This is a genomic window from Streptomyces griseiscabiei, from assembly GCF_020010925.1.
Taxonomy (GTDB): Bacteria; Actinomycetota; Actinomycetes; order Streptomycetales; family Streptomycetaceae; genus Streptomyces; species Streptomyces griseiscabiei.
Genome location: NZ_JAGJBZ010000001.1, coordinates 3,053,048 through 3,262,500 on the forward strand (window position 1 = coordinate 3,053,048; position 209,453 = coordinate 3,262,500).

Annotated in this window: 180 protein-coding genes, 1 tRNA gene, 2 rRNA genes and 1 pseudogene; 80 read left to right on the forward strand and 104 right to left on the reverse strand. The window is 72.1% G+C overall.

The window, feature by feature from the left end; all coding sequences use genetic code 11:
- The first annotated feature begins 204 nt into the window (after positions 1 to 204).
- Genes J8M51_RS13240 through mtnB form a run of 3 tightly spaced genes read left to right on the forward strand, consistent with a single transcriptional unit; the run spans position 205 to position 2,149 of the window.
- On the forward strand, positions 205 to 813 hold the full coding sequence (locus J8M51_RS13240; protein ID WP_086761494.1) for a 1,2-dihydroxy-3-keto-5-methylthiopentene dioxygenase: 609 nt from the start codon (positions 205 to 207) through the stop codon (positions 811 to 813).
- Positions 810 to 1,544, forward strand: coding sequence for an acireductone synthase (gene mtnC / locus J8M51_RS13245; protein ID WP_086761496.1), 735 nt, complete (start codon positions 810 to 812; stop codon positions 1,542 to 1,544). Before J8M51_RS13240 ends, mtnC begins: the two co-directional genes overlap by 4 nt.
- Positions 1,541 to 2,149, forward strand: coding sequence for a methylthioribulose 1-phosphate dehydratase (gene mtnB / locus J8M51_RS13250; RefSeq protein ID WP_086761498.1), 609 nt, complete (start codon positions 1,541 to 1,543; stop codon positions 2,147 to 2,149). The genes mtnC and mtnB overlap by 4 nt, the downstream gene beginning before the upstream one ends.
- Positions 2,150 to 2,213: 64 nt before the next feature.
- Here mtnB and mtnA read toward each other — a convergent pair whose 3' ends face one another.
- Positions 2,214 to 3,251 carry an S-methyl-5-thioribose-1-phosphate isomerase gene (gene mtnA / locus J8M51_RS13255; RefSeq protein WP_086761500.1) on the reverse strand — a complete coding sequence of 346 codons (1,038 nt, stop codon included), beginning with the start codon at positions 3,249 to 3,251 and terminating at the stop codon, positions 2,214 to 2,216.
- Positions 3,252 to 3,620: 369 nt separating this feature from the next.
- Between mtnA and J8M51_RS13260 the strand changes: the two genes are divergently transcribed.
- The 8 genes from J8M51_RS13260 (at position 3,621) to J8M51_RS13295 (ending at position 12,298) form a co-directional block, all read left to right on the forward strand.
- The gene (locus J8M51_RS13260) at positions 3,621 to 4,697 is read left to right on the forward strand and encodes a BMP family ABC transporter substrate-binding protein (RefSeq protein ID WP_267299180.1); all 1,077 of its coding nucleotides are present in this window, start codon (positions 3,621 to 3,623) and stop codon (positions 4,695 to 4,697) included.
- Positions 4,678 to 6,282, forward strand: a complete 1,605-nt coding sequence (locus tag J8M51_RS13265; RefSeq protein WP_086758202.1) for an ABC transporter ATP-binding protein — start codon at positions 4,678 to 4,680, stop codon at positions 6,280 to 6,282. Before J8M51_RS13260 ends, J8M51_RS13265 begins: the two co-directional genes overlap by 20 nt.
- A gap of 1 nt (position 6,283) precedes the next feature.
- Positions 6,284 to 7,345 (forward strand): ABC transporter permease, encoded by a 1,062-nt coding sequence (locus J8M51_RS13270; RefSeq protein WP_086758200.1) that lies wholly within the window; start codon positions 6,284 to 6,286, stop codon positions 7,343 to 7,345.
- Positions 7,345 to 8,250, forward strand: a complete 906-nt coding sequence (locus J8M51_RS13275) for an ABC transporter permease (RefSeq protein WP_086758206.1) — start codon at positions 7,345 to 7,347, stop codon at positions 8,248 to 8,250. Before J8M51_RS13270 ends, J8M51_RS13275 begins: the two co-directional genes overlap by 1 nt.
- Positions 8,247 to 9,059: a nucleoside phosphorylase gene (locus J8M51_RS13280; RefSeq protein WP_086758199.1), complete on the forward strand. Its 813-nt coding sequence runs from the start codon at positions 8,247 to 8,249 to the stop codon at positions 9,057 to 9,059. The genes J8M51_RS13275 and J8M51_RS13280 overlap by 4 nt, the downstream gene beginning before the upstream one ends.
- Positions 9,056 to 10,354 (forward strand): amidohydrolase, encoded by a 1,299-nt coding sequence (locus J8M51_RS13285; RefSeq protein ID WP_086758197.1) that lies wholly within the window; start codon positions 9,056 to 9,058, stop codon positions 10,352 to 10,354. The genes J8M51_RS13280 and J8M51_RS13285 overlap by 4 nt, the downstream gene beginning before the upstream one ends.
- A gap of 103 nt (positions 10,355 to 10,457) precedes the next feature.
- Positions 10,458 to 11,129, forward strand: a complete 672-nt coding sequence (locus J8M51_RS13290) for a FadR/GntR family transcriptional regulator (RefSeq protein ID WP_086758196.1) — start codon at positions 10,458 to 10,460, stop codon at positions 11,127 to 11,129.
- Positions 11,130 to 11,287: 158 nt separating this feature from the next.
- Complete coding sequence (locus J8M51_RS13295; protein WP_086758194.1) at positions 11,288 to 12,298, forward strand: PAC2 family protein; 1,011 nt, start codon at positions 11,288 to 11,290, stop codon at positions 12,296 to 12,298.
- 142 nt (positions 12,299 to 12,440) lie between these two features.
- Here the strand turns inward: J8M51_RS13295 and J8M51_RS13300 are convergent, their stop codons facing one another.
- From J8M51_RS13300 to J8M51_RS13320, 5 genes are all read right to left on the reverse strand, one after another.
- A complete protein-coding gene (locus J8M51_RS13300) occupies positions 12,441 to 13,475 on the reverse strand; it encodes an SMP-30/gluconolactonase/LRE family protein (protein WP_267299181.1) in 1,035 nt (344 codons plus the stop codon).
- 249 nt (positions 13,476 to 13,724) lie between these two features.
- On the reverse strand, positions 13,725 to 14,954 hold the full coding sequence (gene mshC, locus J8M51_RS13305; protein ID WP_267299182.1) for a cysteine--1-D-myo-inosityl 2-amino-2-deoxy-alpha-D-glucopyranoside ligase: 1,230 nt from the start codon (positions 14,952 to 14,954) through the stop codon (positions 13,725 to 13,727).
- Positions 14,955 to 15,123: 169 nt separating this feature from the next.
- Positions 15,124 to 16,011, reverse strand: a complete 888-nt coding sequence (locus tag J8M51_RS13310; protein WP_086755161.1) for an SCO1664 family protein — start codon at positions 16,009 to 16,011, stop codon at positions 15,124 to 15,126.
- On the reverse strand, positions 15,975 to 16,565 hold the full coding sequence (locus tag J8M51_RS13315) for a DUF3090 domain-containing protein (RefSeq protein WP_086755160.1): 591 nt from the start codon (positions 16,563 to 16,565) through the stop codon (positions 15,975 to 15,977). Before J8M51_RS13315 ends, J8M51_RS13310 begins: the two co-directional genes overlap by 37 nt.
- Positions 16,566 to 16,661: 96 nt before the next feature.
- Positions 16,662 to 17,348 carry a histidine phosphatase family protein gene (locus tag J8M51_RS13320; protein WP_086755159.1) on the reverse strand — a complete coding sequence of 229 codons (687 nt, stop codon included), beginning with the start codon at positions 17,346 to 17,348 and terminating at the stop codon, positions 16,662 to 16,664.
- A gap of 89 nt (positions 17,349 to 17,437) precedes the next feature.
- Here J8M51_RS13320 and corA point away from each other — a divergent pair, with 89 nt between their 5' ends.
- Positions 17,438 to 18,430, forward strand: coding sequence for a magnesium/cobalt transporter CorA (corA, locus tag J8M51_RS13325; RefSeq protein WP_179203044.1), 993 nt, complete (start codon positions 17,438 to 17,440; stop codon positions 18,428 to 18,430).
- Between the two features lie 310 nt (positions 18,431 to 18,740).
- On the opposite strand, the gene J8M51_RS13330 is transcribed toward corA, so the two are convergent.
- The 3 genes from J8M51_RS13330 to J8M51_RS13340 all read right to left on the reverse strand — a co-directional run bounded on the left by J8M51_RS13330 (position 18,741) and on the right by J8M51_RS13340 (position 22,615).
- Positions 18,741 to 19,529 (reverse strand): hypothetical protein, encoded by a 789-nt coding sequence (locus J8M51_RS13330; protein ID WP_086755157.1) that lies wholly within the window; start codon positions 19,527 to 19,529, stop codon positions 18,741 to 18,743.
- Between the two features lie 279 nt (positions 19,530 to 19,808).
- The gene (locus tag J8M51_RS13335; RefSeq protein ID WP_086755156.1) at positions 19,809 to 20,864 is read right to left on the reverse strand and encodes an LLM class F420-dependent oxidoreductase; all 1,056 of its coding nucleotides are present in this window, start codon (positions 20,862 to 20,864) and stop codon (positions 19,809 to 19,811) included.
- Between the two features lie 164 nt (positions 20,865 to 21,028).
- Positions 21,029 to 22,615: an ISL3 family transposase gene (locus J8M51_RS13340; RefSeq protein ID WP_267299183.1), complete on the reverse strand. Its 1,587-nt coding sequence runs from the start codon at positions 22,613 to 22,615 to the stop codon at positions 21,029 to 21,031.
- Positions 22,616 to 22,748: 133 nt separating this feature from the next.
- On the opposite strand from J8M51_RS13340, the gene J8M51_RS13345 reads away from it, so the two are divergent.
- Complete coding sequence (locus J8M51_RS13345) at positions 22,749 to 23,732, forward strand: aldo/keto reductase (RefSeq protein WP_086755267.1); 984 nt, start codon at positions 22,749 to 22,751, stop codon at positions 23,730 to 23,732.
- Positions 23,729 to 26,023 carry a helix-hairpin-helix domain-containing protein gene (locus J8M51_RS13350; RefSeq protein WP_086755266.1) on the forward strand — a complete coding sequence of 765 codons (2,295 nt, stop codon included), beginning with the start codon at positions 23,729 to 23,731 and terminating at the stop codon, positions 26,021 to 26,023. The genes J8M51_RS13345 and J8M51_RS13350 overlap by 4 nt, the downstream gene beginning before the upstream one ends.
- Positions 26,024 to 26,088: 65 nt before the next feature.
- On the opposite strand, the gene J8M51_RS13355 is transcribed toward J8M51_RS13350, so the two are convergent.
- On the reverse strand, positions 26,089 to 26,778 hold the full coding sequence (locus J8M51_RS13355; RefSeq protein WP_086755265.1) for a hypothetical protein: 690 nt from the start codon (positions 26,776 to 26,778) through the stop codon (positions 26,089 to 26,091).
- Positions 26,779 to 26,826: 48 nt separating this feature from the next.
- Between J8M51_RS13355 and J8M51_RS13360 the strand changes: the two genes are divergently transcribed.
- Positions 26,827 to 27,015 carry a DUF5703 family protein gene (locus J8M51_RS13360; protein WP_005485166.1) on the forward strand — a complete coding sequence of 63 codons (189 nt, stop codon included), beginning with the start codon at positions 26,827 to 26,829 and terminating at the stop codon, positions 27,013 to 27,015.
- Between the two features lie 71 nt (positions 27,016 to 27,086).
- On the opposite strand, the gene J8M51_RS46115 is transcribed toward J8M51_RS13360, so the two are convergent.
- From J8M51_RS46115 to J8M51_RS13385, 3 genes are all read right to left on the reverse strand, one after another.
- Positions 27,087 to 28,025: a chaplin gene (locus J8M51_RS46115; protein ID WP_086755264.1), complete on the reverse strand. Its 939-nt coding sequence runs from the start codon at positions 28,023 to 28,025 to the stop codon at positions 27,087 to 27,089.
- 132 nt (positions 28,026 to 28,157) lie between these two features.
- On the reverse strand, positions 28,158 to 28,391 hold the full coding sequence (gene chpH, locus J8M51_RS13380; RefSeq protein WP_033531632.1) for a chaplin ChpH: 234 nt from the start codon (positions 28,389 to 28,391) through the stop codon (positions 28,158 to 28,160).
- Between the two features lie 157 nt (positions 28,392 to 28,548).
- On the reverse strand, positions 28,549 to 29,874 hold the full coding sequence (locus J8M51_RS13385) for a M20/M25/M40 family metallo-hydrolase (RefSeq protein WP_086755263.1): 1,326 nt from the start codon (positions 29,872 to 29,874) through the stop codon (positions 28,549 to 28,551).
- Between the two features lie 200 nt (positions 29,875 to 30,074).
- Here J8M51_RS13385 and J8M51_RS13390 point away from each other — a divergent pair.
- From J8M51_RS13390 to J8M51_RS13410, 5 genes are all read left to right on the forward strand, one after another.
- Positions 30,075 to 30,159 (forward strand) — tRNA-Leu (locus tag J8M51_RS13390).
- A gap of 282 nt (positions 30,160 to 30,441) precedes the next feature.
- Positions 30,442 to 34,317: a Pls/PosA family non-ribosomal peptide synthetase gene (locus J8M51_RS13395; protein WP_267299184.1), complete on the forward strand. Its 3,876-nt coding sequence runs from the start codon at positions 30,442 to 30,444 to the stop codon at positions 34,315 to 34,317.
- A gap of 77 nt (positions 34,318 to 34,394) precedes the next feature.
- Complete coding sequence (locus J8M51_RS13400; protein WP_086760335.1) at positions 34,395 to 35,777, forward strand: M1 family metallopeptidase; 1,383 nt, start codon at positions 34,395 to 34,397, stop codon at positions 35,775 to 35,777.
- A gap of 80 nt (positions 35,778 to 35,857) precedes the next feature.
- Positions 35,858 to 36,295, forward strand: a complete 438-nt coding sequence (locus J8M51_RS13405) for a YchJ family protein (RefSeq protein WP_256965848.1) — start codon at positions 35,858 to 35,860, stop codon at positions 36,293 to 36,295.
- A gap of 58 nt (positions 36,296 to 36,353) precedes the next feature.
- Positions 36,354 to 36,569 carry a hypothetical protein gene (locus J8M51_RS13410; protein ID WP_086760333.1) on the forward strand — a complete coding sequence of 72 codons (216 nt, stop codon included), beginning with the start codon at positions 36,354 to 36,356 and terminating at the stop codon, positions 36,567 to 36,569.
- 21 nt (positions 36,570 to 36,590) lie between these two features.
- Here J8M51_RS13410 and J8M51_RS13415 read toward each other — a convergent pair whose 3' ends face one another.
- Entirely contained in the window at positions 36,591 to 37,316 is a 726-nt protein-coding gene (locus J8M51_RS13415; RefSeq protein WP_086760331.1) for a FadR/GntR family transcriptional regulator, read from the reverse strand.
- A gap of 143 nt (positions 37,317 to 37,459) precedes the next feature.
- Here J8M51_RS13415 and J8M51_RS13420 point away from each other — a divergent pair, with 143 nt between their 5' ends.
- Together J8M51_RS13420 and J8M51_RS13425 are read left to right on the forward strand one after the other, a co-directional pair.
- Positions 37,460 to 37,978: a gluconokinase gene (locus J8M51_RS13420; protein ID WP_216590080.1), complete on the forward strand. Its 519-nt coding sequence runs from the start codon at positions 37,460 to 37,462 to the stop codon at positions 37,976 to 37,978.
- A 56-nt stretch (positions 37,979 to 38,034) separates the two neighbouring features.
- Positions 38,035 to 39,432 carry a GntP family permease gene (locus J8M51_RS13425; RefSeq protein WP_216590079.1) on the forward strand — a complete coding sequence of 466 codons (1,398 nt, stop codon included), beginning with the start codon at positions 38,035 to 38,037 and terminating at the stop codon, positions 39,430 to 39,432.
- 61 nt (positions 39,433 to 39,493) lie between these two features.
- Here J8M51_RS13425 and J8M51_RS13430 read toward each other — a convergent pair whose 3' ends face one another.
- From J8M51_RS13430 to J8M51_RS13440, 3 genes are all read right to left on the reverse strand, one after another.
- Positions 39,494 to 40,117 (reverse strand): cytochrome b/b6 domain-containing protein, encoded by a 624-nt coding sequence (locus J8M51_RS13430; RefSeq protein WP_267299185.1) that lies wholly within the window; start codon positions 40,115 to 40,117, stop codon positions 39,494 to 39,496.
- Positions 40,101 to 40,874 (reverse strand): molybdopterin-dependent oxidoreductase, encoded by a 774-nt coding sequence (locus J8M51_RS13435; RefSeq protein ID WP_086759452.1) that lies wholly within the window; start codon positions 40,872 to 40,874, stop codon positions 40,101 to 40,103. The genes J8M51_RS13430 and J8M51_RS13435 overlap by 17 nt, the downstream gene beginning before the upstream one ends.
- An 86-nt stretch (positions 40,875 to 40,960) precedes the next feature.
- Positions 40,961 to 42,616, reverse strand: coding sequence for an FAD-binding dehydrogenase (locus J8M51_RS13440; protein ID WP_086759454.1), 1,656 nt, complete (start codon positions 42,614 to 42,616; stop codon positions 40,961 to 40,963).
- A gap of 245 nt (positions 42,617 to 42,861) precedes the next feature.
- Here J8M51_RS13440 and J8M51_RS13445 point away from each other — a divergent pair, with 245 nt between their 5' ends.
- The 8 genes from J8M51_RS13445 (at position 42,862) to J8M51_RS13480 (ending at position 49,031) form a co-directional block, all read left to right on the forward strand.
- The gene (locus tag J8M51_RS13445; protein ID WP_267299186.1) at positions 42,862 to 43,758 is read left to right on the forward strand and encodes a DMT family transporter; all 897 of its coding nucleotides are present in this window, start codon (positions 42,862 to 42,864) and stop codon (positions 43,756 to 43,758) included.
- A 130-nt stretch (positions 43,759 to 43,888) separates the two neighbouring features.
- Positions 43,889 to 44,416, forward strand: a complete 528-nt coding sequence (locus J8M51_RS13450; protein ID WP_086762439.1) for an NUDIX hydrolase — start codon at positions 43,889 to 43,891, stop codon at positions 44,414 to 44,416.
- A 10-nt stretch (positions 44,417 to 44,426) separates the two neighbouring features.
- The gene (locus J8M51_RS13455) at positions 44,427 to 44,819 is read left to right on the forward strand and encodes a YidH family protein (RefSeq protein WP_086762436.1); all 393 of its coding nucleotides are present in this window, start codon (positions 44,427 to 44,429) and stop codon (positions 44,817 to 44,819) included.
- Complete coding sequence (locus J8M51_RS13460; protein WP_086762434.1) at positions 44,816 to 45,148, forward strand: DUF202 domain-containing protein; 333 nt, start codon at positions 44,816 to 44,818, stop codon at positions 45,146 to 45,148. Before J8M51_RS13455 ends, J8M51_RS13460 begins: the two co-directional genes overlap by 4 nt.
- Positions 45,149 to 45,249: 101 nt before the next feature.
- Entirely contained in the window at positions 45,250 to 45,546 is a 297-nt protein-coding gene (locus J8M51_RS13465) for a hypothetical protein (protein WP_086762432.1), read from the forward strand.
- Positions 45,547 to 45,634: 88 nt separating this feature from the next.
- Positions 45,635 to 46,543 (forward strand): MBL fold metallo-hydrolase, encoded by a 909-nt coding sequence (locus J8M51_RS13470; protein WP_086762448.1) that lies wholly within the window; start codon positions 45,635 to 45,637, stop codon positions 46,541 to 46,543.
- 214 nt (positions 46,544 to 46,757) lie between these two features.
- A complete protein-coding gene (locus J8M51_RS13475) occupies positions 46,758 to 47,810 on the forward strand; it encodes a phosphotransferase family protein (RefSeq protein ID WP_086762446.1) in 1,053 nt (350 codons plus the stop codon).
- A 6-nt stretch (positions 47,811 to 47,816) separates the two neighbouring features.
- Positions 47,817 to 49,031, forward strand: a complete 1,215-nt coding sequence (locus tag J8M51_RS13480; RefSeq protein ID WP_086762430.1) for an acyl-CoA dehydrogenase family protein — start codon at positions 47,817 to 47,819, stop codon at positions 49,029 to 49,031.
- 212 nt (positions 49,032 to 49,243) lie between these two features.
- On the opposite strand, the gene J8M51_RS13485 is transcribed toward J8M51_RS13480, so the two are convergent.
- A complete protein-coding gene (locus J8M51_RS13485; protein WP_086762428.1) occupies positions 49,244 to 49,837 on the reverse strand; it encodes a TetR/AcrR family transcriptional regulator in 594 nt (197 codons plus the stop codon).
- Positions 49,838 to 49,977: 140 nt separating this feature from the next.
- Positions 49,978 to 50,742, reverse strand: coding sequence for an SDR family oxidoreductase (locus tag J8M51_RS13490; protein WP_086762444.1), 765 nt, complete (start codon positions 50,740 to 50,742; stop codon positions 49,978 to 49,980).
- A 213-nt stretch (positions 50,743 to 50,955) separates the two neighbouring features.
- On the opposite strand from J8M51_RS13490, the gene J8M51_RS13495 reads away from it, so the two are divergent.
- Positions 50,956 to 52,209, forward strand: a complete 1,254-nt coding sequence (locus J8M51_RS13495; RefSeq protein WP_086762442.1) for an exo-beta-N-acetylmuramidase NamZ family protein — start codon at positions 50,956 to 50,958, stop codon at positions 52,207 to 52,209.
- Positions 52,210 to 52,326: 117 nt separating this feature from the next.
- Entirely contained in the window at positions 52,327 to 53,646 is a 1,320-nt protein-coding gene (locus tag J8M51_RS13500) for a serine-threonine protein kinase (RefSeq protein ID WP_086762426.1), read from the forward strand.
- 54 nt (positions 53,647 to 53,700) lie between these two features.
- Here J8M51_RS13500 and J8M51_RS13505 read toward each other — a convergent pair whose 3' ends face one another.
- Complete coding sequence (locus J8M51_RS13505) at positions 53,701 to 56,514, reverse strand: penicillin acylase family protein (protein WP_086762424.1); 2,814 nt, start codon at positions 56,512 to 56,514, stop codon at positions 53,701 to 53,703.
- Between the two features lie 345 nt (positions 56,515 to 56,859).
- Between J8M51_RS13505 and J8M51_RS13510 the strand changes: the two genes are divergently transcribed.
- On the forward strand, positions 56,860 to 57,462 hold the full coding sequence (locus tag J8M51_RS13510) for a hypothetical protein (RefSeq protein ID WP_086762422.1): 603 nt from the start codon (positions 56,860 to 56,862) through the stop codon (positions 57,460 to 57,462).
- 106 nt (positions 57,463 to 57,568) lie between these two features.
- On the opposite strand, the gene J8M51_RS13515 is transcribed toward J8M51_RS13510, so the two are convergent.
- The gene (locus tag J8M51_RS13515; RefSeq protein WP_086762420.1) at positions 57,569 to 58,090 is read right to left on the reverse strand and encodes a hypothetical protein; all 522 of its coding nucleotides are present in this window, start codon (positions 58,088 to 58,090) and stop codon (positions 57,569 to 57,571) included.
- 317 nt (positions 58,091 to 58,407) lie between these two features.
- Here J8M51_RS13515 and J8M51_RS13520 point away from each other — a divergent pair, with 317 nt between their 5' ends.
- A complete protein-coding gene (locus J8M51_RS13520) occupies positions 58,408 to 59,484 on the forward strand; it encodes an RNA ligase (ATP) (RefSeq protein ID WP_216590321.1) in 1,077 nt (358 codons plus the stop codon).
- Positions 59,485 to 59,593: 109 nt separating this feature from the next.
- Here the strand turns inward: J8M51_RS13520 and soxR are convergent, their stop codons facing one another.
- Positions 59,594 to 60,079 (reverse strand): redox-sensitive transcriptional activator SoxR, encoded by a 486-nt coding sequence (gene soxR / locus J8M51_RS13525; protein WP_086763491.1) that lies wholly within the window; start codon positions 60,077 to 60,079, stop codon positions 59,594 to 59,596.
- A gap of 121 nt (positions 60,080 to 60,200) precedes the next feature.
- Here soxR and J8M51_RS13530 point away from each other — a divergent pair, with 121 nt between their 5' ends.
- Positions 60,201 to 60,662, forward strand: a complete 462-nt coding sequence (locus J8M51_RS13530) for a MaoC family dehydratase (protein ID WP_086763493.1) — start codon at positions 60,201 to 60,203, stop codon at positions 60,660 to 60,662.
- Between the two features lie 54 nt (positions 60,663 to 60,716).
- Here J8M51_RS13530 and J8M51_RS13535 read toward each other — a convergent pair whose 3' ends face one another.
- The 5 genes from J8M51_RS13535 to J8M51_RS13555 form a co-directional block, all read right to left on the reverse strand.
- A complete protein-coding gene (locus tag J8M51_RS13535; protein WP_086763495.1) occupies positions 60,717 to 61,421 on the reverse strand; it encodes a polysaccharide deacetylase family protein in 705 nt (234 codons plus the stop codon).
- Positions 61,418 to 62,122, reverse strand: coding sequence for a glycoside hydrolase family 11 protein (locus J8M51_RS13540; protein ID WP_086763497.1), 705 nt, complete (start codon positions 62,120 to 62,122; stop codon positions 61,418 to 61,420). Before J8M51_RS13540 ends, J8M51_RS13535 begins: the two co-directional genes overlap by 4 nt.
- 207 nt (positions 62,123 to 62,329) lie before the next feature.
- Positions 62,330 to 62,956, reverse strand: a complete 627-nt coding sequence (locus tag J8M51_RS13545; RefSeq protein WP_086763499.1) for a TetR/AcrR family transcriptional regulator — start codon at positions 62,954 to 62,956, stop codon at positions 62,330 to 62,332.
- Positions 62,957 to 63,061: 105 nt separating this feature from the next.
- A complete protein-coding gene (locus J8M51_RS13550) occupies positions 63,062 to 63,349 on the reverse strand; it encodes a YiaA/YiaB family inner membrane protein (protein ID WP_086763501.1) in 288 nt (95 codons plus the stop codon).
- An 80-nt stretch (positions 63,350 to 63,429) separates the two neighbouring features.
- The gene (locus J8M51_RS13555; RefSeq protein ID WP_086763503.1) at positions 63,430 to 64,581 is read right to left on the reverse strand and encodes an acyl-CoA dehydrogenase family protein; all 1,152 of its coding nucleotides are present in this window, start codon (positions 64,579 to 64,581) and stop codon (positions 63,430 to 63,432) included.
- A 93-nt stretch (positions 64,582 to 64,674) separates the two neighbouring features.
- On the opposite strand from J8M51_RS13555, the gene J8M51_RS13560 reads away from it, so the two are divergent.
- Positions 64,675 to 65,322 (forward strand): TetR/AcrR family transcriptional regulator, encoded by a 648-nt coding sequence (locus J8M51_RS13560; RefSeq protein ID WP_086763505.1) that lies wholly within the window; start codon positions 64,675 to 64,677, stop codon positions 65,320 to 65,322.
- 56 nt (positions 65,323 to 65,378) lie between these two features.
- Positions 65,379 to 66,368 (forward strand): DMT family transporter, encoded by a 990-nt coding sequence (locus J8M51_RS13565; RefSeq protein WP_086763507.1) that lies wholly within the window; start codon positions 65,379 to 65,381, stop codon positions 66,366 to 66,368.
- Positions 66,369 to 66,425: 57 nt separating this feature from the next.
- On the opposite strand, the gene J8M51_RS13570 is transcribed toward J8M51_RS13565, so the two are convergent.
- The 10 genes from J8M51_RS13570 to J8M51_RS13615 form a co-directional block, all read right to left on the reverse strand.
- The gene (locus J8M51_RS13570; RefSeq protein WP_267299187.1) at positions 66,426 to 67,751 is read right to left on the reverse strand and encodes an MFS transporter; all 1,326 of its coding nucleotides are present in this window, start codon (positions 67,749 to 67,751) and stop codon (positions 66,426 to 66,428) included.
- A gap of 203 nt (positions 67,752 to 67,954) precedes the next feature.
- A complete protein-coding gene (locus tag J8M51_RS13575) occupies positions 67,955 to 69,040 on the reverse strand; it encodes a Zn-dependent alcohol dehydrogenase (protein ID WP_086761871.1) in 1,086 nt (361 codons plus the stop codon).
- 32 nt (positions 69,041 to 69,072) lie between these two features.
- The gene (locus tag J8M51_RS13580) at positions 69,073 to 70,461 is read right to left on the reverse strand and encodes an aldehyde dehydrogenase family protein (protein WP_086761873.1); all 1,389 of its coding nucleotides are present in this window, start codon (positions 70,459 to 70,461) and stop codon (positions 69,073 to 69,075) included.
- Positions 70,462 to 70,589: 128 nt separating this feature from the next.
- Complete coding sequence (locus J8M51_RS13585; protein WP_267299188.1) at positions 70,590 to 71,072, reverse strand: DUF3574 domain-containing protein; 483 nt, start codon at positions 71,070 to 71,072, stop codon at positions 70,590 to 70,592.
- Between the two features lie 122 nt (positions 71,073 to 71,194).
- Positions 71,195 to 72,079, reverse strand: coding sequence for a class F sortase (locus J8M51_RS13590; protein WP_267299189.1), 885 nt, complete (start codon positions 72,077 to 72,079; stop codon positions 71,195 to 71,197).
- A 58-nt stretch (positions 72,080 to 72,137) separates the two neighbouring features.
- Entirely contained in the window at positions 72,138 to 72,764 is a 627-nt protein-coding gene (locus J8M51_RS13595; RefSeq protein ID WP_179203321.1) for a hypothetical protein, read from the reverse strand.
- 100 nt (positions 72,765 to 72,864) lie between these two features.
- Positions 72,865 to 74,115, reverse strand: a complete 1,251-nt coding sequence (locus tag J8M51_RS13600) for an MFS transporter (RefSeq protein ID WP_086760406.1) — start codon at positions 74,113 to 74,115, stop codon at positions 72,865 to 72,867.
- Positions 74,116 to 74,176: 61 nt separating this feature from the next.
- On the reverse strand, positions 74,177 to 75,643 hold the full coding sequence (locus J8M51_RS13605) for a CitMHS family transporter (RefSeq protein ID WP_086760408.1): 1,467 nt from the start codon (positions 75,641 to 75,643) through the stop codon (positions 74,177 to 74,179).
- Positions 75,644 to 75,764: 121 nt separating this feature from the next.
- The gene (locus tag J8M51_RS13610; RefSeq protein ID WP_267299190.1) at positions 75,765 to 78,032 is read right to left on the reverse strand and encodes a molybdopterin oxidoreductase family protein; all 2,268 of its coding nucleotides are present in this window, start codon (positions 78,030 to 78,032) and stop codon (positions 75,765 to 75,767) included.
- Positions 78,033 to 78,226: 194 nt separating this feature from the next.
- On the reverse strand, positions 78,227 to 78,844 hold the full coding sequence (locus tag J8M51_RS13615) for a TetR/AcrR family transcriptional regulator (RefSeq protein ID WP_086756958.1): 618 nt from the start codon (positions 78,842 to 78,844) through the stop codon (positions 78,227 to 78,229).
- 319 nt (positions 78,845 to 79,163) lie between these two features.
- Between J8M51_RS13615 and hmgA the strand changes: the two genes are divergently transcribed.
- From hmgA to J8M51_RS13630, 3 genes are read left to right on the forward strand one after another with little or no spacing between them, the layout of a single operon-like run.
- Positions 79,164 to 80,480, forward strand: coding sequence for a homogentisate 1,2-dioxygenase (gene hmgA, locus J8M51_RS13620; RefSeq protein ID WP_086756960.1), 1,317 nt, complete (start codon positions 79,164 to 79,166; stop codon positions 80,478 to 80,480).
- A gap of 28 nt (positions 80,481 to 80,508) precedes the next feature.
- Complete coding sequence (locus J8M51_RS13625; RefSeq protein ID WP_216589031.1) at positions 80,509 to 81,258, forward strand: GntR family transcriptional regulator; 750 nt, start codon at positions 80,509 to 80,511, stop codon at positions 81,256 to 81,258.
- Positions 81,259 to 81,270: 12 nt separating this feature from the next.
- Positions 81,271 to 82,467 carry a type ISP restriction/modification enzyme gene (locus J8M51_RS13630; protein ID WP_267299191.1) on the forward strand — a complete coding sequence of 399 codons (1,197 nt, stop codon included), beginning with the start codon at positions 81,271 to 81,273 and terminating at the stop codon, positions 82,465 to 82,467.
- Between the two features lie 103 nt (positions 82,468 to 82,570).
- On the opposite strand, the gene J8M51_RS13635 is transcribed toward J8M51_RS13630, so the two are convergent.
- On the reverse strand, positions 82,571 to 83,278 hold the full coding sequence (locus tag J8M51_RS13635; RefSeq protein ID WP_086763095.1) for a TetR/AcrR family transcriptional regulator: 708 nt from the start codon (positions 83,276 to 83,278) through the stop codon (positions 82,571 to 82,573).
- 63 nt (positions 83,279 to 83,341) lie between these two features.
- On the opposite strand from J8M51_RS13635, the gene J8M51_RS13640 reads away from it, so the two are divergent.
- From J8M51_RS13640 to J8M51_RS13650, 3 genes are all read left to right on the forward strand, one after another.
- Entirely contained in the window at positions 83,342 to 84,316 is a 975-nt protein-coding gene (locus tag J8M51_RS13640; RefSeq protein WP_086763093.1) for an ATP-binding cassette domain-containing protein, read from the forward strand.
- Positions 84,313 to 85,095 carry an ABC transporter permease gene (locus tag J8M51_RS13645; RefSeq protein ID WP_086763091.1) on the forward strand — a complete coding sequence of 261 codons (783 nt, stop codon included), beginning with the start codon at positions 84,313 to 84,315 and terminating at the stop codon, positions 85,093 to 85,095. Before J8M51_RS13640 ends, J8M51_RS13645 begins: the two co-directional genes overlap by 4 nt.
- A 132-nt stretch (positions 85,096 to 85,227) precedes the next feature.
- Positions 85,228 to 86,466 (forward strand): CaiB/BaiF CoA transferase family protein, encoded by a 1,239-nt coding sequence (locus J8M51_RS13650; RefSeq protein WP_086763089.1) that lies wholly within the window; start codon positions 85,228 to 85,230, stop codon positions 86,464 to 86,466.
- A 41-nt stretch (positions 86,467 to 86,507) separates the two neighbouring features.
- Here the strand turns inward: J8M51_RS13650 and J8M51_RS13655 are convergent, their stop codons facing one another.
- The 3 genes from J8M51_RS13655 to J8M51_RS13665 all read right to left on the reverse strand — a co-directional run bounded on the left by J8M51_RS13655 (position 86,508) and on the right by J8M51_RS13665 (position 88,279).
- Entirely contained in the window at positions 86,508 to 86,774 is a 267-nt protein-coding gene (locus J8M51_RS13655) for a hypothetical protein (RefSeq protein WP_086763099.1), read from the reverse strand.
- A gap of 115 nt (positions 86,775 to 86,889) precedes the next feature.
- Positions 86,890 to 87,702, reverse strand: coding sequence for an anti-sigma factor (locus J8M51_RS13660; RefSeq protein WP_086763087.1), 813 nt, complete (start codon positions 87,700 to 87,702; stop codon positions 86,890 to 86,892).
- A gap of 34 nt (positions 87,703 to 87,736) precedes the next feature.
- A complete protein-coding gene (locus tag J8M51_RS13665) occupies positions 87,737 to 88,279 on the reverse strand; it encodes a sigma-70 family RNA polymerase sigma factor (RefSeq protein ID WP_086763085.1) in 543 nt (180 codons plus the stop codon).
- Between the two features lie 278 nt (positions 88,280 to 88,557).
- On the opposite strand from J8M51_RS13665, the gene J8M51_RS13670 reads away from it, so the two are divergent.
- From J8M51_RS13670 to J8M51_RS13685, 4 genes are all read left to right on the forward strand, one after another.
- Positions 88,558 to 90,081, forward strand: coding sequence for a DUF4331 domain-containing protein (locus J8M51_RS13670; protein WP_086763083.1), 1,524 nt, complete (start codon positions 88,558 to 88,560; stop codon positions 90,079 to 90,081).
- Between the two features lie 187 nt (positions 90,082 to 90,268).
- On the forward strand, positions 90,269 to 91,978 hold the full coding sequence (locus tag J8M51_RS13675; protein WP_179203476.1) for a tetratricopeptide repeat protein: 1,710 nt from the start codon (positions 90,269 to 90,271) through the stop codon (positions 91,976 to 91,978).
- Positions 91,978 to 93,756, forward strand: coding sequence for a HoxN/HupN/NixA family nickel/cobalt transporter (locus tag J8M51_RS13680; RefSeq protein ID WP_398856319.1), 1,779 nt, complete (start codon positions 91,978 to 91,980; stop codon positions 93,754 to 93,756). The genes J8M51_RS13675 and J8M51_RS13680 overlap by 1 nt, the downstream gene beginning before the upstream one ends.
- Positions 93,757 to 93,804: 48 nt before the next feature.
- Positions 93,805 to 95,535, forward strand: coding sequence for a serine/threonine-protein kinase (locus J8M51_RS13685; protein ID WP_267299192.1), 1,731 nt, complete (start codon positions 93,805 to 93,807; stop codon positions 95,533 to 95,535).
- Here J8M51_RS13685 and J8M51_RS13690 read toward each other — a convergent pair.
- Complete coding sequence (locus J8M51_RS13690; RefSeq protein WP_086758165.1) at positions 95,519 to 96,325, reverse strand: SGNH/GDSL hydrolase family protein; 807 nt, start codon at positions 96,323 to 96,325, stop codon at positions 95,519 to 95,521. The genes J8M51_RS13685 and J8M51_RS13690 overlap by 17 nt on opposite strands.
- A gap of 315 nt (positions 96,326 to 96,640) precedes the next feature.
- Here J8M51_RS13690 and J8M51_RS13695 point away from each other — a divergent pair, with 315 nt between their 5' ends.
- From J8M51_RS13695 to J8M51_RS13725, 7 genes are all read left to right on the forward strand, one after another.
- On the forward strand, positions 96,641 to 97,846 hold the full coding sequence (locus J8M51_RS13695) for a S8 family peptidase (RefSeq protein WP_086758167.1): 1,206 nt from the start codon (positions 96,641 to 96,643) through the stop codon (positions 97,844 to 97,846).
- Positions 97,847 to 98,081: 235 nt separating this feature from the next.
- Positions 98,082 to 98,444, forward strand: coding sequence for a hypothetical protein (locus J8M51_RS13700; protein ID WP_398856025.1), 363 nt, complete (start codon positions 98,082 to 98,084; stop codon positions 98,442 to 98,444).
- A gap of 3 nt (positions 98,445 to 98,447) precedes the next feature.
- Positions 98,448 to 99,569 carry a GNAT family N-acetyltransferase gene (locus J8M51_RS13705; RefSeq protein WP_086758170.1) on the forward strand — a complete coding sequence of 374 codons (1,122 nt, stop codon included), beginning with the start codon at positions 98,448 to 98,450 and terminating at the stop codon, positions 99,567 to 99,569.
- A 352-nt stretch (positions 99,570 to 99,921) separates the two neighbouring features.
- The gene (locus tag J8M51_RS13710; RefSeq protein WP_086758172.1) at positions 99,922 to 100,725 is read left to right on the forward strand and encodes a glycosyltransferase family 2 protein; all 804 of its coding nucleotides are present in this window, start codon (positions 99,922 to 99,924) and stop codon (positions 100,723 to 100,725) included.
- Positions 100,722 to 101,738, forward strand: a complete 1,017-nt coding sequence (locus tag J8M51_RS13715) for a glycosyltransferase family 2 protein (RefSeq protein ID WP_216589041.1) — start codon at positions 100,722 to 100,724, stop codon at positions 101,736 to 101,738. Before J8M51_RS13710 ends, J8M51_RS13715 begins: the two co-directional genes overlap by 4 nt.
- The gene (locus J8M51_RS13720) at positions 101,735 to 102,577 is read left to right on the forward strand and encodes a polysaccharide deacetylase family protein (RefSeq protein WP_267299193.1); all 843 of its coding nucleotides are present in this window, start codon (positions 101,735 to 101,737) and stop codon (positions 102,575 to 102,577) included. The genes J8M51_RS13715 and J8M51_RS13720 overlap by 4 nt, the downstream gene beginning before the upstream one ends.
- A complete protein-coding gene (locus J8M51_RS13725; RefSeq protein ID WP_086751654.1) occupies positions 102,570 to 106,445 on the forward strand; it encodes a lipopolysaccharide biosynthesis protein in 3,876 nt (1,291 codons plus the stop codon). The genes J8M51_RS13720 and J8M51_RS13725 overlap by 8 nt, the downstream gene beginning before the upstream one ends.
- 17 nt (positions 106,446 to 106,462) lie before the next feature.
- Here the strand turns inward: J8M51_RS13725 and J8M51_RS13730 are convergent, their stop codons facing one another.
- Positions 106,463 to 107,881 (reverse strand): GH39 family glycosyl hydrolase, encoded by a 1,419-nt coding sequence (locus tag J8M51_RS13730; RefSeq protein ID WP_086751679.1) that lies wholly within the window; start codon positions 107,879 to 107,881, stop codon positions 106,463 to 106,465.
- Positions 107,882 to 108,083: 202 nt separating this feature from the next.
- Between J8M51_RS13730 and J8M51_RS13735 the strand changes: the two genes are divergently transcribed.
- Complete coding sequence (locus tag J8M51_RS13735; protein WP_086751656.1) at positions 108,084 to 109,178, forward strand: DUF5925 domain-containing protein; 1,095 nt, start codon at positions 108,084 to 108,086, stop codon at positions 109,176 to 109,178.
- Positions 109,179 to 109,196: 18 nt separating this feature from the next.
- Here J8M51_RS13735 and J8M51_RS13740 read toward each other — a convergent pair whose 3' ends face one another.
- Entirely contained in the window at positions 109,197 to 109,565 is a 369-nt protein-coding gene (locus J8M51_RS13740; RefSeq protein ID WP_179202851.1) for a GntR family transcriptional regulator, read from the reverse strand.
- Between the two features lie 71 nt (positions 109,566 to 109,636).
- Here J8M51_RS13740 and J8M51_RS13745 point away from each other — a divergent pair, with 71 nt between their 5' ends.
- A complete protein-coding gene (locus J8M51_RS13745; protein ID WP_179202852.1) occupies positions 109,637 to 110,566 on the forward strand; it encodes a GNAT family N-acetyltransferase in 930 nt (309 codons plus the stop codon).
- Positions 110,547 to 111,050 (forward strand): DUF402 domain-containing protein, encoded by a 504-nt coding sequence (locus tag J8M51_RS13750; protein ID WP_086751663.1) that lies wholly within the window; start codon positions 110,547 to 110,549, stop codon positions 111,048 to 111,050. Before J8M51_RS13745 ends, J8M51_RS13750 begins: the two co-directional genes overlap by 20 nt.
- Positions 111,051 to 111,054: 4 nt before the next feature.
- Here the strand turns inward: J8M51_RS13750 and J8M51_RS13755 are convergent, their stop codons facing one another.
- Positions 111,055 to 111,714, reverse strand: coding sequence for a class I SAM-dependent methyltransferase (locus J8M51_RS13755; RefSeq protein ID WP_086751665.1), 660 nt, complete (start codon positions 111,712 to 111,714; stop codon positions 111,055 to 111,057).
- 137 nt (positions 111,715 to 111,851) lie between these two features.
- Between J8M51_RS13755 and J8M51_RS13760 the strand changes: the two genes are divergently transcribed.
- A complete protein-coding gene (locus J8M51_RS13760) occupies positions 111,852 to 111,986 on the forward strand; it encodes a hypothetical protein (RefSeq protein WP_086751667.1) in 135 nt (44 codons plus the stop codon).
- A 125-nt stretch (positions 111,987 to 112,111) separates the two neighbouring features.
- On the opposite strand, the gene J8M51_RS13765 is transcribed toward J8M51_RS13760, so the two are convergent.
- Entirely contained in the window at positions 112,112 to 112,882 is a 771-nt protein-coding gene (locus J8M51_RS13765; RefSeq protein WP_086751669.1) for a dienelactone hydrolase family protein, read from the reverse strand.
- Between the two features lie 236 nt (positions 112,883 to 113,118).
- On the opposite strand from J8M51_RS13765, the gene J8M51_RS13770 reads away from it, so the two are divergent.
- Positions 113,119 to 114,195 (forward strand): lytic polysaccharide monooxygenase auxiliary activity family 9 protein, encoded by a 1,077-nt coding sequence (locus J8M51_RS13770; protein ID WP_086751671.1) that lies wholly within the window; start codon positions 113,119 to 113,121, stop codon positions 114,193 to 114,195.
- Positions 114,196 to 114,269: 74 nt separating this feature from the next.
- On the opposite strand, the gene J8M51_RS13775 is transcribed toward J8M51_RS13770, so the two are convergent.
- Both J8M51_RS13775 and J8M51_RS13780 read right to left on the reverse strand, forming a co-directional pair.
- Complete coding sequence (locus J8M51_RS13775; protein WP_086751673.1) at positions 114,270 to 115,139, reverse strand: esterase/lipase family protein; 870 nt, start codon at positions 115,137 to 115,139, stop codon at positions 114,270 to 114,272.
- A gap of 173 nt (positions 115,140 to 115,312) precedes the next feature.
- Positions 115,313 to 115,759 carry a MarR family winged helix-turn-helix transcriptional regulator gene (locus J8M51_RS13780; protein ID WP_086751675.1) on the reverse strand — a complete coding sequence of 149 codons (447 nt, stop codon included), beginning with the start codon at positions 115,757 to 115,759 and terminating at the stop codon, positions 115,313 to 115,315.
- 133 nt (positions 115,760 to 115,892) lie between these two features.
- Here J8M51_RS13780 and J8M51_RS13785 point away from each other — a divergent pair, with 133 nt between their 5' ends.
- Positions 115,893 to 116,267 (forward strand): cupin domain-containing protein, encoded by a 375-nt coding sequence (locus J8M51_RS13785; RefSeq protein WP_086751681.1) that lies wholly within the window; start codon positions 115,893 to 115,895, stop codon positions 116,265 to 116,267.
- 17 nt (positions 116,268 to 116,284) lie between these two features.
- On the opposite strand, the gene J8M51_RS13790 is transcribed toward J8M51_RS13785, so the two are convergent.
- On the reverse strand, positions 116,285 to 117,289 hold the full coding sequence (locus J8M51_RS13790) for a DNA polymerase Y family protein (RefSeq protein ID WP_086751677.1): 1,005 nt from the start codon (positions 117,287 to 117,289) through the stop codon (positions 116,285 to 116,287).
- Entirely contained in the window at positions 117,286 to 120,846 is a 3,561-nt protein-coding gene (locus J8M51_RS13795; protein WP_267299194.1) for a DNA polymerase III subunit alpha, read from the reverse strand. Before J8M51_RS13795 ends, J8M51_RS13790 begins: the two co-directional genes overlap by 4 nt.
- A 186-nt stretch (positions 120,847 to 121,032) precedes the next feature.
- Here J8M51_RS13795 and J8M51_RS13800 point away from each other — a divergent pair, with 186 nt between their 5' ends.
- Positions 121,033 to 122,094 carry an ABC transporter permease gene (locus tag J8M51_RS13800; RefSeq protein ID WP_086763159.1) on the forward strand — a complete coding sequence of 354 codons (1,062 nt, stop codon included), beginning with the start codon at positions 121,033 to 121,035 and terminating at the stop codon, positions 122,092 to 122,094.
- Between the two features lie 15 nt (positions 122,095 to 122,109).
- Here the strand turns inward: J8M51_RS13800 and J8M51_RS13805 are convergent, their stop codons facing one another.
- The 6 genes from J8M51_RS13805 to J8M51_RS13830 all read right to left on the reverse strand — a co-directional run bounded on the left by J8M51_RS13805 (position 122,110) and on the right by J8M51_RS13830 (position 131,101).
- Positions 122,110 to 123,189 carry a S1 family peptidase gene (locus tag J8M51_RS13805; protein ID WP_216589050.1) on the reverse strand — a complete coding sequence of 360 codons (1,080 nt, stop codon included), beginning with the start codon at positions 123,187 to 123,189 and terminating at the stop codon, positions 122,110 to 122,112.
- 806 nt (positions 123,190 to 123,995) lie between these two features.
- The gene (locus J8M51_RS13810; RefSeq protein ID WP_216591823.1) at positions 123,996 to 124,781 is read right to left on the reverse strand and encodes a slipin family protein; all 786 of its coding nucleotides are present in this window, start codon (positions 124,779 to 124,781) and stop codon (positions 123,996 to 123,998) included.
- A gap of 257 nt (positions 124,782 to 125,038) precedes the next feature.
- Positions 125,039 to 125,941 carry a S1 family peptidase gene (locus J8M51_RS13815; RefSeq protein ID WP_086756957.1) on the reverse strand — a complete coding sequence of 301 codons (903 nt, stop codon included), beginning with the start codon at positions 125,939 to 125,941 and terminating at the stop codon, positions 125,039 to 125,041.
- 507 nt (positions 125,942 to 126,448) lie between these two features.
- Positions 126,449 to 127,501: an LLM class flavin-dependent oxidoreductase gene (locus tag J8M51_RS13820; RefSeq protein ID WP_267299195.1), complete on the reverse strand. Its 1,053-nt coding sequence runs from the start codon at positions 127,499 to 127,501 to the stop codon at positions 126,449 to 126,451.
- Positions 127,502 to 127,585: 84 nt separating this feature from the next.
- On the reverse strand, positions 127,586 to 129,418 hold the full coding sequence (locus J8M51_RS13825) for an FAD/NAD(P)-binding protein (protein ID WP_179203394.1): 1,833 nt from the start codon (positions 129,416 to 129,418) through the stop codon (positions 127,586 to 127,588).
- Between the two features lie 423 nt (positions 129,419 to 129,841).
- A complete protein-coding gene (locus J8M51_RS13830) occupies positions 129,842 to 131,101 on the reverse strand; it encodes a DUF5685 family protein (protein WP_267299196.1) in 1,260 nt (419 codons plus the stop codon).
- Between the two features lie 303 nt (positions 131,102 to 131,404).
- On the opposite strand from J8M51_RS13830, the gene J8M51_RS13835 reads away from it, so the two are divergent.
- Complete coding sequence (locus J8M51_RS13835) at positions 131,405 to 131,848, forward strand: cell division protein SepF (protein ID WP_086755050.1); 444 nt, start codon at positions 131,405 to 131,407, stop codon at positions 131,846 to 131,848.
- 51 nt (positions 131,849 to 131,899) lie between these two features.
- Here J8M51_RS13835 and J8M51_RS13840 read toward each other — a convergent pair whose 3' ends face one another.
- Together J8M51_RS13840 and J8M51_RS13845 are read right to left on the reverse strand one after the other, a co-directional pair.
- Positions 131,900 to 133,069 carry an acyl-CoA dehydrogenase family protein gene (locus J8M51_RS13840; RefSeq protein WP_086755051.1) on the reverse strand — a complete coding sequence of 390 codons (1,170 nt, stop codon included), beginning with the start codon at positions 133,067 to 133,069 and terminating at the stop codon, positions 131,900 to 131,902.
- A gap of 66 nt (positions 133,070 to 133,135) precedes the next feature.
- Positions 133,136 to 134,749: an MFS transporter gene (locus J8M51_RS13845; RefSeq protein WP_086755052.1), complete on the reverse strand. Its 1,614-nt coding sequence runs from the start codon at positions 134,747 to 134,749 to the stop codon at positions 133,136 to 133,138.
- Between the two features lie 337 nt (positions 134,750 to 135,086).
- On the opposite strand from J8M51_RS13845, the gene J8M51_RS13850 reads away from it, so the two are divergent.
- Both J8M51_RS13850 and J8M51_RS13855 read left to right on the forward strand, forming a co-directional pair.
- A complete protein-coding gene (locus tag J8M51_RS13850; protein ID WP_086755053.1) occupies positions 135,087 to 136,304 on the forward strand; it encodes a glycosyltransferase family 39 protein in 1,218 nt (405 codons plus the stop codon).
- Between the two features lie 239 nt (positions 136,305 to 136,543).
- Positions 136,544 to 137,569 (forward strand): phosphatase PAP2 family protein, encoded by a 1,026-nt coding sequence (locus tag J8M51_RS13855; RefSeq protein WP_086755054.1) that lies wholly within the window; start codon positions 136,544 to 136,546, stop codon positions 137,567 to 137,569.
- Between the two features lie 122 nt (positions 137,570 to 137,691).
- Here J8M51_RS13855 and J8M51_RS13860 read toward each other — a convergent pair whose 3' ends face one another.
- Entirely contained in the window at positions 137,692 to 137,907 is a 216-nt protein-coding gene (locus J8M51_RS13860) for an I78 family peptidase inhibitor (RefSeq protein WP_086755055.1), read from the reverse strand.
- A gap of 380 nt (positions 137,908 to 138,287) precedes the next feature.
- Here J8M51_RS13860 and ctaD point away from each other — a divergent pair, with 380 nt between their 5' ends.
- On the forward strand, positions 138,288 to 140,018 hold the full coding sequence (gene ctaD / locus J8M51_RS13865) for an aa3-type cytochrome oxidase subunit I (protein ID WP_086755056.1): 1,731 nt from the start codon (positions 138,288 to 138,290) through the stop codon (positions 140,016 to 140,018).
- On the opposite strand, the gene J8M51_RS13870 is transcribed toward ctaD, so the two are convergent.
- From J8M51_RS13870 to J8M51_RS13890, 5 genes are all read right to left on the reverse strand, one after another.
- The gene (locus tag J8M51_RS13870; protein ID WP_086755057.1) at positions 139,927 to 140,937 is read right to left on the reverse strand and encodes a helix-turn-helix transcriptional regulator; all 1,011 of its coding nucleotides are present in this window, start codon (positions 140,935 to 140,937) and stop codon (positions 139,927 to 139,929) included. The two genes, ctaD and J8M51_RS13870, sit on opposite strands and share 92 nt — an antisense overlap.
- Positions 140,938 to 141,008: 71 nt before the next feature.
- A complete protein-coding gene (locus J8M51_RS13875; RefSeq protein ID WP_398856321.1) occupies positions 141,009 to 141,848 on the reverse strand; it encodes a hypothetical protein in 840 nt (279 codons plus the stop codon).
- Positions 141,848 to 143,146 carry a glycosyltransferase family 4 protein gene (locus J8M51_RS13880; protein ID WP_086755059.1) on the reverse strand — a complete coding sequence of 433 codons (1,299 nt, stop codon included), beginning with the start codon at positions 143,144 to 143,146 and terminating at the stop codon, positions 141,848 to 141,850. Before J8M51_RS13880 ends, J8M51_RS13875 begins: the two co-directional genes overlap by 1 nt.
- Positions 143,147 to 143,338: 192 nt before the next feature.
- Entirely contained in the window at positions 143,339 to 144,631 is a 1,293-nt protein-coding gene (locus tag J8M51_RS13885) for an ABC transporter substrate-binding protein (RefSeq protein ID WP_267299197.1), read from the reverse strand.
- Positions 144,606 to 145,190 (reverse strand): hypothetical protein, encoded by a 585-nt coding sequence (locus J8M51_RS13890; protein ID WP_216590633.1) that lies wholly within the window; start codon positions 145,188 to 145,190, stop codon positions 144,606 to 144,608. Before J8M51_RS13890 ends, J8M51_RS13885 begins: the two co-directional genes overlap by 26 nt.
- Before the next feature lie 141 nt (positions 145,191 to 145,331).
- Here J8M51_RS13890 and J8M51_RS13895 point away from each other — a divergent pair.
- The 3 genes and pseudogenes from J8M51_RS13895 to J8M51_RS13905 form a co-directional block, all read left to right on the forward strand.
- Positions 145,332 to 145,805 (forward strand): annotated as a pseudogene (locus J8M51_RS13895) (hypothetical protein); the annotation flags it as partial.
- A 110-nt stretch (positions 145,806 to 145,915) separates the two neighbouring features.
- Complete coding sequence (locus J8M51_RS13900) at positions 145,916 to 149,356, forward strand: branched-chain amino acid ABC transporter permease/ATP-binding protein (protein WP_267299198.1); 3,441 nt, start codon at positions 145,916 to 145,918, stop codon at positions 149,354 to 149,356.
- Complete coding sequence (locus J8M51_RS13905) at positions 149,353 to 149,994, forward strand: ATP-binding cassette domain-containing protein (RefSeq protein ID WP_086759671.1); 642 nt, start codon at positions 149,353 to 149,355, stop codon at positions 149,992 to 149,994. The genes J8M51_RS13900 and J8M51_RS13905 overlap by 4 nt, the downstream gene beginning before the upstream one ends.
- 95 nt (positions 149,995 to 150,089) lie before the next feature.
- Here J8M51_RS13905 and J8M51_RS13910 read toward each other — a convergent pair whose 3' ends face one another.
- Positions 150,090 to 150,737: a LysM peptidoglycan-binding domain-containing protein gene (locus J8M51_RS13910; protein WP_086759669.1), complete on the reverse strand. Its 648-nt coding sequence runs from the start codon at positions 150,735 to 150,737 to the stop codon at positions 150,090 to 150,092.
- A gap of 536 nt (positions 150,738 to 151,273) precedes the next feature.
- Between J8M51_RS13910 and J8M51_RS13915 the strand changes: the two genes are divergently transcribed.
- Both J8M51_RS13915 and J8M51_RS13920 read left to right on the forward strand, forming a co-directional pair.
- Positions 151,274 to 152,044: a hypothetical protein gene (locus J8M51_RS13915; RefSeq protein ID WP_086759667.1), complete on the forward strand. Its 771-nt coding sequence runs from the start codon at positions 151,274 to 151,276 to the stop codon at positions 152,042 to 152,044.
- A gap of 152 nt (positions 152,045 to 152,196) precedes the next feature.
- Positions 152,197 to 152,565: a hypothetical protein gene (locus J8M51_RS13920; protein ID WP_086759672.1), complete on the forward strand. Its 369-nt coding sequence runs from the start codon at positions 152,197 to 152,199 to the stop codon at positions 152,563 to 152,565.
- A 77-nt stretch (positions 152,566 to 152,642) separates the two neighbouring features.
- Here the strand turns inward: J8M51_RS13920 and der are convergent, their stop codons facing one another.
- The 5 genes from der to aroH form a co-directional block, all read right to left on the reverse strand.
- Complete coding sequence (gene der / locus J8M51_RS13925) at positions 152,643 to 154,103, reverse strand: ribosome biogenesis GTPase Der (protein WP_086752709.1); 1,461 nt, start codon at positions 154,101 to 154,103, stop codon at positions 152,643 to 152,645.
- Between the two features lie 108 nt (positions 154,104 to 154,211).
- Entirely contained in the window at positions 154,212 to 154,922 is a 711-nt protein-coding gene (locus J8M51_RS13930; RefSeq protein ID WP_398856039.1) for a 1-acyl-sn-glycerol-3-phosphate acyltransferase, read from the reverse strand.
- On the reverse strand, positions 154,919 to 155,596 hold the full coding sequence (cmk, locus tag J8M51_RS13935) for a (d)CMP kinase (RefSeq protein WP_086752714.1): 678 nt from the start codon (positions 155,594 to 155,596) through the stop codon (positions 154,919 to 154,921). The genes J8M51_RS13930 and cmk overlap by 4 nt, the downstream gene beginning before the upstream one ends.
- A gap of 106 nt (positions 155,597 to 155,702) precedes the next feature.
- Complete coding sequence (locus J8M51_RS13940; protein ID WP_086752716.1) at positions 155,703 to 156,788, reverse strand: prephenate dehydrogenase; 1,086 nt, start codon at positions 156,786 to 156,788, stop codon at positions 155,703 to 155,705.
- Positions 156,785 to 157,153, reverse strand: coding sequence for a chorismate mutase (aroH, locus tag J8M51_RS13945; RefSeq protein ID WP_086752718.1), 369 nt, complete (start codon positions 157,151 to 157,153; stop codon positions 156,785 to 156,787). The genes J8M51_RS13940 and aroH overlap by 4 nt, the downstream gene beginning before the upstream one ends.
- 284 nt (positions 157,154 to 157,437) lie before the next feature.
- On the opposite strand from aroH, the gene J8M51_RS13950 reads away from it, so the two are divergent.
- Genes J8M51_RS13950 through J8M51_RS13965 form a run of 4 tightly spaced genes read left to right on the forward strand, consistent with a single transcriptional unit; the run spans position 157,438 to position 159,867 of the window.
- Complete coding sequence (locus J8M51_RS13950; RefSeq protein ID WP_086752720.1) at positions 157,438 to 158,115, forward strand: hypothetical protein; 678 nt, start codon at positions 157,438 to 157,440, stop codon at positions 158,113 to 158,115.
- A complete protein-coding gene (locus J8M51_RS13955) occupies positions 158,112 to 158,684 on the forward strand; it encodes a DUF6529 family protein (protein WP_086752722.1) in 573 nt (190 codons plus the stop codon). The genes J8M51_RS13950 and J8M51_RS13955 overlap by 4 nt, the downstream gene beginning before the upstream one ends.
- Positions 158,681 to 159,139 carry a Rieske (2Fe-2S) protein gene (locus tag J8M51_RS13960; protein WP_086752724.1) on the forward strand — a complete coding sequence of 153 codons (459 nt, stop codon included), beginning with the start codon at positions 158,681 to 158,683 and terminating at the stop codon, positions 159,137 to 159,139. Before J8M51_RS13955 ends, J8M51_RS13960 begins: the two co-directional genes overlap by 4 nt.
- A 23-nt stretch (positions 159,140 to 159,162) precedes the next feature.
- Complete coding sequence (locus J8M51_RS13965) at positions 159,163 to 159,867, forward strand: nucleotidyltransferase domain-containing protein (protein WP_086752726.1); 705 nt, start codon at positions 159,163 to 159,165, stop codon at positions 159,865 to 159,867.
- Positions 159,868 to 159,905: 38 nt separating this feature from the next.
- Here J8M51_RS13965 and J8M51_RS13970 read toward each other — a convergent pair whose 3' ends face one another.
- From J8M51_RS13970 to J8M51_RS14025, 12 genes are all read right to left on the reverse strand, one after another.
- The gene (locus tag J8M51_RS13970; RefSeq protein ID WP_086752728.1) at positions 159,906 to 160,679 is read right to left on the reverse strand and encodes a nucleotidyltransferase domain-containing protein; all 774 of its coding nucleotides are present in this window, start codon (positions 160,677 to 160,679) and stop codon (positions 159,906 to 159,908) included.
- A 3-nt stretch (positions 160,680 to 160,682) separates the two neighbouring features.
- Positions 160,683 to 161,705, reverse strand: coding sequence for an ADP-ribosylglycohydrolase family protein (locus tag J8M51_RS13975; RefSeq protein WP_086752730.1), 1,023 nt, complete (start codon positions 161,703 to 161,705; stop codon positions 160,683 to 160,685).
- The gene (locus tag J8M51_RS13980) at positions 161,705 to 162,430 is read right to left on the reverse strand and encodes an NUDIX hydrolase (protein ID WP_086752732.1); all 726 of its coding nucleotides are present in this window, start codon (positions 162,428 to 162,430) and stop codon (positions 161,705 to 161,707) included. The genes J8M51_RS13975 and J8M51_RS13980 overlap by 1 nt, the downstream gene beginning before the upstream one ends.
- Before the next feature lie 118 nt (positions 162,431 to 162,548).
- Positions 162,549 to 163,964 (reverse strand): metallopeptidase TldD-related protein, encoded by a 1,416-nt coding sequence (locus tag J8M51_RS13985; protein ID WP_256964055.1) that lies wholly within the window; start codon positions 163,962 to 163,964, stop codon positions 162,549 to 162,551.
- Between the two features lie 2 nt (positions 163,965 to 163,966).
- Positions 163,967 to 165,517 (reverse strand): TldD/PmbA family protein, encoded by a 1,551-nt coding sequence (locus J8M51_RS13990; protein ID WP_086752736.1) that lies wholly within the window; start codon positions 165,515 to 165,517, stop codon positions 163,967 to 163,969.
- Positions 165,518 to 165,545: 28 nt separating this feature from the next.
- Positions 165,546 to 166,880 (reverse strand): MFS transporter, encoded by a 1,335-nt coding sequence (locus tag J8M51_RS13995; RefSeq protein WP_179202898.1) that lies wholly within the window; start codon positions 166,878 to 166,880, stop codon positions 165,546 to 165,548.
- On the reverse strand, positions 166,874 to 168,148 hold the full coding sequence (locus tag J8M51_RS14000; protein WP_086752738.1) for an ATP-grasp domain-containing protein: 1,275 nt from the start codon (positions 168,146 to 168,148) through the stop codon (positions 166,874 to 166,876). Before J8M51_RS14000 ends, J8M51_RS13995 begins: the two co-directional genes overlap by 7 nt.
- Entirely contained in the window at positions 168,141 to 169,265 is a 1,125-nt protein-coding gene (locus J8M51_RS14005; protein WP_086752740.1) for a GNAT family N-acetyltransferase, read from the reverse strand. Before J8M51_RS14005 ends, J8M51_RS14000 begins: the two co-directional genes overlap by 8 nt.
- Positions 169,266 to 169,311: 46 nt before the next feature.
- On the reverse strand, positions 169,312 to 170,847 hold the full coding sequence (locus J8M51_RS14010) for a hypothetical protein (RefSeq protein WP_143673082.1): 1,536 nt from the start codon (positions 170,845 to 170,847) through the stop codon (positions 169,312 to 169,314).
- Positions 170,844 to 171,887 (reverse strand): SIS domain-containing protein, encoded by a 1,044-nt coding sequence (locus J8M51_RS14015; RefSeq protein WP_086752744.1) that lies wholly within the window; start codon positions 171,885 to 171,887, stop codon positions 170,844 to 170,846. The genes J8M51_RS14010 and J8M51_RS14015 overlap by 4 nt, the downstream gene beginning before the upstream one ends.
- Positions 171,884 to 172,459 carry a GNAT family N-acetyltransferase gene (locus tag J8M51_RS14020; protein ID WP_086752746.1) on the reverse strand — a complete coding sequence of 192 codons (576 nt, stop codon included), beginning with the start codon at positions 172,457 to 172,459 and terminating at the stop codon, positions 171,884 to 171,886. The genes J8M51_RS14015 and J8M51_RS14020 overlap by 4 nt, the downstream gene beginning before the upstream one ends.
- The gene (locus tag J8M51_RS14025; RefSeq protein WP_086752748.1) at positions 172,456 to 173,424 is read right to left on the reverse strand and encodes an O-methyltransferase; all 969 of its coding nucleotides are present in this window, start codon (positions 173,422 to 173,424) and stop codon (positions 172,456 to 172,458) included. The genes J8M51_RS14020 and J8M51_RS14025 overlap by 4 nt, the downstream gene beginning before the upstream one ends.
- A gap of 132 nt (positions 173,425 to 173,556) precedes the next feature.
- Between J8M51_RS14025 and J8M51_RS14030 the strand changes: the two genes are divergently transcribed.
- Complete coding sequence (locus J8M51_RS14030; protein WP_086752750.1) at positions 173,557 to 174,015, forward strand: gamma-glutamylcyclotransferase family protein; 459 nt, start codon at positions 173,557 to 173,559, stop codon at positions 174,013 to 174,015.
- 75 nt (positions 174,016 to 174,090) lie between these two features.
- On the opposite strand, the gene J8M51_RS14035 is transcribed toward J8M51_RS14030, so the two are convergent.
- The 10 genes from J8M51_RS14035 to J8M51_RS14080 form a co-directional block, all read right to left on the reverse strand.
- Entirely contained in the window at positions 174,091 to 175,125 is a 1,035-nt protein-coding gene (locus J8M51_RS14035; protein WP_086752751.1) for a diiron oxygenase, read from the reverse strand.
- Between the two features lie 313 nt (positions 175,126 to 175,438).
- Positions 175,439 to 176,593, reverse strand: coding sequence for a pseudouridine synthase (locus J8M51_RS14040; RefSeq protein WP_086752753.1), 1,155 nt, complete (start codon positions 176,591 to 176,593; stop codon positions 175,439 to 175,441).
- Complete coding sequence (gene scpB / locus J8M51_RS14045; RefSeq protein WP_086752755.1) at positions 176,593 to 177,246, reverse strand: SMC-Scp complex subunit ScpB; 654 nt, start codon at positions 177,244 to 177,246, stop codon at positions 176,593 to 176,595. The genes J8M51_RS14040 and scpB overlap by 1 nt, the downstream gene beginning before the upstream one ends.
- Complete coding sequence (locus tag J8M51_RS14050; protein ID WP_086752757.1) at positions 177,243 to 178,331, reverse strand: segregation and condensation protein A; 1,089 nt, start codon at positions 178,329 to 178,331, stop codon at positions 177,243 to 177,245. The genes scpB and J8M51_RS14050 overlap by 4 nt, the downstream gene beginning before the upstream one ends.
- Before the next feature lie 18 nt (positions 178,332 to 178,349).
- Complete coding sequence (locus J8M51_RS14055; RefSeq protein ID WP_086752759.1) at positions 178,350 to 178,928, reverse strand: hypothetical protein; 579 nt, start codon at positions 178,926 to 178,928, stop codon at positions 178,350 to 178,352.
- Positions 178,913 to 180,049, reverse strand: a complete 1,137-nt coding sequence (locus J8M51_RS14060; RefSeq protein WP_086752761.1) for a ParA family protein — start codon at positions 180,047 to 180,049, stop codon at positions 178,913 to 178,915. The genes J8M51_RS14055 and J8M51_RS14060 overlap by 16 nt, the downstream gene beginning before the upstream one ends.
- A gap of 428 nt (positions 180,050 to 180,477) precedes the next feature.
- A complete protein-coding gene (ald, locus tag J8M51_RS14065; protein ID WP_179202899.1) occupies positions 180,478 to 181,602 on the reverse strand; it encodes an alanine dehydrogenase in 1,125 nt (374 codons plus the stop codon).
- A 165-nt stretch (positions 181,603 to 181,767) separates the two neighbouring features.
- Positions 181,768 to 183,858: a tetratricopeptide repeat protein gene (locus J8M51_RS14070; protein WP_086752763.1), complete on the reverse strand. Its 2,091-nt coding sequence runs from the start codon at positions 183,856 to 183,858 to the stop codon at positions 181,768 to 181,770.
- 170 nt (positions 183,859 to 184,028) lie between these two features.
- Positions 184,029 to 184,655, reverse strand: coding sequence for an NUDIX domain-containing protein (locus J8M51_RS14075; protein WP_086752765.1), 627 nt, complete (start codon positions 184,653 to 184,655; stop codon positions 184,029 to 184,031).
- Between the two features lie 126 nt (positions 184,656 to 184,781).
- The gene (locus J8M51_RS14080) at positions 184,782 to 186,440 is read right to left on the reverse strand and encodes a CTP synthase (RefSeq protein ID WP_086752767.1); all 1,659 of its coding nucleotides are present in this window, start codon (positions 186,438 to 186,440) and stop codon (positions 184,782 to 184,784) included.
- 577 nt (positions 186,441 to 187,017) lie between these two features.
- Between J8M51_RS14080 and J8M51_RS14085 the strand changes: the two genes are divergently transcribed.
- The 3 genes from J8M51_RS14085 to J8M51_RS14095 all read left to right on the forward strand — a co-directional run bounded on the left by J8M51_RS14085 (position 187,018) and on the right by J8M51_RS14095 (position 192,120).
- A complete protein-coding gene (locus J8M51_RS14085; protein ID WP_086752769.1) occupies positions 187,018 to 188,820 on the forward strand; it encodes a glycoside hydrolase family 15 protein in 1,803 nt (600 codons plus the stop codon).
- Between the two features lie 246 nt (positions 188,821 to 189,066).
- The gene (locus J8M51_RS14090; protein ID WP_086752771.1) at positions 189,067 to 190,449 is read left to right on the forward strand and encodes an FAD-binding oxidoreductase; all 1,383 of its coding nucleotides are present in this window, start codon (positions 189,067 to 189,069) and stop codon (positions 190,447 to 190,449) included.
- A gap of 21 nt (positions 190,450 to 190,470) precedes the next feature.
- Positions 190,471 to 192,120 (forward strand): PucR family transcriptional regulator, encoded by a 1,650-nt coding sequence (locus J8M51_RS14095; RefSeq protein WP_086752773.1) that lies wholly within the window; start codon positions 190,471 to 190,473, stop codon positions 192,118 to 192,120.
- Between the two features lie 39 nt (positions 192,121 to 192,159).
- On the opposite strand, the gene J8M51_RS14100 is transcribed toward J8M51_RS14095, so the two are convergent.
- The 5 genes from J8M51_RS14100 to J8M51_RS14120 form a co-directional block, all read right to left on the reverse strand.
- Positions 192,160 to 193,296: a glycosyltransferase family 4 protein gene (locus tag J8M51_RS14100; RefSeq protein WP_086752775.1), complete on the reverse strand. Its 1,137-nt coding sequence runs from the start codon at positions 193,294 to 193,296 to the stop codon at positions 192,160 to 192,162.
- 292 nt (positions 193,297 to 193,588) lie between these two features.
- Positions 193,589 to 195,331 carry a DNA repair protein RecN gene (recN, locus tag J8M51_RS14105; protein ID WP_216588782.1) on the reverse strand — a complete coding sequence of 581 codons (1,743 nt, stop codon included), beginning with the start codon at positions 195,329 to 195,331 and terminating at the stop codon, positions 193,589 to 193,591.
- An 88-nt stretch (positions 195,332 to 195,419) separates the two neighbouring features.
- Positions 195,420 to 196,325: an NAD kinase gene (locus J8M51_RS14110; RefSeq protein ID WP_152167785.1), complete on the reverse strand. Its 906-nt coding sequence runs from the start codon at positions 196,323 to 196,325 to the stop codon at positions 195,420 to 195,422.
- Complete coding sequence (locus tag J8M51_RS14115; protein ID WP_086761044.1) at positions 196,322 to 197,137, reverse strand: TlyA family RNA methyltransferase; 816 nt, start codon at positions 197,135 to 197,137, stop codon at positions 196,322 to 196,324. Before J8M51_RS14115 ends, J8M51_RS14110 begins: the two co-directional genes overlap by 4 nt.
- A gap of 46 nt (positions 197,138 to 197,183) precedes the next feature.
- Entirely contained in the window at positions 197,184 to 197,483 is a 300-nt protein-coding gene (locus J8M51_RS14120; RefSeq protein WP_236067616.1) for a hypothetical protein, read from the reverse strand.
- A 42-nt stretch (positions 197,484 to 197,525) separates the two neighbouring features.
- Between J8M51_RS14120 and J8M51_RS14125 the strand changes: the two genes are divergently transcribed.
- Positions 197,526 to 197,873, forward strand: coding sequence for an SCP2 sterol-binding domain-containing protein (locus tag J8M51_RS14125; RefSeq protein ID WP_086761042.1), 348 nt, complete (start codon positions 197,526 to 197,528; stop codon positions 197,871 to 197,873).
- Here J8M51_RS14125 and J8M51_RS14130 read toward each other — a convergent pair.
- From J8M51_RS14130 to J8M51_RS14145, 4 genes are all read right to left on the reverse strand, one after another.
- A complete protein-coding gene (locus tag J8M51_RS14130; protein WP_086761040.1) occupies positions 197,857 to 198,756 on the reverse strand; it encodes an ABC transporter ATP-binding protein in 900 nt (299 codons plus the stop codon). The genes J8M51_RS14125 and J8M51_RS14130 overlap by 17 nt on opposite strands.
- Complete coding sequence (locus J8M51_RS14135; protein WP_398856053.1) at positions 198,753 to 199,868, reverse strand: FecCD family ABC transporter permease; 1,116 nt, start codon at positions 199,866 to 199,868, stop codon at positions 198,753 to 198,755. Before J8M51_RS14135 ends, J8M51_RS14130 begins: the two co-directional genes overlap by 4 nt.
- On the reverse strand, positions 199,865 to 200,908 hold the full coding sequence (locus J8M51_RS14140; RefSeq protein WP_086761038.1) for a FecCD family ABC transporter permease: 1,044 nt from the start codon (positions 200,906 to 200,908) through the stop codon (positions 199,865 to 199,867). The genes J8M51_RS14135 and J8M51_RS14140 overlap by 4 nt, the downstream gene beginning before the upstream one ends.
- A gap of 84 nt (positions 200,909 to 200,992) precedes the next feature.
- A complete protein-coding gene (locus tag J8M51_RS14145) occupies positions 200,993 to 202,024 on the reverse strand; it encodes an HAD hydrolase-like protein (RefSeq protein ID WP_086761036.1) in 1,032 nt (343 codons plus the stop codon).
- Positions 202,025 to 202,181: 157 nt separating this feature from the next.
- On the opposite strand from J8M51_RS14145, the gene J8M51_RS14150 reads away from it, so the two are divergent.
- The gene (locus tag J8M51_RS14150) at positions 202,182 to 203,474 is read left to right on the forward strand and encodes a DUF1015 family protein (protein ID WP_086761034.1); all 1,293 of its coding nucleotides are present in this window, start codon (positions 202,182 to 202,184) and stop codon (positions 203,472 to 203,474) included.
- Positions 203,475 to 203,565: 91 nt separating this feature from the next.
- Here the strand turns inward: J8M51_RS14150 and J8M51_RS14155 are convergent, their stop codons facing one another.
- The 3 genes from J8M51_RS14155 to J8M51_RS14165 form a co-directional block, all read right to left on the reverse strand.
- Complete coding sequence (locus J8M51_RS14155) at positions 203,566 to 204,450, reverse strand: tetratricopeptide repeat protein (RefSeq protein ID WP_218781474.1); 885 nt, start codon at positions 204,448 to 204,450, stop codon at positions 203,566 to 203,568.
- A gap of 1,402 nt (positions 204,451 to 205,852) precedes the next feature.
- Positions 205,853 to 205,969 (reverse strand): 5S ribosomal RNA (rrf, locus tag J8M51_RS14160).
- Between the two features lie 105 nt (positions 205,970 to 206,074).
- Positions 206,075 to 209,198: ribosomal RNA gene (locus J8M51_RS14165) — 23S ribosomal RNA — on the reverse strand.
- Positions 209,199 to 209,453: the final 255 nt, after the last annotated feature.

Consider the following 209,453-nt stretch of genomic DNA (forward strand, 5'->3'; position numbering starts at 1 on the left):
ACCGGCACCCGACCGGCACGACAGTGAGGCCCCGATGACGACATCCGACGCGACGGCGCAGCGTATGCCCGGCATGCGCCGCTGTCCCGGCGCGCTGTGTCGCGGCTGACCGGCCGCCCGTCCCTCACGTTGCTCCGCTTCCCCGCCGTCCGGGTGCTCGTCCCGGTATCCGGACATCCCTTCCAGAATCCTGGAGTTGCTCCCATGACCCTGCTGACCACCTGGCCCGAGTCCGGACCGGAGACCGTGGTGCGTCGTACCTCCGACCCCGTGGAGATCGCCGCCGCGCTGGCGCCGCTCGGGGTGCGCTACGAGCAGTGGCCGATCCGCGAGGACGTGCCGTTCGACGCGGGCAGCGAGACCGTGTTCGCCGCGTACGGACCGGAGATCGAGCGGCTCAACGCCGAGGAGGGCTTCACCACGGTCGACGTCCTCGGGCTGCACCCGAGCGACGATCCCGAGTTCCCGGTGAAGGCGAAGGCCGCCCGCGAGAAGTTCCTCCAGGAGCACACCCACGACGACGATGACGAGGTGCGCTTCTTCGTCTCCGGCTCCGGCATCTTCTACCTCCACGTCGACGGCGAGGTGCACGCCGTCTACTGCGAGAAGGGCGACCTGCTGGGTGTACCGCGCGGGACGACGCACTGGTTCGACATGGGCACCAGCCCCTCCTTCACGGCGATCCGGTTCTTCCACGAGGAGGACGGCTGGATCGGCAGCTTCACCGGCTCCACCATCGCCTCCCGCTTCCCGGACTACGACACGATCGACGCCGGGTACCAGCAGGACAAGCAGGACAAGGCAGCGGTGTGAGCCAGGTCTTCGACAGCGGCTCCATCGACTCCGTGGTGCTCGACATCGAGGGCACCACGAGCGCCACGGGGTTCGTCGTGGACGTGCTCTACCCGTACTCCCGCTCCCGTTTCGCGGCGCTGCTCGCGGAACGGGGTGACGATCCTGAGGTGGCGCGGGCTGTCGCCCAGGTACGCGAGCTCATCGACGAGCCGGACGCCGACGCCGCGCGGGTCGAGAAGGCGCTCCACGCGTGGCTCGACGAGGACCGCAAGGCGACGCCGCTGAAGACCCTCCAGGGCCTCATCTGGTCCGAGGGCTTCGCCCGGGGCGACCTCGTCTCCCACTTCTACGACGACGTCCTGCCGGCCCTGCGCGCCTGGCACACGGCGGGCGTACGCCTGCACGTGTACTCCTCGGGTTCCGTGGCCGCGCAGCGCGCCTGGTTCCGGTCGAGCCCCGAGGGCGATCTGCTGCCGCTGGTCGAGGGGTTGTACGACACGGAGAACGCGGGGCCGAAGCAGGAGGCGGAGTCGTACCGCGTGATCGCGACGGCGCTGGGTCTCGCCGCGACGCCCGAGCGCATCCTCTTCCTCTCCGACCGGCCCGGTGAACTGGACGCGGCGCGGGAGGCCGGCTGGCACGCCGTCGGTGTCCGGCGGCCCGGGGAGCCGTACTACGAGCAAGGCGTCGGCGACCACGCGCAGGCGGGGACGTTCGACGAGATCACCATCATCAGGAGCACGACGTGACCACAGAGATCTCTTCCCTCGACCTGGAGGAGGCGGGCGCCGTCCTGGCCGCCGAGTCGGCCCGCTTCGCCTCCTTCGGCTGGATGCGCGGCACCTCGGGGAACCTGTCGGTGGTGCTGTCCCGCGATCCGCTGCGGCTGGCGGTGACGGCGAGCGGACACGACAAGGGTGAACTGACGCCCGCGGACGTGGTGTTGGTGGACGGCGACGGTGCCGCGGTCCAGGGCGGCAGGCCGTCCGCCGAGGCCGAGCTGCACGCGCGCGTCGCCGCGCTGACCGGGGCGGGTGCGGTCGTCCACGTCCACACGGTCGCGTCCGTGGCGATGGGGCGCCGTGAGCCCGGGGGCATCGTGTTCAGGGACCTGGAGATGCTCAAGGGCGTCGGCCAGCCCGCCCACGACGTCGAGGTCACCCTCCCCGTCATCACCAACAGCCAGGACATGAAGGAGCTGGGCGACCGTCTGGAGGCCGCCCGCGACCCCCGTATGCCGGCGGTGGTCGTCGCCGGCCACGGCCTGTACGTCTGGGGCGACACCCCTCGCCAGGCCCGTCATCACACCGAAGTGGTGGAGTGGCTGCTGGAGTTGGAGCTGTCCCAGCGCTGACGGAACGTCACAGGGCGGCCCGGTCACGGTGACCGGGCCGCCCTGTCGTCGAGTCAGGTACGGGTCACGCCTGGCGCAGGCGCTCGCCGGGCAGTTCGCCCGCCGAGACCTCCAGCACGCCCCGCTCGGTGACCAGGCCCGTCACCAGGCGGCCCGGTGTCACGTCGAACGCCGGGTTGTGGCCCCGGGACTCGGCGGGTGCCGTGCGGACGCCGCTCCATTCCAACACCTCGTCCTCGCCCCGGAGTTCGATGTGGATGTCGGCGCCGGAGAGGGTGGCGAGGTCGACCGTGGTGGTGGGGGCGGCGACCATGAAGGGGATGCCGGCGTCGGCGCAGGCGAGGGCGACACCGACCGTGCCGACCTTGTTGGCCGTGTCGCCGTTGGCCGCGATGCGGTCGGCGCCCACGATCGCCGCGTCGACCTCACCGCGCAGGATCGTGCCGGCGGCGGCGCCGTCCACCTGGACGTGGTGCGGGATGCCCTCCTGGACCAACTCCCAGGCGGTCAGCCGGGATCCCTGGAGGAGGGGACGGGTCTCGTCGGCGTAGACGACTTCGAGGAGCCCCCGCGCGTGGAGTTCGCGGATGACGCCAAGTGCCGTTCCCCATCCGGCGGTTGCCAGCGCGCCCGTGTTGCAGTGGGTCAGCACCCGCAGCGGACGGTCGACGCCCACCCGCTTCAGCAGCCAGTCGGCGCCGAACACCCCCATGGCCCGGTTCGCCTCGACGTCCTCGCGCTGGACGGCGGCGGCCTCCTCCAGCACCGCGTCCAGCCCCTCGTCGAAGCGGGTCATGACCCGGTCGACACACACCATCAGGTTCACGGCGGTGGGGCGCGCCGCACGGACACGGGCGACGGCGGCCCGTGTCTCCTCGGCCGACCAGCCCTCCCGCTCGCCCTGAAGGAGCGCGAGGGCCACCCCGTACCCGCCCGCCGCCCCGATCGCGGGAGCGCCCCGGACGACGAGGCGCTGGATCGCGGAGACCAGGGAGTCGACGTCGCGGATCTCGACCGTCTCGGTGCGGTGCGGCAGGACCGTCTGGTCGATGAGCGCGACGCTGTTTCCGGTCCAGTCGACGGCGCGCAGTTCCTGGGGCATGGCGGGGTACTCCTGGGGTTCCGAAGGTGCCCGACACCGTACATGACCTCGGAGAACGGCCGGGAACCACAGTTCGAGACGGCGGGGCACCCGTCCGGAGAGCGGTGTTACAGTCCAGCCCCGCCCGCAGCCCGTAGGCCGATGTGAAGGAGGAACCGTGCTGCTCACCATGCGCCGTTTCCTCGACCACGGCCGCTGCGCGAGCGACGGCTGTCGCCGCTGATCCCGGTCCCCCGGACCGCTTCGGCGCCCCGCCGCCCTCCCCCACACGGATCCACACCCGCTCCGCCTCCACCTCGTCCGCCTCCTCAGGGCTCGTCAGCGTCGACGGTCCCGGCCCTTGCCGCACCCTCCGGAAGGTCGCCCCCGATGTCCCGCAGTGCCCGCCCCACCCGTAGATCCCGCCGCTCCCTGCGACTCGCCGCCCTCGCCACCGGCACCGTCCTGCTGGCCACCGCCTGCAACGCGGCCGCGAAGAAGGACGGTTCCGCCGACGACGCCGGCGCGAGCGGTGGCAGCGGCAAGAGCTTCACGCTCGTCACCCCGGACGCCGTCGGCCAGAACGAGTTCCTGAAGAACGCCGTCACCGGTGTGAAGGCGGCGGCGAAGGAGCACGACGGCTCGCAGAAGGTCTACGAGTCCACGGACACCTCCTCGCAGCAGCAGAACGTGCAGGCCGCGGTGGACGAGCGGCCGGATGTGATCGTGCTGGTGGGCTTCGAGTTCGCGGACCTGGTCGCCCAGCAGGCCGAGGCCCACCCGAAGCAGCGGTTCCTGCTGGTGGACGCGTGCACGGAGAAGACGTTCGAGAACGTGTCGTGCGCGGTGTTCCGGGAGCACGAGGGTGTCTTCCTCGCGGGCGCGGAGGCGGGCCTGCTGAGCGAGAGCGGCAAGGTGGGTGCCGTGGACGTGCTGGACACGCCCCAGTTCCGCCGCTTCAGCGACCCGTTCGCGGCCGGTGCCCAGCATGTCGCCGCCAAGACGCAGACCTCGACCCGGTTCGTCGGCGGCCAGTCCCCGTTCGACGACTCCGCCCGCGCCAAGGAGCAGGCCGGCTCGCTGCTCGCCAAGGGCTACGACCAGCTGATGGCCGCCGCCGCGGCCGGCAACTACGGCGTGTTCGAGGCGGCGAAGGCCAAGGGCGCGTTCGCGTACGGCGTGGACGTCAACCAGTGCCCGTCGGCGCCGGGCACGGTCGTCGACAACGTCGTCAAGCGCACGGACGTCGCGGTGGAGAAGGGCATCGAGCGGGTCCTCGACGGAAAGACGGGCACGGTCTCATACGGCCTCAAGGAGGGCGGCATCACCCTCACCGGTCTGGAGGACGGCGTGGACTCGTCGCAGTGCGTCATCGCCGACCACAAGGACGTGCTGAAGAAGGTCGAGGCGCTGCGCGACCTGATCGTGTCGGGAGAGCTGAAGGTCGATGACCCCGCGGCCGCCTGACGGACCGGCGGAGGCCGCGGCGTCCGGTGGTGACACCCCGGACACCCCGGACACCCCGGACACCCCGCCCGCCGTCGAACTCCTCGGCATCACCAAGCAATACCCCGGCACCCTCGCCAACGACGCGGTCGACCTGACCGTCCGCCCCGGCGAGATCCACGCGCTCATGGGCGAGAACGGCGCGGGCAAGTCGACGCTGATGTCCGTCCTGTACGGCATGGAACGCCCGGACGCCGGCACGATCCGCGTCGACGGGCGCGAGGTGTCCTTCGCCGGGCCGTCCGACGCGATGGCCGCCGGGCTCGGCATGGTCCACCAGAGCTTCAAGCTGTTCGACTCGCTGACGGTCGCCGAGAACGTGGTGTACGCCGCCGAGCCGCGCCGCTTCGGCCTGGTGGACCGGGCCGCGGCCCGCCGCCGGGTCCGTGAACTCGGCGCGGAGCACGGCCTGCCGGTGGACCCCGACGCCCGGGTCGGCGCGCTGCCGGTCGGGCTGCGGCAGCGTGTGGAGATCCTCAAGCTCCTGCACCGCGGCGCCCGCGTCCTCATCCTCGACGAGCCGACCGCCGTGCTGACGCCCGCCGAGGCCGACGCCCTGTTCGCGGTGCTCAAGTCGCTGGCGGCGCGGGGCCGTACGGTGATCCTCGTCACCCACAAGCTGCGCGAGGTGCTGGAGGGCAGCGACCGGGTGACCGTCCTGCGGGACGGCCGGGTGGTGGCCCGGCTGCGGACCGCCGACACCACCGCCGACGCGATCGCGGCGGCGATGACGGGCCGCGAGGTCGAGCTGGACCGCGTCCACGCGACCGGCACGCCCGGGGAGGTGATCCTGGACGTCGACGGCCTCACCACCGACGGGGTCCGCGAGGTCGCGCTCACCGTCCGCGCCGGGGAGATCGTCGGCATCGCGGGGGTCGCCGGAAACGGCCAGGGCGAACTGGTCGAGGCCCTCGCCGGGCTGCGCCCGGTCGCCTCGGGCCGGGTCCGGCTGCGCGGCGAGGACATCACGCACGCCTCGGCGACCGAGCGGCGCGCCCGGGGCGTCGCGTACGTCCCGGAGGACCGGCACGCCGTGGGGACGGCGCCGGCGGCGTCCGTGGCGGAGAACCTGGCGATGGGCCATCACCGGACGTCCCTGTCGGCCGGGTCCCGGCTCGGCCTGCTCCCACCCGCCGCCGTACGGGACCACGCGCGGCGGCTGATCGAGCGGTTCGGCGTCAAGGCGTCGAGCCCGGACGTGCCCGCGTCGGCGCTCTCCGGCGGCAATCTGCAGAAGCTGCTGATCGGGCGTGAACTCGCCCACGAGGCCCCGCTGTTGCTCGTCGAGCAGCCGACGCGCGGCGTCGACATCGGCGCCGTCCAGAACATCCACGACCAACTCGTCGCCCACCGCGACGCCGGTCACGCCGTCCTCCTCGTCTCCGCCGAACTCAGCGAGATCCGGGGCCTGTCGGACCGCGTGCTGGTCATGTACGAGGGCCGGGTGACCGCCGCGTACGACAAGGCCGACGCGGACGAGGGCGTGCTCGGGCTCGCGATGGCCGGCGGCGGCAGCGGCCCGGCACCGGTGGAGGCCGGGAACTGACATGAACCGCATACCCGGCGGCCGTGCGACGGCCGCCCTCCGCTCCCCCGTCGCGTTCTCCGTCGTCGCCGGTGTCGTCGTCGGCGCCCTGTTCCTGCTGGGCACGGGCGCCGATCCGCTGACCGCGTACGGCGCCGTCCTGACCGGCTCGCTCGGCGCGGACGGCATCGGCTCGACGCTGACCACCGGCACGAGTGTGCTCGGCATGGCCCTGGCGCTGGCGATCCCGCTGCGCGCCGGGCTGATCAACCTCGGCGGTGACGGACAGCTGGTCCTAGGGGGCATCACGGCCGCCGTCACCGGCCTGTACTCGCCGCTCCCGGCACCGCTCACCGTCGTCCTCGCCCTGCTGGCGGGCATGGCCGCCGGTGCCGCGTACGCCGCGCTCGCCGCGCTCTGCGAGAACAGGCTGGGTGTTCCGCTGCTGGTCAGCAGCCTGCTGCTGAGCTATCCGGCGGTGTCGCTCGCCTCCTGGCTGGCCCGCTATCCGCTCAAGGAGCCAGGGTCCAGCCTCCCCCAGACCCGCCGGCTCCCGGAGGGGGTCGCGCTGCCCGCGTTCGGTGCGTCGACGGTGACCGTGGGGCTGCTGCTGGTGCTCCTCGCGGCAGCCGCGTACTGGTTCACGGACCGGCGCACGGCGCTCGGCTACGAGATCCGGATGACCGGCCTCAACCCGCGTTTCACCGCGTACGCCGGTGTGGAGCGCGCGGGGCTGACGCTCCGGCTGACGTCCGTGTCGGGCGCGCTCGCCGGGCTCGTCGGGGCGATCGGGGTGCTGAGCTTCCCGTACCGCTTCCTGGACGGCTCGCTCACCGCGCCCGGCTACACCTGGACGGGGCTGACGGCCGCGCTCCTCGCGGCGGCGGCGCCGCTCGGCACGCTCCTCGCCTCGTTCTTCTTCGCGGTCCTCCAGGTCGGCGGGCTGTCGATGGAGCGGACGACGGAGGTGCCGCGCGAGCTGACGCAGGTGCTCCAGGCCGTCGTCATCGTGTTCCTGGCGGCCCGGCTGCGGTTCCCGCGGCGGTGGTCCGGCGGGCGGAACCGGCGGAAGGCGGCCGTGTGATGTTCTTCGACTCCGATCTGCTGATGTCGGCGCTGCGCGCCCTCACCCCGATCCTGCTGGCCGCGCTCGGCGGCGCCCTGTGCGAGCGTGCGGGCGTCTTCAACATCGGCCTCGAGGGCATGATGCTGCTGGGCTGCTTCACGGCGGTGACGACCAGCTGGTTCACCGGCAGCCCCTGGCTCGGTGTCCTCGCGGCGGTCCTCGCGGCAGCGGCGTACTCCCTGGTCCTGGCCGTCGGCGCGGTGACCCTGCGCGGCGACGCGGTGGTCCTCGGCATCGCCATGAACCTGCTCGCCGTCGGCCTGACCAGCTTCCTGCTGCGCACGGTCTTCGGCGTCCAGGGCACCTTCGACGATCCGTCACTCGCGGGACTGCCCCTGATCGGGGGGCTCTCCCCGCTGGCCTATCTGGCGTGGGCCGCCGTCGGTGTGGCCGCGCTCGTCCTGTCCCGCCATGTGTGGGGGCTGCGGCTGCGCGGGGTCGGCGAGGCACCGGACGCGGCGGCCACGCTCGGGGTGAGCCCCACCGGGTACAAGTACGCGGCGGTGCTCGTCTCCGGTGTACTGTGCGGACTCGCGGGCGCCCAACTCGCCCTGGGGAACGTCACGTTGTTCTCCGAGAACATGACGGCCGGGCGGGGCTGGATCGCCGTGGTCGCCGTGCTGCTCGGCCGCGCGCTGCCGCTGGGCGTCCTGCTCGCCGCGCTCCTCTTCGGTCTCGCCGAGGCCGCCGGCTTCCGCCTGCAGGGGCTCGGTCTGCCGCAGCAGGCGACGGACGCCGCCCCGTACGTCGTCACGCTCGGCGCCCTCTTCCTGACGACGGCCCGCCGCCGACGCCGGAGCCCCCGCGCCGCCGCGGGCAGCACCGGCACCGACCACCCCAACCGCTCTGGAGCCACCGCATGACACAGGACCTGCTGCCCATCACCCGGATACCCAGGGCCGGGCTGCCGCCGCGCGCGGTCGTGGTCGGCGACCCGGCGCGCGCCGCGGCCGTCGCCGCGCTGCTGGACGGCGCCGAGGAGGTGTCGTACCACCGTGAGTACCGGGTGTTCAGCGGGAGTTGGAAGGGCGTGCCGGTCGTCGTCGCCTCGCACGGGGTGGGCGGTCCCGGCGCGATCCTGCTGTTCCAGGAGCTGGCGGACGCGGGGGTCCGCACCTTCCTGCGGTTCGGCACGGCGGGCGCGATGCGGCCCGGGATCGGCGACGGCGACCTGGTGATCGCGGAGGCGGCCGTACGCGACGACGGGGTGACCCGGCAGCTGCTGCCGCCCGAGTACCCGGCGGTCTCCGCCCCCGAGGCGGTCATCGCGCTCCAGCGCGCCGCCCGTGAGGTGGGAGCACCGCATCACCGGGGCATCGTATGGACGAGGGCGGCCTTCCAGCCCGGGCTGATCCCGCTCGACGCGTACGACCGTGCCGGGCTCGCCGCCATCGAGATGGAGCTGTCCGCGCTGTATGTGACGGCGTCGCTGCGCGGTCTGGTCGCGGGCGGGGTGCTCGTCGTGGACGGCGTGAACGCCGACGAACTGGTCGACGAGGAGGCCACCGGCGGTTACGACCCGCACCGCGAGGTCGTCGCGCTCGGGGTGGAGCGCGGGGCGGTCGTGGCGCTGGAGGCACTGCGGCTGCTGGCGGAGGAGTACGCGTTCGAAGGGGCCGGGTCCGAGGGGACCGGGTCCGGGGCAGACGGCTTCGAGGGGGACGCCGCGTGAGCGAGTACGTCGATCTGCTGGTCCACGGCGGTGACGTCCTGACCGTCGACGAGGCCGGAACTCTCGTACGGGGCGGCGCGGTCGCCGTGCGCGAGGGGGAGATCGTCGCGGTCGGACCGGCGGAGGAGATCCGTGCGGCCCACACGGCGGCGGAGACCGTCGACGCCTCGGGCTGCCTGGTGCTCCCCGGGCTCGTCAACACCCACACCCATCTGGCGATGACCCTGCTGCGGGGACGCGCGGACGACGTCACCCTCCAGGGGTTCCTGGAGCGGGTGCTGCGCTGGGAGGCGGAGCTGCTGTCGCCGAAGAACGTGGCGGCGGCGGTCCGGGTCGCGATCGCCGAGAGCCTGCGGGCCGGGGTGACGTCCGCGCTGGACATGTACTGGTTCCACGAGGCGGCCGAGCGGGTCGCGCGCGAGGCGGGCTGGCGGCTGCACACGGGCCCGACCTTCATGGACGTGCCCGACCCCGCCGACGGCCTGGAGTACGGGCAGCGGCTGGAGTGGGCCCGCCGGGACCTCGCCGACCGCTCCCGCCGCCCGGGCACGCGCCCGGTGCTGTTCGCGCACTCGGCGTACACGCTCGGCCCGGACCAGCTGGTCGACATCGCCGCCCTGGCACGGGAGTTCGGGGCGCTGCTGCACATCCACGCGGCGGAGAACGCCACCGAGGTCGCCATGGTCGAGGTGCGGTACGGCAGGCGCCCGGTGGAACTGCTGGACTCGCTCGGGCTGCTCGGCCCCGATCTGCTGCTGGCCCACGCGGTGGACCTCACCGGCCCGGAGATCGCGGCGCTGGCCCGGACCGGGACCTCGGTGGCGCACTGCCCGGTGTCGAACCTGAAGCTGGGCTGCGGGATCGCCCCGGTGCCCCGGCTGCTGAGCGCGGGCGTCACCGTCGGGCTGGGCACGGACGGGGCGGTCAGCTCGAACACGCTGGACGTGCTGGGTGCCGTACGGCAGGCCGCGCTGGTGCACAAGGCGGCCGGGGACCCCACGGCGGTCGGTGCCGAGCAGGCGGTGCGCATGGCCACGATCGAGGGCGCCCGCGCGCTGGGCCTCGGCGACCACCTGGGCTCCCTGGAGCCGGGCAAGCGGGCCGACCTGATCGTGCTCGACCTGGGCGGACCCCATCTGCGACCGCGCCACGACCCCTGGTCCACCCTCGCCTACGCCGCGCACTCGGCGGACGTGCGGGACACGGTCGTGGAGGGGCGGGTGCTGATGCGCGACCGGGTCCTCACCACCGTCGACGAGGCCGCCGCCCTGGCGGATCTGGAGGCTTTGGCCTGATAGAGGCGCTGGAGCCCCCATAATGACCTGAGACATCGGATGTCTGTACGACCGGGACGACCGGGACGACCAAGAGCGACAGGGAACGACAGGGAGGGCCGCCATGGCAGTCACCGACGAGGCGATCGAGAAGATCAAGGGCATGATCGTCTCCGGCGCGCTGCGCCCCGGCGACCGGCTCCCCAAGGAGAGCGAGCTGGCCGCCGATCTGGGGCTGTCCCGCAACTCCCTGCGCGAGGCCGTGCGCGCCCTGTCGTTGATCCGCATCCTGGACGTACGGCAGGGCGACGGCACCTATGTGACCAGCCTCGATCCCCAACTCCTCCTCGAAGCGCTGAGTTTCGTCGTCGACTTCCACCGCGACGACACGGTCCTGGAGTTCCTCGCCGTGCGCCGCATACTGGAACCGGCGGCCACGGCGATGGCCGCGCTGAAGATCAGCGAACAGCAACTGGACGCGCTGACGTCCCAGTTGGACAAGCTCGGCACCGAGCCGTCGGTGGAGGAACTGGTCGCCTGCGACCTGGAGTTCCACCGGGGCATCGTGCAGAGTTCCGGCAACTCCGTGCTCTGTTCGCTCCTCGACGGTCTGTCGGGCCCCACGACCCGGGCCCGTATCTGGCGCGGTCTGACCCAGGAGGACGCCGTCAGCCGGACCCTGCACGAGCACCGCGCCATCCTGACCGCCCTCCGCGACCGCGACGCCGACGCCGCCCGCTCCTGGGCGACGGTGCACATCGCGAGCGTGGAGCAGTGGCTGCGGTCGACGCTGTGAGAAGTTGATCACTTGGAACCCTGGCGACCGGCGCGTGTTCCGGCCGTGCGATCGGGGCATTGATCCGTTCACTCCCCCGTACAAGGGGGCTGCGGAGGGCCCCTCGGCACGCCGTAAGGTTGGGGCGTACGCGAGGGCACGTCGGAAGGAGGCGCTGGGTGATCGAGCTGGAGGGGGTTCCCGAGCTGATCGACCCAGTGATGGTGGCCGCGTTCGAAGGCTGGAACGACGCCGGCGACGCCGCCTCCACCGCGGTCGCGCATCTGGACCGGGAATGGAAGGGCGAGGTGTTCGCGGCGCTGGACGCCGAGGACTACTACGACTTCCAGGTGAACCGTCCCACGGTGTGGCTGGACGGCGGTGTACGGAAGATCACCTGGCCGACGACAAGGTTGTCGGTGGTCAGGATCGGCGGCGACAAGCCCCGCGATCTCGTACTCGTCCGAGGCATCGAGCCGTCGATGCGCTGGCGCTCGTTCTGCAACGAGCTGCTGGGCTTCGCCCACGAACTGGGTGTCGAACTGGTCGTCATCATGGGCGCGCTGCTCGGGGACACCCCGCACACGCGTCCGGTCCCGGTCAGTGGTGTCACGTCCGACCCCGATCTGGCACAGCGCATGGATCTGGAGGAGACCAAGTACGAGGGCCCCACGGGCATCGTCGGCATCCTCCAGGAGGCGTGCACGCACGCGGGTGTCCCGGCGGTCTCGCTGTGGGCCGCGGTGCCGCACTACGTCTCGCAGCCGCCGAACCCGAAGGCGACGCTGGCCCTCCTGAACCGGCTGGAGGACCTGATCGACGTACGCATCCCGCTGGGCGAACTGCCCGAGGACGCGCGCGCCTGGCAGGTGGGCGTGGACCAGCTGGCCGCGGAGGACAGCGAGGTCGCCGAGTACGTGCAGACGCTGGAGGAGGCCCGGGACACGGCGGAGCTGCCGGAGGCGTCGGGCGAGGCGATCGCCCGGGAGTTCGAGCGGTATCTGCGGCGGCGCGACGGGGGGCCCGGCTCCGCCGGTCCGGCCGGGGGGCATGCCACGGCTGACGGGGGTGACACGGGCTCCGGGGCGTGGAACCCCAAGGAGAACCCCGGGGGGCGGACACGGCCGCCGAAGCCGTCGCGGCCGGAGGCCGAAGCCGAGACCGAGGATGACGATTCGTCGGACGAGTAGAGCCCGCCGGTTCCGCAGGAGGACGCTGCGCGGGATCTGCGAGTTCGTTGTGGCTGGTCGCGCCCACGCGGCGGAGCCGCACATCGAGTACAGCCCCGCGCCCCTTCGGGCGCGGGGCTGTGGGCCCGGAGTCACCAGTTGCTCAGCGTTTGACCGACACCACCGCGTAGCTCGTCTCCGGGGTCGGGGTCGTCGTGAAGCGGGCGTTGGGGAGGTAGAGGCGGTTCCTGTGGGCCGCGACCGTCGTCGGGACGTCGAATTCGGCGTCGCTGAGGCGGCCCTCGAAGATGCCGCTGCGTCCGTCGTCGGAGAGCTGGAAGACGTCGATCGCGTTCTGGCGGTTCTGGACGACGTAGAGCCGCCGGCCGAGGAGCAGCAGGCCGTCGCCGTTGGTGAGGGGCGCCGCGTCGCCCAGGTCGACGAGGGTCGTGACCCCGGTCCTCGGGTCGACCCGGTGGAGTCCGCCCGCGCCGGACTGGACGACCAGGAGGGCCTTGCCGTCCGGGGTGCGGGTGATGCCGTTGGCGTTGACGACCTCGCCGGGGGTCTGGGTCCAGGCACCGCCCAGCGTGACCGTGACGACGTCGTCCGGAGCCGGCAGCCGGCCGTTCCGGCCGAGCGGCAGGGCGTACAGGGCGGGCTGGAACGAGTCGGTGAACCAGGCGGCGCCCGCCGTGAGGAAGACGTCGTTGGCGAAGGTCGGTGTCTTCGTGGTCAGCGTGTACGAGGCGATGATCTCGCCGGTGCGGGCGTCCACGACACGGGCGCCCTGACCGCGTCCGGCGACGAACAGCCGTCCCCGGTCGTCGAGTTTGAGCCCGACGGAGGGCGTACCGGGGCCCGCGGAGACGATACGGCCCTCGCCGGTGCGCAGGTCGGCCCGGTAGATCGAGCCGTCGCCCAGGGAGCCCAGGTAGGCGTAGGGGCCGGCGCCGATGGTGATGCCCTCGGGGCGGAAGCCGTCGGGCAGCGGGAGGAGGTCGGGCCAGGTGTCCTCGGAGGCGGGTCCCGGGACGGCGGACGAGGCGGAGGCGCTCGCCGCCGAGGAGCCGACGAGCAGTGCGCCGGCGGTGGCGGCGGACGTGGTGAGCAGTCTTCGCCGACTGAGGTGGGGGGTGGTGGGGGGTGGCGCGGAGTAGGGGGACTGCGCGGAATGCGGGGGTTGCGGGGGTGCCACGGTGCGTCCCTTCCACGAAGGGACCGGCAGCTGGCCGGTCCGGCTTCAACTGACGTCTGTCACCCCATCACATGCCGACCGGCCCTGCAGCGCTTCGCAATCGACCGACAGCGCCTTGACAGCCCCGGAACGGCTTCTGAGGGGATTGCGACGAAAGGGCGCCTTCTCCGGCCGGAGTCCGGCCGGAGAAGGCGCCCTGCTGTCAGGAGAAGGCGCCCTACTGCCGGACGCCTGTGCAGAGTCGTTACTTCACAGGGCCACCCCGAGGAGCGCGTCCACCGCGCGTGACACGACACCGGGCGCGCCCTCGTCCGTACCGCCCCGCTCCGCCTGGAGCGCGGCCCAGCGGTCGACCGCGGCGAGGGCGGCCGGCGCGTCCAGGTCGTTCGCGAGGGCCTCGCGGATCTCCTCGACCAGGGCCTCGGCGGGCGGTCCGTCGGGCCGGGAGACGGCGGCGCGCCACCGGCCGAGGCGGGCGACGGCGTCCCGGAGCACCTGGTCGGTCCACTCCCAGTCGGCCCGGTAGTGGTGGGCGAGGAGCGCGAGGCGTATCGCGGCCGGGTCGACCCCGTCGCGGCGCAGCCTGGAGACGAAGACCAGGTTGCCCTTGGACTTCGACATCTTCTCGCCGTCCAGCGCGACCATGCCGGCGTGCACGTACGCCTTGGCCATGGGGAACTCGCCGGTCAGCGCCTGCGCGTGCGAGGCGCCCATCTCGTGGTGCGGGAAGGCGAGGTCGGAGCCGCCGCCCTGGACGTCGAAGCCCATGCCGAGGTGGTCCAGGGCGATGGCGACGCACTCGATGTGCCAGCCGGGGCGGCCCCGGCCGAGGGAGCCGCCGTCCCAGCTGGGCTCGCCCTCGCGCGCGGCCATCCACAGCATCGGGTCGAGCGGGTTCTTCTTCCCGGCTCGCTCCGGGTCGCCGCCGCGCTCCGCGGAGAGCAGCCGCATGGTGGCGGCGTCCAGGCGCGAGACCTTGCCGAAGTCCGGGTCGGACTCGACGGAGAAGTAGATGTCGCCCTCGAGTTCGTAGGCGGCACCGGAGTCGAGGAGCCGTTCGACGAGCGGGACGATGCCGGGGATGGCCTCGACCGCGCCGATGTAGTGGCGCGGCGGGAGCATCCGCAGGGCGGTCATGTCCTCGCGGAAGAGGGCGGTCTCCTTCTCGGCGAGGGCCACCCAGTCGATGGAGTCGCGCGCGGCCCGCTCCAGCAGGGGGTCGTCGACGTCCGTCACGTTCTGGACGTAGTGAACCTGCCGCTTGGTGTCGAGCCACACGCGCTGGACGAGGTCGAACGCGTTGTAGGTCGCCGCGTGACCCATGTGGGTCGCGTCGTACGGGGTGATTCCGCAGACGTAGATACGGGCGACGAGACCGGGGTCAAGGGTGATGAGCCCATCGGTCGCGGTGTCGTGGATCCGAAGGTCGCGGCCCTTGCCGGGCAGGGCGGGGACCTCAGAAGCGGGCCAGGCATGCATGTCACGAGCCTAACCCGATCCCCGCGCGGCTATGCGGGGTCCCTCCGGGGGATCGGCGGGGGCGCCTTCCGGCTCGGGGGTACGGGCTGTCCTGCGGCTTACGCCCGTACGTGGCTGATCGCGCAGTTCCCCGCGCCCCTGACGGGGCGCGGGGGCCCCGGCCGTCATGTCAGACCGGGGGCCAGGGGATCGCCGGCCAGTCGCCGCTGGGCTCGGGGTGACGGCCGCTCTTCAGCAGCGCGGCGACCCGCTCCCGGGTGGCGTCCAGCTCGGCCGGTGTGATCAACGCGACGAGCTTCGCGGCCAGCGCCCCGCCCTCGCCGAGGGCGTCCCGCAGTCCTGCCAGGACCTCCAGGGCCTCGTCCGTGAGCGGTTCCCCGGCCCACCCCCACAGCAGCGTCCGCAGCTTGTTCTCGGCGTTGAAGGTGACCCCGTGGTCGATGCCGTAGAGGCGCCCCTCTGCGGCCGGCAGCAGATGCCCGCCCTTGCGGTCCGCGTTGTTGACGACCGCGTCCAGCACGGCGAGCCGCCGCAGCCGGGGATCGTCGGCGTGCACGAGGAGCGCGGTCCTCCCCTCACCGACCTCGGCGAACCCGACCGCCTTCCAGCCCTCCCCGGCCTCCTCGCCGTCCACCAGGGCCAGCAGCTCGGACCCGGCCTCGCCCTCGATCCACAGCTGGCACATGCCCTCCCCGTACGGCCCGTCCCGCAGCACCGTGGGCGGTACGAGCCCCCAGCCGGTCGCCTCGGACACCGCGTACGCGGCGACCTCCCGCTGCGCGAGCGTCCCGTCGGGGAAGTCCCACAGGGGCCGCTCCCCGGCGACGGGCTTGTAGACGCAGGCCGTCTCCCGCCCGTCGTACGAGACCGTGCAGTAGAGCACCGCGTTGGACGCCTCCCGCACCCGCCCCCGTACGGTCAACTCGCCCTCGGCGAGCAGCGTGACGAGGGAGCCGTCGGACGGCTGGGCGGGTGCCCCGGTGGACGACGGCGACGTGGCGGAGGACTCGGCGGAGGAGGTCACGCGTCGCGCCGGTATCCGTTCTGGCGCGGACATACGTGTCCCTCCGGATCGAGCGGCAGACTGCACAGCGGGCACGGCGGGCGCCCCGCGTTGACGACGTCGAGGGCCCGCTTGGCGAAGGCGCGGGCCTGGGTGCCGGTGAGACGGACACGGAGCATCGGCGGGCCGTTCTCCTCGTCCTGGAGCATCCGCTCCTCCGCCTCGGCCAGGTCCTCCTCGGAGTCCGCGTCCAGCTCCACCAGGGCCTGGGCCTCGACGATCATCCGCTCCTCGTCGCCGTCCCAGGCCAGCGCCATCGTGCCGACCCGGAACTCCTCCTCGACAGGGGCCTCCAGCGGCGCCGTGTCCGACACCTCGGTGGGGGCGACGGCCGGCACCGCGGCGCTGCCGCCGCTGCGCCGCACGACCTCGTCCAGCAGTTCGTCCATGCGTTCGGCGAGCGCGGCGACCTGGGTCTTCTCCAGGGCGACGCTGGTCACACGCTGCCCCGAGGAGGCTTGCAGGAAGAAGGTCCGGCGCCCGGGCAGCCCGACCGTACCGGCCACGAAGCGGTCCGGGGGGTCGTAGAGGAACACCTGACGGGACACGTCCTGTCTCCATTGGAATCGACGTCGGGACCGGCCGCGCCGGATGCTGACTGGTTCAGCTCCGCCGCGACCGCTTCACCCTACTGCGGTTGACGATCACGGTGCCCCCGCACCGCCCCCGACGGTCGCGTCACCGCTCGGGGGCTCCTCGCGCGGCGCCAGGGACGAGAAGTCCCCGGTGTCGCCGAGGCGGACGAGAAACGGCCTGAGTCGTGTGTAACGGATCGCGGTGATGGAACACGGTTCCACAGAGATCCGCTGGAAGAGGTCCAGATGAAGTCCGAGTGCGTCCGCCACGAGCGACTTGATGATGTCGCCGTGCGAACACATCAGATACACGGCGTCGGCCCCGTGTTCACGCTCCACGCGCGCGTTCCACTCCCGTACCGCCTCCGCGGCCCGGTGCTGCATCGCCCGCATCGACTCGCCGCCGGGGAACTCGACGGCCGTCGGATGCGTCTGCACGACTCCCATCAGCGGCTCGTCGGCCAGCTCCGCGAGCTTGCGGCCGGACCAGTCGCCGTAGTGGCACTCGCCGATGCGTTCGTCGGTGTGCGCGGTGAGGTCGGGCCGGGCGTCGAGGAGCGGGCGAATCGTTTCCTGGCAGCGCTGGAGCGGGCTGCTGACCACCTCGGCGATCGGCAGCCCGGCGAGCCGGCCGGGCAGCGCCGCGGCCTGCGCGGAGCCTCGCTCGTCGAGTGCGATCCCGGGCGTCCACCCGGCGAGCACTCCCTCGGTGTTGGCGGTGGACCGTCCGTGCCGGACAAGGATCAACGTGGGCATGCGCCCCAGCCTAGGCGCACCCGGAAACACGCACGGCAGGGGCGTACGCCGGGGTGCGTTTCCGGCCGGGCGGCGGGAGGATGCACAGCGTGATCGTCGACTGCGCCATCTATCGTGACGGGCGCCGGACGGAAGGCCCCGCGGACCTCTCCGACGCCCTGTCGCAGTGCCGCGCGGTGGGCGAGGCGTTCGTCTGGATCGGCCTGTACGAGCCGACGGAGGACGAGTTCGCCCAGGTCACCGAGGAGTTCGCGCTGCATCCGCTGGCCGTCGAGGACGCGCTCAAGGCACATCAGCGACCCAAGCTGGAGGTGTACGACGACTCCCTGTTCGTGGTCCTCAAGCCGGTGGAGTACGAGCCGGAGAACGACGTCGTCTCGGCCGGCGAGGTCATGGTCTTCATCGGCGACTCGTTCGTGGTGACCGTGCGCCACGGCGAACAGGCACCGCTCGCGGCCGTGCGCCGCCGGCTGGAGGCGGAGCCCGAGATGCTCCGGCACGGCCCGACCGCGGTGCTGTACTCGATCGCCGACGCCGTGGTGGACCACTACGTGGACGTGGCGAGCGAGCTGGGCACCGACCTGGAGGAGCTGGAGACGGAGGTGTTCTCCCCGGCCTCCGGCGGCTCACGGCACACGGCGTCCGGCATCTACGCCTTCAAACGGCAGATCCTGGAGTTCCGCCGGGCCACGGGCCCCCTCGCGCAGCCGCTGGCCCGGCTCGCGGGTGTGCTCGGCGGCCGGGTGCCGTTCGTCCCCGACGCGGCGCGGCCGTTCTTCCGCGATGTGAACGACCACCTCACGCGCGTGAACGAGACGGTCGAGGGGCTGGACCGGCTGGTCTCCGACATCCTCTCGGCGCATCTGGCGCAGATGAGCGTCCGCCAGAACGACGACGTCCGGAAGATCTCCGCCTGGGCGGCGATGGCCGCGGTCCCCACGATGGTCGCGGGCGTCTACGGCATGAACTTCGACCACATGCCCGAACTGCACTGGGTGTGGGCGTACCCGGCGCTGATCGGCACGCTGGTCGTGCTGGAGTTCGCGCTGCACCGGCTCTTCAAGCGGCGGGGCTGGCTGTAGCGGACGGCACGCGCGCGGGGCGGCTGTCGGGCTCCACGCGCGCGTGCCGGGCCGCCCGTCCTAGGGCGTGTCCGCAAAGTCCCGCCTGCCCCGCGGCGCCTGGCACGCTCCCCCACTCCCGGCTGCGCCCGAGCGGGAGGGGCCCCCACCACCGCACCGGGCGAAAACCCAAGTACATCCAGTACGAGGGCTTCCGCCCGGCATGCCGAGAGCACGCTCCCCCAGTCTCGGCTTCGCTCGACCGGGAGGTACCCCCACGACGCCGCGGGGCCCGCCCTCCGGGCGGACGACGGGACTTTGCGGACACGCCCTAGGCGAACTCGGGGGCCGCCGTCGCCGGGCCGCCGAGGGCGTCACGGCGTTCCGGCATCTCCAGGGTGACCATGCGGCGCCAGCCGAAGGCCCGCTCGTAGGCGTACACGGCGTGGATGCCCGCGGCGAGGACGGCCGCCTTCGCCCTGGGCCAGCCCAGGATGCGGCCCATGCGGTCCATCACGGCGAGGCTGACGTCCCGGTAGACGGCGATCTCCGCGAGGGCGCACTCGCGCAGGGTCCGCTGGATGAGACGGCCGTGCCCGGCGGCGGCGTAGCGCAGCAGTTCCTCGTGGGTGTAGGCGAGGTGGTTGTCCTCGTCGTCGGAGATCATCCGGACGGCCTTGCCGATCTCGGGGTGGGTCTCGAAGTGCTTGCGGAGCATCACCATCTGGTCGGCGGCCCGCTGTTCGGTGACCCGGCTGTGGGACAGGTAGACGATGATGTCGCGCGCCGAGAGGGCCTGGTCGGCCTTGAGCTTGTCGTGTGCGAGACCGATGCCCTTGCGCTCCAGCAGCATGGTGTAGTCGGTCTCGGGCGGGACCTCGGTGGGCTGGAGGCCGCGCTTCTTCATCAGGGCGTTGAAGATCCGCCCGTGCTTGTCCTCGTCGGCGCCGTGACGGGTGATCTTGGGGGCGAGCGCGCGCTCGCTGGGCGGGACGAGCGCGGCGATGCGCGCGTTCTCCCAGCCGCCCTGTGTCTCCCCGCTGGCGGCGATGGAGCAGAACAGCCGGAACGACTCGTCGTCGTCGATGATCTCCTGGAACAGACTCTTGGCCGAAAGCATCGAAAGACACCTCTCTGCAGGGGGCCTGGCAGGGGCCTGCAGAAAACGAGTCAAATGGGGTACCAGGAGCCGGGCAACAGCTGTGTCGGACAAATCCGCCGAACGAAGGAGGCCGGGGCGGCGCGGGGGCGTAACCGGACAGGCCGTGCCGCGTTGTCCCGGGTGACGGCCGTGGCGGGGAAGACCCCCGAGCCCCCACCACGGCCGTAGTGCTTCCGCGTCGGCCGCTCCGGCCCTGTTCCGGCCCTCGTCGGCCGTTGCGCCGTTCGGGTCAGCGGGTCACGCGAGTCCGGCCCGTTCCATGGCCTCCGAGCCGGCCCGGAGCGAGGCGATCCGCTCGTCCAGGGTGAAGCCCGCGGGGGCGAGGGTGAGGGTGGTGACCCCGGCGGCGGCGTAGGCCTTCATCCGGTCGGCGATGCGCTCGACGGACCCGAGCAGCGTGGTCTGGTCGATCAGCTCGTGCGGGACGGCCGCCGCGGCCCCGGTCTTGTCGCCGGCCAGGTACTTGTCCTGGATCTCGGCGGCCTCCTTCTCGTAGCCCATGCGCCGGGCGAGCTGGTTGTAGAAGTTCTGCTTGCGGCTGCCCATGCCGCCGACGTACAGCGCGGTGTACGGGCGGAAGGTGTCGGCGAGCGTCGTGACGTCCTTGTCGTCGCCGACGGCCAGCGGCAGGGTCGGGCAGACGTCGAACCCGTCGAGGGTCTTGCCGGCCTTCTCCCGGCCCGCCCGCAGGTACGTGATCGCCGTGTCCTCCAGGTGCGCGGCCGAGGGGAAGATCAGCAGGGCGCCGTCGGCGATCTCGCCGGTCTGCTCCAGGTTCTTGGGGCCGATCGCGGCGATGTACAGCGGGATGTGCTCACGGGTGGGGTGCACGGTCAGCTTCAGCGGCTTGCCGGGGCCGCCGGGCAGCGGCAGCGTCCAGTGCTCGCCGTCGTGCGACAGGCGCTCACGGGTCATCGCCTTGCGGACGATCTCCACGTACTCGCGGGTGCGGGCGAGCGGCTTGTCGAACTTGACGCCGTACCAGCCCTCGGAGACCTGCGGTCCGGAGACGCCGAGGCCGAGGCGGAAACGGCCGCCGGAGAGCGAGTCCAGGGTCGCGGCCGTCATCGCGGTCATCGCGGGCTGGCGGGCCGGGATCTGGAAGATCGCCGAACCCACGTCGATCCGCTCGGTCTTGGCCGCGACCCAGCTGAGCACGGTGGCGGCGTCCGAGCCGTACGCCTCCGCCGCCCAGCACACCGCGTAGCCCAGCCGGTCGGCCTCCTGGGCCACGGCCAGGTTGTCCGCGTCCATTCCGGCGCCCCAGTAGCCGAGGTTGATCCCGAGCTTCATTGAGACCCGCCCTTCCCTTACCGATCAGTAACGTCCCTTGTGGCGCCGACCCTACCGGGGGATGCGGCTGTCGGGCGGGTGCGGGTGGATTGTGGCTGGTCGCTCACGACGGGCGCACCGTGGGGAAATCGGTGGTTCAGGCCGCGATTCCGTGAATCCGCAGATCATGATCGGAGCAGGATTCGGGTGCGGAGGAGGCGGAACGAGGCTCGGCCGTACATGGTCCGCTTGATGGTCTTGATGCGGTTGACGTGGCCTTCGACGATGCCCGAACTCCACGGCAGTGTGAGGCCGGCGGTGACCGCGTCGAGGTCGAGGCACAGACTCTGCGCGAAGGACAAGACCGGGGCGGGTGCGTCGTGCTCGGCTTGGCGGACCCACTCCAAGAGCCGGTGACCGCGCCGGTGTTGGACCAGGTCGTGGAAGGTCCAGGCGAGGTCGCAGGCCCGGGCGATGTCCGGGCACGCCAGCCGGACTTTGAGGAGTTCGTCCTCCTCTTGGTGCTTCAGGGCACTGCGGGGAACCATGATCCAAGTGGTGATCTTGCGTGGGCTCGGGATGGCTCCGCGGGCGGGTTCGACGGTCCCGGTCTTGAGTCCGGCCACGTAACGGCGCACGGGTAGATCGCTGCCCTGGTAGCCGCGTTGGCGGATCTCGCGGAAGAGGTCGGTCGGGCTGGTCACGCCGTCGGTGAACCGTTCGGTGAGGTAGGCGGTGAACGGCTCCAGCACTCCCTTGGGGCGGCCGCACCGGGCGGAGGCCAGCAGCTCGTCGAGGCCGGTGTCGCGGAAGTGGCGGACGGTCTTGCGGTCCAGGTGCAGTCGCCGGGCGATCTCGGAGATGGTGTGCCCCTGTGCCAGCAGGCGGTGGATGTCCGAGTACCGGTCGACGGTACGGACGGCCATCTTTGTGGGCGGCAGAGTCGGCGGAGGAAGCGGATTGATGATCCGCCTGGGCTTTGCGTCTTGGTCGGCTTCGGCCTGTTTGCGCAGGCAGGGGCGGTGCTGGTGGCATGTCTTCTCGACCGCGGAGGAGAGGTTGTGCAGCAGGTGCCATCGGTCGGCGACCTCCTGAGCGCCGGGGGCGGCGTCGCGGACGGCCTTGGAGTAGGCGCTGGCCCGGTCCCTGCAGATGATCTCCGCGCCGGGGTGTTCACGCAGCCAGGCAGCGAAGGTCACCGCGTCCCGGTCCGGCAGGACGTCCACGACCTGGGCCGCCTCGATGTCGACCAGGACGGTGCCGTAACGCCAGCCCTTGCGGAAGGCGAACTCGTCAACACCCAGCACCCGAGGCGACCGCTCGGGCACTGCCGGGGCAGTGAGCAACCCCAGCAGGTAGGTGCGGCCGGTGGGTAACTGCAGGGCCTGGCACAGGCGTTCACCTGGGCGTCCGCCCAGGAACGTTGCGATGGCCTGCATCCATCGCCGCAGCCCGACGCTGTGACGCCGGTACCGCTCGCTCAGCTCCGAGACCTGCTCGACGAACGTCCGCCGGCGGCACTCGGGCCGGTCGCAGAAGAACCGACGCACGCTGAGCGAGATGGCCAACGGCCGTCCCGCAGCCGGGCGTTCGGCTATCCGGCGCACGTATCGAGAGTGCACGCGACGTCCCGGACAGCCGCAGTCTGGACAGGGAGGTGGTCGCCCGCATGACGTGGCCTCGACGGCGACTCTCTCTGCAGTGACGTGCACCGCCGTGACTCGCACATCGATCCCGGGAAACAGCACATCCTCGACCGCCACAACCCCCATGCCAGGGCAATCCCCACAAGAAACGTTCCCGCAGTCGGGCGATGACCTGGGGATTCACGGAATCGCGGCCTGAACCAAATCGGTTATCCACAGGCCCCCACGTGGCGAACTCCGGCCAGTAATGTCGGCGTTCATGGAGCAGAGGCATCTCGGCCGTACCGGCCTGCGCGTGTCCCGGATCGGGCTCGGCACCCTGACGTGGGGCCGCGACACGGACGAGCATGACGCCGCGGACATGTTGAAGCTGTTCTGGGAGGCGGGCGGAAGCCTCGTCGACACGGCCGACGTGTACGGGGACGGCGAGGCGGAGTATCTGCTCGGGCAGTTGATGGACGGGCTGGTGCCCCGCCGTGACCTTGTCATCTCCACGAAGGCCGGCAGCGTCCCGGACCCCGACCGCCGTTTCGACGGCTCCCGGGGCCACCTCCTCGCCGCCCTGGACGCCTCCCTGGCCCGGCTGGGCACGGACTACGTCGACGTGTGGCACATCCACGCCTACGACCCCGAGACCCCGCTCGACGAAACGCTCCAGGCCCTCGACCTGGCCGTCAGCAGCGGCCGCGCCCGCTACGCCGGGGTCTCCAACTTCTGCGGCTGGCAGCTGGCGAAGGCGGCCACCTGGCAGCTCGCGGCCCCCGGCATACGCACCCGTCTGGCCAGTACGCAGCTGGAGTACTCCCTGCTGCAGCGCGGCGTCGAGCGCGAGGTGCTGCCCGCCGCGCTGGACCTGGGCATCGGTCTGCTCCCCTCCTCGCCGCTGGGCCGCGGGGTGCTGACCGCCAAGTACCGCCACATCACGCCCCCGGACTCACGGGGCGGCTCGGAGCACATGGCGCCGTTCGTCGCGCCGTACCTCGACGAGACGGCGACGAGCATCGTGGACGCGGTACAGACCGCCGCGGACGGCCTCGCCGTGACCCCGATCCAGGTGGCCCTCGCCTGGGTGCGCGACCGGCCCGGGGTGGCCGCGCCCATCATCGGCGCGCGCAACGCGCTGCAGCTCGCGGGGGCACTGTCAGTGGAGACCCTTAGTCTTCCTGACGAGATCTGCCGGGCCCTCGACGATGTGTCGGCGCCCGTGCACCGCTATCCCGATCACGACTGGAGCACGCTGTGAGCACGGAGCCCGCGACCACGGAGCCGGACGAGCCGGGGGGACGGGGCGACGGGACCCCTGCCGACGGCACCACCGCGCCCGGTGAAGGGGACCCGGCGGCGGACAGCGAGTCCGCGCAGACCGCGAAAGCCACGGAAGCGGACGGCGCAGAGGCGGACGGCACCGAGACGGACGGCACCGAGGCCGCCCCGGCCGGGACCACCTCCGAAGCCGCCCCCGAAGTCTCCGAGGCACAGGCCGAGTTGGCGGCTCAGCGACTGGAGCGGGAGCGGATCGAGCGGCGAAAGGCGGAGAAGTCGGCGCCGATCACGAGCGGGGCCAAGCTCAGCGGGACGGCCGCCGATCTGCTGGCCGCCGTACGGGCGGTGGAGGGCGGCCGGAAACCCACGGCGACCGCCTTCGACGAGCCGGAGCCCGCGCCGCGCAGGCCCGCGCCCGAGCCGGTGCGGGAGCCCCGGCCCATGACGCCCGCGCCCGGTGCGGCGGCCCCGTCGGGCGAGACCCTCGACGCGGTGCGCGCGGTGCTGGCCGACGGCGGCGCCCCCGAGGCACTGGTGCCCCAGGTCGCCGAGGCGCTCGGCGAGGGCGCCGGGGCCCGACTGCGCGAGGATCCCTGGCAGTTGCTGCGGGTTCCGGGCGTACGGCCGGAGCAGGCGGACGGGTTCGCGCGGGCACTGCTCGGCGCGGAGTGCCGCCCGGACGACGAGCGGCGGGGCCGGGCGGTCACCGTGTGGCTGCTGGAGCAGGCGGCCGTCGCCGGTCATACGGCGCTGGAGGCGCCGGCCCTGGTCGCGGCGCTCGCCCGGCGTTCCGTGCCCGATCCCGACGAGGCCGTCCAGAGCACCGTGGCCGAGGGTGAGGCCCTGGTCTTCCAGGACGCGCTGGACGACACCCCGCACACGACACGGTCGGCCCCCGTGGACGCCGGCCCGGACGCGGGCGGCGACGAGACGGAGGAGGAGCGCCCGGTCCGTGTCCTCATCGGTCTGGAGCGTTACGCCCTCGCCGAGGAGAGCCTCGCCGACGGGCTCGCCCGGGTCGTGAACTCCCTGCCCAAGGAGGACCCGGCCGGCTGGGAGTCGGCGGCGGCCTCGGCGCCGCGTTCCGCCGCCGAGCTGATCCGCGCCGTCGCCGGACACGGACTCGTGCTGCACACGGGCGGCGAGGCGGCCCGCGCCGAACCGGCTGCGCTGGTCACGGCCGCCCGGACGCTCGGGCTGCGGGCGTACGCGGCGACGCACAGCGCGGACGGCGGACGGCGGTTCGCCGCGCGCCTGGACTCAGCCGAGAGCGGCGACTCCGCCGGGGGCGGCGACACCGAGGAGGGCGCCGCCCCCGCCGTGGCGACCCTCGCCGGGCTGCTCTCCGGTGCCGAGGGACCCGGCCGTGATGTGGACGGCGCGCTCGCCCTCGACCTGCTCGTGGTGCTGGACGCGCCCCAGCTGGACGTGGAGACCGCCGCCCTGCTGGCCGAGTCGCTGCCCGACGGGGCCCGGCTGGTGCTCAGCGGCGACCCGGGGGTGCTGTGGTCCGCCGGGCCCGGCCGGGTCTTCGCGGATCTGCTCGCCGCCCGTACCTGCCCCCAGGTCGCCTCGCGGACACCCGACTTCGGGCCCGTCGGCGAGCTGGTCTCCGGGATCGGGATCGGCGAGCTGAACCAGGTCGACGCGCCCGGCAAGGAGGTCGTGATCGTGCCGGTGCGGGACGCGGGCGAGGCGGTGCACCGGACCGCCCAGCTCGTCGTGGACTCGGTGCCCAGGGCGTTCGGGATCACCGCCGAGGAGGTGCAGGTGATCACCCCCGGACACGGGGGCGCGGCGGGGACACGCGCGCTCAACGCCGCGCTCAAGGAACGGCTGAACCCCGGGCCCGGCCGCTTCGGCGGGTTCGACCCGGGCGACCGCGTGGCCTACTCCCCCGCGCCGGGCCGTACGACACCGGGCCGGGTGGTGAGGGCCGACGCCGAGGGGCTGCATCTGGAGTGCGCGGGCGTGGCCGTCGTCGTCCCGAAGGAGCGGGTCGAGCAGAGGGTGCGGCACGGGTGGGCGCTGACCGCGCACCAGGCGGTGGGGCAGCGATGGCCGGCGGCGGTCGTGGTGCTGCCGGGGGACGCGGCGCAGGTCCTCAGCCGCCCCTGGGTCTACACGGCCTTCGGCCGGGCCGAGCGGCATCTGTCCGTGGTGCACGGGGTGGAGCAGGCCCTGCCCCACGCGGTCGCCGAGGTGCCGGCGAAGCCCCGCACCACCCGGCTGCCGGCGTTGCTGAGGGCCCAGGTGCCGGCGGCGGATTGACGAGAGCGCGCCCCTGGGGCGGCCCGCGGGGCCGTCTTCAGGGGCGCGGGGCCGTCTCGAACCCCCTACCGGTCCGCGTCGATCGGTTCCAGGTCCTCGTCCTCGTCCAGCTCCGCGACGAGCACGACGTCGTCGTCCAGGTCGTCGTCCTCCACGTCGTCGTCGAAGACGGCGCTGACGTCGAAGCGGCAGACGACCCGCTGGGGATCGACCTGTTCGAAGGGTGCCTCCAGCCACTCCCCCGGTTCGGCGGTGTCGTCAGCGGCGGTCACCCAGAGCGTGGAGTCGCCCTCCTCGAGGCCGAACTCCTTGTGCCGGGAGGCGATCTCGTCGGGCTCGAACTCACCGAACAGCAGCCCCAGCGCGCCGTGCACGGTGCTCGCGGCCCCCTCCGGGCCGACCGGCTCCTCCGCGGCCTCCACCCGCTGCGCCTGCGCCAGCAACCGCTGCGGCTCGGCCACCGTGTAGTCCCGGCGGATCAGCACGCTGAGCGCGCCGGGTTCCCCGGGGCCGGTGTACGGCGGCATGTCCTCGGTGCCGGGGATCTCGAAGGGAGTGACCTCGTCGTAGCGGTCGTAGAGCAGTTCGTCGTACTCCTCGGCGGCGGCGGCCAGCTCGTTGAACGCTTCGTAGACGGCCGGGTCGTCCTCACCCGACCGGCGTTCGACCGCGGCCAGGTGGCGGTCGAGCGCGGTCTTGACCGCCTCGGCGGCGGCGCGTACCTCGGCAGCGGTGGGCTGCGCAGCATCAGACATAGTGCAGACGCTATCCGTACCGGGCCCCAGCCCGCACAATAGATACCGATGCCGGAATACGAATTTGTCGACGTGTACGTACCGCGCGGGGTTTCCCGCAAGGACGCCACACGCCTGCTGACGGACCATGCCGAGTACGGACACTGGGAGTTGGACCGACTGAGCCTGCTGCGTGATGGCAGCCGCAGGGTGCGGTTGCGCCGACGGATCATCCGCCAGGTGCGCGCCACGTGGTGAGTGGGCGGAACTGAGACGGAGCGGGCCCCGCTGGTGCGGGGCCCGCTCCGTTCGCGGGTGCCGGTCAGGCGCTACAGCGCGGCGGCCCGTGCCTTGCGGTAGATCAGGGCGCCCCCGATCAGTGCGCCCGCGCCCAGCGGGAGCGCGAGGCCCAGCGGCAGTTCCGCGCCGGTCTGGGCGAGCTGCGCGGCACCGTCGGGCCGGCTGACGCTCTGCGTGCCCGGGGTGTTGGTGTCCCCGCGGGAGACCTCACCGTCGGGCTTGCCCGGCTGGACCGGCTTGGTCGGTACCTGCGGGGACGCCTCCTCGGAGTCGCCCGGCGGGTTCTGGTGGCCGTCGTCCGGGGTCTCGGGCGCCCCTCCGCCGCCCGGGTTCCCGCAGTCGTTGCCGAAGACGCCGTTGCCGACACCGATCACGCTGACGGTGTTGCCGCACAGGTTGACCGGAACGTGCACCGGGACCTGCACGGTGTTGCCGGAGCCCACACCCGGCGAGCCACTGGTGTGGCCGTCCGCCTGGGAGCCGCCGTGCGAGGAGCCGTAGCCGCCATCGCCAACGCCACCGTTGTGGCAGTCGTTGTCAGTGGCGGGGTTGCCGATGCCGAGGACGTCGACGCTGTTGCCGCACACGTTGACCGGAACGTGCACCGGCACCTGGACGACATTGCCGGACGCCACACCCGGCGAGTCACTGGCGTGACCGGAGGCCTGGGAGCCGCCGCCGTGGCCGCCCCCACCGTGGCCGCCGCCACGGGCGTGCTTGCCGCCTCCGCCGTTGGAACACTTGTTGCCTGCCGCCGGGTTGAGCAGTCCGACCACGCTCACCGTGTTGCCGCAGACATTGACCTCGGCTTCCACCGGCGCCTGCACGGTGTTGCCGGAGAGCACGCCGGGTGAGTTGGTGGCGGAGCCCTGCGCGCCGGCGTCGGCGTGCGCCGCACCGCCCGCCGCGGCGAGGACTCCGGACGCGGCCGCCACCGTCATGAGGCCTTTGCGGGTGACCTGTCGCATTGCTGAATTACCTGCCTTAGCCCTATGTTCTGATCTTTTACACCTTGCCGGGATACCGGTCGGCCCCGGAGTGCATGGCGCGCACTCCGGGGCCGACGGTTATTTCAGACCCTCACCTGGTGAGGCACAACGTCACTTGTTGATGCAGGTGTTGCCGAAGGCGGGGTTCAGCAGCCCGATCACCGAGATCGTGTTGCCGCACACGTTCACGGGGACGTGAACCGGCACCTGGACGACGTTGCCGGACGCGACACCCGGGGAGCCGACGGCGGCACCCTGGGCCCCGGCGTCGGCGACGGCCAGACCCGCGCCCGCGAGAACCAGACCACCGGTGGCTGCCGCAGCGGCGACGACCTTCTTGAGCATTATTCCTCCTTGTTGGCAAAGCGACCCCAAGTAGCGAGTCGCATCACCTGTAACGAGGAGGGAGTAATGGAGCTACGAGCTTATGGTCGGATTCACCCGTCACGGTTGATCTTCGTACGCGCGACCGAATAAGCGTCGAATCTCAATACCGGGCCGATCAGGACGCGTCGATGAAACGGTCGAGCACGCGTACGCCGAACTTCAGCCCCTCCACCGGCACCCGCTCGTCCACACCGTGGAACATCCCCGCGAAGTCCAGCTCCGGCGGCAACTTCAGCGGCGCGAACCCGAAACCGCGGATACCGAGGTCGTCGAAGGACTTGGCGTCCGTACCGCCGGAGAGCATGTACGGGACCGCCTTCGCGCCCGGGTCCTCGGCGAGCAGCGCGGACTGCATGGCGTCGACGATCGTCCCGTCGAAGGACGTCTCCAGCGCCTTGTCCGAGTGCGTGTCCTCGCGCCGCACGTTCGGGCCGAGGATCCTGTCGAGGTCGGCGAGGAACTCCTCCTCGAAGCCCGGCAGGAACCGCCCGTCGACATGGGCGGTGGCCTCGCCCGGGATGACGTTGACCTTGTAGCCGGCGCCGAGCTGCGTCGGGTTGGCGGTGTTGCGCAGGGTCGCGCCGATGAGCTTGGCGATACCGCCGAGCCGGGCGAGGGTGCCCTCCATGTCCTCCGGGTCGAGCGTGGTGCCGAGCGCGTCGCCGAGTTCGTCGAGGAAGGCCCGGGTGGTCTTGGTGACCCGGACCGGGAACTGGTGGCGGCCGAGGCGGGCGACGGCCTCCGACAGCTCGGTGATGGCGTTGTCCCGGTGGATCATCGAGCCGTGGCCGGCCGTACCGGCCACCGTGAGCTTCATCCAGTGCATGCCCTTCTCGGCCGTCTGGATCAGGTAGAGCCGCCGCTGCTCGTTCACCGTGAAGGAGAACCCGCCGACCTCGCTGATCGCCTCGGTGACGCCCTCGAAGAGATCGGCGTGGTTCTTCACGAGGTGCTTCGCCCCGTAGGTGCCGCCGGCCTCCTCGTCGGCGAGGAAGGCGAGCACGATGTCGCGCGGGGGCTTGCGGCCGCTGCGCAGCCGGTCGCGGACGACCGCCAGCGTCATCGCGTCCATGTCCTTCATGTCGACGGCGCCCCGGCCCCACACACAGCCGTCCGCGACCTCGCCGGAGAAGGGGTGGTGGGTCCAGTCCGCCGCGTTGGCCGGGACGACGTCGGTGTGGCCGTGGATCAGCAGCGCGGGCCGGGACGGGTCCTCGCCCTCGATACGGGCCACCGTCGAGGCGCGGCCCGGGTGCGACTCGAAGATCTTCGGCTCCAGCCCCACCTCGGCCAGCTTCTCGGCGACCCACTCGGCGGCCTCGCGCTCACCCGGGCCCGAGTGGTCGCCGAAGTTGCTGGTGTCGATCCGGATCAGCTCGCGGCAGAGGTCGACGACCTCGTCCTCGCCGGTCACGTGCCTGCCCGTGTCCGTCTCACTCACGCTGGTTCCTCCCGCTGTCGCTGCTGGTGGTTCCCCCTCATCCTCCTCCTGCCCGGCGGTCCGCCCCAAGACCGGGACCGGCCCGTCACAAGCCGTTCACGCCCGCCCGCCCCCGGGAACAGGGTGTGATCGGGGGCCTCGGAAAGCCTGGTAATGTTTTCCTCGTCGCCGCGGGGAGCACCCCGCACGACAGACACCTTGTCCGGGTGGCGGAATGGCAGACGCGCTAGCTTGAGGTGCTAGTGCCCTTTATCGGGCGTGGGGGTTCAAGTCCCCCCTCGGACACATAGTGGCGAAGGCCGCGACCCCAGGGTCGCGGCCTTCGCGCGTTAGACTGACGAAATGTGGGCGACGTCTCTCCCCACCAGGAAAACCCCAGGTCAAGGCCCATGGTCCCGCTTCTCCGGGTCGCCCGGAGGTCACCCCCGCTTGGCCGATACGACAGGCCGTAGTCACCCGAGCACTAGAGTATTGGGCTTGTTCGGTGCCGATACGGAAATATCCCCAGGCAGACCTGTGGCCCCGTCGGCGCCCCCGGATGGTCCGGGTTCGAGAGGCGAGGATCCGATGGCCGCCGTATACGAGAGTCCTGACCTGACGCTGCTCGACGGGGAGCTGGCGGAGGGATCCGGGGGGTTCGGCGGGGCGGCGCGGTTCACGGCCGGTCCGGCGGCGTCCCCGCGCACGCTCGTGGATGTCTTCGAGGCGTCGGTGCGGTCGTATCCGGACGAGCCCGCGCTGGACGACGGGAAGCGGCGGCTGACCTACCGCGCGCTGGCGGTCGAGGTGGAGCAGCTGCGGCGGCGGCTGGGCGCGGCCGGGGTGGGGCTCGGGGACCGTGTCGGCGTGCGGGTGCCCTCGGGCACCAACGAGCTGTATGTCGCCATCCTCGCGGTGCTCGCCGCCGGGGCGGCGTACGTACCGGTGGACGCCGAGGACCCCGACGAGCGGGCCGAGCTGGTGTTCGGCGAGGCCGGGGTACGGGCCGTCGTCGGGGCCGGGCACGAGCTGACCGTGCACGGCGCGTCCGACTCCCCCGCCGCACGGCCCGGGGTCGAGCACGACGCGTGGATCATCTTCACCTCCGGGTCGACGGGCAGGCCCAAGGGTGTGGCCGTCAGCCACCGCAGCGCCGCCGCGTTCGTGGACGCGGAGGCGGCGCTGTTCCTGGCCGAGGAGCCGATCGCGCCCGGGGACCGGGTGATGGCCGGTCTTTCCGTGGCCTTCGACGCGTCCTGCGAGGAGATGTGGCTGGCCTGGCGGTACGGCGCCTGTCTGGTGCCGGTGCCGCGCGCCCAGGTCAGGAGCGGCGCCGATCTGGGGCCCTGGCTGGTCGAGCAGGAGATCACCGTCGTGTCGACGGTGCCGACGCTGGCCGCGCTGTGGGAGCCCGAGACGCTCAACGACGTACGGCTGCTGATCTTCGGCGGTGAGGCGTGCCCGCCGGAGCTGGCGCAGCGGCTGGTGACGGAGGGCCGCGAGGTCTGGAACACCTACGGGCCGACCGAGGCGACCGTCGTCGCCTGTGCCTCGCTGATGTCCGGTGAGGAGCCGATCCGGATCGGGCTGCCGCTCGACGGCTGGGAGCTGGCCGTCGTCGACGAGGCCGGGGAGCCCGTGCCGATGGGCGGCAGCGGGCAGCTGGTGATCGGCGGTGTGGGGCTCGCGCGGTATCTCGACGCCGAGAAGGACGCGGAGAAGTACGCGCCGCTGGAGTCGCTGGGCTGGGAGCGCGCCTACCGCAGTGGTGACCTGGTGAAGGCCGAGCCCGAGGGGCTGGTCTTCCTCGGGCGGGCCGACGAGCAGATCAAGCTCGGCGGGCGGCGGATCGAGCTGGGCGAGGTCGACGCCGCGCTGCAGGCGCTGCCCGGCGTCGCGGGCGCCGCGGCGGCCGTTCGGACCGCGCGGAGCGGGAACCAGCTGCTCGTCGGCTATGTGGTCACCCAGGACGGCTGGGACCAGGCGGCGGCGGTGGAGAAGCTGTGGGCGGAGCTGCCGGCCGCGCTGGTGCCGCTGCTGGCGCCGGTGGCGGAGCTGCCGACCCGGACGTCCGGGAAGGTCGACCGCGACGCGCTGCCGTGGCCGCTGGCGGAGCTGGAGACCGCGGGGCCGGCGGAGGAGCTGTACGGGACCGAGGCGTGGCTCGCCGAGCAGTGGGCCGAGGTCCTGGGGGTTCCGGTCGGCAGCGCTCAGGACGACTTCTTCGCGATCGGCGGCGGCAGCCTGGGCGCCGCCCAGCTGACGACACGGCTGCGGACGCGGTATCCGAGCGTCGCGGTGGTCGACATCTATCAGCGGCCCACGCTCAGGAAGCTGGCCCGGTATCTGGAGGCGTCCGGCGGGGAGGAAGGTCCCAGCCGGGACGTGGCACCCGTGCCCGTGCGGGCGCGGCTCGTGCAGCTGGCGCTGCTCGTCCCGCTGTTCACGCTGCTCGGGCTGCGCTGGATCGTTCCGCTGGCGGCGCTCGGGAATCTGCTGACGCCGTACGCCTGGCTGCCGACCGCGTCCTGGTGGGCCGTGGCGGCCGGAGCGGTCCTCTTCTACACGCCGCCGGGTCGGCTGGCGATCGCGGCGGGCGGTGCGCGGCTGCTGCTGCGCGGGGTCGGGCCCGGACGGTACGCGCGCGGCGGGCGGGTGCACCTGCGGCTGTGGGCGGCGGAGCGGCTGGCCGAGTTCAGCGGGGCGACCTCGCTGACCGGGGTGTGGCTGGAACGGTACGCCCGTGCCCTGGGCGCCAAGGTCGGGGCCGAGGTCGATCTGCACGCGCTGCCGCCGGTGACCGGGATGCTGAAGCTCGGGCGGGGCGCGGCCGTGGAGTCCGAGGTGGACCTCTCCGGGTACTGGCTGGACGGGGACCGGCTGGAGATCGGGTCCGTCAAGGTGGGCGCCGGTGCGGTGGTCGGGACGCGGAGCATGCTGCTGCCCGGGGCCCGGGTCGGCAAGCGGGCCGAGGTGGCGCCCGGCTCGGCGGTGGTCGGCCAGGTCCCCACGGGGCAGCGCTGGGCCGGGGCGCCGGCGGTGAAGCTGGGCAAGGCGAAGCGGAACTGGCCCAAGGAGCGGCCGCAGCGTGGCTTGTTCTGGCGGGTGTCGTACGGCGTGACCGGGGTCGGGCTGACCGCGCTGCCGGTGCTCGCCGGGGCCGCCGCGCTGGCCGTGCTGAGTCTGTTCGTGGACCCGGACGCCGGGCTCGCCGTGGCGATGCGGGGGGCGGCGCTCGGGCTGGTGCCGGCCACGCTGGCGTTCGGGGCGGCGTACGCGCTGCTGCTGCTCGTCGCCGTACGGCTGCTGAGCCTCGGGCTGCGGGAGGGTACGCACGCGACGCACAGCCGGGTCGGCTGGCAGGCGTGGACGGTCACACAGCTGATGGACCGGTCGCGGCAGACGCTGTTCCCGCTGTACGCGGGGCTGGTCACACCGGTGTGGCTGCGGCTGCTCGGGATGCGGATCGGAAAGGGCGCCGAAGTGTCGACCGTCCTTGCGCTGCCGAGTCTGACGACGGTCGGCGACGGGGCGTTCCTCGCGGACGACACTCTGACGGCGCCGTACGAGCTGGGTGGTGGCTGGCTGCGGATCGGGCGGGCGGAGATCGGGCGGCGGGCGTTCCTCGGGAACTCCGGGATGACCGCGCCGGGCCGTTCGGTGCCGGACGGCGGTCTGGTGGGTGTGCTGTCGGCGACGCCCAAGAAGGCCAAGAAGGGCAGCTCGTATCTGGGGCTGCCGCCGGTGCGGCTGCCCCGGTCGGTGGCGGACGGCGACCAGAGCCTGACGTACGAGCCGCCGGCGCGGCTGCTGTGGGCGCGGGCGCTGGTGGAGCTGTGCCGGATCGTGCCGGTGTTCTGCTCGGCAGGTCTCGCGCTGCTGACGGTGGCGGCGCTGAGCGCGCTGGACGGCTGGGCGTGGCCGCTGGGCGGGGTCGTGCTGCTCGGGGTGGGTGCGCTGGCCTGTGGGGTGTCCGTCGCCGCGAAGTGGCTGCTCGTGGGGCGGCACCGGACGGGTGAGCATCCGCTGTGGAGCGGTTTCGTGTGGCGCAACGAGCTGGCGGACACCTTCGTGGAGGTGCTGGCCGTGCCGTGGCTGGCCGGGTCGGTCCCGGGGACGCCGGTGCTGAACGTGTGGCTGCGCGGGCTGGGGGCGCGGATCGGCAGGGGGGTGTGGATCGAGAGTTATTGGCTACCCGAGACCGACCTGGTCACGCTCGGGGACGGGGCCACGGTGAACCGGGGATGCGTCTTGCAGACCCACCTCTTCCACGACCGGATCTTGCGGACGGATACTGTTGAACTCCGTGAGGGTGCCACCTTGGGCCCGGGCGGAATCGTCCTGCCCGGCAGCGTGGTCGGGGCCCGCACCACCCTGGGTCCGGCGTCGCTGGTCATGGCCGCGGAGTCCGTTCCCGACGACACCCGGTGGCTGGGCAACCCGATCGAGGCATGGCGCCGCTGAACGCGGCTCGTGCGGCGTCCGGGGAGCCGGGGGACGATGGACGGCGTACGAGAGCGGAGCGGGGAGAGCAAGCGGCAGTGGCGGTTCAGCAGTCAGTGGGTCCGGACCCGTACTTCCCGGCGAACGGCGATTCCCGTTACCGGGTGCATCGGTACGAGCTGGCTGTGGACTACCGGCCGGGGCCCAACCGGCTGGCGGGCACCGCGCGGCTCAACGCCATAGCGGGCCGGGTCGCGCTCGCCGAGTTCCAGCTGAACCTCGCCGACTTCAAGATCGGCCGGGTGCGGGTGGACGGGCGGGCGCCCCACTACACGCACCGGGGCGGCAGGCTGCGGATCCGGCCCGCGAAGCCGATCCGGCCGGGCGCGGCGTTCACGGTCGAGGTCCAGTGGTCGGGCAATCCCAAGCCGGTGAACAGCCCCTGGGGCGGCCTCGGTTGGGAGGAGCTGACCGACGGGGCGCTGGTGGCGAGCCAGCCGGTGGGGGCGCCGTCCTGGTATCCGTGCAACGACCGGCCCGCCGACAAGGCCTCGTACCAGATCTCGGTCACGACGCCGTCGGCGTACCAGGTGGTGGCGGGCGGGCGGCTGCTCACCCGTACGGCGAAGGCGTCCACGACGACCTGGGTGTACGAGCAGTCGGCGCCGACGTCGAGCTATCTGGTCGGGCTGTCGATCGGCAAGTACCAGACGGTGCTGCTGGGCGATCCGCGGCCCGGCGGCATACCGCAGCACGGGCACATCCCGGCGCATCTGCTCACCGAGTTCTCCCGGGACTTCGCGCGGCAGCCCGCGATGATGGAGCTGTTCGAGGAGCTCTTCGGGCCGTACCCGTTCGGGGAGTACGCGGTGGTGGTGACCGAGGAGGAGCTCGATGTCCCCGTCGAGGCACAGGGGTTGTCGCTGTTCGGCGCCAACCATGTGGACGGGGCGCGGGGTTCGGAGCGGCTGGTGGCGCACGAGCTGGCGCACCAGTGGTTCGGGAACAGCGTGTCCATCGCGGACTGGCGGCACATCTGGCTGAACGAGGGGTTCGCCAAGTACGCGGAGTGGCTGTGGTCGGAGCGGTCCGGAGGGCGCACGGCGCATCAACTGGCCGCCGCCGCGCACCGGAAGCTCGCCGCGCTCCCCCAGGATCTGCGGCTGGCCGACCCGGGCCGCAAGCTGATGTTCGACGACCGGCTCTACGAGCGCGGGGGGTTGACCGTGCACGCGGTGCGCTGCGCGCTCGGTGACGACGCGTTCTTCCGGATGCTGCGCGGCTGGGCGACCGTCCATCGCGGGGGCGCGGTGACGACGCCCGGCTTCACCGCGCACGCGGGGCGCTACGCGGAAGAGCCGCTGGACGACCTGTTCCGGGCCTGGCTGCGGGAGCCCGCGCTGCCGCCGCTGCCCGTGCCGAAGGGGCCCGCGCTCCCGGCGCGCCCGACGTATCCGCCGACGAACGCGGGCTCGCCGTAGGGCCCTGCGGGCGGTCGGGAGCCGCAGGGCCGGGAGGGCTCGTGCGGGACCGGGTGCGCGGGGCGGGCACAATGGCGGGCATGTCGTCGCGTCGCAGCAGTTCCAAGGCCAGGTCGAAGAGCGGGACTTCCCGGGTCTCCTCACCGACCCCGCGCACCTGCCCCTGCGGGCTGCCCGAGGCGTACGAGGCCTGCTGCGGCCGGTACCACTCCGGCGGCGCCGCGCCGACCGCCGAGGCCCTGATGCGGTCCCGGTACAGCGCCTTCGTCGTCCGCGACGAGGCGTATCTGCTCCGCAGCTGGCACCCCCGGACCCGGCCCGCCGACGTCGCCTTCGACACGACGATGCGCTGGACCGGCCTGGAGATCCTGGACACCCGCGACGGCACCCCCTTCCACACCACCGGCACGGTCACCTTCCGCGCCTCGTTCCGGGGCGGCTCGATGCACGAGCGGAGCCGGTTCGAGCGGGTGGACGGGCCCTGGGTGTATGTGGACGGGGAGTTCCTGGAGTCGTGACCCGCTGTTTCGACCCGCTCACGTCCCTCGGCGACGACCGGGAGGCGTTCGAGGGGCGTTGGGAGGACCGGCTCTGGTTGAACGGGAGTACCTGAGCGGGCGGCGCGGTGAGTGGGAGGAGTGCGACGCCCGGTCGGGGCAGGGGATCGTCGCGGCGGTGGGGGACTTCGAGGCGTACATCGCGGACGGGTTGGCGACGGACCTGCGGGTGTGTCTGTACTGGCTGGAGGAGCGCCGGTCGCCCGGGGTCGACGACCGGTTGCCCGTGCTGTAGGAACCGGCGCCCGGCCGAGGGTCAGCCGGCGGCCGGGCTCTGGCCGTTGGGCGCCAGGATGTCCAGTTCCTGGAGGGCGCCCGCGGTGATCTCGCGGGTGAGTTCCTCGGCGCGGGGGGCGTCGTGTGCGCGGATGGCCTCGGCGACCTGGACGTGGAGGGTGACGGCGGCGGGGTCGGGGTCGTCGAACATGACGGCGTGGTGGGTGCGGCCGGCGAGGACCTCCTCGACGACGTCGCCGAGGCGGGCGAACATCTCGTTGCCGGAGGCGTCGAGGATCAGCCGGTGGAAGGCGACGTCGTGGTGGAGGTAGCCCTCCAGCTTGTGGCCGCGTGAGTGGGCGACCATGCCGAGGGCGCACTCGGTGATCGCGGCGCACTGCTCGGCCGTGGCGTGGTGTGCGGCGAGACCCGCGGCGATCGGTTCGACGGCGCCCCGGAGCACGGTCAGCGAGCGCAGTTGCCGGGGGCGGTCCGTACCGGCCAGGCGCCAGCGGATGACCTGGGGGTCGTAGACGTTCCACTCGGCGGACGGGCGGACGATGACGCCGACCCGGCGGCGGGACTCGACGAGGTGCATGGACTCCAGGACGCGGACCGCCTCGCGCATCACCGAGCGGGAGACCTCGAAGGTCTGGGCGAGTTCGTCCGTGCGCAGCACGCTGGCGGGCGGGTACTCGCCCGCCGTGATCGCCGGTCCGAGGGTGTCGAGTACTCGGCCGTGCAGCCCCCGGCCCGGTGTGGTCATGGGGAGAAGGGTACGAGGAACGGAGAGTGAAGAAAAAGTCAGACTTATTTGTGTCCGGGGCTTGAATTAGTCGTACCTAATGGGTTTCAGTGTCGTCGGCGTCGGGTGACGTCCCCGTTGTCGACGAACACTGCGAGGTAGTGATGCGTACCCCTCAGGTCGTCGTGGTCATGGGCGTGGCAGGGACCGGCAAGACCACGATCGGCCCCCTGCTCGCTGCCCGGCTCGGCGTTCCGTACGCCGAGGGCGACGACTTCCACCCCGAGGCCAACATCGCCAAGATGTCGGCCGGAACACCGCTGGACGACGCGGACCGGGGGCCGTGGCTGGACGCCATCGGGGCCTGGGCGCACGGCCGGGACGGACTCGGCGGGGTGGTCAGCTGTTCCGCGCTGAAGCGCGCCTACCGGGACCGGCTGCGGGCCGCCGCGCCCGGGGTCGTCTTCGTGCACCTCGCCGGGGACCGCGCGCTCATCGAGGACCGGATGTCGCACCGGCAGGGCCACTTCATGCCCACCGCGCTGCTCGACTCCCAGTTCGCCACGCTGCAGCCGCTCCGGGCGGACGAGGCGGGCGTGACGGTCGGTGTGGCGGGCACGCCCGAGGAGATCGCCGAGCGGGCGGTCGCCGCGCTGCGGGAGTTCGATCCGGCCGCCTCGTAACTCCCTGTCCCACCCTCTCCCCCTCCCTCCCCTTCTCCCCCACTCAAGGATTCACCGTGACCAGACTCAACGTCGAGCTGCTGGCAGCGGACCCCGTCGAGCCGATCACCTCGGCCGGGCACGCGCAGCTGGGCATCGCCGTACTGGCGGGCATCGCCGTGATCGTCGTGCTCATCACCAGGTTCAAGGTGCACGCCTTCCTGGCGCTGACCATCGGCTCGCTCGCGCTGGGCGCGTTCGCCGGGGCGCCGCTGGACAAGGCGATCGCCAGCTTCACCACCGGGCTCGGGACGACCGTGGCCGGGGTGGGCGTCCTCATCGCGCTGGGTGCGATCCTCGGCAAGCTGCTGGCGGACTCCGGGGGCGCCGACGAGATCGTCGACACGATCCTCGCGAAGGCCGGCGGGCGGGCGATGCCCTGGGCGATGGTGCTGATCGCCTCCGTGATCGGGCTGCCGCTGTTCTTCGAGGTCGGGATCGTGCTGCTGATCCCGGTCGTGCTGATGGTCGCCAAGCGCGGCAACTACTCGCTGATGCGTATCGGCATCCCGGCCCTCGCCGGTCTGTCCGTGATGCACGGGCTGATCCCGCCGCACCCCGGCCCGCTGGTCGCGATCGACGCCGTGGGGGCCAACCTGGGGGTCACGCTGGCGCTTGGCCTGGTCGTGGCGATACCGACCGTGATCATCGCCGGGCCGCTGTTCTCGAAGTACGCGGCCCGCTGGGTGGACGTGCCGGTGCCCGAGCGGATGATTCCCCCGCGCGCCTCGGAGGAGCTGGAGAAGCGGCCCGGGTTCGGCGCGACCCTCGCGACCGTGCTGCTGCCGGTGGTGCTGATGCTGGCCAAGGCGCTGGTGGACATCGTCGTCGACGATCCCGAGAACATGGTGCAGCGGGTCTTCGACGTGGCCGGCTCACCGCTGATCGCGCTGCTCGCGGCGGTGATCGTGGGCATGTTCACGCTCGGGCGGGCGGCCGGGTTCACCAAGGAGCGGCTGGGGTCGACCGTCGAGAAGTCCCTCGCGCCGATCGCGGGCATCCTGCTGATCGTCGGCGCGGGCGGCGGCTTCAAGCAGACGCTGATCGACTCCGGGGTCGGGCGGATGATCCTGGAGATCTCCGAGGACTGGTCCATCCCCGCGCTCGTCCTGGCCTGGCTGATCGCGGTCGCCATCCGGCTGGCGACGGGGTCGGCGACCGTCGCGACGATCTCGGCGGCCGGCCTGGTGGCCCCGCTCGCCGCGGACATGTCGACGACCCACACGGCCCTTCTCGTCCTCGCCATCGGCGCCGGCTCGCTCTTCTTCAGCCATGTCAACGACGCCGGGTTCTGGATGGTGAAGGAGTACTTCGGGATGACCGTCGGCCAGACCATCAAGACCTGGTCGGTGATGGAGACGATCATCTCGGTGGTGGCGGGGGCGATCGTGCTGCTGCTGTCGCTGATCATCTAGCTGGTCATCCGGACGGTACGGGACCAGGTCCTGTCCGAGGGAGCATCCGCTGTGTCCGGCGCTACGGCCGCCACAGCGGATGTTCTCTGTCCGCCCACTCCTTGCTCACGGAGCCCGTCCGCAGGCCCCGGCGGGCCTCCGGGTCGCCCAGGGCCATGCCGATGTGGCCGGCCAGGACGATGCCGATGGTCAGGGCCAGCCAGTCGTGGACGAAGGTCGCGCTGGTGCGCCACATCAGCGGGGTGAGGTGGGTGAACCACATCATCAGACCGGTGGCGAGCATGACGAGGGTGGCGCCCGCGATCCAGGAGGCGTAGAGCTTCTGGCCGGCGTTGAACTTGGCGGCGGGGCGGCCGCCGGGGGTGCGGCGGCGGGCGGCGCGGAGCCAGACGCGGTCGTGCGGGCCCCAGCGGTTGAGCCGGCCGAGGTCCGCGCGGAAGGCCCGGGAGGCGAGGCCCGCCAGGACCGGCAGGGGCAGCAGCAGGCCCGTCCACTTGTGGACCGTCACCACCAGGGCCCGGCGGCCGACCAGTTCGGCGAGGGCGGGGACGTAGAGACAGGCCGCCGTCACCACGCAGACGCCCATCAGGGCGGCCGTGGTGCGGTGGATCCAGCGTTCGGCGGCGGTGAAGCGCCGGACGCGGGCCTCCGATCGCACGGGGGGCTCGTCAAGTAGTGGGTTCATCGTCCCGCCCGTTCGATCGGCCGACCCAGGCGTCGATGTCGTAGCCCCGTTCCTCCCAGTAGCCGGGCTCGACCTCCTTCGTGACCTCGATGCCGGAGAGCCACTTGGCCGACTTGTAGAAGTACATGGGGGCCACGTAGAGCCGGACCGGGCCGCCGTGGTTGTGGCTGATGTCCTTGTCCCGCATCCGCAGCGCCACCAGGACGTCCGCGCGGCGGGCCTGCTCCAGGGTGAGGCTCTCGCTGTACGCCCCGTCGAAGCAGGTGAACCGGACCGCGCCCGCCGAGGAGCGCACCCCGGCCGCGTCCAGCAGCGCGGAGAGCCGTACGCCCTCGAAGGGGGTGTCCGGGACCCGCCAGCCGGTGACGCACTGGACGTCCTTGACCATCCGGGTCTGCGGGAGGGCCCGCAGGTCGGCGAGGGTGTAGGAGGTGCGTCTTTCGACCAGGCCGCCGACGGTCAGGCGGTAGTTCTCCGCGTTCTTGCGGGGCACGGACGACGTCACCGAGTAGTAGCGGAAGCCGCCGCCGTTGGGGAGCAGACCGGTCAGACCGGTGGGGTCCTTCTGGGCCGCCTCTCCGAGGAACGCCTCCATGCCGCGCTGGAGGACGGGCGCGGAGACCACGCCGAGGGCGCCGAGGCCGAGGGTGCCGAGGAGGACACGGCGGCCGATGGGCGCGCCGTGCTCCCGTTGCCTGTCTTCGTCTTCGGGGGGTTCCGGCGGCGCCTGCCGCGCCGCGGGATGTTCAGGGTTCACCTAATGATTCGACCATCCGCCGCCCCTGTCCGGCCAGCGGCGGCGGAGATTCGTCAGAGTTCCGTAAGCCCCGGCGGGGCCGGGGCTCAGCCCGTCGCCTTCGCCGCCGCGCGGCCCGCCGTACGGCCGGAGAAGAGGCAGCCGCCGAGGAACGTGCCCTCCAGGGAGCGGTAGCCGTGCACACCGCCGCCGCCGAAGCCGGCCGCCTCACCGGCCGCGTACACGCCCTCCAGCGGGTCGCCGCCGTCGGTGAGGACACGGGAGGAGAGGTCGGTCTCCAGGCCGCCGAGGGTCTTGCGGGTCAGGATGTTCAGGCGGACGGCGATCAGCGGGCCCGCCTTGGGGTCGAGGATGCGGTGCGGGGTGGCGGTGCGGATGAGCTTGTCGCCGAGGTAGTTGCGGGCGCCCCGGATCGACATGACCTGGAGGTCCTTGGTGAAGGGGTTGGCGACCTCGCGGTCCCGGGAGACGATCTCGCGGCGCAGCTCGGCCTCGTCGATCAGCGGTTCCTTGGTGAGCGCGTTCATGCCGCGGACCAGGGCGCCGAGGTCCTTCTCGACGACGAAGTCGACGCCGTGGTCCATGAAGGCCTTCACCGGGCCGGGGACGTCCGCGCGGGCCCGGATGAAGACGTCCTTGACGGACTTCCCGGTGAGGTCGGGGTTCTGCTCGGAGCCGGAGAGGGCGAACTCCTTGCCGATGATCTTCTGGTCGAGGACGAACCACGTGTAGTCGTAGCCGGTCTTCATGATGTGTTCGAGGGTGCCGAGGGTGTCGAAGCCCGGGAAGAGCGGCACGGGCAGTCGCTTGCCGCGGGCGTCCAGCCAGAGCGAGGACGGGCCGGGCAGGACGCGGATGCCGTGGTTCTCCCAGATGGGGTTCCAGTTCTGGATGCCCTCGGTGTAGTGCCACATACGGTCGCGGTTGATCAGGTTGGCGCCCGCTTCCTCGGCGATGCCGAGCATCCGGCCGTCGACGTGCGCGGGCACCCCGGAGATCATCTTCTCCGGGGGGTTGCCGAGCCGCTCGGGCCAGTTGGCGCGGACGAGGTCGTGGTTGCCGCCGATGCCGCCGGAGGTGACGATCACGGCCTGGGCCTTCAGTTCGAAGGCGCCGGTGCCCGTGCGGCTGCTGGCCTGGCCGCGCTCGATCGTCGAGGCCTCCAGGATCTCGCCGGTGACGGTGTCGACGGCGCCCGCGCTGCGCGACAGACCGGTCACCCGGTGCCGGAACTTCAGCTGGACCAGCCCCCGGGCCACACCCTCACGCACCCGCCGCTCGAAGGGGGCGACGAGGCCGGGGCCGGTGCCCCAGGTGATGTGGAAGCGGGGGACCGAGTTGCCGTGGCCGTTGGCGTCGTAGCCGCCGCGCTCGGCCCAGCCGACCACCGGGAAGAACCGCACGCCCTGCTGGTGGAGCCACGACCGCTTCTCGGTGGCCGCGAAGTTCACATAGGCCTCGGCCCATTTGCGCGGCCAGTGGTCCTCCTCGCGGTCGAAGGCGGCCGTGCCCATCCAGTCCTGGAGGGCGAGGGCGTGGCTGTCCTTGATCCGCAGGCGGCGCTGCTCGGGCGAGTCGACGAAGAAGAGTCCGCCGAAGGACCAGTGCGCCTGGCCGCCGATCGACTGCTCCGGCTCCTGGTCGAGCAGGATGACCTTGCGGCCCGCGTCGACGAGCTCCGCGGTCGCCGCGAGCCCGGCGAGGCCCGCCCCGATCACGATCACATCTGCGTCGTACGACATGGAGGACGTCCTCTCGGGAACGGGTCGGGCGGCCGGGGCGTGCCGGGGCAGGCCGGATACCGCCCAGCGCTTTGTTACTGGCCGGTCAGCAGCTTTGTGGCATCAGATCCTTCGGTACCGGAGTGACCTAGTCAACTGCGGAGATGTGTCTCCTCTTACGGACAGGCCACGGCCGGGTGGTTAGAGTCCGAGGACAGACACATTGACCGTTTTGCCGCCTGTTGATCGTCAGAGGTGCTCGAACCGTGTCGGTTCTCGTCCTGATCCTCGCCGTGAGCGCAGCCTGCTGTCTGGGCTTCGGCTTCGTGCTCCAGCAGCAGGCCGCCGCGCACGCCCCGCTGAGCGACTTCCTCTCGCCCCGGCTGCTGCTGGACCTGATACGGGTGCCGCGCTGGCTCGGCGGGATCGGGCTGATGGTGTGCGGCATGGCCCTGGGCGCGGTCGCGCTCAGCCAGGGCGAGGTCACCCTCGTGGAACCGCTCCTCGCCACGAACCTCCTCTTCGCGCTCGCCCTCTCCCGCCGGCAGACCCGCCAGCCGCTGGGCCGCCAGGGCTGGGCGGGGCTGGTGCTGCTCGCGGGCGGTGTTACCGCGTTCATCGTCGCGGGACAGCCTCACGGCGGCGCCGCGGTGGGCGGACCCTTCCGGCAGTGGCTGATCATCGGCGTCATGCTGGGGCTCGCACTGCTGCTCACGGCGTACGCGAAGCGGTCCCGGCTGAGCGCCGCGCCGGTGCTCCTGGCGGTGGCCGCCGGGCTCCTGTACGGCATCCAGGACGCGCTCACCCGGGTCAGCGGGCAGGTGTTCGGCGAGAGCGGCTGGGGCGGGCTGTTCACCACGTGGCAGCCGTACGGGGTGGTGCTGCTCGGGGTGACCGGGCTGCTGCTCGTGCAGAGCGCGTTCGAGGCGGGGCCGCTGCGGATGTCGTTGCCTGCGCTGACGGCGGCGCAGCCGCTGGCCGGGATCGTGTGCGGGGTGGGGTTTCTCGGGGATCGGCTGCGGATGGACGCGGGGGCGTTGGCCTGGGAGGCCGCGGGGCTGGCGGGGGTTGTGGTGGGGGTGGTGCTGCTGGGGATGCATCCGGCCATGCCGTGCGGCTCCGCCGGGGGTGCGCGGGAGGGGTCTGGGGTTCGGGTCGTGTAGCGGGTGCGGGCCCGGTGGGGCTTCTCGCGCAGTTCCCCGCGCCCCTGAAAAAGCGGGGCTGCGCCCCTGCTTTTTCGGCCAGGAAGGGCCGTGGGCCCGCGGTCGAACACTCCCCTGCTTGGATGGGGCCATGAGCGCCTCCGACGAGATCCTCGACATCGTGGACGAGAACGACCAGGTCATCGGGCAGGCACCCCGGGGTGAGGTGTATGCGCGGGGGATGCGGCATCGGGCCGTGTTCGTGCTGGTCAGGGATGGGGACGGGCGGGTGTTCGTGCATCGGCGGACGGCCACGAAGCTGGTCTTCCCGTCGCTGTACGACATGTTCGTGGGCGGGGTGGTCGGCGCGGGCGAGTCCTACGACGACGCGGCGCTGCGCGAGGCGGAGGAGGAGCTGGGGGTCTCGGGGCTCTCGCGCCCCGAGCCGCTGTTCAAGTTCCTGTACGACGACGGCGCCGGCGGCAGCTGGTGGTCGGCCGTGTACGAGGTCCGCTGTGAGCTGCCGGTGCGCCCCCAGGTGGAGGAGGTCGCCTGGCACGACTTCCTGACGGAGGCCGAGGTGGAGCGGCGGCTGGGCGAGTGGGAGTGGGTGCCGGACGGGAGGGCCGCGTACGAGCGGCTCAGGGCAGGCGGTCGATGGTCCGCGGGCGACCGGTAATGTCCTGGACGTGATCGAATTTGTGCGGAACGTCCGGCTCTGGTTCGCTCCCGCGGGGGTCCGGGAGGAGGGGCGGACCCCGGACTACCGGTTCTCCCTGGCCAATGAGCGGACCTTCCTGGCCTGGCTGCGCACCTCCCTCGCCCTCATCGGCGGCGGCTTCGCGGTGGACCAGTTCCTGCCGGACCTGCGCTGGGGCTGGCGGGTCGGGCTCGCGCTCGCGCTGCTGGCCGCCGGGGTGCTGTGCGCGCTGCGGGCGGTCAACCACTGGGTGCGCTGCGAGCGGGCGATGCGGCGCGGGGAGGACCTGCCGGTGTCCCGCTTCCCGGCGGTGCTCAGCCTCGTGGTCGCCGTGGTCGCCGTCGCGATGGTCGCGGTCGTCCTGCTCGGGTGGGAGGGGTGATCCCGCCGCCCGCCGCCCCGGGGGCACCCGGCCGCGACCCCGGGCTCCAGCCCGAACGCACCCGGCTCGCCTGGCGTCGTACGACCCTCACGGGGGCCGTGGTCGCCGTACTCGCCGGGAAGTCCGCGCTGCACGGCGGGCCGTCGGCGACGGGGGTGACGGCCGCCGCGCTGTGCGCCGCGCTGTGGCTGGGCCTCCTGGCGCTCGCCCACCGCCGGATCGACGCCCTGACGGCCGTCCGGCCGTCCGTCCTCGCGCCCCGGGCCGCCTCGGTGGCCGTCCTGTGCGTGATCGCCCTCGCGGTGTGCGGCGCGGCCGTGGTGTTCTGAGGGGCAAGCCTTGGGGTGTGCATGGAGTTTCTAAAAGGAAGAACTGGGACTTCTGTGACTAGCCTGGATAAGTCACCCCCACCCCACCGAAGGTGAGCACGATGACCCTCCTGCACCAGGAACACCCCGTTCACGACCACGACCACGGCCCGACCTGCGGACATGTCGCCGTGTCGCACGGTGACCACACCGACTACGCGCACGACGGGCATCTGCACCGCGAGCACTCCGGGCACTGGGACGAATGCGAGCCGAGCGAGCACACCGCGCACGACGGGCACGCCCACGAGCACGGCGAGGACTGCGGGCACCAGGCGGTCACGCACGGGGACCACGTGGACTATGTGCACGACGGCCACCGCCACGCCGCCCACGACGGCCACTGGGACGATCACTGACACACCCCCCGGATTCCGCCGGATCGTCGTCGACTGGCAGGCTCTGACCACCAGTTGGCGACGATCCGGGGGGATGAAGGGGTTCACCATGACCGCAGAAGAGCCGTACACCGTCGAGCTCGCGAGCGATGTGTACGCGTATGTGCAGCCGGACGGCGGGTGGTGTCTGAACAACGCCGGATGGGTGAGCGACGGCGTCAGCACCCTGCTCGTGGACACGGCGGCGACCCAGCGGCGCGCCCGCGCGCTGTACCGGGCCCTTGAGGACACGACCGTTCCGGCACCGATGCTGCTGGTCAACACCCATCACCACGGGGACCACACGTACGGCAACAAGGAGTTCATGCCGGCCACGATCGTCTCGCACGCGGCCTGCCGCCGTGAGGCGCTGGCCAGCGGACAGCACCTCCATCTGCTGTGGCCGCAGACCGACTACGGGGACGTCCCCGTCCTGGGCGCCGACATCACGTTCACGGACCGTACGACCCTCCATGTCAACGACATCGAGGTCGAGGTGATCCACCCGGGCATCTCGCACACCGTGGGCGACTCCTTCGTCTGGGTGCCGCACCGCCGGATCGTCTTCACCGGGGACCTGGTCTTCGAGGGCGGGACGCCGTTCTTCCTGATGGGCTCGCTGAGCGGTTCGCTCCGGGCGCTGGAGATGCTGCGGGAGCTGGGCGCCGAGACCGTCGTACCCGGGCACGGGCCGGTCACCGACCCCTCGTCGTTCGACCGGGCCGAGCGGTACATCCGGTTCGTGGCCGAGGTCGCCGAGAAGTCCCACGCGGCCGGTCTCACCCCGCTGGAGGCGGCGCTCGCGACCGACCTCGGGGAGTTCGCCGAACTGCGCGAGAGCGAGCGGCTGGTGGCGAACCTGCGCCGGGCCTACGCCGAGCTGGACGGGCACCCGGAGGGCGAGGGCGTGGACCCCTTCGCCGGGTTCATGGACATGGCGACCGTGAACGGCGGGGAGATGATGACCTGCCACGCGTGACGGCACGGGCGCTCGTGTGACGGCACGGGCGCATGCGTGACGGCACGGGCGCTCGTGTGACTCTCCGCTGCGGGATCCGGCCGCTTCCGGCCGGATCCCGTCGACCGGATCCCGTCGAGACTCCGATCACTTTCACCTCACCCACTGGACGACATACCGACCGGTCGGCATCATGAGTGGGTACGGTCCCGGTAAACCGCGCGTAGGAGCGATGATGCACCCAGACCACCCGCCAGGTCTCGACCTCGACCGGCTCCGCGCCCTGCTCGACACCGAGCGGCCCGGACTCGTGGGCGGCCCGCTCACCGGCCGGCTGATCGAGGGCGGACGGTCGAACCTGACGTACGAGGTCACGGACGGCACCGCGAGATGGGTCGTACGGCGGCCGCCGCTCGGCCATGTGCTGGCGACCGCGCACGACATGAAGCGCGAGCACCGTGTGATCAGCGCGCTGCACCCGACGGACGTACCGGTGCCGCGACCCGTGCTGCTCTGCGACGACGAGGAGGTGCTCGGGGCGCCCTTCTACGTCATGGACTTCGTCGAGGGCACCCCCTACCGCACCGCCGAGCAGCTCGCCCCGCTCGGTCCGGAGCGCACCCGGGCCGCCGTGCTGGGCCTGGTCGACACCCTCGTCGAGCTGCACGCGGTGGACCCGGCCGAGGTGGGCCTCGCCGACTTCGGGCGCCCGGAGGGCTTCCTCGACCGTCAACTGCGGCGCTGGGGCAAGCAGCTGGACGCCTCCCGCAACCGCGAACTGTCCGGCATCGACGAGCTGCACGCGGCCCTCGGCCGACAGCTCCCCCACTCCCCCGCCGCGACCGTCGTGCACGGCGACTACCGCCTCGACAACGTCCTGCTGGGCGAGGACGACCGGATCCGGGCCATCCTCGACTGGGAGATGTCCACGCTCGGCGATCCGCTCACCGACCTGGGGCTGCTGGTGATGTACAGCGTGCCGCTGGCCCTGCCCGACTCGCCCGTCTCCACGACCGCGACGGCCGCCGGGCACCCGGATCCGGCCGAGATCGTCGAGCGGTACGCGGCGCGCTCGGGCCGGGACGTCTCGGCGGTGTCCTGGTACACGGCGTTCGCGTGGTTCAAGCTCGCCGTGATCCTGGAGGGCATCCACTACCGGTACACCCTCGGCCAGACGGTCGGCCGCGGCTTCGACCGCATCGGCGACCTGGTCCCCGTCTTCATCGAACACGGCCTGACGACTCTTCGTACCGGCCCCGGCTCCGGCTCCGCCTCCCAGGAGGGCTGATCACCCATGGACTTCGCATTCGACGCCCGTACGGAGGAGCTGCGCGGCAAGCTCCTCGCCTTCATGGACGCGCACGTCTACCCGGCCGAGGCCGTCGCCGAGGAGCAGCGGGCGGAGCTGGCCTCGCCGTGGGACACGCCCGCCGTGGTGGAGGAGCTGAAGGCCGAGGCCCGCAGGCAGGGCCTGTGGAACCTCTTCCTGCCCGACTCCGAGTACGGCGCCGGGCTCACCAACCTCCAGTACGCGCCGCTCGCCGAGATCACCGGACGGTCCCCGCAGCTGGCGCCGACCGCGCTGAACTGCGCCGCGCCCGACACGGGGAACATGGAGGTGCTGACCCAGTTCGGCGACGAGGCGCAGAAGAAGCAGTGGCTGCAGCCGCTGCTGGCCGGTGAGATCCGGTCGGCGTTCGCGATGACCGAGCCGGAGGTGGCCTCCTCGGACGCCACCAACATCACCACGCTCATCGAGCGGGACGGCGACGACTACGTCATCACCGGGCGCAAGTGGTACATCTCCGGGGCCATGAACCCGGACTGCCAGATCTTCATCGTGATGGGCAAGACGGATCCGGGCGGGGCCGACGTCCGCCGCCAGCAGTCCATGATCCTGGTCCCGCGTGACACTCCCGGTGTCACGGTGAAGCGGGCGATGCGGGTGTTCGGGTACGAGGACCACTACCACGGCGGGCACGCCGAGGTGATCTTCGAGGGTGCGCGGGTGCCGGCGGCGAACCTGATCGGCGAGGAGGGCGGCGGCTTCGCCATCGCGCAGGCGCGGCTCGGGCCCGGCCGGATCCACCACTGCATGCGGCTCATCGGCATGGCCGAGCGGGCGATCGAGCTGATGTGCCGACGGGCGGTGACCCGGGAGGCCTTCGGCAAGTCGCTGGCCCAGCAGGGGGTCGTCCACAACTGGATCGCCGACGCGCGGGTGGCCGTCGAGCAGCTGCGGCTGCTGGTGCTGAAGACGGCCTGGATGATGGACACGGTCGGCAACAAGGGCGCCCACTCCGAGATCCAGGCGATCAAGATCGCGACGCCTCGGACGGTCGTGGACATCATCGACCGGGCGATCCAGTTGCACGGGGCGGGGGGTGTGAGTCAGGACTTCCCGCTGGCGGAGCTGTATGCGGGGGCGCGGACGCTGATGATCGCGGACGGGCCTGATGAGGTGCATCAGCGGTCGTTGGCTCGGCGGGAGTTGAAGCGGTACGTGTGAGGTTGGGCGCCTATTGATTCGGGGGCGCGGGATCTTCGGCGGGTGCGGGTGCGTCGTGGTTGCTCGCGCAGTTCCCCGCGCCCCTTAAGGGCCTACGGCCCTTTCGGGCCGAAAAGCACGGGGCGCAGCCCCTGCTTTTCAGGGGCGCGGGGAACTGCGCGAGAAGCCCCACCGGACCCGCACCCGACAACGCACCCCCGTTCGGCGGAGCCCTACGGCCGCAGCGCTCGCAGCAGCAGGTCGGCCAGGTGGTCCGCGACCTCCTGGGGGCTCATGGGGCCGTCGGGGCGGTACCACGTCGACAGGTGGTGGACCGAGCCGAAGTGGTAGTCGACGACGAGGTCCGCGGGGGTGGCCCTGGAGAAGACGCCCGTCTCCTGCCCCTCCTCCACGAGCGCCCGGAAGCGCTCGTGATACCGGCGGCGCTCCGCGCGGACCTGCTTGTTCTTCTCGGGGCTCAAGTGGTGCATGGACCGGAAGAAGATCATCGCGTCGTCGAGGTTGTCGATCGTGGTCACGACGACATCCGCGGCGGCCCCCCGCAGCCGCTCCTCCACCGGCGCGTCGGCCCCCGCGAACGCGTCCAGCCGCTCCTGCTGGATCCGCAGCACGCGCGCGTACACCTCGTGCAGCAGATCGTCCTTGGAACCGAAGTAGTGGTACAGCGCGCCCTTGGTGACACCGGCCGCCTCGACGATCTCCTGCACGGAGGTGCGGTCGTAGCCCCGCTCGGCGAAGAGCCGGGTGGCGGCGGCCAGCAGCCGCTGCGGGACGGGCGTACCGTCTCCGTCCGTGGTCCTGGGCACTGCCGCCACCTGCCTTCCGAGGTTCTGTTGTCGCCTTCTGGTCGCCCGCCGGCCGCCGATCGGTTCCCGATCGGGCGGAATCGGGCGCTCCCGCCGGAGGATCATCCCACTCCCCGGCATTCGTCCGCCGGGCAGGGCGGTCAGCCGGCCGACTCCCACTTCTGCTGGATGTGGTTCATGTTCGTCAGCCAGCGGTCCGGGTCGGCGGCCCTGGCCTGGTAGTACCCGGCCACCTCGGGGTGCGGCAGGATCAGGAAGCGGTCCTTCTCGATGCCCTCGAAGAGCGCGTCGGCCACGTCCTCGGGCTCGATCGCGGTCGGCGCGAGCACCAGGTCGCCCGCGCTGCCGGAGGCGGTCAGCATGTCGGTGCGCACGCCCTGCGGGCAGATCGCGTGCACCTTGACGCCCCGGTGCCGGTAGGTGAGGGACAGCCACTCGGCGAAGGCGTACGCCCCGTGCTTGGTGACGCTGTAGGGCGCGGCGCCGATCATCGTCAGCAGCCCGGCCGCCGAGACGGTCGACACGAAACGCCCGCTGCCGCGCTCCAGCCACGCCGGGAGCAGTGCGTGGGCCGCCCGGACGTGCGCCATCACATTGACGTCCCAGGCGAGCGCCCACACCTTCTCGTCGGCCGCCTCGGTCCCGCCGGAGGCCAGCCCGGCGTTCGCGCAGTACACGTCCACGGTGCCACCGAGCGCGTCGCGTGCCGCCGGGACGATCGCCGAGGCGTCCCCGGACACCGCGATCCCGCCGATCTCGTCGGCCACGGCCTTCGCCCGGTCGGCGTCGAGGTCGTTCACGACGACCCGGGCGCCCGCCGCAGCGAACCGCCGCGCCAACGCGGCCCCGATCCCCCCACCGGCCCCGGTCACGACCACACCCGCACCCTGCACGGCTCCCACGATCGGTCTCCTCACGACGCGACACAACGACAACGACCACCAAGAGGCTCAGACTAACCGGTCGGTATGTCCCAGAGAAAGGGTGCCGCCACCCCGCCCCAAAGGGGCGCGGGGAACTGCGCGACCAGCCACACGCGACCCGCAGACTACAAACCACCTGCGGAAGCGCTTAGCTTGCACATAGCACCGCTCCCCGCGATGACGGAGGTCACCCCCATGCACCTCTCCCGCCGCACCTTCCTCGCCGCCTCCACGGCAGCCACCGCCTCGACGGCGGCCACCGCCGGCCTCACCACCGCACCCCCCGCCGAGGCAGCCCGCCCAGGGCTCCGCACCGGCTTCGAGCGCCTGGCCGGGGACGGCTACAAGCTCCTCGGCGGCCAGAAGGTCGGCATCGTCACCAACCCGACCGGCGTCACCCGCGACGCCCGGCACATCGTCGACGTGATGCACGCGGACGACCGGGTGGACCTGAGGGCCGTCTTCGGCCCGGAGCACGGCTTTCGCGGCACCGCCCAGGCCGGCGGCTCGGAGGGCCGGCACGACGACCCGGCGACCGGGCTGCCCGTGTACGACACGTACCAGAAGAGCGGCCGGCCCCTCGCGGACATCTTCACCGCCTCAGGCGTGGACACCGTCGTCTTCGACATCCAGGACGTGGGCGCCCGCTTCTACACGTACATCTGGACGCTGTACGACTGCATGGAGGCGGCCCAGCTGGCCGGGAAGGGCTTCGTCGTACTGGACCGGCCCAACCCGGTGACCGGACGCGGCGCCCAGGGGCCGGTCCTGCACAAGGAGTTCGCGACCTTCGTCGGGCGGCAGCCCGTCGCGCAGGCGCACGGGATGACGGTGGCGGAGCTGGCGCGGCTGTTCAACGGGGAGTTCCTCACCACGCCCGTACCGCTGCGGACCGTGCTGATGTCGGGGTGGAGGCGGTCGCGGTTCTACGACTCCTCGGGGCTGCCCTGGGTGCCGCCGAGCCCCAACATGCCGACGCCGGACACCGCGCTCGTGTACGCGGGGACGTGTCTCTTCGAGGGGACGAACCTGTCGGAGGGGCGGGGCACCACTCGGCCGTTCGAACTGCTGGGAGCGGAGGGTGTCGACCGGCGGTGGGCGGCGGCGGCGAACGAACTCGGGCTGCCCGGTGTGCGGTTCAGGGAGGCGTACTTCGCGCCGACGTTCTCCAAGTTCCAGGGGAAGACCATCGGGGGCGTACAGCTCCATGTCCACGACCGGGTGGCGTTCGACCCGGTGCGTACCGGCATCGGGCTGCTGGTGACCGCGAAGCGGGTGTGGAGCGGCTTCGCCTGGCGTGCCGACCACTGGATCGACAGGCTGACCGGTTCGGCCCGGGTACGGACGATGATCGACGCGGGGGCGGACACGGACGAGGTCGTGGCGGGCTGGCAGGAGGAACTGGCGGCGTTCCGCAGGGTGCGCGAGGAGTATCTGCTGTACCGGTAGCCGGTCGTCGGCGGCCCGGGGCCCGGACTGGCCCGTACGTGACGTATGGCCATCTTTCGCCGTTGGCAGGACCATGCGCCTGAGCGCACCACCAACGGGGGCCGAAGGGGGCTCGTCATGGCGGATCCGGGAATGAGCGTGACTCCCTACTGGGAACTGACCTTCGACGCGGACGGGGACGTGGACGGCGGTCAGCGGGACCGGCTGCTCGGCGGGGTCGGCAAGCGCGGGGTGGCGGATCTGGTCGTGTTCGCGCACGGCTGGAACAGCGACCGGTCCGGGGCGACCGGGCTCTACAGCCGCTTCTTCGCCCCGTTCCCGGCGCTGGCACCGCAGGCGAGGCTGGGGTACGTGGGTGTGCTGTGGCCCTCGATGCGGTTCTCGGACGAGCCGATCCCGGACTTCAAGCCGGTCCCGGCCGTGGCGCCGAGCCGTCTCGCCCTGGACAAGAACACCCGGCACGGCCTCCTGGAGGTCTTCCCCGGACGAGCCGTCGTCGTCGAGCAGTTGGCCCGGCTGCTGGAGCAACGGCCGGACGACGGACCCGCGTTGGAGGAGTTCGGGCGGCTCGTACGGCTGCTGGTGGAGGTGGAGCCGCAGGGGCCGCAGGGCGCGTTCACGGCGGACACCCTGACGGCGGGGGTGCCGGAGGGTACGCCCGGGATGCTGTGCGGGGACGCGGTGACGGTGTGTACGGACTTCGCGGCGGCGCTGGCGGAGGTGGGGACGACCGAGGTGCCGACCGGGGCCGCCGTCACCCCTCCCCAGGCCTGGGACGGCGCCCATGAACTCCTGCGGCAGGCCACGTACTTCGCGATGAAGCGGCGGGCGGGGACGGTCGGCGAGCGGGGACTCGGGCGGCTGCTCGGGCAGCTCGCGGAGCGGGCGCCGAAGGTACGGGTCCACCTCGTGGGACACAGCTTCGGGGCGCGGCTCGTGTCGTTCGCGCTGCGCGGGCTGCCCGAAGGGGTGCGTACGGTGAAGTCGGTGACGCTCCTTCAGGCCGCCTTCTCCCACTACGCGTTCGCGGCCCGGCTGCCCCACGACAGCAGGGCGAGCGGAGTGCTGAACGGCCAGCAGAAGCGGATCGACGGCCCGTTGGTGTGCTGCCACTCCAAGCACGACTCGGCGCTCGGCACGATCTACCCGCTGGCCTCCCGGATGGCGGGCGACGCGCGGACGGTGCTGGGGCTGAGCGTGAACAGCCTGCTGGGCGCGAAATGGGGCGCCCTCGGCTACAGCGGTGTCCAGGCGGTCAGGGGCACCCGGTCGTTCAAGCTGGCCGACGCCCTCAAGGCCCAGCTGCCGACGGCGGGTTGTGTGAACGTCGACGCCTCGGCGGTGGTGAAGCGGGGCGGCGCGCCCTCCGGCGCCCACAGCGACATCTGCCACCGGGAGCTGGCCCGGGTGGTGCTGGCGGCGGGCCGGATCGTCTGATCCCGGCCCGCCGCCGGCACGTGCGCGCCGGGACCTACCGGCGTCCGTGGGCGCTCACCTGTGCGAGGGGAACTCCACGACCTGCTGGTAGGTCGGCCGGTTCTGCCAGCTGATCTTGTTGTGCTTGATGCCGCCGAGGGGCTGCTGGATGATCGAGTCGGCGCACCACTGGTCGCCCGCCGAGCAGAACGCGTCGCCGGGGTAGACCTGTGCGGCGGTCTTGCCCGCCGCCGCCTTGAGGGTGTCGATCAGGAGGGTGCGACAGGCGCCGAGGCTGCCGCCGCCGCAGTACTCGTTCGCGAGCGGACCCTGCACCGGGTCGCCCAGCACCGAGCGGATGTCCTTGTCGACATAGCTCCACCAGCCGTACTGGAAGGAGCTGCCGGCGTGGGAGCCGGTCGGGCCGTGCGCGGCCGACGGGGACTCGTCGATGGGCAGGTTGGCGGTGATGGCGGTGTACAGGTCGGTGCCGAGGCCGGGTTCGAACTGGGCCTTCACCAGCAGCGGCCACCAGGCGTCCAGGATGCGGATGGCCTCGGCGTGGGCGTAGGTCTTGGAGCCGGCCGAGGTCTCGGTGCGTTTGGAGCCGGAGGTGACCCAGGCCTGGAGCTTGGCGACCGCCGCGGCGGCCGCGGAGTCCGTGACCGCGCTGCTGTTGACGACCCTGAGCAGGTCCGGGACGACGTCCTCGGCCCGCAGGTCGGCGAGGCCCGCCTCGGCCATCGCCTTGGTGAGCGTGGCACGGGTGACACCGCCGACGGCGACCAGCATCTTCACCCGGTCGTCGAGGAGGTCGCCGCGGTGCACGGAGCCGTTGCCCCAGGGGGCGGTGGTGTAGTCGGCGGCCTGCTTGTTGTTCCAGGAGATGTAGTAGTCCTGGTCGACGGAGTTGGGGTGGGCGGAGGGCGGGGTGTAGTCGGCGGTGTTGGTGGCGGGGTTCCAGTTCCGCCACTCGTTGGCCGCCTGCGCCCAGGCCGGGAACTCCGGGTCGACGTGCGCGGCGCGCACCGGGTTGTCACCGCTGTTGTAGTACGCGGTGTGGGTGGAGTCGGCGTAGAACCAGTTGAAGGTGTAGTTGATGTTCTGGACGGCCTTCTGGAAGGTCTCCGGGCCCTTGACGTAGTCCGGGTCGTTCAGCATCTGGAAGCCGATGATCGACTCGGCCTCGTTCAGGTAGGAGGAGCGCAGGGTGGTGTAGGCGACCTTCTTGCCGCCGACCGTGGCGCGGTGGGTGACGGGGCCGTACTTGGTGCGCCAGACCTGCATCCGGTACGAGCCGGCCGGGGTGGAGTCGGCGGTGGTGGGCTTCCAGGCGTTGGTCTGCTCGATCTTCTCCATGGCCGTGCAGGTGCCGTGGTAGAGGTAGTGGACGTCGTCCTGGCACAGCTCGACCGCGTACGAGTCGATGATGTCCTGGCCGGAGGTGGTGGCGCTCCAGGCGTAGTCCTGGCCCCGGCCGAGTTCGACGTACATGCTCAGGCCCGCGAAGGAGGCGCCGCGGGCGCTGATGCCCGGCCCCTGGATCTCCTGGAGCATCAGCAGCTGCGGGGCGAAGTAGCCGGTCTGCGGGCCGAAGACGGCGACGGGGCGGCCGCTCGCGGTGTGCTTGCCGCTGACCACGAGGGCGTTGGACATGCCGCGCCGGGCCGAGCTGAGGGCGCTGTCGGTGGCCTCGGAGGAGACGTTCGTGGAGGCGGCGCCGGCCGCGCTGCCGGTGCGGTCGTACACGAGGGGTTCCTCGGCGACCGTGCCGTCGTCGGGGAGGGCCATGCCCTCGGGGTTCGCGGGCTTGGTGGCGTAGGGGAAGCTGCCGTCGTGGACGGTGAGGGCGGCCTCGGGGTCGTTGCGCTCGCGGAAGGACTCCCAGACCTTGGTGCCCTCGGTGACGCCGTACTTCTCCTGGGCGGCCAGCAGGGACAGGGCGTTGTTGACCTCGCCGCCGCCGCCGGAGCCGAAGAGGGCGCCGATGACGGAGGCCAGGGCGACCAGGTCGGTGGGCTTGAACTTCTCGATGGTGCCGGCGTTGGTGACGGAGTCCTTGTGGCCGGTCAGGACGTACTCGCCGGGGAAGTAGCGGCCGCTGTCGGAGGCGTCGATGTAGGCGTTGATCCCGGCGACGTACGCGTTGACGTCGGCGAGGGCGAGCTGGCCGCGCTCGCCGTTGGAGGCGACGGCCTTGTCGATCTGGGCCTGGAGGTCGGCCTCGGTGTAGGGGGCGTGGCGCCAGAACTCCTGCTCCAGGCCCTGGTTGGAGGGGGCGCCGCCGGCGAACGGGGTGAGCTTGCCGCGGCCGACGTGCCGGAAGACGTCCATCAGCCACAGCCGGTCCTGGGCGGCGGCGTAGCCCGCGCCGAACTCGGTGCCGTAGCGGGTGGTGCCCGTGATGTGCGGCACACCGGTCTTCTTGTCGCGGACGATCGTGACGTCGGTGCGGCCGGCCGGGTTCAGGGTGGAGGCGACCTGGCCGGCGGCGACGCCGAAGGAGGCGTCGTTGAAGAAGGTGTTGATGGTGGAGTTGGTGAGACCGGGGTAGCCGGTGGCCAGGTTGTTGTAGGGGCCGAGCTGGTTGCTCGCGTTCTCCGGCATGGAGCCGAAGGCCTGGTTGAGGAGGATCTGGGCGAGGGTGGCGTTGCCGTTCTGGCCGGGCGGCAGGATGTCGGAGCACTGTCCGCCGCAGTAGTCGGTCACCGCCGCGGCCTGCACCGCGTCGGTGTCGGCGGCCGCGGCCGGGGAAGCCGGGGAAAGAGGCGACAAAAGACCGGCAACGAGTGCGCATATGGAGGCGGCCTTGAGGAACTCCGGGAATCTACGGGGAGTTCTCAGTCTGTCCGGTGCGGTGCGTGAGGTGCGTGGGGTGCGCCAGGGCATGGCAGCTCCTCCCGAAGGGGGTGGGCCGGATGTTACCGCCGGTATCCCCGGCTTTGAAGATGAACATGCGTCACGTTTTTGGGATCACCGTCGACGGACAGGTGACCCACAGCGTGAACAGGTACTCAGAAGTAGTCGTAAGCCCAAGAAGAAGAAGTCCGAAGCAGTCAGGCGTAGGCAGACGTAGGCAGGAACGGTCCGTGAACGGCTCAGCAGACGACTTATGGAGGTCATCGGAAATCGGATGGAGCCGAATCGCGTGTCGATACGTCTATTCGGCGACGTCCCGACGACGACGCCGAAGTGACCGAAGTACAGGTGCAGGTGTGACGGAGGTGCAGGGCGATGGCGGGTTTCCGGAGTCTGGCAAGACAGGTGCGAGATCCCAGGTGCGACCTGGCACTGCGGCGTTATTCGCTGCGCAAGTGCCTTGAGAGGTTCGCCCCCTACGGGCATCGGGCGACATGGGACCACTTGTGCTCGCGGGCCGGGTTCGGCCCCGAGGACCGCAACCCCGACCCGGCGCGGCTCGTGGCCGCGCTGGAGGAGTTGGAAGAGGCCCGGTCCGTCTGGCTCGACTACGAGACACAGTTCGCGCAGCGCCGCAAGAAGGAGAAGTACGACGGGCTGCGCAGGCCGGGCAGTGTCGACGACTGGCACCGGCTGACCTGGGGCGGGTTCGGGGTCGCCTGGTGCGACGACCCGAAGGTCCATCCCCGGGAACCGATGGCGGAGGTGCTGCGCCGGCTCATCGCCGCGCTGGAGCGCGAACCGGGCTCGTGCTGCCCGGTGTGCGAGGGCGAGCGCCTCGTCTACATGTACGACCTGGCCCATGAACCGTCCTCGGGCCCGGTCTGCACGGAGTGCGGAATCGTGGTGCCGCGACCGGTGCTCACACCCGAGGCCCTGGCGGAGTCCAGGCGCGGACGGCTGCTGATCTCGGCGTAGCACGGCGGGGGTGCGCCGGGGATGCCGCACCCCCGTGTATGAGCGGACATGCATGCGCAGGAACGCGCGTGAGCAGGAACGCGCATGTGCAGGAACGGCGCGACGGCTACGGTTTCTTGACGTCCGTGTGGATGGCGAGCTTGAACTCGGCGAGGGTGAGCGTCGTGGCCCGCCTGGTGTCCCCCGACCCACGCGCGGATGTCTTCAGGCCGAGCGGCATGCCCTTGTGCACGAACATCTGCCACATGAAGGTGCGGTACTGACCACCCCGGGTCGGCGCGCTGTCCGTGGTGGCGGTCGAGTCGTACTTCTTCTTCGTCAGGCTCAGCGGGTCCCGTACGAAGCGGGCGCGGTACTCCAGCGTCTTCGGGTCCGCCTCCCAGAACACCATCGCCGAGAGCACGCCCCAGCCGTCGTGGCTGGGCCAGATCAGTCCGGAGCGCGGGTCGGGGAAGGCCGAGGCGGTGTCGCCGCCGTTCGCCGGGTCGTGCATGTTCCAGGGGTCGTACGCCTCCTCGGTCTTCTCGTACGGGAAGCGCACCAGGTGGTAGCCGTCCGAGTCGTAGGTGAGCCGCTGCGTCCCGGAGTGCGCCTTCTCCCATTTCAGCGAACAGATGACGACGCTCATCGGCGCCCCTTCCCTGCCGGGGGCGGGATCGTGCCACCCCTCCGTGTCCATGACACATTCTCGACGGGGGTGTTCGCTTCGCGGCAGGGGGTGGGGGGAGCGGTGCGTGGGCGGGTGCGGGTCCGGTGGGGCTTCTCGCGCGGTTCCCCGCGCCCCTGAAAAACAGGGGCTGCGCCCCGTGCTTCTCAGCCTGCCGCCCCTCGGCCGGGTCCAGGACCCTAGCAGGGGCGAAATCGGTCGCTCCACCCCTTTCCCGTCAGGACAGTTGGGGGCGATGACACAGCCCTGAGCCTGGCCGGAAACTGAGGAGTGCCCCGATGTCGACGCTGCGCGTCACCGCCGAAGTGCTGACGATCCACGACCACCCGAACGCCGACGCGCTCGAACTGGCCCAGGTGGGCCTGTACCGGGCCGTGGTGGCGAAGGGCGCGTTCCGCACCGGTGACACCGCCGTCTACATCCCCGAGCAGTCCGTGCTCCCGGCCGCGCTGATCGAGGAGCTGGGGCTGACCGGACGGCTCGCGGGCGGCAAGGCGGACCGGGTGAAGGCCGTACGGCTGCGCGGAGAGCTGTCCCAGGGCATCGTCTGCCGGCCCCGGGCCCTCACGGACGTGGACCTGACGGCCGCCGTCACCGACGGCACGGACTTCGCGGAGCGGCTCGGCATCGTCAAGTGGGTGCCGCCGATCCCGCCCACCATGAGCGGCGAGATCGAGTCGGCGCCGGAGCTGCTGCCCTGGGTCGACATCGAGAACATCCAGCGCTACCCGGACATCTTCACGCCCGGCGAGCGGATCGTCCTGACGGAGAAGCTGCACGGCACGGCCTGCCTGGTGACGTACTTCGCCGAGGACGGCCGCGTCCAGGTCTCCTCGAAGGGCTTCGGCTCGAAGTCCCTCGCTCTGAAGGAGGATCCGCGCAATCTGTACTGGCGGGCCGTCCACGGCCACCGGGTCACCGAGGCCGCGGCCCGGCTCGCCGAGCGGCTCGGCGCCCGCAGGGTCGGTGTCTTCGGCGAGGTGTACGGCGCCGGGGTGCAGGACCTGACGTACGGCGCCGACGGCCGGAGCGAGACGCTCGGGTACGCCGTGTTCGACGTCTCCGCCGAGATCGACGGCCGGGTCCGCTGGCTGGACCAGGCCGAGCTGACCGAACTGCTCGACGGCGAACTGCCGCTGGTACCCCGGCTGTACGAGGGCCCGTACGCCGTCGACCGGGTGCTGGAGGTGGCCACCGGCCGGGAGACGGTCTCCGGCCGCGATCTGCATCTGCGTGAGGGGGTAGTGATCCGGCCGGCCACCGAGCGGTACAGCCCGGTGACCGGTGGACGCGCGGTGGCCAAGGCGGTCAGCCCGGCGTATCTGACCCGCAAGGGCGGCACGGAGTACGAGTGAGGCCCGGGAGCCCGGGAGCCGCTCACGGCAGCTCCCGGGCTCCTTCTCCTGCCGTCCCCTCTCCTGCCGTTCCTCTCCTGCCGCTCCCGCTCTGCTACCGCTCCCTCTCCTACCGCCCCTTCTCCTGTACGGCCGGCCTCCGGCGCTCGACCAGGAGGCGGGAGCCGCTCTGCCGTTCGCCGAAGGCGTCGTCGGGGTTGGAGAGCACACAGGTGGCGAGGGAGAGGCAGCCGCAGCCGATGCAGTCGGTGAGGTGGTCGCGCAGCCGGTTGAGCTGCTTGATCCGCTCGTCCAGTTCGGAGCGCCAGACCTCGGAGAGGTGGGCCCAGTCCTCACGGGTCGGCGTCCGCTCCTCGGGCAGCTCGGCGAGGGCCTCGCGGATCGTGGCGAGCGGGATGCCGACGCGCTGCGCGGCCCGTACGAACGCGACGCGCCGCAGGGTGTCCCGGCTGTAGCGGCGTTGGTTGCCCGTGGTGCGGCGGCTGCTGATCAGCCCCTTGGACTCGTAGAAGTGCAGCGCGGAGACGGCGGCACCGCTACGGGCCGACAGCTGGCCGACGGTCAACTCGTGGATCTTCTCAGGGATCTGGGGCACCCCTCCGAGACTACCCACACCCGAGGGGGGCGCGGTCCGTTGACAGGGACCTCTCGGCCGACCATGCTAAGCAGTTGCTTAGGTATATGGGTCAGACATCTGGGTTCAGGGAGGCCGGGACATGGCAGAGCCGAGGATCTTCACGTCCGCCGAGGAGCTGAAGGCGGCGGTGGGCGAGCAGCTGGGGTACAGCGACTGGCTGGAGGTGGACCAGAAGCGGATCGATCTCTTCGCCGAGGCCACCGGTGACCACCAGTGGATCCATGTGGACCCGGAGAAGGCGGCGGCCGGGCCCTTCGGCACGACCATCGCCCACGGCTATCTGACCCTGTCCCTGCTGCCGCTGTTCGTGCCGCAGGTGCTGAAGGTCGACAACGTGAAGATGGGTGTCAACTACGGCACCAACAAGGTGCGTTTCCCCGGACCGGTCCCGGTGGGCTCGCGTCTGCGGGCCACCGCCACACTCCAGGAGGTCGCCGAGGCGGGCGGCGGGGTGCAGGTCACGGCGGCCGTGGTGGTGGAGCGCGAGGGCGCCGACAAGCCGGTCTGCGTGGCGGAGTCGGTGTCGCGGTACTACTTCTGAGGGCCGAACGACCGGTGGTGCGGTGGGAGGCCCCCTCGCACCACCGGTGAGGCGCTATCCGGGCGCTACGGCCCGGCCGGTCTGCGGCGAGATCATGCCGGCGCACAGACCGCGACCGGCCAGCCCCTGCGCGATGCGCGGGATCGCCGCGAGGGTGTTGGCGGACCAGTCGTGCATGAGGATGACCTGGCCCGCCGTGAGCCGGGCCGCCGCCCGCACGATCGCGTCCGTGCCGGCGCCGTTCCAGTCCTCGGAGTCGACCTGCCAGAGGACCTCGGTCAGGCCGTACCGGGACGCGACCGCCTTCACCGTCGCGTTGGTCTCGCCGTACGGCGGCCGGAACAGCTTCGGGGTGCCGCCGCCCGCACCCGCGATCGCCGTCTGGGTCCGGGAGATCTCCGAGTCGATCTGCGCCTGGCCCAGCTGGGTCAGATGCGGGTGGGTGTAGCTGTGGTTGGCCACCCACATCCCGGCGGTGACCTGGGCCCGTACCTGGTCGGGGCGGGCGGCGGCGTACTGGCCCTGGTTGAACATGGTGGCCCGCAGCCCGTTGCCGCGGAGTGCGCCGAGCAGGGCCGGGGTGTTCCCGGACGGGCCGTCGTCGAACGTGAGCCCGACATAGCCGGTGCAGGCGGCTGCCCGCGCCGGGGCGGCCCCGGCGGTCGTGAGCGCGAGCGGCGCGATGCTCGCCAGGACCGCCGCGACGACGGCCGACCGTCTGCCGGGAAGCCGGGGCGAGCGGCGCGCTCCGGTGCTCACGCGGCCACCGTGATGGTGGAGTTGCCGCTGCTCCGGTATCCCTCGGTGGCCATGATCATGTAGTACCTGAAGCTGCCGAGGGGCATTCCGGCGCGGGCCCACGCGTCGAAGTGGTTGCCGGTGGTGATGCTGCCGCCGGTGCGCTTCGACTGACGGACGCTCCAGTACTGGTCGAAGGTGCGGATGCCCTCGACGGAGGGGGCGTTGTACCGCGTGGTCCGGTAGATGTCGTACGTGCCGCCGTCGCTGGTGACCGTGCCCTTGTACGTTCCCGTGGGCCGGTAGGTGCCCCAGCTGTCGACGATGTAGTACTCGACGAGCGGACCGGCCGTCCAGCCGTAGAGCGTCAGATAGGCGTTGCCGGACGGGTTGAAGCTGCCCGAGTAGCGCACGGTCCGGCGGGAGCCGTTGCTCCAGCCCTTGCCGGCGACGAAGTTCCCGGTGTTGCTCCAGGAGGTCCGGTAGTTGCCACCGGAGGAGAGGGTCATGGAGACCGTGCCCGGGGCGTCGGTCCAGAACGAGTAGTAGAAGCCGTTGTCGGTGCCGGTCTTGTTGGAGGTGACGACCGTGTCCGCCCGGGCGGTGCCGGGCAGGGCCAGCGTCGTCGCGGCGGCCAGCGCGGTCGCGCCGAGGCCGCCCAGGAAGAGCCTGCGGCTCGGGGGCGGGGTGGGAGTGGCTGAGGGTGCGGGTGCGTCGTTCATGTGCGCGCGTCCTCCTCGGGGCTCGTGGGGGTTCGCCCTGTCACCCGGGGAGTGTTGGCCTGCCCCTGCCAACTGTCAATGCTTTCGGCATTGATCCCGAAACATTCGCGGGTCACACCAGCGAAGACGCGCCAAGACCGTCAGAAGGGGGGTCGGACGGACGTCAGGACTCTTCGAATGTTTCGAAGAGGCGCCCGATCGCCCGCGTCACTTCTTCGCGCCCACCATGCGCAGCACGAGATCGGCGTACAGGGCGCCCACCTCGTCGGGGGTGCGCGATCCGTTGACGTTGAACCAGCGGGCCACGTCGATGCAGAGCGAGAGGACGGCGACGGTGGTGCCGCGGACGTCGGGGACGTCGAAGTCGCCGGAGGCGACACCGTCCTCGATGATGCCGCGCACGGCCGCGTCGTTCTCGCGGCGGAGGGTGACGATCTCGGCGCGGGCGTCGGGGCCGAGGGCGTCCAGCTCGTACTGGACGACACGGGCGACGGTGTGCTGACCGGCGTGCCAGCGGACGAAGGACCGTACGGCCTCGGCGAGCCGGTCGGCCGGGCCGCCCTCGGACTGCGCCGCCGTGCGCAGCACGTCGAGGGCCTTCTCGTGGCCGATGCGGCTGATCCGGTGGAGCAGCTCTTCCTTCGTCTTGTAGTGGATGTACAGCGCGGCGGGGCTCATCCCCGCGCGGCCCGCGATGTCACGGGTCGTCGTCGCGTGGTAGCCGCGCTCGGCGAAGGCCTCCACGGCGGCCACCAGCAGCCGCCGGGCCGCGTCCGGGTTGACCTCGCCCCAAGGCTGGGGCTCGTCGCCCGCCGTGTCCTCCGCCGTACTCATCGCTCGTTCGCCCCTTCCGATGGCTGGGCACCACCATACCGCCGAAGGGTGAGCGAGCGCTTAGAAGGCCCGTTCAGCGCGGGCGACGCCGGGGCGGTGCCGCGCTCAGAGCTTCTCGAAGGGGTCGTGTTCCGCGAGGAGTTTCTCCAGTCTGGCCTGGTCGACCCGGCTGACGATCCGCCCGGCCTCCTGCCGGTCGCGGATGACCTTGGCCAGGGTGAAGGACGAGGTCACGAGGTAGAGGACCGCGACGGCCAGGAAGGCGCGGACCCAGGCATCGGCGTCGAGGTTGTAGATGCCGACGGTGGTGGCCGCCATGGCGACGGCGAAGGAGGCGACGGCCTGACCGTAGAAGGCCGCCGTGTTCTGCTGCTTGACCGGTGTCTCACTCATGGGGACATGGTCCGGCGGGTGTGGCACGGCCCACATCCGTGCGGATACTCAGATCGGCGCACGGCGCGGGCCCTGCCTACTCAGAACGCCGAAACCCCGGTCAGCGCCCGCCCGATGAGCAGTTTCTGTATCTGGCTGGTGCCCTCGTAGAGGGTCATCACCCGGGCGTCGCGCAGGAGCTTGCCGGCCGGGTACTCGTCGATGTAGCCGTAGCCGCCGAAGACCTGGAGGGCGTTGTTCGCGGCGCGGACCGCCGCCTCGGAGGCGAAGAGCTTGGCCTTGCTCGCCTCGGTGGCGAAGGGCCGCCCCCGGTCGACGAGGTCGGCGACGCGCCAGGTCAGCAGGCGGGCCGCGTCGACGTCCACCGCGATGTCGCTCAGGAGTTCCTGGACGAGCTGGTGATGGGCGATGGCCCTGCCGAACTGCTCGCGCTCGCCCGCGTAGCGCACCGCCACGTCCAGCGCGGCCTGGGCGATGCCGACACAGCCGGCGGCGACCGACATCCGGCCCTTGGCGAGCGCGGACATGGCGACGGTGAAGCCCTTGCCCTCGGGGCCGAGCAGCGCGGAGGCGGGGACGCGGACCTCGTCGAGGACCAGCTCGGCGGTGGCCTGGCCGCGCAGACCGAGCTTGCCGTGCAGGGCGCGGCGGGTCAGGCCGGGGGTGTCGGTGGGGACGAGGAAGGCGGAGACGCCCTTGTGGCCGGGGGCGTCGGTGGAGCGGGCGAAGAGGAGGACGACGTCCGCCCAGGTGCCGTTGGTGATGAACATCTTGGTGCCACTGATGACGAAGTCGCCGCCGTCGCGGACCGCCCGGGTGGTGAGTTCGCCGGCGTCGGAGCCGGTGCCCGGTTCGGTGAGGCCGAAGCAGCCGACGTACTCCCCCGCCGTGAGCCCCGGCAGCCAGCGGCGCTTGTGCTCCTCGTCGCCCCAGGCCGCGATCGTCTTCGCGACCAGGCCGAGGGAGACGGAGACGATGCCGCGCACGGAGGAGTCGCCCCGGCCGAGCTCCTCGGTGACCAGGCAGTACGCGAGATGGTCGCCGCCGGAGCCGCCGTACTCCTCGTCGACGGTGAGCCCGAGGAAGCCGACCTCGCCGAGCTTCTTCACGATGCCCCGGTCGACGCTCTCGGCGCGGTCCCAGGCGACGACGTGCGGGGTGATCTCCCGCTCCACGAAGTCCCTCGCGAGCCGGCGTACGGCGGTCTGCTCCTCGCTCGGCTCCAGGTTCATGCCACCCCGCCCTTCGGCCGGTGCCCTGCGGACCGGCGGATCACCCTTAAATTACCACTGCTAGTTTTATGGTGCAGCCCTACTATGTGCGCCATGGCCCGACCGCGCAAGCCCCTGCTGAGCACCGACCGCATCGTGGAGACGGCGCGGGCCCTGGTCGACTCGGAGGGGCTGGCGGCGGTCTCCACGCGACGGCTCGCCGCCGAGCTGGGGGTCAGCGGGCCCTCCCTCTACAACCACTTCCGGACCATGGACCAGATCCTGGAGGCGGTCGCCGACTCGGTGAGCGCGCAGGTCGATCTCTCGATGTTCGAGGACGGTCGGGACTGGCGGACCGCGCTGCACGACTGGGCGGTCTCCTACCGGGCCGCCCTGCGCGACCACCCGAACATCGTGCCCGTCCTCGCCCGGGGGCCCGGACGCCGGCCCGCCGGTCTGAAGGTCGCCGACGTCGTGTTCGGGGCGATGGTCGCGGCCGGCTGGCCGGCGGCACAGGCCACCTCCATCGGGGCGTTGCTGCGGTACTTCATCATGGGCTCCGCGATCGGGTCGTTCGCCGGGGGCTTCGTGGACGACGAGAGCGCGTACGACCCGGCCGACTATCCCCATCTCGGGCAGGCCCATCTGCTGGCCGAACAGCAGGAGAAGGTGGACGAGCGGGCGTTCGAGGTGGGGCTGCGGGCACTGCTGGACGGGTTGGAGCGGCAGTACGAGGAGGTCGTACGGCCACCCGGTGCCTGAGGTGGGCGTCCGAAAACCGCGAGCCCTCGCGCGCTCCCCCGCCTAGCCTCGACCCCATGACTGACGACTCCCGGGCCGCGCCCACCCGCAAGGTAGAGCTGCTCGCGGCGGGGGCGGCCGCCGTCACCGTCGTGCTGTGGGCGTCGGCGTTCGTGTCGATCCGCAGTGCCGGGGAGGCGTACTCGCCGGGCGCGCTGGCGCTCGGGCGGCTGCTGGCCGGGGCGGTGGCGCTGGGGGCGATCTGGCTGTGGCGCCGGGAGGGACTGCCGCCGAGGGCCGCGTGGCGGGGCATCGCGGTGTCCGGGGTGCTGTGGTTCGGCTTCTACATGGTCGCCCTGAACTGGGGCGAGCAGCAGGTGGACGCGGGCACGGCGGCGCTGGTGGTGAACATCGGGCCGATCCTCATCGCCCTGCTCGGCGCCCGGCTGCTGGGCGACGCGATGCCGCCCCGGCTGCTCGCGGGCATGGCGGTGTCGTTCGCGGGCGCGGTCGCCGTGGGGCTGTCGATGTCCGGCGAGGGGGGCGCCTCGGTGCTGGGCGTCGTCCTGTGCGTGCTCGCGGCCTTCGGGTACGCGGCCGGGGTCGTCGCGCAGAAGCCCGCGCTGGGCTCGGCGAGCCCGCTCCAGGTGACGACCTTCGGCTGTCTCGTGGGCGCGGTGGTGTGTCTGCCGTTCGCCGGGCAGCTGTGGCGGGAGGCGGCGGACGCGCCGGCCTCGGCGACGCTCAACATGGTGTATCTGGGCGTGTTCCCGACCGCCCTCGCCTTCACCACCTGGGCCTACGCCCTCGCCCGGACCACCGCGAGCCGGATGGGCGCGACCACGTACGCCGTGCCCGCGCTGGTCGTGCTGATGTCCTGGCTGGCGCTGGGCGAGGTGCCGGGGGCGCTCACGCTGGCCGGTGGCGCGCTGTGTCTGGCGGGGGTGGCCGTGTCCCGCTCCCGGGCGCGTACCCGGGAGGCGGTGCCGGGCGCCGGGGCCGAGGACGGCGTCGCGGCCCCGGAGACCCTTCCGGAACCGCGACCCGGACAGCGCGCGCAGAGCTAGCGCCGCGACAGGCAACGGACGCCGCTCCTTGACGGGCAAACGTTGCCTGCCGCGGCACTAGCCGTCCTCTCCTGAACCCGCCCTCCCCGCGAGGATCTTGATCGAGATCAGGGCGATCACCGAGAGCCCGATGATGTACGCCGACACGGACAGGGACGTCCCGGTGGTCTCCAGCAGCAGGACCATCAGGAACGGGGCGAGGCCGCCGCCGAACACCGCCGCGATCTGGTAGCCGAGGGAGGCGCCGGTGTAGCGCATCTCGGGGGTGAACAGTTCGGCGAACAGGGCGGCCTGAGGCCCGTACATGATGCTGAGGAAGCAGCCCGCGACGAAGGTGCTGACCGCGAGCCAGAGCAGGGAGCCGGTGTCGATGAGCAGGAACATCGGGACGGCCCACAGGGCGATACCGGCCGCGCCGAACGCGTAGATCCGGATCCGGCCGACGCGGTCGGAGAGGGCCGCGGCGGCGGGGATCAGCACCAGCTGGGTGAGGCTGACGCACAGGGAGACGGCGAGGACCGAGCCGCGCTTCATGTCGAGTTCGCGGGTGGTGTAGTCGAGGACGCCGGTGATGAGGATGTAGAAGGTCGCGGTGTTCACGGCGAAGGAGCCGCCGGCCAGGAAGACCGTGCCGAGATGGCCCCGCATGATCGTCCTGAGCGGGGAACTCTTCTCACCGCTCTCCTTCTCCGCCAACTCCCTCTCCGCCGCCCGGAATTCGGGGGTCTCCTCGACATGGCGGTGGATGTACCAGGCGAGGCCGAGGACGAACAGGCCGACCAGGAACGGCACCCGCCAGCCCCAGGCGGAGAACGCCGAGTCATCGGTGGCGGCGCCCACGACGAGGAACATCGTGTTGGCGCTCACCACGCCGATGGGCACACCGAGCTGGACGAAGCTGCCGTAGACCCCGCGCTTGCCCTCGGGGGCGTACTCGGTGGCCAGCAGCATCGCGCCGCCCCACTGGGCGCCGACGGCGATGCCCTGGGCGACGCGGAGAAGGACTAGCAGGATCGGAGCGGCGATCCCGATGGTCTCGTAGGTGGGGAGCAGGCCGATGCCGGTGGTGGCGAGGCCCATCAGGGTGAGGGCCAGGACCAGCATCGGCTTGCGGCCCCGCTTGTCGCCGAGGTGTCCGGCGACGATGCCGCCGAGGGGGCGGGCGAGGAAGCCGACGGCGAAGGTGGCGAACGCGGCGAGGACTCCCGCGGAGGAGCTGCCGGCCGGGAAGTACAGGTCGCCCAGCACGAGGGCGGCGGCTATGCCGAAGACGAAGTAGTCGTACCACTCGACCGCCGAGGCGAGGGCCGCGGCGGTGGCCACCTTGCGGTGGCTCTGGGGGCGGGCGGGGGTGACGGGGGTGGAGACGGGAGCGGTGTCCATGCGAGCACACTCCGGGGGACGGGGACGTTCCGGGGAACGTACTGACCGGACGGTATGGAGGTCAACGGTCGTGCGCCGGTTGCTTCGCCGGATGGGGGTGCGTTCTTCGGGTGCGGGTCCGGTGGGGCTTGTCGCGCGGTTCCCCGCGCCCCTGAGAGGCAGGGGCTGCGCCCCTGCCTCTCGTCCGTCGTGCGCGTCCGGGGCTAGAACGTCACCAGCGCCCGGCCGCCCTTCCCCGCCCGCATGTTGTCGAAGGCCACCGGGATGTCGTCCAGGGCGATGCGGTCGGTCACCAGGGTGGAGAGGTCCAGGCGGCCGGCGCGGATGTGGTCGGCGAGGACCGGGACGTCGCGGGCCGGGTCGGAGTTGCCGTAGACGCAGCCGGAGAGGGTGCGGCCCCAGTGGAAGATCTCCAGCGCGTTGAAGGTGACCTGCTGGTCCTTGCCGCCGATGCCGACGACGGTGGTGCGGCCCCCGCGCCGGGTCGACTCCCAGGCCGTACGGATGGTGACCGCGCGGCCGACGCACTCCACGGCCACGTCCACGCCCTGCTTGCCGGTGAGCGCGCGGATCTCGCGGGCGGTGTCCTCGGAGGCGACGACGTACTCCGTGGCGCCCGCCACCCGCGCCAGCTCCTCCTTCGCCGGGGAGACGTCCACCGCGACGATCCGGGACGCGCCCGCGATCCGCGCCGCCTGCAGCGCGGCCAGCCCCACGCCGCCCACCCCGAACACGGCGACGGTCTCGCCCTGCCGGACCCGGGCCGCGTGGTGGACCGCGCCGTAGCCGGTGAGGACGGCGCAGCCGAGCAGCGCCGCGTCGGTGAGCGGGACGCCGTCGGGGGCGGGGAGCACGCACCCGGCGGCCACGACGGTCTCCTCCGCGAAGGCGGCCACGTTGAGACCGGGGTGGAGGTCGGTGCCGTCGGAGGCGCGGCGGGCGTACACGTTCCCGGCGCCGACGAGCGCGTTCGCGCACAGCCACACCTCGCCGAGCGAGCAGGCGTGACACCTCCCGCAGGAGGGCGCCCAGTTGAGGACCACACCGTCGCCGGGGGCGACATGGGCGACGCCGTCGCCGACCGCGAGGACGGTGCCCGCGCCCTCGTGGCCGAGCACGGCGGGCACCGGCACCCGCATGGTGCCGTCGGACAGCGACAGGTCGGAGTGGCAGACCCCGGCGGCGGCGAGCCGCACCCGGACCTGGCCGGGCCCGGGGTCCGGCAGCTCGATCCCGGTGATCTCCAGCGGGGCTCCGACGGCGGGCAGGACGGCGGCTCGAACGGCCATGGTGCGACTCTCCTCGGATGCGCTCGGACCGGTCAGAACTGGAGGGACTTGGTCTGCAGATACTCCGTCAGGCCGTGCGCGCCGAGTTCGCGCCCCACTCCCGACTGCTTGTAACCGCCGAACGGGGCCAGCGGGTTGAAGCGTCCGCCGTTGATGTCGACCTGTCCGGTGTCCATCCGGCGGGCGAAGGCCACGGCCTCGCTCTCGTCACCGGCCCAGACCGCGCCGGCCAGCCCGTAGACGGTGCCGTTGGCGATGCGCAGAGCGTCGTCCTCGTCCTCGTAGCGGAGGATCGACAGGACCGGGCCGAAGATCTCCTCCTGGGCGATCGTCATCTCGGGGGTCACGTCGGCGAAGACCGTGGGGCTGACGAAGTAGCCCTGCTCGCGCGGGGGTTCGGCGCCGCCCGCCACCAGGCGGGCCCCCTCGGCGACCCCCTGCTCGATGTAACCCCGCACCCGCGCCCACTGCTTGGCGTTGACCAGCGGGCCGATGCGGTCGCCGTACTTCGCGGCGGCCTGCGCGGCCAGCTCGACGGCCTCCTCGTACCGGGAGGCGTGGACGAGCATCCGGGTCCAGGCGCTGCACGTCTGGCCGGAGTTGGACATGACGTTGGCGACGCCGACGCTCACCGCCCTGGCGAGGTCGGCGCTCGGGAGGATGACGTTGGCGGACTTGCCGCCGAGTTCCAGGGCGACCTTCTTGACCGCGGCCCCGGCGGTCGCGGCGATCCGCCGGCCCACCGCCGTGGAGCCGGTGAAGGAGACCAGGTCGACGCCCTCGTGCTCGGCGAGCGCCTGTCCGGCGACCGGGCCGAGGCCGGTGACGAGGTTGAACACCCCGGCGGGCACGCCCGCCTCGTGGACGGCCTCGGCGAAGAGCCGGGCGACGAGCGGGGTGTCCTCGGCGGGCTTGAGGACGACCGTGCAGCCGGCGGCGAGGGCCGGGGCGACCTTGGCGACGATCTGGTGCAGCGGGTAGTTCCAGGGGGTGATCGCGCCGACGACGCCGATGGGCTCGTGGTGGACGGTCGAGTTGCCGACCCGCTCCTCGAAGGCGTGCTTCGCGGCCAGGTCGGCGTACGACCCGGCGACCGCGACCGGCAGGTCCGCGTGCACCTTCTGGGAGAACGGCAGCGGTGAGCCCAGCTCCGCGGTCACCGTCGCGGCGATCTCCTCCCGGCGCGCGGCGAGCACGTCGCGCAGGGCGCCGATCAGCGCGCCCCGTTCGGCGGGCGGGGTCGCGGCCCAGCCGGGCAGGGCGGCACGGGCCGCGCGGACGGCGGCGTCGACGTCCTCGGCGGTGCCCGCCGGGACCCGGGCGATCACCTGCTCGTCGGCCGGGTTCACGACCTCGATGGTGTCGGTCCCGGCGGCGGGCCGCCAGCTGCCGCCGATGTACATGCCGTCGTGTGCCTTCATCCTGCTGCCTCCCGGGCGGGCGTGGTCGTCCGCCCCAAAAACTAGCCCTGATAGTTTTCCGGCACCAGAGCATCGGGGAGTGAGGCAGGACTCGTCGGCGGCACCGGCCGGCGGGAAGCCGCCCCGCCTCAGAAGTCGACCCGCTTCCTGTCGTCCACCCGCGCCACCGCCTCCTGGGCGAACTCCTTCAGATAGTCGTCCCGGATCTCCTCGATCTTCCGGTCGCTCGCGGCGGCGGCCGACACCGGATACAGCAGGATCAGCTCGTACGACCGCTCCTTCTCGATCGTCCCGCTCGCGTCCCGCCACTGCCCGCGCCCCTCCCGCACGGTCAGCCCGTCCGGGAACCCGGGGGTGACCTCCCGGTCGACGAAGGCCATGAACTGCTCGTCGGTGACGTCCGGACCGCCGTCGGGCCGCTCGGTGCCGAAGAGGAGCCGGGTCTCGACGTACGGCGTCCCGCCCGCCGGGGCGACCACGGAACCGCCGGGAGCCTTCTCGTCGAGGGTGGCGTACGCGGCCGGGGCGGCGACGGTCAGCAGACAGACGGTGGCCGCGAGGGCGACCCGGGTGCGGGTGAGGCGGCCGGTACGGGTGGAGTGCGAAGTCATGGGCCCAGCTCTAGCGGGACCGACGGTTCCGGATCCGTCGGCCGCGCCGGGGCCGGGCCGTGCGCACTCCTGTACGCCCCCGGGGCTCGTGGCGACCGTGGTCGCGCGCCCCGCGCTCCGGTTCACGGCTTGCGCGCGGGCTCCCGGGTCGCCGTGAGATGGGCGAAGACGACGACGTTGCTCGCGTACCCCTTGCGCCGGTCGTAGGTCCCGCCGCAGGTGATCAGCCGCAGTTCGGGGCGGGCGCGGTGGCCGTACACCTCCTTGCTGGGGAAGCGGTCCTTCTCGTACGACTTCACGGCGTCCACGGTGTAGACGGCCGTGCGGCCGTCGGCCCGCAGCACCTCCACGACGCGGCCGGGCTTGATCACGTCCAGGGCGGCGAAGACGGCGGGGCCCGTCCGGGTGTCCCGGTGCCCGACGACGACCGCCGTGCCGGGCCCGCCGGGCGCGGGCCCCTCCGTGTACCAGCCGACCAGCTTGGGCTTGTCGTCCGGCGGCGCGGGCAGCCGCCGCCGCGCGTCCAGGCGCAGCCCGGTCACCGGGGCCTCGATGCCGAGGTACGGGACGGAGACGGTCCTCGCCGGGGAGGGCGGCAGCGTACGGGGCCGGGCGGGGCTCTTCGGTTCCGCCGGCTCGGGGGTGGGCGCGGGCCGCACGGACTCGGCGGCGGGTTTCGGCGCGGCGGGGGTGACGGGCGCCGGTCCGGTGGGGGTGGCCGGAGCCGTGGGGGTGGCCGGCCCGGTGGGGGTGGTGGCGGCAGTCCGTTGGGCGGGGTCGGCGGGTTCGCCGGGCCCGGCGGAGGCAGCGTCCCCGGCGGACGCGTTCCCCTCGGCGCGCGCCGGATCGTCGGGCGGCGGGGGCGTGAGGTACAGGGACGCCTGGGCGCGCGGTGCCCCCGCATCGCGCGCCCCGGTGCCGGCCCAGGCGGAGGAGGCCTCGGCGGAACCGGTCCGCCCCCTGTCCTCCGCCAGGTGGACGCCGCCCACCACCAGCACGACGGTCATCGCGGCCGTCCGTGTCAGGCGGTAGGCGCGCGTCCGGTACCAGGGCCTCGGCCGGCGTCTACGCGGCGCCATCGGCGCGGCGACGGCGCAGCCGCAGATAGGCCACCCCGCCGACCGCGGCGAGGCCCACGGCCGCAGCGCCGGCGACCGGCGAGAAGTTCTGGGTCAGCGCGAGACCGCCGCCACCGGCGGGGACGGCGCCCTCGGGGCCGGCGAGACCGGCGAGCGGGCAGGTGACGTTGATCTCCCTGCGCCCCTCCTCCAGCGCCCCGCCGATGGTCCTCCAGGTCAGCACGTACTCCCCGTTGGGCAGGCGTGCCGCGTTCTCGGGCGCGACGGGCGTGCTGTGGCCGGTGCCGTCGGCGGCGAGCGTGATCTCACCCGTGGCCACGGGGTCGGTGCGCGGCGCGGGTGGCTGGTTGTCGATGGTCCAGGCGATGCGCTGCGCCGGCCTGGAGTTCTCGGGGAAGTTGAAGGCGGAGAGGTAGAAGTCGCAGACCAGCGGCTGGTTGCGCTCGTTGTCGAACGGGAAGCCCACCTTGTGGATCACGACGTCGGGGTCGCCCGGGGCGGCGACGGCGGCCGGTGCCGTGATCAGGCTGGCTCCCGTGACGGTGAGTGCCGCGAGGACGGCGGCGGCACTCGCGCGCACTCCGGCGGGGCGCGGGCGGGACGAGGTGGACATGCAGAACCTCCGAGTCAGACGATTTTCACACAAATCGCTCTTTCGCCTGACTCTCTGTCACATCACACCGGGCACGGGGGGAGCCGCGCCCGACGCCCCATCAGATGTCCCCCTTCCGGCCCAGGGACACACCGGGCGGCGCGCTCTCCGTCCTCGGCCTCCCGCGCCCGCCGCTCCCCCGCCCCGGCTCCGCCGGCGAGCGCAGGGCGATGCCCGCCGACACCAGCAGCAGCGCGCCGAGCATCACGAACGGCGCGGCCACGCCCGCGACCCCGGCGATCAGACCGGCCGCGGCGGGCGCCCCGGCCTGCCCCAGACGGTTCCCGGTCAGCCGCAGCGCGAGGGCGGTGGACCGCGCCTCGTCCGGCGCGGCCTGCACCACCGTGGTCATGGACAGCGGCTGGCCGACCCCGAGGCAGAACCCGAGGGCGGCGAGGATCAGGGCCAGCGCCCACACCGGCACCGGCAGCGCGATCCCGGCGCAGAGCACGGCCCCGAGCACACAGGTGACGGTGAGCAGCGCGGTCCGGCCGAGCAGGCGCAGCATGGGGGTCATCACCAGACGGCAGGCGATGGTCGCCGCCGCGCGCAGGCTCAGCAGGAGGCCGATCGCCGAGGGGGCGATGCCCCGGTGCTCACCGACCACCGGCAGATACGCGGTGAGGATGTCCGTGGCCGACAGCACGGCGAGGCTGATGAAGATGCCGCCGGGCACACCGCGGGTCCGCAGTATCCGGTGCACCGGGACCCGATCGCCGCGCGCCGTACGGGACTTGGGGTCGACGGGACGCTCTATGCGCCACAGCGAGGTGAACGAGACCGCCGCCCCCGCGCCGGCCGCCACCAGCGCCAGCGCGCTCGTACGGGCCATGTCCTGGCCGCCGATCAGGGCGCCGGCGGCGACGGGGCCGACGAGCTGGCCGAGGGAGGCGCCGATGGTGAAGTGGCCGAAGTTGCGGTCGTGTTCGTGCGGCGCGGACTGGCGGGCCACCAGGGACTGGGCGCCGATGACGAAGGAGAGGTGGCCGAGGCCCATCACCCCGCTCCATACGGCCATCGCGGCCAGGGAGTTCGCCAGGCCGCTCATGACACAGCCGCCGGATATCAGGACGACGCCGATCGGCAGCAGCGGCGCGCACCGGCCCTGGTCGGTCCTGCGGCCGAGCGGGACGGCGGCGAACAGCGGGAGCAGGGCGTAGACCCCCGCGATCACACCGATCGCCCGCTCGTCGGCACCCAGCGCGAGGGCCCGGTAGGACACGGCGGGCCGGGCCATCGACACCGCCCCCTGCGCGAAGCTGAAGGCGATGACGAGGCGGAGCAGCCAGCCGCGGTTCCTACCGGGCCTCACGATGCGGGTCCTCCTCGGGGACGTTCACGCCGGTTCCGGTCCAAGGGGTCCGGTCCCACGGTCAGATGATGCCGAAGAGTACGCCCGCGGCCAGGATGATCAGCGAGGTGGCCGCCGCCCACTTCACCACGAACCTGGTGTGGTCGCCGAACTCGACCTTGGCCATACCGACGAGCACGTACACGGCGGGCACCAGCGGGCTGGACATGTGCAGCGGCTGGCCGACGAGGGAGGCGCGGGCGATCTCCAGCGGCGACACCCCGTGCGCGGCGCCGGCCTCGGCGAGGACCGGCAGGACACCGAAGTAGAAGCCGTCGTTGGACATGAAGTAGGTGAGCGGCAGGCTCAGGAAGCCGGTGACGAGGGCCATGTGCGGGCCCATGCCGCCGGGGATGCCGTCGACGATCCACTTGGCCATCGAGTCGACCATGCCGGTGCCCTGGAGGACGCCGGTGAAGACGGCGGCGGCGAAGACCATTCCGGAGACGTTGAGGACGTTGTCCGCGTGGGCGGCGAGGCGGTCCTTCTGGTCGGGGATGTGGGGGAAGTTGACGGTCAGGGCGAGCGCGGCGCCGAGCAGGAAGAGCACCGGGATCGGCAGCAGCTCCATGATCATGGCGGTGAGCAGCGCGACCGTGAGCAGCGCGTTGAACCAGTACAGCTTGGGGCGCAGCGTCGGGCGGTTGGGGTCCAGGCCCTGGAGGCGGGCGTCGTCCTCGTCGTCGTCCTCGGTATCGGCGTCGGTACCGGAGCCCGCGCCGCCCGTGGTCTTCGCCGTACGGCCCTTGTCGTCACCGGAGCCGGAACCGGCGGCGGACGCGGCGCCCGCGCCAACGAGGACGGTCTCCTCGGACCCGGAGGTCTCCTCGTCCTTGACGATCTTCTCCTGCTCCAGCACCTCGTCGAGGCTCAGCACACCGAGGCGCTTGCGCTCGCGCAGACCGAGGAAGTAGGCGAGGACGAAGACGAAGAGCAGACCGACCGCGAGCGCGGGGATCATCGGGACGAAGATGTCGCCGGCGTCGAGCTTGAGCGCGGTGGCGGCGCGGGCGGTCGGGCCGCCCCAGGGCAGCGTGTTCATCACGCCGTTGGCGGTGGCGGCGACACCGGTCATCACGACCAGGCTCATCTTCAGGCGCTTGTACAGCGGGTACATCGCCGAGACGGTGATCATGAAGGTGGTGGAGCCGTCGCCGTCCAGGGAGACGATCGCGGCGAGCAGGGCCGTACCGACGACGATGCGCAGCGGGTCGGCCTTGCAGAACTTCAGGATGCCCCGGACGATCGGGTCGAAGAGACCGACGTCGATCATCAGGCCGAAGTAGACGATGGCGAACATCAGCATCGCGGCGGTGGGCGCGAGGTTGCCCACCCCCTCGATGACGTAGTCGCCGAGATGGGCTCCCTTTCCGACGAACACGCAGAAGAGCGCGGGGATCAGTACGAGCGCCGCGATCGGCGACATCTTCTTCATCATGATCAGGACCAGGAAGGTCGCGATCATGGCGAAGCCGAGGATGGTCAACATGTGGATACCTAACGTTCGCCCTTGAACTCCCACCAGGGCACCGGCGGTGCGACGACGTTAGGGCGGGCCCACAAGTCTTAACAAGGAGTTGACATGCGAGCAATAAGAGCAGAACTCCAGGTCACAGCGTTGCGCCTGCTCGGGCGGCCATCGGGGTCAGCTCCACGGGGATGCCGTTGAGGACCGCGTTGCCGGAGAGCGGGTCGAGCAGGGAGCCGTCGAGGAGCTGATTGACGTTGACGCCCGGGTCGAGCGCCGCGTGGCTCATCCGGGTGCCGGGACGGTCGTGTCCCCAGCCGTGCGGAAGGCTGACGACACCACGGCGTACGACGTCGGTGACCTCGACCGGAGCGGTGACCTCTCCCCCGGCGCCCTTGATCCGTACGGCGTCCCCGTCGGTGAGGCCGAGGCGGTCCGCGTCGTCGGGGTGGATGTGCAGGGTGCAGCGGTTGGTGCCGCCGGTGAGGGCGGGGATGTTGTGCAGCCAGCTGTTGTTGGAGCGCAGATGGCGGCGGCCGATGAGGACCAGACCCTCGGGGCGCTCCCGCAGGGCGGTGCGCAGCCTCGGCAGGTCGTCGGCGATCGGCCCCGGCAGCAGTTCGACCTTGCCGCTGACCGTCTTCAGCGGCTGCGGCAGCCTCGGCTTCAGCGGTCCGAGGTCGATGCCGTGCGGGTGGGCGAGCAGCTTCGTGAGGGTCAGGCCCTGCGGGTCGGCGCCGAAGCCGTCGCCGTACGGGCCGAGGCGCAGCATCAGGTCGAGGCGGCGCTCGGGGCCGCTGTCGCCCGTGAGCAGGGCGGCGAGTTCCTTCGGGTCGCGGCCGTGGACGGGTGAGTGGGCCTCTTTCACGGCCTTGCCGAGGGTCTGGCCGATGACCAGGTCGTCCACGGCGGACGGGTCGGCGCCGTGCGTCCCGGTGGCGGCGAGGACGAGGCGCGCGAGGATCTCCGTCTCGGCCATGCGGCCGTCCTCCAGGGGGACGGCGGCGCGGTTGTAGCGGACCTGGTTGCGGACGGCCAGGGTGTTGAGCGCGAAGTCGTAGTGCGGGGCCTGGGAGGGCGGGGGCGGCGGGAGGACGACATCGGCGTGGCGGGCGGTCTCGCCGAGGTAGGGGTCGACGCTGACCATGAAGTCCAGGGAGTCGAGGGCCTTGTCGAGGCGGTCGCCGTCGGGGGCGGAGAGGACCGGGTTGGCGGCGATGGTGATGAGCGCGCGGATCGGGCCGCCCTCGGGGGTGGCGGTGTCGATCTCCTCGGCGAGCGCGGACAGCGGCAGTTCGCCCTTGGCCTCGGGGTGCCCGCCGACCCGGCTGTGCCAGCGGCCGAGCGCGAAGCCGCGGCCGGGGCCCGCGGGCCGGGGCGTCTTGTCGGTGGCGGACTGCGGGAAGAGGGCGCCGCCGGGCCGGTCGAGGTTGCCGGTGAGGATGTTGAGGACGTCGACGAGCCAGCTGGCGAGGGTGCCGTGCGGGACGGTGCAGCTGCCGATGCGGCCGTATACGGCGGCGGTGGGCGCGGCGGCCAGTTCGCGGGCCAGCGCGCGGATGGTGTCCGCGTCGACGTCACAGGCGCCGGCGACCGCCTCGGGCGTGAACTCCCGTACGGCGGCGGCCAGTTCCTCGACCCCCTGCACCTGCGGGGCGAGGTGCCCCAGATCGGTCAGGTTCTCCTCGAAGAGGACGTGGGCCATCGCTGCGAGCAGCAGCGCGTCCGTGCCGGGGCGGATCGCCACGTGCCGGTCGGCGAGCTTGGCCGTCCGGGTCCTGCGCGGGTCGACGACCGTGAGGGTGCCGCCGCGCGCCTTCAGGGCCTTGAGCTTGCCGGGGAAGTCGGGGGCGGTGCACAGACTGCCGTTGGACTCCAGCGGGTTGGCGCCGAGGAGCAGCAGATGGTCGGTGCGGTCGAGGTCGGGCACGGGGATGGCGTTGGCGTCGCCGTAGAGCAGTCCGCTGGAGACGTGCTTGGGCATCTGGTCGACCGTGGAGGCGCTGAACAGGCTGCGGGTGCCGAGTCCGGCGAGGAGCACGGGCGGGTAGAGGCCGCCGGCCACGGTGTGGACGTTCGGGTTGCCGAGGACGATGCCGACGGCGTGCGGGCCGTGGGCCTCGACGACGGGCCGGATTCCGGCGGCGACGGCGTCGAAGGCCTCCTGCCAGGTGGCCTCCCGCAGTTCGCCGTCCCTGCGGACCAGCGGGGTGCGCAGCCGGTCCGGGTCGCCGTCGGCCGCGCCCAGGGAGGCGCCCTTCGGGCAGATGAACCCCTTGCTGAACACATCGTCCCGGTCGCCGCGCGCCTTGGTCACCCGGGTCCCCTCGATGGTGAGGGTGAGCCCGCAGGTCGCCTCGCAGAGCGGGCAGACGCGCAGGGCGGTGCGGGAGTCGATGGTGGTGGACACGGGTCCTCCCGGAGGGGCGGCGGCGACGGTGACGCTCGGACGGGTCCCGCGCACGGGGAGGCGCACGGTACCGGGCCGAGCATACCGACCGGTATGCAGCGCGGGGAGGGGCTGCCGGGGGTCTTGTCGGGAAATCGCGGGCCCCCCGGCCCGGCGCGAGCGCGGGACCGCCCTCACGGGGCCCCGGCCCGGCGTCAGTCCAGCACCCGCGCCAGATACGCCCGCAGCAGCTCCCGCATCTCCTGGATGACCCGGGCGTCGCCCTCCGGGGAGACACGGAAGGCCAGGTGGACGAGGGTGTCGGCGGTCTCGACGGCGATGAGGAAGGTGCGGCGCAGATCCTCGTCGGGGGTGCGGTCGATGAACGCGGAGAGCAGGTCGGACAGCCGGTCGGCGACGCGGTGGTTGGGTTCCTGGCGGCGCCCGCCGACCGGGATCTGGTTGCCGAAGTCGATGAGGGCGAAGCCGGGGGCGTTGCGCTTCATGTCGAGGTACTCGTCGAGCACGGCGTCCATCGCGGTGCGCCAGTCCCGGCCGCCCGTGGCCTGGAGGCGGCGGGTGACCCGGTCGGTGAATCGGTCCAGATTGCGTTCGGCGAGCGCGTCGGCCATGGCGCGCTTGTTGCCGAAGAAGCGGTAGACGGAGCCGATGGGCACACCCGCGCGCAGCGCCACGGCACGGGTGCTCAGCGCGTCGTAGCCCACCTCGTCGAGGAGGTCGGCGCAGGCGTCGAGGATCCTGGTCAGTCGTTCGGCACTGCGCCGCTGCACTGGCGCGCGGCGCAGGGAGGTCGCCTGGGACACGGGCTTCATGATGCCTTTCCGCCGAGGTCCGATGAACTGTCCGAATATCAGTACGGGCGCTGCCGCCGATCCCGCTCACTGGTGGAGCGACACGGACAGCGAACATCCGCGCGACCACAGCCTGCCGGGAGACTAGAGCACCGCACTGACAGGACGGATCTCCAGGCGGTCCGGTTCTCCCTCTCCGTCCGATGCACCCGATCTGTGGACGCGCCACCGGCGTCCGGTTGTCGCCCCGTGCCCCTGCCGCCCTGCCGCCGTGCCCTTGCGCCCGCGGCGACCGAATCCTACGGTGAAGCATAGGAATCGGGATCGCGAGGGAGCGGGCATGAGCGGGGACGCCAGGAAGACGGCCGAGGGACTCGACTACCTCACCGGTTTCGGCAACGAACACACCTCGGAGGCGGTCCCGGGCGCCCTGCCGCACGGCCGCAACTCCCCGCAGCGCGCCCCGCTGGGCCTCTACGCGGAGCAGCTCAGCGGTACCGCGTTCACCGAGCCGAGGGCCCACAACCGCCGCTCCTGGCTCTACCGGATCCGCCCCTCGGCCGCCCACCCGGCGTTCACCCGCGCGGACAACGGCGCCCTGCGCACGGCCCCCTTCACCGAGACGGTCCCCGACCCCAACCGGCTGCGCTGGAACCCCCTGCCGGAGCCTTTGGCCGGCACCGACTTCCTCGGCGGCCTGTGGACCCTCGGCGGCAACGGCGACGCGGCGCTGCGCTCGGGCATGGCGGTGCACCTGTATCACGCCAATTCCGGCATGGAGCGGGTCTTCGGCGACGCGGACGGCGAACTGCTGATCGTCCCGGAGCGCGGCGGCCTCCTGCTGCGCACGGAGTTCGGCCTGCTCCACGCCGGGCCGGGCGAGATCGCCCTGATCCCCCGGGGTGTCCGCTTCCGCGTCGACCTGCTGGACGGCACCGCCCGCGGCTATGTCTGCGAGAACTACGGCGCCCCCTTCCGCCTCCCCGACCTCGGCCCGATCGGCGCCAACGGCCTGGCGAACGCCCGTGACTTCCGGGCGCCGGTGGCCGCGTACGAGGACGTCGAGGGCCCGGTGGAGGTGGTGAACAAGTACTGCGGCAACCTCTGGACGGCCACCTACGACCACTCCCCCCTCGATGTGGTCGCCTGGCACGGCAACCACACCCCGTACGTCTACGACCTGCACCGTTTCAACGTCATCGGGACCATCTCGTACGACCACCCGGACCCGTCGATCTTCACGGTGCTGACCTCGCCGAGCGACACCCCCGGTCTGGCGGGAGTGGACTTCGTGGTGTTCGCGCCGCGCTGGCTGGTGGGTGAGGACACGTTCCGGCCGCCGTACTTCCACCGGAACGTGATGAGCGAGTACATGGGCCTGATCGAGGGCGCGTACGACGCCAAGGCGGAGGGCTTCGTGCCGGGCGGCGGCTCGCTGCACGGCATGATGTCGGCGCACGGACCGGACCAGGAGACCTTCGACCGGGCGAGCGCGGCGGAGCTGAGGCCCCAGCGGGTGGACGACGGGCTGGCGTTCATGTTCGAGACCCGCTGGCCCATCCTCACGACCGCGCAGGCGGCCCACGCGGAGCACCTGCAGCAGGGGTACGACGACGTGTGGTCCGGGCTCCGGCGCCACTTCGGCCCGTTGCGCTGAACACGCCGGGCCGGGTACGGATTCCGTCATGACCTCCTTCGCTCCGGACTCGCTCGTCCTGAACCGCAAACTGCCGCTCTGGTATCAGGTGTCGCAGTCCCTGCGCGCCTCGATACTCGGCCGGTCGGCCCAGGACCCCCTGCGGCTGCCGACCGAGGAGCAGCTGGCCGGGCACTACGGGGTGAGCGTGCTGACCATGCGGCAGGCGCTGAAGGAGCTGGAGGGGGAAGGGCTGATCACCCGGCACCGCCGGCGGGGCACCTTCATCGAGCCGAGCGCGCGACGGGGTTCGCCGGTGCGGCTGCTCGGGTCGGTGGACGCGATCGTGGCCCAGCAGTCGGGGATGACGACCGAGCTGCTGGACCAGGGCAGCACCCCCCTGTCGGGTGAACTCTCGGAGTACTTCCCCGACTTGACCGAGGTGGCCACGTACCACCGGCTGCGCGGCGACGAGCGGACGGGCGAGCCGACCAACCACGCCCGCAACTACGTCCGTCCCGAGCTGGCCGAACGCATCGACCGCGACGATCTGCTGCGCTGGCCGATGACCAAGGTCCTGCGGGATGTGGTGGGGGTGGGCATCAGCCGGATCACCGACACCGTGGAGGCCCGTATCGCCGACCCGGAGACCGCGCGCCTCCTCCGGGTCCCCCTCCTCAGCCCGATCCTGCACTACACGGGCGTCACCTACGACGACTCCGGCCGCGTCCTGGACGTGGCGGTCATCCACTACCGGGGCGACCGCTTCTCGTTCACCGTGACCCTCGACGCGCATTAGCGAGGTCGTACGATGCCCAGCGTGACGCCCGACGACGCTCCGCTGCTCGCGGACCTCATGCCGTGGTCCGTCGCACCGCCACGGCTGGGCCGGGGGTGGCCGACGGGTCCCGACGCGGCTTCCCTGAAGGCCCGCTGGGACGCCCTGGTGAAGGCCGAGGGCCCGGACCGCGAGACCCTGTTCGCGCCCACCCGGTCCCGTACGCTCACCTCCGCGGTGACCCAGCTGCCGGGGCAGTCCAGCGGCACCGGGCGGCTGGCCCGCGCGTCGGGGCCCTGTCCCGAGCCCGTACGGGTCCTGGCCGCCCCGTTCGACGAGCAGTGGCTCATCCCCGACCACCGTCTGATCGACTCCGCCCGCCCGGAGCTGTGGCGGGTGGCGGACGAGCGGCAGGTCTTCGTGGTCGAGCAGCCGGTCGCCGCCCCCGAGCCCCGGGGCCCGGTCCTGCTCGCCTCCCCCGTGCTGCCGCTGCTGCCGCTCCACGGCCCGCGCGTCGGCCGCGTCCGCCCGCTGTACCGGCGGCCGGGCGGCCTGGAGCCCAACCTGGCGCCGGGCCTGCCGGAGCATCTCGGCGAACGCCTCGGCACCGGCCCCGCCGACCCCGTCGACGTCCTCGCCTGGATCCTGGTCGCGGCGCGCCCCGGCCCCCGCGGGGTCGAGGTGCCCCTCCCCGCCGCCCCGCGGACCTGGTCCCACGGCGTCGAACGGGGCCGCCGCACCCTCTGGCTGCTGCGCCGCGACGGCGACCGCCCCAAACTCCCCGGTGGCCGGCGCCCCTACGTCCGCGCCCCGCTGCCCGCGCGCCCCCTCGAACTGCGTTACGACCGCGAGGAGGAGAGCCTCCTCATGGGCGAGGGCCGTATCTCCCCCGTGCCGTCCGAGGCATGGGACTTCCATGTGGGCGGTGTGCGTGTCCTGGAGGAGTGGTTCGTCCGCCGCACGGAACCGGCCGAGCCGGGCACCCTGGAGGCGATCCGCCCGCCGACCTGGCCGCAGACCTGGACGTCGGAGCTGCTGGAGCTGATCACCGTGCTGGCCCTGCTGGCGGAACTGCGGCCGGGGCAGGACGAGTCGACGGTGGACCGGCCGGTCACCGCGGCCGAGCTGCGCGAGGCGGGCGTGCTCCCGGTGCCGGACGCGTACCGCAGGCCCGCCTCGGTCCTGGACCACCACGAGGAGGGGCCGGAGGGGCAGTTCACGCTGTTGTGAGGAAGAGGGTTCCGTTCGAGCGCCGGCCCAGGAGTCTTCAGGGGCGCGGGGAACTGCGCGAGCAACCCCCACCGAACCCGCAGCCGCCCACCCGCCGCTCCCACTACGGCGCGAACGACTCCAGCACCCTCCCCAGCATCCACTCGAACGCGGCGTCCAGATCGATCGGCCCCGGGTCCTCCATGAACGCCGCGGCCAGCCGGGGATACGCACCGCTCGCGATCCGCCCCCCGAGATAGGCGATCCGTACCGCGTTCTCCCGCTCCTCCGACCACGGCAGCGACCGCACCCGCTCGGCCGTCGCCAGTTCGTTCGCTACGTAGGTCGTCACACAGCCGTTGACCATCCCAAGCAGCTGCATCTTCGTCCCGTACGGCGCGTCGAGCGAGTCCATGCAGGTCATGCAGTGCTCCAGATACCGCAGCCCGTTGGGGCTGAAGCCGTAGACCGGCGACATCAGCCGCGGCATCCAGGGGTGCCGGCGCAGCAGGGTCCGCGTCTGGTGGGCCACCCGCCGCATCTCGGCCCGCCAGTCGTCGCCGGGCTCCCACAGCTCGTGCTCGCCGCCGACCGCGTCGACCATCAGCTCGTACAGGTCCTCCTTGCGCGGCACGTAGTTGTAGAGCGACATCGTGCCGCAGCCCAGCTCGGCCGCCACATGCCGCATGGACACCGCGTCCAGTCCGCCCGCGTCGGCCAGCCGCACCGCCGCCGCCGCGATGTCCGCGCGGCTGAACGCGGGCCTCGGGCCCCGGCCGGTGCGCTCGGGGCGCGCCCAGATCACTTCGGGTTCGGCCGCTCGGCCCGCCATCGGTCATCACCTCGCCCACCATCGTAGTTACGTACGGCGTACGTAATGCGCTATGGTCGACCCATGACTACTACGTACGCTGTACTTAGTGAGGGTCTGGAGAAGCGTTTCGGGGAGGTCCACGCCGTCCGCGGCCTGGATCTGGCCGTGGCGGAGGGCACGGTGGTCGGGATGCTCGGCCCGAACGGCGCGGGCAAGACGACGGCCGTCCGGCTGCTGGCGACGCTGCTGCGGCCGGACGCGGGCTCGGCGCGGATCGCCGGCCACGACCTGGTGCGCGAGCCGGGGGCGGTCCGGCGGGCGATCGGGGTGACCGGGCAGTACGCGTCGGTGGACGGGGACCTGACCGGGCGGCAGAACCTGCGGCTGTTCGCGCGGCTGCACCGGGTCCGTGACACGGCGGCCCGCGCGGGCGAACTCCTCGACCGGTTCGGCCTGACCGAGGCCGCCGACCGGCCGGCCTCCACCTACTCGGGCGGTATGCGCCGCCGGCTCGACCTCGCCGCCAGCCTGATCCGGCACCCGGCGGTGCTCTTCCTCGACGAGCCCACGACCGGGCTGGACCCGGTCAGCCGCAACCAGATATGGGACGCCGTGCGCGCCCTGAAGACGGAGGGCACGACCGTGCTGCTCACCACGCAGTATCTGGAGGAGGCGGACCAACTCGCCGACCGGATCGTGCTGATGGAGCGTGGGCGCATCGCGCACAGCGGCTCGCCGCCCCAGCTCAAGGCGCTCATCGGCTCGTACGCGGAGGCCGTCGTCGCCCACCCGGACGCGCTGACCGGGGCGGCGGCCGTCCTCGACCGGCTCACGGGCGCGGAGCCCTCGTTCGACCACGAGCGGAACGCGGTGGGCGCGGTCACCCTGGACCCGACGCTCACGCTCCCCCGGCTGGTCCGCGAACTCGACGCGGCGGGCGTCGCGTTGGTCGACGCGAGCCTGCGCCCGCCGACCCTCGACGACGTGTTCCTCCGGCTGACGGCCGGTACGGACGCCAGGACCGGTTCCGTGGACCTCAAGGAGCGTGTGGCATGAGCGCGTTGGCGTACGACGGCACGGCGATGCTGGGCCGGCAGCTGCGGCGGGTGCGGAACAACCCGGGGCTGCTGATCCTCACCCAGGTCATGCCGATCTCGATGCTGCTGTTCTTCGGGTACGTCTTCGGCAGCGCGCTGGCCGTGCCGGGCGAGGAGTACCGGCGGTTCCTGGTGCCGGGGCTGCTGGTGGCGACGGCGTCCGGCGGGATCATGACCGGGATGTTCCAGGCCGCCGGGGACACGCACCGGGGTGTGATGGACCGCTTCCGCACGCTGCCGATGAGCCGGGCCGCCGTGCCGCTCGGGCAGGCGCTGGCGGACGTCCTCGTCACCGCGCTGGGGACGGTGCCGTTCCTGCTGGTCGGGCTCGCGGTGGGCTGGCGGGTCGAGGGGGGCGCGCTCGCGGCGGCCGGGGCCTTCGGGCTGTTGCTGCTGTTCCGGTTCGCGTGCGTGTGGATCGGCATCTTCCTGGGGCTGCTGACCCGCAGCGAGGACGCGGCCGGGCAGCTGGGCGGTGCCACCTTCCTGCTGCCGCTGCTGTCCAGCGCGTACATCCCGACCGAGGGGCTGCCCGGCTGGCTGCGCACGGTCGCCGAGTGGAACCCGATCAGCGCGGTCGCCACGGCCCTGCGCGACCTCTTCGGGAACGCGCCCGTACCGGTGGAGGCCGCCTGGCCGGTGGCCCATCCCGTCGCCGGGTCGCTGCTGTGGTGCGCCGTCCTGCTCGCGGTGTTCGTACCGCTCACGGTCCGCACCTACGCGGCCGGGGCGAAGTGACCTCCGGCCCGCCCCGGTGACCTCCGGCCCGTTCGGGGGACGGGCCGGACCCCGGGTCCCCGGCGGCCGGACCTCCGGGGACCGGGGACACGCGCGGCACGGCCCTGGTGACAACACGGGCCCGGCGGGGACATGATCCACGGCATGCGCCCATCGTCCGGCCCCACCGAACCCCCGCCCACCGATCCCCTGCCCCTCGACGGCCTCACCGTCGTCGCCGTGGAGCAGGCCGTCGCGGCGCCCTTCGCCACCCGTCAGCTCGCCGATCTGGGGGCCCGGGTGATCAAGGTGGAGCGGGTGGACGGCGGTGACTTCGCCCGCGGCTACGACACGGCCGCCCGGGGCCTGGCCTCGCATTTCGTGTGGTGCAACCGGGGCAAGGAGTCCCTGGCGCTGGACCTGAAGGACCCGCGGGGCCTCGCCGTCGTCCGGCGGCTGGTGGCGGACGCGGACGTGTTCGTGCAGAACCTCGCGCACGGGGCGGCGGCCCGGCTCGGCCTGGACGCCGCCACGCTGTGCGCCGCGCACCCCCGGCTGATCGCGGTGGACATCTCGGGCTACGGGGCGTCGGGGCCGTACGCGGACAAGCGGGCGTACGACATGCTCGTGCAGTGCGAGGCCGGTCTGGTGTCGGTGACGGGGACACCGGAGCGGCCGGTGAAGGCGGGCATCCCGGCGGCGGACATCGCGGCCGGGATGTACGCGTTCTCGGGGGTGCTCGCGGCGCTCGTCCGGCGGGGCACGACCGGGCGGGGCGGGCCGGTGGAGGTGTCGATGCTGGAGGCGCTCGCCGAGTGGATGGGGCATCCGCTGCACCACGCGATGCACGGGGGAAGCGCGCCGGCGCGCACGGGGCTCGGACACGCGGTGATCGCGCCGTACGACGCCTATCCGACGGCGGACGGCGGGCGGGTGCTGCTGTCGGTGCAGAACGACCGGGAGTGGCGGCGGCTCGCCGAACAGGTGCTGGGGCGGCCGGAGTTGGCGGACGATCCGGAGTTCGCGACGAATCCGGCACGGGTCGAGCGCCGGGACCGTACGGACGCGCTGGTCGGGGAGGCGCTCGGGGTGCTGGGCACCGACGAGGCGGTGGCGCGGCTGGAGGCGGCGGGGATCGCCTGTGCGCGACTACGGGATGTCACGGAGGTGGCGGAGCATCCGCAGTTGGCGGCCCGGGACCGGTGGCGGGAGGTGGGTTCACCGGTGGGTCCGCTGAGGGCCTTGCTGCCGCCGATCACGCTGCCGGGCGGGGACGGGGCGCGGATGGGAGCGGTGCCCGCACTCGGGGAGCACACCGGGTCGCTGCTGCGTGCCGCGGGGATGACGGACGAGGAGATCGCAGCGCTGCGCCGGGACGGTGTGGTCGCCTGAGCGCGGGCCCTCCTGCGGAAAAGCCCTTGGGTACTGGGGTGCTAGCGGCTGCCGAACAGCGAGCGGCGCAGCCTCTTCAGGGGTGCGAACAGCGAGACCCGGCCGACGCGCGTGTCCTTGCGGCTGCTGCGCTCCTGCGGGGAACGTGACGTTATCTCACGCATCAGCGAGGTCGCCTCGGCCGCCTCGCGCTGCGGCACCGCGGGGCCGCTCAGCACCGAGAGATGGCGGTCGAGACGCGAACTGGTCGCGCTGCTCCCGCACGTGATCGCAGGGACTCGCGCCCTGCGCACTGCTATCTGTTCCATGTCACTCCCCACCCGTACGAGTCCACCCGGCCCGGGCAGCGTAACCATATCGCCCCGTTGGAGCACTCGGGAATCACGGTCCCACTCTTCCTCTACCCCGTGACAGGGTTGTTGACTACTCTCCGAATCCGACCGATTCCAGGGCGAGTTGGACAACTGGCTGGCTGGTGGGTTGCGCTGATCCACCGTCGGGTTCGACGGTCACCGCGAGTGACGTCGCGTCGGTGTTCATTCCGCTGGTGACCAAGGGCGTGTCGCCGTCGAAGAGACCGAGGGAGCGTGGTTGCACGTCGGGGCGCATGAGCCAGAGTTGATGCACCCGGTTCTTCGGGAGGTTCTTGAATCCGCCGAGGGTCACGATCGCGCTCCCCTCGTCAGCGGAAGCGATCACTCCGATTCGATGGCCCTCCGTGTCCTGGTCGCTGGTCGCCCGGGCGTCCGGCGCGGCGAGAACGTGGGCGATCTCACTGGCCCGGTCCCGCTCGGCGGCCAGTTCGTCCCGGGTGCGGTCGGCCTGCACGGCGAAGAGGGACGCCACGACGAGTGCGCCGGCGGCCGTGACGGTGGCCAGCGGGACGAGGAAAGAGCGCAGACGGGGCGCACGGGCGCGTGCCTTCGGTGGCGGCTCGGTGCCCCACACATGCCGGGGCAGATGCCCCTCCCTCGCGGGCTGCGCGCTCCAGGAGCGGTTCTCCTGGGGTGTGGCGCGTACGGCGGCGAAGACCCGGTCGCGCATCGCCGCGGGTGCCGGGGCGGCCGTCGACCAGGCCAGGCGGACCGCGTCCTCGGACAGGGCGCGCACCTCCGCGGGGCAGCGGTCGCAGCGCTCCAGGTGCTGCTCGAAGCGGCGCCGCTCGTCGGGCTCCAGGGCGTCGAGCGCGTAGGGGGCGGCGAAGGAGTGGAGGTCCTCGCGACGGAAGAGACTCACCCGGCACCTCCCCCGGGCCGGCCGATCAGGGCGCTCATGCGACTCCTCCCAGGCATTCGCGCAGCCGTGTGAGTCCGTCGCGCATACGGGTCTTGACCGTGCCGAGCGGCAGTGAGAGCCGTTCGGCCACTTCTCGGTAGGTGTAGCCGTCGTAGTAGGCGAGGGTGACGGACTCGCGCTGGAGGGTGGTGAGCTTCTCCAGGCAGTGGCGCACCCACTGGCGTTCGAGACCGGCCTCGACCTCTTCGGCGACCTGGTCGAAGGCGGGGTGGTGGTTGCGGCGTCCCTCGCGCTGCTCGCGCTCGGTGGCGGCGCGGGCGCTGCGCACCCGGTCGACCGCGCGCCGGTGCGCGAGGGTGAGTATCCAGGACAGCGCGCTGCCGCGGGAGGGGTCGAACCGGCCCGCGGAACGCCAGAGTTCGAGCAGCACCTCCTGGGCCACCTCCTCCGACTGCGCGGGGTCCCGCACCACCCGGCGGACCAGCCCGAACACAGGGCCGGACACCAGTGCGTACAGCTCCTCGAACGCCCGTTGGTCGCCTCCGGCCACCCGGACCAGAAGCTTGTCCGCCTCCACTCGCTCTCCCTCGCCTCCGGCCGAGCACGGCCATCCCCGCGCGTAAGGCATTCGCAACCGACCCACCTCCGGATGGGGTTACGGATCAGACTGCCCAAAACTCGGGTCTCCGGTCGACCGATCCGGCCGACCGATCCGAACATCGGATCAACGAATGTCGCTCTCCGCTGAGACAACCTTTCAAACGCGCCGTAAGAACGTTTGGGATTCGACCAATCCACCCTGCCGACCGCACCGAATGGCGTTCGTCAGGCAAGTTGGGACAGAGGACGGACGGCATGACGACACCTACTTCCAGGAGCGGCTCGGGACGGCGGAGCATCGCCTCTCTCATCTGTGCTTCGCTGGCCGCCGGAGGGCTCGCAGCCGCCGGCGTGACCGTGCTCGAACCGGGGACAGCCTCCGCTTCCAGCCACCGTGAGGCACCGCTGATCTCCGGTGAGCCCCAGTTCGACAACACCGACGTGTACGCGTTCGTCAGCCCGGACAAGCCGGACACGACGACGGTCATCGCGAACTGGATCCCCTTCGAGGAGCCCGCGGGCGGACCGAACTTCTTCACCTTCTCCGAGGACGCGGAGTACGACATCCGCGTCGACCAGGACGGTGACGCGCAGGAAGACCTGATCTTCCGGTACACGTTCAAGACCAAGACGAAGAACGACAAGACGTTCCTGTACAACACGGGCGTCGTGGAGAGCCTCGACGACGCGGACCTGAACATCACGCAGACGTACGACATCGACCTCATCAAGCTGAAGGACCGCCGCGCGGTCTCCAAGACGAAGCTGGCGGACGATGTGTGGGTGGCGCCGTCGAACGTCGGCAAGGCGTCGATGCCGGACTTCAAGAAGCTGCGCGACGAGGCGGTGTACAAGACGGCGAGCGGGGTGACCACGTACGCCGGCCAGGCCGACGACCCGTTCTTCCTGGACCTGCGCGTCTTCGACCTGCTGTACGGCGGTGACCTCTCCGAGGTCGGCCGGGACACGCTCAAGGGCTACAACGTCAACTCGATCGCCCTGCAGGTCCCGAGCGAGGCGCTCGTCCAGTCCAAGGACCAGCCGATCGTCGGCATCTGGTCGACGACCCAGCGCCAGGGCGCCGACGGCCAGTACCACCAGGTGTCGCGCCTCGGCATGCCGCTGGTGAACGAGGTCGTCAACCCCATCGGCGACAAGGACAAGTTCAACGCGTCCTCGCCGGTGGACGACGCGCAGTTCCTGAAGAACGTCACCGAGCCGGAGCTGCCCAAGCTCATCGAGGCGATCTACAAGATCCCGGCGCCGGCCGAGCCGCGCAACGACCTCGTCGACGTCTTCCTCAAGGGTGTCGAGGGCCTCAACCAGCCGCCGCACGTGACGCCTTCGGAGCAGCTGCGCCTCAACACCTCGATCGAGCCCACCAAGAAGCCGAAGCGGCTCGGTGTGCTGGACGGTGACAACCAGGGCTTCCCGAACGGACGCCGGCTCACCGACGACGTGATCGACATCGCGCTGCAGGTGGTCGAGGGCGAGCTGGTCGACGCCCCGAACGACCTGGGTGACGCGGTCGACAAGAACGACAAGAAGTTCGGCAAGTCCTTCCCGTACGTCGGTCTGCCGACGGCCGGTTCGCGCGGCAAGACCGTCAAGGGCAACACCACGAACAACGTCCGCAGCGCGCTCGGCGGCGGTGTCGAGAGCGGCACCGACGACACCACGCTGATCGCCGCCTCGGCGGGTGCCGGCGCTGCCGGTGTCCTGCTGATCGGCTCGGGCCTGCTGTGGTGGCGCCGTCGGAACGACCGCGCCTACTACTAGGCCGACCCGCCTGCGGCCAGGCCCTCCGCCGACCCGCAGGCAGCCCGACCGGGCCCTCCCCCATGGGGCCCGGTCCCCGTGACCGGCGCGGCCCGCTCGTATCCATCCCCCACGGCGCGGGCCGCGCCCCATGACCGTCACAGCACGTCTCGATCACCGCACTCGGCAAGGATGTTGAGGAGAGGGCATGTCCTCGGGTACGAACGACAGCGCGCCGCAGAACGGGCGTCCGCGTCCCGACGAGGGGACTCCCGAGACCGACGTCCCCGACCTCGCGGTCACCGGGTCGGACACCGGGTCCGCTGCCGAGACCGGCTCCGGTTCCGGAGCCGGCGCGTCCGGGCCGACGTCCGACGCGGTGGACAGCCCCGGGTCCGCGTCCGAAGCCCCCCGCACTTCCGGCCTCGGCCCCGAAGCCGGTGCCGGGGACGGCGCCGAAGCCGGAGGCGACGTCGTCGAGTCCGGTCTCGCGGCGAGGAGCGAGGCCGGACCGGAACCCGCTCCGGGAGCTGGGCACGGTACCGATGCCGGTGCCGGGCGCAGCCGTCGGCCCGCGCCCGAGTCGGCCCGGCGGCGGCTGGTGCGGGTCACCGCGTGCGCGGTGGCGCTGGCCGTCGCGTTCACCGGGTTCGCCGTGGCGCTCGGGGCCAAGGACGACGACCGGACGGTCGCCATGTCGTCCTCGCCGGGGGTCTCGGCGGCGCAGCTCGCCGGGGGCGACCTCGACACGGCGGTCGAGCGGTTGCAGACCCATCTCAAGGAACAGCCCAAGGACTTCGGCTCCTGGTCCACCCTCGGCCTCGCCTATGTGGAACAGGCCCGGGTGAAGGGCGACCCGTCCCGCTACCCGCAGGCCGAGAAGGCGCTGGAGCGCTCGCTGAAGCTGCGGCCGGACAACGACCCGGCGCTCGCCGGCCTCGCCGCGCTCGCCGCCGCCCGCCACGAGTTCGAGGACGCCCTGCGCTACGCGGACAAGGCGCTCAAGGAGAACCCGTACAGCGAGCGGGCGTTGTGCAGCCGCGTCGACGCGCTGGTCGAACTCGGCCGCTACGACGACGCGTTGAAGGCCGTGAAGCTCGCCGACACCCGCCGCCCCGGCATCCCCGTCTTCACCCGGTACGCCTATGTGTACGAGCTGCGCGGCGATGTGAAGACCGCCCGGCGCGTCCTGGAACGGGCCCTCGACTCGGCGGCCACCCGGGGCGACATCGCCTACGTGGCCACCCAGCTCGGCCAACTCGCCTGGAAGCAGGGCGACTACAAGACCTCGCTCGACCACTACGCCCGCGCCCTCGGCGCCGACGACACCTACCTCCCCGCCCTGGAGGGCCGCGCCCGCGCCCAGGCCGCGAGCGGCGACGGCGCGGAGGCGATCCGCGGCCTGGAGCAGGTCGTGTCCTCCTACCCGCTGCCCGGCCCCTTGGTCGTACTCGGCGAGCTGTACGAGGCGAAGGGCGACAAGACGCGGGCGGGCGACCAGTACGCACTGGTGGACGCCTACACCGCCATCGCCCGCGCCAACGGCGTCAACGCCGACCTCGACACCGCGCTCGCCGCCGCCGACCACGGCGACACCAAGGCCGCGCTGCGCGCCGCCGAGGCCGAGTGGAAGCGCCGGGAGACGGTCCACACGGCGGACGCCCTCGCCTGGGCCCTGCACGTCAACGGCCGCGACGACGAGGCCCTGCCGTACGCCCGCCGCGCCACCGCCACCGGGTACAAGGACGCCACGTTCCTGTACCACCGGGGGATGGTCGAGTACGCGGCCGGCGACAAGAAGGAGGCCCGTGCCTCCCTCAAGGCGGCGCTCGACCTCAACGCCGGCTTCTCGCCGCTCGGCGCGGCGCAGGCCCGGAAGACCCTCAAGGCACTGCAGGCTCAGGAGACCGCCAAGTGATCTCATCCCGGCGCGTGTTCGCCTCCGGCACGGCGGTCCTGGTGGCCGCCTGCGCGCTCGTCCTCGGCCCCGCCCAGGCCGCAAGCGCCCATCCGCTCGGCAACTTCACCGTCAACCGGTACGACGGCCTGGTCGCCGCCCCCGGAGAGCTGAGGATCTTCCATGTGGAGGACCTCGCGGAGATCCCGGCGACCCAGGCCGCGCCCGCCATCAAGCGGCAGGGCAAGGAGAGCTGGGCCGAAGCGCGGTGCGAGAAGGCCGCCGAGGGCAGTGAGGTCACCGTCGACGGGAGCGCCGTCGAGGTGGCGCTGAAGTCGAGCCGCGCCGAGGAACGGCCGGGCCAGGCGGGGCTGAAGACCCTGCGGGTGGAGTGCCGGCTGACGGCCGCGCTGCCGGACCGGGCCGCCGACGTGGGCTTCCACGCGGCCGTGGACTCCGGGCCCGGCTGGCGCGAGGTCACCGCGCGGGGCGACCGGACGACCCTGACCGGGTCGGATGTGCCGGAGGAGTCGGTCTCGAACCAACTCACCGAGTACCCGGCGGAGTTGCTGCAGTCGCCGGAGGACACGGCGAAGGCCTCCCTCCAGGTGGAGCCCGGTGGTCCCGCGCTGGCCGAGCAGGAGGGCGCGGCGCCGGGCGCCTCGATCCTGCCGCGCGGCGCGGACCGCTGGACCAGGGCCCTCGACGACCTGGTCTCCAGCCAGGACCTCACCCTCGGCTTCGGCGCCCTGGCCTTCGGGATCGCCATGTTCCTGGGCGCCATGCACGCGCTCGGCCCCGGCCACGGCAAGACCCTGATGGCCGCGACGGCCGCCGCGCGCGACCGGGCCCGGATGCGCGACGTCCTGCCCATGGCCGCGTCGGTGACGGTCACCCACACCCTGGGCGTCGTCGCCCTCGGCCTCCTCGTGCTGGCCGGTTCCGCCGCCGCCCCGTCCGTGATCACCTGGCTGGGCATCGCGAGCGGCCTGTTCGTGATGGGCGCGGGCGTCACCCTGGCCCGCCGCGCCTGGCTGAACCGCAAGCTGGCCCTCACCCACGCGACCGCGCACAAGCACGGGCACGGGCACACCCATGACCACGACCACGACCACGACCACGACCACGAAGAGGGTCATCACCACCACGACCACAGCCACGACCACAGCCACGGCGACGGGCACACCCACACGCACGAGCACACGCCCGAGCCCAGTCGCGAACTCGTCCTCGCCCAGGCCACCGCGCACACCCACGCGTCGGTCGCGACCCACACCCACGACCACAAGACGGCCGAATCCCACGACCACGACCACGACCACGACCACCCCCACGGGCACGGGCACGGGCACCACAGCCACGACCACGACGACGCCCCCGCCCAGAAGCGCTCCCTCTTCGGCGGCGGCGTCACGCACACCCACGGCGGCTTCACGCACACGCACCCCACCGCACCCACGCTGCGCGGCACGATCCTGCTCGGTTTCGCGGGCGGCATGGTGCCGAGCCCGTCGGCCGTGGTCGTGCTGGTCGGCGCGGCGGCGCTGGGCAAGGCGTGGTTCGGGCTGCTGCTCGTGCTGGCGTACGGCATCGGGCTGGCGCTCACGCTGACGGCGGCCGGGTACGCCGTGGTGAAGGCGGGCGGCTGGGTGACGCGGGTGATGGACCGGGGCGAGGGCCGGCTCGGCGGGCCGACGGCCGCGCTGGTGCGCAGGACCGTACCGCTGGCGTCGGCCCTGCTGGTCGTCGCGCTCGGGGCCGTACTGGTGGTCAGGGGGGCAACATCCGCACTCGTCTGAGCTACTTTGGGGAAGAATCACACGAAGTGCGGATACGAGTGACGGGGGATGGCCGTGTCCGAAGAACCCGGCGGTGAACGTGTGATCGCGGGCCGCTACCGGCTGCTGACCCCGCTGGGCGAGGGCGGCATGGGCACGGTGTGGCGGGCCCGTGACGAGGTGCTGCACCGCGAGGTCGCCGTCAAGGAGGTGCGGGCGCCGGGCGGGATCTCGGTGTCCGACGTCGAGCGGATGTACGCCCGGCTGGAGCGGGAGGCGTGGGCGGCGGCCCGGGTCGCCAACCGCAATGTCGTCACGGTGTACGACGTGGCCATGGAGGACGGCCGCCCGTGGATCGTGATGGAGCTGGTGCGCGGGCTGTCGCTGGCCGATCTCCTGGACGCCGAGGGCCCGTTGTCCCCGCAGCGCGCCGCGCACGTCGGTGCCGAGGTGCTCTCCGCGCTGCGTGCCGCGCACGAGGCGGGGGTGCTGCACCGGGATGTGAAACCGGCCAATGTGCTGTTGTCCAACGACGACCGGGTCGTCCTCACCGACTTCGGTATCGCCACGGTCGAGGGCAGTTCCGCGCTCACGATGACCGGCGAGGTGATCGGCTCTCCCGAGTTCCTGGCCCCGGAGCGCGCGCTCGGCCGGGCGTTCGGCCCCGAGTCGGACCTGTGGTCGCTCGGTGTGCTGCTGTACGCGGCGGTCGAGGGCAACTCTCCCTTCCGGCAGAACACCCCGCTGAGCACCCTGCGCGCGGTCGTGGACGAGGAGTTGCCGCCGCCGCACCGCGCCGGGCCGCTGGCCCCGGTGATCGAGGGGCTGCTGCGCAAGGATCCGGCCGAGCGGATCCCCGCCGAGCAGGCCGAGCGGGACCTGCGGATCATCGCCGCCGGTGGCACCCCGCACGCGGCCACCACGGGCCCGTACAGCCCCACGGTGGCGGCCTTCCCGGCCGCGGGCGGGAGGACGGACCCGGAACCGGACTTGAACCGGTACGGGCCGCCGACGCCGCCCCGGCCCACCCCTGCCGTCACCCACCCCTCTGCGGTGCCGGCCCGCGGGACCGGGCGCAACCGCCGGGCCCTGGTCTTCCTGGTCGCCGGTATCGCGGCGATCGCCTTCGCCATCGCGGGGCTGACGTACACCCTGGTCAACCGTGACGACGGTGGGAACGACGGCAACCCCACCAACGGCACGGGCACGGTGGGCGGTACGAGCGAGCGGACCGGTGACGGCGGTACGGGCGAGGAGCCGGGCGGCGAGGAGACGAGCGCCGACGAGGAGACGCCGTCCAGGACGCCCGACGAGGAGGAGCCGACCACGAAGGCGCCCGAGCAGTCGGTCGCGGTGACGGTGGAGGGCGCGAACACGGACTACTCCGGGGCCTGTCCGCCGGCGGAGGGCGAGGTGCCCACGTTCACCGCGACGTTCACCGTGGGCAGCGTCCCCGTGGACGTCGACTACCGGTGGGTGGCGAAGGACGGCGAGGTCGAGGACGAGGGCTGGAAGACCCTGTCGTTCGGGGCCGGAGGCGGGAAGACCAAGCAGGACCGGGTCGTCGTCTCGACGAACGGCAGCTACTCGGACGAGATCAGTGTCGAGGTCCGCGGGCCGGTGGAGGTGACGTCCAACTCCGTCGCGTTCTCGGTGACGTGCGAGACGGAGGCCCCGGCCACGGGCGGGACCTCCTCCTCCGACGACGGGGAGAACCTCGAGTACGACGACTCCGGCGCCGACTACGACGACGAGGCCGGAGCGCCGTACGGGACCGAGGCCGTCAGGCCGCGCTTCTGAACACCGGCAGATAGCCGCCCGACTGGCCCGCGGCCTTCGGGTGGTACGACTCGCCGACGTTGAGCAGGTTGAGGCTGTGCAGCCACGCGCTGCCCGAGCACAGTTCGTGCCCGGTGAACGCGGAGCGGACGTCGCCGAAGGTGAACCCGTGGTCGGCGGCGCGTTTGGCGATCGCGGTGTTCAGGTAGTCCGCCGCGTTGTTGATGGCGGACCGCTTGGCCTGGGAGAGGCCGGGGCAGACGCCGCCGAGCTGGTAGAAGCGGGGGTAGCCGAGCACCACCACATGGGCGGCGGGTGCCTTCGCGCTGATCGCCGAGTAGACCTGGTCGAGGCGGCCGGGGAGCGTGGAGTCGACGTACGCCTTCGCCGTGTTGATGCGGGAGACACAGGCGCTGTCGGACTGCAGGACGCAGGTGGTCATGACGTCGGCGAAGCCGGCGTCGTTGCCGCCGACGGAGACGGAGACCAGCCCCGTGCCCGCGCCGAGCGGCCCGAGTTGACTCGCCAGAACATCACCCGTTCGGGCGCCCGAGCAGGCCGTGAAGGCGAAGGACGAGGGGGCGTTGGCGGCCGCCCAGAGGTAGGGGTAGGCCTTCGTGCTGCGCTTGCAGTCGCCGCTGGAGGAGAGGTAGCTCCCCGCGCCGACCCCCGAGGAGTAGGAGTCGCCGAGCGCCACATAGCCGGTGGCGGCGGCCTGTTGGGACGCCTCGGCCGTCGCGGCCCCGGTGAGGGCGGCGCCGGCGGCGAGGAGGAGTGAGGTCATGTATGCCGCAAGTCGGGAACGTCTCATGGAACCTCCCTTTAGCAGGATCTCTGCCTCAACCGTCGTAGCAACTACACGTGTTGATCGGAAGTGTTCATGTCAATACTTTCCCGTCCGCAAGGGGTCGTACCCACCGCGTTCTCCTCGCGTTCGATTTCGGGTGTGTGACAGAAACATGACAACACCTCAACTCTCTTGAGCCGCACCGGCGGATCACCGAGTCTGCTTACAGCCGTGAGCGGAACGCGACGTTCCCGGTCGTGTGTGCGATCTCGCACGCACCCCCCACAGACGCGCGCCCCACCCATGGCGTGCGCCGCCTATGAGGAGGAACACCTCGTAATGGCACACCTGCGTATCAAGAACATCCGGCTCGCCACTGTCACCACCCTGGCGACCGCCGCCCTGCTCGGCGGCCTCACCGCACTCCCCGCCCAGGCCGCCCCGGCCGAGGGCAAGGTGCTCGCGGCCGACTCCCCCACCGCGATCAAGGACAGCTACATCGTCACGCTCAAGAAGAGCGCGGGCCTCAAGGCCGCGTCGAGCGCGGGCAAGGACCTGGTCGAGGAGTACGGCGGCTCGGTGAAGCGGACCTTCAGGACCGCGCTCAACGGCTACTCGGCCGAGCTGTCCGCCACCGAGGCGAAGAGACTGGCGGCCGACCCGGCGGTCGCCTCCGTGGAGCAGAACCAGATCTTCACGGCCGACGCCACCCAGACCAACGCCCCCTGGGGTCTGGACCGCTCCGACCAGGCGTCGCTGCCCCTCTCCGGCACCTACACCTACCCGGACAGCGCGGGCGGCGGGGTCACCGCGTACGTCATCGACACCGGCGTACGCATCTCGCACGCGCAGTTCGGCGGCCGGGCGGTCAACGGCTACGACGCCGTCGACGGGGACACCGTGGCCCAGGACGGCAACGGCCACGGCACGCACGTCGCCTCCACCATCGCGGGCTCGACCTACGGCATCGCCAAGTCGGCGAGGATCGTGGCCGTGCGCGTGCTCAACAACGCCGGCTCGGGCACCACGGCCGGGGTCGTCGCGGGCATCGACTGGGTGACCGCGAACCACAGCGGCCCCTCCGTCGCCAACATGTCCCTCGGCGGCGGTGCCTCCACCGCGCTCGACACGGCCGTGGCCAACTCCATAGCCAGCGGGGTCACCTACGCGGTCGCGGCCGGCAACAGCAACGCCAACGCCTCCTCGTACTCCCCGGCCCGTGTCGCCTCGGCGATCACGGTCGGCGCCACCACCAACACGGACGCGCGGGCGAGCTACTCCAACTACGGTTCGATCCTGGACATCTTCGCCCCGGGCTCGTCGATCACGGCCGGCTGGTACACCAGCGACACCGCGACCAACACCATCTCGGGCACCTCGATGGCCACCCCGCACGTCGCGGGCGCGGCCGCGGTCTACCTGGCCGGCCACACCTCGGCCACCCCGGCCCAGGTCGCCACGGCCCTGACCGGCGGTGCCGTCACCGGCAAGGTCACCGGCCCCGGCACCGGCTCCCCGAACCGTCTGCTGCAGATCGTCCCGTGACACCGGACGGCCGCCCGACCGTCCGACTGTGAACGGAGGTTTCCCTGGAGGCGCGGGTCGCCTCCAGGGAAGCTTTTTATGAGGCGGCGCATTCCTTTGCCGTCGCATTACGAAAAGGGCCGCCGTCATGTTCCGCGTCTTGACTCCCCCGCGCCCGCTGAGCGACATTGAAGCCCGGCATCCGGCGCTTCAGGGGGCAAAGTCGCCAATGCAGACCTTGGGTATCAAGCCATCTTTGTCAGGCGGTGGCGGGCCACTGCTGGCGGGTGTGGCCGCGGCCGTGGCGGGGGTCGGCGCGGCGCTCGCGTTCGCCGGCTCGGACTCGGTGCTGCGCGGCCCGTTCACCCTGTTCTTCCTCCTCGTGGCGCCAGGGGCCGCCATCGGTGCCGTACTGCGCGGACTGGAGCCGTTCGGCCGGATCGTGACGTCCCTCGCGGGCGCGGTCGCGGTGAACCTCCTCGTCGCCCAGGGCATGATCGCCACCCACTCGTGGTCGATGACCGGTGGGATCACGGCCGTGACCGTGATCAGTTCGCTCGTCCTCCTGCCGAGTCTGGTACGGCTCATGCGCGGCCGTACGGAGAGAAGACGGACCTGAGACGTGGACATCAGTGTGTACCGCCCCGGCGAACTGACCGCCGCCGACCGGGCGGCCTGGACCGCTTTGCAGTCGAAGGCCCATCTCCATGGCGCGCCGGAGCTGGCGAACCCGTTCCTGTCCCCGGAGTTCGCGCTCGCGGTGGGCCGCTGCCGGCGCGGGGTGCGGATCGCGGTCGTCCGGGAGGGCGGCGAACCGGCGGCCTTCTTCCCGTACCAGAGAACCCCGGTCGGGGTGGGCAGAGCCATAGGTCTCGGCCTCTCCGACTGCCAGGGCGTGGTCCACCGTCCCGGATTCACCTGGGACGCCCAGGAGCTGCTGCGGGCCTGCGGGCTCGCGGTGTGGGAGTTCGACCATCTCGCGGAGGGCCAGACCCCGTTCGGCGCGCACATCACCGACAGCTTCCCGTCGCCCGTCATGGACCTGGAGCAGGGCTACGAGGCCTATCTCGGCCAATTGCGCGCCCGCTCACCGAAGTTCGTCCGCTCGACGTTCGCCAAGGAGCGCAGGCTCGGCCGCGCGGTGAGCGAGGTGCGCTATGTGCACGACGAACGCGACCCGGCGGCCCTGCGCACGCTGATGGCCTGGAAGTCGGCGCAGTACCGCAGGACGGGTCGCAGCGACCGCTTCGCGCACCCGTGGATCACCCGGCTGGTGCACCGGCTCTTCCACACCCGCTCCGAATCCTTCGCTGGCCAGCTGTCCGTGCTGTACGCGGACGGAAAGCCGGCCGCGGCTCATTTCGGGCTGCGCTCCGAGCGGGTGCTGACATGCTGGTTCCCGGCGTACGACCCGGCGTTCGCGCGGTTCTCGCCGGGCCTGCTGCTGCATCTGCACATGGCCGAGGAGGGCGCCGCCGACGGCATCGCCTACCTGGATCTGGGCCGGGGGCAGAAGCAGTACAAGGATTCCCTGAAGACCCGGGAGATCTCCGTGTCGGAGGGGTGGGTCACCCGGCGTCATCCGGTGGCCCTCGGTCACCGGGCCCGTCGGGCACCGGTCCGGGCGCTGCGCAATGTGGTGCTGGCGCGACCGGAGTTGTTCGAACCGGCGGACCGACTGCTGAAGCGGTTGGGAAGTATCCGGTCGGGAGGTCAGGTAACGGACACATCAACAAAAACGTGAGGCCTCGTAGTAGGTCTTGCCATACGGGTTCAACCATCAATACCGTCTTACATCGTTGTACATCAACCCGCATCGGTCCGTCAGCACATGCTCCTAGGGGAGGGCTCAAGGGGCGCGGCGGTCCCGGCGCGGGGCGCGGTAGGGGGGTGCCGTGCTCGGTGACCGCATCGTTTACCGAGTCGTGCCGCGCGACCGACTGCCGAGTCGCGACAGTCGGCCGGCTTTGCCAGCTCACCCGGCGTGCACGGAGATCGACTTCGCCATGCCGTGAGTGAGAACCCCCCTTTCGAACCGGACAACATGCCGAACCACCCAGGGGCGGGTGGTTCACCGGACGAGAGGGACCAGACTCATGAGCTCAGTTCTGCGCCCGGCCATACCCGAACCGGTCACCTACCGGCCGATCACCGATCACCTGGCCATCGCGCCACCGGTGAGTGTGGTGATACCGGCCATGAACGAGGCGGAGAATCTTCCGTACGTCTTCAAGACGCTGCCGGGCTGGATCCACGAAGTGGTCCTGGTCGACGGCAACTCCACCGACGACACCGTCGGGGTGGCCCGGGAACTGTGGCCGGACGTCAAGGTCGTCCCGCAGCAGGGCAAGGGCAAGGGGGACGCCCTGATCACCGGCTTCGAGGCCTGCACCGGTGACATCATCGTGATGGTCGACGCGGACGGCTCGGCCGACGGGCACGAGATCGTCTCCTACGTCTCCGCGCTCGTCTCGGGCGCCGACTTCGCCAAGGGCTCCCGCTTCGCCAACGGCGGCGGCACCGACGACATGACCCTGATCCGCAAGCTCGGCAACTGGGCGCTGTGCACCACCGTGAACCGCAAGTTCGGCGCCCGCTACACCGACCTGTGCTACGGCTACAACGCGTTCTGGCGGCACTGCCTGGACAAGATCGACCTCGACTGCACCGGCTTCGAGGTGGAGACCCTGATGAACATCCGGGTCGTCAAGGCGGGCCTGAAGGTGCAGGAGATCCCGAGCCACGAGTATCTGCGCATCCACGGCGCGAGCAATCTGCGGGCCGTCCGCGACGGACTGCGGGTGCTGAGGGTGATCCTGAAGGAGCGCTCCAACCGGCGTGCGCTGCGCCGCCGTTCGCACGCCACGACGCTCACCGCCGGCCGGGGAGAGTCGTCTTGAGCGAGCCGGCCGTCTCGGTCGTGGTCTGTGTGTACACCGAGGACCGCTGGGAGGACATCCTCGCGGCGGTCGCCTCGGTGCGCGCCCAGTCCCGGCCGGCCCTGGAGACGCTTGTGGTGGTGGACCACAACCAGGCCCTGCTGGAGCGTCTCACCGGGGAGTACAAAGAGGTCGACGAGGTGCGGGTGCTCGCCAACGCGGGCCCCCGCGGGCTGTCCGCCGGCCGCAACACGGGCATCGCCGCGTCGTACGGGGAGATCATCGCCTTCCTCGACGACGACGCGGTCGCCGAGCGCGACTGGCTGCGCTGGTTCGCCGAGGGGTACACCGATCCCCGGGTGATGGCCGTCGGCGGCCGTACGGTGCCCGTGTGGGCGTCCGGCCGCCGCCCGGTCTGGTTCCCCGAGGAGTTCGACTGGGTGGTGGGCTGCGCGTACAAGGGCCTGCCGGGCGGGGTCGCCGAGGTCCGCAACGTCCTCGGCGGCAACGCCTCGTTCCGCCGCGCCGCCTTCGACGCGGCCGGGGGCTTCGCCACCGGCATCGGCCGGGACGGGAACCGGCGCCCGCTGGGCGGCGAGGAGACGGAGCTGTGCATCCGGCTCTCCCGGGCCCGGCCGGACGCGGTGCTGCTGCTCGACGACCGGGCGGTCATCCACCACCGGGTGCCCGGCGCACGGGAGCGCTTCGCGTACTTCCGCACCCGCACCTACGCCGAGGGCCTGTCGAAGGCGCTGGTGGCCCGGAGCGTCGGCGCGGGCAAGGGGCTGGAGTCGGAACGCCGGTACACCACGCGGGTGCTGCCCGCCGGGGTGGCGCGCGGGCTGCGGGACGCGCTGCTCGGCCGCGCGGGGGGCGCGGGACGTGCGGGCGCGATCGTCACGGGGGTGGCGGCGGCGGCCGGGGGGTACGTTGTCGGGAGCGTCCGGGCCCGCAGGGGCGAGGTCACGTTCTCGGTGGGCGAGATCCCGGGCGGCGGTGCGGGCGGCAAGGGGGGCGAGGGGGGCTCGTCATGACGGACACGACCGAGGCGGCGGGGGCGACCGGGACTCCGGGGGCGGCACCGGGAGCCGTACCGATCCTGATGTACCACGCGGTGTCCACCGCGCCGAACGACGCCACCAGAGAGCTGTCGGTGTCCCCGGAGGCCTTCGCGGAGCAGATGGCGCTCGTCGACGACCTGGGGTACACCCCGGTCGACACGGCGGCCCTGGCGGCGGGCTGGCGGCTCGGCCGCCCGCTCCCGGCCCGGCCCGTCCTGGTCACCTTCGACGACGGCTACGCGGGCGTGCACCGGCACGCCCTTCCCGTCCTCGTCAAACACGGCTTCGCGGCCTCCCTGTTCGTCACCACCGGCTGGATCGAGGGGCCGTACGACAACGGCGAGGCCCTCGACGCCATGCTCGACTGGGACCAGGTCCGCGAACTCGCCGACAACGGGGTGGAGATCGGCGGGCACAGCCACACCCATCCGCAGCTCGACATGCTCGACGACGACCGGCTCCGCTTCGAGCTGCGGCGCTGCCGGCAGGTCGTCGCCGACGAACTGGGCACCCGGCCCGTCTCCTTCGCCTACCCGTACGGCTACTCCAGCCGCCGGGTGCGCGTGGCGGTCCGGGAGACGGGGTTCGCCCAGTCGCTGGCGGTCGGCAACGCGCTGGCCCGGCGGGCGCAGGGCCCGTACGCGCTGCGGCGGGTGACCGTACGGCGCTCCACCGGGCTCGCCGAGTTCGAACAGCTCATCGAGGGCCGCGCGATCGCCCGCAACTTCGCCCGGGACCGTGCCCTGACCAAGGGGTACGCCATGGTCCGAAGAGCACGACAGGTCCGGAAGGCCATCCGCTCCCGTGTCTGACACGACCACCACCACGGCACACCAGGCCGAGGACACCACGACCGAGGAGACCGGGCGCAGGCCCGGCTCCGGCCGCAGGCTGCGGCTGCCCGGACTGGGCCGGGGAGCGGGGGGCGACCAGCTGTTCCGCAACGCCTACGCCCTGATGCTGAACACCGGTATCTCGGCCGTGCTGGGACTCGGCTTCTGGCTGGCCGCCGCCCGGTACTACACCGAGGCGTCGGTCGGGCAGGGCTCCGCCGCGATCGCCGCGATGAAGCTCCTCGCCGGGCTCACCGCGCTGACGCTGACGGGGGCGCTGGCCCGGTTCATCCCGGTCGCGGGCCGGGACACCGGCCGGCTGATCTTCCGTACGTACGCGGGCAGCGCGGTGGTCGTGGCGCTCGCGGCGGGGCTGTTCCTGCTGACGCTGGGGCTGTGGGGGTCGTCGTACAGCTTTCTGCACGATCCGCTCTACGCCGTGTTCTTCGTGCTCGCGGTGGTCGCCTGGTCGACGCTGACGCTCCAGGACGGGGTGCTCACCGGGCTGCGCAGCGCGGTGTGGGTGCCGGTCGGCAACACCGTCTTCTCGGCGGTGAAGCTGGTGCTGCTGGTGGTGTTCGCCGCCGCGGTCCCGACCATGGGCGTCTTCGTGTCCTGGGTCGCGGCGATCGCGATGTCCGTGCTGCCGCTGGGCTGGCTGGTGTTCCGGCGGCTGATCCCGGCCCATGCGAAGGCCACCGCGGACCACGCGCGTCCCCCGTCGCTCAGGGAGATCGGCCGCTTCCTCGCCGGCGACTACACGGGGTCCCTCTTCTCGCTGGCCGTGGTCTATCTGGTGCCGGTGATCGTGGCCGCCCAGGTCAGCTCCGCCGACAACGCGTACTTCTACATCACCACCACCATCGGCGGCACGGTCAATCTGCTCGCCATCAACATGGGCGCCTCGCTGACCGTCGAGGGCGCGCACGATCCGGCCCGCCTCGCGGCCAACACCCGGGCCGCGCTGAAGCGGATGGCCAGGATCATGCTCCCGGTCTGCGGGGTGCTGTTCTTCGGGGCGCCCTGGATCCTGGCCGTCTTCGGGCAGGGCTACGCGGACGCGGCGACCCCGCTGCTGCGCTGGTTCGCGGTCGGCGCGCTGCTGCGGGTCGTGATGGAGACGTACTTCGCGGTGCTGCGCGCGCAGAGCCGTACCGCCGGACTCGCCTGGCTGCAGGGCCTGTTGTGCGCCCTGGTCCTCGGTCTGACGCTGGTGCTGCTCCCCCGGATGGGCCTGACCGGCGCGGGCGTCGCCGAGATCTCCAGCCTCGCGGTGATCGTGCTGATCGCCGCGCCCCGGCTGTACCGCGTCCTGCGCACGGCCGGGCCCGCCGAGGTGCCCCCCGGCACGGCACCGGACGGCGACCTCGCCGACCTGGGCCGGGTGGCCGCGGCCGCGCAGCGGCAGAGCGGAGCCTGGACCCGGCGCCTGGACTCCGACACCCTCGCGCTCGGCATCCATGTCGACTTCGACCATCTGGAACGCCGCCCGGACGTCCGGCCCGGCCCCGGCACCCCGCCCACCGGGACCGCCGCCCTGCGCAAGGACCACCGGCCGGCCTGGGCCCAGGACCGGCCGACCCGTCCGCTCACCGCGCTGCCTTCGGTGGGCCTGCCGGTGGAGGACCGCGAGCCCGGCTCGGAGTCCTCGCTGGGCCCGGCGGAGGTCCCGGAGGTGGACGCGCCGTTCGAGAAGGAGACACCCTCGACATCCCCGGCCCCGGAGGCGCCGTCCCCCGTGTCGTCCGTCCCGCAGGCGCCGTCCGCCGTGCCGTCCGCCCCGGAGCCGCCGCAGGCGCCCCGGGTGCCCCTGCGTGAACGGCTGCTGCCGCACCCCACGGTCACCGGTGTGGTCCTCGGCCTCCTGCTGACGGCCGCGCTGCTGCTCTACTGGGTGCCCGCGCTGGCGCTGGACGACGCCGATCTGGACCGGATGGGCGGGCTCGGTCTGATCTCCGTGCTGCCCGTGCCGACCCTGGCCGGGGCGGCGCTGCTGGCCGTGGTGTTCGCCGCGCTGCTGTGGCCGGCCCGTGAACACCGCGGACTGCTGCTGATCACGCTGCTGGCCACCGTGTTCTCGCTGCACGCGCTCCCGGCCGTGATCGAGACCGAGCCCCGCTTCGCCACCGCCTGGCAGCATCTGGGCTTCATCGACTACATCGACCGCACCGGCACGGCCGTACCCGACCTGGACGCCCGCTGGAGCTGGCCCGGCTTCTTCGCGGCGGCCGCGTTCGTCGCCGAGGCCTGCGGGATCACCGACTTCACCGAGATCATCCGCTGGTGGCCGACGGCGATCCAACTCCTCTACCTGGCCCCGATGTTCCTCCTCGCCCGCCATATGCGGGCGAGCTGGCGCGCCAAGTGGACCGGCGTCTGGGTCTTCGTCCTCAGCGGCTGGGTGGGCCAGGACTACTTCTCCCCGCAGGGCTTCACCTACCTCCTCTACCTGGTCTTCGTCGCGATCCTGCTGGTCTGGTTCCGGGCCCCGCACATGCTGTGGGGCAAGGTGCGCCCCGGCGAGGCGGAGGTGGAACCGTCGGACCGCCGCCAGCGCGCGGTCCTGCTGACGGTCCTGATCGCCCTGTACGCGGCGACGGTCCCGGCCCACCAGCTGACCCCGTTCGTGATGCTGGGCGTCCTCGCGGTCCTCGTCCTGACCGGCCGCTCCGAACTGCGGGGCCTGCCCATCCTGTTCGCCGTGATGGTCGCCGTCTGGCTGGGCTATCTCGCCGAGCCGTACTGGTCGGGCCACTTCGACGAACTCTTCGGCGGGGTCGGCGGCGTCGGCGGCAATGTGACGTCCTCGGTCTCCGGCCGGATCGGCGAGGGCAGTTCGACGCACAAGCTCGTCCTCTACGCGCGCGTGGCCCTCGCCGGCACGGTCATGCTCGCGGCCTGCTACGGCTTCTGGCGCCGCCGTGGGAACAGGTACCGCGAACGCTCCCTGCTCGTCCTGACCTTCGTCCCGTTCCTGGGCTTCGGCATGCAGTCGTACGGCGGCGAGATGGCCCTGCGGGTCTTCATGTTCGCGCTGCCCGGCGCCGCGCTGCTGGCCGGGCTCGCCCTGTTCCCGCGCACCGGCGTCACCACCGAGGAACGCGACAAGGACCGGGTGAGCCTCGCCCCGCTGGCCGCCCTGGTCGCGGGCCTCCTCCTCATCGGCGGTTTCCTGGTCGCCCGCTGGGGCAACGAGCCCTTCGAGCGCGTCCGGCCGGGCGAGGTCGCCGCCATGGAGTACGTCTACGCCCACGACGACCCGACGGTTCGGCTGCTCTGGCTCAGCGACGACCCGGTGAACAACGTGACGCCCGCGATGCCGTGGGGCGCGCGGGACATGGAGAAGGTCGAGTACGTGCCGACGCTCGCACCGAGCGATCCGGTGCTGGTGTCCGGGGTGGTCAAGGCGCTGAAGGACGCGGGCGCCAACTCCTTCCTGATCATCAACCGCAGTCAGGTCGTCAACCTGCAGATGGACGCCGGCTACTCCAGGAACTGGGAGTCCCGGCTCGTCCGGAACCTCGACAAGCGCGCCGACCTCGAACAGGTCTTCTCCAACACCGACGCCACGATCTTCGCCCTGCGCGACCAGCCGGGCAGGGCCCCGGCACCCGACCCCGGCCCGATCGGCCCGCAGGTCACCTGGACGCCCTGGTCGGTGGTGGGCGGCCTGGCCGCGATCGCCCTGATCGTCCTGCTGAGCGTCCGCGAGATCGTACGGGTGGCGGTCCGCCCGAGCGTCCGCCAACTCCGCTGGCTGCAGAGCAGTTTCTGGTTCAGCCTGCCGCTGCTGGCCCTGCTGCTGGCGTCACTGGTGCAGCGCTTCGTGACGATGGGCTCGGGGTGACGGGCCCGCGGTGAGGGTCACCGCTTCAGCCACTTCACCTCGTACGCGGCCATGTCGAACTTCCGGCCGTCGATGTCGGCGCTGATCTTCCGGTCGAGGGTGTTGACGACGAGCACGGCCTCGTCGTCGGCCAGCACGCGCACGTTCGGCCTGTCGTCGGCGGCGACGGACACGGTTTCGTACGACGTCCCCGGCGGGAACTCCTCGCCGAACCGGGACAGCAGCCCGTACATGGGCAGCTCCCGTCCGCCGTCCCGCTTGTCGGTCGGGGTCCACAGGCACCCGGGGCACTCCCCGCTCTTCTCCTCCGGGTTCCAGTAGAACCCGGAGGTGGCGCCCCCCTTGGCCATGGCCATCAGCCCGGAGGCCTGGACGGCGACCCGCCGGTTCTCGGACCAGCCGTGCCGGTTGTCGTCGCCGTCGGCCGGCTCGACGTAGTACTCGGCCCACCACAGCGGCAGATCACCGGTCCGCTCCCGCACCCATTGGCTGACGGCCGTGAACTTGTCGGTGGCCGCGAACTCGTCGGGGATCAGCTCGTCGTCCTTGCTGTAACTGGACCCGTCGACCACCACGAAGTCCGCGCCGGCCTTGTTCTCGTCCCAGTAGTCGAAGGCGTCCAGCACCCGCTGGTCGATGGCGCCCCAGTCGCCCTTCAGCGACGTGGACGCGTCCTGCTTCTGCCGTGGGTCGAGGCTGTCCATCACCAGGTAGGGCCCGCCGACCATGATGTCCTCGTCGACCTTCTTCAGGGCCTTGTAGACGAGGTTGTACAGCTCGGTGTACCCCTCGTAGTCCCAGCGGGCCTCCGCGTTGTTCCAGAAGCCCTTGAACTCGTTCCAGACGATGAAGTGCCGTACGTCCGGGTACCGCTTGGCGACGGTCGCGGCGAGGGCGGCGTAGTCCGCGAAGTGTTCGGGCTCGGGCGCGGTCTCCAGGGCGGACTGGCTCCAGTCGGTCCGGTCCGCGCCCGCTCTGCCGCCCTTCATCCAGTCGGGCGCGCAGCACAGGGTGACCACGGGCGTGCCGCCGGTGGCACGGACGAAGTCGATGCGCCGGTCCATCTCCTCGAAGTCGTAACGCCCCTTCACCGGCTCGGGGTTGCCCGCGCCCCAGCCCATGATGTGCTGGAGCTGCGGCAGGGGCCGCTCACCGAGCCGCTTCTCGACGCGCTCGACGGCCAAGTCGCTGCCCTCGTCCGCGCTGTACTGGGTGTGGGTGAAGCCCCAGCCCACGTCGGGTCCGGTGTCCCCGGCGGGGGTGGCGGGCGTGCCGTGCACCTTGTCGCCGTCGGGCGAGGTGCCGGCGGTGCTGCCGCCGCTCCCGGGCAGGGTGCTGAGCAGGGTCACGACGATGGCCAGAACGGCCGCCCCCACGCCCGCGAGCGCGGTGAGCCGCCACCGCCGGTCCCCCGAATTCCACCCATGACGTCCCATCATGGGCAACAGTAACCGCGCGGACGGGTGGTGGGGGAGGTTCCGCCGGTGAACTCCCGGGCAATCGGAGCCACCGTGCGGCCGGGGCGCGCGGTCCCCGGCCGAACCGCCCGGCGCACGACGGAACAGCCCAAGGGGGACACAACCGGCGCACTACGGAAAGCGGATGCACGGGGAGCCTTCGGTGACGGATCATGGCGGCATGTCTGCCAACCCACACGACGCACTGCCGATCCGGCTCAACGTCGACGACAGCGACTCACCGTCCGATGTCGTCGACGCGCTGTTCCTCGGCCGTTTCGCGACGGGCGAGCAGCCGCACGCGCACGCGGCCAACATCGACCGGGTACGGTCCGGGGCCACCCTGCTCCCGCCGGGCGCCCGGGTGCTGCGCTCCGCGCGCGACGACGACCGCAGCGCGACCCTCGCCGAGGGCGACGGCTGGACCGTGCTGATCTCCCGCTGGAACCGCGGCGCCGACGTCACGGTCACCGCGACCAGCGCCGAGCTGGCGGAGAAGGTGCTCGGCCAGGCCACCGACGGCGCGGCCGACGAGCCCGAGCCGCAGCCGGAGAACGTGACCATGGGCTTCTGGTACGTCTCGCCGCGCCGGGGCCCGCACCGCACGACCCGGCAGATCTCGGCGGGCACCTGGGAGGAGGTCCGGCCGAACTACACGGCGCCGGTGGCGGACGCCATGGACCGGCTGATGAAGACGACCCCGGAGGACATCGCGGGCCGCCTCCTGCTGCTGCACGGCCCGCCCGGCACGGGCAAGACGTCCGCGCTGCGCACACTGGCGCGTTCCTGGCGGGACTGGTGCCAGGTCGACTGCGTCCTGGACCCCGAGCGGCTCTTCTCCGACGTCGGCTATCTCATGGACATCGCCATCGGTGAGGACGACTCCACGGGCAAGGGCCGCTGGCGGCTGCTCCTGCTGGAGGACTGCGACGAACTGATCCGCGGCGAGGCCAAGCACACGGCGGGCCAGGCGCTCTCCCGGCTGCTGAACCTCACGGACGGGCTGCTCGGCCAGGGCCGCAACGTCCTGGTGGGCGTCACCACCAACGAGGACCTGGAGCGGCTGCACCCCGCCGTGGTCCGCCCCGGCCGCTGCCTCGCCCGGATCGAGGTGGGCGCCCTGACCCGCGCCGAGGCGGTCGCCTGGCTGGGCACGGACGAGGGCGTGGGACGCGAGGGCGCGACCCTGGCCGAGCTGTACGCCCTGCGCCGCGGCACGTCCCCGACGTCGGTGCCGGAGCCGAGGGGCGGCGCGGACGCGGGCCTGTACCTGTAGCCGGGCCCGCCCCACCGCCTACTGCGCGTACGCGGCCCGCAGGGCGTCCCGGGCCGCCGCCAGCGCCTGCGCCTCGCTCAGCCCGAGACGGCGCACCCGCTCCGCGTACGCCCCCGCCGCGGCCGCCGCCTCCCGCTCCGCGGCGGAGCCGGCGGCCGCCACGAACGTCCCGTTGCGCCCCCGGGTCTCGATCACCCCGTCCGTCTCCAGCGCGCGGTACGCCTTGGCGACGGTGTTGGCCGCGAGGCCGAGCTGCTCGGCGAGCCCCCGTACCGTCGGCAGCCGGTACCCCACGGGCAGTGCGCCGGAGCGGGCCTGTTCCGAGATCTGGGCGCGCACCTGCTCGTAGGGCGCGCTCCCGTCCACGATGCGAATCTTCAAGGTCACGCGGCGATTGTCCCGTACCCGAGGGAAATTCGGAGGCAGCCCACCGTGCGCCCCGCGTACCGTGCGCACCCATGACATTGATCGTGCGCGACCTCCGCGCCGCCGATCGCGCCGACGCCGAGGCCTTCGCCGAGGTACGGCGCCGGGCCCTGCCCTTCCTGGTCGGCACCGCCGAGTCCGTGCTCCACGACGCCGCCCACGCGCGTCCCGAGGCCCACCATGGGCAGCTGGTCGCCGAGGTGGACGGCGAGGTGATCGGCACCGCGCAGCTGGGCATCGCCGACGACAGCCCCGTACCGGGCCAGGGCTGCCTGAACGTGTACGTGCACCCGGAGCACACGCACCGGGGCGCCGGCGGTCTGCTGGTGCGCGCCGCCGAGGAGCGGCTGACGACGGCGGGGGCGAGGCGGCTGCTGGCGTGGGTGCTCGACACCCCGGAGAACCGCGCGTTCGCCGAGCGGCGCGGCTACACCGCCGGCCGCACCGCGCACTTCCTCCGCCTGGACCTGGCCCACGGCGCGCTGCCCCCGCCGCGGACCCCGCCCCCGGGCGTGGAACTGCGGACGGCCGCCGACTTCGCCGACGATCCGCGCCCCTTGTTCGACCTGGACGCGGAGGCCTCGGCGGACGAACCGGGCGACCTCGACGCGGAGTTCGACGACTACGAGCTGTGGCTCGGGCAGACCTACCGGCACCCCCTGCTGGACCACGTCCTGAGCACGGTGGTCGTGGTGGACGGCACGCCCGCCGCGTTCACCGCGGTCCGTACGGACGACCGGGACCGCTACTTCACCGGGATGACGGGCACCGCCCGCGCCTTCCGGGGCCGGGGTCTGGCCAAGCTCGCCAAGAACGACTCCCTGCACCGCGCCCGCGCCGCCGGCCGCACGGAGGCGTTCACGGGCAACGACGCCGGCAACGAGCCGATGCTCGCGGTCAACACATGGTTCGGATACGAGATCTGCGCGACGGAGGTGCGGTATGTCCGGGAACTCGGCTGAGCCGGTGGTGGAGTTGGACGTCGTCCTGCATAAGGCGGGCCGTACGAAGATCCGTTACCCGGCGCGGCTGCTGAGCGACGACGGCACCCGGATCACGGTCCACGCCGCCTGGGCGACCGACGGCGTACGGGACTTCGGCTTCGTACGGTTCGGGCCCGGTGACGTCTTCACCGAGTACTACTGGCGCGACCGGTGGTACGCCGTGAAGGAGGTCCGGGACGCCCGGGGCACGCTGAAGGGCTGGTACTGCGACATCACCAGGCCCGCCACGCTCTCCGGCGGGGAACTCGTCGTCGAGGACCTCGACCTGGACCTGTGGCGCTCCGCCGACGGCAGGACCGTACTGCGGCTGGACGAGGACGAGTTCGAGGAGAGCGGGCTCGCGGCGAGAGATCCGGAGGCCGCGGCGGCGGCCGTCGCCGCCCTCGACGAACTGGAGGTGCTCGCCACCGTGGAGGGCGGCCTGGAGTCACTGCTGGCGTAGCCGGTCAGAGCCGCGCCACCACCGCGTACCGCTCGTCCTCGACCTCCCTCCCCCACAGCGCGGAGTCGCCCGTCAGCGGCACCACCTCCGCGTCGGACACCAGCGGTGCGAGCAGCCCGTACAGCCGCTCGGCGGGTATGCCCACCGGGCCGACCGTGCCCCACACCCCCTCGACCAGCACGAGCCGCCCCCCGGGCCGCAGCAGTCCGCACCAGCGGCGCAGGACGCGGCCCGGGTCGGGCAGGGTCCACAGCACATGGCGGACGAGGATCACGTCGAACCGCTCCTCCCCCACGGGCGGGGCCGCCGCGTCGCCGACGAGGAACACGGCGGGGTGCCCGGCGAGTTTGGCGCGGGCGAGGGCGACCATGGCCGCGGAGGTGTCGATCCCGGTCACCCGGTGCCCCTGCTCGGTCGCGAGGAGTGACAGGCTGCCGGTGCCGCAGCCCAGGTCGAGGACGTCGCGGGCGCGGTCCGGCAGCCAGTCCCGCAGCCGGGCCGCCCAGGCCGCCCGGACCGCGGGTTCTCGCAGGCCATGATCGGGTTCGTCGTCGAAGGAAGGGGCTTCCGCGTCCCAGTCGACGGGCTCCGGTGAGTCATCTGCCGCCGGTTTATTCGGTGTTCGAAGGGCTCGGGAGGTTTCGCCGTCGTCGATGTTGGTCATGCCGCCAGAGTGACACCTGCCACTGACAGTCCCGATGGTGACAGCCGCCACTGACAGAGCACGAACGATGAGTAACGCTCCCGGAACGGGTCTACCTCCGTGAAAACGCGGAACCCGGTAGACGCAAGGAGGCAGCCATGCGCCGTACGACCGTGCAGAAGCCCCTGAGGAAGTCCACGTCCCGCCGGGTGCGGGACGAGGCCGACGAACGCCCCGTCGAGCGCCGGGAAGTGCGAAAGGACATCGCGCGCACCTGGTGGCCGGACGGCTGAGCACTCGCGCCCCGGTCCGGGAGCACGCGCGCGTGGCACAGGAAACCGAATGACCCGCAGTCCCGCAGCCGTCCGCCCCGCCGCCCCGATCCGGGCGTCGGGGCGGACGGCCGCTTCGTCCGGCGTCAGGCGCCGGGCCGCGTCAGGGTGCGGTCCAGCAGATCCAGCAGCGCGGTCCAGTGGCGCTGCGTCGCCCCGGCGTCGTACGCGGCGGTGTCGGACTGGGTGTAGCCGTGCGAGGCGCCCGTGTAGACCTCGGTGCGGTGGCGGACCCCCGCCTCGGTGAGCGCCTTGTCGAGCAGGTCGATCTGTTCCGGCGGCAGGGACGGGTCCCCGTCGGCGTGCCCGAGGTACACCTCGCCGGTGATCCGGGCCGCCTCCAGGTGCGGGCTGTCCGGGTCGTCGGTGGCCAGGCGCCCGCCGTGGAAGCCGGCCACGGCGGCGACCCGCTCCGGGAAGGCACCGGCGGTGTACAGGGCCAGCCGGGCGCCCATGCAGTACCCGGTGATCCCGACCGGCCCGGCGGCGGCCCGCGGACTGTCGGCCAGCCACCGCAGATACGCCGCCGCGTCCCGCCGCGCGAGATCCGGCGTCAGCGTCAGCATGACCGGCAGGATCTGGTCCCACAGCTGCGGACGCGCGGCCGGGTCGATGAACTCGGGCAGGTCGAACACCGGGGTCCGGCCCGACCGGTGGAAGACGTTCGGCACGAGGACGGTGTACCCGGCACCGGCCAGCCGGTCGGCCATCGCCCGCAGATGCGGTCGCAGCCCGAACGCGTCCATGTAGAACAGGACCGCGGGATGCGCGCCGTCGTCGTCGGGGTGGACGAGGTAGGCGTCGGCGGTGCCGTCCTCGGTGGTGATGTCCACGGTCGTGCCGCGTACGGCGGTCATGCGCGGGTTCCCTTCTCTGCGACGGACTCGGACGGCACCCAGTCTCACGTACCGAGGTAAGAGCCGATCCTCCGGTCCCGTTCTGCGGGGGCGGCTTCTCAACGGGCGTTCCTCAGCCCTCGGTTAGCCCATCCTTAACGCCACCATAAGGATCGCGCGCACCCGCCCTCAGCAGGCGATTCCACGGTTTCTTGGGGCTAGCTTGCTGATCGACCCCGTCCCGAGGAGTGCCCGCCATGCCCGCTGCCCGCCGCAAGGCCACCGCGTCCGCCACCGCACGGGCCGTCGGCGCGGTCGGGGCGGTCACCGCCGTGCCCCTCGCCCTGACCGCGCTCGCCGCCGGGCCGGCCGCGGCGCACGGTTCGATGGGCGACCCGGTGAGCCGGGTGGCGCAGTGCTACGCGGAGGGCCCCGAGAGCCCTCGGTCGGCGGCCTGCGCGGCGGCGGTCGCGGCCGGCGGCACCCAGGCGCTCTACGACTGGAACGGCGTTCGGATCGGCGAGGCGGCCGGCCGCCACCGGGAGCTGATCCCGGACGGCGAGCTGTGCAGCGCGGGCAACGAGGCGTTCAAGGGCCTCGACCTGGCCCGCGCCGACTGGCCGGCGACGAGCGTGCGCGCCGGGTCGGCCACCTTCGGATACCGGGTGACGGCCCCGCACAAGGGCACCTTCGTGGTGTACGTCACCAAGCCCGGCCACGACCCGTCCCGGCCGCTCGCCTGGGACGACCTGGACCTCGCGCACCCGGTGGCGAAGGCCGTCGACCCGGCCGCGTCGGGCGGCTTCTACACGTTCTCCGGCACCCTCCCGCAGCGCTCCGGCAAGCATGTGCTGTACGCGGTGTGGCAGCGCTCGGACAGCCCGGAGGCGTTCTACTCCTGCTCGGACGTCTCCTTCGGCGGCGGCGGTACGGGCGGCAGCGCCGGCGGCGCCTCCGCGCCCTCCGAGGAGCAGATCGAGGACGGCGCCGACGAGTCGACCGTCGAGCACGGCGGCCACGGCGACGACGACGCGAGCACGACGACGGACCCGGCGCCGAACTCCTCGACGACCCCGAAGGCATCGGGGAAGCCGGCGGTGAAGGAGGCCGCCGGCCCGTCACCGACCGCGAAGTCGACGGCCGACGGACCGGCCTCGGGGGACGGGCTCGCGGAGCCCGCCGGTGGCAAGGAGGGCCTCGCCGACACGGGCGGCGACGCCGGGACCGCGTATCTGGCCCTCGGTGGCGCGGCCGTCCTGGCGGCCGGCTCCTCCCTCCTCTTCACCGCGGCCCGCCGCCGTTCGACGGCCGGCGGCCGGCAGCCCGGCCGCTGACCGGGACCGGGGACTTCCGGGGCCTGTCGGGCGGCTCAGGCCGGACAGGCCCCGGCGGAACGTGTCGGCACGTGTCAGCCGACGGCCGAGAGACAGGTCGTCGGGGTGGCGTGGGCCGGGTCGAGGGCGTTGGTGACCTCATGGAAGGCGACGCGGTCGAGGAGTCCGATCGCCGCGTGCTCGGAGAGGTCGAGCGCGCAGAGGTCCTGGATGACGATGTTGCGCACGTTCGGTCCGCTGAGGAACTGGGACCGGTAGGGGGTGACCACCTCGTCGTACTTGGTCGCGAGGACCGTGTACGTGACGCCGGGGACGGTGTCGCCGCCCGCGTTGAGCTTGGTCAGGAAGGGGGAGCCGGCCACCTGGTCGGCGAGGGCCGGGGTGGCGCTGGACAGCAGGTCGCCGGCGCCGGGGAAGTACCGGAGGAGCCCGGTGAGGCCGTTCAGGGTGGTGCCGTGGTTGGAGGGGGCGATACCGACGAGGGCGTTCACCTCCGCGGCTCCGCCGAGGAACTTGAGGTAGTAGCGGGGCATCATGCCGCCCTGCGAGTGACCGACCAGGTCGGCCTCGGCGGCGCCGGTCGAGGCGAGCACCCGGTCGACGAAGGCGTCGAGCTGTTCCGCCGACTTCTCGATGGGGCCGAGCCCGTTGAAGAAGGCCACGCCGGGGAGTTGGCCGTAGTCGAGGGAGTAGACGCAGTAGCCCCGGTTCACGAGGTACGGCGCGAGGCCCAGCCAGTTGTCGACGGAGTTGGCGAACGTCCCGTGGACGAGGACGACGGGGCGGGGGTGGGCGGCGGAGGGTTTGCAGGAGTAGTCGTTCCAGCCACGGGAGGTCGTGGCGGCCGTGTCGGCGGCCTCGGCGGCGGTGGCGGGGACGACGGTCGCCGCGGCGGCCAGGCACAGGGCGGCCAGCGGTCTGATCAGGCGCTTCCAGGGCAGCATCGGGTGATCTCCTTGCGGCTCAAGGGACGTGCGACGACGTTCGCCCTGTGATCCGGATCACGAGGATGCTGTTCTAATTCGCCAAGTTACGGGCGAGTAGAAAAAGTGGGAAGTTACGCGTCAGTAAAAACTTCAAGTGAAGGTCGGGAAGACTGACACGTGACGCCGAATCATCACCAGGCGGGTCTGATCGGACCGTACGGCGCGATCCGCGCCAGACGATCGCGCAACGCCCGCACCTCACCCTCCCCGCCGAGCGATTCGGCCCATTCCGCGACGACCCCGGCCGCCACCTCCTCCGCCGCCCGGGCACAGGCCCACCCCCGCCCGGTCAGCACGACCAGACGCGCCCGGGCGTCGACGGGGTGCGGCAGCCGCTCGACATACCCCTTGCGCACCAGCTCGTCGACGAGCTGACTGGCCGCCTGCTTGGTCACCCCGAGATGGGCGGCGAGGTCGGTGACCGTCGCCCCGTCCGGGGCGAGCCGGGCGAACGCGAAGCCGTACGAGGGGCGCGCCTCGAAGCCGCGGGCGGCGACCCCCTCGTCGATACGGCGCGTCAGATCGCCGGCGGCGGCGAGCAGGGCGGCGGTCAGGGCCAGGGCTTCGGAGTTCTGCACGCCTGCATTGAAACACCCTTGACGGATTGGTCAAGCAGCTTGACCATATGGAGAGATGGTCAAGCAGCTTGACCATCGAGGAGAACCCCGAGCCCCCATGAACCCAATGAACCCCTACCCCCAGGAGGCCCGCATGCCTGTCGTCCGTCCGTCCGAAGCCGTCACCCACGAGATCCACGGCGCCCGTTTCGTCTCGTACGCCACCCCGCGCACCGGCAGCCGGGAACTGGCCGCCTGGCGGGGCGAGATCCCGCCGGGGACCAAGGCGCCCGCGCACACCGTCACCAGGGAGGAGATCCTGCATCTGCTCAGCGGCGAGCTCACGGTCACGCTGGACGGCCGCACCGAACGGGTCACCGCCGGTGACACCCTGATCGTCAACGCGGGGGCCACCCTCACCGTCGAGAACCCGGCGGCGGAGACCGCCGTCACCTGGGTCACCACCTCCCTGGGCCTGGAGGCGGAGCTGGCCGACGGCACCCGGATCGTGCCCCCGTGGGCCAACTGACCACCGCGCGAGGACGGTTACGCCGCCAGCGTCCCCGGCATCACCGCATACGGGCCGAACCTCGCCCGCGCCCGGTCCGCGACCTCCTCGATACGGCGGACCTTCTCGTCGACGGGGTCGAAGGCGAGCTGGTGGGAGGCCCGGTCGGCGGGGGTGAGGCCCTCGGCGCGCAGGGCGATCGCGCGGACGCGGGCGCGCTGGAGGCCGAGGGCGTCGTACAGGGCGTAGGCCGTCGCGGTGAGCGCCGGAGTGTGGGCGGTCGGCTCCTTCAGGGTGCGGGTGCGGACGGTGGAGGAGCGGTCGGCGTAGCGGACCGTGAGGGTCAGGGTGCGGCAGACCTTCTCCAGGGCGCGCAGCCGGGAGCCCAGTTCCCCGGCGCCGGCGAGCAGCGCGCGGCGGTGCCGGTCGGGGTTCAACTCGTCGAGGGAGAAGGGGTGTTCGGTGGCGAGGATGGGGGTCCCCCCGCTCGAGCGAAGCCGAGAGTGGGGGAGTGCGGCGGCGTTCGGCACGACGCGGTCCCGGTCGACACCGTTCGCCTTCTCGTGCAGTTCGCGGCCGGTCCGCGCGCCAACCAGGCGCTGGAGTGTGGACAGGGGCGCGCGGGCGACCGCGCCGAGGGTGTCGAGGCCGTACTCGCACAGGGTGCGGACGGTCACGGTGCCGACGCCGGGCAGCGCGCCGACCGGCAGTTCGGCGAGGAAGTCGACGACGAGGTCCGCGGGCACCGCGCACGGCGAGCCGGGCGCCGCCGCGCCCAGCGCCAGCCGGGCCGTCAGCGGTCCGGGCCCGGCGCCGATCAGACAGTCGACGCCGTACAGCGCGAGGGCACGCACCCGGATCAGCCGCGCCAGTTCCCCGGAGTCCCGGCCGAAGTACCGCTCGGCGCCCCGCAGATCGGCCAGCGCCCCGTCCGGCGGCAACGCCTGGACGACCGGGGTGAAGTCCTCGACCAGCCCGAGGAGACCGGGCAGCGCGGCCTCGTACTTCGGCGGCAGCTGGAAACGTACGCAGAGGATGGTCATCCCGCACTCCCTGGACTCTGGTGCCACAACTTCCGTATCTGAGAAGGACCTTGTGCGGGCTCCTCGCCCGCGGGCCGCAGATCGGCCCATGGATGCATCGCGTAGCCGGTGGACATCCGGATCCGCCGGCCCGGATCGCCGCGCCGCCCGCCGTCGGTGTCCCCGCCCGCCGGAACACCGCCGGTCGCCGTCGGCTCCGCCAGCCGGGGCGCCACCGCGTCGAGGCCGCCCTCGCGCCGCAGTTCCACCAGCTCGGCGAGGTTCCAGGCCGCCGCGCCCACCACGCTGAGGCTGCGCGGGCCGCGCCGTTGCACCACCCCGCGCACCAGCAGCAGCCAGGAGTGGAAGACGGTGTGGGCGCAGGTGTCGTGGGAGTCGTCGAAGAAGGCGAGGTCGACCAGGCCGGTGCCGTCGTCGAGGGTGGTGAAGACGACCCGCTTGCCCGAGCGGATCGGCGGGGTCTGGGTCGCCGCCTTGGCACCCGCGACCAGCACCGTCTCCCCGTGCCGCGCCTCGCGCAGCCGCCGCGCCGACACCACGCCCAGCTCGTCGAGGAACGCCCGGTGGTCGTCCATCAGATTGCGTGAGACGTCCATCGACAGCACGCCCAGCTCGGCGCTGAGCCGCTCGGCGGAGGACAGGTCCGGCAGCCCGGCCGAGGCGGTCCTCCGGCCCCCGGACAGCGGGAGTTGGCCGCCGCCCGCGCCCCGGGCGCCCCGGTGCAGCTCGGTCAGATGCAGTTGCAGATCACGCCGGTTGGCCCCGAAGGCGTCCAACGCGCCCACCTGGGCCAGCCTCTGGGCGAGCGGCCGGCTCGGCCGCGCCCGCTCCCAGAAGTCCAGCAGCGAGGCGTACGGCTGTCCGTCCGCGATCCGCGCCGCCTCGGCCTCGCTGATGCCGTGGACGTCGGCGAGGGCCAGCCGGACCCCCCACACCTTCGCCTCGCCGGACCCCCTCAACCCCTTCGATTCAGACACCAGTTCGATACGGTGGGCGACCGCCGACCGGTTCACGTCCAACGGCAGGATCGGCACCCCCCGCCGCCGCGCGTCCGCCAGCAGCAGCCGCTTCGGGTACATCCCGGGATCGTGGGTGAGCAGCCCCGCGTAGAACGCCGCCGGATGATGCGTCTTCAGCCACGCCGACTGGTACGTCGGCACCGCGAAGGCCACCGCGTGCGCCTTGCAGAAGCCGTACGACCCGAAGGCCTCGACGATCTCCCAGGTCCGGGCGATCGTCTCGGCGTCGTACCCCTTCGCCGCCGCGTGCTGCGCGAACCAGACCCGGATCCGGCCCTGCGACTCGGGGTCGGAGAGCCCGCGCCGCACCCGGTCGGCCTCGTCCCGGCCGCACCCGGTCATCAGATGCACGATGTCGATGATCTGCTCGTGGAAGACGACCACGCCGTACGTCTCCCGCAGCGGCTCCGCCAGATCCTCGTGCGGATAGCGGACCGGCGCCCGCCCGTGCCGGGCCGCGATGAACGGCCGCACCATGTCGGCGGCGACCGGGCCCGGCCGGAAGAGGGAGATGTCCACCACCAGGTCGTGGAAAGTGGCCGGCTGGAGCCGCCCGACCAGGTCCCGCTGCCCCGGCGACTCGATCTGGAAGCAGCCCAGCGTCTCGGTGGAACGGATGAGTTCGTACGTCGCCGGGTCGCCCTCGCCCCGCTCGAAGTCCAGCCCGTCCAGGTCGACCCGCTCCCCCGTCGCCCGCGCCACCTCCGCCACCGCGTGCGCCATCGCCGACTGCATCCGCACACCCAGGACGTCGAGCTTGAGCAGCCCGAGGTCCTCCACGTCGTCCTTGTCGAACTGGGACATGGGCAGCCCCTCGCCGCTGGTCGGCATCACCGGCGTACGGCGGAGCAGGGAGGCGTCGGAGAGGAGCACCCCGCACGGGTGCATGGCGACTCCGCGCGGCAGGGCGTCCAGCGCCTCGACCAGCTCCCACAGCCGACCGTACTTCGCCCCTTCCCGCTGGAACTCCCCCGCCAACTGCCGCAGCTCGGGCAGCTCTTCGAGCGCCGCGCGCGCGTCCCGTGCCCGGATGTGCGGGAAGGACTTGGCGATCCGGTCGATGTCGGCGGGGTCCAGGGAGAGGGCCGCGCCCACGTCACGGACGGCGTGGCGGACGCGGTAGGTCTCGGGCATCGCGACGGTGGCGACCCGCTCGGTGCCGAACCGGTCGATGATCGCGCGGTAGACCTCCAGACGGCGCGCGGACTCCACATCGATGTCGATGTCGGGCAGCACGACCCGCCGCTCGGACAGGAACCGCTCCATCAGCAGCCCGTGTTCGACGGGGTCGGCGTGCGCGATGTCCAGCAGGTGGTTCACCAGGGAGCCCGCGCCGGACCCGCGCGCGGCGACCCGGATGCCCATCTTCCGTACGTCGTCCACGACTTGGGCGACCGTCAGGAAGTAGGAGGCGAAGCCGTGGTGGGCGATCACGTCCAGCTCCCGGTGCATCCGTTCCCAGTACGCGTGCCGGGTGTCGTAGCCGTGCCGGATCATGCCCGCCGCCGCCCGGGAGGCCAGCGCCCGCTGGGCGGTGCGGCGGCCCGCGCCGACGAGACGCGGCTCGGGGAAGTGGACGGTGCCGAGGCCGAGGTCGTCCTCGGGGTCGACCAGGCACTCGGCGGCCGTGGCCCGGGTCTGCTCCAGCAGCCGGTACGCGGTGTCGCGGCGGAACCCGGCGGCCTCGACGATCCGCTCGGCGACGCCCAGCATGACGTCCGCGCCCTTGAGCCAGGCCTCTCCGGAGTCCAGCTCGCCCCGGGGGTCGACGGGGACGAGCCGCCGGGCCGCGTCCAGCACGTCGGCGACCGGGCCCATGCCGGGGTCGGCGTACCGGACGGCGTTGCTGAGCACCGGCCGTACCCGCTGCTCGGCGGCGAAGCCGACGGTCCGGGCGGCCAGCCGCAGCGAGCCGGGGCCGGTGCCCTCGCGGCCGTGCCACATCGCCTCCAGCCGCAGGGCGTCGCCGTACCGCTCCCGCCAGGGCACGAGGAGCTTCGCGGCGCGGTCGGGGCGGCCGGCGGCCAGTGCGCGCCCCACGTCGGAGGCGGGGCCGAGCAGCACGGTCAGCCCTTCGGCGGCGCACTCCCTCCAGGGCAGCAGCGGCGGAGTCCCGGTCCTGCCCCCGCCCGGGCCGTCGCCGCCACCGTCGCCCGCATGCGCCGCCGAAACGATTCTGCACAGCTCGGCCCAGCCGACCGCCCCCTCGCGCGCGAGGAATGTCACCCGGGGGGTCGACTCATCGACAAAGGCGCCCCCGCGCACGGGAGCGCGCCGCCGCGCCTGCCGTACGGCGGAGGCGGGGGCGGACGTGGCGACGGGCGCCTCCACCGCCAGGTCCACCCCGAACAGCGGACGGATCCCGGCCCCGGCACAGGCCTTGGCGAACCGGACCGCCCCCGCGAGGGTGTCCCGGTCGGTGAGCGCGAGGGCGTCCATCCCCCGTTCGGAGGCGCGCTCGGCCAGCCGCTCCGGATGCGAGGCCCCGTGGCGGAGGGAGAACCCGGAGACGGTGCGCAGATGCGTGAACCCCGGCACACGCACCTCCCGCACTCGGTCCACCGCTCGGCCCCGGCCGGCCGCTCGACCCGGCCGACCACGCGACTCGAACATCAGTTCTCAGCCTTCCCGCCTCCACCATAGACCACTTTTCGAACTTCTGTACGACAACCATTCGGCCCCGTCCCACCTGCGCAAACGTCGCCCGGCTCGGACCGTGGGGACATGACACAGACGGCCGCCCCCGGCTCCGACCCCGGCCCCGCTCCCCGGTCCTTCCTCGACGAACTCAAGGACGGGGTCACTCCCCGGGCCACCCTGCTCGTCGTCGGGGTGCTCGCCCTGCAGCTGCTCTTCATCGCCTCGTACGTGGGGGCGCTGCACCACCCGAAGCTCAGGGACGCGCCGTTCGGGGTGGTCGCGCCGCGCTCGGCGATGGCCGAGCAGGCGGTGACCCGGCTGGAGCGGCTGCCGGGCGAGCCGCTGGACCCGCGGACGGTGGCCGACCGGGCGGCGGCGCGTGAGCTGATCGTGGACCGGGAGATCGACGGCGCCCTGCTGATCGACCCGGCCGGCACCACCGACACCCTGCTGGTCGCCTCCGGCGGGGGCCGCACCCTCGCGGGCGCGCTGATCACGCTCGTCACCGCGCTGGAGAAGTCCGAGGGCCGCACCCTGCGGACGGTGGACGTGGCCCCGGCCGACCTCGGGGACGCGAACGGGCTCACGTCCTTCTATCTGGTCGTGGGCTGGTGCGTGGGCGGCTATCTGTGCGCGTCGGCGCTGGCGATGAGCGCGGGGGCGCGGCCCACCAACATCCGGCGCGGGATCATCCGGCTGTCCGTCCTCGCGCTGTTCTCGATCCTCGGCGGGCTCGGCGGCGCGGTGCTCGCCGGGCCGGTCCTGACCGCCCTGCCCGGCGGCGTGGCGGCACTGTGGGGGCTCGGGGCGCTGGTCGTCTTCGCGGTGGGCGCGGCCACGCTGGCGCTCCAGTGCGTCTTCGGGATCGCCGGTATCGGAGTGGCCGTCCTGCTGGTGGTGATCGCGGGCAACCCGAGTGCGGGCGGCGCGCTGCCGGCGCCGCTGCTGCCGCCGTTCTGGGCGGCGATCGGCCCGGCACTGCCACCGGGTGCGGGCGTCTGGGTGGCGCGCTCGATCGCGTACTTCGAGGGCAACGACGTCACCGGCCCGCTGCTGGTGCTCTCGGCCTGGGCGGTGGCGGGGGCCGCCATCACCCTGGTGATGGCGGCCCTGAAGAGGAAACCGGCGGATCGGCCGGCCGGCTGATCCGCCGGCGGTCGGTCAGCCGATCTGCGTACCGGTCGCCGACAGCGCCTCGGTGACGGGCTGGAAGAAGGTCTCGCCGCCCGAGGTGCAGTCGCCGCTGCCGCCGGAGGTGAGGCCGACGGCCTTGTCGCCGGAGAAGAGCGAGCCGCCGCTGTCGCCGGGCTCGGCGCAAACGTCGGTCTGGATGAGGCCGTTGACGATGTCGCCGTTGCCGTAGTTCACGGTGGCGTCGAGGCCGGTGACCGTGCCGCTGTGGACCTGGGTGGTCGAGCCGCTGCGGGTCACCTTCATGCCGACGGTCGCCTCGGCGGCGCCGGAGATGGCCTGGGCGGAGCCGTCGTAGAGGTTGACCTCGCTGGGGTGGTCGACGTCCGCGGTGTACTTGACCAGGCCGTAGTCGTCGCCCGGGAAGCTGGAGTCCGCGTTCTCGCCGATGACCTGGCCGTCGGCCGACCATTCGGAGATGCCCTCGGTGCAGTGACCGGCCGTCAGGAAGAAGGGCTCGCCGCCCTTGACCACGTTGAAGCCGAGGGAGCACCGGCCGCTGCCGCCGGTGATGGCGTCGCCGCCCGCGACGAAGGGCTTGTACTCGCCCTGGGTGCGCTTGAGTTCGGCCTTGGCCCCGAGCCCGTCCACGACCTCGGTGAGTCTCGCCAGCTCGGTCTTGGAGACGGTGCGGTCCGCGGTGACGACGACCTTGTTGGTGGTCGGGTCGGTGGCCCAGGCGGTGCCGGGGATGCTGGCGTCCGCCTTGAGGGTCGTCCGGGCGCTCTTCAGCTCGGCGAGGGAGTGCTCGACGATGCGGGCCTTGGCGCCGGCCGCCTCGACGGTGTCGGCGGCGGTCTGGTCCAGCACGTTCACGACGAGGAGCTTGCTCTTCGCGTCGTAGTACGTTCCCGCCGCGTCGGCGCCGAGGTCCGCGTCGAGGGTCAGGGCGAGCTTTCCGGCCGCGGTGATGGAGAGCGCTTTCGGCTCGGGGGTCGGTGCGGTCTCGCTGGCGTTCGCACTCTGGAAGGTCACTCCGGCGGCGACCAGGGCGGCGATGCCCGCGCCCGTCACGACGGCGCGGCGCCTGGGTATGCGTCGGTGCTTCAACTCACGTCCTCCTGTGGGGGTTGGCCGCGTGGGGCGTGGGGGCCCCGCGCGGCCGGAAGTCGTACGGGCAAGGAGGCGGCCGACGACAAAAAACGCCGCGTCCATGCCAACTGTGCGGCGCCCACTATTCCTAGGCGCGAGGGGGGCACACAAGGTCGACTTCAGGCCGGGTGGGCGACCGGGGCGCACGCCCCCTATGCCGCTACCGTCCGGTAACACCCCACCTCGGGGCGCCCCGCATTCGCACTGCAAACACGGGAAGCAACTGCCCCCTGTGCAACGGGTGAGGTCTAGTCCTGTCTGAAATTCGCCCTTCCTGAGTCCGAAGCCAAACGGGTCCCCCGAGACGGAAGTTGCTTCCGCATCGCCCCCCGCGCCTCTCCCGCGATTCCGATTCCCTCGCCCCCGCCGCCCCTACCCGTCCCATCCCCCAGGGGCGGTGCCCCTTCGCCCCCACCTCCAGCACCTCATCACCTGACCGCCGTCGGGCCTTCTCGCGCAGTTCCCCGCGCCCCTGAGTGCCTACGGCCCTCCCGGGGCGGCGGGGTTCCGGGACGGCAGGACTCCGGGACGGCAGGACCCCAGGACGGCAGGACCCCAGGACGGCAGGACCCCAGGACGGCAGGACCCCAGGACGGCAGGACCCCAGGACGGCAGGACCCCAGGACGGCAGGACCCCAGGACGGCAGGACCCCAGGACGGGAAAAGCAAGGGGCGGAGCCCCTGCTTTTCAGGGGCGCGGGGAACTGCGCGACCAGCCCCCACCGGAGCCGCACCCGCCGACGCACCCCACCGCACCCCACCCGCTACGGCGCCCCCTGAACCGGCGGAGCCCCCTGCGCACGCTCGAGGAACCGCAGCAACTCCACCGGGAACGGCAGGACCAGCGTGGAGTTCTTCTCCGCCGCCACCGCCACCACGGTCTGCAGCAACCGCAGTTGCAGCGCGGCAGGCTGCTCGGACATCTCCTTCGCCGCCTCGGCCAGCTTCTTCGACGCCTGCAGCTCGGCATCCGCGTTGATCACCCGCGCCCGCCGCTCCCGGTCCGCCTCGGCCTGCCGGGCCATGGACCGCTTCATGGTCTCCGGCAGCGACACGTCCTTGATCTCGACCCGGTCGATGGTGACACCCCACTCCACCGCCGGACTGTCGATCATCAGCTCCAGCCCCTGGTTGAGCTTCTCCCGGTCGGAGAGCAGATCGTCCAGCTCGCTCTTGCCGATGATGGACCTGAGCGAGGTCTGGGCCATCTGGGAGACGGCGAACCGGTAGTCCTCCACCCGCACGATCGCGTCCGCCGCCGAGGTCACCTTGAAGTAGACGACGGCGTCCACCCGCACGGTGACGTTGTCCCGGGTGATGCCCTCCTGCGCGGGCACCGGCATCGTCACGATCTGCAGGTTGACCTTCTGGAGCCGGTCGACGAACGGCACGATCATCGTGAAACCGGGCCCGCGCTCGGCCGGCCTCAGCCGGCCGAGCCGGAAGACCACCCCCCGCTCGTACTGCTTCACGACCCGCGCCGCCGCCGCCACGTACACCGTGCCGACGGACGCGAGGGCCACCCCCGCCGTCACCAGCTCCTCGACCATCACGGCCCCCAGGGTCCGAAGTGGGCGTATGAGAGGGAGTACTCCAGAGCGCACAAGGGGAGCACTACGGCGGCGCACACGCCCTCGGCGCACGGCCGCACGTATATCGAAGGTAACTCCGCCGCCCGAACGAGAGCGAGCCCCCGCACACCATGTGTGCGGGGGCTCGCCTGCTGCCGGCCAGGACCGGGCGGGTGCCGACGCCGGGGGGAAGTGCGCCGGCTCCCGTTCGGCCCGCTTCGAGCGGGGTCGGCGACCTAGTAGACGCTGACGCCGTACGCGCTCAGGGCCTCGGTCACCGGCTGGAAGAAGGTCGTACCACCGGAGGTGCAGTTGCCGCTGCCGCCGGAGGTGAGACCGTACGCCACGCCGTTGCTGCCGTAGAGCGGACCGCCGGAGTCGCCGGGCTCGGCGCAGACCGTGGTCTGGATCATGCCGTAGACGATGTCGCCGCCACCGTAGTTCACGGTCGCGTTGAGAGCGGTCACGCGTCCGGTACGGGTACCGGTGGTGGAGCCGGTGCGGATGACATTGGTGCCCACGCTCGGGGTGGCCGCGCTGGTGATGTCCACGCTGCCGGCCGTGCCGTCCTTGGCGATGGTGGTGTTGCTGTAGCGCACGAGACCGTAGTCGTTGGTCGGGAAGCTCGACCCGGCGGTCGGGCCGAGGACCGTGGTGCGGCCGGAGTTGGAGTACCAGGTGCCCGCGCCGTCGGTGCAGTGCCCGGCGGTCACGAAGTAGTACGTGCTCCCGCTGCGGACGTTGAAGCCCAGGGAGCAGCGCCAGCTACTCGCATAGATGGCGTCGCCGCCCTTGATCAGCTTGTTGAACTTGCCCGGGGTCCGCTTGATCGTCAGGGCGTCGGCGTTCTCGCCCGCCGCCGCCTTGATCTTCGCCAGCTCACCCTGGGAGACGGTGCTGTCGATGGTGACGACGACCTTGTCGGTCGCCGGGTCGACCGCCCAGGCGGTGCCCGGGACATCGGCCTTGAGCACCGATGAGCTGGCGCTCTTGAGCTCGGAGGCGCTGAACGTCTGGGTGCCTGCCGCGTTGGCGGTGGGGACCGTGACGGCGGCGGCGGCCGCGAGTCCGGCGGTCACGGCGATCAGCCGGGTCCGTCTCGCTATACCGCTGCGGGGGGTGGTGCGCTTGATCCTCACTGGTCGTTCCCTCCAAAGGGAAGTCGGGGGCCCGCGTGGGGTCGGGGCCCGTGAGGCGCAGATCAGGGACATCGGTCCGGATTCCGGACACGCCGTGCCCCTGACAAGGCGCTGGGGGGAAGTATTCGGCCGTACCGCCGACCCACGCAAGGGTGCCTTTCGGCCTCTTGGAACCCAACCGGCGCGCCCTCCACGCCAGTTGATTCCACCAGGCCATATGTGCGGGTTCTGTGTGAATGCTGAGCGGCTCCCGGAGGGGTCGGCTGACGGGTCGTCGGAGCAGGCCGCAGGGCCCGGGGGCGTTGATCACCACTATCGTCCGCCGCGCCGCAGGACACCCTCCGAGGCGCCCGGTCGGAGTACCCGGGTCCACCGCCCGGGGGTGTCCGGAAGTCATGCGTTGGGCCGTTCGGTCGTCCGCGCCGTCATCCGGGGGTGGTACGGCCCCGGATGACGGCGCCGGGCCGGGCGCTGGCACGCCGTACGGAAGGGACCGCCGACCCCGGCCTACCGGTGAGCGGGCCGGGCCAGTCCCAGGTGCTCGCGGAGGGTGCCGCCCGGGTAGAAGGTGCGGAACAGCCCGCGGTGCTGGAGCAGCGCCACCGTCCCGTTGACGAGTCGTTCCAGGTCACGGCGGGGTTCGACGGGGACGAGGTGGAAGCCGTCCGCGGCCCCGGCCCGGTGCCAGGCGGTGATCAGCTCGGCGAGGTCGACGGGTCCGCCCCGGTACAGCGGGCCCTGCGCGGTCCGCCGTGGCCCGCCCCCTCCGTGCCCCGGCTCGGCCGCGTGCTCACCACCGCCGAGATCCACCCGGAGACTGACCAGCACCCGCAGCTCATCGGGGTCCCGCCCGGCCCGGGCCGCCGCGTCCCGCAGCTCCTGCCGTACGGCGTGGGCGTGGTCCGGCCCGACCGCCCGTACGAGGGCGACGTCCGCGGACACGGCGGCGACCTCACGGCTCTCCCCCTCGGTCGCGTCGACGACCCGCACGGGGTGCCCCTGGAGCGGCCGGGGCACGACCGAAGGCCCCCGGACGGAGCGCCCCACGCCCGCGACACCCCCGACATCCCCGATATCCCCATCGCCCCCATCGCCCCCGGCACCTCCGAAGTCGACGTGACGCGCCATTCCCCGGTCGGCGTAGCCGCCGGTCCCGGCATCACGGATCTCTGCGTCGCCCTCCCGGCCGTCCCCCAACAGGGCGGCCACATCCGCCACTTCACCGGCCTCCGCCTCCGTGCCCGGCACCTCGATCCACCACCCGGCGCGCCCCCGGCTGACCCGGTCGAGCGTCGCCAGGGCCGCCCGCGCACGGCACGGCTCGGTGTGTGTCGTCGTCACCGGCACCAGCCCGATCCGGCCCGTCTCCGGCGCCACCCGCGCCAGCACCGCCCACGCGTCCGGCCCCGGCCGCCCGGACGAGTCCCCCACGGTCACGAAGTCCAGCGCCCCGCGCTCCGCCAGCCGCCCCAGCTCGACGAAGGTCCCGGGTTCACACACCCCCTGCTGGTCAATGGCAGCGGCCAGGTGCAACCGCCCCCGCCCGTACGACGACCCCATCCCGACCGACCTCTCTCCTCCACTCGAACGACACGCCCCGGCGGCGCCCACCAGCACGACGGCACCGCCGGCACCGCCCGCACCTCACGCGGCCGCGCGGCACCCCAGGTCGCGCAGGAACTCCAGTACGGCCCGGGCCGTCGCGTCGTTCTGACGGAAGGCGGGCCCGCCGGTGCGGGGACGGGTGAAGGCGCCCGGGGTGCGGCTGTTGGTGTAGGGCCCGAGGGCGAACCGCCGGGGGTGCGGGCGCCCGGCCCGGTCCAGCACCCGCCCGTCCGCGGGGTCCACGGCGACCAGCCCCTCCGCCGTCTCGACGACGTCCCCCGCGTCGTACAGCTCCCGCAGCAGCCCGTCCCGGACCCGGGCCACCGTCGGCTCCGGCAACCGTGCCTCGACCAGCGCCCGCGCCTCGACCGAGACCCCGGGCACGGTGGCACCGGACGCCCGGAACACACCGTCCCCGGCGGCCACCTCCATGTCCGCCCCGACGAAGTGCACAAGGCCGGCCCGCGACAGCGCGAGCAGCTGCCGCAGCCGGGGTCCGGGCGGTCCGGAGGCGAGAAGGCTGAAGAACCCGTGCCACCAGGTCCCGACGTCACCGAGCCTGATCAACTGCCCGTAGACGGACAGCAGTCCGAAGAAGACCCCCAGGTCGGCGCTGTGCGAGGGATCGTGACGACGTCTCAGATCGTCCTCGACATGGCCGCGCAGCCCGGCCTGGAACTCCTCGTACGACCCGTACCGCACCCCCTCCAACGGCCGGTCCACCGCGGCGAGGTCCAGCCGGTCGGCCGCGTCCGGGACCGCCGACGCCACCAGCGCCGCCCGCTCCCCCGTCTCCCCCGCCGCCGCGTACTTCTCCTCGAAGTCCGCCCAGGCCATGGCGGTCCGTTCGGGGTGGGCGTGGAACAGCCGGTGGTAGTGGGCGAACCCCAGTTCCTTCTCCACCGTCGGCCACACATCCCGCCGGAAGTCCAGCCCGCCGACCCGGCCCGCCCGTTCCAGCAGTGCGTCGACCTCGGCCGGCCCGAAGAACCTCGGCAGCGGCGGCCGTTCCCCTTCCAGGTCGTAGCCGATCTTCGAGTGGTAGGGCACCCCGCGCCGCGAGCCGACGTGGAGCACCGGCTCCCGCCCGGACGGGTGGTACGTCAGTTCCCCGTCGGGGTCGTCGGGGTCCCCCTCGTACCGCCCGCCGCGCCCCTCCGTCAGCAGCACCATGAGGTCGACGAAGGCGAGCCCGAAGCCCCGCACGAGCACGGGTTCCCCGGGGGTCAGCGCGGAGAGGTCGCTGTCGGCGGTGAAGTCGGGCGGCAGATGCACAAGCCCATGGGTGCGGGCGTACTCCGCCAACCCCCGCTGTTCGTCGTCGAGTTCGGCGTCCAGATGACCGAGCGCGAGGACGACGAGGTCCGCGGGCAGGGGCCTCGGGCGCCCTTCCAGCCACACCTGCTGACGTCCTTCGCGCGGCCCGTCGATCCGCAGCGCCCGCCGCGGGTGATGGTGGACGGTGACCCCTTCGGGCAGTTCGGCGACGGCGCTGTCGTGCACCCAGCGCAGATACTCGCCCTGTGTCCGCCGGTCCGAGAAGGTCCGCCCGTCGAGGCCCGCCCACTCGTGCAGGGTGGGCCCCTCCCGTACGGGCCCCTCCATCCGCACGGACTCGTCCGTGAACATGGTGATGTCCTCGGCCTGCGAGTTCATCCACAGCAGCGGCGACTGGTCCGCCCGCCAGATACGTCCGGCGCCCGGTGCGTGCGGATCGACGAGATGGATGTCGAAGCCCGCACCCGCGTACAGCGCACCGGCGTTGGCGGCGAGCCGTTCGACGAGCCCGGTACCGCGCGGCCCGGCCCCGACGATCACCAGGGACGGCCGCGGGGAACGCGGGGCGGGAAGAGAAGAGGAGGGAGACGGCATGCGAAAGGCTCCGTGATGTCCGAGTCGAACACGGGTGCCTTCACACGGAGCGCGTCCAGGGATGTGCACGGGGATGTGCACCCGGACTTGGGCGACCGAGCCCCTCAGCAACGGTCTGTGCCGAGAGTACGGCGGTCTTTCCCCTCGCTGTCAAGGTTGTCCGAACTGTGAGCGCCACGTCTCAAGTCGGTTGACGCGCAATCGGATGCCTGTTCCACTTACGCCATGCATCCGCAGCAGTGGCTGGTCAAGCGCTCCCACATCGACCTCGGTCGAGTGTGGTCCTCCTCCTGTTGAGCTGAGCCGACCCCACCGCGCGCCCCGATTCCCGAGGGGCGCCGTTCGTGTTCTCCCTCTCGGCCTTCACACGCGCGCCCCTCCCCCTCGCGTTCCCCTGTCTCGCCCTTCTCGTCCTTCTCCCCCTCAGCAGTCGCAACCGCAGCACTCGCACGCGTCACAGCAGTCGCAGTCCCGACAGCAGCCCTCGCGCTTCTTCCGGGACCAGGGACCCTCGTACTCCTTCGCACAGCACATCTGGCAGGTGCAGCACAGCAGGGTGAACATCCCGCACCCCGCCCAGAACCCCCGACGCCGGGGCGGCTGCGGCTGCGGCCCCGGCACACCGCCGAAGCCACCGCCACCGCCGCCACCGCCACCGCCGAAGGGGTTCCCACCGCCGCCCCCGCCGAAGGGGTTCCCCCCGCCGCCGGCGTACGGATCACCGGCGCCGCCCGCGTACGGATTGCCCGGCCCGGGCACCGGCGCCTGACCGTGCTGGTGCGCCCCGCCCTGATGCGCCCCGCCGTGCTGATGGCTCGCGCACGCCGGTACCGTCCCGAACGCCCGGTCCACCGACCTGCGCAGTTCGTGCACGAGCAGCAGATGGGCCAGCGCTCCGTCCGTGAACTCGGCCTCGCGCAGGGCGAGCCGGATGCCGTGCAGGGCGTCGTCGGCGAGCCGGCGGGCCTCGGCCGTCGAGGTGCCCGTGGCGGTCAGCGGATTCCACGCGCCGGCGGCGGCGTCGGCGGCCCGGTCCTCCACCGCGTCCAGCAGATGGGCGAGCCGTCCGAAGAGGCGTCCGGCCTCGGCGAGCGGTACCGCGTTCCCCGGCCGTCCGGCCAGGACCGCGGTGTGCGCGAAGGCCGCCGCGGTCGCCGTCTCGGTCGGTTCGGTGACCGTCAGCAGCGGGGTGCCGGGACCGGCCAGCGCCTCGATGCCGATCTGCCGGTCCACGGCGTCGACCAGGACCGCCGTGTCGAACCCGATGTCCGCTCCCGTGCGCGCCCCCGCGCTCCCCCAGTTCGTCGCGACCCGGCGCGCGGCGCGCGCGACCGGCTTGCGCGCGAGCACTCCGTCCCCGTCGGCCACATGGTCACGCACCTTGGCCGAGGCGAGCACCAGCGAGACGGCGGCGGCGAGCCGCGCGCCCCCGCCCTCGGCGACGGAGGCGGTGCGCATCCCGCGCAGCGGACAGGGTCCGGCGGTGCGCCGCCCGCCCGTGCCGCGCTCGGCCTGAGCCTCCGTCAGCACCGAGACCAGCAAACCGTCATAGTTGGTGACGATCCGGGCGAACTGCCCGTGATCTCCGCGCAGCGCGAGACAGAGTCCGCACAGATGCGCCATCCACTGGGCCCGCAGCCCCTCCCCGAGCCGATGGCTACAGGGCCTCACTATTCCGAACACGACACTCCCCCGTGCCTTCCCGTGTCTCCACACACCCGTCGACGTGGCCGCATCGTAGCCGCCAAAACGTTCACCCGGACGGACCGCGACTCACCCAAACGCCGCGAACAATATTATTTCACTCCCTGTCAGCAGGTGTGTACAGCGGAGCCCTTGGGGCACATGGACTCTCGACGAATTCGTTCTGCACCAGTACCGTCACGAAACCCCCGTGCGGCGTCTATCCCCTTGGCGAGACATCCGCATCATGGACGACGATAGGGATGCGGAAAGCACGAAAGACCGCTGCGAGAGGAGGCGTCCATGGGATCGGTGCGCAAGGCGAGTGCCTGGCTTGGCCTCGTCGACGACAACGACGACGAGCGTTACTACGACGACGACTACGCCGATGAGCGGGAGTCCGGCTCCGGCGAGGCCTGGGTCACCGACCCTCGTGTCAAGGTCGCGTCCGAGTCCGCGCAGGACCACGGCCGCCGGATCGGCACGGTCACGCCGGACAGCTTCCGTGACGCCCGGCACATCGGCGAGCTCTTCCGGGACGGCGTCCCGGTCATCATGAACCTCACGAACATGGACGCCTCCGACGCCAAGCGTGTCGTGGACTTCGCGGCCGGCCTGATCTTCGGTCTGCGCGGTTCGATCGAGCGGGTCTCCAACCGGGTGTTCCTGCTGACCCCCGCCGACACGGAGATCGTCAGCGGCGAGGTCGCGAGCCGTCCGGTGGACGGTTTCTTCAACCAGAGCTGAGGCAGGGCCGCTCGTCGGCCCTGCCTCCGGCATCCGGGCGTGAGCCGAGGCTCACCGGAAGGCGTCGAGACCGGTGAGCGCCTTGCCCAGGACCAGCTGGTGCATCTCGACGGTGCCCTCGTAGGTGAGCACGGACTCCAGATTCGTCGCGTGCCGCATCACCGGGTACTCCAGGGAGATCCCGTTCGCGCCGAGAATCGTGCGGGCGGTACGGCAGATCTCGATCGCCTCCCGTACGTTGTTCAGCTTGCCGAAACTGATCTGTTCGGGACGGAGCCGTCCCGCGTCCATCCGCCGCCCCAGATGGTGGGCGAGCAGAATCCCCTTGTGCAACTCGACCGCCATGTCGGCGAGTTTGGCCTGGGTGAGCTGGAATCCACCGATCGGCCTCCCGAACTGCTCCCGTGTCTTCGCGTATTCCACGGCCGACTCGAAACACGCGCGCGCCGCGCCCATCGAGCCCCACACGATTCCGTAGCGGGCGTGCGAGAGACAACTCAAGGGCCCTTTCAGCCCCTTGACCTCCGGCAGTACGGCGTCCCCGGGCAACCGCACGTCGTCCAGGACGAGTTCACTGGTGACGGAGGCGCGCAGGGACCACTTGTGCTTGATCTCCGGCGCGGAGAACCCGGGGGTGTCCGTGGGGACGACGAATCCCCGGATGCCGTCGTCGGTCCGCGCCCAGACGACGGCGACCCCGGCGACGGAGCCGTTGGTGATCCACATCTTCCGTCCGGTGAGCACCCAGTCGCCGCCGTCCCGCTTGGCGTAGGTACGCATCGACGCGGGGTCGGACCCGTGGTCGGGCTCGGTGAGACCGAAGCAGCCGATGACCTCGCCGGAGGCCATGCGCGGCAGCCAGGTCCGCTTCTGCTCCTCGCCGCCGAACCGGTGGATGGCGTACATCGCGAGGGAGCCCTGCACGGACACGAGCGAGCGGATGCCCGAGTCGGCGGCCTCCAGCTCCAGACAGGCGAGCCCGTACTGCACCGCGCTCGCCCCCGCGCAGCCGTACCCCCGGAGCGACATCCCGAGGGCCCCGATGGACCCCAACTCCCGTGCCAGCTCACGGATCCCGGGCAGTTCGCCCTGTTCGTACCACTCGGCGACATACGGCAGCACCCGGTCCGCGGCCCATCTGCGCACGGTCTCCCGTACGGCGAGATCCTCGGGGTCGAGCAGCTCGTCGAGGCCGAGCGGATCAGCGGGGTCGAAGCTCATGGGTGCACCTCCGGCTCACAAAACTAGCGACGCTAACCACCGTACCCACTCGTCGCCGCCCCCGGTTCAGCGCACCGACTCCGCCCGCACCGGCGCCGCCGCCTTGGCCTCCCGCGGCCCCGGCAGTTCCGCGGACGCGGCCCCGCACTCCATCCCCCGGGGCAGCCGCAACGCCATCACCGCGCCGAGCACCAGCAGCGCCGCGCTCACCAGCAGCGTGATGTGCAGCCCGTGCACGAACGAGTCCCGGGCGGCGTGCCGCAGCGCCTCGCCCGACGACCCGCCCAGCCGGTCCGCGACCTCGTACGCCTCGCCGAGCGAGTGCCCGGCGGCGGCGGACGCCGACGAGGGCACCCCCGGCACGGACGACAGCCCGGGCGCGTACGCCGCGTTCATCACGCTGCCGAGCAGGGCGATGCCGATTCCGGCGCCCAGTTGGTAGGAGGTCTCGCCGATCGCCGCGGCCCCGCCCGCCGAGGACGCCGGCGCTTCGCTGAGCATCGACTCGTACGCCCCGAAGAGCGTGGTCTCCAGTCCGAAGCCCAGCAGCACGAACCCGGCGAGCAGCAGCCCCGCGTTGTCGTGGCGGCCCATCGCCGTCAGCAGGACGACCGCGAAGGCGGTGAGGCAGAAGCCGAGGGAGACCATGCGGCGCGGCCCGAAGCGGTGCAGCAGATGGGAGCCGACGAGCCCGGCCGCCATCGCGGCGATGGTCAGCGGCAGCAGCCGTAGCCCCGTCTCCAGCGGGGACAGGCCGAGGACCAGTTGCAGATACTGCGCGGCGATCAGCTCCAGGCCGACCAGCGCCAGCATGGCCAGCACGATGCAGCCGACGGAGGTGCTGAACGCGGGGCGGGCGAACATCCGCAGGTCGACCAGGGGATGCGTCCGGCGGCGCTGCCGTCGCACGAAGGCGATCAGCAGTCCGCCGCCGCCGAGGAGGGCGAGGGCGGTGCCCGGGTCGAACGGCGGGTGTCCGCCGCCGAGCCGCTTCACCGCGAGGACGAGGCCGAAGAGACCGACGGCCGCCATGAGGGCGCCGACCACGTCCCAGGGGCCGTCGCGGTCACCCGTCGACTCGGGCAGCAGGAGCCGTCCGACCGGCAGACTGACGAGCATCAGCGGGATGTTGACGAGGAAGACCGAGCCCCACCAGAAGTGCTCCAGCAGGAACCCGCCGAGCAGGGGCCCGACGGCCGCGCCGACGGCGGCGACCGCGCTCCAGATGCCGATGGCGAGGGCCCGTTCGCGCCGGTCGGGGAAGACCTGGCGCAGGATCGACAGGGTCGCGGGCATGATCATCGCGCCGCCGACGCCGAGCAGGGCGCGGGCCGCGATCAGGACGTGCGGGTTGTCGGCGAAGGCCGCGAGCGCGGAGGCGACGCCGAAGAGGGTGTATCCGAGGAGGAGGATCCGTCTGCGGCCGACCCGGTCGCCGAGCGTGCCGAAGAGGATCAGCAGCGAGGCGCAGACCAGCGGGTAGACGTCGACGATCCAGAGCAGCTCCATGGCGCTCGGCCTGATGTCCTCGGTGACCGCGGGCACCGCCACGTGCAGCACGGTGGCGTCGACGGCGACCAGGAGCAGGCTGACGCACAGGACGACGAGGACGACCCAGCGGTTGGCACCGGCCCCGGTGTCCCGACGGCGTGGTGCGGCGGCCGTGGGCGTCCCGGACATGTACGTACCTCCCAGATGCTCTCGCGTTCGGCGGAACCAGCGGGGTGGGGACTCCCCGGCTGCTACGGCCCGGGAGGAGCGGCGTCCCGGGCCCGCGCATCGAATGGCGAGCGAGCCGTCAGCGTACGCGAGTCCCGGCCGGTGAAAGGTGGCGGGTGTCTCATGGAACCCTCATGTGAGGTGTGGCGTACGCCACGCCCCCCGGCCGCCCATCGCTCCTCCATGACTCCTTCATCACCCGTCCGTGGTTCGTCCGTCACGGTCCATCACCGACGACCACGGCACCGCGTCCCGGCCGGTTCCCGGGCCCGCCGAAGCTCCGCCGATAATCGAGCGCGTGACCGACCTTGCTACGCGCCCGGCGCCGCCGCTCCTGAGGCGGGCCGCCCCCGCGCTCCTCGGGTACGCCGCCGTGCGCGCCCTGGGCCTCGTCGCCCTCGCCGGGTGGAGCGCGGCGCGGGACAAGAGCGCCCTGACCCTGCTGTCGGCCCGCTGGGACTCCCTCTGGTACACCCGTGTCGCCGAACTCGGTTACGGCTACGAGGTGCGCCTGCCGAACGGGGACGTCCACTCGAACCTGGCCTTCTTCCCGCTGCTGCCGTGGCTGGAGCGGGCGGTGTCGGCGGTGACCCCGCTGTCGTACGCGCACGCCGGTCTCGTCGTCGCCACCCTCGCCTCGCTCGCCGCGGCCTGGGGGATCTTCGCGGTCGCCGACCAGGTGTACGGGCGTCGGGCCGGGGTGTGCGCGGTGCTGCTGTGGGCGGTGCTGCCGGTGGGGATCGTGCAGTCGATGGCGTACACGGAGTCGCTGTTCACCGCGCTGGCCGCCTGGTCGCTGTACGCCGTCCTGACCGGCCGCTGGGTGACGGCGGGCATCCTGGCCGCCCTCGCCGGGCTGACCCGCCCGGTGGGACTCGCGGTGGTCGCGGCCCTCTGGGCGGCGGCGATCGTGTCGTACGTCCGGGAGCGGCGGCCCGACGCCCCGGGCGCCGGAGATCCCGTCGCCGCTCCCCCATCCGTACGAAGCCGGAGTGCGGAGGCATCGGGCGGCGCCCGTCTCCGGTCGCGCGCCGTCGGTATGGCCATCGCGCCCCTGGGGGCCGGCGGCTACGTCCTGTGGGTCGGCCATCGCACGGGCGGGGGGCCGCTCGGCTATCTCGACGTCCAGGCGGGGTGGCGCAACGGCTTCGACGGCGGCTACGCCTTCGCGCGTTTCGTCGCCGAAAAGTTCACGTCGTTCCCGACGGCCCTCGCGGGTGCCGGACTGATCATCGGGGTGGCATCGCTCATCTGGCTGTACACGGTGTGCGTAAGACAGGGACAGCCGCTGCCGTTGCTGGTCTACGCGGGGGTCGTCACCGCGCTGGCGCTGTGCGCGTCGAGCTACTTCGGCTCGAAGCCCCGGCTGCTGATGCCCGCGTTCCCTCTGCTGCTGCCCCTCGCCCGCGCCCTCGCGCGGGCGCGTACTCCCAGGTCAGCGGCGATTCTCGGGGCCGTCGGCGTGCTGTCGGCGCTCTACGGGGCGTTCTGGCTGAATGGCTCGGGTCCGCCCTGACCGGCCTGCCACGCAGGGCGAGCGAACGGGTAATTCCACGCAAGCATTCGGTGAACGAATTCAAAAGGGTCACAAAACGACCGCTCAGTATTAGGCCATGGAATTGAAGGCCGAGTGGCGCAACGATTCGTCATTCAGCAGAAATAAACACCAATCTGAGAGCAATCCCACATCACGGCGTCATCACAAAGCCGGTGATTCACGCCGCGTCGGAGCTCACTCGCTGTAACGTCGATTGAGTGCGTACCGAACTAAAGCCGACCCGTGTGGACCGGGTCTTCTCCAGGCTGGACCGTGAGCCGGAACGACCGGCCCACATCGATGTGCCGGTGATGACCCGGCACCGGGTGGTGCTCTTCGGCTCCACCCTGGCCTTCTACGTGGCCATCGTGTGGGCCGTCGTGATCACCTCCTGGCTGGTCCGGCTCGACTGGCAGATCATGTTCTTCCGGCCGTACCAGCAGTGGCAGCAGATCCACGCCTTCCTGGACTACTACGTCGTCCTGGGCCAGCGCGGCCCCACCGCCGTGATGGTCGCCGCCTGGCTGGGCTGGCGCTCCTGGAGACAGCACACCCTGCGCCCGATGCTGGCCCTCGGTGTCTCGCTGCTGCTGCTGAACATCACGGTCGGTGCCGCCAAGATCGGCATGGGCCGGCTCGGCCCGCACTACGCCACCGAGATCGGCGCCAACGAGATGTGGCTCGGCGGCGACATATTTCCTTCGGGACACACCGCCAACGCCGTGGTGACCTGGGGCATCCTGGCCTATCTGGCGTCGACGCCGAGGGCCAGGCGCTGGCTGTCGGCGCTGTCCGCCGTGATCTCGCTCGGCGTCGGACTCACCACGGTCTACCTCGGTACGCACTGGTTGAGCGACGTCCTGCTGGGCTGGGCCGCCGGTCTGCTGATCATGCTGGCGCTGCCCTGGTTCGAGCCGCTGATCGCCCGTGCCGAGGCCTGGCTCTTCTCGCTGCGGGACTCCTGGCGCGACCGTCGTACGGCACCCGCGCCGGCGCCCGCCGCCGTGGGAGCCGTGGGGACGGCCCCGCTGCGCGCACCCGGCGAGGAGCCCGCGACCGCCCGGGAGACCGGGATCGCGGCCCGCGCCGCCCATCCGCCGATCGTGCCCCTGCATCTGGCCCCCGGGCCGCATCTGAGCAGGTCGGAGCGGGCCCCGGTCACCCCGGCCGGCTCCCGACGCCCGCCGCACGCGGACCGGGTCGCGCACAACGCGACCTCGGCCCGGCCGGTGGCGGGCGGCTGACACGAGACAGCCACGGGACAGCGGGGCCGGTACGCACAGGTCCATGCCCCGCACGGCGAAGGCCCGGCTCCGCGAGGAGCCGGGCCTTCGCCCGTCCCGGACCGCACCCGAGGACGCCGGGCTCAGCCCTTCCAGGCGCGCCGCACCCGGCCGTCCTCGACCTCCAGGTTCAGCCGGCCGAAGCGGTACTCCATGGTGACGATCGCGCCCGGCGGCAGCTTTCTGACGGTGGACCAGCCGCGTTCCACGGCGCGGCGCTCGGCGTGCGGCGCCTCCAGGCCGACGTACGCGTCGGGGTCGTCCCGGGGCTCTTCGGAGGGGGTGGGAATGGGTGCCATGCCCGCCACCGTAGGCCGCCGGAGGTCCCGCTGTCCTCCCGCAGTCACGCTTCTGTCACAGAACCACGACACCCGTTTCGGCCCAACTCAGTCACACGTACGAGCGGTTCCTTACGCCTTCCGCGCGCTGCCGAACGGAATTCCCGGCCCCTTCGGCACCATCGCGAATAGCCCGTCGGAATGTATGTCCGGGGTCGTGTGTGTCCGGTGCATGTCCAGCCTTTTCCCACCGATTCCCGGACGGCTCCCGGAAGCCCCCACCTCATGGGAAATACACGGTTCCCGCACACTTCCCCCCTACGCCCCCTGTCGGAGCGAGCGGACCGCGCGCATCATGGCGTGCATCACGGGCCCAGGACGCGGCAGCGAAGGGGCGAGCGATGGGGACCGAGACCGTACAGGCACCGGCACGACCCGTACGGACCAGGAAACCGGGACGCGTGGTGGTCGACTGGCTGACCACCACGGACCACAAGAAGATCGGTCACCTCTACCTGGTCACGTCGTTCCTGTTCTTCCTGGCCGCCGGTCTGATGGCGCTGGTGATGCGCGCCGAGCTGGCCCGGCCGGGCACGCAGATCGTGGACAACGAGCAGTTCAACCAGCTCTTCACCCTGCACGGCACGATCATGCTGCTGCTCTTCGCGACCCCGACCTTCGCCGGGTTCGCCAACGAGATCATGCCGTTGCAGATCGGCGCGCCCGATGTCGCCTTCCCCCGGCTGAACATGTTGTCGTACTGGCTGTTCCTGTTCGGCGGACTGATCGTGATCGGATCGCTGCTGGTGCCGTCCGGGCCCGCCGACTTCGGCTGGTTCGCCTACGCGCCGCTGAACAGCCTGGAACGGTCACCGGGGATCGGGGCCGACATGTGGATCATGGGGCTGGCGCTGTCCGGGTTCGGGACGATCCTCGGCGCGGTGAACTTCCTGACCACGATCATCGGGATGCGCGCCCCCGGGATGACGATGTTCCGGATGCCGATCTTCACCTGGAACACGCTGTTCACGTCGATCCTGATCCTGATGGCGTTCCCGGTGCTCGCCGCCGCGCTGCTGGTCCTGGAGGCGGACCGGCGGTTCGGCTCCCAGGTCTTCGACGCGGCCAACGGCGGAGCGCTGCTGTGGCAGCACCTGTTCTGGTTCTTCGGGCACCCGGAGGTCTACATCATCGCCCTGCCCTTCTTCGGGATCATCACGGAGATCATCCCGGTCTTCAGCCGCAAGCCGATCTTCGGCTATCTCACGCTGGTCGGGGCGACGATGGCGATCACCGGGCTGTCGATCGTGGTGTGGGCGCACCACATGTTCGCCACGGGCGCGGTGCTGCTGCCGTTCTTCTCGTTCATGAGCTTCCTGATCGCCGTGCCGACGGGGGTGAAGTTCTTCAACTGGACGGGGACGATGCTGAAGGGCTCGCTGTCGTTCGAGACACCGATGCTGTGGGCGACCGGCTTCCTGGTGTCGTTCCTGTTCGGCGGGCTGACGGGGGTGATCCTGGCCTCGCCGCCGATGGACTTCCATGTCACCGACTCGTACTTCGTGGTCGCGCACTTCCACTACGTCGTCTTCGGCACGGTCGTCTTCGCGACCTTCGCGGGCTTCCACTTCTGGTGGCCCAAGTTCACCGGGAAGATGCTCGACGAACGGCTCGGCAAGATCCACTTCTGGACGCTGTTCGTCGGCTTCCACACCACGTTCCTGGTGCAGCACTGGCTGGGCGCCGAGGGGATGCCCCGGCGGTACGCCGACTATCTGGCCGCCGACGGCTTCACCGCCCTCAACACCGTCTCGACGATCGGCGCGTTCCTGCTGGGCCTGTCGACGCTGCCGTTCCTCTACAACGTCTGGAAGACCTCCCGGTACGGCGTGAAGGTCGCCGTCGACGACCCGTGGGGGTACGGCCGGTCGCTGGAGTGGGCGACCTCCTGTCCCCCGCCGCGCCACAACTTCGTGACGCTGCCCCGGGTCCGCTCCGAGGCACCGGCGTTCGACCTGCACCATCCGAAGTTCGCGGCGATCACACCGCCGCAGACCCGGAAGGGCCAGGAGGGGACGCCGCATCCCCGGTTCGGGCAAGAGCGGCCGACAGGCGGTCCCGAAGGGTCCTGATCGTCTCGGTCAGCCCCTGCGGTTCGACGACCTCGAAGTCGACGCCGGTCATCATCACGTGAATGGCCATCACATCGAGGCTCGGGGCCCCGGTGCGCAGCAGACAGCTGTGCTCGTCGTAGGGCTCCAGGGTGCCCGCCGAGGGCGAGACCCGTGCGGCGGCCTCCTCCAGGGGCACCAGCAGCCGTACGACGGCCTGCGAGGCGTACACGCCCCTGGAGACGCCCTGGGAGACATACGCGGCGAGGTCCTCGGCCGGTGGCTCGCGGGGTGGGAAGCGCGGGCCGTGCGGCGGCCGGGGCGTGACGCGGTCCACCCGGAAGGTGCGCCAGTCCGCGCGCTCGACGTCCCAGGCGACCAGGTACCAGCGGCGCTCGGTGCACACCAGTCGGTGCGGTTCGACGGTACGGCGGGTGGTGGCGCCGCCGTGGTCGCGGTACTCGAAGCGCAGCCGCTCGGCGTCCTGGCAGGCGTTCGCCAGGTCGGTGAGCACCGCCGGGTCGACCGTGGAGAGCTGGGGGCCGCGCAGCAGCGGCACGGTGAACGCGTTCAGGGCGCCCACACGGCGGCGCAGCCGGCTCGGCAGCACCTGTTCGAGTTTGGCGAGGGCGCGTACGGAGGACTCGCCGATGCCGTCGATGCCCTGCCCGGCGGCCGAGCGCAGTCCGACGGCGACCGCGATCGCCTCCTCGTCGTCGAGGAGCAGCGGCGGCAGCTCGGCACCGGCGCCGAGCTGGTAGCCGCCGCCGGTGCCGGGGCTCGCGTTGACCGGGTAGCCGAGCTCGCGCAGCCGGTCCACGTCCCGGCGGACCGTGCGGGCGGTCACGCCGAGCCGGCCGGCGAGTTCGGAGCCGGACCATTCGCGGTGGGACTGCAGGAGCGAGAGCAGTCGCAGCAGCCGTGCCGATGTCTCCAACATGGGGGCGAGTCTGCCAGCGGTCGAGGACAGGTCGTGTCCTCGACCGCTCCGCAGACTGGGTGCGGGACGGCTCAGTTCACGGCGACGACCGTGACGGACAGGTCGTTGTGGGCCGTGTAGTACGGCTCGCCCTCGACCGGGCCGCCCTGCCCCGACTCGGCGCGGGACCCGGGGTAGACGAAGACCGGGTGCTTGTCGACGACGTCGTCGAGCAGCCGGGCGACCCGCACCCTCGGACCGGTCTCCCCCTGGGGGCGCAGCCACAGGTCCCAGTGGCCGGGCGGCAGTTCGCCGTAGGCGACGGTGAAGCGGACCCGGCCCTTCTCGTCGGACGCGGTGAGGCCGGCGCGTACCGCCGGTGCCAGCCCGTTCTGGTCGGTGATCTCGGCGTATGCGCCGGGGGCGGTCTCGGCGCCGTACAGCCGGGCGGTCACCTCCAGCCGGCCGTCGCCGATGTGGAGTTCGCCGGCCTCGGCGTGGGGGGAGCGCTCCCAGCTGCGGAGGGTGAGGTTGCCGTGCTTGGTGCCGTACGGGATGCGGACGGCGATCCGGCCGGCGGCGGGCGCCGGGGCGCGGTCGACGAGGGAACGCAGATCGTTGACGCCGGGGGACAGCCGCAGCGGCTCGCCGTCGGCCACCTGGAAGTGCACGTCCCAGTAGCCCTCGGGGAGGTCCACGCTGCCCGGCAGCGCGGCCCGCAGACGGCCGTCACCGGCCGGGGTGAGGGGCAGGCGGACCTCCGGGGCGCCGTCGCGGGAGACGAGGACCAACTGGGCGGGGCCGGACTCGCCGAGGTCGGCGACCTCGAAGGTCAGGCCGCCCGCGAAGTCGGCGACGCAGTCGGCGCGCGGGGGCACGGCGGGGTCCTCCCGGTCGTCGTGGCGGGCGGGCTGCCGCGAGGCCAGCGTCATCATGCGGCGCGCCCCTTCTTGGAAGCGGGCGTGACGGCCGGCTTGAGGACGGGCTTGAGGGCGGATCGTCCGGCATCCCGAACGGCGTACGCGCCGCCGAGCAGCGCGCCGCGCGTGCGGTGCAGGGAGCCCCGCATCCGGCCCACCGAGGAGGCGCCGCCGCGGGCCACGAGGTCACCGAAGAGCGTCTCGTAGCGCTCGGCGATCCGGGACGGGTCGAAGCGCTCGGAGTCCTCCAGCGCGGCGTGCGCCATCCGCTGCCGCTTGTCGTCGTCGTTGATGAGTTCCAGCAGCCCGCCGGCGATGGCCTTGATGTTGCCGACCTTGACCAGCCGGCCGTCGACGCCGTCGTCGATGATCTCGCCGGGGCCGTGCGGGCAGTTGGTGGAGACCACCGGCAGTCCGCAGCGCATGGCCTCGACGATGGTCATGCCGAACGACTCCAGGCTGGAGGTGACGGCCGCGATGGAGCCCTTGGCCCACTCGGGCTCGATGGGGTTGGCGGGGCCCATCAGATACACATGGTTGTAGAGGCCCAACTTGTCGACGAGGGCGCGGAGTCTGTCCTTCTGCTTGCCGCCGCCGTAGATCCGCAGACGCCAGTCGGGCCGCTCCTCGCGCACCTTGTCGAAGGCCTTGATGAGCAGGTCGTAGCGCTTGACGGGGGCGAGCCGTCCGGCGGCCACGACCCATTTGCCGGTGCCGTCGGCCGGGTCGATACCGGGCGCGGGCACCGGGTTGGGGACGGCCTGCACCCGGACGCCGGGCAGCCGCATCTTCGAGCCGTACGCGCGCGCGTCGGCCTCGGTGGTCGTGGTGAGCGCGTCGAGCCTCGGGTAGACGCCGCGCAGGGTGGCGCGCAGGGCCGGGGAGTGGCTGTCGAGCGTCAGATGCTCCTGGCCGACGCGGATCGGGCCGCGGCGGGTCTGCCGGGCCATCTGCACGTTCAGCCCGGGGCGGGTGCCGACCAGGACGTCGGCGTCGACCGAGCCGAGGTGTTCGGCGATCCGGCGGTCGGTCAGGGCGCTGTACTGGTGGTGCCGGCCCTCGGCGCGCGGGAAGGCCTTGGCGGGGCGCTCCAGGTCGGCGTGGCCCTTGTCGGCGCCGCCCTCCCGGATGTCGACCAGACCGTGCAGCCGGACCTTCGGGCTCACGTCGAAGACGGGCTCGTCACGGTGGCGGAAGACGGAGACGATCTCCACGTCGTGCTGTTCTGCCAGGGTGTTCGCAAGGTTGTACGTCGTACGGATCGTTCCGCCGATCCCGTACGCGTTGTGTATGAGGAAAGAAATGTGCATGCGTCCCCCGAACCCCCTGATTTCCCTGGTCATCAGCTGATTTCCCCGGTCATCCGTCCATGGCGGTGCTGGTCCACCGCCACACGCTTAGACCCGGGATCCCTGGGAATGGTTGGACATCATCATCAAGTCGTTCTGCAACGGTTGCCCGATCGATAGGCGCGGGAGGGAACCTGTTCGCCTCGAAACGCATCAGGGCCTGTAGGGCAGTTGGGGCACGTCGAAGCAGTTGTCGTTCATGTCCCCCTGGCTCAGCCACCCCTTCCCGTCCTGCCAGCGGGCCACGGACACACAGGTCCTGCGGGTCTCGGGGGGCTCGGCGAGCCGCTCGAAGCGGACCGGGACGAGCAGTCCGTCGGCGCTGTAGGGCTCGGCGCGGTTCATGAACCGGTCGACGCACGCGCGCGTGACGCCCTGTGCGCCGTCCGCGCATGATCGGGCCGCGTCCGTGAACCACATCGCGGCGGCCCAGCCCTCCACCTGCCACTGGGAGTGCGTCTCCAGGCCCTTCGTCGCCTCCCGGAACTCCCGCACGGCCGCGTCGCCGTCGTCCGCGAAGTTGCGGCTGGAGCCGGTGGCCCACAGGGCGTTGCGGCAGCGCGGGGCGTCCTTGTAGTCCTCGGCGACCGTGGAGGTCCAGTTCTGGACGTTGGTGACCTTGGCCGTGAGTTCGGCGCCCACCTCGTCCAGCGCCTCGCAGAGCCGGGCGTTGCCATGTCCGTCGATGGCGTCGAAGACCAGGTCGGCGCCCTGCTCCCGGATGTCGGCCGCCGCAGCGCGGAAGTTGGGCAGCGCGAAGTCGAGCTGCTCGGTGACCACCCGGTACCCCTCGGCCTTCAGCCCCTGGACGACCAGCCGGGCGTAGGCGGCCGACGCGGACTGGTTGTACGAGACCACGGCGGCGGTGCGGGCCCCGTGCTCGCGCTTGAAGTAGCGGTAGACCTCGGTGCCGCCGTACTGCTTCCCGTCCCAGCCGGTCGTGCCGTTCCGGGGCGCGAGGCTGCCGTAGACGCTGTACAGGTACGGATACGTGTCGTACGCCGGGCCGATGGGCTGGCCGCCGATGTCGGGCACGCGCGCGCGGGCGACGCGGGAGGCGCCCGCGTAGTCGAGGGCGGTGGTGGCGACCAGCGCCACCACCTCGTCCTCCTCGACGAGCCGGTGCACGCACTCGTTGTTGCCGACGCCGCTGCCCCCGTCGTCGCACTCCCGCACCTCGACCCGGCGGCCGTCGATACCGCCGCGCGCGTTGAGCGCGGCGAACCAGGCCTTCGCCCCGTCGCGCGGCCCGGTGAACGCGGTCCCGCCGACCGGGCTGGTGACGCTGGTGATGATCCCGACGCGCAGCGGTTCGGCGCTCGCCGGGGCCGGAGCCGTGCCCCGGTCCTCGAAGTCGCTCTCCGGGAGCCGGCTGCCGCAGGCCGTCGCCAGGAGCAGCAGCAGGCCGGCGGCGGCCGTCTCAGCAGCCCGGGCCCGGAGTCGCATTGCCGCTCAGCGCGACCAGTCCGCACAGCGTCTTGACGGACACCTTCCAGGTGCCGTCCTGCTCGACGGCGGTGCCCGCCGCGTCCGGCAGGGCCGTGGCGCCCTCCAGGAGCAGGGTGTACGTCACGTCGGCGCCGGTCGCGGAGGTGAAGGTGACCTTCCGGACCTCGGCCTCCACCTGTCCGCCGCGCTCGTCGCCGCTGAACGCCGCGAGGACCGGGCCCATCTCGTCGCCGTTCTCCAGCACGGCCTGCTTCTCCTCGGTGGAGGTGGCGGGGTCGAAGAACGTCTTCCAGTTCTTCTGGATCTCCTTCTCCGCCGCCGCGGTGTCCGCGGGCCCGCTCGCGCTGGTGTCCTCCTCGGTCGGCTCGCGGGGCGTGTCCGTCCGCTCGACGGAGGGGGTGGGCGGTGCGGTGTCGCCGCCGCCTCCGCTGTCGTCGCTGCACGCCGCGAGGGCCGGGGCGAGGAGGAGGGCCAGGGCGGCGGCCAGCGCCGTACCCCGTCCCGCCGCCCTGGGCCCGCGCCCGTTCGCCCGCCTGAGGTCGCTCCCGAGAACCATCTGGCTCACCACCGGGTGTCGGTCCGGGCGGCACGCGCCCGGTTCTTTCAGGGTCAGCTTGCAGGGGGCATAGTGCAAGCCATCGGCTGAGATGGACAGACACACGACGTGTGGGAGCCGCGGATGCCCCGGATGCCTCGTATGCGGACGGCCCGAGCGTGGACCGCGCACCCCGTCGTGTGGGCCGGGTGGGCCGCGCTCGCCGGCGGGGCGGTGCTGTGCGTCGTCGGCTGGTACGGCGTCTCCGGCGAGCGCTTCGCCGCACGGCAGCTCCCCTATCTCGCCTCGTGCACGGTCCCCGGCGCCGCGCTGATCGTCGCGGGCGCGGTGCTGCTCGCGCACGGCCGCGACGCCCTGGCCACGTCCCGGGTCGAGGAGCTGTACGGCCTTCTGGTCGCCGCCGGACCGGAAGGCACCGCCGAGGCGTCCGGGCGGGCGGTGGCGCCCCTCGCCGTCAGCGGCAGGCTGCTGATGGTGCCCGGCGGCACGCTCTGGCACCGCGCGGACTGCCCGCTGGTGGCCGGGAAGGCGGAGGCGGTGCCGGTGGACTCCCGGGTGCTGACGAGCGGCGAACTGCGGCCGTGCCCGATCTGCGAGGCACCCGACCGGGACGACGACACCGCCGCCCCGGAGGCGGACATGGGGACCGGCCCCGCCACGGACCCCACCGCCGATTCCGCGGCCGATTCCGCGGCCGATTCCGCTGCGGACCCCGAAGAGGGCTGATGGCGTCGCTGACGTACGACCTCACGCTCGCGGGGCTCTCGGTCGGCAGCGCGGCGGCACTCACCGGGATCGGGCTGATCGTGACGTACCGGGCGACCGGTGTGCTCAACTTCGCGCACGGGGCGATCGCGATGGTGTGCGCGTATCTGCTGCGCCAGTTCACCGTGGAGTGGGGGTGGCCCCTCTGGCCGGGCGCCCTCGTGACCCTGCTGCTGGTGGCGCCCGCCCTCGGCCTGGCCCTGGAGCGCTTCGTCTTCCGCCCGCTCGCCGTGCTCGGCGGCGACCCCGCGCGGACCCTGGTCGCCTCCATCGGCGTCTTCGTCCTCCTCGTCGGCGGGGCCGCACTGCTGTGGGGCCAGGGCGCGCGGGACGACGCCCCGACGCTGCTGTCGGCGGACCCTTGGGGCCCGTTGGCGGTGGCCGTCGCGGTCGCGGCGGCCGTGGGCGCGGTCACCCGCTGGACGCGCTTCGGCCGTGAACTGCGGGCCGTCGTGGACGACCGTTCCCTCGCCGTCCTCGGGGGCATCGACGCGGACCGGGTCGCCGCGGCGGGCTGGGCGTTCGGCTCCTTCACCGCGGGCCTGACGGGGGTGCTCCTCGCGCCCTACGTCCGTCTCGACCCGTACGGCATGCCGCTGCTGGTGATGGAGGTGGTCGCCGTGGCGGTCGCCGCCCGGATGCGGAGCCTGCCGGTGGCCGTGCTCGTCGCGCTGGGCATCGGGGTCGCCCAGAGCCAGCTGGCCCGGTTCCATCCCTCGGGCTGGGCGGAGCCCCTGCTCCAGGCCGTGGCCACCAACCTCTTCGTCGTGGCCCTCCTGATCGCGGCCCTGGTGCTCCCCGGCGTGGGCACCCGCGACGCGCTGCCCCGCCCGGCGACCGCGCGGGCCGGCGCCCCCGCCGGGGCGTGGATCGTGGCCCTCCTGCTCTTCCTGATCCCGCTGGGCTTCGCGGGCCGCGACCTGCACACGGCCGTCCAGGTCCCGGCGCTGGGCGTGGTCCTGCTCTCCCTGGTGGTGGTGACGGGCAGGGGCGGCCAGATCTCCCTGGGCCAGGCGGGATACGCGGGCCTGGGCGCCCTGTTCACGGCCCTCCTGACGGCCGGCCGTCTCCCCTTCCTCCCGGCGCTCCCCGAACTGGCCGCGCTCCTGATGGCCGTGGTCCTGGTGGCCCCGCTCGGTCTGCTGACCGGCTGGCCCGCGATCAGCCGCCACGGGCTGGCGCTGGCCCTCGCGACGTTCGCCGTCGGCGTCGGTGTGAGCCGCTTCGTCTTCGCCCAGCCGTACGCGACGTCCGGCCTCACCGTCACCCGGCCCCCGGGGTTCGAGGGCGACCGCGCGTACTACGTCCTGGAGCTGTTCCTGCTCTCCCTCGCCCTCCTCGCCACCCACGCCCTGCGCCGGGGCCGCACGGGCCGGGCGCTGGCCGCCGTGCGGGACCACGAGGCGGGCGCCTCGGCGGCGGGCGTCCGTGTCCCCGCGCTGAAACTCGCGGCGTTCGTGACGGGCGCCGCGCTCGCCGCCCTCGGCGGCGGCATGCTCGCGATGGGCGTCCGCGCGTTCGACCCCACCGCCTACGACCCCGTCCGCGGCCTCCTCTGGTTCGCCGCGATCGTCGTCCTCGGCGCCGACAGCACCCTCGGCGCCCTCGCGGCGGCCGCCCTGCTGGTGGGCCTGGACGCGGGCACCGAGGGCGGCGTGGCAGCCGCGGTCATCGGCATCCTGGCGCTACTGGTGGGCCGCCTCCCGGACGGCCCCCAGGAAGCGGTACGGGCGGGGTACGCACGGCTTCGGGCGGGGGCGAGGTCCCGAGGAGACCTGACGGCGGCGGGGCGACGGGCTCGGGAGAGGGTACGGGCGGGGGTGCCGATCGGGGCGGGGAGCGGGGGGCTGAGGAAGGCGGCGGGGTTCAGCGGCGCGACCGGGGCCGGTGGGAGCCGAGGCGGGGCGGGCAGACAGGGCTGGCCCGGGGGCACGTCCGAGGTGGCGAAGACGATGGATGCCCCGGCAAGGGCAAGGGCAAAGGGCACCGGCGCGGGCCACCGAGCCGGGGGTCGGGGCTCCGCCGAGAATCCGCCCCCGCCCGGTGACGTGCCTGTCCGCAGGGGCCGTGGCGACGGACGCGGGCCAGGCGGCACCGGCCCCGGACAGACCTCGGCCGGGGCCGGACGCTCGCCGCAGGACGGGACGGGAGCGGGCGGACCCGAGCGCCGCGAAGGACAGCCCGGTGGCAGCGGCCCCGGGCCCAGCGGGGAGCAGCCCAATAACCCGCACCGGCCACCCACACCCGGTGACGTGCCCGTCCGCAAGGCCCGTGGCGACGGACGCGCGCCTGGCACTACCGGCTCCGGACACCCGTCGCAGGACGGGACGGAAACGGGCGGACCCGAGCCCCACGCAGGACAGCCCGGTGGCAACGGCCCCGGGCCCGGCGGGCAGCAGCCCGACACCCCGCACCGGCCACCCCTGCCCCGAGACGTGCCCGTCCGCAGAGCCCGTGGCGACAGCCACAGGCCCGGCGGCACCGGCCCCGGACAAACCTCGGCCCGGGCCGAACACCCGCCCCAGGGCGGAACGGAAACGGACGCACCCGAACCCCGCGCAGGACAGCCCGGTGATCCCGGCTCCGGCGGGGAGTCGCCCGGCGCCCCCGCCGGCTCCCCGCTTCGTCCCGCCGCCACCCCGGCCCACCACACCCCCCGCTCCCCGCGCCCCCTTCCGGTCGGGCCCTCGCTCCGGGCGCGTCGGCTCCGGCTCCGCTACGGCGAGTTCACGGTGCTCGACGGTGTCGACCTGGATGTCCTGCCCGGCCGGGTCAGTGCCGTCGTGGGGCCGAACGGGGCCGGGAAGAGCACTCTCTTCCACTGTCTCGCCGGGACGCTGCGGCCCGGGGGCGGCCGGGTGTGCCTCGGGGGGCGGGACATCACGCGGGTGCCGGCCCACGCCCGTACCCGGCTCGGGATCGCCCGCACGTTTCAACAGCTCGCGGTCTTCCCGTCGTTGAGTGTGGCCGAGAACGTCCGTGTGGGCGCCGAGCAGGGGCGGGTCGCCGATCCCGGTGCGGCGGAGCGGGCGTTGCGGCTGTTCGGGCTGGACGGGCCGGTACGGGCGGCGCCGGCGGCCGGACTGCCGACCGGGACGCTGCGACGCGTCGAGCTGGCGAGGGCGCTCGCCGGGAGCCCCCACGTCCTGCTGCTCGACGAGCCCGCCGCCGGCCTCGACACCACCGAGATCGCCGCCCTCGTCCGCGTACTGCGCGCCCTCGCCGACGACGGCACGGCCCTGCTGGTCGTCGAGCACGACCTGGACCTCGTCGCGGATCTCGCGGACGTCGTGCACGTGATGGCGGCGGGCCGGATCGTCACGTCCGGCCCCGCCGCCCACGTCCTCCGCCCGCCCCAGGCGGGCCCGGCCGCCCCGGACACCCGGGTGGGCGAGCGATGACCCTCCTCTCCCTCCGCCGCGCGCGCGTCCGCCACGGCCCCGTGGAGGCCCTGCACGGTCTCACCCTCGCCGCCCCGGGTCCCGGGGTCACCGTGCTGCTCGGCCGCAACGGCTCCGGGCGTACGACCGCGCTGCGGGCCCTCGCCGGGACGGTGCCGCTGTCCGGCGGCGCCGTGGTGTGGGACGGGGTCGACGTGACCCGGACGCCCGCGTACGAGCGGGCCCGCCGGGGTCTGGTCCTCGTACCGGAGCGGCGGGCCGTCTTCGGTTCGCTGACCGTGCGCGAGAACCTCGGACTCGCCGCGCCGGACCTCGCGTACGCCCTGGACGCCTATCCGCCGCTCGAACCCCTGCTCCCCCGCCGTGCCGGCACCCTCTCCGGGGGCGAGCAGCGCATGCTCGCCCTCGCCCGCGCCCTGTCGGCCCGCGCGCGCGTGGTCCTCGTCGACGAACCCGCCCAGGGCATGTCGCCGGCGGTCGCGGCCCGTACGTACGAGCTGCTGGGCCGGCTCGACGCGTGCGTGGTCGTCGCCGAACAGCGGCTGCCGCCGGGCCTGCGCGAGGTACCGGGCGTGCTCGTGTACGAACTCCGGCGCGGGGCGCTGGCGTTCGCCGGCGAGGCGGCCGAACTCGCCTGATCCGGCACGGCGCGGGTCCCGCCCGGCACATCGGCCGGACGGGACCTCGGCGCCCCGGGCCCGGGCACACCGGCCAAGGAGCAACCGGCCAGGGGTCAGAGATCGAGGCGCTGTCCGGGCACGATCATGTTCGGGTCGCCGCCGATGACGGCCTCGTTCGCGGCGTAGACCTGCCGCCAGGTGGTCCCGTGCCGGGCGGCGATCCCGCTCAGGGTGTCGCCCTGGCGGACGGTGTAGTCACCGCGGGACGCGCTGCGGTCCGGGTGGGCGGGGGCGCGCGACGGCGCCTTCGATGCCTTCGGGGTCTTCGAGGGGGCCTGCTTCACGGCCTTCCCGGATCCGGTGGGCGCCGCCGGCGCACTGCCGGACGCTCCCGCGCGACCGGAGCAGGTGGGCCACGCTCCCCAGCCCTGCGCGCGCTGGACCTTGGTGGCGACGGCGATCTGCTGGGACTTGGAGGCCTTGTCGGCGGTGGCCGCGTAGGCCGTGCCGCCGTAGGCGCGCCAGGTGGAGGGCGCGAACTGCAGGCCGCCGTAGTAGCCGTTGCCGGTGTTGATGTGCCAGTCGCCGCCGCTCTCGCACCGGGCGATGCGGTCCCACACCCCGCTGTCGGCCGCCGAGGCGCTGCCGGTGACGGTCAGGAGTCCGAGCGGGGCGAGCAGGGCCGCCCCGGCGAGAACCGCCGTCGTACGCGTCCTTCGGGCGCTGCCGCGCGTGGTGTCGGCACATCCACATCCAGGCATGAAGATCCCTCTCCACGGACCCGGGGTCCCCCAGGACGGGGCGCTTCCCGCGGACGACCGCGGGTGTCGCGCTCCGCCCCGTCCGCCGGAGATGCTGCTCGCGCGCTGTCTGGCTCTGCGCGGCCGGCGGACGTACCCGAGCGGTGCTCGTTGCACACGGCGAGGAACGTAGGGAGGTTGACGGGCTGTCAGCAAGCGATCGCTTGTCATCCGAGGCCAGTTCGCCGTTACCCCGAGTAGCGATCAATTCCGGCCACCCACTTCATTCCCTGATTTCGTGACATGTCGGCCAGGTGCCCGGTCTCTCTGTGACCCACCTCACCGGGTCAACTTCGCCGGACCCTCGGGAAGTTGGCGCGGAGTAACCGATTCCGCCCGGAGATTCACCCTGCGCTGCGGTTGGTTCGATTCCGTTCGTCATCGGGCGTGACTCCGGCCACAGATCGCCCGTTGTCTTCTGCATGGGCCGGAACCTCCGCGCTCATGGGCCGGGCGCCACCCGGCACCGACACCGCACCGCATCCCGAGGAGCCACCGTGCCGCGCATGCTCGACGTCAGCGACGAGGTACGCGCCGAGATCGGCGACGAAGAAGCCGACCGGCTGCTCGCCGGAGAGAACGCCCCCGGCGGCTACGACTGCACGTCGTGCCGTACCCCCGGCGACTCCGAGCAGGAGCGCACCAGCACCGTCCTCTTCGTCGGCGACGAGACAGCCGTGCTCGCCTTCGCCCACGCCACCTGTCTGCCCTCCCAGGTCGTCCAGGTCACCGAGGAGCAGTTGCAGGGCGCCGCCCGTTCCATCGCCGGGGACGCCCCGGCCCAGGCCGCGCCCGAGCAGGCCGTGCTCGGCGTCACCAGCGGACTGATCCTGCTCAGCGGCGAGCTGCACCCGGCGCTGGTCGTGGAGCCGACCGCCCCCATCGCCCGCCCGGGTACGACGGGCGTGGGCGACGACTTCCTGCCGCTGCTCATCGAGCAGGGCTTCATGCCGCTCCCCCAGATCGACTCCGTACCGCCCGTGCTGCACGGCTGGTCCGTCCTGCTCGCCATGGGTCAGCTGCACGCCATCCTGCAGCCGGGGTCCACCGGTGGTTCCCCGGTCGCGTGGTGGCAGGCCCATCAGGCGCTGCAGGTCGCCGACGCGTGGCGGGCGGCGGCGAACAAGCACCAGCAGGTGCTGATGTTCGCGGCGCCGGTGGGGTCGATCGGACGGCAGCCGCGCGAGGACCTGCTGCGGGACGCGCTCGACAAGGCGGCGGGGAACGGCAAGCTGGTGGCGGCGACCCTGCCGCTGGCCGGCACCTGATCGCCTCGCCCCGGGTGCGCCCCAAAGCCGCGCCCGCCCGGCCCGGAGGCTGAATGGTTGAGCTAGCGCATCTCTTCCCCCGTGGGGTCGTTGGCACAGACGTGCACGCATACGACGTACCTCGCCGCCAGTCCTATCAGTCGATCCCGTCCATGCGGCCGACTCAGGATCCGTCGGGCGGGCCCTCGGCCACGCCCATCTACGACTCGCTCTACGCGGAGTGGGTCAGGACCTACCGGACCCTGCCGGGCGACCGGCACGGCGAGGAGGGGTTGGGGTTCACGGGCTTCGGCAGCCTGTCGCACGGCTCGGGCGGACATCGCACCGCCGGGTCGTACGCAGCCGATTCCTACGGCTCCCGGCACGCGGCGGGGCATCTCGCCACCCAGCGCGAGACCCAGCCCGGTCACACGGCCACGACGGCGGCCGTGTGGCAGCCGGTCGGGCGGATCCCCACCGGACACACCGGGATGCACCACATCCCGTCGCCGCTGCCGCCGGGACCGCGCCGGGGTCTTTGAAGCGGGCACCTCGGGCACATGAGGAGGCGGCCACCCGGTATCCGGGTGGCCGCCTCCTCATGTCGTACGGGCGCTGCCTACTTCTTCTTGCCGCGCTTCTCGCGCACCCGTACCGAGATGTGGATCGGGGTGCCGTCGAAGCCGAACTCCTCGCGCAGCCGGCGTTCGATGAAGCGGCGGTAACCCGCCTCGATGAAGCCCGAGGCGAAGAGGACGAAGCGCGGCGGCTTGGTGCCGGCCTGGGTGCCGAAGAGGATGCGGGGCTGCTTGCCGCCCCGGATCGGGTGCGGATGGGCGGCGACCAGTTCGCCGAGGAAGGCGTTCAGGCGGCCGGTCGGGACACGCGTCTCCCAGCCGGCGAGGGCCGTCTCGATCGCGGGGACCAGCTTCTCCATGTGCCGGCCGGTACGCGCCGAGACATTGACCCGGGGCGCCCAGGCGACCTGGCCGAACTCGGTCTCGATCTCCCGCTCCAGGTAGTAGCGGCGCTCCTCGTCGAGGGTGTCCCACTTGTTGTAGGCGATGACCATCGCGCGGCCCGCCTCGACGGCCATCGTCACGATCCGCTGGTCCTGCACCGAGATGGACTCGGAGGCGTCGATGAGGATGACGGCCACCTCCGCCTTCTCGACGGCGGCGGCGGTGCGCAGCGAGGCGTAGTAGTCGGCGCCCTGCTGGAGGTGGACGCGCTTGCGGATGCCCGCCGTGTCGACGAACTTCCAGACGACACCGCCGAGTTCGATCAGCTCGTCGACCGGGTCGCGGGTGGTGCCCGCGATCTCGTTGACGACGACGCGCTCCTCGTTCGCCACCTTGTTGAGGAGGGAGGACTTGCCGACGTTCGGGCGGCCGATCAGGGCGATCCGGCGCGGGCCGCCGACCGCTGTGCCGAAGGTCTGCTGGGGCGCCTCGGGGAGGGCCTCCAGGACGGCGTCCAGCATGTCGCCGGTGCCGCGGCCGTGCAGCGAGGAGACCGGGTGGGGCTCGCCGATGCCGAGGGACCACAGCGCGGCCGCGTCGGCCTCGCCGCTCGGGCCGTCGACCTTGTTGGCACAGAGCACCACGGGCTTGCCCGCCTTGCGGAGGAGCCTGACGACGGCCTCGTCGGTGTCGGTGACGCCGACCTTGGCGTCGACGACGAACACGACGGCGTCGGCGGCCTCGATGGCGTACTCGGCCTGGGCGGCGACGGAGGCGTCGATACCGAGGACGTCCTGCTCCCAGCCGCCGGTGTCGACGACCTTGAAGCGGCGGCCCGCCCACTCGGCCTCGTAGGTGACACGGTCGCGGGTGACGCCGGGCTTGTCCTCGACGACCGCCTCACGGCGGCCGATGATGCGGTTCACCAGGGTCGACTTGCCGACGTTCGGACGGCCGACGACGGCGAGGACGGGCAGCGGACCGTGGCCCGCCTCCTCGATCGCGCCCTCGACGTCCTCGATGTCGAAGCCCTCTACCGCGGCGAGCTCCATGAACTCCGCGTACTCGGCGTCGCCAAGCTCTCCGTGCTCGTGCTCGGAGGGAAACTGGTCGTTCATGAAGTCCGTACCTCGTAGTTCATCGTGGTGATCGGTGGAGCATCCGGCCAGTCGGCCGGCTGAACCACTACTCAGTGTCGCCCAGCGCCCGATCGGACGCCCGGCGTTTTACCGGCGGCCGGTGAGCCGCCGGGCGTGTTCCAGGTGGGCGCCGAGCTGCTGCTGGATGCGCACGGTCGCCTCGTCGAGTGCCTTGCGGGTGCGCCGTCCGCTGCCGTCGCCCGCCTCGAACGGGTCGCCGAAGACGATGTCGACGCGGGAGCGCAGCGGGGGCAGCCCCTTGATCAGCCGGCCGCGCCGCTCGGTGCTGCCGAGGACCGCGACCGGGACGATCGGCGCCCCGCTGCGCACGGCGAAGTAGGAGAGCCCGGCGCGCAGCGAGGCGAAGTCGCCCTCGCCGCGGGTGCCCTCGGGGAAGATGCCGAGCACACCGCCGCCCGCGAGGACGGCGAGCGCCCGGGTGATGGCGGTGCGGTCGGCGGTCGAACGGTCCACCTCCACCTGGCCCACGGCGCGCATGAACGGTCCGAGCGGACCGACGAACGCCTCCTTCTTGACCAGGAAGTGCGACGGCCGGGGCGCCACCCCGATGACCATGGGCCCGTCGACCATGTGGGAGTGGTTGGGGGCGAGAATCACCGGGCCGGTCACGGGGACCTTCCAGGCGCCCAGCACACGCGGCTTCCACAGCCCGTACATCAGGCCGACGCCGATCCGCCGGCCCACCTCGGCGCCGAGCACGGAAGGAGCCCCGGCCGACGGTGTCCCGGCCGAGGTCCTCCGGGCCGACGGGGCCCGGTCCGCGGAAGCCTCGCTCACTTCCCCGCCCGCTTCTCCTCGACGAGGGTGACGACGCACTCGATGACCTGCTGGAGGGTGAGGTCCGAGGTGTCCACCTCGACCGCGTCGTCCGCCTTGGCGAGCGGCGAGGTCTTGCGGCTGGAGTCGGCCGCGTCCCGCTTGAGCAGGGCCTCGCGGGTCGCCTGCACGTCGGCGCCCTTCAGCTCACCGCTGCGGCGGGCGGCACGGGCCTCCGGGGAGGCGGTGAGGAAGATCTTCAGGTCGGCGTCCGGCAGGACGGTCGTACCGATGTCGCGGCCCTCGACGACGATGCCGTCCTCGGCGCCCGACGCGATGGAACGCTGCAGCTCGGTGATCCGGGCCCGCACCTCGGGGACGGCGCTCACGGCGCTGACCTTGGAGGTGACCTCCTGGGTGCGGATCGGGCCGGCGACGTCCGTGCCGTCGACGGTGATGGTCGGCCCGGACGGGTCGGTCCCCGAGACGATCTCCGGCTTGCCCGCCACGGCGGCGATCGCGGAGGGGTCCTCTATGTCGATGCCGTTGGTGACCATCCACCAGGTGATCGCCCGGTACTGGGCGCCGGTGTCCAGATAGCTCAGCCCGAGCTGCGCGGCCACGGCCTTCGAGGTGCTCGACTTGCCCGTGCCGGAGGGGCCGTCGATGGCAACGATCACTGTGGCGCGTTCCACTGGGGAGCACCTTTCCTGGTCCGAGGTGGTGGGGCGGGACGGAAGGCGCCCCGGACAAGGGTACTGGGTGCGCGTAGCCCGTCCGGCCGCACCCGCCGCCGCCCCGCTACTGCCGGATCGCCCAGCCCCGCTCCCGCAGTGCCCCCGTCAGCACCACGGCCGCCTTCGGCTCCACCATCAGCTGCACCAGACCCGCCTGCTGCCCCGTGGCGTGCTCGATACGGACGTCCTCGATGTTGATCCCGGCGGCGCCCGCGTCGGCGAAGATCCGGGCCAGCTGCCCCGGCTGGTCGTCGATGAGGACGGCCACGACCTCGTAGGCGCGCGGGGCGGACCCGTGCTTGCCGGGGACGCGGACCTGTCCGGCGTTGCCGCGGCGCAGGACGTCCTCGATGCCGGTGACGCCCTCGCGGCGCTTGGCCTCGTCGGAGGCCTGGAGGGCGCGCAGGGCCTGGACGGTCTCGTCGAGGTCGGCGGAGACGTCGGCGAGGAGGTCGGCGACCGGGCCGGGGTTGGCGGAGAGGATGTCGATCCACATGCGCGGGTCGGAGGCCGCGATCCGGGTCACGTCCCGGATGCCCTGCCCGCACAGCCGTACGGCCGACTCCTCGGCGTGCTCCAGCCGGGCGGCGACCAGGCTGGAGACGAGGTGCGGCATGTGCGAGACCAGGGCGACGGCCCGGTCGTGGGCGTCGGCGTCCATGACCACCGGGACGGCCCGGCAGTGCGAGACCAGCTCCAGGGCGAGGTTCAGGACCTCGGTGTCGGTGTCGCGGGTCGGGGTGAGCACCCAGGGGCGGCCCTCGAAGAGGTCGCCGGTGGCGGCCAGCGGGCCGGACTTCTCGCGGCCCGACATGGGGTGGCTGCCGATGTAGGCGGAGAGGTCGAGGCCCAGCTCCTCCAGCTCACGGCGGGGGCCGCCCTTGACGGAGGCCACGTCCAGGTAGCCCCGGGCGAGGCCCCGGCGCATGGCGTCGGCGAGGGTCGCCGCCACATGCGCGGGCGGGGCGGCGACGATCACCAGGTCCACCGGGCCCTCGGGCGCCTCGTCGGTGCCGGCGCCGAGCGCGGCGGCGGTACGGGCCTGCTCCGGGTCGTGGTCGCTGAGGTGGACGGCCACCCCGCGCTGCGCCAGGGCGAGGGCGGCGGAGGTGCCGATCAGCCCGGTGCCGATGACGAGTGCGGTTCTCACTGGGCGATGTCCTTGCGGAGTGCGGCGGCGGCCCCCAGGTACACGTGCGCGATCTCCGAGCGCGGCCGGTCGGACTCGATGTGGGCGAGTATCCGGACGACCCGGGGCATGGCCCCCTCGATGTCCAGCTCCTGGGCGCAGATCAGCGGCACGTCGGCGAAGCCGTCGCCGAGCTTGCGGGCGGCGGCGGCCGGGAAGTCGCTGTGCAGGTCGGGCGTGGCCGTGAACCAGACGCTGATCAGATCGTCCGGACCGAGCCCGTTGCGCTCCAGGACCGCGGTGAGCAGCTCGCCCACCTGCTCGTCCATGTGCCCCGCCTCGTCCCGTTCGAGTTGGACGGCGCCCCGGACCGCTCGTACCGCCACGGCTCTGCTCCTCGCTGGTGTGCATCCGGGACATACGTCCCGGCTCGTCGTACGACCAGCCTAGTCAGCACTCCCCGGGCCGGTGCGCGGCGCCCGCCTGCCGAGACACCCGGTCCGGGAGGCGTTCCCGGTGGAGGATCTTCTCCGCCGGGCGGGACAATGTCTCGCGAACGTCACTGTCCCGTCACTTGGGGGCGAAATACCCCTATGCGCCCCTGGACGGCGCCCCACGGGTCCGCTTGCATGGGGGAGGCCGTCCGCGCCACGCCTCGGGGGAGGCTCGTATGAAGCGCTCCGGACCACTGGTCACTCTGCTCGGCGGGCTGGTGCTGGCCCTGGTCCTGCTGTCGTTCAACGCGACGACCGGGACCCGCGCCGGCTCGGCCTCCACCGCCGCCGACCCGCCGCCCGCCTCGGCCGCGCCGGGCCGGTCGCCGAGCCCGTCGCCGTCGACGACCTCGCCGTCGCCGAGCCCGACACCCTCTCCGCCGGCCGACGGCGACTACGCGGGCCGCACCGACGACGACTCCGCCGCGATCGCGGTGACGCTGCGCGACGGGAAGGCGGTGGCGTACTTCTGCGACGGCCGCGCCCAGGAGTCCTGGCTCAAGGGCGAGGTCGAGGACGACGGCGGGATGAGGCTCACGAGCAAGGACGGCGCCGAGCTGAACGGCACGCTGAAGGGCGGGAGCGTCCGGGGCACGGTCGGCATCGGCGGCCGGGAATACGCCTTCACGGCACCCGGGACGGGCGAGACCGCGCTGTACCGGGCGACCGCCAATGTCCGCGGGGCCGAGGTCGACGGCGGCTGGATCGTGCTGTCGGACGGCGGGCAGGTCGGCATCGTCAAGCGGGACGGCAAAGCCGCGGCGGCGCCGGAGATCGACCCGGAGACCGGTGCGGTGACGGTCGACGGACAACGGCTCACGGCTCGCCCCGTCACCCCGGAGGGCACCTCATGACCGTCGACCCGAGCGCCGCGACCCAGGACTTCCCGTCCCCGTGTCCCGCCTCCGCCACCCGCTATCTGGTCCCGGTCCTCGTGGCCTGCGCGGTGGCGGTCGGCCTCGGGGTCTACGGCCGGGTGCACGACCCGGCGGGCACCGCGTTCAACCTGGCGGGGTTCAGCGGCACGGGCGCCGTGAAGTCGTGGCTGGCGACGGTGTCGTTCGGCTTCGCGCTCGTCCAGCTGACGTCGGCGCTGATGCTGTACGGCAGGCTGCCGGGCCCGAGCTGGGCGGGGGTGCTGCACCGCTGGTCGGGGCGGGCGGCGTTCCTGCTCGCGGTGCCGGTGGCGGTGCACTGTCTGTACGCCCTCGGCTTCCAGACGTACGAATCGCGCGTTTTGTGGCACTCTCTCCTGGGTTGCTTCTTCTTCGGTGTTTTCAGTGCGAAGATGCTGCTGCTCCGCTCGGAGCGACTCCCCGGCTGGCTCCTGCCGATCGTCGGCGGTCTCGTCTTCACCGCTCTCACGGTCGTCTGGCTGACCTCCGCCCTCTGGTTCTTCCGTACGTTCGGAGTGACGACATGACGATGGGTTCGACGCGGCGCACGGTCCTGGCGACCGGCACGGCGGGCACGGTGGCGCTGCTGGTGGGGTGCAGTGAGTACGGCGGTGACGACGGCGACTCCCAGAAGGAGACCGGGAACGAGACCGGGCAGGAGACCTCGCCCGGGGACACCGGTACGGACCGCGCGGGTGAGGAACTGACGAAGACGACCGACATCCCGGTGGGCGGCGGCAAGATCTTCAAGGATCAGAAGGTCGTCGTGACCCAGCCCACGGAGGGCGACTTCAAGGCCTTCTCGGCGGTCTGCACCCACCAGGGCTGCATCGTCAGCGGTATCTCGGACGAGACGATCGACTGCGCCTGCCACGGCAGCAAGTTCAAGATCACGGACGGTGCGGTGGTGCAGGGTCCGGCCACGCAGCCGTTGCCCGCCGAGGAGATCACGGTCTCGGGTAATTCGATTCAGCTGGGCTGAGGCCACCCCGTACGCTCCCGGACATGCAGCCCCCGCCCCCGCATCCGCACACCCTGGTCCGCGAGCACACCGTCTACGCCTGTGTGATGGGGTCGCGGGCCTTCGGCCTCGCCACGGACGACAGCGACACCGACCGGCGGGGTGTCTTCCTGGCCCCCACGGAGCTGTTCTGGCGTTTCGAGAAGCCGCCGACCCATGTGGAGGGGCCGGCGGAGGAGCAGTTCGGCTGGGAGCTGGAGCGCTTCTGCGAGCTGGCCCTGCGCTCCAACCCCAACATCCTGGAGTGCCTGCACTCCCCCCTGGTCGAGCACCTGGACGCCACGGGGCGTGAACTGCTCGATCTGCGCGGGGCGTTCCTGTCCCGCCAGGCCCACGAGACGTTCGCCCGCTACGCCCTGGGCCAGCGCAAGAAGCTCGACGCGGACGTCCGCACGCACGGCACCCCCCGCTGGAAGCACGCCATGCATCTGCTCCGCCTCCTGACGAGCTGCCGGGACCTGCTGCGCACGGGCACGCTGACCGTCGACGTCGGCGACCTGCGCGAGCCCCTGCTGGCGGTGAAGCGCGGCGAGGCGCCCTGGGCCGAGGTCGAGTCCCGGATGGCCCGTCTGGCGGTGGAGGCCGAGGAGGCGATGTCCCGCAGCCCCCTGCCTCCGGAGCCGGACCGGGCCCGCGTCGAGGACTTCCTCGTACGGACCCGCCGCGCGTCGGCGCTGCGGGCCGCCTGAAGCCTCCGGTCGGCCATCCGCCGGTCCGCCAAGCAGGCTCAGACCTCCAGACCCTCCAGCCGGACGCGGACGACGAAGTCGTGCAGGGCGTCGTACGCGGACGGGTTCTCCGGGAGCACGGACAGGGCCTGTTCCTCGTCCAGCACACCCTGGAGCCGCTCCACGTCCTCGGCGACACGCTCCCGGTCGACGTCCGCCTTGCCGTGTTCCTCGGCCGCCTTCGCCGCGACGAGGTCCGGGAGGTACCCGGGGGCCTCGTCGATCTCCGGCAGCAGCGTCGGCAGATGGGCCCGCACCTCGCCGCTGCGCATGAGGTGGATGCCGGTGAGCAGTACCCGGAACGTGTAGAGCAGCGGCTTGAGTTCGCCGGTCTTCTCGAAGAGCCGCCACTGGGTGGTGGCGAACCCCCGGTAGTGGTGGGCGTGGTGGCGGGTGAGGACGCCCGGGGCGAGCGCGACCAGCTCGCGGTGGGCCTCGCCGGTGTGCACGACCAGCGGGGAGAGCAGCTGCTCCAGCACATAGCCGTTGCGGCGCAGCATCAGCCGGGCGAACTTGCGCAGGTCGTGGGTGACGAGGTCCATCTCGACGCCGTCCCGGTCCCACATCCTCGACCGGGTCTCCTCCGGCTCGCGCAGTCCGACCAGTTCGGCCGCGGGCAGCAGATGCGCGCCGCGCAGGTCGACGTCCGAGTCGCGCGAGGGGAAGCCGTACAGATGGGCTCCGGAGACGGTGGCGAACAGCAGGGGGTCGGGCTGTTCGGCCACCACCGGGGCCAGGTCGAAGCCGAGGGCGTCGGTCGGGGCGTCGGTCATCCCTCAAGCGTCCCAGAGGGCTCCCAGCGAGACGAGGTCGCCCTGGTACTCGATGCGGTCGGCCCACTCGGTGGGCCAGGCGTCCGGCCCGTGGTAGGCGCCCGCGAAGGCACCGGCGAGGCAGGCGATGGAGTCCGAGTCGCCCGAGGTGCAGGCGGCGCGGCGCAGCGCGGTGACGGGCTCGTCGACGAAGAGCAGGAAGCACAGCAGCCCGGTGGCGAGGGCCTCCTCGGCGATCCAGCCCTCCCCCGTGGCCAGGCAGGGGTCCGTCTCGGGCGAGGGCAGCCGCAGCGCCTCCTGGAGGCGGTCCAGGGCGTCCAGGCAGTCGTCCCAGCCCCGGGCGATGTAGTGCTCGGGCGAGGGGTCCTGGCTGTAGGTCCACAGGTCGCCGAGCCAGCGCGCGTGGTAGCGGGAGCGGTTCTCATGGGCGTACGAGCGCAGCCGGCCGACCAGGCCCATCGGTTCGGCGCCCTGGGCGAGCAGCCGTATCGCGTGGGCGGTGAGGTCGGAGGCGGCGAGCGCGGTGGGGTGGCCGTGGGTGAGCGCGGCCTGCAACTGGGCGGCCCCCGCGCGCTGTTCGTCGCTGAGCGGGCCGATCAGACCGAGGGGCGCGACCCGCATGTTGGCACCGCAGCCCTTGGAGCCGATCTGGCTGGCGAACTGCCAGGGGTGCCGCTCGACCGCGAGGAGGTCGCAGGCGACCAGGCAGGTGTGGCCGGGCGCGCGGTTGTTCTCCGGGGAGCGGGACCACTCGACGAACTCCTTGCGCACGGCCCGCTCCAGGGCCTCGGGGCCGAGCGATCCACGGTCCATGGCCGCCCGCAGGCCGTGCCCGAGCGCCAGCGTCATCTGGGTGTCGTCGGTGACGATCGCGGGCCTCGGCAGCTCCATCCGCCGCCAGGGACCGAACTTGGCGAGGATCGACGGGACGTCGTCGAACTCCGTCGGGAAACCGAGGGCGTCTCCGAGGGCGAGGCCGATCAGTGATCCGGTGGCGGAGCGCTTCGTTCGGAGCGTCATGGTCATCAGGGCCGTCCTTCCGTGGTGGGGCGGAGCAGGGGCGGGTGCAGGGCGGTGGCCCCACCCGCTCGGTACAGCGCGGCGGGTTTGCCGCGACCGCCGGTCAGGCGGGCGGCGCCGGGCACCTGTTCGACGAAGCCCGGCGTGGCCAGCACCTTGCGCCGGAAGTTGGGCCGGTCGAGCGGAGTGCCCCACACGGTCTCGTAGACCTGCTGGAGCTCGCCGAGCGTGAACTCGGGCGGACAGAAGGCGGTGGCGAGACAGGTGTACTCCAGCTTGGCGCCGACGCGTTCGTGGGCGTCGGCGAGGATGCGGTCGTGGTCGAAGGCGAGCGGACCGATGGCGTTGAACCGCAGCCACTGGGCCTGGGCCGCGTCGCCACCGCCGTGCGGGACGGGCGGGTCCGGGAACAGCGCGGCGAACGCGACGGTGACGATCCGCATCCGCGGGTCCCGCCCCGGCTCGCTGTAGGTCCGCAGCTGCTCCAGGTGGAGCCCGGCGACGTCCTTGACGCCGGTCTCCTCCGCGAGTTCCCGCCAGGCGGCCTCCTCCGCGGACTCGTTGGGCAGCACGAACCCGCCGGGCAGTGCCCAGCGGCCCTCGTACGGCTCCTGTCCGCGCTCGACGAGCAGCACCTGGAGGGTGCCCGCGCGGACGGTGAAGACGGCCAGGTCGACGGTGACGGCGAAGGGTTCGTAGGCGTACTTGTCGTAGCCCTCGGGTGAGGTCATGGCGGTCGCCCCCCTTTATGGTCACCGTGACTAATAGTCATCACGACTATAAAGGGGGCGGCCCTGGGCCCACAACCCTTTCCGGGGCACGTTCTGCGCCCCGGCCTCCACCCCCGGCTCAGCCGTCCGCGGACGGGGCCTGCGCGGTGAACCGGAAGTCCGGGACCCGCAGGGGCGGCATGGCCGTGCGCGGGAAGTGCATACCGGACTCGCGGGCCGGCGCCCGTTCGGTGCGGCCCGCCTCGACGGCGCGGGACAGGAGGGAGACGGGTGATTCGGCGAAGCGGAAGTCGTTCACGTACGCGGTGACGCGCCCGTCCTCCACGAGGTGGACGCCGTCCCGGGTCAGACCGGTGAGGGTCAGGGTGCCCGCGTCCGTCGGGCGGATGTACCAGAGGCAGCCGACCAGCAGGGCGCGCCGGGTGGACCGGATCATCTCGGCCAGGGAGCGGTCCGCGCCGCCGTCCAGGACCAGGTTGCCCACGGCCGGCCGGACCGGGAGGCCCAGGCGGGCCGCGTCGGCGCGGGAGGCGGACAGGGAGGTGAGGACTCCGTCCTTCATCCAGTACGTGGCCGCCAGCGGCATTCCGTTGTCGGCGGGGTCGGCACCGGCCTGCACGGCTTCCCCGAAGGCGTCCGAGACCGCACCGTGCGAGAGCACGAACGGGCGGCACTCCAGGCCGGGTTCGCGGGGATCGCCGCGCAGGTTCAGCGGCAGCGCGGCGAGGGTGTCCCCGATCCGGGTGCCGCCGCCGGGGCGCGCGAAGACGGTGCGGCCCTCGGCGGCGTCCGCGGCTCCGCCGGCCCGGTACAGGGCGGTCATCAGGTCGGCCACGGCGGCGGGAGCGAGCAGCACCTCGTACCGGCCTGGCGGCAGCTCCCGGTGCGGCAGCGGCTGCCGGACGCGTCCGGTGGTGGCGGCCTCCAGTCCGGGCAGGTCCATGCCGTGGAAGCCGTCCGCGACCGCGCCCGCCCATGCCGTACGGGAGCCGTCGGGGGTGCGGGCGTAGAGGTCGAGCGTGCTGGTCCCGAGGCGGTGGCGCCTGCGGACTCCGGCCGAGGTGCCCAGCCACGCCGTGCCGGTCCGGTGCTGTGCGAACCCGTGCAGGGCACCCTGGGAACGGCCCCGCGCGCGGACCAACTCCGGGATCAGCGCGGACAGTCGATCACGGGCGGGGACGGCTTCGGGGAGTCCGGCGGTGTCGAACGCGCCGTCGCCGCGGATCGGCTCGGGCGCCGCGGTCCCCGTCCCCCCGGCCGCCGCCGGGGCGTCGGTCGGTGCCTCCGAGGCGCGTACCAGTTCCTCCAGGTGATGCCGGTCGCCGACGCTTCCGGAGACCGCCGCGCCGCCGCCCGGCCCGGCGCTGATCACCGTGACCCGGCGGGTGCCGCTCGCGCCGTTCGCGGTGATCTCGTCGCCCGCCCAGCGCAGCCACGCCGTGTCCGTGTCGTCGACGATCACGTCGCAGTGCGCGGCCCGGGACAGGGAGAGGGCGCGCTCGACGATCTCCTGCGGCGGCAGCGGGGTGTTCAACGTCAGTTCTCCTCACGGGAGTTGAGCACATTCACCTGGCGGAAGAGGGCCGCGGGGCTGCCGTGGCCGGCGGGGGCGGCCTGGAGCGGGCGTCCCTTGCCGCAGTGGAAGGCGCCGCACAGGAGATACGTCTGAGGGCCGCCCACCGCTTCCAGGGAGCGCCAGAAGTCCGTGGTCGTCGACTGGTAGGCGACGTCCCCGACCTGTCCGACGAGGCGTCCGGCGCGGATGCGGTGGAAGCGCTGGCCGGTGAACTGGAAGTTCTGCCGCCGGGTGTCGATGGACCAGGAGCCGTCGCCCACGACGTACAGGCCGTCCCGCACCCGGGAGATCAGTTCCGCCGTGTCCGGTCCGTCGGGGGCGGGCCGCAGGGAGACGTTCGGCATCCGCTGGAGCGGCTCCCGGTCGAAGGCGCCCGCGAAGGAGCAGCCGTTGGAGCGCTGGTACCCGGCGCGGGCCGCGCCCGCGCGGTCGACCTGGAACCCGCTCAGGACGCCCGCGCGCACCAGGTCCCAGCGCTGCGCGGCCACCGCCTCGGCGTCGTAGCCGATGGTGGCGAGACCGTGCGGGGCGGTGCGGTCGGCGGTGACGTTCATGGCGGGCGAGCCGTAGCGCAGGGTGCCGACCGCGTCCGGCGAGGCGAACGAGGTGCCCGCGAAGGACGCCTCGTGCCCGAGGGCCCGGTCCAGTTCGGTGGCGTGGCCCACGGTCTCGTGCAGGGTCAGCCACAGGTTCGTGGGGTCGATCACGAGGTCGTACGTGCCCGGCCGCACCGTCGGGGCGGCCGCCTTCTCGGCCAGCAGGGCGGGCAGTGCGGCGAGTTCACCGTCCCAGTCCCACCCGGTGCCGAGCAGATACTCCCAGCCCCGGCCCGTGGAGGGCGCCGTGCTGCGCAGGCTCACCAGCCGGCCGCCGGCCGGGTCCACGGTGTGGGCGGTGAACTCCGGCAGCACCCGCACCCGTTGCTGGAGGACGCGGTTGCCCGCGGTGTCCGCGAGGAACGTGCACTCCCGTACGGCCTGGAGCGCGGCGTCCGCGTGCCGGACCCCGAGGGCGGCGAGGAGCCGGGCGCTGTACTCGCCGAGCACGGCCGTCCGCTCCTGCCCGGACACCTCGAACGGGTCGGTCTCGTACGCGGAGATCCACGTCCGCTCCCCGTACACGGGCTCCGGCGCGAGGTCGACGCGACGGCCGCCGAGGCGGCGGGCGTCCCCGGCGGCCCGCACCGCCTCCTCGACCGCGCCGACGGCCGCGTCGGCACCGCCCGCGGAGCGTGCCGCGAAACCGCGGGCGCCCTCGTGCAGGACCCGCACGGAGAACCCGGCGCTCACCGTGTCGGACGCGCCGGCGGGACGGGCGTCGCGCAGCCGCCAGGACGCGTCGCGTACGTGCTCGGCACGGAACTCCGCGTGCCCGACGCCGAGTTCACGGGCCCGTTCGAGCGCGGCCTCGGCCACGCGGCGCTGCTCGGCGTGGTCGAACTGCGGGCTGATCGCGCGGGCGGACTCGTGGGCGGGCTTGTGGCCGGAGTCGCGGGTGGTCGCACGGCCCATGCGGGGGCTCTCCTTCAAGGCCTGGCGGTCACGTCGTGACCGTGGGTTCGGGTGTCTCCCGGGGCGGGGGCGAGCCCCGGTGCACGTCGTCGTCCGGGCCCGGGTCGAGGTCACCGTCCGCCGTGTCCCGTTCCGCCGTGTCCTGTTCCGCCGGGCCCCGCTCGGCCGGTACGCCGCGCACCGCGCCGGTCATCAGCACCGCCACGGCCAGGGCGCAGCCCGTCAGCAGCCACCACAGGGTGTTCGCGCCGTGGTCCAGCGCGCTGGTGACCAGGAGCGGGGTCATCGCGTTGGCCAGGCCGATGAACAGCTGGTTGAACGCCAGGTAGGAGCCGCGCCGCTCGTCCGGGGAGAGGGCGGTCAGCAGCGTCAGTACGGCCTGGGAGGCCAGGAGTTCACCGACCGTGTAGATCACCATGGCGGCGATCAGGACGACGGTGCGGGGCGTCGGCGCGAGGTGGGCCGCGGCGGCGAGGGCGGCGGGCAGGGCGATGTGCAGGACCGCGCCCACCGCGACCAGGACGGCGGGCCGCACCCGTTCCACCCGGTGCGCCACGGGGACCTGGAACACGGCCAGGACCACGGTGTTCAGGGCGAACAGCACACTCGTCGTCCACGCGGGCGCGCCGACGTCGCGCACCAGGTGCACCGGCAGCGCCACCTCCACGCTCACCGCGATGATCCACAGACCGGCGCCCGCGGCGACCACCCCGCGGAACGGGCCGCTGCGCCAGGGCCGGGCCTTCTCCGCCGTACCGGACCCGACCCCGGCCTTCGCCGGACGGGACGCGGGCAGCGCGACGTACAGCAGGGCGGCGAGCGCGATGCACACCGCGTTGCCCGCCCCGACGCCGTGCAGCACCTCCGGCGACGCGGAGGCGGTCAGCCCCGCCGCGAGCGCGCCGAGCCCGAACCCGGCGTTGAACAGCGCACGGGACAGCGCCATCCAGCGTCCCGGTGGCTCCTCGCCCGCCAGCACCTTCGCCAGCGCCGGGGTGGCCGCCTGCTCGGTGCGCATGGTGAGCGCGACCAGCACGCTCAGCACCAGGAACGGCCAGAACGAGTCCACCAGGAGGTACCCGGCGAACGCGGACGCCCGCACCACCGTGCTGACCAGCAGCACCTGCCGGGGGCCGAACCGGTCGATCAGCCGTCCCACGTACGGAAGCAGCGGCAGGGCGAGCAGCGCGGCCACCGTGAGGGCGGCGCCGATCCGGGTGAGCGAGGTGTCCAGGACGGACTGGAAGAACAGCAGGGAGAACGGGTAATAGATGCCCATGCCCACGGAGTTGGCGAAGGTGGCGCCCGCGAAGGCGGGCACCCCGGGCCCCGTCGGCAGCGCCCGGCGCAGTTGCCTCAGCACGGCGCGTCGACGGCGGGCGCCAGCATGACGGCCGCGGTGTCCGCCCAGCGGGCCGCCTCGGCGGGGGTGTCCGCCCGGACCACCACATGTCCGAGGACGTCGGCGTTGCTGCGCGGCCGGCGCACCTCGCCTCCCGGAGCCGCGTACAGGTCGACGGCGACCACACCGGGCAGCCGCCGTACCAGGTCCTCGCCCTCGAACCCGCGCAGTACGCCGTCGTCGGCCGCCGTCAGATAGCGGGACGCGGCGGCCCGGGTGTGCTCCACCACGACCTCGGGCTCCTGCCCGACGTGCAGCCTGACGACCTCGCGCAGCAGGTCGAGGCCGGTGGCCTCGTGGATGATCCGGCCGATCTGGGCGCCGCCCATCCGGGCGTTGATCTCCACCAGGCGGGGCCCGTCGGGGGTCACCTTGATCTCGACGTGCGCGGCGCCGAAGTCGTGGCCGATCGCCTTGAGCGCGTCGAGCGCGGCCCGGGTGACCTCGTCGCGCACGGAATCGGGAAGCTGGGTCGGGAACGTCTCGCCGGTCTCCACGAAGTACGGGTGCGCGGTGAGCGCCTTGTCGGTGACGCCGACGACCTGGGGCCCCTTGGCGGTGGTGAGCACCTCCACGCTCAGCTCGTAGCCCGTCAGATACTCCTCCACCAGCACACCGCCGGGCTTCGCCATGCCGCGCATGTCGACCGGGGACGCCGTCAGTTCGTCGTAGTGCGCGGCCACCTCGTCGGTGTCGCGGCACAGCCGCACCCCGATGCTCGCGGACTCGGTGAGCGGCTTGACGACACAGGGGAAGCCGATCGACCGGGCGGCGGCGACCGCGTCCTCGCGTGCCGTCGCCCGGCTGAACCGCGGTGCGGGGACGCCGAGTTCGGCGCAGACCTCGCGGGTCCGCAGCTTGTTGCGGGCGGTCCGCGCGGCCTCGGGGTCGAGGCCGGGCAGACCGAGCCGGCGGGCGGTCTCGGCGACCACGGGGACGTAGTAGTCGATGACCGCGAGGACCCCGGCGAGGTCGCCCCGCTCGGCGTACGGGCGCAGCGCCTCGGTGACGGAGGCGCTGTCCCGGGTGTCGGCGTCCACGATCGCGTGCACGGTCCGCTCGATGAGGGAGCGCGCGGCCTCGGACGTGGCGTAGCGGCTGAGGTCGTCGGTGACGAGGATCGGGCTCAGTCCCAGCTCGCGGGCGCGCAGCAGGGGCTGGAGGCCGTACTCGCCCCGCCCGGTCTCGACCACGGCGATCAGGGGCCCGTGGGGGCGGGCGTCAGACATGGGTGTTCCTCGAGGGTCGGGTCAGCGGCAGCAGATAGGAGTGCTGGGTCTCGGCGGTGCAGCCGCGGGAGAGCTTGGCCTCCTCGCTGCCGAGGCCGTAGTGGATGGCTTCGATCCCGAACCGGGCCGCCGCCTCGACGGGGAAGTAGTAGAGGGTCTCGAAGTACAGCGGGAGCCGGTCCTGGTAGGCGTAGTCGAAGCCCGCCTGCCGCGCGTACCAGTGGCTGCCGAACCGCAGCAGGGTGCCGAAGCCCCGGATGTCGCCGTCGCCGACCGCCAGCGCCACCTGGGCGTCGGCACCGAACGCGGCGATCATCTCGTGCAGCACCTGCTCGGTCTGCCCGGCGGTCCAGGTGTGGCCGTACTTGGCCATCAGCTCCGCCTCCAGCGCGCCGAGCCGGGGCACGAGACCGGCGCTCAACGGCTCGATCCGCAGTTCGATGCCGGCCTCCCGCACCCGGCGCCGCTCGGTGAGGATCCGGCGGCGGCGGCGCGCGGAGACCAGGGTCAGATACTCGTCGAAGCCGCCGGGGCCCACGCGCAGCGAGCTGTAGCGGCCCGAGTCGTGGTGCGCGTAGCCCCGTTCGCCGAGGATCTGCCGCAGCAGGGTGTCGCCGTCCTCCACGAAGGGGTACGCCACCGAGGCCGCGCCCCGCTCGGCGGCGAGCCGTTCGGCCTCGGCGACCAGCGCCTCCACCTGGTCCCGGCCGGTGCCGGCGAGCCTCGGCACCCGGCTGCGCCCCATGTGCCGCCCTCCGCACACCAGCGTGGGCAGCAGGCTCTCGGCGGGGCTCGCGGGCAGCGCCGCGAGGATCTCGGCGGCGCCCTCGCGACCGGCCTCGGCGGCGGCCCGCAGCATGGTGTCCGGGCGGCCGAGGACCCAGGGCGCGGTGTCGTCGGCCAGGGCGGTGGCGAGCCCGGCGACCGTACGGCCGTCCTCGTCGAGCAGCAGATAGCGCATCGGGGAGCCCGCGGTCCGCTCCGCGACGGCCAGCCAGCGTTCACCGAGGAAGAGGTCCTCGGGCCGCAGCAGTTCGGCCCAGTCGGCGCGCGGGAGGTCGGCGGCCCGGGAGAACGCGCGCACCGCGGGCGGCGCGACGGTCGGCTCGGTGCTCATGACGGTGGTCCTTCCGAGCGGTGGGGAGGGGTGTCCGTGGGCCACCTCATCGCGCGGTCCCGACGGTGAAGACGCCGGTGGTACGGGTCAGCGGGTTGGAGCCGTAGTTGACGACGGCGGAGGCGGAGGCCGGCGCGGCGCGGACGTCGGTGCCGGCGTAGCCCTGCGGCGTGAGGAACAGGCCCCAGGCCGCGACCCAGTCGGAGCGGGCGCCGGTGGCGGGGTCGAGGACGGGCTCGGCGCGGGGCAGGACGCGACGCTGGACGATCCAGCGGTTGCCCAGTCCGGTGAGGGGGCCGGTGGCCTCGGACAGCCGGTCCCGGAGCAGGCCTGCCCAGTGGTCCGGTGCGCACTCCCAGCCGGGGATCACGCCGGTGCCCCCGAAGTCGCGCAGCGGCTTGAGGAGCAGCTCGGTGCGGTGTTCCCGGCAGAAGGACAGCAGGTCGGTGACCGTCTCACCGGGGTGCGGGCCGGGTGTGGGCGGGCCGTCGGCGAGGAGCCGGGTCCATGGGAGAAGCCGGTCGGTGAGGGCGCGTTCGGCCTCGGTGAAGGGTGTGGCGGGGTCGGAGAGGAGCGCGAGGGCGCCCTTGTTGGAGTAGAGGGAACTGTCCATGGGCGTCCACAGGACGGCTCGGCCCTCTTCGTGGGCGCGGAAGGCGAGTTCGGCGCGGGCGGCGGAGGCCGGGTCCGCGCAGAGGTCGTCGACGGTGAAGAAGCGCAGGACCACATCGACGGGTGCGCCGTCGAGACGGAGCCGGTCACCCTGCTCGGTGAGGCCGTCCAGTTCACCGAGGGTGAAGGGCAGGCCGAGGTCCCGCATCATCTCGGCGAGGGCGTGCAGCAGATGACCGAAGGCGGCCAGTCCTCCCGGGGCGCAGACCAGGCCGACCCGGGGCTCCCGGCCGCCGCCGGTGAGGGGCAGGGCCGCCTCGCGCAGAGCGGTGGCCATGCGTTCCCCGATGTGGACGTGGTCCAGCCCGTGCTCGGCGGCGAAGGCCGCGAACGCGGGGTGGGTGAGCAGGGCCCGCTGCATCTGGGAGCGGTCGGTGCCACCCAGGTCGCTGGCTATGTTGAACTCCAGCAGCTTGAACGCGCCGCCGTCGTGATAGAGGTCGGCACGGCCGTAACGGGTGGCCCGGCCGCGGGCGTCGGCGAACCGGGAGATCACCGCGGCCCGGTCCGGGGCGATGCCCAGGGCGTCGCAGTACCGGGCCGTGTCCCCGCCGAACAGCCGCCCCGGCAGCGAGACGAGCAGTGCGAACAGGTCCTGGACATCGGCCGCGGCCCGGCTCAGCTCGGGACCGTCCACGAAGAGCGGGCGGGAGAGCATCCGCGCCCCCCAGCACTCCTGGAAGGCCGGGGGGAAGACGGTCTCCTGGACGGCGTCGGCGAGCCGGGGGTCGCGGAGATACGCCTCGGTGACGGCGGCGGCGGTGCCGGCGACCGCCGTGGCGTGGACGGCGGCCGGCTCCGGTGCCGTCACCCGGGCCGTCTCCGATACCGCCACGTGCGCCGTCCCCGGTGCCGTCTCGCGCACCGCCTCCGCCGCCGTCCCCGGCGTCATGACCGGTCTGGGCGTCACAGCTTCACCGACCGGATGGCCGATGCCCAGGGCTCCGCCTCCAGGTGGGTGAGGTCGGGGCTGGCGCCGGTGCGGGCGGCGGCCAGGGAGACCAGTCGCTGGAAGGGGACGACCGACACCAGCGGACGGACGAGATCGGGCACGGCGGCGAAGGGCAGCGCGGCACCGGGGTCGTCGGCGCAGTGGTGGACGGGGGCGCCCAGCGCGCGCAGGACCCGCTCCAGGTCGGCGGTGCGGCCGGCGTCGGGTCCGGCGGGGCGCAGCAGGAAGCCGGCGGTGGTCGCGGAGAAGACGGCGGGGGTGCCGTGCAGGGCGAACTCGGTGTGCAGGGCCTCGGCCCAGCGGTAGGTGCCCTCCTTGATCTTCAGCGCGGCCTCGGCGGCGGTGATCGCGTCGAGTCCGGTGCCGGTGACCAGAACCGGTCCGGCGGCGTCGGCCAGGGCGTCCACGGCCTCCGGCGCGAGGGGGAGTTCCAGGGTGCGGGACAGTGCCCCGGGGACCTGGGCGAGCGCGGCGGTCAGCGGGGCCCCCTCCTCGCCGAGGGCGGTGGCGACCAGGCGGGCGAGCAGGGTCAGCGCGGTGGTGTAGGAGACCGTGTGGGTGCTGGCCGCCTCCTGGGGGCAGGTGCGCAGGACCGTGTCGGCGACGGGTTCGGCCGGGCCCTCGCCGGTGACGGCGACCGTGGTGGCACCGGCCTCGGCGGCGCGGCGGAGCACGTCGTTGGGGCAGGCCTTGGTGCCCCGGTGGCTGACCACCACGATCTGGTCGGCGGCGGTGACCCCCTCGGTCAGGGCCAGGTCGTGGGCGTCGAGGGCGGCGGCCCGTACCCGTCCGCCGGTCAGCAGCCGGACCCAGGCGGCGGCGGTCCGGCAGGCGTGCAGGGAGGTGCCGATGCCGGTGAAGACCAGGGGACGCGCGGGGTCGAGGACCGGGACCGGGGTCGACAGGAGGGCGGCCACGGCCTCGGGCTGGGAGGCGACATGGCGGTCGTAGGCGGCGGACCCGCCGGGCTCCGGGGCGGTGGGGGGCTGGGTGGTCATCGGGCGGGCTCCTCTGCGGGTATGTGGGCGGCGAGCAGGTCGTCGAGCGGTGTGCCGTCGTAGCGGGCGCAGTTGGCGGGGAACGTGCGCTGGAAGATGTCCAGGTCGGTCAGCCGGCCCAGCTTGTAGCCGACTTGGCGCAGGACGCCCTCGTGGCGGTAGCCGGCGCGCAGCACCATGCGGCGGGAGGGCTCGTTGCCGGAGGAGATGAAGGCGATCACCGTGGACATGCCGGCCTGCTCCGCCAGTTCGGTGAGGCGGACGCACAGGGCCGAGCCGACACCGCGGCCACGGGCGTCGGGCGAGAGGTAGACCGAGATCTCGGCGCTGGCCAGATAGCCCCTGCGTGAGGCGAAGGGACTGAGCGTGCCGTATCCGGCGAGCCGTCCGTCCTGCTCGGCGGCCAGGGCGGGGTAACGGCCATGGTGGGCTGACAGCCAGCCGTGCAGGTCGTCGAGCGCCTTCTCTTCATGATCCATGGTCGCGTCGGTGTGCCGGATGGCGTGATTGATCGTAGACAGTACCCCAGGAAGATCAGCTTCGGTCAGCGGGCGCAGGACGGGGGCGCTCATCGGGAGACCTCCCCGAGGACGGCGTCGGCGCGACGGCGGTAGACGCCGACGCCCTCGGAGCTGGGGATCAGCCGCTGGAGGTCGTAGTGGGTGTCCAGGTGGCCGTGGAAACGGGCGTACTGGGCCTGGTTGTTGGCGATACGTCCGGCGAAGTAGCCGTTGTCGGTGAGGTTGCCGAGCAGCATGTTGTGGGCGATCAGCAGACCGCCGGGGCGCAGGGCGGGGGTGGTGGCCTCCATGATCGGGAAGTAGATCGCCTTGTCGATCAGGTCGGGGTCCATGCCCTCGGGGGCGCGGTGCGGGGCCGGGCCCTCGGCGTCCAGCACACACAGGTCGACCGGGTCGAGACCGCGGCCGTGGGCGATGGCGTCGGTGGTGGCGAACTCGACCCCGTCGGCGAGACCGAGGGCGGTGAGGTTGCGTTCGGCCAGCGCCATGGTGCCGGGGTCGATGTCGATCAGGGTGGCGGTGCCGCCGGCCGCGCGGATGCCGGGCAGCGCCCAGACCGCCCAGTACCCGTAGTACGAGCCGGGGAAGACGGTGCGGCGGGGCGCCAGCAGATGACAGAGCGCGAACAGCAGCCGGGCCTCCTCCGGGAAGATGTAGGTGGCTCGGTCCTCGTGGTCGAACCGCTCGGCGACCCGCTCCCGCAGCGCCTCGAACGCGTCCTCCGGATAGGCCGTGGAGGCGATCACCCCGTCCCGCTCCAGCCCCTCCAGCACCTGGGCGACGAAGGCGCGTTCGTCCACGGGGAACCGGGTGGAGAGGTTGAACTGGTCCTCGTTCAGCCCGACGTCCTCGGGGCGCAGACGACCGGAGCCCAGCCAGGAGCAGTAGTCGGCGCGGCTGAGGAGACCGCCGCGGAAGCTCTGGTACTCGGGGACGGCACGCAGGGCGGCGTCGATGAGGTCGTGGGCGACCCCGCCGGTCGCACGGGGGGCGTCGGGACGGGCGACGGTGGTCACGCGTGGACTCCTTGTCATGGGGCTGCTCATGGGGGTCATGGGGCTTCTCGTGGGGTGGTGCCCGGCGGTCCGGGCAGGCGGCATAGGCTCCGGCGGGAAGTACCGGCTGCCTTTCACGTGGGAGTACGAGCGATGCCGACGGCACATCGACAGACGTACGAGCTGCCCCTGTTCGTCTACGGGAGCCTGTCGTACGCCGAGGTGCGGCGGGCACTGTTGGGGCGGGTCACCGGGTCCCGCCCGGCGGCGGTGACCGGCTGGCGCAACGCGGCCCTGCGCGACCGTGTCTTCCCCGGTCTGGTGTCCCGGTCCGGGAGCCGGGTCACCGGATGCCTGCTGACCGACCTCGACCCCGCCGAGCGCGCCCTGCTGGACGTGTACGAGGGCCCGATGTACGAGGCCCGCGTCCTCCCCCTCGAAGGCGGAGGCTCCGCTGTGGCCTATGTGTGCGTCGACGCCTCGCTGGTCCTGGAGAACGACTGGGACCGGGAGCACTTCGGCCGGGAGCTGCTGCCGGGCTACACGGCGGGGGTGGTCCGCTGGCTGGCGTCCCGAGAGGCGGCGCTCACCCGTACCGGATCCGGCGGATGAGCCGGCGACGGGCCCGCCGGCCGGTCCCCTGACCGGTCGTGCCGATGGATGGTCCGCTCTCGACGGCGTTCATCGTCACACCAGTTCGTACGACTCGAAGGCGGCCCGGATCTCGGGGTCGTCCAGCGACCCGAGCCGTCTGAAGTGCTGGACCGTCTGCTGGGACGCGTCACGGGCGGTCTTGCGCACCAGACTCTCCGGGAACACCTCGGCCAGCACCTGTTCGACGGTGTCCCGGTCGAGCCCGTACCCGGTCAGCTCCTCGCGGAAAGCCGGCAGGTCCGGCCGGAGGAAGGCGTCCACCATCATCGGCGCGAGGGTGCCGATCACCCGCCGCTCGGCCGGGTCCGACTGCGCCCACAGCTCCTTGAGGAAGAGCGAGAAGTAGGTGTGGTGGCGGCCCTCGTCCATGGCGTGGTCGCGCACCACCTCACGGACCGTGGGCACCACCCGGGGGTCGTCCGGGACCTCGCCGAGGGAGCCCGAGATCAGCGTCTCGGAGACGATCACGAAGACCAGCTCGGCCAGCACCCGCCAGTCCGGGTGCTCCTGCTGGATCATCGCCAGCCGGGTCAGGAAGTACGGCTCGGCGGGCAGCCGCGCGGCGACACCGGTACGGGCCTGAGCCTGTCTCATCAGATCGACGGAGAACAGGGCGTGGTACGCCTCGTCGCAGTAGATCCGGTAGGCGTCGAACCGCATGTCCGGATGGAGACGCAGGCCCACTGTTCCCTGGGCGATACCGAGCGCGGTGCGATTGACGACGATCTGTTCCAGCTTCGCCGTGAAATCCAGGTAACGGTAGAGGTGCTGGATCAGTATCCGGTCGAATAGTTCAGGGCGAAGATCCCGTACCAGCTCATGGCGGGCGACCGGAACCAAGTCGGGCGAAAAGAAATACTGCCCTTCGGTTTCGCCCGGCAGTTCCCGCCGGGGAGTCGCACGTACCGAGGCGCGTTTGTCCCAGCCACGGAACGGGCTGCGATAACCGTCAGCCGGTTCCGGGTCGTCGGCGCCCGGGACCTGGGCCTCGGAATCCTTGACCAGCAGGCGCTTGGGACAGTAACTGACCGCGGTACAACCGGTGAAGAGCCCCACGATGCCACACATGCATTCCCCCGGATTCTCTATTCCTCAGCCGTTCCGCGATATCGAACGAACGCCGATGATCATGCAAGGAACGCTTTCCAGGAGCAAGCCCTACTAACAGAATCTCGAATCGTGAGACAATTAGGAGAATGTTTGACCAGGTCATTCCGGTGATTTTCCTGCCGGTCCTGCCGGAGGTTTTCCGGACAGAACGCGACGCTCCCCGGCATCGAGAGCGGCGCCCGGAACGGCAAAAGGCCGGCCCCGACGGCAATGCCGGGACCGGCCCACTGCTCGAACACGGCGCTCGACGCACCGCTGACCCTGGGGGCCCTTAGAGGTCGACCTCCTGCATCAGCATCCCGACCTCGGTGTTGGACAGCCGGCGCAGCCAGCCCGACTTCTGGTCGCCGAGGGTGATCGGCCCGAAGGCGACGCGCACCAGCTTGTCGACCGGGAAGCCTGCCTCCGCCAGCATCCGGCGCACGATGTGCTTGCGCCCCTCGTGCAGGGTCACCTCGACGAGGTAGTTCTTGCCGGTCTGCTCGACGACCCGGAAGTGGTCCGCGCGCGCGTACCCGTCCTCCAGCTGGATGCCGTCCTTGAGCTGCTTGCCCAGGTCGCGCGGGATCGGGCCCACGATGTGCGCGAGATAGACCTTCTTCACGCCGTACTTGGGGTGGGTCAGCCGGTGCGCCAGCTCACCGTGGTTGGTGAGCAGGATGACGCCCTCGGTCTCGGTGTCGAGCCGCCCGACGTGGAACAGCCGCGTCTCGCGGTTGGTCACGTAGTCGCCGAGGCACTGCCGGCCCTCGTTGTCCTCCATCGTGGAGACGACACCGGCCGGCTTGTTCAGCGAGAAGAACTGGTACGACTGCGTCGCGACCGTCAGGCCGTCGACCTTGACCTCGTCCTTCTCCGGGTCGACGCGCTTGCCCTGTTCCAGGACGATCTCGCCGTTGACCTCGACCCGCGCCTGCTCGATCAGTTCCTCGCAGGCGCGCCGGGAGCCGTAGCCCGCGCGCGCGAGGATCTTCTGCAGCCGCTCGCCCTCCTGCTCGGCGCCGGGGAAGGTCTTGGGCAGCTTGACGTCCTTCTTGCCCGCGTACCGCTCCCGGTTGCGCTCCTCGGCCCGCGCGTCGTACTCGCGGGAGGTCGCCGGGGCCCAGCGGCCCCGCCCGGTGCTGCCCTGGCCCTGCTTGGGGCCGCCCTTGGCGCCACCGCGCGCGGACGCGCCGCGCCCCGACTTCGGCCCCTCCGGGGAGGCGCCGGGGCCCACGTCGTAGCGCCGCTCCTCCGGGCGGGGCTTCTTCGGCCGGCCGCCGCCGCCCTGCCTGTCGTCGCGGTCGTTCCCGGCACCGCGGTAGTTGCCGCGGCCTCCGCCGCCGCTCCCGCCTCGGCCACCGCCGCTACCGCCGCGGCCGCCGCTGTTGCCACCACGGCTCCCGCCGTTGTTTCCGCTGCTGTTCCTGCCGCTGCTGCTTCGCATCAAAGTTCCGTCTTGTCGTCTGCGTCCTCGGAATCCGGAGCGTCCGGATCGAACGACGGTACGCCTTCCTGGGTCTCGGCCTCGATCGCCTCCGCCTCCGGGAGGAAGGGCGCCAGCTCCGGGAGCTCGTCCAGGCCGCGCAGGCCCATCCGCTCCAGGAAGTAGTTCGTCGTCCTGTACAGGATCGCACCTGTTTCGGGTTCCGCGCCCGCCTCCTCGACCAGCCCCCGCTGGAGGAGGGTCCGCATGACCCCGTCGCAGTTGACCCCGCGCACCGCCGAGACCCTGCTGCGGCTCACCGGCTGCCGGTACGCGACCACGGCCAGCGTCTCCAGCGCGGCCTGGGTCAGCCGGGCCTGCTGCCCGTCCAGCACGAACCGCTCGACGGCCGCGGCGTACTCGGGCCGGGTGTAGTACCGCCACCCGCCGGCGATCAGCCGCAGCTCGAAGCCGCGTCCCTGGGCCGCGTAGTCGTCGGACAGTTCCCTGAGCGCCTTGGAGATCTGCCGCTTGGGCCGCTCCAGGATCTTGCTCAGGTGCTCCACCGTCGCGGGCTCGTCCACGACCATGAGGACGGCCTCCAGAGCCGGCTTGAGGTCGAGATCGGCGACGGTGCGCGCCCCGGCGGGCGTCTCGGTTCTCTCCTCGCTCACGCCTTCTCCTCCTCGGGCGACTCGGGCGGCTCCGACGACTCGGGCGACTTGGGCGACTTGGGCCGCCCGGACGGCTCCGGTGGCTCGGGCGGCCGGTCGAACTCGTCCGTGACCACGGGTTCCGTGCCCTCGTCACCGCCGGTCCACCGCACGATCAGATCGCCGAGCGCGGTCTCCTGGTCGAGGGCCACGGCCTTCTCGCGATAGAGCTCCAGCAGGGCGAGGAAGCGGGCGACGACGGTCAGGGTGTCGTCGGTGTCCTCGACGAGCACACGGAAGGACGCCTCTCCCAGCTCCCGCAGCCGGGCCACGACGATCCCGGCCTGCTCCTGCACGCTGACGAGGGGCGCGTGGATGTGGTCGATGTACACCTGCGGCTTCGGTTTCGGCTGCATCGCCTTCACGGCCAGCCTGGCGAATCCTTCCGCCCCGATGCTGATGACCACCTCGGGCAGCAGTTCGGCGTGCTGCGGCTCCAGCCCGACGGTGCGCGGATACCGCCGGGCCTCCGCGTCCAGCCGCCGGTTGAAGATCTCCGCGATCTGTTTGTACGCCCGGTACTGCAGCAGCCGCGCGAACAGCAGGTCCCGGGCTTCGAGCAGCGCGAGATCGGCCTCGTCCTCGACCTCGGCGGCGGGCAGCAGCCGGGCCGCCTTCAGATCCAGCAGCGTCGCGGCCACCACGAGGAACTCGGTCGTCTCGTCGAGGTCCCAGTCCGGTCCCATGGCCCTGATGTGCGCCATGAACTCGTCGGTGACCTTGGAGAGGGCGACCTCGGTGACGTCCATCTTGTGCTTCGAGATCAGCTGAAGCAGCAGGTCGAACGGCCCCTCGAAGTTGGCGAGCCGAACCTTGAAGACCCCGTCGTCGACAGCCTCGACCGCTTCGGCCGCCTCAGCCGATTCGGCTGGTTCGACCACTTCGGCCGGTTCGATCCGCTCGACCGACCCCACCGGTTCGGCGGGCTCGTCCGGCTCACCCGGCGGAGCCGAGGGCGGAGCCAGCGCCCCTCTCCCCAGCGCACGCCGACGACCGGCGGAACCACCGGAAGCCGAGCCGGAGCCAGAGGAGTCAAACGAGGTCATAGCCCCCGCAGGCTACCCCTACCGCCCGCGAAGCCGTCGTACGAGGATGCTCGCGTCCCCCCGGGACTCCAGATCCGCCAGCACCACGGCGACGGCCTCCCGCACGATCCGCCCGCGGTCGACGGCCAGCCCGTGCTCCCCGCGCAGCACCAGCCGCGCGTGTTCGAGATCCATCAGCTCCTCGGCGGAGACGTACACGGTGATCTTCTCGTCGTGCCGCTCCCGCCCACTGGGCCTGCGCCCGGAGGCCCGCCCCCGCTTGCGCGGCGCGGCAGAACCTTCCTGCGGCTTCGGCTGGGGCTGGCGCCCGGCCGCCGCGGCCCGCTCGGCACCCGCCGCGGCGGCGCGGCTGCGCGGCTGCTCGCCGTCGGCCTCGGCGTCCGCGGCCACATGCTCGGACCCCTCGCCGTCACCGCCCTGTACGGGCACGGACGGCGGCGCGTCCTCCGCGGCGGCGGCCCCGTCGCCGTCCCCGGCGGGAGCGGGCACCCGGACTTCTCCGTTGGCCCCCCGCCGGGGAGTGGACGGCTGCAGCGCCATTCCCCCTGTCGTACGGAAGAGTTCGTCGGCCCCCGGCAGACTCACTCGGCGTGACACCGGGCGAGCACCTCCCTGGCGAGCTGACGGTAGGCGGCGGCGCCGACGGAGTTGGAGGCGTACGTGGTGATCGGCTCACCGGCGACCGTGGTCTCCGGGAAGCGGACCGTGCGCCCGATGACCGTGTGGTAGACGTGCTCGTCGAAGGCCTCGACGACCCGTGCGAGGACCTCACGGCTGTGCACGGTGCGCGAGTCGTACATCGTGGCGAGGATGCCGTCGAGTTCCAGGTCGGGGTTGAGCCGCTCCTGGACCTTCTCGATGGTCTCGGTGAGCAGCGCGACTCCGCGCAGCGCGAAGAACTCGCACTCCAGAGGCACTATCACCTTGTGCGCGGCCGTCAGCGCGTTGACGGTGAGCAGACCGAGCGAGGGCTGGCAGTCGATCACGATGTAGTCGTAGTCGGCCATCAGCGGCTTGAGCGCCCGCTGCAGCGTGGACTCGCGCGCGACCTCGGAGACCAGTTGGACCTCGGCCGCCGACAGGTCGATGTTGCTCGGCAGCAGGTCCATGTTGGGGACCGCGGTCTTCAGCAGCACCTCGTCGGCCGACATGCCCCGCTCCATGAGCAGGTTGTAGACCGTGAGGTCGAGCTCCATCGGGTTCACCCCGAGGCCGACCGAGAGGGCGCCCTGCGGGTCGAAGTCGACGAGCAGGACCCGGCGGCCGTACTCCGCGAGCGCGGCACCCAGGTTGATGGTCGACGTGGTCTTGCCGACGCCGCCCTTCTGGTTGCACATCGCGATGATCTTCGCGGGGCCGTGGTCGGTCAGCGGACCCGGGATCGGGAAGTACGGCAGCGGGCGACCGGTCGGACCGATGCGCTCGCGGCGCTGACGGGCCGCGTCGGGCGCGAGCGTGGCCGCGTACTCCGGATCGGGCTCGTACTCGGCGTCGGGGTCGTAGAAGTGCCCGTCGGGCAGCTCGTCGTAGTCGGCGAAGTGGTTGTGGACCCCGCCACTTCCGTCGCCGGCCATGGCGTTCACGTGTAGGCCATCCATGCTCTGGTGTGCTGGCGGAGTTAGCCCGGCCGGCTGCGGACTCTGGTGGGCTGCGAAGGTGCGGACAGCGACGGAGCCGACAGCCGCGAACCCAGTAGGGCCCGAGACCGGCGCAGGCATTCCTGGTTGACCACCCCCGGGAGTAAATGTCGACTCATTCACAAGTCGTCTTACCTCCTTGGTGACCAGGAAACTTCTAGATAGGTCAGCGTGGCACCATGCCGACAGCTGGCGACTCTATGGCGTGTCGGCGGTCCGCAGCAACACAATCCGCCGGACCCGGCCCGATGTGTCGGCAATGAAACATGCGGCTGTCAAGGGCGTAGGCCCGTCGCACGGCAGGTTTCACCGGTGCGCGAAACATCCGAACGGTTACGTTCGAGGCGAGTTGCGCGAGTGTCGCAAAGTGACCATACACACATCCGGCCGGACCTTGTCGGGCAAGATCCGGCCGGGAAGGCGCTGTTGACGACCTGTGTTGACGTATCGCCTTTTACCGAAAGGTGACTTAAAACCAGCCGGTCGGAGCAGCCGGTCGGACGAGCCGATCAGACGAGCAGCGAGGCCAGCTCGACGTGCTCCAGGCCGTGCGCCTCGGCGACCTCGCGGTAAACGACCCTGCCGTCATGGGCGTTGAGCCCCTTGGCCAGCGCCGGGTCACGGCGCGCGGCCTCGGCCCAGCCGTGGTCGGCGAGTTCCACGATGTACGGCAGCGTGGCGTTGGTCAGCGCGTAGGTCGAGGTGTTGGGCACCGCGCCGGGCATGTTGGCGACGCAGTAGAAGACCGACTCGTGGACCGGGAAGGTCGGTTCGGCGTGGGTGGTGGGCCGGGAGTCCTCGAAGCAGCCGCCCTGGTCGATGGCGATGTCGACAAGGACACTTCCGGGCTTCATCCGCGACACCAGTTCGTTGGTGACCAGCTTCGGGGCCTTGGCGCCCGGGATGAGGACGGCGCCGATGACGAGGTCGGCCTCCAGGCACGCCTTCTCCAGTTCGAAGGCGTTGGAGACGACGGTCTGGATCTTCGTGCCGAAGATCTTGTCGGCTTCCTTGAGCTTGTTGATGTCCTTGTCGAGCAGGGTGACGTGGAAGCCCATGCCGATGGCGATCTGCGCGGCGTTCCAGCCCGACACACCGCCGCCGATGACGACGGCCCGGCCGGCCAGCACCCCGGGCACTCCGCCGGGCAGCACCCCGCGCCCTCCGTTGGCCCGCATCAGGTGGTAGGCGCCGACCTGGGGGGCGAGCCGGCCCGCGACCTCGGACATCGGCGCGAGCAGCGGCAGCGCGCGGCCGGGCAGTTCGACGGTCTCGTACGCGATCGCGGTGGTGCCGGACTCGACGAGGGCGTCGGTGCACTCCTTGGAGGCGGCCAGGTGCAGGTAGGTGAAGAGCGTCTGGTCCTTGCGGAGGCGGTGGTACTCCTCGGCGATGGGCTCCTTGACCTTGAGCAGCAGGTCGGCGGCGGCCCACACCTCGTCGGCCGTGGCCAGGATCTCGGCGCCGGCGGTGACGTACTCGGCGTCGGGGATCGACGAGCCGACTCCGGCGCCCTGCTCGATGACGACCTGGTGGCCGTGGCGTACCAGCTCGTGCACGCCGGCCGGGGTGATGGCCACCCGGAACTCGTTGTTCTTGACCTCGCGGGGGATGCCGACCTTCACGTCGATCACGGTCCTTGGCTCGGAGGGGTGTGGGGCTCGCACGCACAGGCGGGACATGCCCGAGCAATGCGGGACATACCCGTACGCATCGGAGCGCACCGGGAGACACCGCAGGAGAACCGGCGGCGCAGCCAGTCTAATGAAGGTATCCCCGCTGTCTAGCCTTTCAATGCATCAATCTTTCGCGGATGCACTACGGATTTCGCAGGCGTTAGCGTCCTGTTCCGGCTCGATCTCATGGGTTTCGGGGTCCGGGGCCTCGTCGCCGAGCAGCCGCTCGGCGGCTCCCCGGTGCAGCCCGGCCGCCGCCGGGTCGCCGAGCCGCTCCAGGGTGTCGGCGATCCGGAGCTGCATCGCGGCCTGCAGCCGGACGTCGTCGGCGCGGCGCGCCCACTCGGCCGCCTCCTGGCAGGTGTGCAGCGCCTCCTCGGGCCGCCCCGCGTACTCCTGGACCCGTGCCATCTCGCTCAACGCCCTTGCCTGGCCGCCCACATCACCGAGCCTGCGGTGCCCGGTGAGCGCCGAGCTCCAGTTGCGCAGCGCCTCGCCGTAGCGGCCCGCGTAGGTGTGCGCGGCGGCGATCCGGCCGTACAGCCGGGCGGCGTCCTCGCGCTCGTCCCGGGCGAGCCGCTGGGCGAGCGCCCTGCCGTACCAGTCGGCGGCCCGGTCGTAGTCCTCCAGCTCCTGGTGGGCACCGCCTACGGATTCCATCGCGCGGCCGGTGGCGTACGGGTCGTTCGCCCGCCGTCCGGCGTCGAGCGCGGCCCGGTAGCGGGCCAGCGCCGCCTTCGTACGGCCGGTCCTGGCGTCGAGGTCGCCGAGGTTCAGCAGGGCCGCCGCCTGTTCGCGGGGCAGGTCGCGGCGCTCGGCGACATCGAGGACCAGCCCGTGGACGTCGTACAGGTCGGGGGCGGCGGCCTGGGTGCCGAAGTGCGCCACCATGGCCCGGACCAGCTGGGACATCAGCCGTCTGGCGAGGGTGTCCAGCTCCCCGTCGGCGACCGCGAGCCGGGCCGCGGCCAGCAGCGCGGGCCGGCGCACCCGCAGCCACTCCTCGGCGGCCCGGGGGGTCGGGAACCGCAGCGCCTTGGGCATCGCGAGGAGTTTCTCGCGGGCCTGCGGGCTGTCGGTCTCGGTGATGGCCCGGCAGGACTGCAGCAGCCGTACCGTCCGCTCCAGCATCCGCGCGCGGGCCAGCTGCAGTTCGCCCGGCCGTTCCTGGCTCTCGGCGAGGGACCACAGCAGCGGCTGGAGGCAGCCGGGGACCTCGTACTCGGGCAGCTCCGACTCGACCCGGTGCAGGAATCCGAGGGCCACGAAGTCGTCCAGCGTGGTGCGGGCCGCGCCGACCGAGCAGCCGGCGAGCCCGGAGGCGATGTGCGGGTCGACCAGGCCCGCCGGGGCGAGCGCGAGGAGTCGCAGTATCCGGGCGGCGGTGGTCGGCAGCGAGGCGTACGCCAGTCTGAGGACCCTGGCGAGCGGCGGGCTGTCGTCGTCCTCGGCGCGCAACTGCTTGGCGAGGTCGGAGACGGCGGCGGCGGGCCGGGCGGCCAGCCAGCCCCCGGCGAGCCGCAGCGCGGCGGGCTGGGCCCCGCAGACCTCGGCGAGCCCTTCCGCCGAGCGCGGGTCCACGGTGATCCGCACCGAGCCGCTGAAGCGTTCCAGCAGCTCCACGGCGGACTTGGTGTCCAGTCCGCCCAGGGTGCACGGGCGGACGTCGGAGATGCCCGTCAGGGGCCCCTCGGAGACCGCCACGACCAGCGAGTCGGGGGTGTCCGGGAGCAGTGCGTCGACCTGCTCGGCGTCGGCCGCGTCGTCCAGCAGGAGCACCACCCGGCGGTCGGCCAGCGCCTCGCGCAGCGCCTCGCTGAGGTCGTCCTCGTCGGCGCCGGCCGGCGTCGGCAGCCCCAGCTCCCCGAGCAGTTCCCGCGCCGCGCGCTCGACCGGTACCCGGGTGCCGTCGGGCTCGGTGAGCCGGGCCCGCAGCACCCCGTCCGGGTAACCGTCGGTAACCTGCCGGACGAGTTCCTCGGCGAGCGCGGTGCGGCCGTAGCCGGGCCGGCCGGCGACGAGCAGCACGCGCGCGTGGGGCGCCTTGCGGCCCGCGAGGGTGTTGAGCCCGGCCCGGCCGATGTCGGCCCGCAGCTCCTTCAACTCTCTTGTCCGGCCGAGGAACTGACTGTCCGTGGGGGCGGCCTCGACAGCCGCGGGCCGCCCTGTTCCGGACACCCGGGCACCCCCGAGGTCCACCGCCTGATCCGCCACGGGCCACTCTCCCGTCCCACCGCACGAGCAAGCCCGCCGGGACTCCGGTTCGGGCGTTTCCCGAGCCTAGTTCACGCTCTGCGACGATCTGGGCGGAGCGGGGCGGGCAGGTCGCCTGATCGGATCAAACGATCGTAGGACTGGCGGTGTGAAGTCGCTGTGAGGACGGGTCAGGACTCGAACGGCCGCGCGGGCCACGGCGCCTCGGCCGCCCGCAGCGCCTCCACCCCGTCCCCGCTCCGCGCGGCGACCAGCGAAAGCACCCCCACCACGAGGCAGTTGTTGTGCAGCTCCCCCGCGAACACCCCCCGCACCAGCTCGTCCAGCGGCACCCGGGCCAACTCCATGTCGGCCTCCTCGTCCTCCACCTCGAACTTCCGGCCCTCGGCCTCGGAGAGGTCCCGCGCCAGGAAGATCCGCACGGCCTCGTCGCAGCCGCCGGGCGTGGTGTAGACGTCGGTCAGCACCCGCCACTCCTCGGCCTTGACGTGCGCCTCCTCGTACAGCTCCCGCTGGGCGGCGTGCAGCGGGTTCTCCCCCGGCACGTCCAGCAGCCCGGCCGGAATCTCCCACAGCCGCTCACGGACCGGGTGGCGGTACTGCCGGATGACCAGCACGCGGTCCTGGTCGTCGACGGCGAGGACGGCCACCGATCCGGGGTGGACCTGGTAGTCGCGGCGGACGACCGACCCGTCGGGCATGACCACGTCGTCGGTGCGCACGGAGGTCTTCTTGCCGACGAACGGCGTCCCGCTCGCCCGGATCTCCCACTCCTCGGCGGTGTCCTTGATCGTCATGTCGACTCGTCCTCCCACACGTACAACCACGCACAAATAGAAACCACATGCACAAAAGAAACCGGGGCACACGTCCCGAAAGACGCGCACCCCGGTCACCGTACAGCTCTGGCGCCGCCCGGCTTTCTACTTACCGGTCTTGCGCTCCACGGCCGCCTTCACCAGCCCCGCGAACAGCGGGTGCGGACGGGTCGGACGGGAGCGCAGCTCGGGGTGCGCCTGGGTCGCGACCAGGTACGGGTGGACCTCGCGCGGGTACTCGACGTACTCGACGAGCTTGCCGTCGGGCGAGGTCCCGGTGAACTGCAGACCGGCCTTCTTCTCCAGTTCCCCGCGGTAGGCGTTGTTCACCTCGTAGCGGTGGCGGTGGCGCTCCTCGACGTACTCCTTGCCGTCGTACACCTCGCGCACGATCGACCCCTCGGCCAGCTTCGCCGGGTACATGCCGAGGCGCATCGTGCCGCCCATGTCGCCCTCACCGGCGACGATGTCGAGCTGCTCGGCCATGGTGGAGATGACCGGGTGGGCGGTGGCGGAGTCGAACTCGGTGGAGTTGGCGTCCGGGATGTCGGCCAGGTTGCGCGCGGCCTCGATCACGATGCACTGCAGGCCCAGACAGAGGCCGAGCAGCGGGATGCGGTTCTCGCGGGCGTAGCGGATGGCGCCGACCTTGCCGGAGACACCGCGGTCGCCGAAGCCGCCGGGGATGCAGATGGCGTCGACGTCGGCGAGCTGGGCCGCGGCGCCGGCCGGGGTCTTGCAGTCGTCCGAGGTGACCCACTTGATCTTCACCCGGGCCTTGTTGGCGAAGCCGCCCGCGCGCAGCGCCTCGGTGACCGAGAGGTAGGCGTCGGGCAGGTCGATGTACTTGCCGACCAGCGCCAGGTTGATCTCGTGCAGCGGGTTGTGGACCCGGTCGAGCAGGTCGTCCCAGGTCGTCCAGTCCACGTCGCGGAACGGCAGGTCCAGCTTGCGGACGACATAGGCGTCCAGGCCCTCGCCGTGCACGGTCTTCGGGATGTCGTAGATCGAGCGGGCGTCGGGACAGGCCACCACGGCGGCCTCGTCGACGTCGCACATCAGGGAGATCTTGCGCTTGATCGCGGCGGGCACCTCGCGGTCGCAGCGCAGCACGATCGCGTCCGGCTGGATACCGATGTTGCGCAGCGCCGCAACCGAGTGCTGGGTCGGCTTCGTCTTCAGCTCTCCCGACGGCCCGATGTACGGCAGGAGCGAGATGTGGACGACGAAGACGTTGTCACGGCCGACCTCGTGCCGGACCTGGCGGACGGTCTCCAGGAACGGCAGCGACTCGATGTCGCCGACCGTGCCGCCGACCTCGGTGATGACGACGTCGACCTCGTCGGAGGCCATCCGCCGGATGCGGTGCTTGATCTCGTTGGTGATGTGCGGGATGACCTGGACGGTGTCGCCCAGGTACTCGCCGCGCCGCTCCTTGGCGATGACCGTGTTGTAGACCTGGCCGGTGGTGACATTGGCCGAGCCGTCCAGGTCGCGGTCGAGGAAGCGCTCGTAGTGGCCGATGTCCAGGTCGGTCTCGGCGCCGTCGTTGGTGACGAACACCTCACCGTGCTGGAAGGGGTTCATCGTGCCGGGGTCGACGTTGAGGTACGGGTCGAGCTTCTGCATCACGACGCGCAGACCACGGGCCTTGAGCAGCATGCCGAGGCTGGAGGCGGTCAGGCCCTTGCCGAGCGAGGAGGCGACACCCCCGGTGACGAAGATGTGCTTGGTCGTCGTGTTTCGAAAAGCAGCGGGCGGCATGGCCAAGAGGGGGCTCCCGTGGTCGCGGTTCGGTATGCGGGTCGGCCGCCGCCCGAACTCATCCGTCGGGGGTGCCTTCGCTGCGGTTCGGGGGTCCCTCGTGCGAAATCTTCGGCGTGGGGCGCCCACCGGTCCACGGGCTACCAGGGTATCAGCGACAGAACACGATCGCTTCCGGCCACGCTCCGCGCACGGGCCGACACGGACCTCGTACGACAGTCGGGGGATCTCCGCCGATCTTCACCAGCCGCTCACCCGTTCGGCCCACTCGTGTTGCCGGGAGCGGCACGCGGAGCCCTCCGGTGCGTCGTATCCTCTTCGGACACTCGCTGCCGAGCGCGGCCGGCGCGACGGCACCACCCCCGCCCGTCTCCGGCAATCATGAGAGCTCGTCAGTCCGTTGAGCAACGATCGCCTCATATGCGTTGAGGATCGTTGAGCGACATCGCATGACACCGTCCCTTGGATCACTCTGGAAACATGGTTCCTTTGTCGATCCCTTGGGTCCCTTGACCGCACACCGCACAGCGACCGCCCCTCGGGGGGCGACGACGTGGCCGTTCGACTGGAGTTGCACGTGGCCGGGCGCATCGAAGACTACGCACTCATCGGAGACATGCAGACAGCGGCGCTGGTCTGCCGGGACGGCACGGTCGATTGGCTGTGCCTGCCCCGCTTCGACTCCCACGCCGTCTTCGCCGGACTGCTCGGCACCGAGGAACACGGGTTCTGGAGACTGGGTCCCGCGCACGCCGCGGACGCGGAGCCGCCGACGGCCTCCCGCCGCCGGTACCGCGGCGACTCGCTGATCCTGGAATCCGAGTGGGACACCCCGCGCGGCACGGTCCGTGTGACGGACTTCATGCCGCCGCGTGACGGCGCCCCCCAGGTGATCCGGATCGTGGAGGGCGTCAGCGGCCGGGTGCCGATGCGCTCGGCGCTGCGGATGCGGTTCTCGTACGGCCGGGTGGTGCCCTGGGTGCACAAGCACGAGGGGCGCACGGTGGCCGTCGCCGGACCGGACTCGGTGTGGTTCGACACCGAGTGCGAGACCTACGGCAAGGCGCTGACCACGTACGCCGACTTCACGGTGACCCCGGGCGAGCGGATCGCGTTCACGATCTCCTGGGAGCCCTCGCACAAGCAGCCCCCGGCGCTCCCCGAGCCCGAGCCCTCGCTCGTCGCCACGGAGGAGTTCTGGCGCGACTGGGTGGATCAGTGCACGTACCACGGCCCGTACCGCGAGGCCGTGATCCGCTCGCTGATCACGCTGAAGGCCCTGACGTACGCCCCGACCGGCGGCATCGTCGCCGCGCCGACCACCTCCCTCCCGGAGCACATCGGCGGCGTCCGCAACTGGGACTACCGCTACACCTGGCTGCGCGACGCGGCCATCACCCTCTCCTCGCTGCTGCGCACGGGCTACCGCGACGAGGCCCGCGCCTGGCGCGAGTGGCTGCTGCGGGCGGTCGCCGGCGACCCGGAGAACCTGCAGATCATGTACGGCATCGCCGGTGAACGGGAGCTGGGCGAGGCCGAGCTGGAGTGGCTGCCCGGGTACGAGAATTCGGGCCCGGTCCGGGTCGGCAACGGCGCGGCCCACCAGCTCCAGCTGGACGTGTACGGCGAGGTCACCGAGGCCCTGCACCTGGCCCACATGACGGGCCTGGCCCGCAACGACTACGCCTCCCTGCTCCAGCTGAAGCTGATCCGCTACCTGGAGGACCACTGGGACGAGCCGGACGAGGGCATCTGGGAGGTGCGCGGCCCGCGCCGTCACTTCGTGCACTCCAAGGTCATGGCCTGGGTCGCCGTGGACCGCACGATCAAGCTCATCGAGTCCGGTGACGCGGACGGCCCGCTGGAGAAGTGGCGCGAGCTGCGCGACGACATCCACCGGGACGTGTGCGAGAAGGGCTACGACAAGGAGCGCAACACCTTCACCCAGTCGTACGGCTCGAAGGAGCTGGACGCCTCGCTGCTGCTCATCCCGCAGATGGGCTTCCTGCCGCCGGACGACAAGCGGGTGATCGGCACCATCGAGGCGATCCAGCGGGAGCTGTCGACCCCGGACGGCTTCATCCTGCGCTACCCGACCTCCGGCGAGGAGGAGGGCGTGGACGGCCTGCCCGGCGACGAGGGCGCGTTCCTGGCCTGCTCGTTCTGGATGGCCGACGATCTGGCGATGATCGGCCGGGTGGACGAGGCCCGCAAGCTGTTCGAGAAGCTGCTGTCGCTCCGCAACGACCTGGGCCTCCTCGCCGAGGAGTGGGACCCGGTGCTCAAGCGCCAGGTGGGCAACTTCCCGCAGGCGTTCAGCCATGTTCCGCTGATCGACACGGCCCTGCGGCTGACCGCCTCGGGGGCGTACGGCGGCTGATCGTCCGCGCCGGGGGCGCGCGGCCCGCTGTGCGCGCCCTCCGGTCTGGCGCGCACGGCGGCGGACCGGAGTGCGGAGAGGCGCGCGCGGCAAGCGCTTGCGCTCGCTGGTAGGGGTTGCTCCTCTCCACCGGGCGCGAGCGCTTTCCCCTCCCCTTGCTCGTACTGTGCTCGAACAGGCCCGATCCGCCGTCCCCCTCTAGCCTGGAAAGAACCCTGTCCCCTGGCCGAAAGGGGGCGGCTCACCATGGCTCCCCTCTCGAAGGCGCACGCGGCCCTCACCGCCCTGCGCGAGGACCTCACCGGCGATGTGTTCGCCCCGGAGGATCCGGGCTACGACGACGCCCGCGCGGTCTTCAACGCCATGATCGACCGACGTCCGGCCGTGATCGCGCAGTGCGCGGACGAGACCGATGTCGTCCGTTCCGTGCGCTTCGCCCGTGACCTCGACCTGCCGGTCGCGATACGCGGCGGCGGCCACAGCGTGGCCGGAATGGCTCTCAACGACAACGGGCTCGTCATCGATCTGCGCCGGATGCACACGGTCACGGTCGACCCCGGATCGATGAGCGCCCGGATCGAGGGCGGCGCCACCATGAGCCATCTCGACCGCGCCACCGAACCCCACCGTCTGGCGACCACCGGCGGCCGGGCGTCCACCACGGGCGTCGGCGGCTTCGTCCTCGGCGGCGGCAGCGGCTGGCTGGACCGCGCCTTCGGACTCGCCGTCGACAACCTGCTCGCCGTCGACCTGGTGACCGCCGACGGACAGCAGGTCCGCGCGAGCGCCGAGGAGAACCCGGACCTCTTCTGGGCCCTGCACGGCGGCGGCGGCAACTTCGGCGTGGCCACCTCGCTCACCCTCCGGCTGCACGACCTGCCCGCCTTCGCCATCGCCCTGCTGCTCTACCGCCCGGAACACGGCCCCGAGGTGACGCGTGTGTACCGCGAGGTCATCGAGACCGGCCCCCGGGAGGCGAGCGGCGGTGTCCTCTACATGACCGGCCCGCCCGAGGAGTTCGTGCCCGGACATCTGGTGGGCGAGCTCACCTGCGCCGTCCTGCTGACGTACGCGGGCACCGAGGAGGACATGCGCAAGACGGCCCAGCCGCTGCTGGCGCTGCCGCACGAGGCCGAGATCGTCGGCGCGATGCCGTACGCGGACGTGCAGTGCATGATCGACGACCCGCCGGGCATGCGGAACTACTGGTCGGCGGAGTATCTGACCGGTCTGCCGGACGAGTTGGTGGAGGTGTTCGCCACGCGCGCGTGGACGATGCCCGTGCCCACCGGCACCCAGCACATCCTGTTCCCGCTGGGCGGCGCGATCGCCGAGGGCCCCGCCGACTACCCCGTGCCCTACCGCGGCTCCCCCTGGGCCGTGCATCCGTTCGGCATCTGGGACGACCCGGCGGACGACGAGCGCTGCGTCCGGTGGGTACGGGACGTCCGCGCCGACGTACGGCCGTGGAGCACCGGCGCGGTGTACCTCAACTTCACCGGCGACGAGGGCGCCGACCGGGTCGTGGCCGGGCACGGGGTCGACGACCACCGGCGGCTGACCGCGGTGAAGACCCAGTACGACCCCGACAACGTCTTCCGCTTCAACCACAACATCCCGCCGGCCTGACGACCGGGTACCGTCCGCTCCATGGACACCCGTGACAGCCACGCACCAGGTGACGGCCGCGAGGCGCGGGGCGGTATCACCGTGCGGCGGGCGCTGGAGCTGCCCGGACTGCGGGGCGGGCTGCCGGAGATCCTGGCGGGCGCCGACCGGCTGCAGCGGACCGTGCGCTGGGTGCACACGGGCGAGGTCCCGAACATCGCCTCGCTCCTCAAGGGCGGCGAGCTGCTGCTGACCACCGGGTACGGGCTCGGCACCCGCCCCGCCGACCAGCGCGCGTTCGTACGGACCCTCGCCGAGCGCGGTATCGCGGCCCTGGTCGTCGAACTGGGCCCGCGTTTCGCCCGGCTCCCGGCCGCCCTGGTCGAGACGGCGCGCTCGGCCGGTCTCCCGCTGGTCCAGCTCCACCGCGAGGTGGCCTTCGTGACGGTCACCGAGGAGATCCACACCGAGATCGTCAACGGGCACTACGCGCTCCTCCAGCAGGCCGAGGAGGTCCACCGCCGCTGCACCAAGGCCCTGCTCGGCGGGGGCGGTGTCCCCCAGGTCCTCGCGCTCCTGGCCGACTTCAGCGGCAACCCGGTCTTCCTGGAGACCCCCGACGGACAGCTCCTGTACGCCGCCGGGACCGGCCCCGCGGACACCGACCCGCTCCAGGTGTGGGAGGGGCTGCGCGACCGGCACCAGGACGCGCCGCCGGCCGGGGCTGCCCTCGTCGACGTGCCCGGCGGCGGCCCCGGCACCGGCTCGGTACGGGCCCGGCTGGTCCTCCTGCCCGTCGTCGCCCCCCTGGCGCCCGTGCACCGGATGGCCGCGGAGCGCGCGGCCGGCATCCTCGCCGTCGTGCTGATGCAGGCCCGGCAGGAGGAGGAGCTGGCGGCGCGCGGGCGGGGCGACTTCCTGACCGACCTCGCCGAGGGCCGCGTCCGGGCCGAGGACGCCCCCGCCCAGGCCCGCGTCCTCGGCTTCAAGCCGGGCGGCGGCCCCCTGCTGCCCGTCGTGATGCGGCTCGCCGACGGGCTGGCTCCGGGCGGCGGCTGGGCCGTCCTGGCCCGCGCGGTGGCCGAGGAGCTGGCCTCCGTGGGCGTGCCCGCCCTGCTCGGCGTACGCCCCGTGGAGGGCCGTGTGCCGCTGCTGCTGGGGCTGCGCGCGGAGTCGGAGCGCCCGGCGGTGGCCGACAAGGTCGCGGCGGCGCTCAGGGCCGGTGTGGAGCGGGCCGGGATGCGGCGGCCGGGCGGCGGGCCGCCCGTGGTGGTCGTCGGGGTGCCCGGCGGCTGGGCCGCCGCCTCGGCGGGCCTGCGGCACGCGGCGGAGACGGCGACGGCCGCGCAGGGCCTGGCCGACCGCCCCTGGTACGACGCCCGGCGCCTGGACATCGACCTGCTGCTGTGGCGGCTGCGCGACCACCCCGACCTGGCCGCCTTCGTGGACCGGGCGATCGGTCCCCTGCGCGACCACGACGACCGCGCCAGGCCCCCGCTGCTGCCCACGCTGGAGACCTATCTCGCGCACGCCGGCCGCAAGGCGGAGACCGCCCGCGAGCTGCACCTCAACCGCCAGACCCTCTACAACCGGCTGGCCCGTATCGGCGAACTGCTCGGCACCGACCTGGACGACCCGCAGACCGTGCTGGCCCTGAGTCTGGCGCTACGGGCCCGCAGACACGCCGGCTGAGCCGGGCGCCGGGCGCCGGGCGGACCGCAGCCCGGGCCGTCAGCCGAGCGGCCTCGGCCGTGTCAACTCGTCGTAGACGCTGAGCACCTGGGCGACGGTCTCGTCCTCGGTCGGCCAGGTCGCGGCCTGCCGGGTGCCCCGGTCCCGCAGCGCCTCGCGACGGGCGGGGTCGTCGAGCAGGCGTACGACGGCCGTGGCGAGCGCCCTCGCGTCGCCGTACGGGACGAGTTCGGCGGCGTCGCCGACGAGGTCGGGCAGTGAGCCGACGGTGGCGGCGACGAGCGGCACGCGCGCGTGGAGCGCCTCCTGCGCGAGGACGGAGCGGGCCTCGGGGCCGCCGGGCAGCAGGACGAGGTCGGCGGCGGCGATCAGTTCGGAGACGTCGTCGCGCCGCCCGACCAGCCGGACGGGCAGTTCCTCGTCCTCGATGCGCCGCTGCAGGACGCTCCGCAGCGGCCCCTCGCCCGCGACGACCAGCAGCGGCGGCGGGTCGAGGCGGCGCCACGACCGGGCGGCGTCGAGCAGTGTCTCGTGTCCCCGGTACTGGTCGAGCGTGCCGACGGCCATCAGCAACGGGCGGTCGGTGGCGCCCAGTTCGGCGCGGACCTTGGAGGCGGGCCGCTCCGCGTCGTCGCCGGAGTCGGCCCTGCGCGGCGCGGGCAGGCCGACGGCGGCGAGCCGGGCGTCGCGCGCGCCCCGGCTGCGGGCCCGGTCGACCAGGTCGGAGGAGGTGCCGAGGACCACGGCGGCGGCCTTGGCGACCCGCCGCTCCAGCAGCCGCAGCAGATGCGCCCGCGCCCCTTCCGCGTAGGAGCGTGTGTGCAGGGTGACGACGAGCGGGGTGGTGCGCCGGCCGAGTGCGAGGGTGGCGCGGAAGCCGGCGTGCAGGCCGTGCGCGTGGACCAGGTCGGCGTCGGCGCAGGCGCTGCGCAGACTGGCCACCGAGGCGGGGTCGCTGCTGCGGGGCACGTGGACGTGGTGGGCGCCGACGCCGGTGAAGTCGTACAGCCCGTCGGTGTCGGAGGGGGCGCACACCGTGACCCGCACGCCCCGGGCGACCAGACCCGAGGCCAGCGATCGCACATGCGCGCTACTCACCGCGCTGCCGCCGCCGAGCACTTGCACGGTTCGCAGCGGCGACTGGCCGGGCGGTGAGTGGCTGCTCACGTGGCTCACGTGGCCGGGACTCCTGGATCGCGATCGGACATACCTGACCAAGGATGCCAGGCCGCAAGGGTGTTCCGGGACAGCCGGGCGGGGCGGCGGCCGGAGGGGCGGGCAACCCCGGACCCAGGGTCACCCACACGAGTGAACTCCCGCACGAGGTTGCCCCTCGGCATGACTCCCGCACCGCTCGTTCCCGCCGCGTTCACCGCCCCGTTCGCTCAGGGCCGACGCACGGGACGGTCCCGCGCGCCCCGTCCCGCGCGGCCCGCGCGCCCCGCCCCGGGCGTCCGCGCGGGCAGCCCTACGCGTCCGCGCGGGCTGCCGCCAGCAGTTCCTCCGCGTGTGCCCGTGCCGTCTCCGAGTCCTCCTGCCCGGCGAGCATCCGCGACAGCTCGCGCACCCGGTCCTCGCCCTCCAGGACCTTCACCCCGGAGCGGGTCACGGAACCGTCGTTGGTCTTCTCCACCAGCAACTGCCGGTCGGCGAAGGCCGCCACCTGCGGCAGATGGGTGACCACCACGACCTGCGCCGAGCGGGCGAGCTTGGCGAGACGCCGGCCGATCTCGACCGCGGCCTTGCCGCCGACACCGGCGTCCACCTCGTCGAAGAGGTACGTCGGCACGGGGTCCGTCCCCGCGAAGACGACCTCGACGGCCAGCATCACCCGCGACAGCTCACCGCCGGACGCGCCCTTGGCGATGGGCCGGGGCGGCGCCCCCGGGTGCGGGGCGAGCAGCAGTTCGACCTCGTCGGCACCGGACGGCCCGTACGCGACCGTACGCCCGCCCACCTCGACCCCCTCGGGATCGTCGCTCTGCCGGATCTCGAACGACACGCGCGCGTGCGGCATGGCGAGCGAGGCCAGTTCGGCGGTGACGGCGGAGGCGAACCGCTCGGCGGCCTCCACGCGGGCGTCCGTCAGGGCCTGGGCGAGTCCGCCCAGTTCGGCCCGGAGCGCGTCCCGCTCGGCGGTCAGCTCGTCGATCCGCTCGTCGTCGCCGTCGAGTTCGGTGAGCCGCTGGGCGCCCTGCTCGGCCCACGCCAGCACCGAGGTGATGTCCTGGCCGTACTTCCGGGTCAGCGCGGTCAGCGCGGCCCGCCGCTCCTCGACGGCCGTCAGCCGCAGCGGGTCGGCGTCCAGGTCGTCGGCGTACCCCGCCAGCTCGCCCGCCACATCGCCCAGCAGGATGCCGATCTCCCCGATCCGCTCCGCGAGCGCCGCGAGCGCCGGGTCGTGCGACCGCACGGCCTCCAGCGCGCGGTGCGCGCCGGCGACGAGCGTGGCGGCATCCACGCCCTCCGGGTCCTCGGGGTTGCCCGCGAGCGCGGCGTGCGCGGCCGTCGCGGCGGACGCCAGCGCCTCCGCGTGCCCGAGCCGCTCGGCCTCCTCGGCCAGCTCCACGTCCTCACCGGCCCGTGGTTCGACGCCCGCGATCTCGTCGAGCCCATAGCGCAGCATGTCGGCTTCCTGGGCCCGCTCGCGCGCGCGGGTGACGATCTCGTCGAGCTCACCGGCCACGGCCCGCAGCCGCCGGTAGGCCTCGCCGTACTTGGTGAGCGGCACGGCGACCGCGTCGCCCGCGTACCGGTCGAGCGCCGCCCGCTGCCGGGACAGCTTCAGCAGCCCCTGCTGGTCGGTCTGCCCGTGCACCGCGACCAACTCGTCGGCCAGCTCGGCGAGCACACCCACGGGGACGGACCGCCCGCCCAGGTGGGCCCGCGACCGTCCCTCGGCGGAGACGGTACGACTGATCAGCAGCGCCCCGTCGTCGAGTTCGGCCCCGGCCTCCTCGGCCCGGACGATCGCCGACGCGCCCTCGGGCACGGCGATCCGGCCCTCCACGACGGCGTTCTTCGCACCGATCCGCACGAGCGCCGGGTCCGCCCGCCCACCGAGCAGCAGGCCGAGACTGGTGACGACCATGGTCTTGCCCGCACCCGTCTCACCCGTCACGGCGGTGAAGCCGGGCGACAACTCGACCACAGCGTCGTCGATGACTCCGAGCGACCGTATCCGCATCTCCTCCAACACGGACACGACCATACGAGGTCCGGGGACGGAAGTGCGACGCCCCCCGTCCCCAATGTCACCCCGGAGAGCTACGGCGCGCCCCGCCCTCCCCCACAAGCCGCTAGTGCCGAGCCCCCCGCCACCCGGAAACCGGCAGCGCGAACTTGGCCACCAGCCGGTCCGTGAACGAAGCGTGGTGCAACCGGGCCAGCCGCACCGGCACAGCCCCCCGCCGCACCTCGACCCGCGCCCCCGGCGGCAACTCCACGGTCCGCCGCCCGTCGCACCACAGCACACCCGGCGGAATGTGCGGCAGAACCTCCACCGCCAGCACCGAATCCGGCGACGTCACCAACGGCTTCGCGAACAGCGCGTGCGCGCTGATCGGCACCATCAGCAGCGCCTCGACCTCCGGCCACACCACGGGCCCGCCCGCCGAGAACGCGTACGCCGTGGACCCGGTCGGGGTCGACAGCACGATGCCGTCGCATCCGAACCCGGTCACCGGCCGCCCGTCGATCTCCAGGACCACTTCGAGCAGCTTCTCGGCGCCGGCCTTCTGCACGGCCGCCTCGTTCAGCGCCCAGTCCGTGTGGACGATGTCCCCGTTCTGATGAACGACGACATCGACGGTCATGCGTTCCTCGACCTCGTACGCCCGGGTCACCACCCGGTCGACAACCTTGTCGAGATCGTCCCGCTCGGCCTCCGCGAGGAAGCCGACGCTGCCGAGGTTGACGCCGAGCATCGGCACCCCGGACGCGCGGGCGAACTCGGCGCCGCGCAGCAGCGTGCCGTCACCGCCGAGGACGATGAGCAGCTCGCACCCGTCGAGGCATTGCGGGGTGGCCTCCTTGACGAGTTCCACCTCCTCCGGCACCGGGATGTCCTCGGCCTCGTGCTCCAGGACGCGCACGGTGATGCCGTGGTGCAGCAGCCCCTTGACGACGAGTTCGGCGCTGCGGATCGCGGCCGGCCGCCCGGTGTGGGTGAGCAGGAAAACAGTTCGAGATCGGTCCTGAGTCAACGCGGCCCCTCCGCCACTGCTCGATCGACGTCGGCCGGGTCCAGCGCGGGAGCCCCGGCACGCAGCCACAGAAAGTACTCGACATTGCCCGAGGGTCCGGGCAGCGGACTGGCCGTCACACCCTTCACCCCGAGCCCCAGTTCCCCGGCCCGTCCGGCCACCCCGCGCACCGCCTCGGCACGCAGCTGCGGACTCCGTACGACTCCCCCACTGCCCAGCCGCTCCTTACCCACCTCGAACTGCGGCTTGACCATCATCACCAGATCGGCGTCAGGCTTCACGCACCGCACCAGGGCGGGCAGTACCAGGCCGAGCGGGATGAAGGACAGATCCCCCACGACTAGATCCACAGGCTCCCCATCGATCGCTTCGAGCGTCAACTCGCGTACGTTCGTACGGTCCTTGACGGTGACGCGTTCATCGCTCTGCAGAGTCCACGCGAGTTGTCCGTATCCGACGTCCACCGCGACGACGTGCGCGGCTCCGGCCCGCAGCAGTACGTCGGTGAAGCCCCCGGTGGAGGCACCGGCGTCCAGCGCCCGCCGCCCCTCGACGGCGAGCCCCCGCGGGACGAAGACCTCCAGGGCGCCCGCGAGCTTGTGGCCGCCCCGCGACACGTACTCCGGGTCGCCGTCGTCGCTCACGACCACGATCGCGGCGGCGGTCTCCACCTGGGTGGCGGACTTGGTCGCGACGGTCTTGCCGACGGTGACCCGCCCGGCGGCGATCAGCTGGCTCGCGTGCTCACGCGACCGCGCGAGCTTCCGCCGGACCAGTTCGGCGTCCAGACGGCGGCGTGCGACTCCTGCCACGGTGCGTTCAGCTCCTGCTCTCGTGTCCACGGCTGCACGGCCGCGTCTACGGCCGTGGGGGCACCGGAGGTCCCGGGCGCGCGTCGAGCGCGGTGAGCGCGTCGCGCAGCCCCCGGTGTACATCCTCGTACACCTCCACATGGCCGTCGGTCGCGAGGTGGTCGGCATCGGCCAGCCGGTCGAGGGTGGAGTCGACCTCAAGGTGGCCGGTGGGGGTGCGGGCCACGTTCAGCGGGGCCGGTGCGGCCGGGTCGTCCTCGGGCCCGGCCCCGGGATGGACCTGGGCCGCCGTCTCCGGAACCACGGCCTCCGCCCCGGCCCCGACCTCGGGCAAAGTCTCGCTCATGCCCAGACGCTACCGCGAAGCTCTGGGGTACCGTCGACCGCGATGGCAACGATTGAGGAGTGCCGCGCCGCACTCGAAAAGCTCTCGGACACCATGGCAGGCGCCGAAGGACACGTGCGCGAGGCGACCGCCCTCGACCGCTCGGTGAGCTGCCATGTCAAGGATCTCGACGTCACCTTCATGGGCCGGATGCGCGAGGGGCGGATCGAGGTGCACGACACACTGCAGGGGCCGCCGCCCGAGAAGGCCCAGATCAGGCTGGCCATGACGGGCGACGACCTGGTGGCCCTCGTCGCCGGCGAACTGAACTTCGCCAAGGCCTGGGGCTCGGGCCGGGTGAAGCTGGAGGCGGGCTTCCGCGACCTGCTCCAGCTCAGGAAGCTTCTGTAGCCCCCACCTTCGCCCCCGCTTTCGCCCCCGCGTCCGTCACGGCGACCCGTGCCCTGCGGGCCGCCGGCACCACCAGCGGCGTGCCCGTCTCCGGATCGTCGATCACCTGGCAGCGCAGCCCGAAGACCTCCTCGACCAGCTCGGCCGTGACGATCTCGGAGGGGGCGCCCTCGGCGACCACCGTGCCGCCGCGCAGGGCGATGAGGTGGGTGGCGTACCGGGCCGCGTGGTTGAGGTCGTGCAGCACGGCCACCAGCGTGCGGCCCTGCTCCTCGTGGAGTTCGGCGCACAGGTCGAGCACGTCGATCTGGTGCTGGATGTCGAGGAAGGTGGTCGGCTCGTCGAGCAGCAGCAGCGGGGTCTGCTGGGCGAGTGCCATGGCGATCCAGACGCGCTGGCGCTGGCCGCCGGACAGCTCGTCGACGTAACGGTCGGCCAGTTCGGCGACCCCGGTCGACTCCATCGACTCCCGGACGATCCGCTCGTCCTCGGTGGACCACTGCCGCAGCAGCCCCTGGTGCGGGTACCGGCCGCGCCCCACGAGGTCGCCGACGGTGATCCCGTCCGGCGCGATCGACGACTGCGGCAGCAGCCCGAGCGTCCGGGCGACCTTCTTGGCGGGCATCGACTGGATGACGTTCCCGTCGAGCAGCACCCGCCCCCGGGACGGCTTCAGCATCCGGGACAGGGCACGCAGCAGCGTGGACTTGCCGCAGGCGTTGGGGCCGACGATCACGGTGAACGAGTTGTCGGGTATCTCCACCGACAGCTGCTCGGCGATGACCCGCTGGTCATAGGCGAGGGTGACGTTCTCGGCGGACAGGCGGTTCACAGTGCTCCTCCTGGTGTGCGCGTGCGCCGACGCGCTGTCGTTCTCGTTCATATCCGCCCGGCCTTCCGCTCGGTGACCAGCAGCCACAGCAGATAGACACCGCCGAGCACGCCGGTGACGACACCCACGGGCAGCTGGTCGGCGCCGAAGGCCCGCTGCGAGGCCCAGTCGGCGACGATCAGCAGGGTCGCGCCCATGCACATCGAGGCGACCAGGTTCGGGCCGGGCGAGCGGGTCAGCCGCTTGGCGAGCTGGGGCGCGGTGAGGGCGACGAAACCGACCGGCCCGGCGGCGGCGGTGGCCCCGGCGGTGAGCAGCACGGCCGACACCATCAGCAGCAGCCGTACGCGTTCGACCCTCACCCCGAGGGCGTACGACACGTCGTCGCCCATCTCCGTCATCCGCAGCGCGCGGGCGTTGCCGAGCACCAGCGGCACGAGGATCGCGCACATGATCAGGAGCGGCCAGACCTGTTCCCAGTCGCGGCCGTTGAGGGAGCCGGTCATCCACACGACCGCGCGGGCCGCGTCGACGAGGTCGGCCTTGGTGATCAGATAGCCGTTGACCGCCGTGGCGATCGCGGAGACACCGATGCCCACGAGCACGAGCCGGTAGCCGTGCACCCCCCGCTTCCACGCCAGTACGTAGATCGCGAGACCGGTGACCAGGCCGCCGACGAGCGCGCCGAGGGCCACATGGGCGGCGTCGCCGGAGAACAGCACGATGACGACCAGCGCGCCGGCGGTGGCGCCCTGCGAGAGGCCGAGGACATCCGGACTGCCCAGCGGATTGCGGGAGATGGACTGGAACAGCGCGCCGCCGAGCCCGAGCGAGGCCCCGACGAGCAGCCCGACCAGGACGCGCGGCAGCCGCAGTTCGTTGACGATGAGCTCCTGGCCGGCGTCGCCCTCGCCGAGCAGCGTCCTCAGGACGTCGCCGGCCGGGATCGGGAAGTCGCCGGTCCCGATCAGCACGACACTCGCGACGAGCGCCGCCGTCAGCAGCAGGGTGACGACGGTGAACGCCCGCACGTCCAGGCGCACCGACAGACCGCCCGGCGTGCGGACCACCCGATCGCGCACGGCGGACCGGCGCACGGTCTCGGCCTTCCCCGCCCCGCCCGCTGTCTCGCTGTCCGTCTCGCTCATGACCTGCGTCTTCACAGCTGGGCCGTCCTCCGCCGTCGTACGAGAAAGATGAAGACCGGCCCGCCGAGGATCGCGGTGACGATGCCGACCTGAAGCTCCGCGGGCCGGACCACCATGCGGCCGACGACATCGGCGCCGAGCAGCAGCACGGGCGACAGGACGGTCGCGTAGGGCAGGATCCAGCGCAGGTCGGGCCCGGTGAAGGAGCGCACGACGTGCGGGACCATCAGCCCGACGAAGACGATGGGCCCGCACGCGGCGGTCGCGGCACCGCACAGCACGGTGGCGGCGGCCATGGAGAGCGCCCGGGTGCGGTTGAGGTCGGCGCCGAGGGCGCGGGCGGTGTCGTCGCCCATGGCCATCGCGTTCAGCGGCCGGGCCAGCAGCAGCGCGACGACGGTGCCGACGGCCAGGAACGGCAGCACCTGGGTGATGGTCCCGTCGGTCGCCGAGGCCAGTGAACCGACCGTCCAGAAGCGCATCCTGGAGAGCGCCGCGTCATCCATGATCATCACGGCCTGGAGATAGCCGTACAGGGCGGCGCTGATGGCCGTGCCCGCGAGCGCGAGCCGCACCGGCGTCGCGCCCCGGCTGCCGCCGAGGAACCAGACCAGCGCCCCGACCGCTGCGGCCCCCGCGAACGCGAACCACACATACCCGCTGAGCGAGGTGACGCCGAAGTAGGTGATGGCGGTGACCACGGCCGCGGACGCGCCCGCGTTGATGCCGAGCAGCCCCGGATCGGCCAGCGGGTTCCGGGTGAGCGCCTGGAGCACGGCACCGGCCAGCCCGAGCGCGGCCCCCGCGAGCAGCCCGAGGAGGGTCCGCGAGATCCGCTCCCCGACCACGGCGTCGCCGTACGTCCCCGTCTCCTCGAACAGGCCGTGCCAGACCTGTTCCGGCGACAGCTCTTTCGCGCCGATCGCGATACTGGCCAGGGCGACCAGGGCGAGGATCAGGAGGGAGGCGAAGAGCCCGAGGGCTCGTACCGCTCGGCGGTTCGGAGGCGCGGGGGAGGTCTCCGCGCTCGGTTCAGGAGGACTGTCGACCAACACCCGGTTAGGTTAGCCTATCCTCCCTTTTTCGCTCGATCGCGTCCGCGAACACCACAGGGCCCCCGCACGCCCCCGGCCGGCCTCTCACAACCCCAGCCGGGCCAGCGCCTTCCCCGCGTCCAGTTCGCACACGCCCGCACCGGCCGCCGTCCAGGCCGCCGCGCACAGCGCCCGCAGCCCGTCCAGGGCGCCGCCCTCACCGTCCAGTTCGAGCCTCCCCATCGCGCCGGCCGTCGCCGTCCAGCCGCCGCAGCGGAAACCGGCGCCCGCCTCGACGACCTCCGGCTGCCCGGTGAGCATGCCCCGCAGATCGGCGTCCACATATGTCGGCCGGTGCTGCGGGGGCGCGGCCAGCAGCTGCGCGCCGTCGGTCACACCGGTCAGTACGAGCAGCGAGTCGACCTCGCCGTTGAACGCGCCCTCGATGTCGGTGTCCAGCCGGTCCCCGACCACCAACGGCCGCTCGGCACCGGTCCGCAGGATCGTCTCCCGGTGCATCGGCGGCAGCGGCTTGCCCGCCACCTGCGGCTCCGCCCCGGTCGCGATCCGGACCACCTGCACCGCCGCCCCGTTGCCGGGCGCGATGCCCCGCGCGCTCGGAATCGTCAGGTCGGTGTTGGACGCGTACCACGGCACCCCGCGCGCGACGGCGTAGCTGGCCTCCGCGAACCGCCCCCAGGGCAGGTCCGGTCCGCCGTACCCCTGCACCACCGCCGCCGGGTCGTCGTCGGCCGACTCGACCGGTTCGAGCCCCCGCTCGCGCAGCGCCACCCGCAGCCCCTCACCGCCGATGACCAGCACCCTCGCACCGGCGGGCAGCTGCTCGCTGATCAGCCGGGCCACGGCCTGCGCCGAGGTGATGACGTCACCGGCCCCGGTCGGAATCCCGAGTGCCGTGAGATGCGCGGCCACCGTGTCGGGCGTGCGCAGCGCGTTGTTCGTGACGTACGCCAGGTGCATTCCACCGGCGCGCGCCGTCCCCAGGGACTCCACGGCGTACGCGATGGCGCTCCCGCCCGCGTACACCACCCCGTCCAGATCGAGCAGCGCCGTGTCGTACGCCTCGCTCAGGGCCTGCCCACTGCCGTCGGGCCGTGTCCTGACTGGCTGGCTCATTGCACTCCTCTCCTCGCTCGGCCCACCGGCAGGCCGGCCGCTCACACGTCACGCACGCGGTCGGTCGCCCGGCCGGTCGGTCGCCGCTGGGTCAACAATCGGTTAGGTCGCTTTCTCCGATCATCCCTCACACAGCCGACACCCCTACGATGCATCAATGAACTACGCAGGTCCCGCGGAGGAGATCCCGGCGCGCAGCGGCCTCGAACTGACCCCGTTCCGGGGGCTTCGCTACGACCCCGACCGGGTCGGCAGCCTGGCCGCCGTGACATCACCGCCGTACGACGTGGTCGTACGGCCGGACGGTCTGCTCCACCTCGAATCCGCTGATCCGTACAACATCGTCCGTCTCATCCTCCCCCAGGCCGGAACACCCGCCGCCCGCGACGAACAGGCGGCCGACACCCTGCGCCGCTGGCTCACCGAGGGCGTCCTCGCCCCCGACGCGGAGCCCGGCCTCTACGTCTACGAGCAGGCCGACGACAGCATCCTCCAACGCGGTCTCATAGGCGCGCTGCGCCTCTCGGAACCCTCCGCCGGTGTGGTCCTCCCCCACGAGGACGTCATCCCCCATGTCATCGCCGACCGCGCGGCCCTGATGCGCGCCACCTCCACCAACATGGAGCCCCTGCTCCTCACCTACCGGGGCAACGGCAGCACAGCCGGTGCGACCGCCGTGGTCGAGCGCACCACACGGCGTGCCCCGCTCCTCCGCACGACCACGGAGGACGGCTTCCGCCACCGGCTCTGGGCGGTCACCGACCCGGCCGATCTCGCCGAGATCCAGTCGGACCTGGCCCACCACCAGGCCCTGATAGCCGACGGCCACCACCGCTGGGCCACCTACCTACGGCTCCGCACGGAACACCCGTCGCCCAGCCCCTGGGACTACGGCCTGGTCCTCCTGGTGGACACCGCCCGCTACCCCTTGCGCGTCCGCGCGATCCACCGCCTCCTGCACCGGCTCCCGGTCCAGGAAGCCCTGACCGCCCTGAACGGCCGGTTCCGCGTCCGCACCCTCGCCGTCCCGCTCCCCGAGGCCCTCTCCGCCCTGGCGGACGCGGCAGCCGACGGCAACGCCTTCCTCCTCGCGGGCGACGGCTCGTTCCACCTCGTCGACCGCCCGGACCCGGCCCTCCTCGCCCGTACGATCCCCGCCGGCCGCCCGGCCGCCTGGCGCACCCTGGACGCCACGGTCCTGCACGCCGTCCTCCTCGACCACGTCTGGCACATCCCCGAGGACTCCCCGGCCCACATCGCCTACATCCACGACACCGCCGCGACCGTGGAGAAGGCCGAACGCGACGGCGGCACGGCCGTCCTCATGCACCCCGTCCGCGAGGAAGTCGTACGCGACCTCGCCCGCCAGGGCGTCACCATGCCCCGCAAGTCCACGTCGTTCGGCCCGAAGCCGGCCTCGGGGCTGGTCCTGCGCGCACTGGAGCTGTGAGGGAGCACACCACCTCCGGCACCCGGACATACGAAAGGGCGGGACCCCGCGTACGGGGGTCCCGCCCTTTCGTCACTGTGCCGACCGGACGTCAGTCCTTGTCGTCGCGGACCTCGTGGTCATCGGCGTCGAGGTCGGCGTCGGCCACATCGTCCTCGTCGGTGTCGTCGACCGCGTCGAGGTCGAGGTCCGTGCTGTCCTCGGCATCCTCGTCGTCGCCGTCCTCGCCGTCGTCGATGTCCTCCGCGTCCTCCGCGTCCCTGACGTCGGTACGCCCGCTCTCGTCGTCCTCGTCATCGCCGAGGGCGTCGACGAACTCGACCCCGTCCATCTCCGCGAGCCGGTCCGAGGCGTCCGTGCTGCCGTCCTTGTCGGCCTCGACCGCCTTGGCGAACCATTCCCGGGCCTCGCCCTCACGCCCGGCCGCGAGCAGCGCGTCGGCGTACGCGTACCGCAGGCGCGCGGTCCACGGCTGTACGGAGTTGGAGGCCAGCTCCGGGCTCTGCAGGGTGACGATGGCCGCGTCGAGCTGGTCCATGTCGCGCCGGGCACCGGCCGCCACAAGCCGCATCTCGACCTGACCGGCCTTGTCCAGCTTGTGCACCTCGGGGGCCCCGGCCATGTCCAGCGCCTTCTCGGGCCGCCCGAGACCGCGCTCGCAGTCGGCCATGACGGGCCACAGGTCGACGTTGCCGGTCATCCTCCGGGCGGCCCGGAACTCCGCGAGCGCCTCGCTGTACTTCTGGTTGGCGTACGCGGCGAAGCCGGCGGCCTCCCGCACGGCGGCGACGCGCGACGCCAGCCGCAGAGCCACCCGCGAGTACCCGTAGGCACGCTCGGGCTCCTCGTCGATGAGCCGGGCGACCATCACCAGGTTCTTGGCGACCTCCTCGGCCAGCCCCTTGGGCAGGCTCAGCAGCTCCTGGCGTACGTCCTTGTCGATCTCGTCGCCCGTGACGTCCTCGGGGATCGGCAGCCGCTTGATCGGCTCCCGGTCCCGGTCACGCTCGTCGCGGAACCCGCCCCCGCGCCGGTCGTCGCCGCCCCGGCGGTCGTCCCGGCCACGGAAACCACCACCGGGTCGGCCACCGCGGTCGTCCCGCCGGGGGCCACGGCCCCGGTCGTCGCGGCCACGGTCGTCACGCCCACGGAACCCGCCGGTGCGCTCGCCACCACGGTCGTCACGACGGAAGCCACCGCCGCCGCGCTGCTCGCCACGGTCACCACGGTTGTCGTCGCGGCGGAAGCCGCCACGGTCGTCGTCACGACGGTAGGAAGGACGGTCGCCGTCACGGCGAACGGGGCGGTCGTCACGCCGGTCGTCCCGACGGTCGTCCCTGCGGTCGTCGCGACGGAAGGCCGGACGGTCCCCGTCGCGGCGGTCGTCGCGGCGGAAGCCGCCACGGTCGTCATCTCGGCGGTCATCACGACGGTCGTCGCGCCGGAAGGGCGGACGCCCACCGCGGTCGTCCCCGCGCCGGTCGTCGCGTCCGCGATCGTCACGTCCACGAAACCCGCCGGTGCGCTCGCCACCACGGTCGTCGCGGCGGAAGCCACCGCGGTCGTCGTCACGGCGGTAGGAGGGACGGTCGCCCTCACGACGCTCGGGACGGTCGTCACGGCGGAAGCCACGGTCCCCGTCGCGACGGTCGTCACGGCGGTCGTCCCGACGGAAGCCGCCACGGTCCCCGCTGTCGCGGCGGTCGTCGCGCCGGTCATCGCGACGATCGTCACGGCGGAAGGGCGGACGGTCCCCGTCCCTGCGCTCGTCACGCCGGAACGCGGGACGGTCGCCACGGTTGTCATCCCGGCGGAAGCCACCACGGTCGTCGTCACGGCGGTCGTCGCGGCGGAAGGCGGGACGGTCCCCGTCCCTCCGGAAGCCGCGGTCACGATCCCGGTCGTCGCGGCGCGGAGCCCCGGGACGGTCGTCACGACGGAACGCGGGGCGAGGACCACGGTCCCCCTCGCGGCGGTCGTCCCGGCCACGGAACCCACCGCCACCACCACTGCCGCGCTGCTCACCACGGTTGTCGTCCCGCCGACCGTAGCCAACACGGTCATCGCGACGGTCGTCCCGGCGGAAGCCTCCGCGGTCGTCACTACGGCGGTCGTCGCCACGACGGTTGTCACCGCCGCGGTCGTCGCGCCGGCCCTGACCACCACGGTCGTTGTCACGTCGGTCGTTGTCCCGGCGCGGTCCACCGCGATAGCCGCCACGGTCACCACTGTCCCGTCGCCGCTGGTCGCGCTCCGGTCGATCGTCGGGAGAGTTGGTGGACATGGTGACTCCTGTCTTCGGTACTGCAAGCATTCTAGAAACAAAAGGACCCCTGGTCCCAGCTGAACGCTGGGACCAGGGGTCCTTTCCAAAGATTGTTCGGCGGCGTCCTACTCTCCCACAGGGTCCCCCCTGCAGTACCATCGGCGCTGTAAGGCTTAGCTTCCGGGTTCGGAATGTAACCGGGCGTTTCCCTCACGCTATGACCACCGAAACCCTAATGGTTTCGAGCGAACAAGCACACTCTTCAGTTAGCAGTTCTGCTCAAAAGCCGACAACGGTCGTTGTCTCAGAACTAACACAGTGGACGCGAGCAACTGAGGACAAGCCCTCGGCCTATTAGTACCAGTCACCTCCACCCGTTACCGGGCTTCCAGATCTGGCCTATCAACCCAGTCGTCTACTGGGAGCCTTACCCCATCAAGTGGGTGGGAATACTCATCTCGAAGCAGGCTTCCCGCTTAGATGCTTTCAGCGGTTATCCCTCCCGAACGTAGCCAACCAGCCATGCCCTTGGCAGAACAACTGGCACACCAGAGGTTCGTCCGTCCCGGTCCTCTCGTACTAGGGACAGCCCTTCTCAATATTCCTGCGCGCGCAGCGGATAGGGACCGAACTGTCTCACGACGTTCTAAACCCAGCTCGCGTACCGCTTTAATGGGCGAACAGCCCAACCCTTGGGACCGACTCCAGCCCCAGGATGCGACGAGCCGACATCGAGGTGCCAAACCATCCCGTCGATATGGACTCTTGGGGAAGATCAGCCTGTTATCCCCGGGGTACCTTTTATCCGTTGAGCGACGGCGCTTCCACAAGCCACCGCCGGATCACTAGTCCCGACTTTCGTCCCTGCTCGACCCGTCGGTCTCACAGTCAAGCTCCCTTGTGCACTTACACTCACCACCTGATTGCCAACCAGGCTGAGGGAACCTTTGGGCGCCTCCGTTACCCTTTGGGAGGCAACCGCCCCAGTTAAACTACCCATCAGACACTGTCCCCGATCCGGATCACGGACCCGGGTTAGACATCCAGCACGACCAGACTGGTATTTCAACGACGACTCCACCCGAACTGGCGTCCGAGCTTCACAGTCTCCCAGCTATCCTACACAAGCCGAACCGAACACCAATATCAAACTGTAGTAAAGGTCCCGGGGTCTTTCCGTCCTGCTGCGCGAAACGAGCATCTTTACTCGTAGTGCAATTTCACCGGGCCTATGGTTGAGACAGTCGAGAAGTCGTTACGCCATTCGTGCAGGTCGGAACTTACCCGACAAGGAATTTCGCTACCTTAGGATGGTTATAGTTACCACCGCCGTTTACTGGCGCTTAAGTTCTCAGCTTCGCCACACCGAAATGTGACTAACCGGTCCCCTTAACGTTCCAGCACCGGGCAGGCGTCAGTCCGTATACATCGCCTTACGGCTTCGCACGGACCTGTGTTTTTAGTAAACAGTCGCTTCTCGCTGGTCTCTGCGGCCACCCCCAGCTCACCGAGTAAATCGGATCACCGAGCGTGGCCCCCCTTCTCCCGAAGTTACGGGGGCATTTTGCCGAGTTCCTTAACCATAGTTCACCCGAACGCCTCGGTATTCTCTACCTGACCACCTGAGTCGGTTTAGGGTACGGGCCGCCATGAAACTCGCTAGAGGCTTTTCTCGACAGCATAGGATCATCCACTTCACCACAATCGGCTCGGCATCAGGTCTCAGCCACAAGTACGACGGATTTACCTGTCGCACGGCCTACACCCTTACCCCGGGACAACCACCGCCCGGGATGGACTACCTTCCTGCGTCACCCCATCACTCACCTACTGCAAGTCTGGTCCGTCGGCTCCACCACTCCCCTTTGCCCGAAGGCTCCGGGGCGGCTTCACGGACTTAGCATCGCCTGGTTCAGTGTTTGACGCTTCACAGCGGGTACCGGAATATCAACCGGTTATCCATCGACTACGCCTGTCGGCCTCGCCTTAGGTCCCGACTTACCCTGGGCAGATCAGCTTGACCCAGGAACCCTTGGTCAATCGGCGCAAACGTTTCTCACGTTTGTATCGCTACTCATGCCTGCATTCTCACTCGTGAACCGTCCACCACTGCCTTCCGGCGCGGCTTCACCCGGCACACGACGCTCCCCTACCCATCACGATCCCCGTTGGGGGTACATATCGCAATGACACGACTTCGGCGGTACGCTTGAGCCCCGCTACATTGTCGGCGCGGAATCACTAGACCAGTGAGCTATTACGCACTCTTTCAAGGGTGGCTGCTTCTAAGCCAACCTCCTGGTTGTCTCTGCGACTCCACATCCTTTCCCACTTAGCGTACGCTTAGGGGCCTTAGTCGATGCTCTGGGCTGTTTCCCTCTCGACCATGGAGCTTATCCCCCACAGTCTCACTGCCGCGCTCTCACTTACCGGCATTCGGAGTTTGGCTAAGGTCAGTAACCCGGTAGGGCCCATCGCCTATCCAGTGCTCTACCTCCGGCAAGAAACACACGACGCTGCACCTAAATGCATTTCGGGGAGAACCAGCTATCACGGAGTTTGATTGGCCTTTCACCCCTAACCACAGGTCATCCCCCAGGTTTTCAACCCTGGTGGGTTCGGTCCTCCACGAAGTCTTACCTCCGCTTCAACCTGCCCATGGCTAGATCACTCCGCTTCGGGTCTTGAGCGTGCTACTAAAATCGCCCTGTTCGGACTCGCTTTCGCTACGGCTACCCCACCCGGGTTAACCTCGCAACACACCGCAAACTCGCAGGCTCATTCTTCAAAAGGCACGCAGTCACGACGCACCGAGTAAACTCGATGCGCGACGCTCCCACGGCTTGTAGGCACACGGTTTCAGGTACTATTTCACTCCGCTCCCGCGGTACTTTTCACCATTCCCTCACGGTACTATCCGCTATCGGTCACCAGGGAATATTTAGGCTTAGCGGGTGGTCCCGCCAGATTCACACGGGATTTCTCGGGCCCCGTGCTACTTGGGTGTCTCTCAAACGAGCCGCTGACGTTTCGGCTACGGGGGTCTTACCCTCTACGCCGGACCTTTCGCATGTCCTTCGCCTACATCAACGGTTTCTGACTCGTCTCACAGCCGGCAGACTGTGAAAGAGAGATCCCACAACCCCGTATACGCAACCCCTGCCGGGTCTCACACGCATACGGTTTGGCCTCATCCGGTTTCGCTCGCCACTACTCCCGGAATCACGGTTGTTTTCTCTTCCTGCGGGTACTGAGATGTTTCACTTCCCCGCGTTCCCTCCACATACCCTATGTGTTCAGGTATGGGTGACAGCCCATGACGACTGCCGGGTTTCCCCATTCGGAAACCCCCGGATCAAAGCCTGGTTGACGACTCCCCGGGGACTATCGTGGCCTCCCACGTCCTTCATCGGTTCCTGGTGCCAAGGCATCCACCGTGCGCCCTTAAAAACTTGGCCACAGATGCTCGCGTCCACTGTGCAGTTCTCAAACAACGACCAACCACCCGTCACCCCACTGGAGATCCAGTGAGTACACCGGGGCCGGCACTGAAGGAAGTTCATTCCCTCAGACACCCAACAGCGTGCCCGGCCGCTCCCCGTCCGGAGATCATGTTTTCCACACTCTGACGAGCAGTACTCACAGCCTCCGGCCCGGTGAACCGGCCGAATAATCAACGTTCCACCCATGAGCTGACCACCGCAGAACGTTTG

Bases quoted from the DNA above. Each gene is read 5' to 3' on its own strand.
- J8M51_RS13240 (WP_086761494.1), top strand. From the start codon at position 205: ATGACCCTGCTGACCACCTGGCCCGAGTCCGGACCGGAGACCGTGGTG.
- mtnA (WP_086761500.1), bottom strand. From the start codon at position 3,251: ATGCCCCAGGAACTGCGCGCCGTCGACTGGACCGGAAACAGCGTCGCG.
- J8M51_RS13260 (WP_267299180.1), top strand. From the start codon at position 3,621: ATGTCCCGCAGTGCCCGCCCCACCCGTAGATCCCGCCGCTCCCTGCGA.
- J8M51_RS13265 (WP_086758202.1), top strand. From the start codon at position 4,678: ATGACCCCGCGGCCGCCTGACGGACCGGCGGAGGCCGCGGCGTCCGGT.
- J8M51_RS13270 (WP_086758200.1), top strand. From the start codon at position 6,284: ATGAACCGCATACCCGGCGGCCGTGCGACGGCCGCCCTCCGCTCCCCC.
- J8M51_RS13275 (WP_086758206.1), top strand. From the start codon at position 7,345: ATGTTCTTCGACTCCGATCTGCTGATGTCGGCGCTGCGCGCCCTCACC.
- J8M51_RS13280 (WP_086758199.1), top strand. From the start codon at position 8,247: ATGACACAGGACCTGCTGCCCATCACCCGGATACCCAGGGCCGGGCTG.
- J8M51_RS13290 (WP_086758196.1), top strand. From the start codon at position 10,458: ATGGCAGTCACCGACGAGGCGATCGAGAAGATCAAGGGCATGATCGTC.
- mshC (WP_267299182.1), bottom strand. From the start codon at position 14,954: ATGCATGCCTGGCCCGCTTCTGAGGTCCCCGCCCTGCCCGGCAAGGGC.
- J8M51_RS13310 (WP_086755161.1), bottom strand. From the start codon at position 16,011: ATGTCCGCGCCAGAACGGATACCGGCGCGACGCGTGACCTCCTCCGCC.
- J8M51_RS13320 (WP_086755159.1), bottom strand. From the start codon at position 17,348: ATGCCCACGTTGATCCTTGTCCGGCACGGACGGTCCACCGCCAACACC.
- J8M51_RS13330 (WP_086755157.1), bottom strand. From the start codon at position 19,529: ATGCTTTCGGCCAAGAGTCTGTTCCAGGAGATCATCGACGACGACGAG.
- J8M51_RS13335 (WP_086755156.1), bottom strand. From the start codon at position 20,864: ATGAAGCTCGGGATCAACCTCGGCTACTGGGGCGCCGGAATGGACGCG.
- J8M51_RS13340 (WP_267299183.1), bottom strand. From the start codon at position 22,615: ATGGGGGTTGTGGCGGTCGAGGATGTGCTGTTTCCCGGGATCGATGTG.
- J8M51_RS13345 (WP_086755267.1), top strand. From the start codon at position 22,749: ATGGAGCAGAGGCATCTCGGCCGTACCGGCCTGCGCGTGTCCCGGATC.
- J8M51_RS13355 (WP_086755265.1), bottom strand. From the start codon at position 26,778: ATGTCTGATGCTGCGCAGCCCACCGCTGCCGAGGTACGCGCCGCCGCC.
- J8M51_RS13360 (WP_005485166.1), top strand. From the start codon at position 26,827: ATGCCGGAATACGAATTTGTCGACGTGTACGTACCGCGCGGGGTTTCC.
- J8M51_RS46115 (WP_086755264.1), bottom strand. From the start codon at position 28,025: ATGCGACAGGTCACCCGCAAAGGCCTCATGACGGTGGCGGCCGCGTCC.
- chpH (WP_033531632.1), bottom strand. From the start codon at position 28,391: ATGCTCAAGAAGGTCGTCGCCGCTGCGGCAGCCACCGGTGGTCTGGTT.
- J8M51_RS13395 (WP_267299184.1), top strand. From the start codon at position 30,442: ATGGCCGCCGTATACGAGAGTCCTGACCTGACGCTGCTCGACGGGGAG.
- J8M51_RS13405 (WP_256965848.1), top strand. From the start codon at position 35,858: ATGTCGTCGCGTCGCAGCAGTTCCAAGGCCAGGTCGAAGAGCGGGACT.
- J8M51_RS13415 (WP_086760331.1), bottom strand. From the start codon at position 37,316: ATGACCACACCGGGCCGGGGGCTGCACGGCCGAGTACTCGACACCCTC.
- J8M51_RS13420 (WP_216590080.1), top strand. From the start codon at position 37,460: ATGCGTACCCCTCAGGTCGTCGTGGTCATGGGCGTGGCAGGGACCGGC.
- J8M51_RS13430 (WP_267299185.1), bottom strand. From the start codon at position 40,117: ATGAACCCACTACTTGACGAGCCCCCCGTGCGATCGGAGGCCCGCGTC.
- J8M51_RS13440 (WP_086759454.1), bottom strand. From the start codon at position 42,616: ATGTCGTACGACGCAGATGTGATCGTGATCGGGGCGGGCCTCGCCGGG.
- J8M51_RS13450 (WP_086762439.1), top strand. From the start codon at position 43,889: ATGAGCGCCTCCGACGAGATCCTCGACATCGTGGACGAGAACGACCAG.
- J8M51_RS13465 (WP_086762432.1), top strand. From the start codon at position 45,250: ATGACCCTCCTGCACCAGGAACACCCCGTTCACGACCACGACCACGGC.
- J8M51_RS13470 (WP_086762448.1), top strand. From the start codon at position 45,635: ATGACCGCAGAAGAGCCGTACACCGTCGAGCTCGCGAGCGATGTGTAC.
- J8M51_RS13475 (WP_086762446.1), top strand. From the start codon at position 46,758: ATGCACCCAGACCACCCGCCAGGTCTCGACCTCGACCGGCTCCGCGCC.
- J8M51_RS13480 (WP_086762430.1), top strand. From the start codon at position 47,817: ATGGACTTCGCATTCGACGCCCGTACGGAGGAGCTGCGCGGCAAGCTC.
- J8M51_RS13495 (WP_086762442.1), top strand. From the start codon at position 50,956: ATGCACCTCTCCCGCCGCACCTTCCTCGCCGCCTCCACGGCAGCCACC.
- J8M51_RS13500 (WP_086762426.1), top strand. From the start codon at position 52,327: ATGGCGGATCCGGGAATGAGCGTGACTCCCTACTGGGAACTGACCTTC.
- J8M51_RS13505 (WP_086762424.1), bottom strand. From the start codon at position 56,514: ATGCCCTGGCGCACCCCACGCACCTCACGCACCGCACCGGACAGACTG.
- J8M51_RS13510 (WP_086762422.1), top strand. From the start codon at position 56,860: ATGGCGGGTTTCCGGAGTCTGGCAAGACAGGTGCGAGATCCCAGGTGC.
- J8M51_RS13515 (WP_086762420.1), bottom strand. From the start codon at position 58,090: ATGAGCGTCGTCATCTGTTCGCTGAAATGGGAGAAGGCGCACTCCGGG.
- J8M51_RS13520 (WP_216590321.1), top strand. From the start codon at position 58,408: ATGTCGACGCTGCGCGTCACCGCCGAAGTGCTGACGATCCACGACCAC.
- J8M51_RS13530 (WP_086763493.1), top strand. From the start codon at position 60,201: ATGGCAGAGCCGAGGATCTTCACGTCCGCCGAGGAGCTGAAGGCGGCG.
- J8M51_RS13540 (WP_086763497.1), bottom strand. From the start codon at position 62,122: ATGAACGACGCACCCGCACCCTCAGCCACTCCCACCCCGCCCCCGAGC.
- J8M51_RS13545 (WP_086763499.1), bottom strand. From the start codon at position 62,956: ATGAGTACGGCGGAGGACACGGCGGGCGACGAGCCCCAGCCTTGGGGC.
- J8M51_RS13550 (WP_086763501.1), bottom strand. From the start codon at position 63,349: ATGAGTGAGACACCGGTCAAGCAGCAGAACACGGCGGCCTTCTACGGT.
- J8M51_RS13555 (WP_086763503.1), bottom strand. From the start codon at position 64,581: ATGAACCTGGAGCCGAGCGAGGAGCAGACCGCCGTACGCCGGCTCGCG.
- J8M51_RS13560 (WP_086763505.1), top strand. From the start codon at position 64,675: ATGGCCCGACCGCGCAAGCCCCTGCTGAGCACCGACCGCATCGTGGAG.
- J8M51_RS13565 (WP_086763507.1), top strand. From the start codon at position 65,379: ATGACTGACGACTCCCGGGCCGCGCCCACCCGCAAGGTAGAGCTGCTC.
- J8M51_RS13570 (WP_267299187.1), bottom strand. From the start codon at position 67,751: ATGGACACCGCTCCCGTCTCCACCCCCGTCACCCCCGCCCGCCCCCAG.
- J8M51_RS13575 (WP_086761871.1), bottom strand. From the start codon at position 69,040: ATGGCCGTTCGAGCCGCCGTCCTGCCCGCCGTCGGAGCCCCGCTGGAG.
- J8M51_RS13580 (WP_086761873.1), bottom strand. From the start codon at position 70,461: ATGAAGGCACACGACGGCATGTACATCGGCGGCAGCTGGCGGCCCGCC.
- J8M51_RS13585 (WP_267299188.1), bottom strand. From the start codon at position 71,072: ATGACTTCGCACTCCACCCGTACCGGCCGCCTCACCCGCACCCGGGTC.
- J8M51_RS13590 (WP_267299189.1), bottom strand. From the start codon at position 72,079: ATGACCGTCGTGCTGGTGGTGGGCGGCGTCCACCTGGCGGAGGACAGG.
- J8M51_RS13595 (WP_179203321.1), bottom strand. From the start codon at position 72,764: ATGTCCACCTCGTCCCGCCCGCGCCCCGCCGGAGTGCGCGCGAGTGCC.
- J8M51_RS13605 (WP_086760408.1), bottom strand. From the start codon at position 75,643: ATGTTGACCATCCTCGGCTTCGCCATGATCGCGACCTTCCTGGTCCTG.
- J8M51_RS13615 (WP_086756958.1), bottom strand. From the start codon at position 78,844: ATGAAGCCCGTGTCCCAGGCGACCTCCCTGCGCCGCGCGCCAGTGCAG.
- hmgA (WP_086756960.1), top strand. From the start codon at position 79,164: ATGAGCGGGGACGCCAGGAAGACGGCCGAGGGACTCGACTACCTCACC.
- J8M51_RS13625 (WP_216589031.1), top strand. From the start codon at position 80,509: ATGACCTCCTTCGCTCCGGACTCGCTCGTCCTGAACCGCAAACTGCCG.
- J8M51_RS13630 (WP_267299191.1), top strand. From the start codon at position 81,271: ATGCCCAGCGTGACGCCCGACGACGCTCCGCTGCTCGCGGACCTCATG.
- J8M51_RS13635 (WP_086763095.1), bottom strand. From the start codon at position 83,278: ATGGCGGGCCGAGCGGCCGAACCCGAAGTGATCTGGGCGCGCCCCGAG.
- J8M51_RS13640 (WP_086763093.1), top strand. From the start codon at position 83,342: ATGACTACTACGTACGCTGTACTTAGTGAGGGTCTGGAGAAGCGTTTC.
- J8M51_RS13645 (WP_086763091.1), top strand. From the start codon at position 84,313: ATGAGCGCGTTGGCGTACGACGGCACGGCGATGCTGGGCCGGCAGCTG.
- J8M51_RS13650 (WP_086763089.1), top strand. From the start codon at position 85,228: ATGATCCACGGCATGCGCCCATCGTCCGGCCCCACCGAACCCCCGCCC.
- J8M51_RS13655 (WP_086763099.1), bottom strand. From the start codon at position 86,774: ATGGAACAGATAGCAGTGCGCAGGGCGCGAGTCCCTGCGATCACGTGC.
- J8M51_RS13670 (WP_086763083.1), top strand. From the start codon at position 88,558: ATGACGACACCTACTTCCAGGAGCGGCTCGGGACGGCGGAGCATCGCC.
- J8M51_RS13675 (WP_179203476.1), top strand. From the start codon at position 90,269: ATGTCCTCGGGTACGAACGACAGCGCGCCGCAGAACGGGCGTCCGCGT.
- J8M51_RS13685 (WP_267299192.1), top strand. From the start codon at position 93,805: ATGGCCGTGTCCGAAGAACCCGGCGGTGAACGTGTGATCGCGGGCCGC.
- J8M51_RS13690 (WP_086758165.1), bottom strand. From the start codon at position 96,325: ATGAGACGTTCCCGACTTGCGGCATACATGACCTCACTCCTCCTCGCC.
- J8M51_RS13695 (WP_086758167.1), top strand. From the start codon at position 96,641: ATGGCACACCTGCGTATCAAGAACATCCGGCTCGCCACTGTCACCACC.
- J8M51_RS13710 (WP_086758172.1), top strand. From the start codon at position 99,922: ATGAGCTCAGTTCTGCGCCCGGCCATACCCGAACCGGTCACCTACCGG.
- J8M51_RS13720 (WP_267299193.1), top strand. From the start codon at position 101,735: ATGACGGACACGACCGAGGCGGCGGGGGCGACCGGGACTCCGGGGGCG.
- J8M51_RS13730 (WP_086751679.1), bottom strand. From the start codon at position 107,881: ATGGGACGTCATGGGTGGAATTCGGGGGACCGGCGGTGGCGGCTCACC.
- J8M51_RS13735 (WP_086751656.1), top strand. From the start codon at position 108,084: ATGTCTGCCAACCCACACGACGCACTGCCGATCCGGCTCAACGTCGAC.
- J8M51_RS13745 (WP_179202852.1), top strand. From the start codon at position 109,637: ATGACATTGATCGTGCGCGACCTCCGCGCCGCCGATCGCGCCGACGCC.
- J8M51_RS13750 (WP_086751663.1), top strand. From the start codon at position 110,547: ATGTCCGGGAACTCGGCTGAGCCGGTGGTGGAGTTGGACGTCGTCCTG.
- J8M51_RS13755 (WP_086751665.1), bottom strand. From the start codon at position 111,714: ATGACCAACATCGACGACGGCGAAACCTCCCGAGCCCTTCGAACACCG.
- J8M51_RS13760 (WP_086751667.1), top strand. From the start codon at position 111,852: ATGCGCCGTACGACCGTGCAGAAGCCCCTGAGGAAGTCCACGTCCCGC.
- J8M51_RS13765 (WP_086751669.1), bottom strand. From the start codon at position 112,882: ATGACCGCCGTACGCGGCACGACCGTGGACATCACCACCGAGGACGGC.
- J8M51_RS13770 (WP_086751671.1), top strand. From the start codon at position 113,119: ATGCCCGCTGCCCGCCGCAAGGCCACCGCGTCCGCCACCGCACGGGCC.
- J8M51_RS13775 (WP_086751673.1), bottom strand. From the start codon at position 115,139: ATGCTGCCCTGGAAGCGCCTGATCAGACCGCTGGCCGCCCTGTGCCTG.
- J8M51_RS13785 (WP_086751681.1), top strand. From the start codon at position 115,893: ATGCCTGTCGTCCGTCCGTCCGAAGCCGTCACCCACGAGATCCACGGC.
- J8M51_RS13790 (WP_086751677.1), bottom strand. From the start codon at position 117,289: ATGACCATCCTCTGCGTACGTTTCCAGCTGCCGCCGAAGTACGAGGCC.
- J8M51_RS13800 (WP_086763159.1), top strand. From the start codon at position 121,033: ATGACACAGACGGCCGCCCCCGGCTCCGACCCCGGCCCCGCTCCCCGG.
- J8M51_RS13810 (WP_216591823.1), bottom strand. From the start codon at position 124,781: ATGGTCGAGGAGCTGGTGACGGCGGGGGTGGCCCTCGCGTCCGTCGGC.
- J8M51_RS13820 (WP_267299195.1), bottom strand. From the start codon at position 127,501: ATGGGGTCGTCGTACGGGCGGGGGCGGTTGCACCTGGCCGCTGCCATT.
- J8M51_RS13825 (WP_179203394.1), bottom strand. From the start codon at position 129,418: ATGCCGTCTCCCTCCTCTTCTCTTCCCGCCCCGCGTTCCCCGCGGCCG.
- J8M51_RS13835 (WP_086755050.1), top strand. From the start codon at position 131,405: ATGGGATCGGTGCGCAAGGCGAGTGCCTGGCTTGGCCTCGTCGACGAC.
- J8M51_RS13840 (WP_086755051.1), bottom strand. From the start codon at position 133,069: ATGAGCTTCGACCCCGCTGATCCGCTCGGCCTCGACGAGCTGCTCGAC.
- J8M51_RS13845 (WP_086755052.1), bottom strand. From the start codon at position 134,749: ATGTCCGGGACGCCCACGGCCGCCGCACCACGCCGTCGGGACACCGGG.
- J8M51_RS13860 (WP_086755055.1), bottom strand. From the start codon at position 137,907: ATGGCACCCATTCCCACCCCCTCCGAAGAGCCCCGGGACGACCCCGAC.
- ctaD (WP_086755056.1), top strand. From the start codon at position 138,288: ATGGGGACCGAGACCGTACAGGCACCGGCACGACCCGTACGGACCAGG.
- J8M51_RS13870 (WP_086755057.1), bottom strand. From the start codon at position 140,937: ATGTTGGAGACATCGGCACGGCTGCTGCGACTGCTCTCGCTCCTGCAG.
- J8M51_RS13875 (WP_398856321.1), bottom strand. From the start codon at position 141,848: ATGACGCTGGCCTCGCGGCAGCCCGCCCGCCACGACGACCGGGAGGAC.
- J8M51_RS13880 (WP_086755059.1), bottom strand. From the start codon at position 143,146: ATGCACATTTCTTTCCTCATACACAACGCGTACGGGATCGGCGGAACG.
- J8M51_RS13885 (WP_267299197.1), bottom strand. From the start codon at position 144,631: ATGCGACTCCGGGCCCGGGCTGCTGAGACGGCCGCCGCCGGCCTGCTG.
- J8M51_RS13890 (WP_216590633.1), bottom strand. From the start codon at position 145,190: ATGGTTCTCGGGAGCGACCTCAGGCGGGCGAACGGGCGCGGGCCCAGG.
- J8M51_RS13900 (WP_267299198.1), top strand. From the start codon at position 145,916: ATGGCGTCGCTGACGTACGACCTCACGCTCGCGGGGCTCTCGGTCGGC.
- J8M51_RS13905 (WP_086759671.1), top strand. From the start codon at position 149,353: ATGACCCTCCTCTCCCTCCGCCGCGCGCGCGTCCGCCACGGCCCCGTG.
- J8M51_RS13910 (WP_086759669.1), bottom strand. From the start codon at position 150,737: ATGCCTGGATGTGGATGTGCCGACACCACGCGCGGCAGCGCCCGAAGG.
- J8M51_RS13920 (WP_086759672.1), top strand. From the start codon at position 152,197: ATGCGGCCGACTCAGGATCCGTCGGGCGGGCCCTCGGCCACGCCCATC.
- der (WP_086752709.1), bottom strand. From the start codon at position 154,103: ATGAACGACCAGTTTCCCTCCGAGCACGAGCACGGAGAGCTTGGCGAC.
- J8M51_RS13950 (WP_086752720.1), top strand. From the start codon at position 157,438: ATGAAGCGCTCCGGACCACTGGTCACTCTGCTCGGCGGGCTGGTGCTG.
- J8M51_RS13955 (WP_086752722.1), top strand. From the start codon at position 158,112: ATGACCGTCGACCCGAGCGCCGCGACCCAGGACTTCCCGTCCCCGTGT.
- J8M51_RS13960 (WP_086752724.1), top strand. From the start codon at position 158,681: ATGACGATGGGTTCGACGCGGCGCACGGTCCTGGCGACCGGCACGGCG.
- J8M51_RS13965 (WP_086752726.1), top strand. From the start codon at position 159,163: ATGCAGCCCCCGCCCCCGCATCCGCACACCCTGGTCCGCGAGCACACC.
- J8M51_RS13970 (WP_086752728.1), bottom strand. From the start codon at position 160,679: ATGACCGACGCCCCGACCGACGCCCTCGGCTTCGACCTGGCCCCGGTG.
- J8M51_RS13975 (WP_086752730.1), bottom strand. From the start codon at position 161,705: ATGACCATGACGCTCCGAACGAAGCGCTCCGCCACCGGATCACTGATC.
- J8M51_RS13980 (WP_086752732.1), bottom strand. From the start codon at position 162,430: ATGACCTCACCCGAGGGCTACGACAAGTACGCCTACGAACCCTTCGCC.
- J8M51_RS13990 (WP_086752736.1), bottom strand. From the start codon at position 165,517: ATGGGCCGTGCGACCACCCGCGACTCCGGCCACAAGCCCGCCCACGAG.
- J8M51_RS14000 (WP_086752738.1), bottom strand. From the start codon at position 168,148: ATGTCTGACGCCCGCCCCCACGGGCCCCTGATCGCCGTGGTCGAGACC.
- J8M51_RS14005 (WP_086752740.1), bottom strand. From the start codon at position 169,265: ATGAGCACCGAGCCGACCGTCGCGCCGCCCGCGGTGCGCGCGTTCTCC.
- J8M51_RS14015 (WP_086752744.1), bottom strand. From the start codon at position 171,887: ATGACCACCCAGCCCCCCACCGCCCCGGAGCCCGGCGGGTCCGCCGCC.
- J8M51_RS14020 (WP_086752746.1), bottom strand. From the start codon at position 172,459: ATGAGCGCCCCCGTCCTGCGCCCGCTGACCGAAGCTGATCTTCCTGGG.
- J8M51_RS14030 (WP_086752750.1), top strand. From the start codon at position 173,557: ATGCCGACGGCACATCGACAGACGTACGAGCTGCCCCTGTTCGTCTAC.
- J8M51_RS14035 (WP_086752751.1), bottom strand. From the start codon at position 175,125: ATGTGTGGCATCGTGGGGCTCTTCACCGGTTGTACCGCGGTCAGTTAC.
- J8M51_RS14040 (WP_086752753.1), bottom strand. From the start codon at position 176,593: ATGCGAAGCAGCAGCGGCAGGAACAGCAGCGGAAACAACGGCGGGAGC.
- J8M51_RS14050 (WP_086752757.1), bottom strand. From the start codon at position 178,331: ATGACCTCGTTTGACTCCTCTGGCTCCGGCTCGGCTTCCGGTGGTTCC.
- J8M51_RS14060 (WP_086752761.1), bottom strand. From the start codon at position 180,049: ATGCCTGCGCCGGTCTCGGGCCCTACTGGGTTCGCGGCTGTCGGCTCC.
- J8M51_RS14075 (WP_086752765.1), bottom strand. From the start codon at position 184,655: ATGACGATCAAGGACACCGCCGAGGAGTGGGAGATCCGGGCGAGCGGG.
- J8M51_RS14080 (WP_086752767.1), bottom strand. From the start codon at position 186,440: ATGCCGCCCGCTGCTTTTCGAAACACGACGACCAAGCACATCTTCGTC.
- J8M51_RS14090 (WP_086752771.1), top strand. From the start codon at position 189,067: ATGGCTCCCCTCTCGAAGGCGCACGCGGCCCTCACCGCCCTGCGCGAG.
- J8M51_RS14095 (WP_086752773.1), top strand. From the start codon at position 190,471: ATGGACACCCGTGACAGCCACGCACCAGGTGACGGCCGCGAGGCGCGG.
- recN (WP_216588782.1), bottom strand. From the start codon at position 195,331: ATGGTCGTGTCCGTGTTGGAGGAGATGCGGATACGGTCGCTCGGAGTC.
- J8M51_RS14120 (WP_236067616.1), bottom strand. From the start codon at position 197,483: ATGAGCGAGACTTTGCCCGAGGTCGGGGCCGGGGCGGAGGCCGTGGTT.
- J8M51_RS14125 (WP_086761042.1), top strand. From the start codon at position 197,526: ATGGCAACGATTGAGGAGTGCCGCGCCGCACTCGAAAAGCTCTCGGAC.
- J8M51_RS14130 (WP_086761040.1), bottom strand. From the start codon at position 198,756: ATGAACGAGAACGACAGCGCGTCGGCGCACGCGCACACCAGGAGGAGC.
- J8M51_RS14145 (WP_086761036.1), bottom strand. From the start codon at position 202,024: ATGAGCCAGCCAGTCAGGACACGGCCCGACGGCAGTGGGCAGGCCCTG.
- J8M51_RS14150 (WP_086761034.1), top strand. From the start codon at position 202,182: ATGAACTACGCAGGTCCCGCGGAGGAGATCCCGGCGCGCAGCGGCCTC.